This is a genomic window from uncultured Candidatus Pelagibacter sp. (genome assembly GCF_943788075.1).
Classification (GTDB): Bacteria; Pseudomonadota; Alphaproteobacteria; order Pelagibacterales; family Pelagibacteraceae; genus Pelagibacter.
In genome coordinates this window covers 1-221994 of record NZ_CALSOW010000004.1, presented here as the reverse complement: position 1 = coordinate 221994, position 221994 = coordinate 1, and the positions used below count along the sequence as shown (strand labels likewise).

Here is a 221994-nt window from a genome sequence, read left to right as displayed (position 1 = left end):
ATGTTGCACCTGAAGAGGCAATCAAAATCTAATTAAATGAAAAAAGCTTTACCAAACAACACTAAAGTTGTTGTGATTGGTGGAGGTGTAGCAGGTTGCTCAGTAGCTTACCATTTAGCAAAATTTGGATGGAAGGATACTGTTTTACTTGAAAGAGATCAGTTAACTTCAGGAACCACATGGCATGCAGCAGGTTTAGTAGGACAGCTTGGTGCAACTGCTACCATTACAAAACTTAGAAAGTATTCACTTAATTTATACAAGGAACTTGAAAAAAAAACTGAGTTATCAACTGGACTTAAGCAAAATGGAGCTATTACTGTAGCCAGTTCAAAAGAAAGACTTCAAGAATTATTAAGACAAGCAACTTCCGCTCAGCTTTTTGGAGTAAATGTTGAAGTTTTAGATAAGCAACAAATTAAAAAATTATATCCGGTGATCAATGATGATAATATTTTAGGCGGTGTTTATATGCCTGAAGATGGTCAGGCAGATCCAGTAGGGGTTACAAATGTTTTGGCAAAAGCAGCTAGAATGGAAGGAGCTCAAATATTCGAAAAAACTCCTGTTACTAAAATATTAGTAAAAAATAACAAAATATCAGGAGTAGAAACGTCAAAAGGCGTGATTGATTGTGAATATGTGGTCCTAGCAACTGGAATGTGGTCTAGGCAAATTGGAGAAGATATAGGGGTAAGTGTACCATTATATCCAAATGAACATTTTTACATAATAACTGAACCGATGAAAGATCTTCCAAAAAATTTACCTGTTCTTAGAGATTATAATGATTGTTTATATTTAAAAGAGGATGCTGGTAAAATGCTAGTTGGTATTTTTGAACCAGGTGCAAAAAATGCATTTAAAGAAAAAGGAATAGTGCCCAATGATTTTTCTTTTGGAGAGTTCCCAGATGATTTTGATCATTTCGAACCTTATTTGGAAAAATCATTTAAGAGACTTCCAATATTAGAAAATGCTGGAATAAGAAAATTTTTTTCAGGACCTGAGTCTTTTACACCTGATACCCAGTATCTATTAGGAGAAACTGCCGAGGTTAGTAATTTATACACTTGTTGCGGATTTAATAGTATTGGAATTGCAAGCTCTGGAGGTGCGGGTAGAGTAACAGCAGAGTGGATGATTAATGGTTATATGAATGAGGATTTATATTCATTAGATATAAAAAGATTTCAAAAATTTCACTCATCAAAAAAATTTATAATGAATAGAGTAACTGAAACATTAGGAGATTTATATGGAATGCATTGGCCATATAAACAACATAAAACATCAAGAAATCAAAAATTACTTCCTTACCACGAAGATTTAAAAAAAGCTGGTGCATGTTTTGGTCAATCAGGAGAATATGAAAGACCTATGTGGTATGCATTAGATGGTATTAAACCTGAATACGATTATAGTTTTAATTATCAAAACTGGTATCCATCAGTTGAACATGAAAGCAAAAATACAATTAAAAATGTTAGTCTTTTTGAGCTTTCTCCTTTTTCAAAATATGAAATTAAGGGTGAGGGTGCTTATGAAGAACTCCAAAGACTGTGTACCGCAAATATCAAAGATGATATTGGAAAATGTACCTATACGCATATGCTTAATGAAGGTGGTGGTATTGAAACAGATTTAACCGTTGTATGTATTAATAAAAATCATTTTAGAATAATAAGTTCAGCAGCCGTTAGAACTCATGATAAAGCACATATATTAAAAAATTTATCTAAAGATGTTGAGTTTGAAGATGTAACAGACGATTTAATTTGTCTAGGAATTTTTGGACCCAAAAGTAGAGAGTTATTATCAAAAATTACTAATGAAAATTTATCTAATGAAAGTTTTAAATTTGGTACTTCAAAAAATATAGATATTGGATCTTTGAAGGTTTGGACGCAAAGATTATCTTATGTGGGTGAGCTTGGTTATGAACTTTATATAAATAAAGACAATGGAAAAGCAATATACGATTTAGTTGTAGAAACTGGAAAAAATTTTGGTCTTATTCATTGTGGTGCTCATACTATGGATACAATGAGAATGGAAAGTGGTTTTTTACACTGGGGACATGATATTTCTCCTGAAGAAAATCAATATCAAGCGGGACTAAATTTTGCAATTAGTTACAAGAAATCATTTAATTTTATCGGAAAAGAAAAATTATTAGAAATTAAAAACCAAAAATTAGATAGAAGATTTGTGATGTTAATTTTAAAAGATAGTACACCTGGACAACCACTACTATTGCATGAAGAGCCAATATATTTAGAAAATGAAATTATTGGAAAAACTACATCAGGGAATTATTCATTTAACTATGATAAAAACTTATCATTTGGTTACATAAATTCAAAACTTACTAATGAAGAATTATTTAGTAGAGATCTTTATATAGAGATCGAAAAAAAAAAATATAAAGCTCAAATTCTCCTAAAACCTCTTAAAACAGAGTAATTTTAAAGATATTTAATTGAAATTTTGACTTTGTCCATTATAGGTAGTTAATTATTCATGTTATGAAAAAAACTAGTAGACAAATCAACTTATTAGATGTCTCAAAGATTGAACATAAAAGTATTAGATCCGATAAAGTTAAAACTACTGATATAAATATTCTGTTAAACAGAGTTAGACATACAAAAAAAAATGAGTTTAAAAAAAAGATAACCTATTTATTTTTGTTATTTCTAGTAGTTGGTTTTGCAGGTATTTTTTCCTCAGTTTAACTGGCTTTCAATTTTTTAAATTACTAAATTTAAAATTGTTTATTGAAACATAAAAGAATTCTATTATAAACCTTATTGAATTATTTGGCGGGGTAGCTCAGTTGGTTAGAGCGCAGGACTCATAAGCCTGAGGTCAGTGGTTCGATCCCACTTCCCGCTACCAAAAATCAAGCCTTATTTAAGGTTGAACATTTTCAAATATCAATTGCTCCACTCATGCTCCAATGAGGTAATTAAATGGCAACGTTTAGAAGAAGAATGGGCAAATGGGAAGTTAGAGTTAGAAGATATAATAACAAAACAATTTCAAAAACATTTATTCAAAAAGAGGATGCTCATAAGTGGGCAAGGGAAACTGAAACTCAAATTGAAAAAGGTTTGTATGAAGATCTATCTCAAGCAAACACAATAACTTTAAGTGAACTGATGCAAACTTATTATAGAGATGTAACGGTTACAAAGTTAGGTCATTCACAAGAAAAATATAAAATAGATAAGCTATGCAGGCAACCTATAGCTAAACTAAAACTTGCAAAGTTAACACCAATGCAGATTAGAAAGTTCCAAGATCAGTGTTTGTTGATTTATAATCCAAGCACCACAAACAAATATATAACGCTCATATCTGTTGCAATTAAACATGCTAGAACGATGCTTGGAATTTATCTTCCAAGTAATCCTTGTGACTTTATAAAGAGATTAAAAGAACCTGAGTTCAAAGCAGATATAATTGAACCAGAAGAAGAAAAACTTTTATTAACAAAGGCTGAAAGATCAAAAGCTAATTGGTTAAAGTTAGCAATTATGCTTGGGGTTGATTGTGGAATGAGGAGAGGGGAGATTATTAAACTTAGAAGAGAAAATGTTAACTTTGTTAATGCAACTGCAACATTGCTTGAAACTAAAAATGGTTCATCAAGATCTATAGGATTATCTCCTAGAGTAATTAGTGAGATGAGAAAGCTCCCAATTAATATTGATGGTAGAGTTATCAATTGTCCCTCTAACGATAACTTCCAACATTTTTATTCACAGTTGCAACGTTGGACAGGTGTTAAAAAATCATTTCATACAACACGTCATACTTTTGCTAGCAGATGTGCAATGAATGGTTGGAGTATTGCAGAAATATCAGCTCAAGGTGGTTGGAAAAACTTGAGTATTTTAAAACGTTATACTCATATTAAAGCTACTCATTTGTCTAAGAAATTAGCAAACTAAGTAAATAGACACATGGTTAGTATTGAATTTTAGTCAATTAGACTATGTGAGGGATATTGGTTTAGAACTTGGTTCTAGTGCATGGATTTTGCAAGCTTGGATGAATTAATTGAATTCTATTCTAAGCATTAGCAAAAATACATCATGTTTAGGATTTGGTAGTCTTAGATTATGAAAAAAATATTAGGGATCATAATTCTTACTTTCTTATGGGGTGGGTTAGGCTATTCTGTTGAAACAAATCCAGATAAAGCACTTAAGGCTTTAAAAGAAGGTGGTAAAATTGTTTTAATTAGACACGCATTTGCCCCAGGTATTCCAGGAAACAAAGATTTAAAAAAAGAAGAAGGTGGAAATATTAAAGACTGCTCTACGCAAAGAAATCTACTGCAAGAAGGTAAAGAGCAATCGGCAAGGATGGGAGAATTTTTTTCTACTAATGATATTAAAATTGAAAAAGTTTTATCCAGCCCTGTTTGCAGATGTTGGGAAACAGCCAAGTATGCTGGATGGAAATATAAAATAGACAAAAGATTAACATCAAATATAAAAAATAAAGCAAAAGTAGAAAAACTTGCCACAAAATACAAAGGTGATGGAAATTTATTATTAATAACTCATATGAATTTAATAAAAAAATTTTATCCATGGTTTAAAGTGGACTCAGGAGAAATAGTAGTTGCAGATAAAGATTTAAATTTTATAGGTAGTATAGAAATCTCTTATGAATTCACGTACTAAGAGTATCATTTCATACATTATCACAATAAGTTTATTTTTTAGTGGATTTGCTTTTTCAATAGAAACTAATCCAGATAAAGCACTTAAGGCTTTAAAAGAAGGTGGTAAAATTGTTTTAATTAGACACGCATTTGCCCCTGGAATTGAAGGAAACATAGATAAAAAAGGTAATGAGTACAACCAAAAAGATTGTTCTACGCAAAGAAATCTTCTGCAAGAAGGTAAAGAGCAATCGGCAAGGATGGGAGAATTTTTTTCTACTAATGATATTAAAATTGAAAAAGTTTTATCCAGCCCTGTTTGCAGATGTTGGGAAACAGCCAAGTATGCTGGATGGAAATTTAAGATAGATAAAGGATTAACGGGTAATAAAAAAAAATTTAAAAAAAAAATTATTAAATTATCCTCTAAACATAAAGGAGTTAATAATTTAATTTTAGTTACTCACGGAACTCTAATGAGAACAATTTTTCCATCTTATAAAATAGACCAAGGAGGCATGATAGTTGCAGATAAAGATTTAAATTTTATAGGTAGCATTGAAATACCGTATGAGTTTACTTATTAATGAAAAAACTTTTAGGGATCGTGGTTCTGAGTTTAAATGATTGGAGAAATTTAAAAATATCTAAGATAGAAAAGGGTAGTCAGTATAACCTTTTTCATCACCACCATAGAAAGTAGCTCTATCGTATTTATTGAGCTCTGCCTTTTTAGCAATTCTTTCTGGAAGATCAGGGTTTGCAATAAACCATCTACCAAACATAATGGCGTCTGCTTTATTATCATTTAAAGCAACCTCAGCAGTTTCAGGTTTATAGCCTCCTGATGAAATAAACATTCCATTAAATTTAGCTCTGAATAAATCAGAAGTACAAACTGCTTTATCATTTACATTATCATCACCACCAGCAGTAGTTGCTCTTGGTTCGATCATGTTAATATAGACGATGCCTCTTTTATTAAATTCTTCAATTACTTGACCAAATAAATTCATAGGATCACTGTCGCTTACACCATTAAAAGTTCCATAAGGGGATAGACGAACACCTACTTGATCTTTACCCCAAACACCAATCACTGCGTCCAACACTTCGAGAGGAAACTTCATTCTATTAGCAACACTTCCACCATATTCATCTGTTCTTTGATTACTGCCATCTTGTAAAAATTGGTCTAATAAATATCCATTAGCCATATGAATCTCAACACCGTCAAAGTTTGCTTCTTTAGCATTTAGAGCAGCTTGCTTGAAATCATTAACAATGTCTTTTACCTCTGAAATCTCCAATGCTCTTGGAGTTAAAATTTCAGTAGGCTGCCAATCAGCAGTATAGGTTTCACTATTTTTTGCAGGTATTGCAGAAGGGGCAACGGGTAATTTTCCATCTACTTGATATGAAGTATGAGAAATTCTTCCTACATGCCAAAGTTGTAAGAAAATTTTTCCACCTTTATTATGAACTACTTTAGTAACATTTTGCCATCCAGCAATTTGTTCTTTACTATGAATACCAGGTGTTGCAGGGTAACCCTGACCTTGTTGTGAAATTTGAGTTGCTTCTGATAAAATTAAACCAGCTGTTGCCCGTTGTGCGTAATACGTTGCGTTTAATTCTTGTGGAATATTTCCAGGTTGTCCAGCTCGCATTCTAGTTAACGGAGCCATAATAATTCTATTTTTTAATGTTAAGTTACCAAGTTTTAGTTCAGATAAAAGTTTCAAAGTTTATTCTTTTTAGTTAATGGTTTAGGCATTATGTATCACATTCTCTTGTTTATTGTTGAATTGATTTAGCTTATATTTGGATTATCATTATCCTTATAATTCTAACCATCATCTATTTTATTAAGTAACTACCATTCCATCACCTAGACACTTGATTAGAGGTTTGATAGGGTTTGAATATACACCTATTAATTATAGTGGTTAGTAATTAACTATTTAAGGAGATTGAATTTAAATGAAACTGAACGGTATCTATACAGCTTTAATTACACCATTTAATGACGACTATTCAATCAATGAAAAAGCTTACGCTGAAGTTATCAATAAAATTATTGAAGAAGGTGTTCATGGAATTGTTGTGGCTGGATCTACTGGAGAAAACTACGCCCAAACCTTAGAGGAAAGACTTTATTTATTAAAACTGAGTTCAGAAATTATAGATAAGAGGGTAACCTTTATTGCTGGTACGGGTGGAGTAATTAGAACAGAAGACTCGATTTTAATTGCACAATCAGCAAAATCTAATGGTGCAGATGCCATAATGATATCATCACCACCTTACGCTGTACCAACCAGTAAAGAGAATGCGATTAATGCAATTGCAATTGAGCAATCAGTAAACCTTCCTGTTTTGCTTTATAATTATCCAGGTCGTACTTCAGTAAATATGGATGAAGAATTTTTAAACCTTGTTAGTCAATCAAAAAATTTTTCTGGAATAAAAGAAAGCTCAGGTGAAATGGATAGAATTGGTTATCTAATTAAGAAATACCCAAACATAGCATTATGTTGTGGAATGGATGACCAAGCTTACGAATACTTTCAAGCGGGTGTTAAAAGCTGGGTTTGTGCTGGTAGTAACTTTTCAGCTACTGCTCACATTGCTTTATGGAAAGCATGTGCTGTTGAAAATGACTTTGCTAAAGGCAAAAAGATTTGGGATGCTATGTTGCCATTGATGAAAAATTTAGAGCAGGGGGGTAAATTTGTTCAATCAATAAAATATGGGGTTACAATAAAAGGAATTAACGCAGGCATACCTCGTCTGCCATTACAGCAATTAAATGAAATTGAAAAAAAAGAATTTGAAAATATCATTAACACTATGAATAATACCATTAAGGAAATTGGATAATGTCTAATACTCGAGTTGCAAAAAGATTGCCTCGGGATCCAGGACCTCCAGCTTGGCGAAGTATTATTCCAGATCAACCCAGATATCCAAAATTAGAAAATAAGATTATAACTGATTGGCTTATAGTTGGTGGTGGCTTTGCAGGATTATCTGCTGCAAGGAGATTATGTCAAATTACAAACACAGATAAGATCGCATTAATAGAAGCCTCAGAAATTGCAGCTGGACCTGCAGGTAGAAATTCAGGTTTTATGATTGATCTACCTCATGAACTTGGCTCAGGTTCTTACCAAGATAAAATAGAAGTTGATCAAAAACATATTAAATTAAATAGACAGGCACTACAATTTGCTAAAGATGCTGCTGAAGAATATTCAATGCCTACTGAAGCGGTAGAACCTAGTGGACGTATTAATGGTGCTGTAAATATTAATGGTGAAAAGCATAACAAAGAATATGCTCAGCATTTAGATCAACTTGGTGAACAATATAAAAACTTATCATCTTTTGAGATGGAGAAAATTACTGGTTCAACTTTTTATAAAAGTGGGCTTTTTTTACCAGGCTGTCTTATGCTTCAACCGGCTCTTTATATAAGTAAATTGGCTAATGGTATTTCACAATCTAATGGAAATAAATTTTCAATCTATGAGCATAGCCCAGCAATAGAGATTAAAAAAAATAATGATAATTGGGAAATAAAAACCCCAACAGGTTCAGTTATTACAAAAAAAATTATTATGGCTGTAAACGGTCATGCTGAATCGTTTGGTTTTTTTGAAAAACGATTAATGCATGTGTTTACCTACGCATCTATAACTAAAAAACTAACTAAAGATCAACTAACAAAACTTGGAGGTGAAAAAAAATGGGGTGTTACTCCTTCAAATCCAATGGGATCAACGGTTAGAAAAATTACTGGGATTAATGGGGATAGAATTGCAATACGTAATCGTTGGACCTTTGATCCATCGATGGAAGTTTCAGAGCAAAGAGTAAGTAAATTTGGCAATGATCAAGATAAAAGTTTTAATGATAGATTTCCAATGTTGTCAGATGTTGAAATGGAATATAGATGGGCTGGAAGGTTATGTTTGTCATTAAATTCAGTGCCAGCTTTTGGTGAAGTAGATAAAAATATTTTTTCAGCTTGTTGTCAAAATGGTATTGGTACTGCAAAAGGCACTTTAGCAGGAATTGGTGCGGTAGATTTAGCAACGAACACAGATTCAGCTATCGTTAATGATATGAAATCCTACGATGCACCAAAAAAATTGCCTCCTAAACCTATTTCTTACTTAGGGGCTAATGCTATTATTAAGTGGCGTGAACTTAAAGCTGGAAAAGAATTATAAAACATTCATAGCCACGCCTCAGGCTTCTTGAATCCTGGTTAATTAACAAATCTTCATATCAAAAGGTTTAGAAATTTTGCAAAATTTTTTAGGTCTATGAATGAAACAAACACAGTATTACAGGCTAGAGTAGAAGTAACATTTTTTGAATTTTAGGTGGGATAGGGTTACTTAAACTTTTTATTTTTGAAATCGGACTGGTACCACTATTGCGTCTCTAATGCGTCAATGACATTGGTTCTTGACTAAGATTCTTTAATTTGATTCAATGTCACTAGAAAGGATAGAGAGCATTTACAGGAGTAATTGTTTTAGAGTAGGTGACAAGGGTTCATGGCGATAGACTCATAAGCCTGAGGTCAGTGGTTCGATCCCACTTCCCGCTACCAAAAATTAAGCCTTATTTAAGGTTCAACATTTTTAGCTATCAATTAATGTCCTGGAAACTCTATTAAATTTTCAACTTGGTAGTTTTTCTTTACCAAATTATCAGATCCACCTAAGTCAAATAAGTTAATTACAAATACGAAAGCTGCAACTTTACTTTTTGACATTTCAACAAGTTTTGCAGCAGCTTCTGCTGTACCTCCAGTTGCAATCAGGTCATCAATAATTAAAACATTATCATTTTCATCTAAAGAGTCTTTATGAACCTCAATTGTAGCCGTTCCGTATTCAAGTTCAAAATCGATTGAATGAACATCTGCGGGTAATTTATTTTTTTTTCTAAGCATTATAAACGGTTTCTTTAAAATATAAGAAACTGCTGATGCGAATACAAAACCACGTGATTCTATTGCTGCAATTTTTGTAAAATTATATTTTTTTGATCTTTCAACTATTTGATTAATAGTTTCCGCAAAAGCATTTTCATTTTTAATTAGAGTCGTAATATCCCTAAAAAGAATTCCTTTTTTGGGATAATCTGGTATTGATCTAATATATTTTTTTAAGTCCATTTTTTATGAATAAATTATTTGTTGCAGCTTTGAAAGAAGAAACTGTAGGACTTAATTATTTTTATCATGTTGGTGTGGGTAAAATTAACGCTACCTATAATTTAACTAAATTAATTCATAAATATAAACCATCAGAAGTAATTAATTATGGTACAGCAGGAGCTGTGAAAAAAGGATTATCTGGGATTATTGAATGCACAAAATTTTACCAAAGAGATATGGATGTCAGAGGTTTGCTAGATCTTAAATTAGGTGAAACTCCATTTGATAATATTAATGAAATAATTAATTCTGATGAAGGACTTTCCTGTGGCAGTGGAGATAGTTTTGTAAATAAACAAATTGAGATGAACGTAGATCTTGTTGATATGGAAGCTTATGCTTTAGCGAAAGTATGTAAACTTGAGAGTGTAGAGTTTAAATGTTTTAAATTCATATCAGATAATGCTGATGATAATGCTCCCCTAGATTGGACAGAAAATTGCAAAAAGGGAGCTAAATTATTTCATATTAAGATGAGTGATTTCTAGTTTAGCGATTATATATTTTCATTGAAAATAGTGCTAATATCTATATCAAGACTTTTTTTTAAAACTAAAATACTTATGACTAAAGTTGGTGAGCACATTACCTTAGATATTATTGGAACTACCAAGGAATACGATCCTTCTGTTTATGAAAAAGTAATACATGATATTGCGAAAGCTGCAGAAGTTACAATTTTAAATATTTCAAAATATAAGTTTGAACCACAAGGTTTTACTATTTTAGCTTTATTAGCTGAAAGTCACATTAGTTTTCATACATTTCCTGAAAAAGGGATAATTAGTTTTGATTTTTTTACATGTGGAAAAGTAAATCCATCAATTGCAATTGATATTATAAAGAAAGCATTTGCACATAAAAGAATAGTTAAAAAAGAATTTAACAGAGACACAAAATCTCTTTATCATGACATTTATAGTTCACCAGGTTTGCAAAAATCTTATGTAGTAAATGATGTTCTTGAAGATTTTAAATCTAAAGTTGGACAACATATTGAGATTTTAGAGTTAGAACAATTTGGCAAATCTTTATTTATTGATGGAGAAATACAAGTTGCTGCTACAGACGAGCATTTATATAGCTCTACATTTGTTGGTGCTGGTCTTAATTTAAATCAAAATAATGAAAGAGCTGCAATTATTGGTGGTGGAGATGGTGGTGTTGCAAGAGAATGTATTTCGAAAGATTTCAATTTTGTAGACTGGTTTGAACTAGATCCGGAAGTTGTCGATGTATGCAATAAACATTTAGGGGATATTGGAAAAAAAGCAACTGAGAAAAATTCTGTAAAATGTGTTTGGGGTGATGCTTTTGAAAGTATCAAGTCAGTAGAAGATGATACATATGATCATATTTTTGTTGATCTTAATGACGATCAGTTTTGTATAGATCTTGCTGCTAAAAATATGGATTCTATGATTAGGATTTTAAAGCCTAAGGGCGTAATTACTGCTCAAGTTGGAAGCCAAGATAAGAAACCAAAACAAGTAGATAGTTGGCTAAATGTATTTAATCATCATTTTGGAAATACTAAATTATCTAGAGTTTATATCCCTAGTTTTGATTGCTCTTGGAATTTTTCATCGTCAATCAATCATTAATTTTTCTTTTTAAATTATTAAATCTGTGAAATAATTGCTCAAATTTAAAGGAGAAAATAATGAATATATTCAAAAAAACTATTTTAACAGTTCTAGCTTCTTTATTAGTCATTGGGAATGTTTACGCTGACAAAATAAAAATTGGAACTGAAGGCGCTTATCCTCCATGGAACTCTAAAGATGCTTCAGGCAATCTTATTGGTTTTGAGGTTGAGTTAGCACAAGAACTTTGTGCAATCATGAAACATGAGTGTACTATTGTTGAGCAAGATTGGGATGGAATGATTCCAGCTTTGTTAATGAGAAAGTTTGATGCGATTATGGCTGGAATGTCAATTACTGCTGAAAGACAAAAAACAATTACTTTTTCACAAGGTTATGCGGATGAAGTAGCATCACTTGCAGTAATGAAAGGTTCAAGCTTAGAAGGCATGGATACTCCAGAAGGTGTTAACTTAACTTTAGGTGGATCTTCTGTTAAAAAAGCACTTAAAACTATAACAGGTGCACTTGCTGGTAAAACTGTTTGTACTCAAACAGGAACTATTCACCAAAACTTTTTAGAGTCTGGTGATGTTGGAAGTGTAAATGTTAGAACTTACAAAACTCAAGATGAAGTTAACTTAGATCTTACTTCTGGAAGATGTGATGTTGCATTAGCAGCAGCTGTTGCATTTACAGATTATGCTGACAAATCAGGTAAACCAGTTACGTTAGTTGGACCAACTTTTTCAGGTGGTGCATTTGGTAATGGTGTTGGTGTTGGTATTAGACAAGGTGGAGATGATGCGATCGGTAAAAGAGACGCTAAACTTCTAAAAGACTTCAACAAAGCAATTGATAAAGCTAGAAAACAAGGAATTATTAGCAAACTTGCTATTAAGCACTTTGGTTTCGACGCTTCTATGTAATTAATTTCAGATTTGGCGACTATAATATATAGTCGCCAATCTATATGGAACTTCTCGCATTTGGTAAAACAGGTTGGGGTGATGAATTATTTTATGCAACCCTAATGACCATAGCTGTCTCTGTTACAGCAATGTTTATTGGATTTTTCTTTGCACTTATATTCACTCCTTTAAAATTATCTAAGTATAAATCTTTAAATTTAATTGGAAATTTTTACACAACTGTTATTCGTGGTGTTCCTGAACTTGTTAGTAATCTATCTTTTCTTTTTTGGCGGAAGTGGTGCAATAATGTATGTTGCATCTATCTTTGGTTATTTTGAATATATAGAGATTAATGCTTTTATTACAGGCTCGATGGCGATTGGAATAATTTCAGGCGCTTATTCAACCGAAGTGTTCCGAGGTGCAATTCAATCAATAGATAAAGGTCAGTTTGAAGCTGCTAAAGTTTTAGGAGTAAGTAAATTTGTACAGTTTTATAAAATAATATTGCCTCAAATGTTAAGACTTGCTATTCCAAACTTAAGTAACGTTTGGCAGATTACTCTAAAAGATACATCTCTTATTTCAGTTACAGGTTTAGTTGAGATTATGAGACAATCTTATATTGCAGCAGGCTCTACTAGAGATCCATTATTCTTTTATTCATTTGCTGCAGTTTTATATTTATTGCTTACTTATTTAAGCATGAAACTAATCAATAGATTAGAAGCTAGATATAGCAGGGGGTATTAATGGATTTTGAATTAATGTTTACCAGCTTTCCCAAATTATTAGGTGCAACGATTGTTACTTTAAAACTTTTATCTGTTTCTTTATTCTTTGGATTATTTCTTGGATTATTGTTTGCAATTTTAAGATTAAATAAAAATATATTTATTAATAAATTTGCTTATGGATACTCTTATGTTTTTAGAGGAACGCCTTTATTGGTTCAAATTTTCATAATTTATTTTGGCTTAGGACAGATTGAATATTTAAGATCAACATTTTTGTGGGTTATTTTAAAAGAACCTTACTGGTGTGCAATTATAGCTTTTACTTTAAATACTGGTGCTTATACATCTGAGATACTAAGATCTGCATTTCAGACAATCAAACCAGGCATTATTGAAGCCGGTAAAAGTTTAGGAATATCGAGCAAAATAATTTTTTACAAAATTCAAATTCCAATAGCGATTAGACAATCATTACCAGCATATGGAAATGAAATAATACTGATGATGAAAGGGACTTCCTTAGCAAGTACTGTTACCTTAATGGACTTAACAGGTGTTGCGAAATATATTATTTCAACAACTTTTAAACCAATAGAGGTATTTATTGTTGCGGGTGGAATTTATTTATTCATGACTTTTATCATTCATAATGTCATTAAATACTTAGAGAAAAAATATAGTTTTCAACAATAAAAATGTTTCTATCTGAAAAGCAAATTAAAGATTATCAAACAGATGGAGTAATAATTGTTAAAGATATTTTTAAAAAATGGATAGAGCCATTAAGAAAAGGTTTTCAAAAAGTTTTAGATAACCCCAGTAAACATGGACGAGAGAATGTAAATGATAACAATGGTAGATTTTTTGAAGATTATTGTAATTGGGAAAGAATAGAGGAGTTTAAAGATTGTATTTTTAATTCACATGGAGCTCAAATTGTTGCTGAAGCAACTAATTCTAAATCATCTCAAATTTTTCATGAACATATTTTCATAAAGGAACCAAGCACATTTAAAGAAACACCTTGGCACCAAGATATGCCTTATTACTGTGTTGATGGTAATGATACAGGAAGTTTTTGGATACCATTAGATGAAGTGGATAATAAAAATAATCTTAAATTAATTTTGGGCTCTCATAAATGGCAAAAATTAATTAGACCTACAAAATGGTCTAATAATCAATCTTGGTATCAAGATGATAGTTCTTTTATGGATTTACCTCCATTAGAAGAATTTGAAAAAAATATTTTAATCCCAGAACTTAATTTAGGTGATGCTGTATTATTTAATTTTAAAATTGTGCATGGCTCAACTGGGAATAATACTTCAAAATCTAGGAGGGCATTTTCAATGAGATTTATAGGTGATGATGTTAAATATATTGATAGAGGAGGTCCAACTTCTCCACCATTTTATGGAATTAATTTAGAAACTGGAGATGTAATGAGAGAGGATTGGTTTCCAAAAGTTTTTAATAACTAATTAGCTTTTATTTTTTGATTGATAACTAGAACTGCACCAACAATTAAAATAGGAAGACCAACAATAAGATCTATTTGCCACTCTAATTTCTCAAAAATTGTAGATATTATTAAAGCAAGAACAGGCATAACAACACCAACATAACCAGCACGTCCTGGACCAACTTTTTCAAGTAATTTTAAATATGAAACAAAAGCAAAGATTGATCCAAAAATAGATAAATATAATAGAGATGTTATATAGCTAAAGCTGTATTCAAATAATAATTCAGTACCACGCACCTGTGTAATTAATAAGGTAACAATAGAACCATATAACATAGCATAGGCAATTGTTTGTAGTGGAGGAAAGTTATTATTCAAATTTCTTTGATGAACCATGTTTCCTGTTGAGGCACAAAATGTTCCAATTAATGCCAAAAATAATCCAATGTGAGTACCTTTTTCAAAGCTAAAATTAAAAATCTCATCATTAAAAATGATCACAATCCCAATCATTCCAATTAATGCACCTATTAATGTTTTTAAAGATGGTTTTCTCTTGAAGTAAAAAGTTTCACCTAAAATATTCATTATAACAACAGTAGAAAAAACAATTGCTGGAAATGCACTTATTAAATAAGTGTTAGATAGGTAAAAGAAAACATAGTTAATTGAATAAAGACAAGTTCCAAAAAATAAAAACCAAATGTGATTATTAATAGAAAATTTTAAATTCTGTTTTTTGATTAATAGGTAAATAAAAAAAATGATTGCTGCAATTAAGAATCTATAAAAAACAGATACTAATGGATCTACATAACCTAATTGAAATTTAATCAAATACCAAGTGGGGGACCAACAAAAAAGTGTGATTAAAAATAAAACATAGTTATTCATTAACAGTCTTAATAACTAGTATATTCTTTAATTTCTTTAATCTTTGAACCTGTATGATTGTTAATTTCTAACTTAATTTTAGCCCTGTCGTCATTTAAGAAATGAACATCTCTTGAAAGTTTAATAAAAGTCTCTGTAAAATCTTTTTCTTTTTCACATTGTCTTTTATCATCTTCAATTACCCATAATTTTGCATTAATTTGTTTTAAAGACTCAAAAAGTTCATTTAACTTTTGATCAGATTTAACATTGTTATTTAATTGATTTTTAAGGATTGAGTGCTCCTCATTAATAAATTTTAGTTTTTCCGAATCTTTGATTTTTTCTTGTTTAATTTCTAGGATAGAAATTTTGTCCAATAATTCACCAACGGATACTTCGACTAGAATTTTATTCATTAAAAAATATACTATGTTAAGTTGTTATAAATATGTCTAATATTTTAATCATTAAACATGGATCTTTAGGAGATATAGCTCAAGCATGTGGGGCAATTCAAGATATTTCTGAAAATCATAAAGATGATCAAATTCATTTATTAACTACAAAACCATACTTTGATTTGTTCAAAAAAAATCCACATATTTCAAATGTTATTTTAGATAAGAGGCTATCAAGACTAAACCTGATCTATTTATACTCATTAATGAGAAATATTAAAAAATACAATTTTTCAAAAGTTTATGACTTACAAAATTCTAGCAGAACAGCTTTTTATAAAAGAATATTGTTTCCAAATGCATCAAAGGATATTTGGTCTTCTACTGAAACGACATTACCCGAAGGGACTACAAAAGAAGATTTTGATAAAGACTCAGTTTTATCAAGATTTGATCATCAATTAAAAAGCTCTGGAATAACAACTCATCATACCTTAAGTCCTGATTTTTCGTGGAGCCCATCAGATATAACTCAAATAAAAAATTACCATCAATTAGAAAAATATATTGTACTTTTTCCTTTTTGCTCACCTCATTTAACTTCTAAGAAATGGCCTTATTATAATGATTTAATTTCTATGATTAATGAAAAATTAGAAAACAAATTTAAAGTAGTTATTGCACCTGGGCCAGATGAAATTAAAGATGCATCAACCATTAATGCTCTTTGTGTTTTAGACAATGGTAAAGCTCTAGATATTTCTCAATTAGCTGCATTGATTAAAGATAGTTCATTTGTTGTTGCAAATGATACTGGACCTGCTCACATGACAGCTCATTTAAGGTCAAAAGGAATTGCATTATTTGGTTCTCACACAACTCCTTTTAAAGTAAGTATTGAAAGAGAAAACTTTAAAGCAATACAAGCTCCAGAGTTATCGAAGTTATCACCAGAAAAAGTTTTTGAAAGATTGTCTGAAATTATTTCTTAATTTTTTCTAATACTCTTAAAAATATGGGAACAGTGAAAAGTATAAAGAGTAATCTTATTATATGATGAAAAGCGACAAAGTCTGGATCTAGATCAAAAGCAATTGCTATAACTGCAACTTCATAAATTCCACCAGGACTGAAAGATAATATTAAGGTTAAAATATTTGTATCAACAAAAAATGTTGCAACATATGCAGCAAGCAAACCTAGCAAAACCAATATAGTTGTAGCAACAATACTATGAAGTGAATTGTTAGCTATCTCTTTAACAGTTTTTTCTGCAAATCTACACCCAACTGAAGAACCAAGAATTAGTAGACAAAAATTTACAGTTTCATCTGGTAATTTATATGATGCTATATCTGTAATTTGTAACAAACCACTAGCAAATAATGTACCTGAGAGTAAAGCTGCTGGAACTCTAATTTTATCAAAAACAAAAATAAAAAATAACGATGCAAAAATAAGTAAAATTAAATTTAAGTGATTTTGACCTAAATAATTGAAGTCATTATTTAACAAAACATCGTTACCAGTATTATTTACTATAATAAATGGAATTACAGTTATTATGATTATCAATCTTATTAAGTGTGAAGTTGCAACTTGAGATAAATCTGTTTTTTCATTTTCAGCTAAAATCATTAAAGGACCTAACGCTCCAGGAGCTGCTGAAAATATCGAAGCCTTTTCACCGTAACCTGCAAATTTTTGTAAGTATTTAGCAACAATTAAAATACAAATTATTATATAGATTAGCATGATTAGTGAAGTCCAAATCCAATTACTTATTTGATTAAATAAATTTTGATCTATGTAATTTCCAATATGCAAACCTAAGATTATCAAAATAAAGCTTAATACAATTTTGGGCATGATGATTTTTAAACCTGATAATGCAGCAATTGATGTGACAATCATTGGGCCTAAAAACCAAGCTAGAGGAATATTAAAATAATCAGCAATAATCGCACTTGGAAAAGAAATTATTAAAACAGAAATAAATTTTATTGTGAAAATTTGATTGATTTGATTTAACATTACTGGATTTTATCTAATTTTTTTTCGATCTTAATTTTCGAAGATCTTAAAATATTTAAAAAATTTAAACAGTTTTTTTTATTAAAATTAGAGATATGCCCAGTTATTGTTAAAGCTCCTAAAAATTGTTTCTTTGTTCTAAATATTGGAACTGATATAGAGGCTATTTCTCTATCTCTTTCCCCAAATGACATAGAGTATCCTTGCTTTAAAATTGTTTCTTTATTTTCTATTTGCAAATCATTATAAGATGACAAGATATGTCCACTTGAACCTTTATTCAGAGGTTTCTTTGTTCCAATTTGAATTGAATGTTTAATTATTTTATTTGGCTCACTAGTTTGAATACATATTCTTGATTCTTTCTGTTTTACAAAAAAACTGGCTGTTTCATTTGTTTTGGCAGAAATAAGATCTAACTCAGATTTAATTGAATTTTTGAAATTAAAACTACTATCGTAAATTTCATATAATCTTGAAATAGAGTGACCGATTTTAAATTCTCCATTTCTTATTTTTCTAATATATCCAAAATTTTCAAGCGACTTTGATATTCTTGAAATTCTACTTTTATGATCTCCAGTTATGTTCGCAATTTTAGTTATAGATAGAGACTCATTTTTTTCTGTGAAACAGTTTAAAATTTCTAAAGCTTTGTTTACTGCATCAACACCAATAATATTTTTATTAGATTTCATAATTATTCTATTGAATAGAATAACATGTTCTACAGAATAGAACAATACTAACATTATTATTAGACATTAGTTTGAAATATTTATTAAGTATCAAAAAAACTAATAGAGGGAAAATAATGACAAACATTAAAAAAATAGTTTCAGTATTATTCTCAGCAATCCTATTATTCTCAGCAACTACAACTAGTTCAATCGCGATTGATAAAATTCACTTCGTAATTGGTGGTGGTGCTGGTGGTGGTTGGGATGGAACTGCTAGAGGTACTGGAGAAGCTTTGACAAAAGCTGGTATGTTAAAAAGTGCATCATTTGAAAATATGTCAGGTGGTGGTGGTGGAAAAGCATTAGCTTTCATGATTAATACTAAACCTGCAAATACAGTTTTAGTTCAATCAACACCATTAGTTTTAAGATCAATCACTAGACACAAAGGTTACGTGAGTGGAAGTGGTACTTTATCTTATAAAGATGTTGTGCCAATCGCTGGTGTAATCGGTGATTATGGTGCGATTGCTGTTGCAAAAAACTCACCTTACAAAAACTTTAAAGATGTAGTTGATGCATATAAGAAGAATCCAAGCTCAATCAAAATGGCAGGTGGATCAGTAAGAGGAAGCATGGACCATTTAATTGGTGCTTTGGCTTTCCAAGCTGCTGGTGCTAATCCAAATGATGTAGCTTACATTCCTTATGATGCTGGTGGAAAAGCGTTAGCTGGACTTTTATCTGGAGAAACACAAATTATCTCTACAGGTTTAGGTGAGCTTATGGGTGCAAGAGACCAAGTAACAATTATTGGTATTACTGCTCCATCAAGAGTTTCTGATGCTCCAGATGCACCAACTCTAAAAGAACAAGGATACGATGTACAATTCGTTAACTGGAGAGGATTTTTTGGTCCTCCAGGTATGAGCAGTGCAGATAAAAATGCAATTGCTAAAATGCTAGGCGATGTACAGAAAACTTCTGAATGGGAAAATGTAAGAGCAAGAAATGCTTGGGTTAATATTTACAATCCAGGTGACAAGTTTGTTTCTTTCTTAGAAAAACAAACAGAAGAAATGACAGCTCTTATGAAGAAATTAGGAGTTATATAATCCTTAGGATTATTTAAAAATTAGAGCAGTGAATATAAATACTACAAAAATTATATCACTGCTCTTTTTTATTTTTTCAGTATTTTATTTATATACTGCTTACCAAATTCAAGTTTTTGCATTTGATGAAAATGCACCTTTTAATGCCAGAACATTTCCAATTTATTTAGGTTATGCTGGTTTATTTTTTTCAGGATTAAAATTAATTTTACCAGATCCAAACACAATTAAAGTAGAGCATAAAACTCTAGAATATAAAAAAACAGGAATTTTAGTTTTAATTGCAATTATATATGGAGCAACCATCCTAAAAGTTGGTTATTTTTTAACAACCTCTTTCTTTTTGATGGGGTCATATTATTTTCTAGGTGAGAGAAGATGGATATTAATGTTTATGCTATCTTTTCCATTTGTTGCAGCATTTATGTACTTATTACACGGCGTTCTTGATATTTATCTTAGAGACCCATTTTTAAAATTAATTGGAGTGATGGGATGATTGAAGGAATTTTAATTGGCCTAACAACAGCTCTTACTTTTCAAAATATCTTTATGGTGATGATTGGTTGTTTTTTTGGAACAATCATTGGAATGCTTCCAGGTCTTGGACCAATGACAGCAATTGCGTTAATGATACCAATTACATATGGTTTTGATCCAGCAACTGGATTAATTTTAATGGCTGGTGTTTATTATGGTGCTGTATTTGGTGGATCTACTTCTTCTATATTATTGAATGCACCTGGTGTTCCTGGAACTGTTGCAACATCATTTGATGGTTACCCAATGGCACAACAAGGTAAAGCTGGCAAAGCTTTAGCTATTGCTGCTTGGAGTTCTTTTGCAGGTGGAACACTTGCTGCAATTTATTTATTATTTTTAGCACCGAGTTTATCAAAAGTAAGTTTATCGTTTAGATCTCCAGATTATTTTGCACTAATGATTTTAGGTTTAACTGCAATTGCTGCCTTTTCATCTAAAGGACAATTTATTAAAGCAATGATGATGGTTGTGCTTGGTTTAATGTTAGCATCCGTTGGCCAAGATAGCTTGTCAGATATTACAAGATTTACATTTAATAATATGAACTTAACTGATGGAATAAGTTTTGTTCTTGTTGTAATGGCAACTTTTGCAATGAGTGAAGCGTTAACTATTATCTTAAAACGTAATGATCCAACAGCTGCTGCTAAACAAGTATCCTTAACTGAACTTGGCTCAATTAAAATTGATAAAGAAGAAAGAGCAAAGATGTTAAAAACTATTCCTCGAACATCAATTATTGGTTTTATAATAGGAGTTTTACCTGGTGCAGGAGCAACGATTGCATCATTTTTAGCTTATGGAATGGAGAGAAATTTAGTTAATGATAAAGAGAAAGAACAATTTGGCAAAGGTAGTGTTCACGGATTGGCTGCACCTGAGACCGCAAATAACGCAGCTTGTTCTGGTGCGTTTGTTCCTTTATTAACTCTAGGTATTCCAGGAAGTGGAACTACTGCTGTAATGTTGGGTGCTCTTTTAGGTTTTGGTATTCAACCAGGTCCAAGACTTTATATGACTAACCCTGAAATATTTTGGTCAGTTATTATGTCTATGTATATTGGAATGGTAGTATTACTTATTCTAAATTTACCTTTAATTCCTTACATAGCTAGAATTTTAGCTGTACCAAAAAACTATTTAATTCCACTTATTTTATTTTTCTCAATTACAGGAATTTATGTAATGTCATTTAACAATTTTGATATTTATTTAATGATTGGAATTGCTGTAGTTGCAACTTTTATGCGCTTATATGATTTTCCAATGCCACCACTCATTCTTGCATTTGTTCTAGGAGGATTGATGGAAGAAAACTTAAGAAGGTCTTTATTATTAAGTGATGGTTCTTGGACTTTTTTATGGGATAGAACTCTTACAACGTGCATATTAGCAACAACTATTCTTATTGTTGGATGGCAAATTTACAAAACAATTACTAAAAAAAATTAAGATTTAATATCAATTCTTTTTCTAATTATATCTTTGTCTAGTTTCATTTCTCTGTAAGAAATTATAAGAACACCGGTAAATATTATAAGAGCACCAATCCAAGTATAAAGATCTGGCATTTCATCAAATACCAAATATCCAATAATAGAAGCAAAAACTAAATTTAAAAATGAGTAAGGTTGAGTCATGCTTACATCAACCAATTTAAATGCATGGTTGAGCGTTAAATGTAAAACAGTTCCACACATGGCAGCTAAGATTAAGTAGATGAATGTTTTTAAGCTTGGCATTTCCCAAAAAAATAAAACAATAATGAAGCTGAGAAGACTCATAAAAATAGATTGATAAGCTAGAATAGTAATTGCACTATCATCTTTGGAAATTTTTTTAGTTATAATTATATTAATTGACCAAAGTAATGCTGAAAATAAAACCATATAAACTCCAATAGATATATCTACAAAACCAGGTCTAATAATTACTAACATTCCGCTGAAACCAAGTATTAACGCTAAAGTTCGATATATATAAATCTTCTCTCCTAAAAAAAAAACTGCAAGTATTGTTACTATTAAAGGAACTACAAAAGATATTGCTGTAAGTTTTTCAATAGGAAGCAGCACCAAAGCTGAAAAATATATAAGCATTGCAGGTAAACCAAGTATTGCTCTTAAAAAATGTTGTTTAAGATGAGTTGTTTTAAGTACAGCATCTTTATTCTTAATTATGTAGGGTAAAATAATTACTAATCCTAAAAAAAATCTAAAAAAACCAGCCACATAAACATTAACATCTTCTTGAGCTATCTTTAAAAAAGAAAGCATTACAGTTCCAAAAAAAACAGAGGTGATGATTAAAAAAATAGCTAATTTGTTATTGGACATTAATAAATGACTATAAGTATAACTGAAATATAAACAATCTTAGTTTAATTTTTAGAAGATTGGTTTAAAACAAAGATACCAGAACAGGTAATTATTATAGCTCCAATAACTGTGAATATATCTGGAATATCATTATAAAATATATATCCAAAAATTATTGCCCAAAAAATTAAAGTGTAATGAAATGGCTGAATAATACTTGCTCTTGCTTTACTCAATGCAATTATTTGAAGGTAAAGACCTAATGAAAAAAATATACCAATACCTAAAAACATTGCGTATGAATATCCATCAATTGGAGTCCAAAACTTAGAAGCCAATAAAGACATAATTATTAAACCAATGATTGATGTATAAAATAATGAAGTCTCATTCGCATCATGTTCAGAAACTTTTTTAGTAATAATTTGATAAAGTCCAAGTACAAATGCAGCAATTAATGGCAACAACGCTTTTGGATCAAATATTGATGAAGTGGGTCTTAGAATAATCAAAACCCCAACAAAGCCAATAAAAATTGCGATCCATGTTTTAGCAGATACTTTTTCTTTCAAAATTATTGCAGATAGTGCAACAACTATTACTGGTGCAAGTGAACCAATGCTATGAGCATTAGCTAATGATAAATACTTAAATGATAAAACAAAACAACCTGACTCTATCACTGATAGTAAGCTTCTAAATATCTGTAATTTGATATCTTTTGATTTGTAAAAAAAAAGATTATTTTTTCTTTTAGATTCAAATAAAGCTAAAAATAAAACAAAAAAATATTTAACCAAAAGTAATTGAAAAATAGAATGATGTATTATTAAAGTTTTTTGAATTGTATCTAAAATAGAAAAAGATAAATATGCAAAAATTCCAAAAAGCATCCCAATAGACTCCTTGGAGTTAAAAAGGTACATAAATTAGCTTAAGATTTTTTTATATTCTTCAACAATATTAGGCCAATAAAATTTTGAGACCTTATCTTTAGCACCTTTTCCGAACTCTAAATATTTTTTATTTTCTAGCATTGAATTTATTGAATAATATATTGAGTCTAAATTGGTTCCATCACAAATCAGGCCTGTCTTTTCATGTTCAATTGCATCAGATGCACCTCCAACTTCACCACCAATAGAGGGTATGCTATATTGTGCTGCTTCAGTGTAAGCTATTCCAAAACCCTCTACTGAAGATTTATGAACAATAGATGGCATTACAAATATATTTGATTTAGCCAATAAGGCATTTTTTAAATCATCACTTATATCTTTAAAAAACATTACCTGACCCTCTAAGTTCAATTCTTTTACAAGACTTTTAATATTTTCCTCCTCATCCCCATAACCAATACAAATGTAGACAATATCTGGATAAATTTGCTTTAAATTTCTTAAAGCCATTATTACTTTTTCATGATTTTTTCTTTTATCAAATCTTGAAACAGTAATTAATCTTGGTGTTTTAACTGTAAGTAAGCTTTCAACTTTATCTAATGATTTTTTATCAAGATCTTTAATTGGATCTATCCCTGGATTAATTACAATAATATTTTCTTTTTTTACTCCAATTTCAATTGCCAAATTTTTAGTATATTTTGAATTAGCAATTACTTTTTCAACATTATTTAATACTTTTAATAAACGTTTGTTAATCCCTGATCCTTTAGCGTGGTTAATTTCTTTACCATGAATTAAGCAATATTTTTTTTTATTAGTTTTTAAATGTTCTAAGCTTTTCCAATGATCAGCTATAATTCCATTTACTTTGCTATTTTTAATAAATTCATCAATAAGATATGCTTTTCTATATTTTCTAAGCAATTTAGGTCCTCCAACTCTCTCAATAGAGAATGTTGCTTGTTCATCAAATTCTTTATGTTTTTCAACATAATCTGCAAAAACTTTAATCATAAAGTTTTTTGAAAGCTCTTTTGCAAGTCCCCACATTAAGCTTTGCATACCACCAAGCTCAGGTGGAAAAGATCTAGTAACGATTAAATACATTAATCATATTTCCATTTGATGCCACAGCCAGCACTAGGGATTTGGTTCTGTGGTCCATTGCCAGTTTCAGCAATTTGTTTCATAGATTTTAATAAATCACTTTCACCATCTTTTACTGGTACAAAATTTTTAAGCTCTCTTAGTCTTCCTCTATATTGTAACTCAAGGTTTTTATTATAACCAAAGAAATCAGGTGTGCATACAGCATCATAAGATTTTGCAATTTCTTGAGTATCATCATGCACATAAGGAAAATTAAAATTATTATCTTTAGAAAATTTAATCATATTATCAAACGAGTCATCTGGATAATTCACAAAATCATTTGAGCATATCGCAACTGTGTTAATTCCAATTTTTTTTAATTCATTGCAATCTTCAACTAGCTCTTTTGTAATAGCTTTGACATATGGACAATGATTACAAATAAACATTATCAAAGTTCCATTTTCTCCCATAACGTCATTTAATGAAACAACTTTGTTTTCTGTAGATTTTAATTCAAAGGGTAAAGCTTTTTTACCAAAATCACATATTGGAGTTTGAACTGGCATACTATAAGAATATATAAATTATGTTTTATGATTTAAAAGATAAAAAACCACAAAACTCTGGCGAAAATTGGGTCGCACCAAATGCAACAATCATTGGTGATGTGACTTTAGAGAAAAACTCTAGCATCTGGTTTAATGCTGTATTACGTGGTGATATTGAAAATATTCATATAGGTGAGGGGTCTAATGTACAAGATGGCAGTGTTTTACATACTGATCCAGGCTGTCCTTTAAAAGTTGGAAAAGACGTGACTGTCGGCCATCTAGTTATGCTTCATGGATGCACAATTGGAGATAATAGCTTAATTGGTATTGGGGCAGTAATTCTAAACAATGCTAAGATTGGAAAAAATTGTATAATTGGTGCTAAAGCTTTAATTACTGAGAATAAAGAAATACCAGATAATTCTTTAGTAGTAGGTTCACCAGGTAAAATAATAAGAGAAGTGACTGAAGAAGAAAAAAAATCAGTTTTAGAAAATACCAAACACTACCAAGATAATTGGAAAAAATATTCAAAATCAATTTTCTAATAGGAGATAATAATGCCAGCAGGTTATGTAATCGCACAATTAAAAGTAACAAACCCTGAAAACTATAAAGAGTATGTAGCTAAAGTGAGTGAAGTAGTAAAAAAATTTGATGGAGAATATTTGGTTAGAAATGGTGAATACCAAGTTGTTGAAGGAGAAGATAATTTTCCAAGACTAGTAATTATTAGATTTCCGACTTATGAAAGAGCTTTAGAGTGGTATCATTCAGATGAATATAAACCTGTTAAAGATATACGTTTACAAAATTCTGAAGGAAGCAATATTATTGTAAAAGGACTATAAATTTAAAGAATGAGTAATTATTCAAAAAAAGATTTAGATTTTTTTGCAAATAAAACTTTAGAAAATTACGATAGTAAAAAACCCAGCATAATTTTTAAAGAAAAAATAAAGATAACAAATGATGAAGCCTTGCTTATTCAATCTAATGTTGCTGAATTAAGAAAAAAAAGAGGAGAGGAAATAGTTGGTTATAAAATAGGCTGTGTATCAAAAGATACTCAAAAGAAAATGGGATTTACCCAACCTGCTTGTGGGTATCTCTGGAAAAGCGAATTGTATAATAGTGGAGTAATTTTAAATAAAAAAGACTACACCAATCCAGCTATGGAAGCAGAGTTTGGCATTATATTAAATCGAGATATTAATCCTGAATTATCCTCTTTTGATTATATACTAGAATCTATTGAAGCGATTTATCCTCTAATAGAAATTCATAATCTTATTTTTTATGGCGATGAACCTCATGGTGCAGAACTCCTTACAAATAATGCGATACATGCGGGTGTAGTTTTGGGATTAGAAAAAAAATTACCTTCAAATAAATTAGAAACTGATCTCAAACTTATTTATGACAATGAAATAATAGACACTTGGGTTAATAAAAAATGGCCAATTGACATGTTGTCAGAAGTAAATTGGCTGGTCAAAGAACAAGCTAGAAATAATAATTATCTTAAAAAAAGAGATTTAATCTTAACAGGAGCTTATGGGTTTCCAGTTCCTATAAATGACAAAACGTTAATTGAAGTAACTTCATCTGAATTTGGAGATGTTAAGGCCACTTTTAATTAAGGAATTAACCAATTATCTTTATTGTTTTCTAGATCAAATCTAGCCCTGCGATGTCCTTTAGCTGCTAAATAAAGCCACTCAATAGATTTTATTTTACACTGAATAACAGTAAAGTTTTTATAACCTTCTTCACTTTGTTCTTTAGTATAATCAAAATTATCAAGTTCAGGTTTTAATCCTGAAGTCGGTATATCACTTTCCGTTCCTGGACCGTTATCAACTAAATAACATTTTCTAGATATATGTTGTGTTTTTGACCAAGACTCTTTTGTCACTTCATTGTTATGATTAACAGTACATTCAACTTTAAGTCTAACCTGTATTTTTTCTTCCTTATCATAAAAAAGCATCGAAGCATTTTTATTGGCTTTTATTTTTTTTATTTTATCTGATCTGATATCACTGTGGTATTGAACAAGATTATTTAGTTCATCTGCTTTTCTGAGAACTACTATTCTTCCATCAAAGTCAGATTGATCTCCACAAATAAAAACAGGTATTCTAAATGGTGACCCTCTGTCTTTCACTGCATTAGTCAGCATTGACCAAATCTTCTTTTTAATCTCTGTAAAGTCCTCGTAATAAGGAACGGTATCAGTCACAGTTTACTTTTTCTTTTTTAGAAGAGCAATTAAGCTTGAACTATCCCAACGATTTCCACCCATCTCTTGAACTTTTGCATAATAGCCATCAATAAGTTCTGTAATCGGAACTGGTGAACCATTTTTTTTTGCTTCATTAATTACAATTGCTAGATCTTTTCTCATCCAGTCTACAGCAAAACCATAATCAAACACATCATCGGTCATTGTTCGATATCTATTTTCCATTTGCCAAGATTGAGCTGCTCCTTTGGATATGGTCTCCATAACGATATCCATATCTAACCCAGCATTTATTCCAAAGTTAATGGCCTCTGATAAACCCTGAACCGCACCTGCTATACACATTTGGTTCATCATTTTAGTTAACTGTCCACTCCCAGATTTACCAATTAATTTTACTTTTCTGCTATAGCAATCAATAACTGGTTCTGCTTTTTTAAATACATCTTCATCACCACCAACCATTACTGTAAGTATTCCACCTTCAGCACCTGCTTGACCACCTGAAATAGGTGCATCTAAAAAATTAAATCCCTTATCTTTAGCTGTAGCATATAATTCTCTAGAAATTTCTGCTGATACTGTAGAGTTATCAACATAAACCGAACCAGATTTAGCAGTATTAAACAATCCATTTTCTCCAAGAGATACTTCTCTTAAGTCATTATCATTTCCAACACAGGTAAAAATAAAATCAGCACCTTCAGCAGCTTTTGCAGGTGTATCTGCTTTTGAGCCTTTATATTCTGCAATCCATTTATCAGCTTTAGTACCTGTTCTGTTATAAACAGTTACATTGTGACCAGCTTTTGATATATAACCTGCCATCGGATAACCCATGACACCAAGACCTATGAAAGCAACATTAAAAGACATAATTTTTATTTCCTATGTTTAACAGTTTGAAGTTTAAAGTAATTCTATTTGGATTTATTTTTACATTTTTTTCTAGCTTTGGACAGAGTTATTTTTTAGGTCTATTTAATTCTAGTATTAGAGAAGCGTTATCTATTACCCACGGACAATTTGGCTCAATTTATGCATCAGCAACCTTGTGTAGTAGTGTTCTGTTAATTTGGGTTGGAAAAAAGATAGATGATGTAAATATTTTTAAATTTGCTTTTTTTGTAATTATTCTTTTATCATTTGCTTGTTTTTTCTTTTCAAGAATAACATCAGTTTTTTTATTATTTGTTGCAATTTTTTTAATGAGATTTTCAGGACAAGGAATGATGTCTCACACAGCATCAACTACTATCTCAAGATACTTTACTAAAACTAGAGGTAGAGCTTTAAGTATAAGTTGGTTCGGTCTTTCATCTGCAGAATTTATTATGCCTGTTCTAATGGTATATTTATTAACAATCATAGATTGGCAAAATCTTTGGCTTATTTTTTCTATTACGGTTTTAATAGTTTTGCCAATTGCATCCTTTTTATTAATTAAAAATTTAAATCTAGATTCTAGAGAATCAAGTGATGAAGATAAAAAAAATGTTGAGATTAAACAATGGAAAAGAAGGGAGGTAATAAAAGATTATAGATTTTATATTATTAGCTCTAACATGTTAGCAATGCCTTGGATATTTACCGGCTTTGCTGTTTTTCAATCTTTTATTCAAACTTCAAAAGGATGGGGTCCTTATGTAATTGCCCAATCATTTATGTCTTATTCAATTCTATCTGTACTTACTTTATTTTTATCAGGTTTTTTAATTGATAAATTTACAAGCAGAAAATTATTAATTTATATGAATATTCCACTTTTATTATCAGTAATAGTTCTATTCTTTTTTGATACACAGTTTACAGCTTTTATATTTTTAGGTTTAGTAGGGATATCTAATGGTTTTGCTAATATTTTAGGATCTTCAACTTGGGCTGAGCTATATGGAGTTAAATATCTAGGTTCTATTAAAGCTCTAACCACTGCATTGATGGTATTTGCCACAGCCTTTGGAACTGCTTTATTTGGATATTTGATAGATTTAGGTTTTACTGTAGGTGATATTGCTGTTGTATCAGGCACTTATATATTCGTTTCTTTAATTCTTCTTTTCTTTGTTCGAAAAAAGCTCAATCCAGTAATAGTATAGAAAACCCTTGCATTTTTAAAGTCTGGGGTATAAATAATCGCCCATGGCAAGAGTTACAGTAGAAGATTGTATAGATAAAGTAGATAGCCCATATGAATTAGTACTAGTTGCTAAAGAAAGAGCTACCCAATTAAATTCAGGCATTGAACCAACTTTAGATAGAGATAACGACAAAAATACAGTTATTTCATTAAGAGAAATTGCAGAAGAAAAAATTAAAGTTTCAGATTTGACTGATAGCGCAGTTTACAAACTTAGAAAACATGTTGAGCAGGTTGATGATGGTTCTGAGGATGATGAAGAAGTGGGTGATGATTTTGAAAACATGTACAAAGGTGAAATTTCAAAAAGTGGGACACCGATTTTACCATCTAAAAGAGCTAGAAAAACTCCAGAAAAAATTCAAGTTTCACAAGAGGATCTAGCTGAATTATCAGAAACAGCTAAACCAGATGTAGATGTATCAGATAGTGAAGAAACAATGAATGATCAAGGTGAAGTGTCACTTGATGAAGTTTCAGAACAAGAAAATCAAGAAGCAGAAGCAATTACAGAAGATTCAGACGCTTCAAACTCATAGTAAAATCATATAAAGTTAAATCATGAATAGGAAAGTATCAGTTGCTCCTATGATGGATTGCACAGATCGTCATGAGCGTTACTTTTTAAGATTGATCTCAAAAAATACTCTTCTTTATACAGAGATGGTTGTTGATGAAGCAATCAACAGAGGGGATAAAAAAAGATTACTTGGATTTAATATTAATGAAAAACCAGTAGCTCTTCAATTAGGAGGATCTTCCCCTAAACTTTTAGCAGAAGCTTCAAAATTAGGTGAAGACTTTGGTTATGATGAAATTAATTTAAATTTAGGTTGCCCAAGTAGAAAAGTTGAAAAAAGTAAATTTGGTGCTTGTTTGATGAAAGAACCTAATTTAGTTGCAGATTGTTTAAGCAAGATGCAGGATTCAACAAATTTACCAGTAACTATAAAAACTAGAATTGGATATGACAATGTTGAAGATTATGAAAATCTTCATAATTTTATTACAACTTTGAAATCAACTGGAGTTAAAACATTTATCATTCATGCAAGAAAAGCAATGTTAGGAAAATTTACTCCTAAACAAAATCTAAATATACCTCCTTTAAAATATGAATACGTTTATAAATTGAAGGAAGATTTTCCAAATGAAGAGATAATAATAAATGGCGGAATAACATCTGTCGATCAAATAACACCCCTTCTTCAAAAAACAGATGGTGTGATGATTGGAAGAGCAGCGTATCACACGCCTTATATGTTAGCAGACATTGAAAAAGAAATTTTTGGAACTGAAGAGGTTTTAAGTAGACAAGATGTCATTGAACAATTAATTCCATATGTAAAGGATGAATTAAAAAAGGGCACAAGATTAAATCAAATAATGAGACATACTATTGGTTTGTTTCATGGGCAAACGGGTGCCAGTTATTGGAAGAGATATTTAAGTGAAAATATGTGTGTGAGAGACGCAGATGTTAAGAAAATTGATCACATCATGGATAAAATTAAATATAACACTGTTGATACAAGCGTAGGGCAATCTGCTTAATTCTATTTTAGCAAACGAATATAGTTATTTTATTTTATTAATGGTATTAACAGCTGTTCCTGTTGGATTTGTTGCTGGTTTATTTGGTATTGGTGGTGGGTTAATTACAGTTCCTTTTCTTTATTATATATTTGGTCAACTTGGAATTAATCAGCAATATATTATGCACTTAGCAGTAGGAACTTCTTTTGCAATAATAATCCCAACATCAATAGTTTCAGTTTTAACCCATCATAAATTTAATGCGGTAGATTTTAATGTAGTTAAAAACTATGGTATTTTTGTCATTATAGGAGTGATTATTGGAACTATATTTGCAGCAACTTTTAAAACAAAATCTCTAGTGCTTTTCTTTTCAATCGTAATATCGTTTTTGGGTATTTATTTACTTTTAATCAAAGAGAAAGATAAAAATATAATATCTGAAATGAAACTATATTTAAAAATTATACTTGGTACGATTGTTGGATTTATTTCTGCTATAACGGGTATTGGTGGTGCTGTCATGAATGTACCAATTCTTAAGTTTTTTGGTTATTCAATTAATAAAGCAATTGGTAGTGCAGCAGCAATTGGTTTTTTAATTGCATTGTTTGGTGCTACAGGTTTTTTTATTTCAGGAAGTTATTTAAAAACAAATTTACCTTTTAGTATTGGTTTTTTAAATATTCCAGCTTTTTTAATCTTTATTCCTATTACAACTTTTATGGCAAGACTAGGAGCAAGAACAGCTCATAAAATAGATAAAAATAAAATTAGTAAATTACTTGGTATTTTTTTATTAATAGTTGCAGCTAAGTTTTTCTACGAGTACTTAAAATTATAGATATGCCTTTTGAAATCGATAAGAAATTTTTAAAGTCTTCACATTATATAACGGAACTTAAACTATGTAGTATTAGGCTTTATGATAATTCTAAATTTCCTTGGGTTATTCTAATTCCCAAAAAAAATAAGATTACTGATATGAGTGATCTAAATTCTAAAGATCAAATTTTACTTATGAAAGAAATTATTCACGTAAGTAAAATTATGAAAAAATTATTTAAAACCTCAAAGCTGAATATAGAAAAAATTGGTAATATGGTTCCTCAGTTACATATTCACGTTATAGCAAGAAGTAAAAAAGATAGTTCATGGCCACTATCTGTGTGGGTTGTAAAAGGTAAAAAGTATACCAAAGAAACTTTATCTATTATGATGCAAAAGGTTAATAAAGCTTTTAAATAAAAAGAGGTGACTTCAGTCTCCCTCCATCACCTCATCTAAATAATTATCTGATTCTTGGTAAATAACTAAGCACGTTTTGATTGAATCTTTGATTTATTGTATAACTTTATTGAAGAATTTTATTTTCACAAAATTTAGACGCAAATTCAGTATCTTTAATAATATCCTCTGGTTTTTGATTGAATACTCTATCCAGCTCCTCATCAGAAAACTTTTCGCTTAATTTATCAACAGTGCACTGGCAATAAGTTTTAGCTTTGTCTGCTCCTAAATACTGTTTTGAATTCTGATAGCAGCCAATATACATTTGCTGTTCATTTTGCTCACTTAAACCATAACTTTTTAATGGTACTAGCAAGAATAGTATAATAATTAGGCTAAATTTTTTGATCATATTCTCCAACTTTTCCAGTTTTTTGAAGTAAATCGTCAATAAAATAAAAGATTTTCTTCTTTCTTATATCTGACGTTGGACTTTCAGTTACAATCACTAATGAGGGTTTATTTGAAGACGCTCTTATTAATCCCCAAGAACCATCTTCAAAAGAAAATCTTACACCATTTACTGTTAAAACTTCAGTAATTATCTGATCATCAATTTTAATTTTATTTTTTTTTATTTCTTCAACTTGTTTAACTAATTCTTCAACTACTTGATATTTTTCTTCATCCTTACAAAAAGGTGCCATCGTAGGTGTTTGATATGTATTTGGTAATTCATTAATAATTTCACTCATCATTTTATTTTGATTATCTAATAAATGACACACGTGAATAGCTGAATTAATACCATCATCATATCCGTAACCTAAAGGTTGGTTAAAAAAGAAATGACCACTTTTTTCAAACCCGGCTAAAGCTTTTTCATTATTTACTTTTCTTTTGATGTGAGAATGTCCTGTTTTCCAATAAATAGTTTCACAATTATTTTCTAATAGAACATTATCTTTTGAGTATAATCCTGTAGATTTAACATCTACTACAAACTTAGAATTTTTATGTTTTGTTGATAGGTTTCTTGCAATTAATAAACCAATTTTATCTGAAAATATTTCATTTCCTTGATTATCAATAACACCAACTCTATCGCCATCACCATCAAAACCAAACCCTATATCTGCATTATTATCTTTAACAGCTTTCGCAATTGCGTGAAGCATTTCTAAATCTTCTGGATTTGGGTTATACTTAGGAAAAGTCCAATCTAGATTGCAATCAAGTTCAATAACTTCACAGCCAATACCTCTTAAAATGTCAGGTGCAAATACCCCGGCAGTACCATTCCCACATGCAACAACTGCTTTTAATTTTTTATTAATCTTATTACCGCTTATTAAATCATCTTTATAAACTTGTTGAAAATTTTCAATTTTTTTTTCATTACCTTCACCGTTTGAGAAGTTTTCATTTAATGTAATCTCTTTTAATTCTTTCATTTCTTCAGGAGCATGAGTTAAGCCTTTTTTAATTCCCATTTTAACGCCAGTCCAACCATTCTCATTATGACTTGCAGTAACCATAGCAACAGCATCAGCATCTAAATTAAATTGTGCGAAATAAACCATTGGAGATAAAGAAAGACCCACATCTTCAATATGACAGCCTGTTGAGATCAAACCTTTTTTAAGAGCACTTTTTATTTCCTCACTGTAAGATCTATAATCATGACCAACGATTACCCTTGGATTCTCTTTTTGAGTATGTTTTTTTATTTGAGTTCCTAGACCTTTACCAAGATTCGTGATTCCTTCCTTGCTTATGTCCTTTTCATACAACCAGCGAGCGTCATATTCTCTAAAACCATAGGGGTCTATTTTTATATTTTGATTCATCTGTTAATTACTTAACCTTTTTTAATTTTTTTTATTGAAATATATTTTGTCGCGTTCTATAAATGTTCTATTGAATAGTTGTTTATATAGTATATTAACAACAAACGCATACAACATATAGTTGTTTTCGTCACAATAACAAATTATAGTACTAAATATGAATAAAATTCTATCACAGGCCCTTAAGAAAGCTGTCTCCGAATATAGCCCAGAAGTTAAAGAAGTTTCAAAAGGAAATAGACCTGATCTTTTTTCTTTAAGTACTGAAACTGAACTTTTTCAAAACGATAAGGGAATTATAATTAAGATCGACAGATCCAAAGATGCAAACCTAACTGACTTTGGTAAAGCAACATTAAAAGATAGATACCTAGGTCATAACGAATCTTTTCAAGATTTATTTGCACGTGTTGCAAGTTCATACGCAGATGACAATTTACATGCACAAAGAATTTATAATTACATAAGCAATCTTTGGTTCATGCCAGCAACACCCGTTTTATCAAATGGTGGAACTAAAAGAGGTTTGCCTATTTCATGTTTTTTAAATGAAGCATCAGATAGCTTAGGAGGAATTCTTGATCTTTGGAGTGAAAATGTTTGGCTAGCTGCAAAAGGTGGTGGTATTGGAAGTTACTGGGGTAACCTTAGATCTATTGGAGAAAAAATTGGTAAAGTTGGAAAAACATCTGGAATAATTCCTTTTATTAAAGTTATGGATTCTTTAACGATGGCAATTAGCCAAGGCTCTTTAAGAAGAGGATCTGCTGCTTGTTATTTACCAGTTGATCATCCTGAGATTGAAGAATTTATTGAAATGAGAAGACCCACGGGTGGTGATCCAAATAGAAAAGCTTTAAATTTACACCACGGTGTTTTACTTTCAGATGCATTTATGAGAGCTGTAGAAAATGATGAGCAGTGGGGACTAAAAAGTCCTGCTGATGGTACTGTTCAGCAAACAATTTCTGCAAGAAATTTATGGATAAGATTATTAACTGCAAGAATTGAAACAGGTGAACCTTATATTATTTATATTGATACAGTTAATAGATTAATTCCACAGCATCATAAACTTGCAAACTTAACTGTTAAGACATCAAATTTATGTAGCGAAATAACTTTACCTACAGGGATTGATAAAGATGGAAGAGATAGAACAGCTGTATGTTGTCTATCTTCACTTAACTTAGAAAAATATGATGAATGGAAAGATGATCCAGACATGATTAGTGATGTGATGAGATTTTTAGATAATGTTCTAACTGATTTTATAAAAAAAGCTCCCGACCAATTTAAAGATGCAAAATATTCCGCAGAAAGAGAAAGAAGTGTTGGATTAGGTGTAATGGGCTTTCATTCTTTTTTACAAAAAAATAGAATTCCACTTGAGTCAGTAATGGCAAAGTCTTGGAATAAAAAAATATTTAAACAAATTGATGAACAAGTTAATAAAGCTTCAAAAGATTTAGCTGAAGAAAGAGGAGCTTGCCCAGATGCTGCAGAATATGGATATCAAGAAAGATTTTCTAACAAAACAGCTATTGCGCCAACTGCATCAATATCAATTATATGTGGTGGAGCATCACCTGGAGTAGAGCCAATTGCAGCTAATAGTTATACTCATAAAACATTGTCAGGTTCTTTTAACGTTAGAAATAGATATTTAGAGGAAATCTTAGAGGGTCATGGTAAAAATGATGATGAAACTTGGTCTACAATCACAACAAATCAAGGCTCTGTATCTCATTTAGATTTTTTAACTGATTTAGAAAAAGATGTTTTTAAAACTGCCTTTGAACTTAATCAGCAGTGGATTATTGAGTTAAGTGGAGACAGAACTCCATTTATATCACAAGCTCAATCAGTAAATTTATTTTTACCAGCTGATGTTCATAAAAAAGAGTTACACAAAATTCATTTTGATGCTTGGAAGAAAGGCTTGAAGAGTCTTTATTACTGTAGATCAAAATCAATTCAAAGAGCTGAAAATATCAATGATGCAAAATCAACAGATGTTTTAAACAACGTTTATAAAAACAAACAAACTAAATCTGAAGAACCAGAATACGAGGAGTGCCTATCATGTCAGTAGCAGAAAAAATTAAGACACCAAACAATGAAATAATTCAACCCAAAAAAATGGGTTTATTAGTTGAAAATCCAGTTTACAAACCTTTTAGATATCCATGGTGCTATGATGCGTGGTTAACACAACAAAGAATTCATTGGTTACCGGAAGAGGTACCACTAGGTGATGATGTTAGAGATTGGCAAAAAAACTTAACTCAATCTGAAAAAAATTTATTAACTCAAATATTTAGATTTTTTACTCAAGCTGATGTTGAGGTTAGCAATTGTTATCTAAGACATTACACAACTGTATTTAAGCCAACAGAAGTTTTAATGATGATGACAGCTTTTGCTTCAATGGAGACAGTCCATGTAGCGGCTTACTCTCATTTGTTAGACACTATAGGAATGCCAGAGTCAGAATATTCTGCTTTCATGAAATACAAAGAGATGAAAGATAAATATGACTACATGCAAGGTTTCAATGTAAATTCTAAGGAGGATATTGCAAAAACAGTTGCGGTGTTTAGTGCATTTACAGAAGGCCTTCAATTGTTTGCAAGTTTTGCAATTCTTTTAAATTTTCCAAGGCACAATAAGATGAAGGGAATGGGTCAGATTGTTACTTGGTCTGTTAGAGATGAAACTCTTCATTGTAATTCTATGATTAGAGTTTTCAAAGAATTCATAAATGAAAACCCTGAAATATGGACTCCAAAACTAAAAAAAGAACTTTATGAAGCTTGCAGAACTATTATTGAACATGAAGATGCTTTTATTGATCTTGCTTTTGAAATGGGTCCAATGGAAGGTTTAACTGCTCAAGAAGTTAAAGATTACATTAGATTTATAGCTAATAGAAGACTTACTCAATTAGGTCTAGAGCCAATTTATGATGTACAAAAAAACCCTTTAACTTGGTTAGATACAATGTTGAATGCTGTTGAGCACATGAACTTCTTTGAAGGTCGTGCAACAGAATACTCTAAAGCATCAACGCAAGGTACTTGGGTAGAAGCTTTTAGTTAATTTTGGAATACAAAAAATACTACCGAAAAACTAGTTTAAAGCAAAAAGGAGTCGGTTCTTTTTTTTTAGAAGAAGTCTTAGAAAAAAAACCTAAAACCTTTTTAGAAATTGGTGTTTTTCATGGAGTAACAGCTAGAAATGTTTGTGAACTTTTGTTTAAAATTCATGGAAATAACTTTAATTACATTGGTTTAGACTTATTTGAAGAGAGTGATGAAAATAAAAATGAAGTAATACCTAATACTACCTTTTCATCAAATCCAGTAAAACAATTTTATTATAAATATATAAAAAGACAAAACCCATATAGTCTAGAAGCTGTAGAGGAATTATTAGCTAAATTTAAAAATAATATTCATTTAATTAAGGGTAACTCAAATAAAGTGTTAAAAAAAATTGATATGTCAAAAATTGATTATGTCTTTTTAGATGGTGGGCATGAATATAACACTGTGCTCAATGATCTTAATTGTTGCCATGAGGTAATAATTAATAATGGTACAGTTTTATGTGATGATTATGATCTAGAACAAGCGCCTGGTGTTAAACAAGCAATTGATGAGTTTGTAGATAAAAATGACTTTAACTGTTCTATTGTATGTGATGATAGATTTGCTAAAATAGAAAAAATAGAATTATCTATAATTTAATTCCATAACTTTTCGGTGCTTGCTACCTTTATATTTAGCAAGTGGTCGAATAAGTTTATTCGCAGCGTGTTGCTCCATTATGTGCGCTGACCAACCGGTAATTCTAGAAATTACAAATATCGGAGTAAAGAAATCAGTATCAAAACCCATTAAATGATATGTGGGACCAGTAGGATAGTCCACATTTGGGTGAATATTTTTTTTCTTGATCATCACTTTTTCAACAATGTCATAGATTTTTTCGAAAGTTTTGTCTTTTTTGATTTTGGCAACTTTTCCAAAATATTCTCTCATAGTTGGAACTCTAGAGTCCCCAGATTTATAAACTCTATGACCAAAACCCATTACCACTTCCTTATTTTTAAGGGCATTATTGATCCATTTTAATGCATTTTCAGGTTTCTTAATTTTTCTCATCATGTGCATTACTTCTTCGTTAGCACCACCATGAAGTGGACCTTTTAAACTGGCTATAGCGCCAGTTATTGCTCCATGAATATCTGACAAACTACTAGTAATAGTTCTTGCAGTAAAAGTTGAAACATTAAAACTATGCTCTGCATATAGTATTAGAGATACATCAAATGCTTTAACAATTTCTTTTTGTGGAACTTTACCAAAACACATGTAGAAAAAGTTTTCAGCAAAAGTTAATTCTTTTTTAGGTTTAATAATTTTTTTACCATTTCTAATTCTGTAAAAAGCAGCCAAAGCTGTAGGAGTTTTAGCAAAAATTCTTAGAGCTTTTCTCATATTAGCCTCAGGTGATGAGTCTGATGTTTCATTATCCTCTAAACCCATTACACTCACAGCTGTTCTTGCGACATCCATTGGATGTGATTTCTTGGGCATATGTTTAATTATTTCATACAAATTTTTTGATAATTCTCTGTTATTTTTTTCTTCTTTTTCAAATTGTTTCAATTGAATTGAGTTTGGAAGATCTTTGTTTAAAATCAAATAAGCAACTTCTTCAAATCTACAATATTCACATAAATCTTGAGCAGCATAACCTCTGTAAGTTAGAGAGTTTATTTCAGGCATTACTTTTGAAACTTCTGTTTCATCAACCACTATTCCCAATAAACCTTTTTTTATTTCATCACTCATTACTCATGTCCTTCCGTACTAAAGTTATAAATTTTTTCATCAAGCGAGTTGTATTTTTCGTACTCAACTAACTCATAAAGTCTTTTTCTAGTTTGCATTTTATCAATAATATTATTCTGATGTCCATTCGCATAAATGTCTCTTAATCCATCTTCCACATTTTTCATTGCTAATCTTTGTGTAGTGACTGGATAAATCACTATATTATATCCAAAATTCTCTAGTTCTTTATAGTTGAAAAGTTTTGATTTTCCAAATTCAGTCATATTGGCTAATAAATAACAAGAAAGTTCTTTTCTAACTTTTTCAAAATCTTTTTCATCTTGTAATGCTTCAGGAAAAATAATTTCTGCTCCAGCATCGATATATGCTTTACATCTATCAATCATTTTATCAATTCCCTCAACGCCCTTAGCATCTGATCTTGCAATTATTTTAAAATTACTATCTTTTTTTGCAGCAACACATTCTTTAATCTTATCAACCATAGCTTCCGTGGAGATCAATTCTTTATTATCTAGATGACCACATCTCTTTCTTTCAATTTGGTCTTCTAAATGAACAGCTGTAATTCCAAATTCTTCAAAAGTTTCAATAGTTTCTTTGCAAGATTTAAAACCTGTATCTATGTCTACGATTGTAGGTAAATTAGTAACTCTTGAAATTAAATAAGATCTAGTACTAACATCTTGTAAAGTTGTTAAGCCAATGTCTGGAAAACCAAGGTCATTAGCCATAACACCACCAGATATATAAACTGCATCATACCCAATTTCTTCAATTAGTTTTGCAGTTAGTGGATTGTAGGCCCCTGGAACTCTTAATATTTTATTTGATTTTAATTTCTCGACAAAATCTATTCTTTTTTGACTTGGTTCTTTATCGACAAAGTGCACTAAAATATTCCTTTTTTTAAATTTCTTTTTAAATCATTTTTTTTAACTTCTATATTTAATTTATCTAATTGACCCGATTTTAGTTTTTTTAAATTTTGAACTGTTTTCAAAAAACGATTACTCTCTTTTTTATCAAGGATACCATCCGTTAAAGTTAAAAATTTATTAATATAGTTTTGTCTTTTAAACGGTCTCGCACCATAAGGGTGAGCATCAGCTCTATCAAGTTGTTCAGTAATTTTTTTACCATTATTTAAAGTGACTACTACCTTAGCTCCAAAAGATTTTTTCATTGGATTTGGATCATGATATTTTCTAGTCCATTTTTTGTCTTCATAAGTTGTAATTGATTTCCAAATTTTAATAGTACTTTTTTTATTTGCTCTAGCTTTCGTATAAGATCTCACATGGTGCCAGTCTCCATCTTCTAATGCCACAGCAAAAATATACATTATAGAGTGATCAAGTGTTTCTCTGCTTGCATTTGGATCCATTTTTTGAGGATCATTAGCTCCAGTTCCAATTACATAATGAGTGTGGTGACTTGTAAATATATCAATTTTTTTAATTTGGTTTAGATTAGTTATTTTAGTTTTAAGTTTTTTAGCTACATCAATTAATGCTTGCGATTGATACTCTGCAGAATATTCTTTTGTATAAGTCTCAAGGATAGCTCTTTTAACTTCTCCTTTTTTAGGAAGTGGCACTTTATAGTTAGCTTTTTTTCCATCTAATATTCTAGCTATAACACTATCTTCTCCTTCATAAATTGGGCTCGGTGCTCCTTCACCACGCATAACTCTATCTACAGCTTCAATTGCTAGTTTACCTGCATGAGCAGGTGCATAAGCTTTCCAACTTGAAATTTCACCTTTTCTGGATTGTCTTGTTGATACAGTTGTATGCAGAGCTTGTTGAACTGCTTGATAAATTGTTTCAGTATTAAGTTTAAGCATTGAGCCTAAACCTGCAGCAACACTTGGTCCTAAATGAGCTATATGATCTACTTTATGTTTATGTAAGCAAATTCCTTTAACTAGATTTACTTGAACTTCATAGGCAGTAATAATTCCCCGTAATAAATCTAAACCATTAATTTTATTTTGTTGAGCAACTGCCAAAAGAGGAGGAATATTGTCTCCGGGGTGACTGTAGTCGGCTGCTAAAAAAGTATCATGAAAATCAAGTTCTCTAACAGCAGTTCCATTTGACCATGCTGCCCATTCGCAATCAAATTTAAGTTTTGAGTTTACACCAAATAAAGTTGCACCATTTTTTCTAGAATGTTTTAAAGCCATTTCTCTTGAAGAAACAACGGGTCTTCTATTGAGAGATGCTATTGCAACAGATGCATTATCGATAATTCTATTGATCACCATTTCTATTGCATCTTTATTTAAAGTTACATTATCGCTTGCAATTTCAGCTATTTTCCAAGCAAGTTGTTTTTTTTTAGGAAGGTTAATTTTAGATGGGTAAACTTTAACTGTATGTAATAACAAAATATCTCCTTAATAGTGATTTTGTTTTAATAGTTAAAAAAAATTAATCAATATTAAAGATATTTTGTTATTATTTTTTCTATGCCAATAAAGTCTTTTATAAGATGATTATGATATATTTCAGTTGTATTTTTTTCAGTATATCCATTTTCCAATAAAATTACTGGTATCTCTGCAGCCTTAGCCGCATTTGCATCGGTTTCGCTGTCACCAATCATTATAGTTTTTTTTATGTCACCATCTAGAATTTCAACTACATTTGTTAAGTGTCTTGGATCAGGTTTGCAATAATCAAAAGTATCTGATCCAGCTACATATTCAAAAAAATCATAAATTCCAATTTTTTTTAAAAGATCATTAGATAGATGCTCTTGTTTATTAGTACAAACAGCCATAGAAATATTTTGTTCCTTACACCATTTTAAAAATTCTTTAACACCATTAACGAGTGTACTTTCATTAACAATATTTTTACCATAAAAATTTACAAACTCTTTAACCATTTCATCTTTAATCTTTTCATCTAAAACTTTACTAAATTCTTTTTTTGCTTGTCCCCATATAGATCTCCCTATTAAAGCACCAGCACCTTTGCCAACTAAATTTCTAATATCTTCAGTTGATTTAGTGGGGTAGCCAAATTTTCTCATTACATGGTTATGAGCTAACATTAAATCTGGGGCTGTATCCACAAGGGTGCCATCTAAATCAAATAAAATTGTGAATTTTTGCTTCATTTCAAAAGTTTTTTAAAGAAATATTATGTGAATTAATTAAGTCACATACTTAATATAAAGCATTTTAAAATGAAAGAATTAAATTTACAAAAAATTCAAAACAAGCTTCGAAATAAATTTTTGACAAGTGGTGTTAAAATGCTTGGACCTGAAACAATTTTTTTTTCAAATGATACTAAAATTGGAAAGAATGTAATTATTGAACCTTATGTTGTTATTGGGAAAAATGTGAAAATTGGAAATAATGTCATAATAAAATCATTTTCACATTTAGAGTCTTGTAAAATAGAAAATAAAGTTGAAGTTGGCCCTTATGCACGAATAAGACCAGACACTATTTTAAAAGAAGGATCTAAAATTGGAAACTTTGTTGAAATAAAAAAAAGTGTTATTGGAAAAAAATCTAAGGTAAATCATTTATCTTATATTGGTGATAGTAATCTTGGTAAATCTGTTAATATAGGTGCAGGAACAATTACTTGCAATTATGATGGTGTTAAAAAAAGTAAGACAAAAATAAAAGATAAGGTTTTTGTGGGATCAAATTCATCTTTAGTAGCACCAGTTACTATAGATCAAGAAAGCATTATTGGCGCTGGTTCAGTAATAACAAAAAATGTAAAAAAGAAATCTTTAGCATTAACAAGATCATTACAAACAGAAATAAAAAATTATAAAAGAAAATAATATCTATGTGTGGAATAATTGGAATATCTAGCAATAAGTCAGTATCAAGCAGCATTATTAATTCTCTAAAAAAATTAGAGTATAGGGGTTACGACTCTGCTGGAATTGCAACTTTGTCTGATGGTCATATTAATGAGGTTAAATCTGAGGGTAGAGTAGAAAATTTAGAAAATAATTTTGATTTAAAAAATCTTTCAGGAAATATTGGTATTGGTCATGTTAGATGGGCAACTCATGGAGTGCCAAATAGTGTTAATGCGCATCCACATTCATCAGAAAATGTATCTGTGGTTCATAATGGAATAATTGAAAATTCAACATTATTAAAAAAATATTTATTAGGTAAAGGACATAAATTTAAATCACAAACAGATACAGAGGTAATTGTTCATCTTATTACAGAAAACCTTAAAACATCCGAATTACAAGAGGCTATTACTAAAACTTTAAAACAACTTCATGGAAGTTTTGCCTTAGGAATTATTTTTAAAGATATGCCAGATTTAATAATAGGTGCAAGACGTGGCTCTCCTTTGGCAGTTGGATATGGCCCTAATGAAAATTACCTTGGATCAGATTCTTATGCTCTAAAATCAATGACCAATAAGATAACTTATTTAGAAGATGGTGAATTTTGTTTTATTAAAAAAGATGAGGTTAATTTTTTTAATGAAGAAGGGATAAAGATTAATAAAAAAGTTTTAGAACTTTCTTCTGACCAGCAAAAATATGATAAAGGAGATTACAAACATTTCATGGCTAAAGAAATTGAAGAACAGCCTCAAACTTTAAAAACTGGGATTAAAGAATATGTAGATAGTGTAAATAAAGATATTAATATTTATAATTTTCCTTGGAAAATGGATGAAATCAAATCAATTATGTTGATTGGTTGTGGAACTGCTTACCATTCTTGTTTAATGGCCAAATATTGGTTTGAAGAATTAACAACTTTAGATGTTAATATTGATATAGCATCAGAGTTTAGATACCGAAAAAATAGATTTAAAAACGATACTTTATATATCTTTGTATCTCAATCAGGTGAAACTGCTGATACTTATGCAGCTTTAGATTTATGTAATAAAAATAATATGAAAACTTGTGCAGTTGTAAATGTAATTGAAAGTTCAATTGCACGAGACTCAAATTTTGTTCTACCAATTCATTGTGGTCCTGAAATTGGAGTTGCTTCAACTAAAGCTTTTTTAGGACAAATACTTGTTTTGTATATTTTGTCATTAAAATTATCATCATTAAGAGAAGAAATTAAAAATAAAGATTATCAAGAAAAAATAAAAGATTTAAAAAATCTACCAAAACTAATTGAAGAAACTTTGTTAGTAGACAATGATATTCAAGCTATTGCTTCAACATTTAATGAGGCTAAAGGATCAATGTTTTTAGGTAGAGGATTTTCTTATCCAATTGCATTAGAAGGTGCATTAAAACTTAAAGAGTTGTCATATGTTCATGCCGAAGGTTATCCAGCAGGTGAAATGAAGCATGGACCATTAGCTTTAATTGAGGAGGGTATGCCCGTTGTAGTTTTAGCTCCAAGAGATAACTATTATAAAAAAACTATTTCAAATATGCAGGAAGTAGTAGCAAGAGGGGCTAAAGTTTTATTGATTACCAATAAAAGTAAAGATGAAATTGTATCTGAAAATATTTGGGAAAAAATTGAAGTAGAGACTACAAATGATGACTTGCTTCCATTTCTTTTAACTATTCCACTACAGAAACTTGCATATTATTCAGCCCTTAAAAAAGGTTATGATATAGATAAGCCAAGAAACTTGGCAAAATCAGTAACTGTTGAATAAAGTCCAAACTCTGCTAAAACAATCCCCAGTTGAATATGAAAAATTGGAAAAAAAATAGTTGGAGAAAGTATCCTGTAAAACACATACCTGAATATCCTGACAAAAAGGAATTGGATACGGTGTTGGATAAGATTGGAACATTTCCACCATTAGTGTTTGCCGGGGAAACTAGACATTTAAAAGATCAACTTGCTGATGTGGTAGATGGAAAAGCATTTTTACTTCAAGGAGGAGACTGTGCGGAAAGTTTTGCAGAATTCAATCCAGACAATATTAGAGACACATTCAAACTAATGTTACAGATGTCTTTAGTATTAACTTACTCAGCATCTTTACCCGTTGTTAAAGTTGGAAGAATAGCTGGTCAATTTTCAAAACCTAGAAGTTCTCCAGTTGAATCTAAAGATGGTGTGGAACTTCCAAGTTATTTAGGAGACAATATTAATGGAATGGAATTTAATGAAAAATCAAGAATTCCAGATCCAAAAAGATTATTTAAAGCATACTCTCAATCAGCTGCAACATTAAACCTTATTAGAGCTTTTTGCCATGGTGGTTTTGCTGATCTTCAAAATGTTCATAATTGGAACTTAGGATTTATTAAAAATAGTCCAACATTAAAAAGATTTAAAGAACTTGAGGATAGAATAGCAGATGCTTTAGCATTTATGGATGCTTGTGGAATTAATTCAGATTTTAACAGAAGATTAAAGACAGTTAATTTTTGGACTTCTCATGAAGCATTATTGTTACCTTTTGAAGAAACAATGACTAGAACAGATTCTACGACTGGTGAAAATCATGATACTTCGGCCCACTTTGTTTGGATTGGAGATAGAACCAGACAACTTGATGGAGGCCATGTTGAGTTTTGCAGAGGTATTAAAAATCCAATAGGTATTAAATGTGGACCAACATTAAAACCAGAAGATTTAATAAACCTTTGTAATAAAATTAACCCAAGAAATGAAAAAGGTAAAATCACTTTAATTTCAAGATTTGGTGCAGATAACGTTTCAAAACATTTACCTAAATTAATTAGAGCAATTAAAAAAGAGGGTTTAAATGTAATTTGGTCTTGCGATCCTTGTCATGGAAATACGGTTAAAGCTGCAACAGGATTTAAGACGAGACCATTTAATAGTGTTCTAAAGAGGTTAAGAATGTATTTGCATGCCACCAAAGTGAAGGAAGTTACGCAGGTGGTTTACATATAGAAATGACTGGCCAAAATGTAACCGAATGTATTGGGGGTGCTCAAAAAATATCAGAAAAAGATTTATCATCAAGATATCATACTCATTGCGATCCAAGACTTAACGCAAATCAAGCATTAGAATTAGCTTTTTTAATTTCTGATGAGATTAAAAAGAATAGCTCATATTCCAAAAATGCAGACAGAGCGGCATCTTAAAACATTGTAAAAGATACCAACAACTAATATTTTAAAACTATGAATGCCTCAGAAAAAGTTAATTTTATATCTAATTGGATAAAAGATTATGCCAATAACATGCCGAGTAAGGCTCAATCATTAGTTATTGGAATTTCTGGAGGGATAGACTCTTCAGTCTCAAGTACTTTAAGTGCAATGACTGGATTAAAAACAATTGTATTATCCATGCCAATTAAACAAAAATCACAACAACATGATCTTAGTTTAAAGCATCAAGAGTGGCTAATGAATAAATTTAAAAATGTTGAAGCACATACAATAAATTTAGATGAATTGTTTTCAGCCTTTTCTTCTAGCTTATCTAAATTTAATAACGAACATGGGATGGCAAATTCTAGGGCAAGATTGAGAATGACCACTCTTTATCAAGTAGCAGCTGCAAACAAAGGTATAGTTGTTGGTACAGGAAATAAAGTAGAAGATTTTGGTGTTGGATTTTACACAAAATATGGTGATGGTGGAGTTGATATATCTCCAATAGCTGATTGTAACAAATCAGAAGTTTGGGGAATTGGAAAAGAGCTTGGAATTTTAAAAGAAATAATTGATGCAGCTCCAACTGATGGTTTGTGGGATGATGGTCGAACGGATGAAGGCCAGCTTGGTCTACAATACCACGAACTAGAAGAAGCCATGGATAATCCTAACTCACAGAATAGAGCAAAGTACGAAAGTATAAGAAAACAAAATTTGCATAAAATGGAGCCCATTCCAGTATGCAAAATTCCAAATTAATCAAATAGATTCACAAATCTATAAATTAAGTATATTTCTAAAATGATGAATAAAGATATTTTTTTAACAAACAATCTAAGTAACAAAAAAGAAAAATTTGTACCAATAGATGAAAAAAATATAGGCATGTATGTTTGTGGACCAACAGTTTATGATGATCCTCATATTGGTAATGCAAGACCAATAGTTATCTTTGATATTCTTTTTAAAATACTTAAAAATAAATATTCATCAGTCACTTATGTTAGAAATATTACAGATGTAGATGATAAAATAATTAAATCATCAAATGAAAAAAAAATATCTATTTCAGATTTAACAAAAACTGTAATTAAAAGTTTTAGCGAAGATTGTAAGTATTTAAATTGTGAGAATCCCAACAGAACAACCTAAAGCGACAGAACATATTGATTTAATGATTGAGATGATTTCTGAATTAATCAAAAAGGGTTTTGCTTATGAAAATAATAAGCATGTTTATTTTGAAGTAAAAAAATTTGATGAATATGGTCAATTATCAAATAAAAAATTAGAGGAATTAATTGCTGGATCTAGAATTGAAATAAGTGATAACAAAAAGAGTTCAGAAGATTTTGTATTGTGGAAACCTTCTTCAGAAAATGAACCATCATGGGAGTCACCATGGGGAAAAGGTAGACCTGGTTGGCATTTAGAATGCTCTGCAATGTCTAAGAAATTTTTAGGAAATGAATTTGATATACACGGTGGAGGTATAGATTTGATTTTTCCACATCATGAAAATGAAATCGCTCAATCAAGATGTGCAAATGATACCAAGGTTTTTGCTAATTATTGGCTACATAATGCTTTTATTACTATGTCAAATGAAAAGATGGCAAAATCTCAAGGAAATATTTTAAAGATAAAAGATTTTAGAGATAAAGTTAGTGGACAAGTTTTAAGACTAGCTTTGATAAGTGCTCATTATAAACAGCCATTGGATTGGAATGATAAATTATTAGATGATTGTCAAAACACAATTGATAAATGGTACAATGTTTATTTACCTTCAAGCAAAGCTTTAGATGATGAAATTATTCAACCTTTATATGATGATATAAATACACCAGGTTATATTGCAAATTTACATAAACTTTATGACAAAGCGAACAACGGAAATGATGAGGATAAAAAGATTTTTAATACAGCATGTAATTTTATAGGTTTGCTTCAAGAAACTAAAGAAGAGTGGTTAAATTTTAAAAAAGGAAAAGTCGATATTTCAGAGACTGAAATTGAAAATAAGATAGATCTTAGAAATAAAGCTAGAGCTGATAAAAATTATAAAGAAGCTGACAATATTCGAGACTACCTTTTAGACAAAGGTGTTTTAATAGAAGATAAAGATGGTAAAACAATTTGGAAATTTAAATGAGTAAGGAAAAGCTATATATTTTTGACACCACATTAAGAGATGGGGCCCAAACCCAAGGTGTTGATTTTTCAATTGATGATAAAGAAAAAATATCAAATTCATTAGACAGTTTAGGAGTGGATTATATCGAAGGTGGATGGCCTGGAGCCAACCCAACAGATACTGAATTTTTTAACAAAGATCATGGTTTTAAAAACGCAAAACTCACAGCTTTTGGAATGACCAAAAAGTCTGAACATAGTGCTGAAAATGATCCAATGTTGGCATCATTAATTAACTCAAAAAGTTCGTCAGTTTGTTTATTTGGAAAATCATGGGATTTTCAAGTTGATGTAGCACTTGGAATTACTAATGAAGAAAATTTAGAAAATATTAAAGAAAGTGCAAAACATATTGTTGGTTCAGGTAAAGAATTTATGTTTGATGCAGAACATTTTTTTGATGGATATAAAGCTAATTCTGATTACGCTTTAAAGTGTTTAAAAGCAGCATATGATCAAGGAGCTAGATGGATTGTTTTGTGTGATACAAATGGTGGTACCCTTCCACATGAAGTAACTAAAATTGTATCTGAGGTTATAAAACATATTCCAGGGGAAAATTTAGGTATCCACGCTCACAATGACACAGAAAATGCAGTAGCAAATAGTTTAGCTGCAGTTCAAGCAGGTGTTAGACAAATCCAAGGTACTATTAATGGATTAGGGGAGAGATGTGGGAACGCAAATTTAATGTCTTTAATTCCATCATTATTTTTAAAAAAAGATTTTAGTGAGAAATTTAAACTTAATATTAAAAGAGAAAACCTTAAGAATTTAACACAATGCTCAAGATTATTAGATGAATTACTAAATAGAAAACCTAATAAACATTTACCTTATGTGGGAGCTTCTGCTTTTTCACATAAAGGTGGAATGCATGTTTCTGCAGTTCAAAAGGATCCAAAAACATATGAACATATTGACCCTGAGGAAGTGGGAAATTCAAGAAACATTGTAGTCTCAGATCAAGCTGGCCAGTCAAATATAATGTCTAGATTAAAATCAATTGGTATCCAAATTGAAAAAAATGATCCAAAAATTAAAAAACTTTTAAATGAAGTTAAAGACAGAGAATTTATTGGATATAGTTATGATGGAGCAGATGCTTCATTTGAATTATTAGCTAGAAGATTGATAGGTGATATCCCAAGATATATTTTAATTAATGAATATGATGTTTCAGTTAAAAAGGATATTGACGGTGAAATTATTTCTCATGCTAAAGCACAATTAGAAGTTGATGGTCAAAAAATATTATGTGAAGGTCAAGGAAACGGACCTGTCAATGCACTTGATAATGCGATTAGAAAAAATGTAAATAAACTTGCTAAATATTCTGAATATTTAAAAGATTTAAAATTAGTTGATTATAAAGTAAGAATTCTAAATACTGGAACAGAAGCGGTAACTAGAGTTTCAATTGAAAGTACAGACTCTAAGGGTGTTAACTGGTTCACTATTGGAGTTTCCCCAAATATAATTGATGCATCTTTTAAGGCTTTGGTTGATAGTTTAGACTATAAATTATTTAAAGATAAGGCTCCAGCAAGTTTATAATTTTTGGTTTTTATAAATAATGTCAGCAAATAATATCACTTTTATTCTACATAAACCTCAGCTCTCAGAAAATATTGGTGCTTGTGCTAGAGGGATGAAGAATTTTAATTTTCAAAAATTATCTGTTATTGATCCAAAACCTATTTTTCCAAATGATAAAATTTTAGCAACTTCAGTTGGTGCTAAAAATATTATTAATAAAAGTAAAGTTTTTGATCAATTAGAACCTGCATTAAAAAATATAGATTATGTGATTGCAACATCTGCAAGATTTAGAAATAAAAATATTAAACACATTCAATTGGAAGATTTAAAAAAAATCGATTTTACCAAAAAGGTAGCATTTCTCTTTGGATCTGAGGCTTCAGGATTATCGAATAATGAGGTAAGCTATGCAAATTATACGTTACAAATCCCAACTAATCCTGAATTTAAATCTTTAAATTTATCTCACAGTCTAATTATTATTGCCCAATATGTTTCAAGCATCATAAAATCTAAGACTTCTGATTTTAAAAAATCTAAAAAGGTTAAATCTGCCTCTAAAAAAGAGGTACATTCAATGACCAATCTATGTATTCAAAACTTAGATGAAATAAACTTTTTTAAACCAAAAGAGAAGAAACCTATTATGTTGGAAAACTTGAGAAATATTTTCTATAGAATGGACTTATCGTCCAAGGAAACACGTATATTAGCTAGTGTATTTGCTAGTTTAGGTAAAAAACGTTGATTGACAAAATAGCCTGTAAGCTTATAAACCCCAATATCAAATGACAAAAAGATTAAACTCTAAACATAAAGTAGATAGAAGATTAAAAGCTAATCTATGGGGAAGACCGAAAAGTCCTTTCAATAAAAGAGACTATGGACCAGGCCAACACGGTCAAGGTAGAAAAGGTAAGCTATCAGATTATGGAACTCAATTACAAGCTAAGCAAAAACTAAAAGCTTACTATGGCAACATTAATGAGAGACAATTTAGAAATATTTATAAAAAAGCTGTTATGCTTAAAGGTGACACTGGTGAAAACTTAATTGGTTTACTTGAAAGAAGATTAGATGCAGTCATTTACAGAGCAAAGTTTGCGACAACAGTATTTTCGTCAAGACAGTTAATTAACCATGGTCATGTTAGAGTGAATGGTAAAAAAGTTAATATTGGGAGTTACATAGTTAAAGAAGAAGATTCTATTGAAATTAGAGATAAATCTAAACAACTTGCGATTATTGATATTGCTCTTGCAAGTAAAGAAAGAGAAACTCCAGAATATATTCAAATGGATGAGAAAAACAAAAAAGTTAAATTTGTTAGAACACCTAAGTTTGAAGAAGTTCCTTATCCAATCGTAATGGAGCCAAACCTAGTTATTGAGTACTATTCAAGATAGAGCAAACTCAATCTTTATATTTCAAGTCTATAGTTACTATTAAAAGTTTTAATTAAATTACTATAAAGGTAATATTAAACTAATATCAATGAAATTTTTTATAGTAACAATTATTTTATTATTTTCAGTTTTAAATAACTCTACTTTAATAGCTGCAACTGTCTTAGGCACAGGTTCGGGTGCTTTATTGGGTAATGATCTTACTGATCCTGAAGATAACGGTGTTGATAGTGGAACTAATGGCTCTAACTTTAATTGGACTTCAATAAATGCAAGTTCAAAAAAAACTTTTGCTGGTGAAGGATCATATAGTGTTTTTGATAATAATGTTTCTAGTGGTTCTGCAAAATGGTGTTGTGATAATCCTACTCAATGGATCTATGTTCAATTATCTCAATCATATGTTTTGTCTCATTTTACAATAACTTCTGGTAATGATGCAGCTGGTAGAGACCCTGATATATGGAAGATACAAGGCTCTAATAATGGATCAAATTGGACAGATATTTATTCATACAGCAGCAATGGTAATTCTCCATTTAGTGCCCGTCATCAGGTAATTAAATATACTGGAGCAGGAGATGATTTTGCTACTCCAGATTCATATTCTTATTTTAGATATTATGTAACGTCTACAGTATCAGGTGGTCACCAGATTAATGAGCTTGAATTTTTTGGTGACGCAGATAGCACTGCTCCAACTTTAAGTTCATCAACTCCAGCTGATAATGCAACGGGTGTAGCTGTTGACTGCAAATATAGTTCTAAACTTTAGCGAAAGTGTGGATGCAGAAAGTGGAAACATCACTTTAAAAAAAACCTCAGATAATTCAACTGTTGAGACAATTAGTGTGACAGGGGAATTAGTTTCTGGATCTGGATCTTCTCAAATAACAGTTAATCCATCTTCTACATTAGACAGCTCAACTGAATATTATGTTTTAATAGATGCCTCAGCTTTTGATGATAGTTCTAGTAATTCATATGCTGGAATAAGTTCCACAACCGCTTTAAGTTTTACCACTGCAGATGTTCAAAACCCAACTTTAAGTTCATCAACTCCAGCTGATAATGCAACAGGTGTGCTAGATGATGCAAATATTGTTTTAAACTTTAGTGAAAGTGTGGATGCAGAAAGTGGAAACATCACTTTAAAAAAAACATCAGATAATTCAACTGTTGAGACAATTAGTGTGACAGGGGATTAGTTTCTGGATCTGGATCTTCTCAAATAACAGTTAATCCATCTTCTACATTAGACAGCTCAACTGAATATTATGTTTTAATAGATGCCTCAGCTTTTGATGATAGTTCTAGTAATTCATATGCTGGAATAAGTTCCACAACTGCTTTAAGTTTTACCACTGCAGATGTGTCAAAACCCACACTTATCATTCATCATCTCCAGCTGATAATGCAACGTGTAGCGTTGAGATGCAAATATTGTTTTAAACTTTAGCGAAAGTGTGGATGCAGAAAGTGGAAACATCACTTTAAAAAAAACCTCAGATAATTCAACTGTTGAGACAATTAGTGTGACAGGGGAATTAGTTTCTGGATCTGGATCTTCTCAAATAACAGTTAATCCATCTTCTACATTAGACAGCTCAACTGAATATTATGTTTTAATAGATGCCTCAGCTTTTGATGATAGTTCTAGTAATTCATATGCTGGAATAAGTTCCACAACTGCTTTAAGTTTTACCACTGCAGATGTTCAAAACCCAACTTTAAGTTCATCAACTCCAGCTGATAATGCAACTGCTGTTGCATTAGATGCCAATATAGTTTTAAACTTTAGCGAAGCCGTTGATGCTGAAAGTGGCAATATTACTATTAAAAAAACATATGATGATAGCACTATTGAAACTATAGATGTTACAGGAGCTAAAGTAAGTGGAAGTGGGGGAACAGAAATTACAATTAATCCTGGAAATGATTTGTCTGAACAAACAGAATACTATGTGTTGATAGATGCTACTGCTTTTGATGATAATGCTGGAAATTCATATGCTGGAATATCAAGTACCACCGCTTTAAGTTTTACCACTGAAAATTCAACTACCGATCCATTGACCGATAAAGATGTTGTTGGATCAATTGATGCACAAACAGAAGCGCCAAAGAGAATTTTGCAATATGTTACAACTCCAGTAATTAATCGTATGGATTGGTTAAGACATCATAGAAAAGAAACTAATTTAACCAACCAGAATATTAAATTTCAATTTTCAAATGCAATGCTTGCATCATTATCAAATGTTATTCCAGCATCGATTGATATAAATGAAAATTTAGATTTATCAGATAATTGGTCATATTGGAGTGAAGGTAGTATTGGTGTTGGTAAAATTGGTGATACATCATCTTCTTCTTCAAAAGATATTGATAGTAACGGCATTACAATTGGAATGGATAAGAAAATTGATGAAAATAAGATGTATGGTTATGCTCTTCGATTTGGAAGAGATGAAGTTGAAGTAGGTACATCAGGGACATCATTGGATACTAATTCTTATAGTTTATCTATTTATGGAACTTTTCCTCATGAGGATGCAAAATTTCTTGACACTATTCTTGGAGTAAGTTCACTTAAAACTGATCACATTAGAAAAAATGGATCTAATACGTTAACTGGAGAAAGAAGTGGTAGACAAGTATTTGGATCAATTAACTTTAGTACAAAATATAATAAAGAAAAATTTAATATAACACCAAATGCCAGGATTGATCTTGGTTACACCGAACTATCTAATTATAGCGAAATAGGAACAGATGCTCTTACTTATGATAAACAAAAAATAGAAACAGGCATGGTATCAATTGGATTAAGATTAGATGATATTATTCAATTTAAAAGCATAACATTTAAACCAAGTGGACTTTTAGAATATGGGGCAAACTTTAGCCCTTCTTCAGATGCTACCGTTTCTTATGTTTCAGATCCAAACACTGATTACACCTTATCTATTGCTCATGAAGCAACGCATAATATAAGAGCTGGCCTTGGATTTGAGCTAATTAAAGAAAATGGTTTAACAATAATTGCTAACTATGAAAGAGATCAAAGTAACAACGCTCATAGCGATACTTTATATTTAGGAGCTAGTTATATTACAAATAGAGATACTGAATATGCAATGAAAATAGATGGGTCTGAAGATTTAAAAGCAGGATTCGATATTACAAAAAAAATAAATGGATTTGATTTAAAATTTAATGCCAATCAATCATTAAGTGAAAACTCTGATCAGACAGCTAATGTGTCTTTATCAAGATCGTTTTAATTAGTTTTTAGCTTTAAAATTTATACCTTTAGTTCAAGTAGTTTTGCTAACTCACCACTTTCGTACATTTCTTTTACGATATCACAGCCACCAACAAATTCTTTTTTAATATATAGTTGAGGGATAGTAGGCCAGTCACTAAAAATTTTAATTCCTTCTCTAATATTTTGATCTTCTAAAACATTTACACTTTGAAAATTTACTTCAAGAAGTTTTAACATATTTGTTACAGCCATTGAAAAACCACATTGAGGAGCATCAGGTGTTCCTTTCATAAATAAACATACTTCATTATTATCAATATGATTTTGAATTAAATTTTTTGTATTATCGTCCATTATTGTTCCTTTGTTTTAATTGCTAAGGCATGTAATTCATTTCCCATTTTACCTTTAAGAGAATTGTATACCATTTTATGTTGTTCAATTTTGCTTTTACCTGAAAATTGAGCAGAAGTTACTGTTGCTGAATAGTGATTACCATCTCCTGCTAAATCTTGAATTTCAACAGTAGCATCAGTTAATGCTTCTTTAATTAAACTCTCAATTTCTTTTAAATCCATTGCCATTATTTACTCATATAGTTAGTTAACCAACTTGTATTAGATGTTCTTAATTCGTCAATTGATACTTTTGTCTTTTCATTAATAAACAATTGATCTTCATTAATTTTCCAAGTTCATCAAAATGAACAGCATTTTTTTTAAGAATATCAGTCACTTTTTTAAGATCTTCTTTAGCTAACTTCAATTATGTATCTGCCTTGATCTTCAGCAAAGAAATATTCAATTTCATTGATTAAATATTTTGGTTTTTTAAGATTAATTCCTTTATTGCCTTTAATACACATTTTACTTACAGCAGTTATTATTCCTCCAATTGATACATCATGAGCACTTTTAATTAAACCACTATCAATTAAGCTTTAATAATGTTTCACCATTATTTTTTTCATTAAATAGATTAATCTCTGGTGGAGGACCATTTTTTTCATCTAAAATATTTCTTGCAAATAAACTTTGATCAATATGACCTTCAGTTTTTCCAATAACTAAAACGATATTATCAATTTCTTTAAAATCCATTGTAATCATTTTTTTATAATCTTTAATTAAACCAACACCACCAATAGATGGAGTAGGTTTAATTCCTTCTTCTTTTGTTTGATTATAAAAAGATACATTTCCAGAAACGACTGGAAATTTTAAATATTCAGCAGCTTCACCAATACCTTGAACACATTCAACAAACTCACCCATATTTTCTTCATTTTCAGGACTACCAAAGTTCAAGCAATTTGTAATAGCAACTGGTTTTGCACCAACAGAAATTAAGATTTCTAAAACTTTCACAAACAACTTGTTTTCCACCTGTTAGAGGATGTGCCCAACAATAAACAGCAGAATGATCAACTGATGCTGCAACTGCTTTATCAGTTCCATGAACTCGAACAACACCAGAGTCTCCACCAGGTTTTTGAATAGTATCACCCATAACTGTATGATCGTATTGTTGCCAAATCCATTCTTTACTACAAACATTTGGATGAGATAAAACTTTTTTTAAGACATCAATAATTTTTAAATTTTTAAGATCTTCTTTTTTAATTTTATTTTTTTTAGGTAGTTTTGCTTTTTTCCATTTACGGTCATACATAGGTGAGTTTTCAACTAATGTATTAACTGGAATATCTGCAACTTGTTGATCATCAAAATAAAGCTCAATTTTTTTAGAATTAGTTGTTTTGCCAATTACAGCAAAATCTAAATTCCATTTATCAAATATCTTTTTAGCTTGATCTTCTTTGCCATTTTCTAAAACAATCAACATTCTTTCTTGGCTTTCAGATAAGCATAATTTCATAAGGAGTCATTTTGCTTCTCTACATGGAACTTTATTTAAATTAATTTCAATTCCAAGATTTCCTTTTGAAGCCATTTCAATACTTGATGAAGTAAGTCCAGCTGCCCCCATATCTTGAATAGCTATAATTGAGTCTCCTGCCATTAATTCTAAGACAAGCTTCAAGTAATAATTTTTCAGTAAAAGGATCACCAACTTGAACAGTTGGTTTTTTTTCTTCAATTTTTTCATCAAAACTAGCTGACGCCATACTTGCACCATGAATTCCATCACGACCAGTTTTTGAACCTACATAAATAACAGGTTTATTTAATCCTGCAGCTTTTGAGTAGAAAATCTTATCTTTTTTAACTAACCCTAAAGTCATAGCATTTACTAAGATATTACCGTTATACGAGCTATCAAAGTTTGTTTGACCAGCAATGGTTGGAACACCCATACAATTACCATATCCGCCAATACCATGAACTACACCTCTTAATAAATTTTTAGTTTTTTTATGTTGAGGTGAACCAAAATGAATAGAGTTTAAATTAGCAATAGGACGTGCTCCCATTGTAAATACATCCCTCATAATTCCACCAACACCTGTTGCAGCACCTTGGTAAGGTTCAATAAAAGAAGGGTGGTTGTGACTTTCAATTTTAAATACAATTGCATCATCATCACCAATATCAACAACTCCAGCATTTTCTCCTGGTCCTTGAATGACTTGTTTTCCTTTTGTTGGTAATTTTTTTAAATGAAGTCTTGAAGATTTATATGAACAATGTTCATTCCACATAGCTGAGAAAATACCAAGTTCAGTAATATTTGGAGTTCTCTTAAGTAGTTCACAAATTTTAGCATACTCATCTTTTTTAAGACCATGATCTATAGCTACTTGTTCGTTTACGATCATTTAAGATTATTAATTAAATTATTAAAAAAAAGAGAACCATCTTCACCCGAAAGAGAAGGGTCAATCATTCTTTCAGGATGAGGCATCATCCCTAAAACATTTTTTTCTTTATTAAATATACCTGCAATATTTTTAATAGATCCATTAGGATTAAATTTTCTTCAATTGAACCTTCTTTATCACAATAATTAATTGCAACTTGCTCATTATCTTCAATTTCTTTTAATTGGTCATTTGTACAAAAATAGTTTCCTTCATTATGAGCTATATGAAATTCTAAAACATCATTATCAATATTTTTAAAGTAAGTATTTTGTTTATTATTAATTTTAACAAATACATTTTTACAAATAAATTCTAAGTATTTATTTCTTAGTAAAACACCAGGAACCAAACCTGTTTCAACTAAAATTTGAAAACCATTACAAATTCCCATAACCATTCCACCAGAGTTTGCAAAATTAATTACAGATTTCATTATTTTGATTTGAGGCCATACTTCCACATCTTAAATAATCACCATAAGAAAAACCACCAGGCAAAACTACCAAATCACTTTTTGGTAATTCAACATCATCATGCCAAACCATTTTATTTTTAAAGCCAAATTTTTTTAAAGCTACATCCATATCTCTATCACAATTAGAACCAGGAAATGTAATAACAGATGATTTCATTAATTATTGTGCATCAATAATTTTATAATTTTCAATAACAAGATTAGCTAAAAGTTTTTTGCACATTTCTTCAACTTTATCTTTAGCTTTTTTAGGATCACTTTCTTTTGTATCTATTTCAAAATACTTACCTTGTCTTACTTCATTGATATCATCTAAAACCCATACCATCTAACGTTTGATGAATAACTTTACCTTGAGGATCAAGCACATCTTTTTTAAGAGTAATAATTACAGAAATTTTCATTTTCGCTTTCTTTTAACTGAAGATAATTTTGTTACATTAACTGCGGAAAGGTTTGATTGTTCATGAAGTATACCAAGTCTTTTAGCAACTTCTGTATAAGCAGGAATTAGATCACCTAAATTTTTTCTAAATCTATCTTTATCTAATTTTTTATCAGTAATACTGTCCCAAAGTCTGCAGGTATCAGGGCTAATTTCATCAGCTAGAATAACTTCCTCTCTTACCATTAACCTTAAGTCTTCCAAATTCTAATTTAAAATCTATTAACTTAATTCCAACTCCTCTAAACATACCGATCATAAAGTCATTAATTCTTAAAATCATTTTTTTAACTTTTTCTATTTCTTTTTTTGAGGCCCAATCAAAAGCTAAAATATGCTCTTCTGCTATTAATGGATCTCCTAATTTGTCATCTTTTAAGCAATACTCAATAAGTGGTTCTTTTAAAACTGTTCCATCTTCAATTCCTAATCTTTTAGTAATAGATCCGGTTGCAACATTTCTTACAATGAATTCAATTGGAATAATTTCAACTAACTTAATAACTTGTTCTCTCATATTAAGTCTTTTTACTAAATGATTTTTAATTCCTATTTGAGATAAGGTTTGAAAGAATATGTTCTGAAATTCTATTATTTAAAACACCTTTACCTTCAATAGTAGATTTTTTTTGGTTATTAAATGCAGTGGCATCATCTTTAAAATACTGAATAACTAAATTTTTATCATTTGTTGCGTAAATGATTTTAGCTTTTCCTTCGTATAGTTTTTTTCCTTTTTTCATTATTTAAAAACTCTTCTAAAGATGAAATTCACATTTTTAAAGTGTTTTGCATAACTAAATATCGATTTTAGTTTTTTAGGTGTGATTTTACTCATAATCAATTTATCAGAACTAATCACATCAAATAAATCTAGATTTTCAGCAAAACATTTTTTAGCATAATTTTGAACCATCTTGTAAGATTGCTCTCTACTTAATCCAGATTTAGTTAACTCTAACATAACTTCTTGTGAAAAAATTAATCCTTTGGTGATATTTAAATTTTCTAACATTTTTTTAGGGTAAACAATCATGTTATCTAAAATATTAGTTAACCTAACTAATGCAAAATCAGTTGTAATATTTGCATCGGGTCCAATATTTCTTTCAACACTAGAATGAGAAATATCTCTTTCATGCCACAGTGCAATATTTTCTAAAGCAGGAATTACTGCACTTCTAACCATTCTTGCAAGTCCTGTTAAATTTTCACTTAATATTGGATTTTTTTTATGGGGCATTGCTGAAGAACCTTTTTGATTTTTTGAAAAGAATTCTTGTAATTCATAAACTTCAGTTCTTTGTAAATGTCTAATCTCAACTGCAACTCTTTCAATTGATCCCGCAATGATACCTAACACTGAAAAATAAAATGCATGTCTGTCTCTTGGTATCACTTGTGTTGAAATTGGTTCAACTTTTAACCCTAGTTTCTTTGCAACATGTTTTTCTACATTAGGGTTGATATTAGCAAAAGTTCCAACGGCACCAGATATTGCGCATGTTGATACTTCATCAATAGCATCAACTAATCTTTTTCTATTTCGTTTAAATTCTTCGTAAAACGAAGCCAATTTTAGACCAAAGGTAACAGGTTCAGCATGAATACCGTGACTTCTTCCCATACAAGGAGTAAATTTATATTTTTTAGCCTGTTTTTTTAGAACTTTTAAAATTTGATCGATGTCTTTTAATATGATTTTACCTGATTGGACCATTTGAATATTAAAACTTGTGTCCAATACATCTGACGAAGTCATTCCTTGGTGCAAATATCTAGCTTTAATTCCTGCTTTTTCAGTAACAGAAGTTAGAAAGGCTATAACATCATGTTTAACTTCAGATTCAATTTTATGAATTCTACTTACGTTAATTTTAGCTTTTTTTCTTACAACTGATGCAACTCCCTTTGGAATTTGACCAAGTTTTTCCATAGCTTCAGCAGCTGCAACCTCTACATCTAGCCAAATTTTGTATTTGTTCTCTTCTGACCAAATGTCAGTTAGTTCTTTTCGCGAGTATCTTTTAATCATTAATTATAAGTATGGAGGCTTTGAATAACCTTTAGCAGATTCTGTAAAAATTTCATAACCATTTTCAGTAATTCCTAACGTATGTTCAAATTGTGCTGATAAAGATTTATCTTTTGTAACAGCAGTCCAACCATCATTTAACATTTTAACATCATATTTACCTGTATTAATCATAGGCTCAATTGTAAAAGTCATACCAGGTCTTAAATCCATTCCAGAGTTTTTACTTCCATAATGTAAAATATTAGGGGGCTCGTGAAAAGTTGTACTAATCCCATGCCCACAAAAATCTCGAACAACTGAAAAACCTTTTTCTTCAACGAATGATTGAATTTCATACCCTATATCACCCAATCTAATTCCAGGCTTTAAAATTTTGATAGCTCTCATCATAGACTCGTGTGTTGTATCGATAAGATTATTTAATTTAATAGATGTATTTCCAATTGAGAACATTCTACTAGTGTCTCCATAATGTTCATCAACGATAGCTGTTACATCCACATTAATTGCATCACCATCTCTTAAAATTCTATCTGAAGGAATACCGTGGCATACAACATGATTTAAAGATGTGCATAACGATTTTATAAACCCTCTATAATAAAGTGGAGCAGAGTACCCTCCATTATCTCTGATAAATTCATAACCCAATTTATCAATGTGATCGGTTGATACACCTTCTTTAATATTATCAGTTAACATATCTAGAGTTTGAGCTGCTAACTTTCCAGCAACTCTCATTTTTTCAAATTTTTCTTTATAATCAGGCATGAATAATTTTTAGTTTTTTATCTATAAAAATTCTTTTAGAACTTATATCACATCTATAAGCTAAAAACTTAACTCCTGCTTTTTTTGCTATTAAATAATTGTTATAATATTCACTATCAATATCTTTAGCTATTTTAAATTTCTCCATATTTTGGATTTGAACTAAAAATAATAAGTAGCTTTTATAACCTTTTTTTATGGCATCAATAAGAGTAAGTAGGTGTTTAGTCCCACGTGCTGTTACTGCATCTGGAAATTCTGCTGTATCTTTATTTCTAAAGAGAGTAACATTTTTAACTTCTACGAAGCTTTTTTGTTTATTTTTCTCTATCAGAAAATCAAATCTAGTCTCTTTGTTAAAAAATACCTCTGGTTTAATTAGGTCACTATTTTTTATTTCTTTAATAAGGTTATTTTCTAAAGCATGTTGAGCTATTCTATTAGCCATATGAGTATTTACACCAACAAGATTTTTTCTAGTCTTTATAATTTCTAAACCATATTTAAGTTTTCTTTTAGGATCATTATTTGGAAGTAAATAAACATCATTTCCTTCATCTAGGAGACCTTTCATTGACCCAGTATTTGGACAATGAGCTGTAACGACTTCTTTGTTTAACTGAACGTCAGTAAAGAATCTTTTATATCGTTTGATTAATTTGCCTTTTATTAAAGACTTGGTAAATTCCATTTCTAAATTATACATTTAAAATGACTAAAAACACAAAAGTTAATGCCGCAATATTAATTATTGGTAATGAAATTTTATCAGGCAGAACTCAAGACACTAATACTTCAACATTGGCAACTTGGCTAAATTCTATTGGAGTTAAAGTGGGAGAGGTTAGGGTTATACCTGATATTGAAAAGACAATAATTGATACACTTAATTTATTAAAGACAACTTATGATTATGTTTTTACCACAGGAGGTATCGGTCCTACTCACGATGATATTACTGCTGAATCTGTTTCAAAAGCATTTGGGTTAAAATATGAAATACATAAAGAGGCATTATAAAATATTAGAGGCCTATTATAAGCCAGGTGAATTTAATGAGGGTAGGCAAAAAATGGTTTGGATGCCAGAAAATGCTAATTTAATTCTAAACCCTACTAGTGGTGCCCCTGGTTTTAGTGTTGAAAACGTGTTTTGTTTACCGGGTGTTCCATCAATATTAAAATCAATGTTAGGCGGGTTAACTAATAGTATTGTTGGAGGAAAACCTATTTTAAGTTTAACGATTAGCTTAAGAACTGTTGAAAGTGAAATTGCAAACTCTTTAACAAAAGTGCAAGATCAAAACAAAGATGTTGAAATTGGAAGCTATCCATTTTTTCAAGCAGGAAAGTTAGGTGTTTCAATTGTAATTAGATCTGAAGATCAATCTAAAATTGATAATTGTAATTCTCAAATTTTAAAATTTGTGAATGATAAAAAAATTGAAGTAGTGGATCGGTAAATGCTTTATTTTGCTTATGGAAGTAACCTTCATCATTTTCAAATGAAGCGAAGATGCAAAGATAGTATTTATTTAAAAAAAATAAATTTAAAAGACTTTAAACTAACCTTTAGAAGCAAATATAGAGCAGCAGATATTGAGCCTAAAAAAAATTCAATTGTTCCAGGGGGATTATTTGAAATTTCAAAAAGTGATGAAAAAAAACTTGATGTTTATGAAGATTATCCAATATTGTATAAGAAACATTATTTTTATTATTATGGTAAAAAAGTAATGACTTACACTATGGTTAAAAAAACAGCTTTTAAATTTCCAACTGAAAGATATTTGAATATTGTTAAAAGGGGCTACCAAGATTGCAAATTAGATAAAAAAATCCTTATCAAAGCATTAAAATCATAAACTTAAATCATCCTATTTCTTAACTTTTTTAAAGTTGATGAAAATTAGAAAATTAATATATTGAACAATTATTATGCCTTTATTAAATGAAAAATTAAAAATGATATCCTGTTCTGATTTCAGGTCATTCTTAAAAAAAATGATTAATGATAAAATTGAAAAAGAATGGACTGAAAATTTTGTTGAAAATTTAAATTTTATAATGGTTTCAAGAAATACAATCAAAAGAAGATACGAAGATAAAGGAATAGATATCATTAAGCTTATAAATGATGTTAGTTATTACAAGCATGTTAAAAAAAGAGTTAATTCTAGAGGTAATTTAGAATTTCAACATAAATATTAGCCACTAAAAATATATTTTGTTTTTGATTTATATAATCAAATTGGGTTTTTTTTAATTATAAATCTTTTTTTCCCAAATTAACTTTTGTAATAAAAAGCTAATGAATAAAATTTCAATTAAATTTATTTTACTATTATTTTTTTTAAATTCTTGTGCTGGTATGCCAAAATATAGCTCAATACCTGTCAATCCTAATGATGTGTGTGATATTTTTAGTCAAAAAACTCACTGGTATTTTCACTCAAAAAAATCTGAAGAAAAGTGGGGAACCCCAGTTCATGTTCAAATGGCAATCATTCATGGTGAGTCAGGATTTAATTTTATTGCACGACCTGGAAGAAAAACATTATTAAATAATAATAAGCCATATAAAAGATTATCCTCTGCATTTGGATATGCTCAAGTTTTAGATGGAACATGGAAAATGTATAAAAAAGAAACAGGAAAAAAAATTGCCATAAGAAATAGCTTTAAAGACAGCACTGATTTCATTGGTTGGTATACCTCAAAATCCAATTCAATATTAAAGATTTCACAAAAAGATGTTTACAACCAGTATTTAGCTTACCATCAAGGATGGGGTGGTTATAAAAAGGGTGTAAAAAAACAAGCAATTAAAAATTATGCTCAAAGAGTTTCTAAACAAGCTACAAAGTATAAGAGTCAACTAAATGACTGTAGAACTAATTTAGAAGAAAAAGTTAAAAAGATAAAAACTGATAATGAAAAAAAGACGTAAACCCTAAAGATAAAATAAAAAAATTTTACTTATTCCTCTTGTTCATTTATAAATATTAGCATAAACACTCATGAAATTCATTAATGCCCTCGTGGTGAAATTGGTAGACACAAAGGACTTAAAATCCTTGCCGCTTGCGGAGTGCCAGTTCGAGTCTGGCCGAGGGCACCACTAAATGAGCAAGCTTCAGATAATTTCTGATAAAAATAAAAAATCCCTAAGTATAAAAAAGCTATTAATTAATAAAATTAAAAGTCATCAATTCAAACAAAATAACCTTGTGATTGTCATTGGTGGTGATGGTTTTATGCTTCAAACTTTGAAGAAAAATAAAAATTCAAACAAACAATTTTATGGAATTAACTCAGGAAATTATGGTTTCTTAATGAATAAATTTTCAACTGAAAATATTATTAAAAATTTAGACAAAGCACATATGATTTCTATCTCACCACTAGAAATGACTGTAAAAAATAATAATAATCAAGTTAGAAAATCATTAGCTATTAATGAAGTATCTATTTTAAGACAAAGTAGACAAGCTGCCTCTTTATCTATCAAACATGGATCTAAACAAATAATAAAAAAACTTGTTTCTGATGGTGTACTTGTATCAACACCCGCAGGTAGTACAGCTTACAATTTATCAGTGCATGGACCTATACTTAGTTTAAATTCTAAAAAATTATCAATTGCTCCAATAAGTCCATTTAGACCTAGAAGATGGAAGGGTAAAATAGTTAATGATAAATTAAAGATTGTAATCACAAACTTAAATCCATCCAAAAGACCAATTAGTGCTGTTGCAGATAATTTAGAAGTTAGAAATGCTAAATCAATTATAGTAAAGACCAATAATAAGATTAAATTTAATCTTCTCTATGATAAAAGCAGAAGTTTACAAAAAAAAATTAAAATTGAACAATTAAGAAGAGAAACTACTTAACATAAAGTGCCAACAAAAGAACAAATCACTAAATTTAAGACGTGCAATGACTATGAGGTTCATGCCTCTAACAAGTAAATTTGATCACAATTTTATTTTTGATAGCAAGCCATCATTTAAGATTAATAAAATTTATCCTGTAAGAAATTAAAGAAGCAGTGGTGCTGTAATTTAAATATAATTAATCGATATTAATCTTAAAATATTCAATATCGACACATCTTTTAAGTTATGATAGGAATCAAAATTAATATGAAATATTTAATAAACATAATATCAATTTTATTTATTTTCATAATCTTAGGTGGTTGCGCGTCCATAACAGAGTCCAAAAATCAATCAATGTCAGTTACTACTGGAGAAGTTACAGGTGCAATGTGTACATTATCAAATTCAAAAGGAAGTTATTATGTAAATACACCTGGATCAGTGATGGTAAGAAATGCTTGTGATCAGTTATCTATCTCGTGCGCTAAAGAAGGATATGTTCCTGCTAACCCTGCTGCTGGAACGGTTCAAGATAAAGCCAAAAATATGGCTTGGGGCAATCTTGTATTTGGTGGAATAATTGGGCTTGCTGTTGACAGAACTACTGGTGCTGGATGTCAGTATCCACAGCAAAATATTTTTTACCCAATGAAAAAAGCAGCACAATAAATTTAATAATATAAATATTCTTTGACATATTATCAAAGCAACAGATTTTAAAAAATTTAACACAAATTTACTTTTCAAAAACTCTGTCAATTTATTAAGTGATGGTGCCCCCGCACGGATTCGAACCGCGGACCTATTGATTACAAATCAATTGCTCTACCAACTGAGCTACAAGGGCATGCGCAATAACTATTAATTATTTGTTAAATAATCAACTCTTTTTTTTTAAATAACTTAAGTGATGAAAAACTATTGCTGCACTATTTGATATATTTAAACTTTCTATATCTTTATTCATATCTATTTTAACAAAGAAATCTGCATATTTACCTGTATGCTCTCTCATGCCAAAACCTTCAGATCCAAATAGAAGAACATTTTTTCCTTCCCATTTAACTTCTGTAAAATCTTTATCTCCTCTAGCATCAAAACCATAAACCCAAAAATTTCTTTCTCTTAAATTTTTAAGTGTTGAATTTATATTAGATACTTGAAAAATATTTAAATGCTCCATACAGCCACTTGCTGATTTGTACATAAGCTTACTATCTTTTGGAAAATGTCTTTCTTTAATAATTAATCCATCAATTTTAAATGATGAGCACTTCTAATTAATGAACCAATATTTCTTGGATCTGTTACTTCATCCAAGACAAACAAAAGTACAATTCTTTTTTTCTTTAATATATTCTTTTAAATCAGGTTGATCTAAATGTTCAATTTCTGCAACATAACCCCCATGCATTAATTGTTCTTTAGATGTATATTTGTCTAATTCTTTTTTAGATTTAAAATAAACTTTAACGTCCTCTAAAACATTTTTTCTAGGGTTTTTTCTGTGAATATTTTTCTTAGCATCTTCGGTTAAAAATACCCTTAAAACCTTTCGATCTGGATTTCTAAGAGCTTCGATAACAGCATGTTGGCCAGCGATAAAAAAAGATGATTTATTCATAAATTTTAATGAGTTTTACACGTTTTTTTGGATATTTATCTATTAAATCACGTGTTGCATTTGAATAAATAAAATATATAAAACGCATGTTGTTTGAAGCTTTATTGAACAGGGGACACTTCCCCAAAAGGAGGGGTTCCAGAGCGGTCAAATGGGGCGGGCTGTAAACCCGTTGACTTCGGTCTTCGAAAGTTCGAATCTTTCCCCCTCCACCATTCAATAAAATTTTAAGTAACATGGAGTGTTACTCTTGGGGTTGTGCGGGTGTAGTTCAATGGTAGAACGCTAGCCTTCCAAGCTGGATGTAAGGGTTCGATTCCCTTTACCCGCTCCAAGAAAAAAAATTATTAATGAAAACAAAAACTGAGGAAAAAAAGTAATGTCAAAAGAAAAATTTGTAAGAAATAAACCCCACTGTAACATTGGGACTATTGGTCATGTCGACCATGGTAAAACAACTCTTACTGCAGCTATCACAATTACGTTAGCAGAAGCAGGTGGTGGAACAGCGGTAGCTTATGATCAAATTGATAAAGCCCCTGAAGAAAAAGAAAGAGGGATTACAATTTCAACAGCTCACGTTGAATATGAAACTGAAAAAAGACATTACGCTCACGTAGATTGTCCAGGTCACGCCGACTATGTGAAAAACATGATCACTGGTGCTGCGCAAATGGATGGAGCTATCTTAGTAGTTAACGCTGCTGATGGTCCTATGCCACAAACAAGAGAGCATATTCTTTTAGGAAGACAAGTTGGAATTCCAGCAATTGTTGTTTACTTAAATAAAGTAGACCAAGTTGATGATAAAGATATGATCGAACTTGTAGAAGAAGAAATTAGAGAACTTTTAACTTCTTACAAATACCCTGGAGAGACAACTCCAATTGTTAAAGGTTCAGCATTAGCAGCAGTAGAAAAAAGAGATGAAGAAATTGGAAAAAATTCAATTTTAGAATTAATGAAAGCTGTTGACGAACATATTCCACAACCAGCTAGAGATGTTGACAAACCTTTCTTGATGCCTGTTGAGGATGTATTTTCAATTTCAGGAAGAGGAACAGTTGCAACTGGTAGAATTGAATCAGGTGTAATTAAAACTGGTGAAGAAGTTGAAATCGTTGGAATTAAAGAAACTAAAAAATCAGTTTGTACTGGTGTTGAAATGTTTAGAAAACTTTTAGACTCAGGTGAAGCTGGTGATAACGTTGGAATTTTATTGAGAGGTATTGAAAGAACTGACATTGAAAGAGGTCAAGTTCTTTGTAAGCCTGGATCAATTACTCCACATACTAAATTTGAAGCTCAAGCGTATGTACTTAAAAAAGATGAAGGTGGAAGACACACTCCTTTCTTTACTAAATACAGACCTCAGTTTTATTTTAGAACAACAGACGTAACAGGTGAAGTTGAATTACCAGCAGGTACAGAAATGGTTATGCCAGGTGATGATGCTAAATTTACTGTTAAGTTAATCACACCGATTGCAATGTCAGAACAATTAAACTTTGCTATTAGAGAAGGTGGAAGAACTGTTGGAGCAGGAGTAGTAACTAAAATTATAGAGTAACTCTATAAATAGGAGTGTAGCTCAATTGGTAGAGCGCCGGTCTCCAAAACCGGAGGCTGAGGGTTCGAGTCCCTCCGCTCCTGCCAATTAGAGCTTAAAAATTATGAAAAACCCAATGAAATTTATTCAGGAAGTAAAACAAGAAGCTTTTAAAGTTTCATGGCCTACATGGAAAGAGACTTTACAAGGAGCTTTAATGGTTTTTGCAATGGCGGTTGTAATGTCATTATTTTTTCTTACTTTTAGATCAAGTTTTAAAGTTTTTTCTAGAACTACTACTTAAGGTGAGTATTTAATGAAAAATTGGTTCATAGTTCAATCACACTCAAACTTTGAGAACAAAGTTCTGGTTTAATAAAAGAAGAAGCTGAAAAAGCTAAGATATCTGATAAATTTGAGGAAATTATAGTTCCAACTCATGATGTAACAGAAGTTAAAAGAGGAAAAAGAATTCAGAGAAAAAAGAAATATTTTCCAGGTTATGTGCTTGTGAAATGTGAAATGGATAATGATATTTATCATATGATTAAAAATTTAAAGAGAGTAAGTGGTTTTTTAGGTTCTAAAGGAATTCCAGTTCCAGTTTCTGATAAAGAAATTGAAAAAATATTAGGACAAATAAAAGATGGTGTGGCACAGCCAAAATCTGGTATAGAGTACAGCATTGGTGAAAAAGTTCAGGTTGTTGATGGTCCTTTTGCATCATTCAGTGGAATGGTAGAAGATATAGATGAAGAAAAGTCTAGACTTAAGGTCTCAGTTTCTATATTTGGACGTCCAACACCAGTAGATTTAGAATATAACCAAGTTGAGAAAGTAAGTTAATGGCAAAAGAAATTAGTGGATTTATAAAGTTACAAATTAAAGGTGGTCAAGCAAATCCTGCACCTCCTGTTGGACCTGCTTTAGGTCAACGTGGTGTAAACATCATGGAGTTTTGTAAAGCTTTTAATGATAAAACTAAATCAATGGCTGGAAAACCTGTTCCAGTAGAAATTACAGTTTATAAAGATAAAAAATTTGATTTTAAAATTAAATCTCCACCAGCATCTTTCTTTATTAAAGAGGCAGTTAAACTTAAAGGTGGATCTAAAGAACCAGGAAGAAATATTGTTGCATCAATTTCAAAAAAACAACTAGAAGATATTGCTAACCAAAAAATGAAAGATCTTAAACGCTCATGATTTAGAGGAAGCAGTAAAAATTATAGCAGGCTCAGCTAGATCAATGGGTATAGAGGTAAAAGAATAATGCCATCAAAAAGATATAAAAAATTACCTGAAAAAACAAAAGATTTAAATGCTGAGTTAATTGAAAAATTATTACCAGAAGTTAAAAAAAATTGCACTACTAAATTTGATGAGTCATTAGATTTAAGTTTTCAAATAAATAACAAACAAAAGAAAAGTGAAGTTAATATTAGAACTGTAGTTAACTTACCAGGTGGAACTGGAAAAAATGTAAAAGTTGCAGTAGTTTGTGAAGATAGCAAAGCTCAAGAAGCTAAAGATGCAGGAGCAGATATTGTTGGTAGTGATGAATTTGTTGAAAAAATTAAAGGTGGTGAATTAAATTTTGAAAAATTAATTTGTACACCTGGTATGATGATTAAACTTTCTAAATTAGGTAAAGTGTTAGGTCCAAAAGGATTAATGCCAAATCCAAAACTTGGTTCTGTATCTGAAAATATTAAAGAAGCTGTAACTAATGCTAAATCTGGTCAAGTTGAAATTAGAAATGATAAAGATGGCAACATAGGTGTAAGCATTGGAAAAAAATCATTTCATGATGATCAATTATTAAAAAACTTTCATGCAATATTAGATGCTTTAGAGAAAGAAAAATCTAACAATACTCTAAAAGGTGATTTAATTAAAAATACTTTTGTAACTTCATCAATGGGTGTTTCATATAAAGTTAAATTAGGGAAGTCGATATAATCATGTTAACGAAAGAACAAAAAAAGAATTATATTTCAGAAATGACCACTCAGTTTGAGAATAGTAAAGCTGTAATGGTTACTCATTACCAAGGTTTAACAATGACTCAATTAGATGAGTTAAGAGCTAAAATGAGAGAACATGGAATAATTTTTAAAATAACAAAAAACAGAATAACTAAATTAGCTTTGGAAAAAACTAAATGTAAAGATTTGTCAGATTTATTTACAGGCCCAACAGCAGTTGCATTTGGTGAAGATGCCATAATGTCAGCAAGGATTCTTTCAAAATTTGCAAAAGATAACGAAAATTTAAAATTAATTGGCGGTATAATGGATAACGAGGTCTTAGATCAGGCTGGTGTCCAAAATGTAGCTAGTTTACCAACTTTAGACGAAGCGAGAGCAAATATTGTTGGTATTTTAAATGCTCCAGCATCAAAATTAGTGAGTATTTTGCTTGCATACTCAGAAAAAATGAGTAGTTTGTCGGCAGAAAATTCTGAAACACAACCCAAAGAGTAAATTATGCCTGACCTAAATAAAATTATTGAAGACCTTTCAAGTTTGACTGTTGCAGAGGCAGCCGAACTATCAAAACAATTAGAAGAAAAATGGGGTGTAACTCCAATGGCAGCAGCAGCTCCAGCAGCAGCAGGCGGTGCAGCACCAGCAGAAGATAAAGATGATTTTACAATCATGCTTGTATCAGCAGGTGAGAAAAAAATTAATGTTATTAAAGAAGTTAGAGCAGCAACTTCATTGGGTTTAAAAGAAGCTAAAGATCTTGTAGAGGGTGCACCAAAAGAAGTTAAATCTGGTGTTAATAAAAAAGATGCAGAAGAGATCAAAGCTAAGTTAGAAGCTGCAGGCGCTAAAGTAGAACTTAAATAAATTAATAAGAAAGAATTCAAATACTGATTATTTTTAATCAGTATTATTAAATATAAATGCAATTATCTTTTACTGAAAAGAAAAATATAAGAAAAAGTTTTGGTAAACTAAAAGAGAGTTTATCTATTCCAAATCTAATTGAAGTACAAAAAAATTCTTATAAAGAACTAACAGAATTTTATTCTGAAGCAGAGTTGACCAAAGGTTTTGATAGAGTTTTTAAAAGTATTTTTCCAATTGAAGATTTAAATGATAAGGCAACATTAGAGTATGTTTCTTACAGACTAGACAAACCAAAATTTGATGTTGAAGAGTGTATTACTAGAGGTTTAACTTATTCTTCTGCTCTTAAATGCACTTTAAGATTAGTTGTTTATGAAATAGATCAAGAAAATAATACTAAAGATATTTTATCTGCAAAAGAACAAGAAGTTTATATGGGCGAAGTGCCTATGATGACAAACAGTGGTACTTTTATTACCAATGGTGTTCAAAGGGTGGTGGTTAATCAAATGCACAGAAGTCCAGGTGTATTTTTCGATCATGATAAAGGAAAAACTCACGCAAGTGGAAAACTATTATTTAATGCAAGAGTAATCCCAAACAGAGGTTCTTGGTTGGATTTTGAGTATGATGTTAAAGATTTTTTATATTTTAAGATAGATAGAAAGAAAAAAATTTTCTCATCAACATTATTGATGGCATTAGGATTTACTAAAGCTGAAATTGCTGATGAATTTTATGATAGTGAACAATATACTTTTGATGCCAAAACTGAAAAATGGAAAACTAAATTTAACCCAGAAAATTATAAAGCAAAAAATTTCTCAGAAGAAGTTACTGATGCTAAAACTGGTGAAGTTGTAATTAAATTAGGTGATAAGATAAATTTTTTAAATGCTAAAAAGTTAGCAAATGATGGTTTGAAAGATATCTTAGTAACAAGAGACTCATTATTTGGGAAATTTTTACATAGAGATGTAAAAGTTAATGATGAAGAAGAAGGTACTTTTTCAATAGGAACAGAGCTTAATGACGCTGTAATCCAACAGGTATTAGATGCCAATATACATTCGTTACAAATTTCTGTAACGAACTCTATTAACAAAGGCCCTTACTTATTAACAACCATTCTAAATGATAAAAATAATTCAAAAGATGAGGCTATCACAGAAATCTACAAAATGCTTAGACCTGGTGAGCCACCAACGATTGAAATAGCTACTCAAATTTTCAACAATCTATTTTTTAGCTCTGACAGATATGACCTTTCTGATGTTGGTCGAGTAAAAATGAATTCAAGATTAGAGCAAGAGTGTTCAGATAAAATTACAATTTTAAGAAATGATGACATTATAGCTATTGTCCATAAAATGTTAGATTTAAGAGATGGTAAAGATGAAGTTGATGACATTGACCATTTAGGTAATAGAAGAGTTCGTTCCGTTGGAGAATTAGTTGAAAATCAAGCTCGTATTGGTGTCTACAGAATGGAAAGAGCTATTAAAGAAAAAATGACAACTTTAGATGTTGAGTCAGCAATGCCACAAGATTTAATTAATGCAAAACCATTAACAGTTTCTTTAAAAGATTTTTTTGCAAGTTCTCAACTTTCACAATTTATGGATCAAACTAATCCATTGTCTGAAATTACTCATAAAAGAAGAGTTTCTGCATTAGGACCTGGTGGCTTAACAAGAGAAAGAGCTGGTTTTGAAGTTCGTGATGTTCACCCAACACATTATGGAAGAATTTGTCCAATCGAAACTCCTGAAGGGCCAAATATTGGTTTAATAAATAGTTTATCAACTTATGCAAAAATTAATAAGTATGGTTTTATTGAAAGCCCATACAAAAAAGTTAAAGACGGTGTTGTTCAAAACAATGTTGAATATTTATCTGCAATGGAAGAAACTAAATTTACCATTGCTCAAGCAAATACTAAATTAGATAAAAATGGAAAAATAACAGAAGAACTAGTTTCTTGCAGACAAAACTTAAATTTCCTTTTAGCTAAGCCAGATACTATTGATTATATTGATGTATCACCTAAGCAATTAGTGTCAGTTGCGGCATCATTAATACCATTCTTGGAAAATGACGATGCTAACAGAGCACTAATGGGATCAAACATGATGAGACAAGCAGTTCCACTATTAAAACCCGAGTCTCCATTAGTTGGAACAGGTATTGAAAGTGACGTTGCTTTAGATTCTGGTGTTACTATTGTTGCCAAACGTGATGGTACTGTAGATAAAATTGATGGTAAAAGAATTGTAATTAAAGCAACAGAAGAAACTGATTTTTCTAAATCAGGTGTTGATATTTATAATTTACAAAAATTTAAAAGATCAAATCAAAACACATGCATCAACCAAAAACCATTAGTAAGAGTTGGTGATAAAGTTAGATCTGGAGATATTATAGCTGATGGACCTTCTACTAAATTAGGTGAGCTAGCATTAGGTAAAAACGTAACCGTGGCATTCATGCCTTGGCAAGGTTACAATTTTGAAGACTCGATTTTGATTTCTGAAAGATGTGTAACTGACGATGTATTTACATCTGTTCATATTGTCGAATATGAGATTATGGCAAGAGATACAAAATTAGGTGAAGAAGATATAACAAGAGATATTCCAAATGTTAATGAAGAAGCATTAAAAAATCTAGATGAGTCAGGTGTCGTTTATATTGGGGCGGAAGTTAATGCGGGTGATATTTTAGTTGGAAAAGTTACACCCAAAGGTGACTCTGCTTCTGGACCAGAAGAAAAATTATTAAGATCAATTTTTGGTGAAAAAGCTATTGATGTGACTGACACATCGTTAAGAATGTCAAGAGGTAGCAGTGGAACTGTTGTTGATGTAAGAGTATTCAATAGACATGGTATAGAAAAAGATGAAAGATCTATCACAATTGAAAGAGCTGAAATTGAAGAAGTGCAACAAGACAAAATTGTTGAAGAAGAGATTTTAGAGAGAAGTATTAAACAAAGAGCATCTCAATTTTTATCAGGATCTTCTTTAACCAAAAAAGTTAAAGATTTAGCAGAAGGAACGAAGTTAGACTTTGAAACAATTGATAATCTATCAATTAACGACGTGTTTAAAATTACAGTAGGTAACGTAAACGATGAAGCAACATTAGCTCAACTTAAAGACCAGTATAATAAAGCTAAACAAGATATTACTGAGAGATTTGAAGATAAAGTTTTAAAAATTAGAAGTGGTGATGATTTATTACCAAGTGTAATGAAGATGGTTAAAGTTTTTGTTGCAATCAAAAGAAGATTAAGACCAGGTGATAAGATGTCTGGAAGACATGGAAACAAAGGTGTTGTTAGTAAAATTGTTCCTGTTGAAGATATGCCTTATAGAGAAGACGGTAGACCTGTTGATATAGTGTTAAACCCACTTGGTGTTCCAAGTCGTATGAATGTAGGACAAATACTTGAAACTCACTTAGGTTGGGCATGTAAAGAATTTGGTGAAGAGGTTAAAAGATTAGTTAATGAAAATAATAAAAAAATTGAAAAAACTGAAAAAATTTCAAAATTTTTAAAATCTGTTTATGGTGAAGAAATTTTCGATGATAAAGTTGAAAAACTAAGCAAACCTGAATTCAAAGATTTAGTTGAAACATTACAAGATGGTATAGCTATTTCAACACCAGTATTTGACGGTGCTAAAGAAAAAAATGTTACTGAGATGCTTGAGCTTGCTAAATTACCAGGGTCAGGACAAACATTTTTGTGGGATGGAAGAACGGGTGAAAAATTTGATAGACCTGTAACTGTAGGCATTATTTATATGCTTAAACTTCATCATCTTGTTGAGGATAAAATACACGCAAGATCTACTGGTCCTTATAGTTTAGTTACCCAACAACCTTTGGGTGGTAAAGCTCAACTTGGTGGTCAAAGATTTGGTGAAATGGAAGTGTGGGCATTAGAAGCATATGGTGCATCATATACACTGCAAGAAATTTTAACTGTTAAATCAGACGATGTAGCAGGTAGGGTTAAAGTTTATGAAACTATTGTTAAAGGCGAAGAAAACTTTGAGTCAGGAATACCAGAATCATTTAACGTTTTAGTTAAAGAAATTAAATCATTGGCATTAAACGTGGAGCTAAATTAAATATGAAAAAAGAATTAACTGATCTATTTAAAAACACCGAAATTTCTGAAGCTCAAAATTTTAATAGCATCAAGATAACTTTAGCTAGTCCTGAAAAAATTAAGTCATGGACTTTTGGAGAAATTAAAAAACCAGAAACAATAAATTACAGAACTTTTAGACCAGAAAAAGATGGATTATTTTGTGCTAGAATTTTTGGGCCAATTAAAGATTACGAATGTTTGTGCGGAAAATACAAACGTATGAAATTTAGAGGTATTATCTGTGAAAAATGTGGTGTTGAAGTAACTAAATCGAATGTTCGAAGAGAACGAATGGGCCATATTAATCTTGCAACACCAGTTGCTCATATTTGGTTTTTAAAATCTTTACCAAGCAGAATTGCCCTTGCAGTTGACATGAAACTTAAAGAAATTGAAAGAGTTCTTTATTTTGAAAACTTTATAGTAATTGAACCAGGTTTAACTGGATTGCAAAAAAATCAACTTCTTAATGAAGAAGAATTAGCCAAATATCAAGATGAGTTTGGTGAAGAGTCATTTGAGGCAGGGATAGGTGCTGAAGCTGTACTACAAATGCTTAAAAATCTAGATTTAGAATTAGAAAGAAAAAAACTTATTAATTTTATTAAAGAAACAAAATCTAAAGTTAATGAAGAGAGAGCAATCAAAAGGTTAAAATTAGTCGAGTCATTTATAGAAACAGGACAAAAACCTGAGTGGATGATATTAACAGTGGTACCAGTAATACCACCTGAGTTAAGACCGTTGGTACCTTTAGATGGTGGTAGATTTGCTACATCAGACTTAAATGACCTTTATAGAAGAGTTATTAATAGAAATAACAGATTAAAAAGGTTAATGGATCTTAAGGCTCCGGACATTATTGTTAGAAACGAAAAAAGAATGCTTCAAGAGTCAGTGGATGCATTATTTGATAATGGTCGAAGAGGAAGGGTGATAACTGGAACTGGAAAGAGACCACTTAAATCTTTGGCAGAAATGCTTAAAGGTAAACAAGGTAGATTTAGACAAAACTTACTTGGTAAAAGAGTGGATTACTCTGGAAGATCAGTAATTGTTGTTGGTCCAGATTTAAAACTTCATGAATGTGGTCTGCCAAAAAAAATGGCACTTGAATTATTTAAACCATTTTTATATGCAAGATTAAATAAACTTGGATTAGCTTCGACAATCAAGCAAGCTAAAAAATTAGTTGAAAAAGAAACAAATGCTGTTTGGGATGCGTTAGAATTAATTGTTAGAGAACACCCAGTTATTTTAAATAGAGCGCCAACACTTCATAGATTAGGTGTACAAGCATTTGAGCCTAAACTTATAGAAGGTGATGCAATCGAACTACATCCTTTAACTTGTGCTGCATTTAATGCTGACTTTGATGGTGATCAAATGGCAGTACACGTTCCCTTAAGTTTAGAAGCTCAGTTAGAAGCTAGAATATTAATGCTTTCTACAAACAACATTTTGTCTCCATCAAATGGTAAACCAATTATTGTACCAAGTCAGGATATGATTTTAGGTATATATTACCTTTCTCAAGAACCTATGACGGATAAACCTTCAGGGTATTTTGTTGATGTTGATGCTATAGAATTTGCATTAGCCTCTGATCAAATTAAAGTTCATAGCACTATTATATCAAGAATTGAAACTGTTGATGAAAGTGGAAACAAAAAACTTGAAAAATATACTTCAACAGCTGGAAGATTTTTATTAGCAAATTTACTTCCTAAAAATAATAATATTAAATTTTCTTTAGTAGATAGATTGTTACCTAAGAAAACGGTATCTGAAATTATTGATGTTGTATTTAGATTTTGCGGGCAAAAAACAACTGTTATATTTTGCGACAAACTAAAAGATTTAGGTTTTAAACATGCATTTAAAGCAGGAATTTCTTTTGGGAAAGATGACCTTGTAATTCCGGAGAGTAAAACTCAATTAATTGAAGATACAAAAAGTTTAATTGCTGATTATGAAACTCAATATTCTGAAGGATTAATCACAAGAGGTGAAAAATACAACAAAGTAGTAGACGCTTGGTCTAAATGCACTGACAAAGTTGCTGGTGAAATGATGAAAGGAATTTCAGCTACAGAAAAAACACCTGATGGATTAAAAATTAATTCAGTTTATATGATGGCTGATAGTGGAGCTAGAGGATCTGCAGCTCAAATGAAGCAACTTGCAGGTATGAGAGGTCTAATTGCAAAACCTTCAGGTGAAATTATTGAAAGTCCAATTATTTCAAACTTTAAGGAAGGTTTAACTGCGCTGGAATACTTTAATTCAACTCACGGTGCCAGAAAAGGTCTTGCTGATACAGCACTTAAAACAGCAAGTTCAGGATATTTAACAAGAAGACTTTGTGATGTTGCTCAAGATTTGACAATTACAAAGGTTAATTGTGATGATCCAGGTTTTATAGAGCTTTCTGAAATTTTAGAAGGTGGAAATGTAGTAGTTAGCTTATCTGAAAGAGCTTTAGGAAGAGTAACAGCTGCAGAAGTAAAAAACCCACTTACAGGTGAAGTAGTAATTAAAAAATCTACAATGATTGATGAAGCAGGATGTGATTTAATTGATGCAGCCGGTGTAAAATCTCTCAAAGTATACTCAGTGATGACTTGTAGTTCAAAACAAGGTGTATGTGCGACTTGTTATGGAAGAGATCTATCTAGAGGTAAAATGGTGCACGTTGGTGAAGCAATAGGTATGATTTCTGCTCAATCAATCGGTGAACCTGGTACTCAGTTAACGATGCGAACATTCCACGTTGGTGGAACAGCATCTGTAAAACAAGATTCTCAAATTGTTAGCAAAAACGAGGGAACACTTAAAATTTTAAATTCTAATATACTAGAAGACTCTAAGAAAAATCTAATAGTTATGGGTAGAAATACTCAGTTATCTATAGAAGATGATAATGGTGTTCAAATAGCTGTATATAAAGTTGCATATGGATCAAAATTATTTTTTAATAATGGTGATAAAATTAAAGCTAATACAAAAATTTGTGAATGGGATCCATACACAACTCCTGTAATAGCTGAAAAAAGTGGTACAGCGAGTTTTGTTGATTTAATTGATGGTGTTTCAATTCAAGAAACCACAGATGATGCAACTGGTATATCTTCTAAATCAGTTATTGATTGGAGAGCTCAATCAAAAAGTACTGATTTAAAACCTAGAATTACTTTAAGAGATGAAAAAGGAAATGTTATTAAAAAAGCTGACGATAATGAAGCAAGATATTATCTTGTACCAGATTCAATTCTTTCAATTAAAGATGGTCAAAAAGTTTTTGCAGGAGACGTAATAGCAAGACTTCCTAAAGAAACAACTAAGACAAAAGATATTACTGGTGGTCTACCAAGAGTAGCTGAATTATTTGAGGCAAGAAAAGCAAAAGATAGTGCGATAATTGCAGAAAATGATGGACAAGTTGTATTTGGTAAAGAGGTTAGAGGAAAACAAAGAGTATCTATTGTGCCAGAAGATGGTGCTGAGCCTTCAAATTATTTAATACCGAAAGGTAAACACATTAATTTCAACCCAGGTGAAAAAATCCAGAAAGGGGAATACCTACTTGATGGACAACCTTTACCTCATGATATTTTAAGAGTGTTAGGAATTAAAGAATTAACAGAGTATTTTGTAAACCAAGTTCAAGAAGTTTACAGATTGCAAGGTGTAATTATTAATGACAAACACATTGAAACAATTTTAAGACAAATGCTTAAAAAAGTTGAAGTAAAAGTTACTGGTGATTCTAGTTATTTACCAGGGGAAGTTATTGATAGAATAAAATTTGATAATACAAATGAAAAACTAGTAGCAGATGGCAAAACACCTGCTGTTGGTGAACGTGTATTAATGGGTATTACAAAAGCTTCATTACAAACTGAGTCGTTTATTTCAGCTGCTTCTTTCCAAGAAACAACAAGAGTGTTAACAGATGCAGCTATTAAAGGTAAGGTTGATCCATTAAATGGCTTAAAAGAGAATGTTATCGTTGGAAGATTGGTTCCTGCTGGAACAGGTCATATCAAAAATAACTGGAACAAAAAAGCACTTGAGGATGATAATAATTTTATTGCCGAGCAAGATAAAATAGAACCATCTGAAGCTCCAGAAACACCTGCAAATCAGTAAAAATATCACTTAATACTCGAAGTTTTAGTTTGACAAAGTCAGATTAATAAGTATTTTGGCCATGTTTTTGGTTGGAATGTAGTACCTGCTAATAGTACTAAACGCTGCCACAAAATAACCTGTCAGTTATTTTCATCTAAAAATAAATTAATTAATTTTAAAAATTTTATGCCAACTATTAATCAGTTGTTAAGAAAAAAAAGAGTTAAACAGTTAACCAGGAACAAGGTTCCAGCGTTACAAAAGCAACCTTTAAAAAGAGGTGTCTGTGTAAAAGTCTACACAACAACTCCAAAGAAACCTAATTCTGCATTAAGGAAAGTTGCAAGAGTAAGACTGTCAAATGGTTTTGAAGTTACAGCTTATATTCCTGGTGAAGGTCATAACCTTCAAGAACACTCAGTAGTATTAATAAGAGGTGGTAGAGTAAAAGATTTGCCAGGTGTTCGTTATCATATTTTAAGAGGTAATCTTGATACTCAAGGCGTTGCTAATAGAAAAAAAAGACGATCTTTATACGGAACAAAAAAAGGTAAATAATGTCTAGAAAAAAAACTCAACCTAAAAAAAATGTAGTTCCTGATCCAAAGTTTAATTCAACTATTATACCTAAATTAATAAATAATATAATGTACGACGGTAAAAGAGGTGTTGCGGCTAAAATAGTTTATGATGCAATAGATAAAATTAAAACTAAATCAAAAGATGAACCAATAAATATTTTTAACGAAGCTATTAATAATATTAAACCAACTGTTGAAGTTAGATCTAGAAGAGTTGGTGGAGCTACATATCAAGTCCCTGTTGAAGTAAAAAGCAAAAGAGCTCAGGCTTTAGCTATTAGATGGCTGGTAGATTCTGCAAGAAAAAGAAAAGACAAACATATGTCAGATAAAATTTTTAATGAACTGTTTGATGCCTATGAAAAAAAAGGTGCTGCAGTTAAAAAAAGAGAGGATGTGCATAAAATGGCTGAGTCTAATAAAGCCTTTGCACATTTTAGATGGTAATAAATTATGGCTAGAACTCATACATTAGATAAATATAGAAACATTGGGATCATGGCTCACATCGATGCAGGCAAAACTACTACTACTGAAAGAATTTTATACTACACAGGTAAGAGCCACAAAATAGGTGAAGTACATGATGGTGCTGCAACTATGGATTGGATGGAGCAAGAGCAAGAAAGAGGAATTACAATTACTTCTGCAGCAACTACTTGTTTCTGGAATGATCATAGAATTAATATTATCGATACACCTGGCCACGTAGACTTTACTATTGAAGTTGAAAGATCACTTAAAGTTTTAGATGGTGCTGTATGTGTATTTGATGGTGTTGCTGGTGTTGAGCCTCAGTCTGAAACTGTTTGGAGACAAGCAGATAAATACAAAGTTCCAAGAATTTGTTTTGTTAATAAATTAGATAGAACTGGTGCAGATTTTTTTAGATGTGTTGATATGATTAGAGATAGATTGGGATGTAAACCATTACCAATTCAAATACCAATTGGAATTGAAGCATCACTTTCAGGTGTTGTAGATCTTGTTAAAATGAAAGCACAAGTATGGAAAAATGAAGCTCTAGGTGCAGAATGGGAATATAAAGATATACCAGAAGATTTAAAGGAAATATCTCAAAAATATAGAACAGAATTAGTTGAAACTGCTGTTGAACAAGATGAAAAATTAATGGAAGCTTATTTGAATGGTGATGAGATTAAAGAAGAAGATTTAGTAAGATGTATAAGAAAAGGTACATTAAATTTTAGTTTTGTACCAATTACGACAGGCTCTGCTTTTAAAAATAAAGGTGTGCAACCATTGCTTGATGCTACAATTAATTATTTACCAAGCCCAATTGATATTGGATCTATTAAAGGAACTAAGCCAGGTTCTGAAGATGAAATGGAAATGAAATTTGAAGATACTCAACCTTTTTCAGCTTTAGCTTTTAAAGTTGCAAACGACCCTTTTGTTGGTTCTTTAACATTTATAAGAATTTATTCAGGTACTATAAAAACTGGAACAGGAATTTATAATTCATCAAAAGAAAAAGAAGAAAGAGTTGGAAGAATGTTGTTGATGCATGCTAACTCTAGAGAAGATATTAAAGAAGCTAACGCTGGAGATATAGTAGCATTAGCTGGATTAAAATATACCATAACAGGTCACACATTATGTGATGAAGAGAAACCTGTTTTATTAGAACCTATGGAATTCCCAGATCCTGTTATCGAAATTGCTGTTGAACCAAAAACAAAGGCTGACCAAGAAAAAATGGGTGAAGCTTTAGGCAGACTTGCTAAAGAAGATCCATCATTCAGAGTTACTTCTGACGAAGAGTCTGGTCAAACAATTATTAAAGGTATGGGTGAATTACACTTAGATATAATTGTTGATCGAATGAAAAGAGAATTTAAAGTTGAAGCTAATGTTGGTGCTCCACAAGTTGCTTATAGAGAAACCTTAGAAAATGCTTCAGAAGTAGAGTACACACACAAAAAACAAAGTGGTGGTGCTGGTCAATTTGCAAAAGTTAAACTTCTTGTTGAGCCTCAAGAACCCGGTGCAGGAAGATCTGTTGAAAGTAAAATTAAAGGTGGTGCTATTCCTAAAGAATTTATACCAGGTGTTGAAAAAGGAATAGAAACAGTTTCAGACAACGGAATTCTATGTGGATTTCCAATGATTGATTACAAAGTAACTATTTTAGATGGTCTTCATCACGATGTAGACTCAAGTGTTCTTGCATTTGAGCTTGCAGGTAGAGCCTGTTTTAAAGAAGCGTGTACAAAGGGAACACTAAAACTTTTAGAGCCTGTTATGAGAGTGGAAGTTGTTACTCCTGAAGATTATATGGGCGATGTTATAGGTGATTTAAATAGTCGTAGAGGACAAATTAGCACTCAAGAACAAAGAGGTAATGCTACAGTAATTACAGCCATGGTTCCATTAGCAAACATGTTTGGATATATTAATAATTTAAGATCTATGTCTCAAGGTAGAGCACAATATTCAATGTTTTTTGATCATTACTCAAAAGTACCTCAAAATGTTCAGGACGAAGTAACTAAAAAAATTGCAGGATAATTATGGAAAAACAAAATATTAGAATTAAGCTTAGAGCATACGACAACAAGATTTTAGATGCTTCCACAGAGGAAATTGTAAATACTGTTAAAAGAACTGGTGCAACTATTAAAGGACCTATTCCATTACCAACAAGAATTGAGAGATATACGGTCTTAAAAGGCCCACATATTGATAAAAAAAGTAGGGAACAATTTGAGTCAAGAACTCACAAAAGATTAATTGATATTATAGAACCAACACCACAAACAGTAGAAGCTTTAATGAAACTTGATCTTGCTTCAGGTGTTGATGTGGAGATTAAAATTTAGTTATGACTGAGATTGCTTTAATTGGAAAAAAAATAGGAATGACTAGAGAGTTTTATAAAACTGGTCAGCTTGTTCCTGTGACTGTACTTAAAGTTGAAAAGGCTAGAGTTATCCAAGTTATTGATGAAGAAAAAAGAGGCTACAAGGCAGTACAACTTGGTTATGGAAAAATTAAAAATTCCAAACTTACAAAAGCTATGAAGGGCTTTTATGCTAAGAAAAATACTGAAGCCAAAAAGAAACTTAAAGAATTCAGAGTTAAAGATACAGAAACTTATAAAGAAGGCAATGAGTTTGGCCTTGAAATATTTAAAGACACAAAATTTGTCGATACAAGATCTAAAACTATAGGAAAAGGTTTTGCTGGAGCAATGAAAAGATGGAACTTTGGTGGTTTAAGAGCCAGTCACGGTGTATCTGTTTCACATAGGGCTCACGGTTCAACTGGACATAGTCAAGACCCTGGTAAAGTATTTAAAGGAAAAAAAATGGCTGGACATATGGGTGATAGACTTAGAACTATGCTTAATATTGAGATTATTAAAACTGATTTAGAAAATGAGCTGTTATATCTAAAAGGATCAATTCCTGGATCAAAAAATACAGAAGTGGTAGTTAGACAGTCCGTAAAGAATATAAATAAAATGACAATTTCAGAGAAAATAGCAGCTGCAGAAGAGGCTAAAAAAACCCCTGATAAAAAGAAAAAATAATGAAATTAGAAAAAATAAGCATTGATGGAAAAAAAGATACTATTGAAGTTTTAGATAAAATTTTTTCTGCAAAAATTAATAGTAAATTAGTTAGTAGTGTTTTGTATAAAACAAATGCTAATTATAAAGGTAGACATGCCAAAACAAAACAACAAAATGAAGTAAGCGGACCTACATCAAAAATTTATGCTCAAAAAGGAACTGGTGGAGCAAGACACGCAAGTAGAAAAGCACCTATATTTGTTGGTGGTGGTATAGCTCACGGACCTAAAGGTGAACTTGCTTATAAAAAAAGAAAACTAAATAAAAATGAAAAAAAATTAAGTGTTGCTTCTTTAATTACAGAAAAAAATAATAACAAAAATCTATTAATCTTAAATGACTTTGAAACTGAAATTAAAAAAACTAAAGAAATGAGTGCAATTATTCATAAACTTGAAATAACTCATTCTTTAATTATTTTAGATAAAGCTTCTAAGGAAAAAATTGAAAAGTCAGCAAGAAATATTCCCAATGTTAAAGTAACTGATGTTAATCATTTTAGTTCTTATGATATTATAAAATTTAAAAAAGTTGTTTTTACTGAAAGCTCAGTAAAAGAACTAGAAAAGAGATATTCTTAAAATGGATAAAATACATTTATACGATAAAATTGTCTCTCCGATGGTTACTGAAAAATCAACGAATTTATCAGAACAAAACAAAATTGTTTTTAAAGTTCCTGCTGGAGCAAACAAAACAAATCTGAAAAAAAATATTGAAAAGATTTTCAAAGTAAATGTGACTAAAATTAATATCATTAATAAACAGAACAGAACTAAAATAACCAGAGGAAAAAAAGTTAGAGTTTCTGGATTTAAAAAAGCAATAATAACACTTAAAAAAGGTCAAAGCATTGATCTAACGACAGGTATTTAATAAATGGCACTTAAAACTTTTAAACCTTATACAAAATCTACTAGAGGAACTATCTTAGTTGATAGAACTGGTTTGTGGAAAGGTAAACCTTTCAAAGCACTTGTATCTCCAAAAAATGCAATGAAGGGAAGAAATAATAATGGACATATAACTAATATTAATAGATCTGGTGGACATAAAAAGATGTACAGACATGTTGATTTTTATCGTAAAAAATTTGACATGGAAGCTAATGTTGAAAGAATTGAATATGATCCAAATAGATCATGTTACATTATGTTAGTAAAATTTGAAGATGGTTCTCATGCTTACTATTTAGCACCCCAAAAAATAAAAGCAGGTGATAAAATTGAAAACGGTTCTAAAAAAGAAATTAAAGTTGGAAATTGCATGCCATTACAGGATATTCCAGTGGGTATAAATATTCATAACGTTGAAATTCAACCAGGTGCTGGTGGTAAAATTGCTAGATCTGCAGGTTCTTCCGTTACTATTAGCGGATTAGACGGAAATTACAGTTTAATTAAACTAGCATCAGGAGAAGTAAGAAAGATTGATTCTAGATCATTAGCTACTATTGGAACATTAACTAATCCAGATCAAAAAAATATTAAAATTGGTAAAGCAGGAAGATCAAGATGGCTTGGACGAAAACCGCATACAAGAGGAGTTGTGAAAAACCCTGTTGATCACCCTCATGGTGGTGGTGAAGGTAAATCAGCTGGAGGAAGACATCCAGTTTCACCAACAGGTCAATCTGCAAAAGGATTAAAAACAAGAGATAACAAGAGAACAGATAAATTTATTGTTAAAAGAAGAAACAAAAGGAAGGATACTAAAAAATAATGGCTAGATCAGTATGGAAAGGACCTTTTGTTGAAGAAAGTTTGATGAAAAAAGTAGATAAATATAAAGATGATCCAAAAAAAATTCCCATTAAAACATGGTCAAGAAAGTCTACAATATTACCTGACTTTGTTGGGGTTAGTTTTCAGATTTATAATGGTAAAAAATTTATACCAATTACTATTTCAGAAGACATGGTTGGACATAAATTGGGTGAATTTTCACCTACAAGAACTTTTTATGGTCATACACCAGCAGATAAAAAAGCCAAACCTGCAACAGCAGCTAAAAAATAAATATGAATAAGACAAAGAAAAAAAATAGAAAAAAAGTAGATACAGTAAAATCTGTTAACAACAGTATAAGAACTAGTGTTAGAAAACTTAATCCTATTTTAAAAAGTATTGTTGGAAAAAAAGTAGATGTAGCAATTAGAGACTTACAATTCTCAGCTAAAAGAATTAGCAAAGATATAAGAAAAACAATAAGTTCTGCAGTTGCAAATGCTGAAAACAACTTTCAATATGATATTGATAATTTAGTTGTCAAAGAAGCTTACTGTGGAAAGAAAATTGTAATGAAAAGATTTAGACCAAGAGCAAAAGGTAGAGCTGCGCCAATTTTAAAACCTTGGTCAACTGTAACTATAATTTTATCAGAAGTTAAACAAATGGAGAGTCATGGGACAAAAAGTTAATCCTGTAGGTTTTAGATTAGGTATCAATAGAGGCTGGGACTCTGTTTGGTATGCTAAGAAAGAAAGATTTTGGAAATTATCTAATTGAAGATTTTAAAATACGAGATTATATCAAAAAAAATGTAGTTAATTCTGGTGTATCAAAAGTGATGATAGAGAGAACATCTAATAAATGCTATGTAACTATCTACACTTCTAGACCTGGATTTGTTATTGGAAAAAAAGGAAGTGATATTGATAAAATTAAGAATAATTTATCAAAATTTACAACTAATGAAGTTGCTTTAAATATAAAAGAAGTAAAAAAACCTGAGACCAACGCTTATTTAGTTGCAGAAAATATCGCTCAACAGTTAGTAAAAAGAATTTCATACAGAAGAGCTATGAAGAGATCTATGCAATCTTGTATTAGATTAGGGGCAAGAGGAATTAAAGTTTCTATTAGTGGAAGACTTGGTGGAAACGAAATAGCAAGAACTGAATGGTTAAGAGAAGGAAGTATACCATCTCACACTTTAAGAGCAGACATTGATTATGCTGAAGCAGAGGCTTTAACAACATACGGAATTATTGGTATTAAAGTTTGGATCTATAAAGGCGAAGTATTTGCAAGAGAATTTAGTCAAGAAACTAACAAAGCAATAGCAAAAGACGGTAAAGAATAATGCTTCAACCAGTTAGAACTAGATGGAGAAAAGCTCACAAAGGAAGAATCCATGGGACTGCTACAAGAGCAAGTTCTATCAATTATGGTGCATTTGCTTTGAAAGCTCTACAACCAGAAAGAATTACTGGAAAACAAATTGAAGCTGCACGTGTAGCATTAACTAGACATATGAAAAGACAAGGAAGAGTATGGACCAGAGTATTTCCAAACATACCTGTATCAAAAAAACCTATCGAAGTTAGAATGGGTAAAGGTAAAGGAAATCCTGAATTTTTTGCTTGCAGAGTTAAACCGGGAAGAATCTTATTTGAAGTTGATGGAGTGTCAGAACAAATAGCAAAAGAAGCTCTTTATAAAGCATCAGCCAAATTACCAATTAAAACTAAAACTATTAAGAGGTTTGCTTAATATGAAAAAACAAGAAATCAAAAAATTATCTAAAGACGAAATGATTAAAAATATTGATAAATTAAAAAAAGATCTTTTTAATTTTAGATTTCAAAAAATGAATTCACAAGTAACAAACCCAGCAAAAATTGGTGAAACAAAGAAAACAATTGCAAGATTAAAAACTATATTAAAAGGAAAAATTAATGCCTAAAAAAATATTAACTGGAGTTGTTATAAGTGACAAACCAAACAAAACTATAACTGTAATGGTTGAGAGAAAATATTCGCACCCTGTACTTAAAAAAGTAATTAAAGTAAGAAAAAATTACAATGCTCATGACGAAAATAATACCTTTAAAACAGGTGATAAGGTTTCAATTATAGAAAGCAAGCCGTTTTCAAAAAATAAAAAATTCCAAGTAATGGAGAATACAAAATAATGATTGGTGTACAAACAGAGTTACAGGTAGCAGACAATACGGGTGCTAAACGAATAGAATGTATAAAAGTTCTTGGTGGGTCTAAAAGAAGATATGCTAGTATTGGTGATACTATTGTGATTGCTGTAAAAGAGGCAATACCTAAAGGTAAAGTAAAAAAAGGTACAGTACATAAAGCAGTAGTAGTAAGAGTTAAAAAAGGAATTCATAGAAATGACGGTTCAAAAGTTAAATTTGATAATAATGCTGCCGTTTTAGTTGATGATAAAGGTGAACCGGTTGGAACAAGAATTTTTGGACCTGTAACTAGAGAATTAAGAAGTAGAGGACAAATGAAAATAATTTCATTAGCACCGGAGGTTTTATAAAATGATTAAAAAGGGTTTAAAAGTTAGAGTTTTAACGGGTAAAGATAAAAAAAAAGAAGGTGAAGTTATTGAAATTGATAGACCTAATAACAGAGCAAAAGTTAAAGAAATTAATATGGTTAAAAAGCACGTAAAAACGACCAAAGAGAAAAAAGGTGGAATTGTATCAAAAGAAAGTTTTATTCATATATCAAATCTTAAATTAATTGATGAAAAAGCTGTAAAAAAAACAGAGGCTAAAAAATAATGACACCTAGATTAAAAGAAATTTACAGTAAAGAAATTAAACCAGCCTTAAAAGATAGCTTAGGTCTGAAAAATATTTTTATGGCACCTAGAATTGAAAAAATAGTTTTGAATATGGGTCTTGGACTTGATGGAGCAGATGCAAAAATTCTAAAAGCTGCAGAAGAAGATATGGGAAAGATTACTGGACAAAAACCTGTAATTACAAAATTTAAAAAATCAGTTGCAAACTTTAAAACAAGAAAAGGTTCAAATGCTGGTTTAAAAGTAACACTTAGAAAAAATAAAATGTACGAATTTATTGATAGATTGGTAAATATAGCTTTACCTCGAATTAAAGATTTTAGAGGACTGTCACCAAAAGGATTTGACAAATTTGGGAATTATACATTTGGTGTAAAGGAGCATATTATTTTTCCTGAGGTAAGTTTTGACAGAGCAGATAAAGTACGTGGTCTAGATATAGTAGTTGTAATTAAAGCTTTAAATAAAGATCATGCATTTGCTTTATTAGAAAAAATGAATTTTCCATTTATTAAAAAAGGAGACAATTAAACATGGCTAAAGTAAGCGCTGTAAACAAAAACGATAAAAGAATTAAACTTTCTGACAGACTTTATAAAAAAAGACAAAGTTTAAAGAAGATAATTATGGATAAAAAATTACCTTTAGAAGAAAGATTTAAAGCTCAGCAAAAATTATCTCAAATGCCAAGAAATTCAGCAAAAACTAGAGTGATGAACAGATGCAAAATTACTGGAAGACCTCATGGGGTTTATAGAAAATTAAAAATATCAAGAATAGCTTTAAGGGACTTAGGTTTAGCTGGATTAATTCCAGGAATGACTAAGTCAAGCTGGTAGAAAGGAAAATTATGAGTTTAAGTGATCCAATTGGAGATATGATAGCAAGAGTAAAAAATGCTCAAGCTAGAAAACATAAAAAAGTAGCATTACCATCTTCAAATTTTAAAACAAAAATTGCTGATATTCTTAAAAACGAGGGCTTTATTAAAGATTTTAAGATAGCTGCCGAAGATAATAAACCAACTTTATCTTTAGAGCTTAAGTATTATTCAGGAAATCCTGTTATTAGTGCTTTTGAACGTGTATCAAAACCGGGCAGAAGAATTTTTTCTAGTGCCGAAAGTTTACCAAAAGTAAATAATGGATTAGGTATTGCTATTATCTCTACGCCCAAAGGTGTAATGACAGATATAGATGCAAGAAAACAACGTGTTGGTGGCGAAATAATTTGTAAGGTATTTTAATGTCTAAAATTGGTAAAATAAGTATTTCAATCCCTGAAAAAGTAAAAGTAGTTTTGGCTGGAAACATTATAAATATTGAAGGGCCTTTAGGAAAAAAATCTATTGGCATTGATTTAGAGATGTTCAATCTAGACATTAAAGAGGGAAAAGAAATATCTATTAAACCAAAAAAAATAGATCAGAATTCAAAAAGACTTTGGGGAATGAACAGAAGTTTGATTAACAATGCAGTAATTGGTTCAAGTACTGGTTATGAAAAAACACTAGAATTAGTTGGAGTTGGTTATAGAGCAGCCTTAAAAGGAAAACAGCTAAATCTTCAACTTGGATACAGTCATGACATTAATTACGACATTCCAGAAGGTGTTAAAATTGAAGTTGAAAAACAAACAACTTTAAAGATATCTGGATCAGACAAGCAACAAGTTGGATCCGTTGCTTCTAAAATTAAGACATATAGAAAGATTGAACCTTATAAAGGTAAAGGAATACGTGAAAAAGGACAATATGTTCTTAAAAAAGAAGGAAAGAAAAAATAATGAAACTAAATACAAACATTAGAAAAAGATTTAGAGTTAGCAATAAAGTTAAAAAAGTTGCATCTAAAGATAGATTCAGACTATGTATTTCTAGATCATCAAAAAATATTTCTGCACAAATAATTGATGATGTTAATAAAGTTACATTATTATCTGCTTCATCTGTTGAAAAGGATATTAAGTCAGGAGAAAAAGTTAACAAAACTGAACTTTCTAAAATAGTTGCAATGAAGTTAGCAAAAAAAGCCCAAGAAAAAAAAATTACAAAAATTTACTTTGATAGAGGTATTTATAGATATCATGGCAGAGTTAAAGTATTTGCTGAAACCTTACGTGAAAATGGAATGGAATTTTAATTATGGAAAATTTTAAAGATAAAAAAACTGACGATATTTTAGAAAAACTAGTTCATATTAATCGTATTACAAAAGTAGTAAAAGGTGGTCGTAGGTTTGGTTTTTCAGCGCTCGTAGTAGTTGGTAATCAGGCAGGTAAAATTGGTATTGCTCATGCAAAAGCAAAACAAGTACCTGATGCAATTAAAAAAGCTAATGAAGTTGCTAGAAGAAAATTAATTCACATACCTTTAAGAGAGGGGAGAACAATTCATCATGATGTTAAAGCAAAAGATGGCTCAGGTAGAATTATATTAAGAGCCGCATCTAAAGGAACTGGCATTATTGCAGGTGGTCCTGTTAGAGCTGTATGTGAGGTTTTAGGGGTTAAAGATATTGTTGCAAAATCAATGGGTACTTCTAACGCTCATAATGTTATTAGAGCTACCATGAAAGCATTGTTGAAACAAAATTCACCAAAACAAATTTCAGCAATTAGAAATAAAAAGATTTCTGAAATAGTTGAGAAAAGAGGATAATGATAACTTTAAACACTAAGGATAAAATTAATAAATCTAAAATGCGTGTTGGCAGAGGTATTGGATCTGGTAAAGGCAAAACTTCTGGAAGAGGTGTTAAGGGTCAAAAATCTAGATCTGGTGTTGCTATTAAAGCTTTTGAAGGTGGACAGATGCCATTGTATAGAAGATTACCTAAAAGAGGTTTTAATCCTATATCTAGAACAAATATAGCAATAATGAATCTTGAAAAAATTCAATCTTTCATAAACGAAAAAACTATTAATCCCTAGCGATACTATAAATATGGAATTACTTAAAAAACTTAAACTGATTAATAAAAATTCTCAAAAACTTAAAATACTTGGAACTGGAGAGATTAAAGATAAAGTTAACATAGAGGCAGATTTAGCATCTAAATCAGCAATAGAGAAACTAGAGAAAATTAGTGGATCTATTCAATTGAAAAAATAATAAATTTCAATGAGTGCATCGTCATCATCAAACGATTTAAGAAATAGAATACTATTTACTATTTTTATTCTAGCTGTTTATAGATTTGGAACTTTTGTACCATTACCTGGTATAGATCCTGAGCAACTTAAGATAATGATGGACGGTAACCAAAAAGGTTTACTGGGAATGTTCAACGTTTTTGCTGGTGGTGCTGTCAGTAGAATGGCTATATTTGCGCTAGGAATAATGCCTTATATTTCTTCAGCAATTATTGTTCAGCTAATGACCGGTGTTTCTGAATATTTTAAAAATTTAAAAGCGCAGGGCGAAACTGGAAGAGCAAAAATAAGTCAAATTACAAGATATGGAACTGTATTATTAGCAACTGTTCAAGGGTATGGTTTATCTGTTGGTTTAGAATCGTCAGCAAACCTTGTAATAAATCCTGGTGCTTTTTTTAAAATTACAACAGTTACAACTATTGTAGCTGGAACAATATTTTTAATGTGGTTAGGTGAACAAATCACTCAAAGAGGAATTGGTAACGGTATTTCTTTAATAATATTTGCAGGTATAGTGGCTGAAATTCCTAGAGCTTTAGTTACAACTTTTGAACTTGGCAGAACAGGAGCTGTATCAACTTTTATGATTTTAGCTATCTTTGTTCTACTAGTTGCTACAATTTTATTTGTAGTTTTTATGGAAAGAGCGTTAAGAAAAATTTTAATTAATTACCCTAAAAGACAAATGGGTAACAAAATGTATGGTGGTGAGTCATCTCATTTACCACTTAAAATTAACCAAGCTGGTGTAATCCCAGCAATCTTTGCTTCTGCGTTACTTTTATTACCAGTAACTTTTTCAAATTTTTCTTTTTCAAGCAATGATACTTTTTTAAATTTAAGTTCTTATTTTACCCAAGGTCAGCCCCTTTACATGTTGCTGTATGCATCTGGAATAATATTTTTTACTTTTTTCTATACATCAATAACTTTCAATCCAACCGAAACTGCTGATAATTTAAGAAAATATGGAGGTTTTGTCCCAGGAATAAGACCTGGTGAAAGTACAGCATTTATATTCAAAATATATCAACTAAATTAACAACAATAGGTGCTATTATATTTAACATTAGTTTGTTTAATGCCAGAATTTTTAATTGCAAATTATCCAATACCTTTTTATTTAGGTGGTGCTTCAATTTTAATTGTTGTAGTTGTTGCAATTGATACGGTGACACAAATTCAAACAAGATTAATGAGTTCTCAATATGAACAATTAATCAAGAAAACAAAATTTGGTAAATAAGTGAATATTATTTTATTTGGGCCTCCAGGCGCAGGTAAAGGCACTCAATCAAAGTAATCTAGTTAAAAAACTAAATAATTTTCAAGTTTCTACAGGCGATCTTCTAAGAGAAGAAATTAAAAATAATTCTGAAATAGGTCAAGAAATAGAGCAAATATCATGAATGAAGGTAAATTTGTTATCGATGAAATTGTTAACTAACGTTGATTAAAAAACTAATGGTTGAATCCTCAGAAATTAAGAGACAAATTGATATTTGATGGATACCCTAGAACTTTAAGTCAGGCACAATATTTAGATTTAATTATTAAATAAATCAAATCAAAAAATAGATCTCATATTTTCGTTCCTGAAATGTAAACAAAGACACAATTATATGAAATGAATTGAAAAAAGAAATTAATATTAGAGAAATAGATCATGATGATAATACGAAAAGACACTATTCTTAAAAGATATGTCAGTACGTACATGGAAACAACTAGAACCTGTGTTAGATTATTACTCAAAAAATTCAAATTTTCATGAGATTGATGGGACACAAGAAATTGATCAAATAACGAAGGAAATAGACGCTTTTATCAATGTTTAAGACGTTGACTTTAGAGTAATCTTATTATATAAAAGGCTCAAATTATCACAAAAACTATGGCTCGTATCGCAGGTATCAACATTCCACAAAATAAACTTGTTCATATAGGTTTAACTTATATTTATGGAATTGGAGATAAGTTTTCCAATCAAATTTGTACTTCACTGGAAATTCCAAGAGCAAAAAGAATTAATGAATTAACTGATGATGAAATATTAAAAATCAGAGAATATATTGATGCTAATTTTAAAGTTGAGGGTGATCTAAGAAGAGACTACTCACTTACAATTAAAAGATTAATAGATCTTGCTTGTTACAGAGGAACAAGACATAGAAAAAAATTACCTGTAAGAGGTCAAAGAACAAGATGCAATGCAAGAACAAGAAAAGGTAAAGCAATCGCTATTGCAGGAAAAAAATTAACTCCAACTAAAAAATAATTATGGCTAAAGCTGATAAAGTTGAAAATAAAGATCAGAAGGTAGAGAAATCTTCAAAAAAAAGTAACAAAAGTTCATATTCAAAAAAGAAAAAAATTAAAAAAAATATTTTAAATGGTATTGCATATGTGCAATCAACTTTTAATAATACAATTATTTCAATTGCAGATACAAATGGAAATGTAATATCTTGGGCATCTGCTGGGCAAAAAGGATTTAAAGGATCAAGAAAATCAACTCCTTATGCTGCACAAATTGCTGCTGATGCTGCTGCCTCTAAAGCATTAGAATATGGAATGAAAACTTTATCTGTTGAAGTGAAGGGCCCTGGTTCTGGACGTGAAACAGCTTTAAGAGCATTACAAGCAAGAGGTTTTAAAATTTTATCAATTAAAGATACAACACCCATGCCTCATAATGGAACTAGACCACCAAAGAAAAGGAGAGTTTAATGGAAGTCGAAAATGTAAATGTAAAAAATTGGAAATCATTAATTAAGCCATCTAAATTAGATGTTCAAATTAGTGATGATTTAACTCATGCTAAAATTATAGCGGAACCTTTAGAAAAAGGTTATGGATTAACATTAGGTAATTCTTTAAGAAGAATTTTACTTTCATCAATAAGAGGTGCTGCAGTTACTTCAATTCAAATTGATGGTGTTTTGCATGAATTCACATCTATTAAAGGTGTAAGAGAAGATGTTACTGATATTGTTTTAAACGTAAAATCTTTAGCTTTAAAATGTAATTCAGAAGGAACAAAAAAACTTATCTTGATGCAAAAGGACCTGGTGAGATTAAAGCTTCTGATATTGCACAAGTTGCAGATGTAGAAATATTAAATCCTGAACTTAGTAATATGTAATCTTGATGAAAATACAAATTTTCATATGGAAATGAATGTAAGTACTGGAAAAGGTTATGTTCCTGCTGATTTAAATAAACCAGAAGAACCACCTTTAGGATTGATTGCTATAGACTCATTATATAGCCCAGTAAAAAAAGTTTCTTATTCAATAAGCACAGCTAGAGAAGGTAAAGCCTTAGATTATGATAAGCTTACTATGGAAGTTGAAACAAATGGGTCTATTTCAGCAGAAGATGCTGTAGCTTATTCAGCAAGAATTTTTCAAGATCAGTTAAAAATGTTTGTTAATTTTGATGAACCAGTTGAAGCTCCAGTAAAAGAAGTATCTACTGAACCAGAATTTAATAAAAATTTATTAAGAAAAGTTGATGAACTTGAGCTTTCAGTTAGATCAATGAATTGTCTTAAAAATGATAATATAATTTATATTGGTGATTTAGTCCAAAAATCTGAAGGGGAAATGCTTAGAACGCCAAATTTTGGAAGAAAATCTTTAAATGAAATTAAAGAAGTTTTAACTGGAATGTCGTTATATTTAGGTATGGAAATTCCAAATTGGCCACCTGATAATATTGCTGAAATGTCTAAAAAATTAGAGGAAGCTATCTAATGAGACACGGAATGGCAAATAAGAAGTTAAATAGAACTTCTGAACATAGAAAGGCTCTTTTAAAGAATATGTTAAATTCTTTAATTAAATATGAGCAAATCAAAACTACTTTGCCAAAAGCTAAATTTTTAAAACCTCAAGCTGATAAAATTATTACTTTAGGTAAAAAAGAAACATTACAAACTACAAAAATGTTAGTTTCTCAACTTCAAGATATAAAATCAGCAAATAAAGTAAAAAAAACTCTTTCAAAAAGATATGAAAAAAGAAATGGTGGATATACTAGAATTATAAAAGCTGGGTTTAGATATGGTGATAATGCACCAATGGCTATTATTGAATTTGTAGATAGAGATGTTGAAGCTAAAAGAATTGATAAACCAAAAAAAGACTATCAGTAAAGAAACTCCAAAAGCTGAAGAAAAGAAACAAGCAACAGCATAAATTTTAAATCATGAAAAAGTCATATACCGTTGATTCAACGTGTAATGATATGCGTATAGATCGTTGGACAAGACTTAAAATTGGCAAAATACCTCAAGGATTAATCGAAAAATATTTAAGATCAGGCAAAATAAAGATTAAATAAAAAAAAGATTAAAAGTTCAACAAAAGTTAAAACAAATGATGATTGTAGATTTTTTTAACTTAGATTTTAAAGAAACTATAGTTCAAAAAAAAATTAAATTTGAACCATCAAAAGAAATTATTAAATCTAATGAAGATCAAATTATAGATAATAATGAAAATTTTATAGTATTAAATAAAAGCTCAGGAATTTCTGTACAAGGTGGAACTAAATCAAAAAAAAATTTAGTAGATATTTTTGCTAAAAGTGAAATTTTTCAAGGTACAAAACCATATTCAGTTCACAGATTAGATAAAGATACATCAGGTGTTTTTATAATGGCTAAAACTAGAGAGTCTGCACAATTATTAACCTCTTTGTTTAGATTACGTAAAGTTCACAAAACATACTTGGCTATTTGTCATGGAGAGTTAAATAAAGATTCTGGAGAATGGAATGATGATCTTATTCGATATGATGGAGATAAAAAAATCATTGAAAAAGCAAAAACAATTTATAAAGTTTTAGATAAAAATTCTGAAGCCAGTTTAGTTGAACTAAAACCTATTACTGGACGAAAACATCAACTTCGAAAACAATTGTATGCTTTAGGGCAACCCATATTTGGTGACATTAAATATAAATTAACTAACTCTACTAGAGGGTTAAACAAAAATTTGATGCTTCATTCATACCAAATTAAATTTATTATTGATGATGTTAAACATACCTATACAGCATTGTTACCAGATTATTTTAGAAAATTACTAAAGATAAAAAGACTTAGGTTTTTAGATTTGAAATAAATTTTTCTATTAATAAATTATCTAAGTTTGAATAGTCATTATCAGAAATATTAACTAAATTGGTAACACCTTTATCCTTTATACCACAGGGTATAATCTTTTTATATTGAGTCTAGATTATTATTAATATTAATTGCAAATCCATGGTATGCAATCCACTTTTTCACCCTTACTCCAATTGCTGCAACTTTATTTATTGATTGATTTTTACTATACCAAATTCCAATATTATTTTTGTCTGAAAAAGTATCTATCTTATAACTCTTTAGTGTCTCAATAATTGTATTTTCAATACAGGTAATAAATTTTCTAATATCCTTTTTTTCTCTTAAATCTATAACAAAATAACAAATTAATTGACCAGGACCGTGACAAGTAATTTTACCTCCACGATTAGTTTTTATTAGATTTATAGAATTATCTAAAATTTCATTTTCCTTATAGCTTGTACCTGCTGTAAATATCTCATTGTGTTCTAATGTCCAAATAAGCTGTTTATCTTTTTTGCTGTATAAATCTTCCAATCTCTTCTCCAATAAGTTTATTGCATCAAAATAATTTATTGGTTTTACTGACTTTTTGATCTCTATATTCATTTATAAATTGTATTATCTTAATTATCTATTAATAGTCCAATCTAAATTATAGGTAGATTTATGTCTTTAGTTAAAAAAATAAAAGATAAAAAAGTAAATTTTGAATTCAATAAAGAATACATAAAAGTTGTAACATCAAAAATTGCCAACAATGATGCTCTTTTCATTACTAATTCTTTTAATGAAATGCATCCTGCTGATGCTGCAGATATAATTGAACACTTAAATCAATCTGATAGAGAAAGTCTAATAAAACTTAACAATTTTAAGATTGACCCTGAAGTTTTCATAGAGCTTAACGAGTCTGTTCAAACAGAGATTATTACTTATCTTTCTTCAGAGTCTATAGTTTCAATATTAGTTAATCTTGAGTCAGATGACGCAATATCAATTTTAGAAAATGTTCCAGAAGATGAGAAAAATAACATTCTTAGCTCATTACCACCTAAAGACCGTTTTGCCTTATTAGAAAGCTTAAGTTATCCAGAAGATACAGCAGCAAGAATAATGCAGCGTGAATTTACAGCAATTCCCAGTAATTGGTCTGTAGGTCAAACAATTGATTATTTAAGAGAAAATAAAGATCTTCCAGAAGAATTTTTAGAAATATTTATTACGAATGAGGAATTTAAACCAATTGGTACAGTTCCATCTTCTCGTGTGTTAACAACTTCTAGAGATACAAAAATGCTTTCAATTATGTCTGAGTCTCAATTATTAATACCAGTAGATATGGATAAAGAAGAGGTTGGGAATTTATTTGAGAACTACAACCTAAATTCAGCTGCTGTTGTAGATAAGAATAACAAATTAGTTGGCATGATTATGAGTGATGATGTTTTGACTGTTTTAAAAGAAGAAGCTGAAGAAGATGCATTGAGATTGGCAGGGGTAGGTGATGAAGAAATCACTGATGGTGTCATAACTAAAACTAAAAGAAGATTTAATTGGCTTCTATTAAATTTATTTACAGCCTTTTTAGCTACTTGGTGTATTAGCTTGTTTGGTGCAACAATTGAACAGATGGTAGTATTAGCTTTTTTAATGCCTATAGTCGCCTCAATGGGTGGTAATGCTGGAATGCAAACATTGGCTGTAACTGTTAGAACAATAGCAACAAATGATTTAACAGAAAATAATTTTTCATCAAATGTTTTAAAAGAATTTTTTATAGGAATTTTAAATGGAATTATATTTGCAGCTATTAGTGCATTTATTGTTCAAATTTGGTTCCAAGACAATACGTTGTCAATAATAATTTCAATTTCGATGGTTTTAACTATGATCATCGCAGGACTTTTTGGTATTTTAGTTCCAGTCACTTTAAAAAAAATAAATATTGATCCTGCTATTGCTTCCAGTGTATTTGTAACAACAATTACAGATGTAATAGGTTTTGTATCATTCTTAGGTGTAGGTGCTTATTTTCTATAAGCTTAAAAATTATCAATTAATCTAATACCTTTATAATAATAACTTAGGAATATTTTTGATTTCTGGTATTTATTTGAAATTGTTAGGTTTTTTGTATTTCTATTCTCCAAATATTCAATTTTAATTTTAAAGAAACTTTCAAATTCTTTTTTTGATTTTTGTAAAAATCTATTAATATTATTTGTATTTTTAATTTTATTTTTCAAATTTAAAAATAATTTTGAAATTTTTTCAACATCATTTAATTCTTGTTTATTAAGTAAAAAATTTCTTGATGATAATGCTAGTTTATTTTTATTTCTGATGGTTTTGCATCCTATTACCTTTGTGTTAAATTTTTGTTCAATAAAATTTCTTACCAAAAAAAATTGTTGAAAATCCTTTTTGCCCATATATATTTTTTTAGGTTTAATTAATGTTGTTAATCTATTCATAACATCTAAAACACCCTCAAAATGGCCTTTTCTATGTTTGGCACAAAGTATTTTGTCTTTTTTTTTAAGTCTTATATGTGATTTTTTTTTATCTTCGTAAATATCATTAAATTTAGGAATATATATAAAATCTAACTGTCTTATTTTTTTTAAAATAGATAAATCATTTTTAATATTAGATGGGTAGGATTTGAAATCTTTAATATCATTAAATTGTTTTGGATTTACAAATATACTCACTATTGTTTTTTTATTTAATTGAATTGATTTTTTTATAAGAGATATGTGACCATCATGAATACCACCCATTGTAGGTACAAAACCAATATCGTTAAAAGGGTTCAATGTTTTGCGTAAAATATTGTTATTTAATATAATTTTCATTTGTATTAAAATATTTAATAAGTAAAACATTTAAATGATTAAACAAGCTATTATTCCACTTGCAGGATTGGGCACACGTCTACTACCTTTAACGAGTGTTTTTGCAAAAGAACTTTTACCCATTAATGGAAAACCTGGATTAGAATATATAATAAATGAATGCATAGACGCAGGCATTAAAGAAATAATTTTCATTATATCAAAAAGAAAAATGATGATTAAAAAATATTTTTATAATGACAAATTTTATAATGATTTAATTAAAAAAAAAAAAGATCCAAGAATTATTGAAGAGTATAAAAAAATATTAAAATATAGAAAAATGATTAAATTTGTCTATCAGAATAAGCCAAAGGGAACAGGGGATGCTGTTCTTAAAACTAGAAAATATATTAAAGACAAATATTTTTTAATGTTATTACCTGACGATCTTATAATCAAAAAAAATTGCTCTAAATCAATGATTGTTTCTCATAAAAAATATAAAGCATCCATTATGGCAAGTATGAGTGTAAACAAAAAAACTGTTTCAAGATGGGGTATTTATAAACTTTATAAAAAATTGAATAAGAGAGATTCATTAATTAATAGTGTGATTGAAAAACCAAATATTAAAGATGCCCCCTCCAATCAGGCTGTAATAGGCAGATATATATTACCTAAAAAAATCTTTTCAAAACTAAAAAATTTAAGACCAAGTAAAGGAGGAGAAATTCACATTACTGACGCCATTCAATTGTTAATTGATAATAATGAAAAATTCATTGCCCATAATTTTTCTGGTAAATATTTAGACTGCGGAAGTATGGATGGGTATATAAATTCTTCTAAGGAGATTGCAAAATTATGAAACTTTGTATGATTGGTACAGGTTATGTGGGTCTTGTAAGTGGTGTATGTTTTTCTGATCTTGGTAATGAAGTTATATGTGTTGATAGAGATCAAGATAAAATAAACAAACTTAAACAAGGCATAATTCCTATTTATGAACCTGGGTTAGAAGAACTAGTTCTTAAAAATTATAAAAATAAAAGATTAAAATTTTCAACAGATTTAAGTAGTTCAATAAAAAAATCAGATATAGTTTTTATATGCGTTGGCACTCCAACAAAAAAAAAAGGTTCTGGTGCTGATCTTAGCCAAATATTTTCTGCAACAAAAGAAATATCAAAATCTATTAATAAATTTAAAATAATTATAACCAAATCAACTGTTCCAGTAACAACTGGTGATGAAATTGAAAAAATACTATCAAAAAATGTAAATAAAAATAAATTTTCAGTAGTATCAAATCCTGAATTTTTAAGAGAAGGTGAAGCTATAAGAGATTTTATTTATCCTGATAGAGTTGTAATTGGTACTAATGACAAAAAGTCAGCTACAAAGTTACGAAATCTTTACTCGCCATTAATATCAAAAGGAGCAAAATTTATATCTACTAATCGAAGAGCAGCCGAACTTATTAAATATGCTTCTAATGCTTTTTTAGCGACTAAAATTACCTTTATTAATGAAATTGCAAATTTATGTGAAAAAGCTCAAATTGATGTTGAAGATATTTCTATTGGTATAGGATTAGATAAAAGAATAGGTAGTCGTTTCTTAAGATCAGGTCCAGCATATGGTGGATCTTGTTTTCCAAAAGATACTAAGGCTATCGTTACAACTGCAGATAAATTTAAAGTAAATTTATCAGTGATTAAAAGTGTTATTAAATCAAATTCTTTAAGATCAAAATTACTTTTAAAAAAGATCAACCAAATACTCAATAACAAAGTTAGAAATAAAAAGGTTTGTTTTTTAGGAGTTACATTTAAGGCAAATACTGATGACATGAGAGACTCATCGAGTTTAGAGATGATACCATTTCTTTCAAAAAAAGGAGCTAAAATAAAATATTATGATCCAACAGGATTCAAAAAAGAATTTAAAAATATTAAGAATGTAAATTGTGTAAACTCAATAAGGGATGCTGTTGAAGGGTCTGACCTAGTAGTATTACACACAGAATGGAATGATTTTAAATCTATTAATTTTAAAAAACTGCATCCATCTAAAAATCTAAAGATTTATGATATGAGAAATATTTTTTCTCCACTAAAAATTAAATCACAAGGATTTAAATATTATGGTATTGGAAGATAAAAATTAATTTAGTTCAAAAATAGCATCAACTTCAACAGACACTCCCAATGGAAGACTGTTTGTACTTACTGCTGCTCTTGTATGCATGCCAGCATTACCAAAAATTGAAGCTATTAAATCAGAAGCACCATTAATTACTTTTGGTTGTTCAGTATAATCCTCAGTTGAATTAACAAATCCAGTTAGTTTAATACAAGATTTTACTTTTGATAGATCTCCATTACATGCTTTTTTAACTTGAGCAACAATACTTAATCCACATCTTTCAGCTGCTTTATACGCATCATCTGTCGTTAAGTCTTTACCAACTTTTCCTTTGATCAATTCTCCATTTGAATTTATTGATATTTGACCCGAAACATAGAGTAATTTTCCTGAAATTTTAGTTGCCTCGTAAGAGCCAACAGGTGCTTTAGCCTCAGGTAGTTCAATATTTAATTCATTAATTTTATCGTCAAAATTCATTATTTACCTTTTTTCTTTTTTTTAGTTTTCTTATTTTTATCGTATTCTTTTCTTTTCTCAATAAGGATTAATGCTTCCTCCATTGTTAATTCAGTTGGATCTTTTTCTTCCGGAATTGTTGCATTTAAAGACTTATATTTAATATACGGGCCATACTGACCTTTCATTACTCTAACAGGTTTTTTATCTTCAGGATGCTCTCCTAGATCTTTAATTATTGAAGAAGACATTCTTCCCGGTTTTGCCTCTGCGATAAGGGTAATTGCCCTGTTAAGACCAATTGAAAATATTTCTTCTATGTTTTCAATTCTAGCAGATTTATTTTCACATTTTAGATATGGACCAAATCTTCCAGTATTTAGAGTAATTTCTTTTTGATTTTCTGGATTTAATCCTAAAGACTTAGGTAAAGAACATAAAAATTGAGCTTTTTCTAAATCAATACTTTCTAACTCTAGGCCTTTTGGTATTGAAACATTTTTTAAAAGTTCGTTTACATCAGCTTTAAGTTTTTTTGTTTTCTTTTTTTTCTTTGTGATTTTTTCATCAATTTTTTCTTCAGGTATTTTTTCGTATTGAAGATAGGGACCAAATCTCCCATTTTTTAAAAATATATCATTTCCATTTTCATGTTTACCTATGAATTTTGGTTCTGCTAATTGAGATTGTGCTGCTGCTTTTGCTTTAGATAATGGTCTTGTAAATTTACATTCAGGATAGTTTGAACAACCAATAAAGGCACCACCTCTAAAGCTATTTTTTAAACTAAGTGAACCTGTATCACATAATTTACATTTTCTAACAACTTTACCATCTTCATCTTTGTCAAAAATTAATGTTCCTAGACTTTCATTTAATAAATCTAGAACTTCTCTAGTTCTTTTTTCTTTTACTTCTGAAACGTTATTATTAAAATCTTTCCAAAACATTTCTAAAACTTTTATCCAACTTTCTTTTCCAGTGGTAATTTCATCTAGTTGGTCTTCTAATCCAGCTGTAAAATTATAATCGACATATTTAGAAAATAGTTTTTCTAAAAAAGCAGATATTAATTTTCCACGATCTGTAGGAAAAAATCTTTTGTTAAGTATTTCTGCATACCCACGGTTTGCAATTGTAGATATGATACTTGCATAAGTTGAGGGTCTACCAATACCAAGTTCTTCTAATTTTTTTACCAAACTTGCTTCAGAATATCTTGGAGGAGGCTGAGTAAAATGTTGTTCGTCAATAAGGGACTCAATATTAATTGGTCCTTTTGACATTTCAGGTAAGATAGCTTCATCCTCATCTTTGTTTGGACTTGGGAATACTTTCAAGAAACCATCAAATTTTAATACAGATCCGCTAGACCTACATATTGTGGCACCATCTTCTGTAGTTATTGTTATTGTATTTCTGTCAAATTTTGCAGTCTCCATTTGAGATGATAAGGCTCGGCCCCAAATTAGATTGTATAGTTTTTGTTGATCTGTGCTCAAATATTTTTTAACAGAATCTGGTGATCTACTTATATCTGTTGGTCTTATAGCTTCATGAGCTTCTTGAGCATTTTTTGCTTTTTTTCCAGAATAATTTAGAGGTTTTTCAGGTAAATATTCTGTTCCATATTCTTTTTTAATAAAATCTCTAAAATCTGAAACTGCATCAGCTGAAAGGTTTGTCCCATCAGTTCTCATGTAGGTAATCAATCCTATTGTTTCCCCATCTATTTCAATACCTTGGTATAATCTTTGAGCAATTTGCATTGTTCTAGAAGCTCCAAATCCCAACCTACTTGAAGCAACTTGTTGCAAAGTTGATGTTGTAAATGGACCAGATGGGTTTCTGCTAACAATTTTTGAAGAAATATCACTTATATTGAATTTCTTATTTTCAATACTTGCTATAGCATTATTAATTTCATTTTTATTTTTAAAAGAAAATTTTTCTATTTTTTTTCCTTCTAATTGAGAAATACTTGAAGTAATTAAGTTTTTTTTTTCATCTTGAAAATTAATACTTAGGGTCCAAAACTCTTCAGGATTGAAAGACTCTATTTCATGTTCTCTTTCAGTTATAAGTTTTAAAGCTACAGATTGTACTCTACCGGCAGATTTTGATCCTGGTAGTTTGGTCCAAAGAATAGGGGATATATTAAAACCAACCAAATAATCTAGAGCTCTTCTAGCCATATAAGCATCAACAAGTAAGGGTTCAATTTGTCTTGGATTATCTATGCCGTATGTTACTGCCTTTTTAGTAATTTCATTAAAAACAACTCTTTCAACTTCTTTATCTTTTAAGAGTTTTTTTTCATCTAAATATTCTTTTACGTGCCAAGCTATCGCTTCACCTTCACGATCTGGGTCTGTTGCTAAAATAATTTTACTTGAATCTTTTGCTGCATCAGTAATTTCTTTTAAATACTTTTTAGAAAAGCTATCAACTTCCCATTCCATTTTAAAATTTTGATCAGGATCAACTGAACCATTTTTTGATGGTAAATCTCTAATGTGGCCATAGCTAGCTAAAACCGTATAATTATCACCTAAATACTTATTAATTGTTTTAGCTTTTGCTGGACTTTCAACTATGACTAGATTCATAATTTAACAAACTACTCAAAAGTCTTTGATAGTCAAATTAATAAATTTTTGTCTTACTTTCTTCTTTATTTTTCAACCGTTTAATATTTTCTCTATGGGTAAAGAAGATCAAAACAAACATTATTCCAAAAAAAATAGCATTACTTATTTGGTCTGTTATCAGGATATAAATAGGTATTGATATAGAGCCTATAATAGATGAGAGTGAAGAGTATCTAAAGATTAAAAATATAATACCCCAACTTGCTGTAAATATAATTCCTAGTAATAAATTTATAGAAAATAAAATTCCAACATAAGTAGCCACACCTTTACCACCTTTAAATTTAAGCCAAATAGGAAACACATGTCCTAAAAAGGCACACAAAGAAGCTATATATATTAAGTCAGGATAATTAATTTTAACAAAAATAACTGGAATTATAGCTTTAGCTATATCTAGTATTAATGTTGAATAGCCTATAAGTTTATTTCCTGTTCTTAAGGCATTTGTTGCACCTATATTCCCAGAACCTATTTCCCTAATATCTTTATTCAAAAATATTTTAGTCAAGATCAAACCAAATGGAATAGAGCCCATTAAATATGAGACAATACCAACAATAAAATAATCCATTATTATATCTTAAATAATTCCTTACCTTTTACAAAGGTATTAGTTACTTTACCTTGAAGTTTTTTATCTTCAATTGAAGTATTTTTAGATTTTGAAATTAAGTTTTCTTTTTTTACTATCCAAGGTTTGTCTAAATCCACAATACAAAAATCTGCATCATTTCCTATTGAAAGATTTCCCTTATCAATACGTAGAATTTTTGCAGGATTAGATGTTAAGGCCTGTATTATCGTTTCAAGTTTTACTGATCCATTATGATATAATTCTAATGATAGAGATAATAATGTTTCTATTCCTGAAGCACCAGTTGCTGCTTGTGAAAAAGTTAATCGTTTAGACTCTTCATCCTCAGGCTTATGATCTGAAACTATTACATCGATAGTTTTGTCTTTTAATCCTTGAACGAGCGCTTCTCTATCCTCTTCTTTTCTTAAAGGAGGAGATAATTTTAAGAATGTTTTAAAATCACCAATATCATTTTCATTAAGAGATAAATTATTTATTGAGACACCGCATGTAAATCTAATATCATTTTTTCTCTCTTTAATTACTTCAACTGATTTTCCAGCTGAGAGTTGAGATATATGATATCTACATTTATTTTTTTCAAGAAGTGCCAAGTCTCTTTCTATGATTATTCTCTCTGCAATATCAGGTATTCCTGATAAGCCTAGTTTAGTTGCGATAATACCTGAATTTATCATTCCATTTTTTGAAAGATGATAATCTTCAGCATGTTGCATTATTAAACAATCCAAGTCTTTAGCTGAATTCATTATTCTAGACATTAAACTTGTATTTTGAATAGTCTTAACACCATCTGTAAAAGCTATTATTCCTTTTTTGGCCAACAAACCAAATTCGGTCATGTTAGTACCTTCAATGTTATGTGTTAAAGACGCACAGGGAAAAATATTAATTTTAGATTTATCTCTTCCTCTTCTTTTTAAGAAATCTACAATTGATACATTGTCTATTATTGGATCTGTATTAGGCATTGTAACTACCGATGTTACTCCACCAGATAATGCTGCGTTACTTAAAGTTCTAAAATTTTCTTTATATTCATAACCTGGTTCACCAACAAAAACTCTCATATCTACAAGTCCAGGAAAGATGTATTTACCCTTTAGATCTATGGGCTTTTCTCTAGTCGGCAAATTATTAGAGTTTACTTTTTTACCTATTGCTTCAATTTTTCCGTCTTCTGATATTATTAAACCACCATTTTCATTTAATGAATTATAAGGGTCAATAATGTTTGCGTTTATAAAATATTGTTTCTTCATTTATTCACAAAATATTTTCAAGCAAGCCATTCTAACAGCTACACCAAGTTCAACTTGTTCCTTTATTACACTTTTATTAATATCGTCAGCTAGTCTTGTATCGATCTCAATTCCTCTATTCATTGGGCCAGGATGCATAATAATTGCATCTGACTTTGCGTGATCAAGTTTATCCGGTGTTAATCCATAATATTCATAATATTCTCTGTTTGATGATAGAAATGAACTTGTCATTCTTTCATTTTGAAGTCTTAACATCATTACTATATCGCAATCTTTAAGTCCTTTTTTCATATCTGTAAAAGTATTAACCCCAAATTTTTCAATTTCTTTTGGCATTAAGTTTGTTGGTGCAACAATATTAACCTCTGCTCCCAACATTGTGAGCAAATAAATATTTGATCTTGCAACTCTTGAGTGGAGAATATCACCACAAATTGCAATTTTTAATCCTTGAATTTTTTTCTTTCTATTAATTATTGTTAATGCATCTAATAAAGCCTGAGTAGGGTGTTCTCTTCTACCATCACCAGCATTTAGTACAGCACAATTAACTTTCTGAGATAATAAATTACAAGCACCTGAGTCTTGATGTCTAATTACAATTATATCAGGGTGCATTGCGTTTAAAGTCATAGCGGTATCTATCAATGTTTCACCTTTTTTAATGGCAGAGTTCCCCATATTCATAGACATTACATCTGCCCCCAAACGTTTACCTGCTAGTTCAAATGAACTTTGTGTTCGTGTAGATGGTTCAAAAAATAGATTAATTTGTGTTTTTCCATTCAAAACATTTAATCTTTTATTTTTACTTTGATTAAGTTTGATGAATGATTGTGACTCGTTTAAAATCAGATTTACATCATTAATTGATAAATCTTGGATACCTAATAAATGTTTTTGAGAAATTTTAACAGCTTTGTTTGATTTAGTTGCCATTAAAATTAACTCTATAACTATAAAGTAGTGTTATGGCAAGTATTAATTCTTTAAAAAATCTATAGCGCCCTGAAGTATAAAGGCTGCAGCATTTTGATCTATATTTTTTTCTCTTTTACTTACATTTACATCTAGTTGACTAGATAGATTAAAGGCCCCAACCGTTGAAAGTCTTTCATCCCAAAGACACACGTCTACATCAATAGCTTTATCTATATTATTTGAAACATCATTGACTGATTGAGCCGATCTACCCAATGATCCATCCATGTTGATTGGATTGCCAATTATAATACCTTTAATATCATATTCGTTAATCAGTTTTTTTAACTCTTCAATTAATTCATTAGTATTAGTCTTATTAATGGTTTTAAATGGTGTTGCTATAGATTGCTTTTCATCACATATGGACACACCAATTCTTTTTGAACCTAGATCTAATCCAATCAATCGGCTGGTTTCTGACTGCTTTTTTTTTAAATCTTCAATAGTGATCATATTGTATATTTTTAACTTAAGTGATAGTTTGCGACATATTTAAATACCATATGAGCATTGATCTTAAAACCATAAAGCATATCTCTAAATTATCAAGAATTTCAGTTGATGAACAAAAAGCTGAAAAACTCGCTGGTGATTTAAACTCAATTTTTGAATTTATTGAAAAATTAAATGAATTAAATACAGATAAAGTTGAACCATTAACATCAGTTGCTGAAACTACATTGAAATTTAGATCTGATGAAGTCAAAAGTGAGAATATAAGAGAGCAAATTATAAAAAATTCGCCTGAAGATAATGAAGATTTTTTTGTTGTACCAAAGGTTGTGGAATAATGTCAGATATAACAACTCAGTCATTAACTTCATTAGTTAAGAATATTAAAAATAAAAAACTATCTTCTGAGGAAGTAACCCAAGCATTCGTAGATCGTTCAGAAAAATCAAAAGAATTAAATGCTTACATTACAGAAGATTTTTCTAATGCAATCAATAAAGCTAAAAAATTTGATCAAAATCCAAATTTAGATTTAAAACTACCTGGAATACCTATGGCCGTTAAAGATCTCTTTTGTACTGAAAATATTAGAACTACTGCAGGAAGCAAGATTTTAGAAAACTTTATTCCCACTTATGAGTCTACTGTTACGCAAAATATTTGGAACGAAGGTGCTATACTGCTTGGAAAGTTAAACTGTGATGAGTTTGCCATGGGATCTTCAAATGAAACAAGTTTTTATGGTAATGTGCAAAACCCTATAGATAATGGATTAGTACCTGGGGGTTCATCTGGTGGATCTGCAGCAGCAGTTTCTGGTCAACTTACACCAATCACAATTGGTACAGATACAGGTGGTTCTATTAGACAACCAGCGTCATTTACCGGTACAGTAGGTTTAAAACCTACTTATGGTAGCTGTTCAAGATATGGAATTGTTGCTTTTGCATCTTCATTAGATCAAGCAGGACCAATGGCTCAAAATGTTGAAGATTGTGCACTACTTCAAGAAGTCATTAGCACTTATGATAAAAAAGATTCTACTTCGATTGATTTTAAAAGAAATGATTACAGCAAAGAATTAACTAAAAATATTAAAGGTAAAAAAATTGGTATACCTAAAGAATATAGAGTAGAGGGGATGCCTAAAGAAATAGAAGATTTATGGCAAAAAGGAATACAGTACGCAAAAGAATGTGGTGCTGAAATAATAGACATTTCTTTACCGAACACTAGTTACGCTCTACCTACTTATTATATAGTTGCGCCGGCTGAAGCTTCATCAAATTTAGCAAGATACGATGGTGTAAAATATGGTTTTAGAGCAAAGGGTGAAAATTTAATTGATATGTATGAAAAGACTAGATCTGAGGGATTTGGTGCAGAAGTTCAAAGACGGATAATGATAGGCACATATGTTTTATCCTCAGGATATTATGATGCTTATTATTTGAAAGCTCAAAAAGTTAGAAAATTAATCAAAAATGATTTCGATGAAGCTTATAAAAAAGTTGATGCAATATTAACACCATCCACTCCTAGCTCAGCTTTTAAAATTGGTGAGAAAAAAGATGATCCAGTTTCTATGTATTTAAATGATATATTTACGGTACCTGTAAATCTAGCAGGTTTACCAGCAATATCAATTCCAGCTGGTCATGATGCATCTGGATATCCTCTTGGATTACAAATTATAGGTAAAGCTTTTAAGGAGCAGGAAATATTGAATGTTGCTTATGCAATGGAGGATAAAATAAATTTTAAAAATAAAATTACTGACTGGTGGATTAAATAATGGCTAAAGATAAATCTGAATTTTTAATCGAAAGACATAATAATGTTTATGAGGTTGTTATTGGTTTAGAAGTACATGCTCAAGTAACCTCTAATTCAAAATTATTTTCATCTTCTTCTACAAAATTTGGAGCAGAACCTAATACGCAAGTAAGTTTAGTTGATGCAGCTTTTCCAGGTATGTTACCTGTAATCAATGAATTTTGTGTAAAGCAAGCGATTAAGACTGGAATAGGGTTAAAAGCAGAAATTAATAAAAGATCAGTATTTGATAGAAAAAACTATTTTTATGCAGATTTACCTCAAGGTTATCAAATTTCACAATTTAAATACCCAATAGTAGGTGAGGGAATAGTTATTCTTGATATGCCTAACGGTCAGAAAGAAGTTGGTATTGAAAGACTTCATTTAGAACAAGATGCTGGAAAAAGTATTCATGATATGGATCCACAAAATACATTAGTTGATTTAAATAGATCAGGTGTAGCTTTAATGGAAATAGTAAGCAAACCTGATTTAAGAACACCTGATGAGGTAAGTGCTTATATTAAAAAACTAAGATCTATAATGAGATATTTGGGTACTTGTGATGGTAATATGCAAGAAGGTTCATTGAGAGCTGATGTAAACGTTTCAGTAAGATTAAAAGACTCCAAAGAACTAGGTACACGTTGTGAAATTAAAAATGTTAACTCTATAAAATTTATGCAAATGGCAATTGATTATGAGGCTAATCGACAAGTTGATTTAATAGAAGAGGGTAAATCAATTGACCAAGAAACAAGATTGTTTGATACAAAAAAAAATGAAACAAGATCTATGAGATCCAAAGAAGATGCTCATGATTACAGATATTTTCCAGATCCAGATTTACTACCATTAGAAGTCACTGACGAATTTATTGAACAATTAAAATCTGATATTCCTGAATTACCAGACGATAAAAAAAAAAGATTTATAGATGAGTTTAAAATATCTGCTTATGAGGCTACAATTTTGGTATCAGATATTGAAACAGCAAAATATTTTGAAGAAGTTGTAGCAAAAATGGGTAAGAACCGTGATATGAAATTAGCAGTTAATTGGATTACAGGTGAATTATTTGCTGTCTTAAATAATAAGAATTTAGAAATATCTGAAAGTCCAATAAGTGCAAAAAATTTAGCTAAGTTAATTAATCTGATTAAAAATGGAACAATTTCTGGAAAAATAGCCAAAACAATATTTGAATTAATGATGGATGGAGACAAAGATCCTCAAGTTATTGTTGAAGAAAAAGGTTTAAAACAAGAAAGTGACCCTAAGGCCTTGGAAGCTTTAATTGACAAGATAATTGATGATAATCGTGAAAAAGCTATTGAATATAAGAATGGTAAAGAAAAATTATTTGGTTTTTTTGTGGGTCAAGCAATGAAAGTGTCAGGTGGCAAGGCTAATCCTCAATTGATCAATGAGATATTGAAGAAGAAACTTTAATAGATGGGTGCAAACCTAGAAATAACAGAAAAATTACAAAATTATATCAATGATTTTGGCTTAACATTAAATCCAGTTCAACAAGAAATAATTGATTATAATAACACATTAGGTGACATCAAAAGGATGCAAGTTGATCCTTCTCAATGTTATTTTCTTCATTTGATTATAAAAATATCAAATATTAAAAATGTGCTTGAAATTGGAACCTTTACTGGTCTTAGTGCACTTTCAATTTCATTAGCTTTACCTAATGATGGTAAACTTATAGCACTCGATAAAAATGATGAAACTAATAAAGTTGCTGTAAATTTCTTTAAAAAAGCAAATCAAAATCACAAGATTGAAACAAAAATAAAACCTGCTCTTGAAAGTTTAGACGAATTAAAAAAAAATAAATTTGATATGGTTTTTATTGATGCAGATAAAATGAATTATAAAGAATATTATGAAAGATCTTTAAAGCTAGTAGATAAAGGTGGATTGATAATTATTGATAATGTTTTATGGCACGGTGAGGTAGCAGATAAAAATAATCTAGATAAATATACCGTCAATATAAGAGAATTTAATTCACATGTTTCCAACGATAAAAGAGTGGAGCAAATTATAGTACCATTAGGTGATGGGATGACTGTTTGTAGAGTTTTATAATGTTTGAAGTTTTAGGATTTTATAAATTTATAAATATTAGATCTTTAAAAAAAAATAAAGTTTTACTTCAAGATTTTTTAATTAAAAAAAAAGTTAGAGGAACTATTATTATTGCTAATGAAGGTTTAAATGGAACAATATCTGGTGACAGTAAAGATATACAAAGTACTATTAATAAATTAAAAAAAATTTTTTCTTTCAAAGAATTTGATAATAGCAATAAATCTAAATCTATTTTTCAACCATTCCACAAGCCAAAAATAAAAATTAAAAAAGAAGTAGTTCCTATGAGCTTAACTTTAAATTCTAAAGAAAGAAATTTAGATACACATTTAGACCCAAATCAATGGAATAAATTAATCAAAAAAAAAGATACTCATATAATAGATACAAGAAAACCTTTTGAATTTGATGTTGGGACGTTCAAAAAATCAGTTAACCCTGATGTTGATAATTTTAGAGATTTTCCTAAATACCTAAACAAACTTAAAAAAGACAAACCTGTCGCTATGTTTTGTACCGGAGGAATTAGATGTGAAAAAACTTCTGTTTATTTGAAGAAGAAAGGATTTAAAAATATCTACCAATTGAATGGTGGTATTTTAAATTATCTAAAAAAAACTAAGGAAAAAGATAGTTTGTGGAAAGGGGAATGTTTTGTTTTTGATAATAGGATAAGTCTTAAACATGGGTTAAAAGTTGGAAGTTATTTTATGTGCAGTGGTTGTAGAAAGCCAATTTCACCAAAAGATAAAAAATCTAAAAAATATGAAGAGGGTGTTTCTTGCCCAAATTGTCACGATAATTTAACTGACACTCAAAAAGCAAGATTTAGAATGAGACAGAAACAAATAAATCTTGCTAAAAAGAGCGGATCAAAGCATATATTCCAGAAAGAATTTAAATAGAAAATATATTGTCTAAACAAATAAATTTAACAAAGGATCCTATTTGGGACCTACTGAGAAAAGTAACTATACCTGCTAGTGTAGGTTCATTATTTCAAACTTTTTATAATTTAGTTGATACTTGGTTTGCTGGGAGAATTTCAGCAGAAGCTATTGGAGCAATAGCTAAATCATTTCCAATATATTTTGTAATCATAGCCGTTGGTGTAGGAATTGGCGCAGCAACAAATGCATGTATAGGTAATTTATTAGGGGAAAAGAAATTTAATAAGGCATCACTATTTATTGCTCAATCAGTTATTTTTGCAATAGTAACATCTGTTATAGTCACATTATTTGGATTAAATGTTTCTAATTTTCTCTTAGGTGTAATGGGCTCTGACGCTTCTAGTATTACTTTAACAAGAGAATATTTAGATATAATTTTCTACGGTACTTTCATCGTAATGATACAAATTTCTTTAAATGGTGCTCTTAATGCTCAAGGTGATACTAAGAGTTATAGAAATGTATTAATATTTAGTTTTTTCTTAAATATATTTTTAAATCCATTATTTATTTGGGGTTATGGGTTTATTCCTGCTTTTGGAATAGGTGGACTTGCTATTGCAACAGTAATTTCTCAATCTATTGGAACATTTTATTTAGCTTATAAAATTAACTCATGTAAATTAAGAAAATATTTACACATACAGTGTTTTATTCCTAAATTAGATATGTTGAGAGAATTATTTTCTCAAGCACTTCCTATAATGTTTAGTATGCTTTTTATAGGAGTGGGTATATTTAATATTTTATACTTTATTGGACAATTTGGAGAAATGGCTACTGCTGGCTATGGTTCTGCTTTAAGGGTTGAGCAAGTTTTTTTATTACCTGTTATTGGTTTAAATACAGCAGTGCTTTCAATTGGTGGGCAAAACTTTGGTGCAAAGAAATTTAATCGTATAAGAGAATTATATACAAAGGCTCTTTTATTTGGCTCTTCATTTATGATTGGAGCAGGAATAATATTATTTTTTGGTGCAGAATTTTTTGTATCTCAATTTACTGATAATATAGAAGCAATTAAACATGGGGCGCTTTATCTTAAAGTTGCAGCTTTAATTGGTCCTATTTACCCAGTATTTTTTATCACTACAGCAGTATTCCAAGCTCTTAAAAAACCAATTTATAGCCTATATTTAAGCATACTTAGGTTAACTGCATTTCCATTTTTATCTTTGTGGTATGTAATTAATATAAGGGGAGGTGATTATAACGATATATTTTACACAATAATGGCTACTAACTGGGTAATGGGTATTGCTCTAATAATTTTCATTGGGTATTTTTTAAATAATGTATTTAAGCAAAAGAAAAGCCATTTTAGTTATTAGTATTTCCATATTAGTATTTTTTTTTACTTATACAGATATTAAGTCTCAAGATATTAAAATAACAGACGGAGATACCATCAAAGTAAACGGAGAGAAAATAAGGTTTAGTGGCATAGATACTCCAGAATTAAAACAAATCTGTATAAAACAAGAAGTTAAAAAACCATGTGGAATGACAGCCAAGCAAATTCTTATAGATAAAATTGCTGATAATAATGTTACCTGCGTTAATGAAGGTAAAGACCAATACAAAAGAACATTAGCTGAGTGTTTTGTAAATAACGAGAGTTTATCAAGTTATTTAGTTAGAAGTGGTTATGCATTTGCTTATAGAAGATATTCCAAAAAATTCATACCCGATGAAGATTATGCCAAATTTAATAAACTTGGTATGTGGTCAATGGAATTTGATTACCCATGGGATTGGCGTAAAAAAAATTAGTATTTAATCTGTTTTTAAATTTTTCTCTAATTTTCTTACAAAGAAAGAAACAATTAATATCAACACCAAATACTCCAATATTAAAAAAGTATAAATTTCTAAAGGTCTATAAGTTGTAACAACTAATTCATTAGCTTTTCTGGTTAAATCACCGATACCAATTATTGATACTAGTGATGACATTTTAAGTACATAAACAAATTGATTTCCAATAGCCGGCAAGATATTTTTTATTGCCTGAGGAAGTATTACTAACCTTAATCTTTTAAAAAAATTTAAACCTAATGAGCTTCCAGCTTCCCACTGTGCTTTTTTAATTGAGTTAATTCCTGCTCTAAAAATTTCTGCTTGAAAAGCACTTTCACTTATAGCTAGAGCAATTATCCCGGAAACAAATGGACTAAAGCTAATACCTGTCATTATTGGTAAACCATAGTAGATCCATAAAATTAAAACTAATAATGGTACAGCTCTTACAATTTCAACATAACCAATATTTATGTAAGTTAAAAATTTGTTTTTTGCTAATGAGGGAATAGCAACAACAAAACCCAATATCATAGATATAACAATAGACACTACAGAGATAAAAATTGTTGTAGTTAATCCACTTAATAAGAATTTTAAATTTGTTAATCCTTCAACATTATTAGGTGAAATAACAAACCATCCCAATTCTTGATCTGTACAAGAAGAGAGAGGTAATATTAAGAGTAAAAAAAATATATTTTTCACTCTTAAAATTATAGATAATTAATTACTAATATCTAATTGATTATAAACTTTTAAGACTATATTTAGCTAACAGTTGCTCAAAGAAACCAGAACTTTTTTTCTTTTCAATCCATTTACTCACATATTCATTCCAAACGCTATCTTTTTTTGGAACCATCATTGCAAGAAAAGCAGGATTTTTTTCACCATCCTGAACTATTGCTAATTGTGGGTATTTAATAACAAGTTTATTAGCCTCTGTTGAACTTGTAATATTTCCATCGGCTCTACCTGCCAAAACTTCTTGAAAGTCTCTAGCTGGAGCTTCAACTGATTTTAAAATAGAATTTGGAAAAAATTCTTTTGCTTTTTGCTCTTGAGAAGTTCCAAGAGTAGTAGCTATTTTAACACCATTTTTATTTAAAGAATCCCAAGTTGAAAACTTTTTTAAATTTTTTTTAAGAACTAGCGGTACTGTTCCATATTTGTAATATGTAGAAGTGAAACCAGCAACTTCTGCTCTTTTAGGAGTTTTAGTAACACTGGTTGAAATGTCATATCTACCTGAAGTAATTCCTGAAACTATAGTTTTCCATTCAGTTGGAACAAAAGTAATTTTTACTCCCATGTCTTTGGCTAATTCATTCATCACATCAATGTCAAAACCCTTGTATTTATTGGTTGCTGGGTCTTTCATTGTCATTGGATCCCAGTCACCTGTAGTTCCAACTTTTAATTCACCAGATGCTAATATTTGATCTAGTTTAGATTCTGCGTTAACTGAAAGGGGTAAAAGCACCATAAGTGCAAGTAAGATAAGTTTTTTCATACCCTCTTTTACCCACAAATAATTAAAAATAACCTTATAACCTTGACGCACTATCATTGATCCAAGAGTACAAATGCTCTGAAAATGAACGTCTAACAAATAAATTAACTAAATTTTTTCTTTTATTCTGAATTATAACATCAATGTTGTTTAGTAATGTCTGTGTTGTAGATCCTTTTTTTTCTTTAAATTCATTAAAGTTAAATGGACTGCCAGATGCAAATAATTCATATATATTTTTTCCTTCTAATTCTAGCATTACAAAGTGATCTGTTACATCAATTACAGCGCCTAAATTATTTTTTGAAATATCATTATATAAACTTTCCTCAACATCATATTTATTTGTATCTTTTTTAGCTATCTCGTTAGATATTACCATCCACTCATCTGGGCTTAGCCAAATAGATGTAAGTTTAGAGCTAGATGATGAGGTATTTGCTTCTGTAGGTAAAATCATATCTAAATGTTTACCAACTGTAGTAAAGAATTCTCTTTTTTTGCCTCTTAGATTAAGTTTCATTATAGGTGAAAATTCTTTAATAGAAATATCATTATATTTGATTTCTTTATTAATAGGAGAATTATAATTAAGCATTTAACCTCTTATTTTCTTCATCAAAAAAAACTGAATTTGTTATAGTTACATTGATCGTTTTATTTTCCATTGGAATGAATAATTTTTTTCCCATCATATTCTTTCCACCCCTAACAACGGCTAGAGCAATAGATTTTTTTAAATTAGGACTGTAATAACTTGATGTAACGTGCCCAAGCATATTGACAGGAGACTGATTAAGCTCTGAAACGATTTGAGATCCTTCCTCTAAAACTATATTTGGATCATCTGTTACAAGCCCAACTAATTGTTTACGATCTTCTTTCATAGTGTCTGATCTATAAAGTGATCTTTTACCAATAAAATCATATTTCTTTTTACTTACAACCCAATCCATCTGAAGATCAATAGGGGTCATAGTGCCATCTGTATCTTGGCCAACAATTATAAACCCTTTTTCAGCACGAAGTAGATGCATAGTTTCAGTTCCATATGGAGTGATATTAAATTCTTTACCTGCTTCCATACATTTTTCCCAAAGAGCTTTACCATAATTTGCTTGAACATTAATTTCGTAGCTATGTTCACCAGTAAAACTAATTCTCATTATTCTGCATTTAATATTACCGATTTGTGCTTCTTTAAAAGACATATGAGGAAAATTTTCTTCTGATAAATCGAGATCTGGAATAATTTTATTTAAAATTTTCTTACTATTTGGGCCACAAATACTAGCTGTTGCATAATGATCAGTTACTGAAGTTAAATAAACATCTAATTCAGGCCATTCAGTTTGAAGATAGTCTTCAAGTTTACCTAAAACGTTAGCAGCACCACCAGTTGTTGTTGTCATCAGGTAATGATTTCCCCCAAGTCTTGTAGTAACACCATCGTCATAAACCATACCATCCTCATTTAACATTAGACCATATCTACACTTACCAATTCCAAGTTTTGACCATGCATTTGTATAAACTCTGTTTAAGAATTCTGATGCATCACTACCTTGAATATCAATTTTACCCAATGTTGAGGCATCTAATATCCCCGCACTTTCTCTTGCAGCAATACTTTCTCTCTGAACAGCTTGATGCATAGTTTCACCATTAATAGGGTAATACCAAGGCCTTTTCCATTGACCAACATTTTCAAATTCTGCTTTATGATTAATATGACAATCATTCATTGGTGTTCTTCTGAATACGTCAAAATATTCTCCAACATTTCTTCCAACAATTGTTCCAAATGTTAAAGGTGTGTAGGGGGGCCTAAAAGTTGTAGTTCCAAGTTCACCCATTTTAACTCCAGCAGTATCAGCAATTATTCCAAGCGCATGCATATTTCCAAGTTTACCTTGATCAGTTCCCATGCCAGTTGTTGTGTATCTTTTTACATGTTCTATTGATCTAAATCCTTCTCTTAGAGCTAGTTTTATATCTTTTGCAGTTGCATCATTTTGATAATCAACAAATGGTTTAGTTTTTCCAATTGGTTTATCTGATGGTAAAAGCCAAATATTTCTTTTTGAGGTTTCTTCTTCACTTTCAACATTGATATTTTCAAAATCTGTTTTATCAATCTTTAAAAAATCTTTTAAATTAGTAGAAAGATTTTTGAGAATTTCTTTTATCTCAAAATCACCATTACATGATCCAACACTCAATTGTTCAGAAGGGTATTTATCTGGTAAAAATACTTTATTATTTTCATCAAAAGTTAATTTTCCACCTGATTGTGTAAATAAATGTACAGCAGGAGTCCAGCCACCTGCAACACCTAAACAGTCACAAGAAATATTCATCTTGTTACCAGTTACTGACAAACCATCGTTAGATAATTTCATAACTGAAACACTATTCAATCTTTTATAGCCTGTTGTATCAACTATTGTACTAGACCAATAAATTTTGATACCAGCTTCTTCTACAGCTTTAACTATTTTAGAATTTGAACTTTCTCTAATGTCAATTATAGCCTCAACCTTTATTCCTTTGTTGTGAAGACAAAAAGCACTTTCATAAGCGCTATCATTATTTGTAAAGAAAATATTTTTTTTACCAGAAACTACACCATAAAAGTCAGCATATTTTTTAACAGCTGATGAAAGCATAATTCCAGGCCTATCATTATTATTAAAGATCAGTGGTCTTTCTAAAGCACCTGTTGCAAGAATAACTTTTTTAGCTCTTATTTTTAAGAGTCTTTGTCTAATTTTTCCTTGTTTATCTTTCTTCTCCAAATGATCTGTTAAATTTTCTCTTGCTAATAAATAGTTGTATCCATGAAATGCAGCAATGCTAGTTCTTGTTTTAATTTCAAGATTTTCAATATTTCTTAATTCTTGTATTTCTTTTTTAAGCCAATCCGATGAGCTTTGATTTTCAATTTTGTTAAATTCTCTGTTTTGATAAATTGTTGATCCTCCTAATTCATTTTTTTCATCAACAAGTAAAGTTTTTAAGTTATTTTTAGCTGCATTTTTTGCGGCTAATATTCCTGAAATACCCGCTCCAACCACCAGTACATCACAATGAACATATCTATGATCATATACATCCGGATCTTTTTCTGTTGGTGATTTTCCCAAACCAGCAGAGTGTCTTATAAAGTATTCATATTTCTCCCAAAAACTTGCTGGCCACATAAAAGTTTTATAATAAAATCCAGCAGGCAAAAAAGCTGAAATAGCATTATTTATTCCTCCAATATCAAAATCAACGCTAGGCCAACAGTTTTGGCTAGAAGCTTCTAAACCTTCATAAATTTCAACTTCTGTAGCTCTTACATTGGGCTCTGTTCTATCTGTACCATTGCTTATTTGAACAATTGCATTAGGCTCCTCTGAACCTGCTGTCATTATTCCTCTTGGTCTGTGATATTTAAAACTTCTTCCAACTAAATGAACATTGTTTGCAAGTAAGGCTGATCCAAGTGTATCACCCTTAAATCCATAGTAAGTTTTTCTATTAAATTTAAATGAAATTCTCACCGTTTCATCAATAAATTCACTAGATTTCACTCTAAGATCGTTGGTCATATTATTGAGCAGGGGGCTTTTCACCCATTTTATAAGTTAATATAATCTGATCGTTGGATGTATCTCTTACCATATTAAACCATTTTCTACATCCGTGTGCATGGTTCCATCTTTCAAACTGAACACCTTTAATATTTTTTCTCATGAACAAATACTCAGCCCATTCATCATCACTTAATTCAGTTGGTTGTTTGGGTCTTTCTATATGCGCTTCACCACCAGCTTTAAATTCTTGATGGTCACGTTCACCACAATAGGGACAATTTATAATAAACATTAATGAGCAACCGCTGCAGCACCATGTTCATCAACAAGGTCACCACTTACAAATCTATTCAAATTAAATGCAGTATTCAATTTGTGAGGCTCATCATTAGCAATAGTGTGAGCAAACAAATCTCCTGACCCTGGTGTTGCTTTAAATCCACCAGTTCCCCATCCACAATTAAAATAAAGACCTTTAACAGATGTTTTACTTAATATTGGACTAGCATCAGGACAAATATCAACTATTCCCCCCCATTGTCTAAGCATTCTCATCCTGCTAAATATCGGGTAAAGTTCTAAAATTGCATTAAGTGTCCCCTCAACAATTTGATGACTACCTTTTTGAGAATATGAAACATAGTCATCAGTCCCTGCACCTATTACCAATTCCCCTTTATCAGATTGACTAACATAAGCATGTACTGCATTAGACATCACAACAGTATCAATAATTGGTTTAACTGGTTCCGAAACTAAAGCTTGCAATGGTTTACTTTCAAGAGGCAATCTTAAGCCAGCCATATTTGCAATAACACTTGAGTGACCAGCTGCTACTACACCAACTTTTTTAGTTTTTATAAAACCTTTTGTAGTTTCAATACCTTCTACACTGTCACCATTTCTTTTTATTCCTTTTACCTCACAATTTTGAATTATATCTACACCCATTTCATCAGCACCTCTAGCGTAACCCCACGCAACAGCATCATGTCGTGCTGTACCTGCTCTTTTTTGTAAAGTTCCACCTAACACTGGGTATCTAATATCAGGCGAAGTATTAATAATTGGACAAAATTTTTTAACTTCTTCAGTGCTAAGATAAACTGCATCAATACCATTTAATCTATTGGCATGAGTTCTTCTTTTTAAATCTCTCACATCTTGAAGATTATGAGCAAGATTCATAACTCCTCTTTGACTAAACATAACATTATAGTTTAATTCTTGAGATAAACTTTCCCAAATTTTTAAAGCATGATCATATAGGCCTGCACTTGCATCCCATAAATAATTAGATCTTATAATTGTAGTGTTTCTTCCTGTGTTTCCACCACCAATCCAACCTTTTTCTACAACGGCAATATTTTTCATATTGTGTTTTTTAGCCAGATAATATGCTGTAGCCAAACCATGACCACCACCACCAATAATAACAGCATCGTATTCTTTTTTGGGCTCAGGATCTCTCCAAGCTCTTTGCCAGTTTTCATGGTAGCTAAAAGCATTTTTAACCAGTGAAAATATTGAGTATTTGTTTTTCATTATTAGCCAATAATTACTTTATAAATATTGAATATTCAATACAATCGGATATATCAATGTCACAGTGGAAGAGTGGGTGAGAGGCTGAAACCAGTCGTTTGCTAAATGACCGTGCGGGGAAACTTGTACCGAGGGTTCGAATCCCTCCTCTTCCGCCATTAAAATAAATTTAGAGAAATTTCCATATCCTTTTAAAGATAACTCTGTAAATGAAATTTTGCTGATACATGTTCTTGAGCACTTAGGTCAGAGTCCTGATACTTTCAATAATATTATAAAAGAATTATATAGAATTTGTGTTAATGGTACCAAAATTAATATTATAGTTCCACATCCAAGACATGACGATTTTATATCAGATCCGACACATGTTAGGCCGATTACTGTCTTTGGTCTTACATTATATGATCAGGAGCTAAATAAAGAGTGGGAAAAAAAAGGAAATGCCAATACCCCAATGGGAATTATTCATGATGTAAATTTTAAAGTCAAAGATGTTAATATGGTATTAGATGAGAATTATGAAAGCCTAATTAAAATAGGGAAAATAAAACACGAAGAACTGAAAGATATAATAAGCAAATATAACAATGTTGTTAAAGAGATGAAAATAACTTGGGAAGTAATTAAATAAAATTAATACAATGGATCATCTTTAAAAAAATCTTTCATAGGGATTGGTTTTTTTTCCAATATATATCTATAGACATTATAATTCTCTAAAACCCGCTGAACATAATTTCTAGTTTCTCGAAATTTTATCAACTCAACCCAATCAACATAATTAATTTGTTTTTTTTGAGGATTTTTATTAATTTTTTTCCAATACTTAACTCTATTGGGGCCAGCATTATAAGCGGCAGTAGCAAAAGGGTAGGCACCATCATATTGAAGTATCAAACCAGCAATGTAGTGAGATCCTAAATTAATATTATATTCTGGATCAGTTGTTAATCTTGATTTTACATAAGGTAGTTTAGCTTGCTTTGAAACTAGTTTTGCAGTGTAAGGCATTAGTTGCATTAGACCTTTTGCTCCAGCATGACTATTTGCGCTTAAATCAAATTCGCTTTCTTGTCGGATAATAGAAAGGATAAAAGCACTTTCAGGAATTTTTCTACCATTAATATTTTTAGGCGTACTAATTATTGGATAATTAAATTTATTATGAAATCTTTTTTGGTAAGAAGCTATCTTAGACACCTGTATTGCAAAATCATATCTTTCAATATTTGTTGCAAGTTCAGCAGCCAAAACTTCACTACCTTTTACTATATTATCATTTGCAAGATGTCTTAAAATGAATTTAGTATACTTGTCTTTTTTTAATTCATCCAAAAGGTAGACAATTTTTACTAGCTCTTTATTAAAAAATATATAACGATACTTATTGTCAACTTCCATGTCTTTTTTAAGTTCAAACTTTCCATTAGGATTTAATTTTAAAAAAGCTAATTGACCATAATAGGTAGTTAAATATTTTGATGCTTCTTGATACCATTTATTAGATAGAGCTCTATTACCTAATTTCTCATAAGTTCTTCCTAGCCAATAAGCTCCTCTTGATGTGCTAATGGGGTAGCCCACATTGTCATAAAAATTTTTAAAATGATCTTTGGCAGTTAATGGGTCATTCAAAAAACTTAAAGAAATCCATCCACTCATCCATTCAGCAGCAGCAAAATCAGATCCCTGATTCATTCCATGATTACTTGAAATCTTATAAGCAATTTCGTATTTTTTTTTATAAATAAGCGCTCTTGAAATTATTTCACGTTCTTTCCACCATTTTTCAGGTTCAACTAAATAATCTTTATCATTTTTAATTTTTAGTAAAATTTCTGCAGATGAGTCTATACGACCTTTTTTTCTTCTCCATTTTAATCGATCATAATTTAATCCTGCATCATTTTTAAATTTTTGAGGAACATTTTTGATTGCTTGGTCAACACCATATCCTTTACTAATCAATATTTGTCTTGCTGTATATAAAAGCTCATAATCTTTAGGCAGATATCTTGTTAGTCTTTTAAGGTCCCAATGTTTGCCGTTCCAGGCAAGATAGTCAGCTCTTTTAATATAATCTTCAGCATTTAAATATTTTTTATATTTTTTTCTAAAAAATTTTAGTTCGTTTCTAGATAATTTTGCTGTTATCCATCCTTCCTTAATTAGATTGGTTCCCTTGTCTTTATTACCAGTTAAAACATAACTTTCTCCAAGTATCATTTTTCCATAACCACTTAATGGATCTTTTAAATTGAACCAGTTGATAATTTTTTTTGGTGATACTTGAGATGTGGACAATTTATGCTCAGCAAGATACCTTAATCTGTCAATTCGTGGATATTGACTATTACGATCTATAAAAACTTTGTAATCATAAAAAGAAGCCCGATTTCCAGGAGTTAATAAGTGTCGCCATTGAATAAAATTATATATTGATTTATCTTTAGCTTTTTTTGCAATTTTCAGTGACGAAGACCACCTACTTTTTTGCATTTCTGAAATCGCTTTTCTTGCTATGTTAAAATCTTTCTTACTGTAATATTTTGATATTTTAACATTTCTTGTTTTCGTTAAACCAGCTATGGAAGGTTTTTTTTTAGGAATATTATAAGATAATTTTTTATCTACTTTTATTTTTTTTACTTCTACAATTTTTTTTTCTACAATTTTGATATTTTTAGTTTTTTTCGGCTTCTTTATTGGTTTTAAAATGTTTTTAGAAATCCTGTCTTTAATTTCATTATCAGAAAGAGATGGCTTTTTAAGAGGAATTATCAAACCTGTTTCGGCCAAAACATAATTAAAATTTACTGAGAACGACATTAACAATGTAAGAAAAAATAATTTTTTAGACATAATGTTTTAGTATATGAATCTGTAAACTATGTTATAAGTATTTATGTTCAAAGGATCAAATGTTGCTTTAATTACACCATTTAAAAATAATGGTCTTGATGAGGAAGCATATATAAAATTGATTCATTTTCATATGGATAATGGGACTAGCGGGTTAGTACCTGCTGGAACTACAGGCGAGTCCCCAACTCTTAGTCATAAAGAACATCAAAGAGTTATTGATTTATGTATTAAAGAAAGTAGTGGAAAAATACCTGTCATTGCAGGAACTGGCTCAAACTCAACAGAAGAAGCAATCTCTTTAACGTCTCATGCTGAAAAAGTTGGTGCAAATGGAGCCTTAATTGTTACTCCCTACTATAACAAGCCAACACAAGAAGGTTTATATCAGCACTATAAAGCAATCAATGATAAATGCGGCATTCCAATTATAATTTACAATATACCAGGTAGATCGGTAATAGACATGTCTGTTGATACAATGGCAAGACTTTTTGAATTAAAAAATATTGTTGGTGTAAAAGATGCTACAGGTGATCTTGATAGAGTTGACCAACAACTATCTAAAATGGGAAAAGAATTCATCCAATTAACTGGTAATGATGATAATGCTTTTGAATTTAATAAAAGAGGAGGTGTCGGGACTATTAGCGTGACAGCAAATATTGCACCTAAACTTTGTTCTGATTTTCAAAAACTTTCAGTTTCAAATAACGAAATTGATATTGCTGAGGCTGAAAAATTAGATAAAATTTTACAACCAGTGCATAACGCAATGTTTATTGAAAGTAACCCGAGTCCAGTTAAGTATGCTGCCAAGTTGATGGATTTATGTGATGATGCTGTAAGATTGCCTTTAGTTAAAACATCTGAAAAAGTCAAACCTGTTATTAAAAAAGCTTTAGAGTCAGCAAAATTGATTTAATGAATAAAAAAACCAATCCTGGTTTAAAGATTATTTGTTTAAATAGAAAAGCTAGCTTTAATTATTTTTTTGAAGATCTTTTGGAAGCAGGAATTGTTCTTAAAGGATCTGAAATAAAATCTATCAGAGATGGCAAGATTAACATTGCGGATTCTTACGCCGTTGAAAAAAATGGTGAATTAATTTTAATTAACTCTCACATATCAGCTTATAAGCAGGCAAGTTATTCAAATCATAATCCAACAGATGAAAGAAAGCTTTTACTTAATAAAAAAGAAATTAATAAATTGATTGGAAAAATGCAAAGAGATGGATTTACTATTGTTCCAACTAAAATGTACTTTAAAAAAGGAAAAGCTAAAGTTGAATTAGCTGTAGCTAAAGGAAAAAAACAATTTGATAAAAGAGCCACTAAGAAAAATAGAGACTGGAACCGTGAAAAAGCAAGATATATTAGAAAATCAAGCTAAAAATATTTTTTTAGGAATTGGCTCTAATTTAGGAAATAGAATTATTAATATTGAAAAAGCTAAATCACTTTTATTGGATAATAATATAAACTTTATTTCTGTATCAAATTATTACGAAACTCCATCATGGCCAAATCCAAAAAAACCAAAGTTTATAAATATAGTTTTGAAAGCTACCTGTAATCACCAACCTCATGAAATGATTAATTTATGCAAAATTATAGAGGCTAAATTAGGAAGAAAGAAATCTCCCAAAAATTCACCAAGAGTTTGCGATATAGACATTATTGATTTTGATGGGTTAGTTATAAAAGATAAATTATATCTTCCACATGCAAGAATGCATGAAAGAAATTTTGTTTTAATTCCTTTATTTGAGATTGAAAAAGAGTGGGTTCACCCAATTAAAAAAGTTAATATAAAAAAGTTAATTTTTTCCCTATCAAATGAAGATATTAGATCTATTAAACAATTTTGAATTAATGTTATAATAAAAAATGCTTAATTCTAGTGAATTAATAAACAAGGTTAAAATCTATAATAAGTTTTTAAATCCAGAAAGATTAGACAAAGCTTTTAATTTTGCTGTTAAAGCTCATCAAAATCAAAAAAGAGCTTCAGGTGATCCTTATTCTGTTCATCCAATAGAGGTCGCTAATATATTAACTGAACTAAAACTAGATAGTGCAACAATTACCACAGGTTTACTTCATGATACAATAGAAGATACATTTGCCACTTACGAAACTATTAAGAGTGAATTTGGTGATGAGGTTGCTGAGTTAGTTGATGGTGTCACAAAAATTTCTGTATTTGAAAATACAGCTGGCTCCAATTCAAAAGTAGAAAATTTTAGAAAATTAATATTAGCTACGTCAAAAGATATACGGGTTTTGTTGGTAAAAATAGCTGATCGTCTTCATAATATGAGAACGATTAAAGCAATTCCTAAAGAGGAAAAAAGACAACGTATAGCACAAGAAACCATGGAAATTTATGCACCATTAGCTGATAGAATGGGTATGCACAGAATTAGAGATGAGCTTGAAGATTTATCTTTTGAAATTTTAAATAATGACGCAAGAGAATTAATAAAAAATAAACTAGATGAAATTAAATCTGATAAAAAAGATCTTTTCGAGTCCCTTTCTTTTGAATTAAGTGAGATTTTAAATGAAAATAATATTAATGCAGAAATTCATGGCCGTGAAAAAACTCCTTTTTCAATTTGGCGTAAAGTTCAAAAAAAAAGAATTTCACTTGAACAAATCACAGATATAATTGGATTTAGAATTACACTTTCATCAGTAGATGAATGTTATAAAACACTTGGTATATTTCATAAAAAATGGAATTGTATCCCAGGTAAGTTTAAGGATTACATATCATCACCAAAAATTAATGGCTATAAATCTTTACATACGTCTGTCATTGGCTCCAATCAAAAGCCAATAGAAATTCAAATTAGAACAAATGAAATGCATGAATTTGCCGAAAGAGGAGTTGCCTCTCATTGGAAATATAAATCCTCAGAAAAATTCAATTCTTTAAGCTGGAAAGAGTATGATTGGTTAAAAGATCTTGTTGAAATTATTGAAAAAAATGAAAATCCAGAACATTCATACGAGTATACAAAACTACAAATGTTCCAGGAAAATGTATTTTGTTTTACTCCAAAAGGATCTGTTATAAAATTACCAAAAGACGCAACATCAATTGATTTTGCTTATGCAGTGCATACAAAGATAGGTAACACAGCAATAGGATGTGAAATTAATGGAAATAAATCTGAATTACAAGAATTGTTAAGAAATGGAGATAGGGTGAATATAATTACATCTAAAAATCAATCGCCTTCATTACACTGGATACCAACAACAAAAACAGGAAAAGCAAGAGCAGCTATTAGAAGATATTGGCACGACAAAGGAGAGCAAAAAGAAGAAAAAACAAAGAAATATAACACCACATTATGGATTTCATTACCTGATCAACCAGGACAGTTAGGTGATATAAGTTCATTAATTGGTAGTCACAAACTTAATATCTCAAATGTTGAAATGGCTGGTAAAAATACAAAGTATATTAACTTTAAATTCAAACTAATAATAACGAACCTTAAAAACTTTACAAATTTTATTGCAGAGCTTAAACAAAAAGGTATAAAATTTAAGATAATTAGACACGAAGATAAAAGAAATGCTTTCACTCAAAAAATCCTTAAATATTTTAAAAAAGACTGATGCACTTTTAGAGGGACATTTTGTATTATCTTCTGGTCTGCACTCATCAAAATACATTCAATGTGCAAAACTCCTAAGTTTCCCATTTTTAGCTGATCAAATTTGTAAATCGTTAGCAGGTAAAATTAAAAAGAAGTATAAAAATATTGATTTGATCTTAGCACCAGCTATGGGAGGTGTAGTTATTGGATACGAGATAGGTAAACTCTTAAAAAAAGAAACAATATTTTGCGAACGTGTTAATGGAAAATTTAAGTTAAGAAGAGGATTTAATATTAAAAAAGGTTCTAAAGTCTTAATTATTGAAGATGTAATAACAACAGGAAAATCAAGCTTAGAATGTGTCAAATTAATTAAAAAAGCTAATGCTAGACTTTTAGGTTTTGCTTCCATAATTGATAGATCTACAAAAAAATCACTCAAAATTAAAACAGGAATTATTTCACATCTTAAAATTGATGTTCCAACATTTAATGAAAAACAATTACCACAAAGCCTTAAGTCAATTCCTATCACAACACCAGGAAGTAGATTTATTAAGTGAAAAGACTTGGCGTAAATATAGATCATATCGCAACTGTTAGAAATGCTAGGGGTGAGAATCATCCCGATCCATATCATGCAGCTTTACAAGTTGTTAAAATGGGAGCTGATTCGGTAACCATTCATCTTAGAGAAGATAGAAGACATATTAATGATTTAGATGCTAAAAAAATTTGTAAAACAAAAAAAGTTTTAGTTAATCTTGAAATTTCAATGAATGATGAAATTATTAATAATGCTCTTAAAATTAAACCTAATTATATTTGTATTGTACCTGAAAATCGCAAAGAGGTTACTACAGAGGGTGGTCTTAACTTAATTAAAAATAAAAAAAAATTAAGTAAAATAATTGAAAGATTTAAAAAGGTAAAAATTAGAACTAGCTTATTCATAAATCCAACTTTAAATGATATCAAATTATCAAAAGAGCTAAATGTCGATTGTGTAGAAATTCATACTGGCAAAGTATCAAACTTAGTAAAGTTGAAAAAAAAATACAATAATGAATTAGATAGAATTAAAAAATGTTCCATCTTAGCAAAAAAACTTAATATTGAAGTGCATGCTGGTCATGGACTTGATTACAAAACAACAAAAATATTAAGCAAAATTAAAGAGATAAAAGAATTCAATATTGGCCATTTTATAATTGGAGAGTCAATATTTATTGGTCTATCAAGTGTAATTAAAAAATTTAAAAAGATTATAAAAAATTAAATTATGAAAATTCTTGGCATTGGGGTTGATATAATTGAAAATAAAAGAATAAAAAAATCAATTAAAAATCATAGGTTTAAACAAAGAATTTATAGTTCAAAAGAACTCAAGCAATCAATCTTATCAAAAGACAAGATTGGATATTTTTCTAAACGATTTGCTGCTAAAGAAGCTTTTGCTAAAGCTTTGGGCACTGGTTTTCGACATAACTTAAATTTTAAAGATATAGAAATAATAAACGATAAACTGGGTAAACCTTATTATTCAAAAACAAAAAAAATAACTAAAATAGTAAAAAAAGAGTTTAAAGTTAAAAGCTTTAATTGTTTTTTATCAATATCTGATGAAAAGGAATACTCTACTGCATTTACAGTAATTCAATCAATATGAAATTAGATAAAGATTTTTTTTCAGAGAATATAAAGACTCTATTTTATGCTTTAATAATTGCTGTCATTATAAGATCTCTTTTTATACAGCCATTTTATATTCCCTCATCATCAATGGAACCAACTTTACTTGTGGGAGATAGGTTATTTGTAACTAAGTATTCCTATGGTTACAGCAAACATTCTTTTCCTTTTAGCCCACCAATTTTAAATAAAAGAATTTTTTTTAGCAATCCTGAAAGAGGTGATGTGATAGTTTTTAAAACACCTGCAGATAATAGAACTGATTATATCAAGAGATTAGTAGGACTTCCTGGAGATAGAGTTCAGTTTATTGATGCTAATTTATATCTAAATAATAGCGAGATAATGAAATCAAAAGTTAAGAATAAAACAAAAATAAACTGTGGAAGTAGATTAATTGATGTTTATAGGTTTGAAGAAAAGTTACCTAATGGAAAAAAATTTCATACTGTTTACTTAAAAGACTACACTTATCAAAACTCAGATGTTTTTACTGTACCTGATAATCATTATTTTTTTTTAGGAGACAATAGAGATTGTTCTAAAGATAGTAGATTTTTATCAAGTGTTGGTTATGTTCATAAAGATAATCTTGTTGGTAAGGCTCAATTTATTTTCTTTTCAACTGATAAAAAAATAGGAAATATTTTTGCTTTTTGGAAATGGCACAAATCAATTAGATTTAATAGAACTTTTGATCGTATTAATTAATGAAAATTAACTATCAGGATTTACAAAAAAAAATAAAAGTTAATTTTAAAAATTTAGATCTATTAATTAAATCTCTTACTCACAAAAGTTTTGATACAAAAAATAACAACGAAAAAATTGAGTTTTTAGGTGACAGAGTTTTAGGATTGGTAATTGCTAAAAAACTTCTAGAAATATATCCAGATGAAAAAGAGGGAATACTTGATAAAAAATTTGCATCACTGGTAAATAAAAAAACTTGTTTAGAAATTGCAAAAAAAATTAATTTAGAAAAATATATTTTAACTTTTAATCCCAATAATAAAAAAATAAGAATTGAGGATAAAATTGTCTCTGATAGTTGTGAGGCTTTAATTGGAGCAATTTATCTTGATAGAAATTTGGTAATAGCTGAAAAAGTAATCTTGGATCTCTGGAAAAATCATATTAAAGAAAGCGTTATTACTCAAATTGATGCAAAAACAAAATTACAAGAATTAGCTTTAAAAAAATTCAAAAAACTTCCTACTTATAAACTTATCTCTAATACAGGGCCACGTCACAAGCCATCATTTAAGGTTGGTGTTAAACTTCCTAATACAAAATTTTATTTTGGTCTGGGTAAATCTAAAAAAGATGCTGAACAAAGCGCTGCAATCGAATGTTTAAAAAGTATAAGGTAATTACTTTATGAATTGGATTGACGAAGGATTTTTAATTAACAAGAATAGATATAGTGAAAATTCATTAATTGTAGAATTATATACAAAAAATCATGGCAAAATATCTGGTATAATTTTTGGTGGAACTTCAAAAAAAATAAAAAATTATCTTCAAATAGGAAATAGACTGCATGTCAATTACAACTCGAAAAGTGATAATAGAATTGGTTATTTTAAAGTAGAAATTTTAAACGCTTATACTCCTTTATATTTTGATCATAAGCAAAAATTATCCTGTATCACTTCAGCAACAAATTTGATTAAGATTTTAACTGCAGAGTCCCAGGTAAATATTAAAGTTTATAATCTAATAGAAAATCTTTTTTTAATTTTAAACGAAAAAAATTGGTTAAAAAAATATATTTTTTGGGAATTGGATCTCCTTAAACTTCTTGGTTATGACCTTGAATTAGAAAATTTTGTTGAAAAAAGTGTAGTTGAAAATAAAACTGTATATTATGCAAGTTCTTCCACTGAAAAAAAATATGTTCCTAATTTTTTAATAGAAAAAGAATTAGAGGTTGATGATTTGAAAACTTTATTAACTGGCCTAAAGTTAGTTGGTGATTATCTCGATAAGACAATTTTAAAACCAAATAACTTAAATTATCCAAATAGTAGATTGTTATTTATTAATTCTTTAAAGTAATTACTTAATGATTTTGTCAATTCTATCTGCATAATAACTAACAATCGCACTAGCACCTGCTCTTTTAAAAGCCACTAGACTTTCAAATATAGCATCCTCATTTATTAATTTTTTTTGTATTGCATTTGAAATCAAACTGTATTCACCTGAAACTTGATAAGCAAAAACAGGTATTCTAAATTTTTCTTTAATTGATTTTATAATATCTAAATAGGGCATGCCTGGTTTAACCATAACCATATCTGCACCTTCTTTAATATCTAGTGCAACTTCCCTCAAAGCTTCATCACTGTTTCTAAAATCCATTTGATAAGTTTTTTTGTCACCTTTTAAAGAGCCTTTTGATCCTACTGCGTCTCTAAATGGTCCATAGAAACTTGAAGCATATTTAGCAGCATAAGATAAAATTTGAACATTTTGATAACCTGATTTATCTAATGCTTTTCTAATCTTTCCAATTCTTCCATCCATCATATCAGAAGGAGCTAAAACATCACATCCCATTTCAGCTTGTAACAAAGATTGGTTAATTAAAACTTCTATTGTTTCATCATTTATAATCTGATTTGATCTAACTAGTCCATCGTGTCCATGCGATGTATAGGGATCTAGTGCTACATCACACATAATACCAATTTTGTTTTTATACCTTTTTTTAATTTCAATGATTGCTTTACAGACTAAGTTATTTTTATTAAGTGATTCTGAGCCTATTTCATTTTTAAGACTATTTTTAGTTTTAGGAAAAAGAGCTACCATTGGTATCCCAATTTTAATTGCTCTATCTACAACTTGAGATATTCTATTGACTGTGTATCTATATACTCCTGGCATTGTTGATACAGGCTCTCTTTTATTTGAACCATCTACTAGAAATATAGGTAATATAAAGTCATTTGGGCTTAGTTCACTTTCTTGAATCAATCTTCTTGACCACGATTGCTTTCTATTTCTTCGGAGTCTTAAATTTGGATAATTTCCTGTAATCATGTTTTATATCACTTTATTAATGCGACAAATGTATTATACAAATATATATTAAAATAAGTACAAAACAATTTCAATGAGCATAGATAACACAAAGATCGTAGACTTAAATATAAAAAAAGAAGATAGACTTTTAGATTTTAGTGATTTTCAAAAACAAAATATTAAATTTGATATTTCCAAATTACAGGAAGCATATAATCAAATTATTCAAACTAAAAAATTTGATGATGGGGGTGGTGTAACTCATTTTGGAGCCATTTCTTTAACTCAAATTCCTGGTGATCCAGATTCTATAAAAGGAAACAAAGCTAGAGGCGTATATTGGACAAAACCAGACAAAACTGGAAAAGAAGTTTCAAGAGATGTTGAAATAGATGAGTCTGCATATTCAGAATTTATTAAAGATTATGAAAACACTTATTTCAAAGAAGTTTACGATATATTGTCATCAAAATTCAAATTAGGTCGAGTTAGAATTTTATTAAAAGAACCTAGATCAACATTAAGTTGGCATAGAGACCCTGAGCCTAGATTACACATACCAATAATTAGTAATCCTGGGTGTTTAATGGTTATAGACAATGTTGCAAAACATATGCCTGCTGATGGATCAGTTTGGGTTACTAATAACACTAAATATCATAACGCATTTAATGGTGGAGAAGAAAATAGAATTCATCTTGTTGCTTGTGTTCTAGATTATAGATTTAACTAATTTGAAAAAAATATTTATTTCATCTGATCACGCTGGCTTCAAATTAAAAGAAACTATAAAATCTTATTTATCTGAAAAGAAAATATCTTTTGAAGATATGGGTCCTTATAATAATGATAGAGTAGATTATCCTGACTTTGCCCATAAAGTTTCTAGAAGGGTTAAGCTAAATAAAAACAATGTTGGTATTTTAGTTTGTGGGTCAGGTATGGGTATGAATATTGCGGCAAATAGACATAAAAATATACGTGCTGCACAATGTTTTAACTTAAAATCTACTAAATTATCAAGATTGCATAACGATGCAAACATCATTACATTAGGTTCTAGACTATTAACCAAAAAAAATGCTCTTAGTTGTGTGGGTGTTTTTTTAAATACAAAATTTGAAGGTGGAAGACATTTAAAAAGAATTAAAAAAATTTAATTATGTCTAGTGAAAAAAAATATTTAAACGATAGCTATAAAAGTTTTTTTGAAGATAGTTTATCTAAAAAAGATCCCGCTCTCTATAAAGCTATTCAAGATGAGCTGTTAAGACAGCAACAACATATAGAGTTGATAGCTTCCGAAAATATTGTCTCACAAGCTGTATTAGAGGCACAAGGTTCAGTTTTAACTAACAAATACGCAGAAGGGTATCCTGGCAAAAGATATTACAATGGTTGTGAACATGTTGATGTAGCTGAAAATTTAGCCATTGAAAGATTGAAAGAATTATTTAATTGTAAATTTGCTAATGCCCAACCGCATTCAGGTGCACAAGCAAATGGTGCTGTATTTTTAGCCTTACTTAATCCTGGTGATACTTTTATGGGTATGAGCTTGAATTCTGGTGGTCATATTACTCATGGTCTTAAAATTTCGATGTCAGGTAAATGGTTTAATGCAATTGGTTATGAAGTTGATAAAGACTCGGAACTTATTGATTATGATAATGTTGAAAAACTAGCATTAGAACATAAACCAAAATTAATTATTGCTGGTGGTAGTGCATACTCCAGAGTAATAGATTTTAAAAGATTTAGAGAAATAGCTGACAAAGTTGGAGCATATTTAATGGTAGATATGGCTCATTTTTCTGGTTTAGTTGCGGGAAAAGGATACCCGAACCCATGTGATCACGCTCATGTCGTAACTTCTACAACTCATAAAGTTTTTAGAAGTGCGAGAGGTGGCATTATTTTAACCAATCATGAAGAGTTAGCAAAAAAATTTAATACAGCTGTTTTTCCTGGTTATCAAGGTGGCCCATTAATGCATATCATAGCTGCTAAAGCTGCTGGTTTCTTAGAGGCATTACAACCAGAATTTAAAGATTACATTCAATCTGTTTTAGCAAATGCAAAAATGTTAGCTGAAACATTAAAAAATAATGGATTTAAAATTTATTCAGATGGAACAGACACACACTTGATGTTAGTAGATTTAAGACCTTATAATGTTAAAGGAAACTTGGCAGCAGAGAGTTTATCTAGAGCAAATATTACCTGTAATAAAAATGGAATTCCTTTTGATACTGAAAAACCAATGATTACATCGGGAATTAGATTGGGCACACAAGCAGCTACTACCAGAGGTTTTGGTTTAAATGAATTTAAAATTGTGGGTGAATTAATCACCAAAACTCTGAAAGGTTTATCTGAAAATCCAAATGATAATAGCAAGATAGAAAATGAAATTAAAAATGAAGTTATTTCTTTAACTTCATCATTTCCTATATATAAGAATTTATAGAGATATGATTTGTCCTTGTGAAAAAAAAGGTGAAACTTCTGTAGTGGACTCTCGTCCCACTGAAGATGGTACCGCAATAAGAAGAAGAAGATTGTGTGTTTGTGGTGAAAGATTTACTACTTTTGAAAGAATTCAAATAAGAGAATTAATGGTTATTAAAAAAAATGGCCGAAAATCATCCTTCGATAGGGATAAATTAGCTAAATCAATTTATATTGCTTTAAAAAAAAGACCTATTGATACAGAGACTGGTGAAAAATTTATAAGCAAAATCTCAAGAGCTCTTGAGGAATTAGGGCAAAATGAAATTTCAACAAATACGATTGGGACAATGGTAATGGAGGGTTTAAAAGAATTAGACCCGGTTGCATATGTTCGTTTTGCATCTGTTTACAGAAACTTTAGAGAAGAAAAAGATTTTGTGCAATTCGTGGACAAACTTGATGTCTACAAAAAAAGATAAATTTTCATTAAAAGATAAATTTTATATGGAGATAGCCCTAAAGTTGGCTAATTCTCGTCAAGGTCTTACAGGATCAAATCCATCCGTAGGGTGTGTAATAGTTAAAAATGATAACATAATCTCTATTGGACAAACATCATTTAATGGAAGACCGCATGCAGAATTTAATGCAATAAAAAATTGTATAGATGATTTAAAAGGCTCAAAGATGTATGTTACCTTGGAGCCATGTTGTCATCATGGTTTAACACCACCATGCACAAATATAATAATTAAATCTAAAATCAAGGAAGTGATATTTTCTGTTGCGGATATAGACAGAAGAGTAAGAAATAAAAGTTTAAAAATTTTAAAATCAAATAATATTAAAGTTAAAAAAGGTCTTCTTGAAGATAAAATTAATAATTTTTATTCAACTTATTTTTTTAATAGAAGAAATAAATTACCCTATGTAACTGGCAAAATTGCTGTTTCAAAAAATAACCTTATTTATAGTAAATTAAATAAGAAAATTACAAATGCCCATTCTGATAAATTTACACATTTGTTGAGATATAAGAATGACTCAATAATGGTTTCATACAAAACCTTAAATAAAGATAATTCAAAATTAAACTGCAGAATCAAAGGTTTTAGTAATTTTTCTCCTAAGAGAATTATTTTAGATAATAAACTTCAAACCAAAATTAATAGCTACATAATAAAAACTATAAATAAAAATAATACTATAATTTTTTATAATCAAGCTGACAAATCTAAGATTTTAGATTTTAAGAAAAAAAAGATTCAATTAATTAAATCTAAAGTAAATAAACAAGGTAAGTTTGATTTTAAAGTTATATTGAAAAAACTATATACATTCAATTGCAGAAATTTATTAATTGAAGGAGGGGATAGCTTAACTAGTCATCTGTTAAAAAATAAGATTTTTAATAAATTTTATTTGTATAAAAGTCCTAAAAATCTTTCTAAGGATAGCGAGTATTTAAAATTTAATAGTTTGGATATATTAAAGAATAATTATAAAAATAAGTTTAATTTAAACCTATTTTTAGGCAAAGATAAAATAACATTGTATAAAAACTAATATGTTTAATGGAATTATATATAATCAGGGTGTTGTTACAAAAATTATTAAAAGGCCAAAAGGGCTAAATATATTTGTAAAGAGTAATCTTAAAGTATCTAAGAAAGACATGGGTTTGTCTGTAGCTTGTGATGGTGTTTGTCTTACTTTAATTTCATTTAAATCAAAATTAATGGAATTTTATCTTTCCAAAGAAACTTTAGTTAGATCAAAATTCCAATATTTAAAAATTAAAGATGTCATAAATCTTGAACTACCTTTAAAATATGGAACAAAAATTTCAGGCCATATATGCCAGGGCCACATTGATACTATTGCTACGGTCACTAACATAAAGAAGATTGATAAGTCTTATCTATTTGAATTTAAAATTCCAATCAAAGAGCGAAAAAATTTAATCGAAAAAGCCTCGATATGTGTAAATGGTATTTCTCTGACGATATCAAAAGTTTCAAAAAAAGGTTTTCAAATATGGGTTATCCCTCATACCTATAATGAAACAAATTTATCAACCATTAAAAAAAATGATCTTGTTAATATAGAGATAGATATCTTATCTAAATACGTTAGAAATTATTTTAATGCCAAAAAATAATTTTACATCAATCGAAAATATTATCGGTGTAGCCAAGAAGGGTGGTATGTTTATTCTAGTTGATGATGAAAAAAGAGAAAATGAAGGAGATCTTATTATCTCAACATCAAATTCAAATGCAAAAAATATAAATTTTATGGCTAAATATGGTCGTGGTTTAATTTGCTTAGCCCTAGATTCTATTCAGGCAAAACGATTAAATTTAACTTTGATGTCTGCAAATAATCAATCACGAAACAAAACTGCTTTTACTGTATCTATTGAAGCCAAAAAGGGAATTACAACAGGAATTTCCGCTAAAGATAGAGCAAAAACTATCAGTATCGCTTCAAAAAAGAATGTTAAAAAAAATGATATTGTTTCACCTGGCCATATATTCCCAATAATCGCAAAAGATGGAGGTGTTCTGGTTAGAGCCGGTCATACAGAAGCGTCAGTAGATATATCTAAATTGGCTAAAAAAAATAATTCAGCTGTAATTTGCGAAATAATGAATGAAGATGGAACAATGGCTAAGGGTCAAGATTTATTTAATTTTGCAAAAAAACATAAACTCAAAATTGGTAAAATTGAAGATTTAATTGCTTATAGATTAAAAAAAGAAAAATTAATCAAATTGAAGAAAAAAAGTTTCATAGAATTTAAAAAACAAAAATACAAAATTAGAATTTATGAAAATCTTCTAGATGGATCTGAACATTTTGCTTTGATTAAAGGAACTATCAAGAGAGGGATAACTCCTAGAGTTAGAGTAATATCTTCAAATGTGGTACAAAATTATTTAATAAATCAACAACTACCGAATTCTTTCAATAAAACTCTTAATTATTTTAAAAAATTCAATAATTGTGTTTTAGTTTTTATAAAAGATACAAATCTTAAATCAGTTACCCAAACTCTTAAAGACTATAAAAATAAAGATTTTTATAAAAAAGGAAAAGATAAACTTATTAGAAATTATGGTATTGGTGCACAAATAATCAAAGATTTAAAAATTAAAAATATGACCTTGATTACAAAATCACCTAAAAAAGTTATAGGTTTGGAGGGTTATGGTATAAGAATTACCAAACAAGAAATTATTAAATGAAAAAAAAATACTTAATAGTTGTAGCGGATTATTATAAAGATATTGCTAAAGGTCTTCTTGATAGTGCTTTAAGATTAATTCCAAAATCTAACATAGTAAGTATTGTTAGAGTTCCTGGTGTTTTTGAAATACCAGTTACTATTTCTAAAAATATTAAAAAATATGATGCGTTTTTAGCTCTTGGATGTGTCATCAAGGGTCAAACACCACATTTTGATTTTATTTCACAAGCATCAACGAATGCAATTATGGACATATCTGTTCTTAATAAGAAACCCATTGGAAATGGTATTATAACTTGCCTTAATATGAAACAGGCTAAATTAAGAAGAAAAAAAGGTGCAGAAGCTGCAAAGGCTGTAAACTCAGTTTTGTCTCAAAAATGAAAACTCATTTCAATCCAAAGAATAATCCAAGAGTTATTATAATTCAAAAATTATATGGTAAATTTTATAATGAAGACGATAATATTGATTTTCCAAAACACAGATTTAAAAAGTTTATAAAAGATATAGTTTTTGGCACCATTGAGCGTAATGATTTAATATTAGATGAACTAAATAATAAACTTGGTGATGAATTTATTTTAGATAACTTAGATAAAGTTTTCCAAACTATTTTAAAAGCGGCTACTTACGAATTTTTATATAAACCAAATATTTCAATAAAAATTATAATTAAAGAATATTTAAATTCATCAAATTTTTTTCTAGAGGATTCCCAAACAAAATATTTAAATGCCTTACTAGATAATGTTGGAAAAAAGTTAAGAACATCAAATGCATGAATTTGATTTAATTAAAAAATATTTCTCAAAATTATCAAAGTTTAATAAGCATTCATTAGATTTAAACGACGATGTTTTTTTTGATAAAAAAAAATCTTTGGTGATTTCAATAGATACTTATAACGAGGGAACTCATTTTTTAAATTTTAAAAAACCTGAACTAGTAATTAAAAAGATAATTAGATCTTCTATTTCAGACTTGATTTGCAAAGGAGTATTGCCAAAATTTTATTTTATCTCAGGCAGTGGTAATAAAAAATCATTTACAAAAAGAAACTTATCTAAAATCTCAAACTCATTAGAACAAGAGCAAAATAAATATGGGATTTTATTATGTGGAGGTGATACAACTTTTTCTAATAAACTAAGTTTTTCAATTACATCAGTTGGATATTCAAAAGATATTGTTTATAGAAACAAAGCAAAACTTCATGATGATATTTATGTAACTGGAAATCTTGGTGATAGTTTTATCGGATTAAAAATTTTACAAAATAAGATTAAGACTACTAAAAAATTTAAAACATATTTTTTAAATAAATATTTTGAACCAGAAATTCAAATTAAATTAACAAAAAAATTAATAAAATTTGCTAACTCATCAATAGATATATCGGATGGTTTAATTGATGATCTTGAAAAATTGATCAATAAGCAAAAATTATCTTATAAAATTTGGGAAGAACAAATTCCAATATCTAAAAATTTGCATATTTATTTACAAAAGAATGATTTTAAAAAATCAAATTTTATTTCAAATGGAGATGATTATCAGATTTTATTTACTGCCAGTACCTCTAAATCTAGAATCATTGAAAACATTTCTAAGAAATTAGGTATTAAAATATCTAAAATTGGTAAAATTAGACCAAACAACAAAAAATCAGTCTTTATTGATAAAAAAGGTGAGCATTTACTGATTAAAAACCCTGGTTTTAAACATCAATTCTAAAAAGTTAATTATTGTCTTTTTTAGCTTTTTTTGTATTGTCCGGGCTTAAAATTTAACAACCAACAACCTTAAGGTTTATATGAGCGAAACAGTAGAGACTATTTTATTATACACAATCGGAGCTGGTTTATTATCCATAGTTTACGGATTTTTTACAGGTAAAAATATTTTAAATCAAAGTGCAGGTAATGCTAAAATGCAAGATATTGCTTCAGCAATTCAAATTGGAGCCAAAGCTTATCTAGCAAGACAATACAAAACAATAGCTATTGTTGGTGTGGTTGTTTTAGTAATAGTAAGCATCGCATTTAGTCCTTTAGTTGGTTTAGGATATTTAGTGGGTGCTACATTATCTGGTATTGCAGGTTATGTTGGAATGCTAGTTTCTGTTGAAGCTAATGTAAGAACTGCAGAGGCATCAAGAAAAGGTCTTGCCCAAGGCTTATCTGTTGCATTTAAATCAGGTGCTGTAACTGGTATGTTGGTTGCTGGTCTAGCACTATTAGCTATAGCAGTTTATTACTATTATTTATTAAAATTTAATATTGATGAAAGAGAAATTGTTAATGCACTTGTTGCCCTAGGTTTTGGTGCGTCTTTGATTTCAATTTTTGCAAGACTAGGAGGGGGTATATTCACAAAAGGTGCTGATGTTGGTGCTGATTTAGTGGGTAAAGTTGAAGCTGGTATACCTGAAGATGATCCAAGAAACCCTGCTGTTATTGCAGATAACGTTGGTGATAACGTGGGTGATTGTGCGGGGATGGCTGCAGATTTATTTGAAACTTATGCTGTTACAATTGTAGCAACTATGGTTTTGTCATCTATTTTCTTTCAAGGCGATATGAGCATGATGATTTACCCTTTAACAATTGGTGGTGCTTGTATTATAACTTCAATTCTTGGAACTTTTTTTGTTAAGCTTGGAAAAGATAAAAATGTAATGAATGCTTTATACAAGGGGTTTGTTGTATCGGCAGTTACTTCAATAGCTATTTTGTATCCAGTGACAGATTATGTAATAGGTTTTGCTACGGAATATAACGTTAATGGCAAAAGCTTTAATGGAATGAGTTTATATTACTGTGGAATAATTGGTTTAGTGATTACAGGTTTGTTAATTTGGATCACTGAGTATTACACAGGTACAAATTATAGACCAGTAAAATCTGTTGCCGCTTCATCTACAACAGGTCATGGTACTAATGTTATTCAAGGTTTAGCTGTTTCTATGGAAGCTACTGCTGTGCCTGCTTTAATAATTGTTGCTGGAATTTTAGCTACTAATGCTATCGCTGGACTTTTCGGTATAGCAATTGCTGTTACTACAATGTTAGCTTTAGCTGGTATGGTTGTTGCATTAGATGCATACGGCCCAGTTACAGATAATGCTGGTGGAATTGCTGAGATGTCTAATTTAGATAAAAAAGTTAGAAAAACTACAGATGCTCTTGATGCGGTAGGAAACACAACAAAAGCTGTTACCAAAGGTTATGCAATTGGCTCAGCAGGTTTAGGAGCATTAGTTTTATTTGCAGCTTATGTCGAAGATATTAAACATTTCTCAAATGTAGCCGGTTCTAAATTAGAAGGTATTGTTGTAACGTTTGATTTATCTAATCCTTACGTGGTTGTAGGTTTATTAATTGGTGGAATGTTACCTTACCTATTTGGCTCAATGGGAATGCAAGCTGTTGGAAGAGCAGGGGGAGCAGTAGTAATTGAGGTTAGAAGACAATTTAAAAAATTTCCTGGTATTATGAAGAGAAAACAGAAACCAGATTATGCTAAATTAGTTGATCTTTTAACTGTGGCAGCAATTAAAGAAATGATATTACCATCTTTATTGCCTGTTTTATCTCCAGTTGTTCTTTATTTTATAATTCTTTTAATTGGTGGCCAAGTAGCTGCGCTAGCTGCTGTTGGAGCTATGTTGTTAGGAGTAATTATTACAGGACTATTTGTTGCTGTATCAATGACTGCTGGTGGAGGAGCTTGGGATAATGCTAAGAAGTATATTGAGGATGGAAATCACGGTGGAAAAGGTTCAGAAGCTCACAAAGCTGCTGTAACTGGTGATACTGTTGGAGATCCTTATAAAGATACAGCAGGTCCAGCTATTAATCCAATGATAAAAATTACTAATATTGTTGCTTTACTTTTATTAGCAGTTATCGCTGGTTAATTTCGTTTCTTTTTTTGGCCCTCGATCCAAGAGGGTCATTAATCTTTTGTCTCATGCTTGACATGAAGTCATAAACAAACGTATTTCTTTTAAATCCTCTTTTTGTAGTTGCTTCTACCTTTTGTATTTTTTTCATATCATTTTTGTTATAAAATTCTTTATTCCTAAGAATTCCATAATTGTCTATATCTAATACTAGGACGTCATTTTTATATATTTTCATTTTACCTAAATTAATTAATTTTGATTGTGTTTGCTTTCTTTCAATATAGATCCATACGTCATTATCAAACTTACTTTTTGTAGATGGATTTCCTAATATTTGTATTATGTCATTTTTATTAGTTTTATTTACTATTAATGAAGATTGTTTTTTTTCTAAAAAAGGTACACCATGATGTTTAACAACTTTTTTTAATGAACAATTTGCAACTATTAATGAAAGAAAAATTATATATAATATTTTTATCATGAGTGAAAAATATCTTTATATTTATAACAATTTAATTAATTACACTAGAAATAAAGATTTATATAAATCTTTAAATAGAGAAGATAATTTTTCTGATCGATTAACCTTATTTTTATTACATTTTGCCTTTTTTTTAAAAAATTTTAAAAATGAAGAAAATAAGATTATTTTACAAGAAATTTATGATTTCAATTTTAGACAACTTGAGCTTAGTATTAGAGAAATTGGTTATGGTGACCAATCTATTAATAAAAAAATGAAAGATTATATAAACCTATTTCACTCAATGGTTTCAGAAATTCATTTCTGGAACAATTTAACAAGATTGCAAAAAATAGAAAAGTTTTCGATTTTTTTAACTGATTTTATTAAAATTGAACAATTACTTGATTATTTTGAGTTATTTGATGATAATTTATCAAAAAAAACTTTGAATTCTTATTTAAAAAGTGTAAGTAACCCATAATTATGGCTGTACCAAAACGTAAACAAACCCCTTCCAGAACTGGAATGAGAAGAGCTCAAACGATGAAATATTCAACAAAAAATATTGTTGAAGATAAAAAATCTGGCGAGTATAGATTGTCTCATCATTTAGATTTAAAAACTGGTATGTACAAGGGGAGACAAGTTTTAGACCCAAAAGAATAACAAAAAATCTAAAATGACAGATCTGATTAAAATTGCAGTGGATGCAATGGGGGGTGATAACTCACCAAATAAAATTATTGAAGGTATTATTCTTAATCATAAATTAAATAAAAATATATTTTATAAGATTTTTGGTGATCAAAATAAAATTAATAATCTTATTAATAATAAAATCAGTAAAGATTATTTTGAAATCATTCACACTGTAGATGTAGTTAAAAGCACTGATAGTCCACTTGAAGGAGCTAAAAGAGGAAAAAATACTAGCATGTGGCTTGCTGTTAATAGTGTTAAAAAAAAAGAAGCTGATATTGTTGTATCAGCAGGTAACACAGGAGCTCTATTGGTTATTTCAAAACTAAATCTTAAAATGATTGAGAATATTGACAAACCTGCATTATCTGCACTTTGGCCAAATAAAAAAGGAATGAGTGTTGTATTGGATTTAGGTGCAAATATCGAATGTAGCTCTAAAAACTTATTAGATTTTTCTATAATGGGTGCTTCTCTTTACACATCATTGTATCCAAATGAAAAACCTAATGTAGGTTTATTAAATATAGGATCAGAGGAAATTAAAGGAAATGAAATCATTAAAGAAACGTACCAAATTCTAAATGATAAAACGTCTGCAAACTATAATTTTTCTGGTTATATAGAAGGAAATCATTTGATGGATGGTAATATTAACGTAATTGTTTCTGATGGTTTCACTGGAAATGTAGCCTTAAAGACTGCTGAAGGTACAGCAAATTTCATTACTGGTGAACTTAAAAAGGCGATGACAGGATCTTTAATTGGAAAAATTTCATCACTATTAAATATTTCAAATTTAAATAAATTTAAAAAACGACTAGATCCAAGACTTTATAATGGTGCTATATTTATTGGTCTTAGACTCACCAGTTGTAAAAAGTCACGGTGGTACTGATTATATTGGATTTTCAAACTCTTTAGATGTTTGTCATAGAATTGTAAAAGGTAATTTGATAGAAAAGATCAAGCAAAATATTTAAATTAATGAGAATAAATTTAACTAAAAAAGACTTAGTTAATTTAGTTTATATGCAGCTAGGTTTTTCTAAGCAAATTTCTGAAAATCTTATCGAAGACTTTTTATCAACAATTGTCTCAAATATTAAACAAGAAAAGAAACTGAAATTATCTAAATTTGGCACTTTTTCTATTAGAGAAAAGAAGCCAAGAATAGGAAGGAATCCAAAAACAAAAGAAACTAAAATGATTTCAAGTAGAGATGTTGTGTTATTCAAACCTTCAAAAGAATTCAAAGAATTTATCAATTTGAAAGATAATGGATAAGTCTGATAGCGCTTATAAAACGATAGGAGAAGTTGCAAAAATATTAAATCTTAAATCTAATAAAAAGGGTGAACTTCCAACTCATATAATTAGATTTTGGGAAACACAATTTAAGCAAATAAAACCAAAAATCCTAAATTCAAATAGAAGATATTATGATGAAAATTGCATTAATCTTCTTAAAAAAGTTAAATTTCTTCTTAAGGAACAGGGTATGACTATTAATGGTGCTAAAAAGATACTTAATGGAGAGCAATCTTTAGAACTTGACGAAATGGCAAATAATTCTATAAAAGCTGATAATTTAAGAAATAAATTAGTAAAAATTTCTAAAATTGTTAAAAACTTAAAAAATTTAAAATAAAATGGCAAAAAAAACACACGTAAAAGTAAGATTGGTCCCAGAGTCAAAACCTGATAGCCCATTCTTTTACTATGTGAAAAAACCTGCTGGTGGCGAAAAGGCAAAAGTTAAACTTTCTGCTAAAAAATACAATCCTGCTACAAGAAAACACGAAACATTCGTGGAAAAAAAACTTCCACCTCACAGTAAATAATTACTTCTTTTTAAAATTCCGTCTTTCGTAATCAATATAAGACCAGATCATATTCTTCCATATACGATTAGTAATTTTTGGGTCTATTTTAAGTTTTTTAGATTTCCCTTTAATTTTATCTAAAATAAAATTAATTCTTTTTTGGTCAACTATTTCTTTTTTAAATTCTTTTAATTTAAGCACTTCTTTGACAAGAGATGTTCGATATTTAATTAGAGCTAGAAGTTTATTATCTAATTTATCTAGTTTTATTCTTATTCCTTCTAATTTTTTTTTATTTTTTGGCGACATTTAATTTATTGGATTAATTTATAATTATTATATTTATCTGTATATGTACAGTCAGAATAGTCATTTAAATTATCAATTAAAAATCTGGTTACTTACACTAATTGGACTGATAATTCTTATAATCTTGGTTGGTGGATTAACAAGATTAACTGACTCTGGATTATCTATAACAACTTGGGAATTGTTTGTGGGACTTGTTCCACCATTAACAAATGATAAATGGATTGATTATTTTGAATCTTTATAAAACCATTCCAGAATTTAATGAGCAAAACTACAACATGACCCTCAATGAATTTAAGGTAATTTTTTGGTGGGAGTGGGGTCATCGTCAATTGGGCAGACTAATCGGTTTATCTGTGATGATGCCACTTATATTTTTTTCCATTAAAAATGGTTTTTGGGTTTTAAAAACCTATGGATTGATTTTTTTATTAGTTTGTTTTCAAGGTTTTATAGGATGGTATATGGTATCTAGTGGTTTAATTGATAGAGTAGATGTTAGTCATTACAGACTTTCATTACATTTAGTAACAGCTTTTGTAATTTTGTCTGTTATATTTTGGAAATTTCTTAAATTAACAAAAATTCAGAGCTCAATATTTTTCAATCAGTATAAATTTAATAAAGTTTTTTATTTTTTTGTTATTTTTGCAATTAATAATAGGGGCTTTTGTTTCAGGTATGGATGCTGGAAAAGTTTACAATACCTGGCCCTTGATGGGCACAACTTACTTTCCTGACGATAGCAAATTTATTGAATTTCTAAATATAAATGTTTTTGATAACCCTTCTATAGTTCAGTTTATTCACAGAAATTTAGCTTACTTAATTGTAGGTATTTATATTTATATTCTTTTTTTTACTTTTAAAGATCAAAATAAAATATTCAGAAAACCAATAATTATTATTGGAGTTAGTTTATTTTTACAAGTTGTTTTGGGAATATTTACTATTTTATCTGGAGTAAAAATCTTTTACGCATCTTTACACCAGATAAATTCTATTTTAATTATTCTTATCAACTCTATATTTTCTTTATATTACAAAATATAGAGAAATTAATTAATTTCTATTTGTTGACATATAAATACTAAAGTTAACTTACAGCTTTTAAGTTGCCTTTTGAGGATTTATCTAAAGCTTGATCTAAGTCATCAATAATATCGTCAATATGTTCTAAACCGATACACAATCTGACATATCCAGGTGTTACACCGCTGCAGCTAAGCTCATCTTCTGTTAATTGACTATGAGTAGTAGTTGCTGGATGAATTGCTAAACTTCTAGCATCACCAATATTAGCAACATGGTAAAACATTTTTAAAGACTTCGATAAATTTTTTACCAGCTTCTATTCCACCTGCTAATTCAATACCAACTAATGCACCATTTCCATTTTTAAGATATTTCTTAGCTCTGCTAGAAATTTCTTCATTATGTTCAGTTGCATAAATCACTTTAGATATAGCTTTATGTTTTTTAAGATAATCAACAACTTTTGCAGCATTTTCACAGTGTTGTTTCATTCTTAAAGCAACAGTTTCTAATCCTTGAATTACACCAAATGCATTATCAGGTGATAAAGCTGATCCTAGATCTCTTAATAAAGTTACTCTAGCTCTTACTGCAAAAGAAACATTTGCACCTGTTAATTCAGGTACTGCTTTACCCCAAACTACACCACCATAACTTGCGTCTGGTTCATTAAATAGTGGTTGTCTTTTTGGATCTGCTGTCCAATCAAAATTACCACCATCAACTAAGGCTCCACCAACAACTGTTCCATGTCCAGCTATATATTTTGTAAGCGAATAAACAACTACAGCTGCGCCATGTTCAAGTGGTTTGCAAATAACTGGTGCTGCGGTGTTATCAACAATTAATGGTATATTGTATTTTTTACCAATATCTGCCACTTCTTGAATTGGAAAAACTCTCAAATATGGATTTGGTAAAGTTTCACCATAAAAAGCTCTTGTTTTTTCATCAATAACTTTTTCAAAGTTCTTTGGATCAGAGGGGTCAGCATATCTAACTTCAATACCAAGTTTACTTAATGTATGTGTAAACAAAGATACTGTCCCACCATAAAGATCTGTTGAACTTACAATATTATCACCTGCTTGAGCAACATTTAGAATTGCAAAAGTAGAAGCAGTTTGTCCTGATGAAACGGTTAAGACAAGCTAAACCACCATCAAGAGCAGCAACTCTTTTTTCAAGAACATCATTTGTTGGATTCATGATTCTTGTATAAATGTTGCCAAATTCTTTTAGCGCAAACAGGTTTGCTGCATGCTCAGTACTATCGAATTGATATGATGTAGTTCTATAGATTGGTACAGCTACCGCATTAGTTGATGGGTCACTTCTATAGTCGCCACCATGAATTGCTATTGTTTCTGGATTATTTCTTTTTGTACTCATTTTACTCCTTTTTTAGTGCTTTAACTTAATGTAAGGCGCACAATACAGTTCAAATACCTACCGATATGTAATGAAAATTCCTGTTTAGCAGTTATATGCCCGCAATAGGATCAAATCGGCATTATCTTTTTAACAGATAAGTCCTATATTACAAGCCAAATATCAAATTGACTTTGCAATTAATAATAGTATTAATCCTGGCACAATGACAAAATTCGTAAAAAAAGACCAAGTTACTTCATCATGGTATGAAATAGATGCAACAAATGCTGTAGTTGGAAGATTAGCAACTGTAATATCTAAAATTATCAGAGGAAAAAATAAAACTACTTACACACCTCATATGGACCATGGAGATTTTGTAGTAGTTAAAAATATTGAACAAGCAAAATTTACTGGAAAAAAATTTCAAGAAAAAATTTATTATAGACACACTGGACACCCTGGTGGAATTAAAGAAACAACACCAGAAAAATTACATGAAAAAAAACCAGGTGAAACTTTAAAACTTGCTGTAAAAAGAATGTTGCCAGGTGGAGTATTAGGTAGAAAACAATTAACTAAATTAAAAATTTATTCTGGAAGTGATCATCCACATACAGCACAAAATCCTCAAGTAATTGAGTTAGGTAAATTAAACAGTAAAAACTTAGCTAGAAATTAATATGGAAAATACTCAAACAGCATCAAAAACCCCTAAATTAAAACTAGACTTTAAAGACAGTAAATACGCAACAGGAAGAAGAAAAACTTCTATTGCAAAGGTATGGTTAAAAAAAGGATCTGGTAAAATTTATGTTAACGGAAAATTATTTAATGAATATTTTTCAAGTGAATTTCATCATCTTCAAATTACAAGACCATTTGATATAATCAACCAGTCTACAGATTATGATGTTAGATGTAGCGTTAGTGGAGGAGGACCTACTGGACAAGCAGGAGCATTAGTTCATGGTATTTCTAAAGCTTTAGTTATGTTTGATGAAAATTTAAAATCTACATTAAAGACTGAAAAACTTACAACCAGAGACTCTAGAGCGGTTGAGAGAAAAAAACCTGGTAGAAGAAAAGCTAGAAGAAGCTTTCAATTTTCTAAAAGATAATTCTTTTTTAATTTTAAACTGTTATAATAGATTATGCCTAAGCTTAATGCATTGGTTGCTGGTTCAACTGGATATATTGGAGTTCAATTAATTAAATTATTAATTAAACACAAATTTATAAATATAAGATTTCTATGTGGAAATAGTTCTGTAGGAAAAAATATTTCTAGTTATGACAAATCTCTTTCAGGAAAAAAATTACCAAAAATTATTAAATTTAATAAAAAACTTTTAAAAGATGTTGATGTAGTTTTTACAGCATTACCTAATGGAGAAGCTCAAGATATATCAAAACATTTAACAAAAAATATCACTTTAATTGATTTAGCTGCTGATTTTAGATTAGAAAAAGGATCAGAATATTTAAAATGGTACAAACAAAAACATCGAGCAGTAAATTTAATTAAGAAAAGTATATACTGTCTTCCAGAAGTTAACGGAAAAGACATAGGTAGATACCAGATCATATCTTGTCCCGGTTGTTATCCAACTTCAATACTTTTACCATTAATTCCTCTTTTTAAAAAAAACTTAGTTAAAGTTAACAATATAATAATGGATTCTAAATCTGGCTATTCAGGAGCTGGTAGAGGTGTCCATAAAAAATATAAAGATAAAAACCTATATGAATCTTTGAGTGCCTATGGTGTTGGCTTTCATCGACATAATTCAGAGATTGATCAAATGTTAAAAAAATTTACTAAAAAGAAATTAAGTTTTAATTTTACACCTCATTTAACTCCTATGTTTCGAGGTATTTTAAGTACTATTTATATTGATCTAGAAAAAGGTGTTACTCAGTCAAAAATAATTAAGACACTAACAGATTTCTATAAGAATGATGATTTTGTAAAAATTTTAAAAGCAAACAGTCTGTTAAGTACAAATGATGTCATTAACTCAAACAATTGTTTCATTTCTGTTTGTAAATCTAAATACAAAAATAAGATTGTAATAATTTCAGCTATAGACAATCTAATTAAAGGTGGAGCAGGTCAAGCAGTACAAAATTTAAATATGAAATTTAATTTCCCAATTAAAACAGCTTTATAATGAAATTAGTCTTTATTTTTTTTATTATTTTCTTTCTAACTAATTGTTCATTAAACAAAGATTCTAAATATTGGACAGAAGATGTGGTTAAAAAAAGTGAAGATCAAAAAAAATTATCTGAAGTATTAAAAAAGTCAGAAGACATAACAAATATGACTTATGACGAATATAAGATTTATATAGATGACTATACAAAAAAAAGTAAATATCCAGATATAAACCAATGAAGAAATCAATAAATATTGCTGTAGTAGGTCTTGGTCAAGTAGGCTCTTATTTGCTTAATGAATTGAAACACTAAAAAAAAAGATATCGAACTTAAAACAGGCAAGAAGATTAATGTTGTTGCCATATCAGCTAGAAATATAAATAAAAAAAGACAATTTAAAATTAATAAAAAAATATTTTTTAAAAATCCGTTAGATATTTTTAGAAAAACAAAAATTGATATTTTGTTTGAAGCCATAGGTTTATCTGATGGGATTTCAAAAAAAGTTGTTGAAACAGCTTTAAAAAAGTAAAATTCATGTAATAACTCCAAATAAAGCACTTAATCTCGAAACATGGTAATGAATTAGCTAAAATTGCAGAACTAAATAATGTTAATCTTGAATTTGAAGCTTCGGTTGCAGGTGGAATACCAATATTAAGGTCAATTAAAGAAGGTTTAGCTACTAATAAAATTTCAAAAGTTTATGGAATTTTAAATGGTACATCTAATTATATCCTGTCAGAAATGGAAAATTCTAATCAAAGTTTTTCTGATGTTCTCAAAAAAGCTCAAAAACTTGGTTATGCTGAACCAGGAAATCCTAAGTTAGATTTAAATGGTTTTGATGCTTTGCAAAAGTTAGAATTTTATCTTCATTAGCATTTAATAGTAAAATTTCTAAACATAAATGCTTAATGGAAGGAATTGAAAAGATTGATCTTAAAGATATTAAAATTGCAAACCAATTAGATTTAAGAATTAAACTTCTAGGAATATCTGAATTAAAAAATGGTCATTTGTTTGAAACTGTACATCCATGCCTTGTTAGTAAAAATTCTTATATTGGTAATGTTACTGGTGTGATGAATGCAGTTATTCTTGAAGGAAAACCAGTTGGTGAAAGTATTTTACAAGGTGAGGGTGCTGGTCCAGGACCTACATCTTCTGCATTATTGTCTGATTTATTATCTATTTTAAGAGGTAATATTAAAAAACCGTTAGGTGTATCTGTTAATAAACTTAAATCTTTAAAACCTTATAATGTAAATAATTATGTAAATTCTTTATATTTAAGATTTGAAGTTAAAGATAAACCAGGTGTTTTATCTCAAATTACTAATCGATTAGCTAAATATAAAATATCTGTAAAAAGACTAATTCAAACCCCAAATAAAAAAGATAATAAAGCTACAATTGTAATAATTACTCACAAAACTTCTGAACTTAATTGCAACAACTGTTTATCTATATTCAAGAAATAATAAAAACATTCTTAAAACACCTGTGTTAATCAGATTGTACAATTAATGGAAATCTACTTAAAACTTTTTGAAGTTTTATTCCCAGTTTTTTTTATTATAGGAATTGGGTATTATTTAGGTAAAAAAAATCCAAAATTAGATACAACATTTATTGCTAACTTTGCTGCTAATATTGGTAGTCCTGCAATGGTTTTTTATGCAGTTACAACAACTGGCATATCTTTTAATATTTTTGCAGAATATTTTTGGTACTCTTTAATAGCTATATTAGGGTTTGCAATTACTGGTATTATATTTCTTAAATTTTTAAATAAAGATATAGTTACCGAACTTCCTCCTTTTATTTTACCTAATACAGGTAACATGGGACTTCCACTTTGTTTATTTGCTTATGGCACTCAAGGTCTTGGAATAGCTGCAACCATTTCTTCTTTGGTAATTTTATTTCATTTTACCTTAGGAGTTTTTCTTGCGAGTAAGAAATTAGATTTTAATTTACTTTTTAAAAGTCCACCTTTTTATGCAATTATAATATCTGTTTTATTTCTATATTATGAAATTGAGGTGCCTGTTTTTTTAATTAATACAACAATGATGTTGACTTATGCAGCTATCTTTTTAATTTTAATGTCTTTAGGTATAGCGCTTACTAGATTTAAAGTATTTTCATTTAAGTCTGCATTGATATCTTCAATTGCTAGAGTAATTATTGGTCCAATTATTGGTTTTGCCATTATAAAAACTTTTAATTTATCTGGATTTGCTGCAGGTGTATTATTGATACAGTGCTCAATGCCAAGTGCTGTTTTAACTTATTTAGTTGGATCTCTATATTCTTCTAAAAAGGTTGTCGATAGTATTGCTAGTATGATTGTAGTTTCAACAGTCTATGTCTTTTATTACTGTTCCAATTACCGTATTCTTTGCTTTAAAATACTTCTATTAAGCAGTATCCTTCTTTGATGAAGGCAATAATATTAAATGCTACAGCTTGGATGATTGTTCCAGTAATGGATGCAATTGCTAAACATTTAAGTCTTACAATGGATGTTTTTCAAATAACTTGGGCTAGATATTTCTTTACCGTTGTTTTCACGCTTTCTTTAATGGTTTTATTTTATAGAGAAACCCTTGTTTGGAGCAAAAGACCAAAACTTCAGCTTGTTAGAGGAATAATTCTTGCTTTTTCAACTTTATGCTTTTTTTATTCAATATCAGTTATTTCACTACCAAAAGCATTAACACTTGCATTTGTTGCTCCAATAACATGCACTGCTTTATCACCATTTTTTCTTGGTGAAAAAGTTGGTATTAGAAGGTGGTCAGCTGTACTTGTGGGTTTTTTAGGAACACTTATAGTTATTAGACCAGGCTTTATAGATGTTAATTTAGCCACTCTAGCAGCTCTAGCTTGTGGTATTTGTTATGGCTTCTATTTAGTAATAACTAGAAAGTTAAGTACTTCAGATAATTCGCTTTTAACACTTTTATTTACTGGTGTAGTAGGGTTAGCAATAATTAGTGTATTTATGCCCTCAGTTTGGGTTAATCCAACCCCAAATGAGTGGATTATGATGGCTATAATCGGCCTTATAGCCTCTGTAGCACATCTTTTTATCATTTTATCACTCAAATATGCTGATGCTTCTAAATTAGCCCCTTTAGGCTATACAGAGATTATCACCAATATCATTATTAGTTATTATTTCTTCCATGAGCTTCCTGATAATTGGACTTATCTGGGTCTTTTCATTATAGTGTTAAGCGGACTATATATTTCTAGGAGAGAATATTATCTAAGATAAGTTAAATTAATAGTAATAAATCATTTACTATATATTAATGTAATGAGATTAGTTATATATGATAAATTATTGTAATTATTAATTAATTTAGATTTATAAAAATATAGATAATTTTATTATATAGTAAAAAAAACATTACTATATGTTTTATTAATCTCAATAATAAGCAATAAAAACAGAAAAATTAATCCGATATTCAATCTAATATTTATAAAAACTTATATTAATAATCAAATTTATTGTAATTGACTAAAATTGTTTAATATCAATACTTTTAAACATTTAAAAATAATAAAAGTACAGAAGGGGAGTGAAAATAACAAAAAAAACAACCTTTTTTAAATCTTCTATAAGTATTGGTATCATTGAAAACTAGAGCAATGCACTATTAGAATATACGCTTTAAAGGGCCATAGAGTACCTTATTTTAAGCAAAGATCGATATCTAGTACAACTGAAGGGTGCATAATACCAATAATGGGAAAAAAGGTTAAAATAGCTTAAAAGTGTTTATTTTAGCGGCTGATTAAACGTTTTGATATATAAAAAACGCTATTTAATTAAGACCTTCTCTAACCTCAGTAATCGCCTTTTTTGCTGAATTCCACCTTTTCCTGAGTATCCACCAAGGCTGCCATCAGATCTTATCACTCTATGACAGGGTATTTTGGGAGGATAGGGGTTTTTGCCTACAGCATTAGCAACTGCCCTGAAAGCTTTAGGTTTTCCAATGGCTTTAGCAACTTCTAGGTAAGTTTTAACTTTACCTTTTGGTATTTTCTTTAAATAATTCCAGACTTTTAGTTGAAATTTAGTCCCTTTTAAGTTCATAGAGTTCAAAACCTGTATTGTTAGCTATTTTATCGTATAATTTCTTTGCATTTTCATTGGAAGAGTGGGTAATCCAACGAATTCCATCCCAATTATTGGCTTTAGATAAGGATTTTAGATAAATTATAAGTTTTTGAGCTATTTGTTGGCCTCTAAATTCTGGCTCTACGAACAAATCATCTAAAAAACCAATATATTGCCCCTTAATTGGTCTCGGCATTGTTCTATAATGAGCAATACCTACAATTTTACCCTTAAATTCATAACAAATTGCATTAACATCATGAGTTTCATTATGAATCCACTCCCAAAGAGTATCTAAAATCTCTTGATTCATTGCGACTTTGTAAAATTTAGCGTATCCACAATATAATTTTATCCAATTTTCCTTATCTTTTCGCTCTAATTTTCTAATCATTTTGTTTAGTTTTAAATGTTAAATTATTGATATCATTATGTAAACCATCTAAATCCCTCAAACATAGCTAGACCATATAGCGAATGTCTGATTAAAAAAACTAAAGATATTTTTAATGGGTTTTCACTATTTGAAGCTAAGAGACCCTGGCCTGTAAAAGGCAAAAATATCAATAATGGTGCCAATGTAGTGGTAGCTCCAAAAATTAGCCCTGAAAAATATGACATATTAACCCCAAGTATTATGAAGATAAAATAATAAATAACTGCCCAACATAATGATATATAATAATGAAAAATCCACCCAAGCAGGACTTCGTTTTTAAATTTAGGCATATCAATAATTTTAGGATTATAAAAAATTGCATTTTTGATCATATAATAAGCCCATCTTCCTACAATTCCCCATGAAGGTTCTGGAATTCCAATAAATTTTAAAAGATATCCAAGAATATCTAGAATTATGCATGAGAAAATACCTGCAACTAGAATACTTAAAATATCATTCATTATAAATTCTTATCAAATTTCCATATTTAATCTTTAAAATTAAACTATTGACATTATAAACATATAATATATTACTAACGATAATTAATGGTTATCAATAGTAATAATATGAATAATATAATAACAGATATAAAAGCATTACAAGAAGAAACATTATTAAATCTTACAAAACTCAAAAGCAATAATACAGTAAGAGCTTATAAATCTGATTTTAATGATTTTGGATTATTTTGTGCTAAAAATGGATTTAAGTCTCTTCCAACTGAACCTAAAATAGTTTCATTATATTTAACTCATTTATCAACTAAAGAAGTTAAAATGAGCACTTTAAAAGGAGATTGGTATCAATAGGAGTTATTCATAAATTAAAAGGTCATTATTTGGATACAAAACATCCATCAATTATTGAAAATATAATGGGAATTAAAAGAAGAAAAGGTAGCTATCAAAAAGGAAAAAAACCATTATTAATCAATAATTTAAAAGCATTAATTAATGCAATAGATAGGTTAAAAATAAGATAATTAAAAATTTAGAGATAGAACAATATACTTAATTGGTTTTCAGGAGGTTTTAGAAGAAATGAGATAGTCTCACTAGAATTATGATGATCTAGAATTTGTTCAGAAGGGTTAAAATAATCTTAGAAAGATCTAAAACAGACCAATATGGGAAGGTTCTTGAAAGGACTCCCCTACTTTGATAATCCAGAGTATTGTCCAGTAATATCATTACAAAATTGGATTGAAATATCTAAAATAAATTCAGGACCATTGTTTAGAAGATTTTCAAAAGGTTCTAAATTAACAGAAAATAGATTAACAGATCAAACTGTAGCTTTAATAATAAAGAAATATTTAAATTAGCAGGTATAGATAGCAAAAATTATTCAGGACATAGCTTAAGATCAGGTTTTGCAACATCAGCAGCAGAGTCAGGAGCAGAAGAAAGAAGTATAATGGCTATGACAGGTCATAAATCAACAGAAATGGTCAGAAGATATATTAAAGAAGCAAATCTTATTTAAAAATAATGCATTAAATAAGGTTAAAATTTAAATCATGAATCAAGATGTAACAATTATAATTTTAACATATAAAAGTAAAAATTTAACAATAGATTATATCAAAAATCTTTATAAAAAATTCAAGATTATAATTGTTGATAATTCAAAAGATACTGAGTTAGAGCAGTAATAAAAAGTAGTTATCCAGGTGTGATATTCATTTAATATCAAATAATGGATATAGCACTCAAATTAATTATGGAGTTAATTTTGTTAAAACGAAATATTTTTTAATAAGCAATCCCGATGTAAGAGGTATAAATGAAATATATTATGCAATTTTTAGATGCTGCAAAACAACTAGATAATAAATTTTCAGTATTAGGACCAAGATATTTAGACGCAAATCCAAAATCAATAAAACAAAGCCAAAATAATAAAGATATAGCTGAATTAAGATTTTTGAGTGGAGCTTGCATGTTTTTTTATAAAAAAAATTATGATTTAATTGGAGGATTTGACAATAATTATTTTTTATACTTTGAAGAAAATGATTATTGTCTAAGATCAAAAAAATTCTTTAAAAATTATCAAATAAATACAATTAAAGTTTATCATGATGCAGGAAATTCTGTGATGTCTAAAAATGAACATGAGGTTAATGATCAACGAGATCTTAGATCATGGCATTTTGTATGGTCAAAGTTTCACTACTATAATAAGAATTATGGTTTTTTCTTTGCTATAATTTTTTTTTTACCAATAATCTTAAGAACAAGACTGAAGATTATTTATTATTCAATTATTAATGATAAGAAAAATTTAATTAAATACAAAAATAGATGGGATGGAATGAAAGCATCTATAATGGGTAAGAAATCCTTTAAAAGGCCAAATTTTTAAACACTTTTGAGAGTATCTTCGTAAGACTTAATATTCATAAAATTTTTATAATTATAATAATAGTCTTTAAATTTGAGATCCTTAAAATTTTTTATGTTAGTTTTTAATATATTTGAATTCATTTCTTTTTTAATTACACCAACACCTAAATCTATTTGACTTGTAAAAATATTTAGATTTTCTTTAGTTCTTAATTCAACTATAGCCTTCCAAACATCTCCATTCCACGAACCCCTATATCGTGGTATAGATTGATGAGCCTTGGTTCTTGGCAAACAATCATGTACTAAAATAAAACCATTTTTATTCAGAAACTTTAGTGAATTATTAATATCTTTTTTGACTTGTTCATAATGATGCAGACCATCAATAAAAATTATATCAAAATTTTGCTTGTTATCTTGAAAAAAATCATCACTTGTTTTTCTAACATTACCCCCACTAATGGGATCAACTCCTACTTTTGTATCAACAGAAATTTTTGAAAAAGATTGATCTTTATCACAACCTATTTCAAGATAATTTTTATAATCATATTTATCTATTAAATGTTGAATCAAATCCCATCTTTGAAAATTTTTAGGAAAATCTATTTGTAACTTTTTATTAAATCTTTCTATAAATAAAAAACAGTAAATTCTATTTTTTAAAAGTGTAAAAAAATTTAAATCTTCCATTAGTTTGTATACTTAATTTTTCCAGTATTCATAAATGCCTTTATTAAGCTCATATTTTGGCCAGATAAATCTCTCTCTATTAGGTTGTTTTTGAGCCCATACCCACATTTTGCTTAACCCCTCCTCTAAATCTACTTGGTGTTTAAAATCTAATAATTTAACTGATTTTTCCCATGTAGACCAAGCGTATTTTGTTTCGTGTCTTGCTTCTAAATATACTGGTTTAAATTTTGACCTGTTACATTGATCAATGCATCACAAGCATCGTTAATTGTGTATTCCTTGATTCCACCTAAATTAATAATTTCACCTATACAATTATCTTTTTGTGATGCATTCCAGAAAGGTATTATTGAGTCATCAACATAACTAAAAGCTCTGATTTGAGATCCGTCACCAAAAATAGTAGGGTTTTGTTTATTTAAAAGTTGATACATCCATATACCCAAAACATTTCTATATTTATCCCAAATATTTTGGTTTATCCCATAAAAGTTATGCGGACGAACAATTGTATAATTTAAACCGTGTTGTTTAAAAGCAATTTCAAGGTCCATTTCAACAGCATATTTTGCAACAGCATAAGGATCTATTGGTGCTTGTTTCATATCTTCACTAAATGGAGGTTTGTATTTGTCTCCATAAACAGACATAGAGCTTGCAAAAATAAATCTTGAAACATTATATTGAATGCTACATGTAATTAAATTTGTTGATGTTATCAAATTGTTATCATAATTATATTTTCTAATAAATGGACTTAATCCCTCTGCAGCATAGGCGGCAAAATGATAAACAATTGAAATTTTTTCTTTTTCAAAAACACCCTTTAAAGCCTCTAAGTTATTCAAGTTAAACTTATAAAATTTGACTTTATTATGAATATTTTCAGTATAGCCACCACTTAAATCATCTATACCAATAACTTCATAATTTGTATTTTCGATAATCCAACTCGCTAATCTGGACCCCAATAAACCAGCAACACCTGTTATTAAAACTTTATTCATAATAAATATATATTTATAACATTTTATAATAAATCTAAATTTAAAATTTTTATTTATAGTTAATAATTTTAAGATAAAATAACTGTAATTTTGTTTTGAGTAATTCAAAATAATATTCAATATTTTTTATAGGTTCTGTTAAAGGTCCATCATATTTAATAAAAATTTTATTTTTATTTTTATCTAATCCTGATCTTAAATAAAATTTTTCAAAAAAATTAATTCCTATCTTCCACTTTTTTAAAAAAATCTTGTTGCCTTTACTGCCCAAATATGTGAACAAACTTTTATCTTTTTTTCTAGTAGTAATTGAACCAAAATGATAAACAGAAGATTTTCCAAGTCCTTTGAAAATTCTTATGTTTTCATTCCATAGTTTCATGTTAAAATCACTATCATCTCCCCCAGTAGGAAAATAATCTTCACTCCAACCACCAACTTTTTTCCATATATCAATGTGGACTAATGCTGGATGTTTTGTGCTGCCCTGAAAATCAATAGTTTTAATTTGATTAAGGTTTTCGAGTAATCTGACTTCATCAAATTCTTTAAACGTTAAACCTGCATTAAATACAGGTGGTTTTGATAAATCATTTTTTTCAAAAATGATACAGCATTTACCATTGTCCCAGATAAGATAAAAATTATTATGATTTAATAAATCCAATTCATTTACAAACTCTTTATCCCAATTAGGACAATAATAAAAATCATCATGTGAGATTAAAATATAATCTAATTTAGCTAATTTTGATGCTTTATTTAATGCCAAAGACATTCCAATATTTTTTTCACTATAAGTAAAGTCTAAATTATTTTCTTTTAAATATTCAATAGTTCCATCGCTACCCTCATTAACGTGTACTATTATTTGATGTTTGAAATTAGAATTCTTTTTAATACTATCAATGCATATTTTTAAATATTCTAAATTATTATAAGTAGGAATTAGTATAGAAAACATTTATTTCATGTTGTGCCAAAAAGGATTTTTCTTATTAATTAGATCAACGGAACTTAACATATAGTTTGTGAGTATCATATTATTCATATATTTATGATATTTATTATAAGCAGATTTTGCTAACTTAATTCTAATTTTATCATTTGAAGCATAATATAAAATTTTATTAATTAAATCTTTTTCATTATTATAAAACACAACTTGTTTATCATTAAACAACTTATTTAATTCTGTTTTTTTATCTATAAAGACTAATAGACCATTTCCAATTAAAGATGATATTCTGTCACTAGAATAAAGTTTTTGATATAAACCACGACTTATATTTAAAGCCATTTTAGATTTTGATAAATAATAATAATAATTTGATCCCCAGATAGGTTCAAATTTATCCAGACCAAAAGATGCAAACTTTATTTCAGGCACATTGATGATTAAATTTTTAATTAATTTTTCACGACTATCTGATTTGCCTTTTTTTAATAAGCCTCTATTTTGACCATGACTAATTGCAGAAAAAATATCAAATTCTAAATTTTTATTATCAAAATTTTTATAGTTATCAATTGAACTATCAACTGGATTAGGAATAAATCTTAATTTATTATATAATTTGTGTTTTTTAAATAATTTTGGAGAAGATGTTATAAAACATTTATCCACATGTTCTAGATTATAAAAAAATTTTTTTTCTTTATCTAAATTAAGAAACTCTTTAGAGATAGAATCTATATACCATGAACAAATCTTAATATTTTTTTCCTTACAATAAGAAAAAACTTTTTCATTAATATTGAAGACATGGCCAATTAATAACATGTCGGGTGAAAAATTTTTTAATGTATTTAGTATTTTGTTATTAAATTTTTGATTATTATTAAATGGATTAAAAATACTTTTATTATTTTAAGATAAGATCTATCACTAATTATTTCGACAACATGATTATTTTTAATAAAACCATTATTAATTTTATTAGCAAAAGAATAGAATAATCTTCCATCAGAATTTTCATTGAAATTTGCTATATGTAAAATTTTTTTACTATTGTATTGGTTAATTTATGCTTATTAGTAAATAACTCATTTCTTAAATTATCTAATTCTTTTGAAATTTCTATCAAATTAAAATTATTATTATTATAAAATTCATTTTGTTTTTCACGTCTATATATTTTGTTAGAGTAATTTTTTTTAGAAATCTAAAAATTTCATTTGAATTATTTTCTTTTAAAACATGTGCTATTTTTTTTGACTCTGAAAGACCAGCTATATTAGATATTATTGGCAAACATTTTCTGCTGCTAGATTCAATCGCAATTCTACCAAGGGGTTCATTCCATACAGAATTACCAATAGCTATTTCAGATTTTTCATAATATTTTAATACATCATTATTTTTTAAATATCCTAATTCATTAACAGAACCTTCAATAGGAAAAATCTCTTTTCTAGTTTCATTCCCTATCGCTAAAAATTTCCAACTGGGATCATGTTTTTTAAATTTATAGGCTACCTTCACAAAAAATATGGTATCCTTTTGATCTATTTAATTTTCCAACAAATAAAATATTTTTTTCTTTTTTACTTAAATTTATATTTCTTTTTTTATTAATCCCATGATGAATAATATTGATTTTGAAATATCAACATTTTTCAGTTGTGAATAAAACATTTTTTGAATCCATCTACTAATAAAAATTATTTTGTTCGTGTTTTTAATAATAAATTCACGTTCTTCGATATTTTGTGATCCTCTTAAAGATAATGGATCATTATGAAAAAATAAATTTATTTTTACATTAGGAAAAAATTTTTTTATGTATGGTAAATATTCTGGCCTATTATGAATTTCAATAATATCAATTTTTTTTTTCTGATATTTTTTACAAAAATTTAATATATAATTTTTATTTCTAAATAACTTTCTTTATTAATATTGTCCGATGAAATAATTTTTATATTTTTTTTATATTTAGAATATTTTGTTGTGTCTTGAACATATATTGAGACAGCACCAGCTAAGTGAGGTTTTAAACTTTCTTTGTATGGCAATATAATAAATATTTTCTTATACATTTTTTATAAAATCTTTTTTAATCTTTAATCTCAATTTGTAATCTTTTTTTAATTTATACTCATTTTTCATTGCATCTACTTTATTTTGATATTTCTTAAAATAAATTAACTTCCCACTTCTTACCTTTTGTAAATTTAGCTCCTTTAGATGAATTATGTAATGAAATTCTATTTCTTATGTTGTTTGTATAGCCAACATAACTAATGAATTTATCTTTATGCTTTGATAAAATCATATAAACAAAAAATGACATAAATGGCGGTCCCTGGGGGAATCGAACCCCCCTTTGCAGGATGAAAACCAGCTGTCCTAACCGATAGACGAAGGGACCATTGATGGGTCTTTTATTTTAAAAGTTACGATAAATTCAAGACTTATTAAGCTAAAGAATTAAATCTTTAATATTTAATTGAATTGTTTTTTTATTATTCCAAATATTTTCATGTATTTGAGCAATAATATTAATCTTTTTTTTATAGTTACTAAATATTACCTATTTTAGTATTTAAACAATTAAAACATATTGCTTTGATTGATGGACCAATTTCAGGTTTTATTATGACTGATATATGTTTGTTATTAATAATCTTATATTTAATAATTTTAACATTTTTAATTAAGAAAGTTGGTAAAAAATTAAAATTTCCAAATGGTCCCAATTTATTAATTTCATTAATAAATTTCTTAATTAATTGCAGATGAAGATATTCTCAATATCATAATTGTTTAGATTCTTAATCAGAATATTTTTTTAAATAATCTTTTTGAATAAAATTATCTAAAAGTTTAATATTATTTTTTTTCATCGTAAATCCAGCAGCCATATTGTGACCACCACCCTTATCAATAATATTATTATCAATTAATGATTTGATTAAATGATCCAATATTATAAGATGAAGTAGATCTAGCTGAAGCTTTAAGACTATTATTAGATTTTGTAATAACAATTGAAGGTTTGTTAAAATAATCTTTTAATCTTGAAGCAATAATACCAATCAATCCTTCATTTAAATTATTTCTATAATAAATTATAACATTCTTATTTTCATTTTTAATTTTTTCAAAATCTATTTCATTTAAAATATTTTGTTCTATTTTTTTTCTTTTATTATTGAGGTTAATTAATTTAATAGCTCTATCTTTAATAATTTCATAATTATCTGAAGATAATAATTCAACACCATATTTTGAATAATTAAGTCTTCCACCAGCATTAATTATTGGTCCAATTAAAAAACCTAAATCATCAATAGTTATTTTTTTTTTAAATTATATTGATCAAATATAATAACTTAAAGCTAAATTATCTTTAAGTTAAAATCTATCAATAGTATTTTGTGCAATAATCTTATTAATTTTTCTTAATGGCATTACATCACATATAGTTGCAAGCAATACATAAATTAGAAAATTTGATAATTTAAAATTTGATTTAGTTTTTTTAATTAAAATATCTATAAAAAAATATGTTAAAGCTGTAGCACACAAAAGAGAGTTTTCTTTTTTAATAGATTCTTTTTTGGATTAATAATAGCATCTGATTTGGATAAGGATTATTAATTTCATGATGATCAATTATTATTGATTTAATATTATTTTGTTTAAGATAATCAATTGCCTCATTTGAAGTTGAGCCACAATCAACCATTATTACTAATTTAGGTTTTTTTAAAATTAATTTTTGAAAAAGTTTTTTACTGGCTCCATAACCATCGTTAATTCTATCAGGGATATAAAAAAAATGTTTTTGATTAATATGATTAAAATATCTAACTAATAATGATGTAGCACAAGCACCATCGACATCATAATCACCTAAAATACAAATATTTTCATTATTTTTAATAGAATTTAAAAGAATTAAAGATGCTTTTTGATAATCTTAATCATCTTTAAATATATTTAGTTAATTTTGTTTATTATTAATCCCATATATTTCTGAAGAATCATAATTTCTTGAAATGATTAACTGTGATAAAATATTCCTAAACCATAGTCTTGTTTAACTTTTTCAACTAAATTTTTATTAACTTTTTGTTGTATCCAAGTTTTACCAGAAACAGAAATCATTCATTTATTGAATTAACACTTTTAACTATTTCTTTAAAATTAGTATTTTTGTGAGTAACTAAAGTTTCACTATAAATTTATCTTCCTCAATAATAATTCCATTTAAAACTTCACTACTAGTTATTCCTGATGCACAAAAAAGAGAATCTCCTTTAACAATTTCGTTTAATTCATATTTTTTGTTTAAATCAGTTATACCCATTGATTTAGCTTCATTAATATCTTTTTCATTATCAAAAATAAATCTCCCTTGAAAATGACAATCATAAGCATCAAGAGCAGCATGCAGCAATAACACCTTCAGGACCACCACCAATACCTAAAAACATATCAACATTATATTTAGGATCTGAAACATATAATGCACCAAGCACATCACCATCTGTAATAAGTTTAATGTTTACTTTAAATCTTTAAGTTTATCAATAATCTTTTTATGTCTAGGCCTATCAATATACAAACAGTTAATGAAGAAATATCTTTATTTTTAAATTCAGATAAATTTTTAATATTTTTTTCTAAAGGATAATCAAATCAATTAAGCCTTTATCAATTTTTCCAGTAGCAATTTTATTCATATAAGTTTCTGGAGCATTAAATAAATTACCTTTTTCTCCAATAGCTAAAACAGCAATTCCACCAGGTAAATTATTTGCTACAAAATTTGTTCCTTCAACAGGATCTACAGCAATATCAAAATCTGGACCATTTTTTGTACCTAAAAGTTCGCCAGTATAAAGTAAAGGAGCCTCATCTAATGATCCCTCACCTATTACAACTTGACCATTCATATTAATTTTATTTAGCTCAGATCTCATAGAGTCAACTGCAGCTTGATCAGCTGCTATTTTGTCTTTTTTACCGACTAAATATGATGCAGCTAAAGCTGCTTTTGATGTAACATTGCAAAATTTTTCAATAAATTTTTTATCAATTGCCATTAAATTTTTTCATCAACTAATATCTTTGCTGTTAATTTGATATTCAAATTCTCTTAATCTTTTATAAACACTAGCTAGTTCAATTATTGTTGGCCATGCTTTTAAAAGATATTGCATTGAACCTTCTACTCTACCAAAGGCTCTTATAATTTGCTGCATAACTCCTAATGTAACTACACCAGCAACTATTGCAGGTGCTAAAAAAACATAAGCAGATAATACATTTGCTTGCAAATAGGCCATTCTACCAACATTAAAATATAAATAACGTATATAGCTTAAAAAATGAATTGAACGTACGTCATCAAATAATTCATTTATTGTTTTTGGCCGTACATTGTTATCATCTTCAGCTATTACTAAAATTTTTCTATATGCTGCTTCCTTTTTTTGAAGGTCATATTCAACACCAACCAATCTTAACAACCAACCTAATCCTATTAAGAAAATTGTACCACCAATTGTCCACAGTAAAGCTCCCGTAATTAATCCATATTGCCAATCACCAAAAAAGAAAATGGGTATACCAATTGACAAACTTAATAGAATTGGAACAAATTGAATTAAAACCATTACAGACTCAATAAAACTTGTACCAAGACCTTCCATAATACGAGTAAATTTAATTGTATCTTCTTGAACTCTTTGTGATGCACCTTCAATTTTACCAGCCTTATCATAAACACTATGATACCACTCAACCATTGCTGTTCTCCATCTGAATAAGTAGTGAGCTGTAAAAAAACTGATGGCTACATAAAGTGCTATGTACATCCCTGCCAATGTAATAAATGAAGCTAAACTAGCCCAGTATTCTTCAATAGTTATTGCATTAGGCGTTGCAAGAGCTTTTTGGATCATGTCATAAAAAACCCCAAACCACTCGTTAATTTTGACATCAATTTTAACCTGAACCCATAAAGAGGATAAAATGATAAATGATCCAAACCATGACCACATTAACCATTTTCTCAATTTAAAAAATCTAAACATTTATTATTTTAAAAAATTATCAGCGTATGATTTTTTTACAGTTTTTCTTTTTTTGGGTTCAATTAAATCAAAATCAATTTTTTTCTTTTTTGCATAGTTGATAGCTAATTCTTTTGATGAAAATTCCAATTTTAATTCAGTTAATGTATCTGATGAACTTTCCCACCCCATTAAAGGATTTTTTGTAGGATCTTTAGTTATAAATTCTAAAACCCACTTATTATTTTTTGCAGTTCCGGACTGCATAGGATTTTTGTTAGGTATATATATTATTGCTTTATTCATAATTGATGGTCGGAGTGGCAGGATTCGAACCTGCGACCCTCTGGTCCCAAACCAGATGCGCTACCAGGCTGCGCTACACTCCGATCCGTGTACTAATACAGCAGTTATTGAATATTTCAAAGTATAAAGAGGTCAAAATTAAAAGAATTTTAATAAAAATCTGATATATAACGAAGCATGATTATTGCTTGTCCTAATTGTAACAAAAAATTTAAGATTGACCCTACTTTAATACCTGAAGATGGAAGAGATTTAAAATGTGGATCGTGTAATCACGTTTGGCTTTATAAAGTTGAGGTTGTAAGCTCAATTCCTTTAGCACTAAATGACAATGTTGATAATAATGAGATTGAACCTGATGATACTGAAAAGAAAAAAGATATTGAATTCAAAAAGAATCAACTTATATCCAAAAAAATAATCAAAAAGAAAAAAGAAGAAAAAACAAAAAATACTGGTAGTAAATTTTTTTCTTATTTAATAGTTTTTATAATATCATTAATAGCATTAATGATTTTACTTGATACTCTAAAATCACCCTTGATAGACATATTTCCTGATTTAGAATTTGTTTTATTTAGCTTATTTGAAACATTGAAAGATATTAAACTATTTATTATAGACCTATATTAATTTATTATGATTAATTATTTATCCAAACCTTTTAAATGGTTTTTTAAACTTGAAGCAGCAAGTGGGTTAATACTGTTAATAGCAGCAGTACTTGCTCTAGTAATAAGCAACAGTGATTTAAGTGATCTATATTTTCATAGTTTAGAAAAATACTTATTTATTGGTATTAATGAATTTGGATTAAAACTTTCTGTTCATCACTGGATAAATGATGCTTTGATGGCAATTTTTTTCTTCTTTGTTACTTTAGAAATCAAAAGAGAATTTATACAAGGAGAACTATCAAACATTAAACAAGCAATGCTTCCAATTATAGCAGCCGTTGGAGGTATGGTGGTGCCTGCCCTTTTTTATGTTTTTATTAACTGGGGAGATTCTGAAACTATGAATGGATGGGCTATACCTTCAGCTACAGATATTGCATTTTCTTTGGGTATATTATCTTTATTAGGATCAAGGGTACCCATATCGTTAAAAGTTTTTTTAACAGCATTAGCTATTATAGATGATCTTGGTGCTATATTAATAATAGCTTTCTTTTATTCTGGTGATTTAAGTGTTCCATATCTAACTCTAATTTTATTAAGTTATATTTTACTTTTAATTTTAAATAAATTTTCAGTGAAAAAATTTATCCCTTATCTAATTATTGGTTTATTTATGTGGTATTTTACATATAAGTCTGGAATTCATGCAACAATCGCGGGGGTATTATTAGCCTCAACAATACCACACAGAATTAAAGATAGAGATTTTTCACTACTTGTTAAGATAGAACATGCAATTTCACCTTATGTAGCGTTTATGATAATGCCGCTGTTTGCATTTGCTAATGCTGGCGTTAATTTAGCTGGATTATCATTATCTAGTCTACTAGCACCAGTCCCTCTTGGTATTTTATGTGGATTATTTTTTGGAAAGCAAATTGGAGTTTTGTTCTTTTCATATGTTTCTATTAAATTAAAATTTGCAGAAGCACCAAACAATTCAAATTGGATGAGCTTATATGGTGTTTCTATTTTAACAGGTATAGGTTTTACGATGAGTTTGTTTGTTGGAAACTTAGCTTTTGTAGAAAATACTCAGTATATAGATGGTGTTAAAATTGGTGTATTAACTGGATCATTATTGTCTACTGTCTTTGGGTACGTTATCTTGTTAATGTCTTCAAAAAAATAATGTTTAATAAAAAAATTATCATTTATTTAATAATATTTATGTTTTCTTTTTTTAACAAGACTTTGTCTGATAACTCAAAAATTTTTTTTGATTTCAAAATAAACTCAATTAACGGTGATAGTTTAGATCTTTCTAAATATACTGGTAAAACTATATTATTAGTAAATGTTGCAAGTAATTGTGGTTTTACGAAACAATATGATGATCTACAAAAACTATACGATGAATTTAAAGATAAAGGTCTAGTTGTTGTTGGCGTCCCTACTAATCAATTTGGAGCTCAAGAACCAGGGACAGAAAAAGAGATAAAAAAATTCTGTGAAACAAATTTTAATATTACTTTTCCAATGACTAGCAAGTACGATGTTAAGGGCAGTAATGCACATCCAATATATATATGGGCAAAAGATACTTTTGGTAAATCTACTGTACCTAAATGGAATTTTCATAAAATTTTGATAAATAAGCATGGTAAAGTTGAAGATACTTTTGCCTCATTTACTGGTCCAATGTCAAAAAAAATTATTAATAAATTAAATCAGATTTTATAAAGTTACCGACAAGCCGTCATATGCCGGAATAATATTTTTAGGTAATCTTTTTTTTATTTCATTATAATCTATATCTGTATGAAGATTAGTTAATATAGCATTTTTAGGAGAAAACTTTTCTATCATTTCTAGAGATTTATCTAAATTAAAATGTGAAGGATGATATTTGTACCACAAACAATCAACAATAAGATATTTTAAATTTTTAAAATATTCATAATCTTTTTCAAAAATTTTACTTACATCACTTATATAAGCTATTTTTTTATCTATGATATAACAAATAGATTGAACGTTACCATGCTGCACTTTAATAGGTTTGATTGAAATATTCCTTTTTTTACTTTTTATAAATAAATTTTTATCAATATATTCAATTTAAGTGTTGCTGGATATTCATTACTATAAGTATCAAAGCAATAGGAGAAAGTTTTTCTTAGATATTTTGATGTAATCTTGTCAGCAAAAACATTAATAGGATTTTTATTTCTAATAAAGAAAGATCTTAAATCATTAATCCCATGTGTTTGGTCGGCATGCATATGTGAATAAAAAACTTTATCAATTTTCTTAATTTTTTGACTCAATATTTGATTACGTAAATCTGGTGATGTATCAATTAATACATTTTCAACATCTGTTTTTATTAATGCTGAACATCTTGTTCTATAATTTTTTTTATTTTTAGGGTCACAATTACCAAAATAGCCATCAGGTCGAGGCACACCCATTGAACTACCACATCCTAGAATTATAAACTTCATAATCTTTAATTAAAAAAAAGTTTATTAAAGTTATCTGTGGTAAAGTTTACTAAATCAGGTTTAGAAATATTTTTTATATCTGCTAATTTTTGTGCTGTATAATCAATGAAAGAAGGTTCATTTTTTTTACCTCTATTAGGTACTGGTGCTAAAAAAGGGCTGTCTGTTTCTATTAAAATTTTATCTAATGGTAATGATTTAAATGTATCTTGTAGCTCTATAGAATTTTTAAAGGTTATAATTCCACTTGCAGAAAAAAAAGCGTTTAACGTTAATAGTTTATTTGCAAAATCTTTACTTCCAGTAAAACAATGCATCAAAATTTTAAGGTTCTGATCTTTATAATTGTTTAATATATTAAAAGTTTCTTCTTCCGCGTCTCTAGAATGAATAATTAATGGAGTATTTGTTTTAATAGAAGCTTCAATATGTTCTTTAAAACTAATTATCTGATCATTTTTATCACTATTGTTATAGTAAAAATCTAAACCAGTTTCCCCTACTCCAATTATTTTTTTATTATCAGTAATGTTTTTTACAATAACGTCAGTGGTGATTTTATTATCAGTTGTTTCATGTGGATGTATTCCAATAGTGCCAAAAATCATTTCATCTTTTTCTATGATCTTCTTAATTCGATCAAAACTAGCAAATGAGGTTGATATAGTTAGCAGTTTTTTTATCCCAACTTCTTTTGAACGTTTAATTACATTGGTTAAATCACTTAATAAAGGTTCGTGATCTAAATGACAGTGAGAATCAATCATTATTTTTTTCTATCTTTTTAAAAAGGATATCAATTTTATTAATTTTACTTCCTTTTAATAAATATTCATTATTTTCAACAGAAGATAAATTGATATTATCTTCTTTAAGGTCAAATATTTTTAAGGCTCTTAAAGATGATTGAGGAATTATTGGAAAAAGTAAAAAACTAATTTTTCTAACAATTTCTAATGTTGTATAAACTATTGTATTTAATCGAATAGGATCTTCCTTTTTTTTCCAAGGTTCTTGATCATTAAAGTATTTATTAGCCTCAAACAAAGAATTTATAATAAAATCTATATAAAAATTAATATCCTGATTATCAATTTTATCTCTTATAATTTTTAAATTATTTTTATATTTATCTAAAATTATCAAATCTTCTTTTTCAAATTTAATATCATTTGGAACCTCACTATTACAATTTTTTATAGCAAATGCTGTAACACGTTGACATAAATTTCCAAAATTGTTTGCAAGGTCACTATTGATACAATCCTCAAGTCTCTCTTGTGATATATTGCCATCATTTCCAAAAGATACTTCTTTAATTAAATAATACCTTAGTGGATCTAAACCATATTCATTAATTATTTCTATTGGATCTAAAATATTACCTTTTGATTTAGACATTTTTTCATCACCAGAAAGTATCCAGCCATGGCCATAAACTTTTAGTGGCAAATCTATTTTAGCTGCGAGCAAAAAAGCAGGCCAATATACAGCATGAAATCTTAAAATATCTTTTCCAATTAAATGTACTGAAGCTGGCCAGAAATTTTTAAATAATACGTTATTCGTATCAGGATAGTTTAATGCGCTAATATAATTTGTTAAGGCATCAAGCCATACATATATAACATGATCATTATTGCCAGGTACATTTATTCCCCATGAAAAACTTTTTCTACTTATGGACAAGTCTTTTAAACCACTTTTAACAAAACTAATAACTTCATTTTTTCTTGTCTCCGGAGAAATAAAATTTGGATGTGTTTCGTAATAATCAAGTAAAGGTTTTTCCCATTTAGATAATCGAAAAAAATAAGACTCTTCCTCTATCCATTCAACAGTTGATCTTGAAGAAATAGATCTTTTAAGACCATCAACATCTTCTATTTCATCTTCATTATAAAATGCTTCATCAGATACAGAATACCATCCTGAATATTTTGACAAATAAATATCATCATTTTTTTCAAGTTCTTTCCATAGGTGCTGTACAGTTTTTTTATGTCTATCTTCAGTAGTTCTAATAAAATCTGTATTAGTTAAATTTAGTGTTTTCGAGAGATCTCTAAATGTTTGACTTATTTGATTACAAAATTCTAAGGGATCAATATTTTGTTTTTCTGCTGAACGCTGTATTTTTAATCCATGTTCATCAGTACCTGTTAAAAATTGAACATCAAATCCATCCATTCTTTTAAATCTTGCAAAAAAGTCAGCAATAATACTAGAATAAGCATGACCCATATGTGGTTTTGCTGATGGATAGTAAATCGGTGTTGTTATATAAAATTTTTTATCCATTCAAAACTCTATCTTCAAATTCCATTAATAAAGTTTCATCATCAAGATTAAAAATTTTTGTATTGATAATTTTATTTAAAAAATAGTTTTGCATTTTTAAAAGTTTAATATTTTTAACTGACACATTTTGTCTAAAGTAGCTTTCTATTAATGAATATAATAAATTTTTAATATATTGATCTTTCTTATATTTTTTTTCTATAATAATTTTTTTTATCAAATCTTTTAAATTGATTTGCCTTAAATTAAGTCGTTTTTATTCGCAAAATCCAATAAACTTAATATTGATCCTGGTGTGCTATAACAATTTACCATCTGATCGTGAATTAAATCCTTAAAATTTTCACCTAAAATTTTGCTCGTAATATCAAAGGATTGACTAGAAGTAAGGTGTATATTGTAATTGAGACATCTAGATTTAAGTGTAGGAAAGTATTCTTTTGTTATTATTGATTAATATAAAATAAACATTATCGTTAGGTTCTTCTAAAATTTTTAATAGAGCATTAACTGAATTAATGTTTAAGAGCTCAATATTATCTATAAGTACTAGTCTTGGTTTTGTGTTAAAAGACGATTTGTTTAATGTTAAAATCAAATTTCGAATTTGATTAACATCAATGCTTTTTTTATCATCGCCTATATCAATTAAAATAAAATTTGGATTAGATTTATTTAGAATTAATTTAAATGATTTATTATCAGGATTAATTCTAAAATTTTTAATATCATATGAATAATCTTCATCAAACGATAAGATATGATTAACAATGTGATATGCTAAAGTAGATTTTCCTATCCCCTTTTCACCAGATAACAATATTTTATTGGGTAGTTTTTTATTTTTATATAGTTCAATAAAGTCGTAAATTCAGAATGATGACCATATAAGGATAATTGATTTACTGGATTTAAATTCATTTAATCAATCTATCAATTTTACTCAAAATTAATTTTTCATTTTTATCTATTTCTAAATTTGAGTTTATTAACTGATATTTATTTTTTTGTTTTTGTGACAAATGAATAAATCCTTTTTGAACTTTGTTGTAAAAAGACATTTTAAATTTATCATACCTGTTTAATGATCTTCTTTGTTTTAATCTTTTTTGAAGATTTTTTTGGTTAACAATATTTAAAAATGTAAAACCTACTTTTATATTTTTAAGTAAATATTTATTTAAGGTTTCAATTAAATTTAGATCAACACCCATACCATAATGTTGATATGCTATTGTAGAGTCAGTAAATCTATCAATAAGTATTATCTTTTTATTGTAAAATTTCTTAATAATTTCTATATTTTCACTTCTAGCAGCCATATACAACAACAAGTCAGTATTTCTATTAAAATTAGATTTATTATTTAAAATTAATTTTCTAATTTTTTCTGAATTTGGATTGCCCCCAGGCTCTCTTATTTTAATATGACTAATTTTTTTATTATTAAGATACTTGGAAACAGTTGATATGTGGTGACTTTTTCCACTTCCCTCTATACCTTCAAAAACTATGATTGGTTTTTTAGACATCGCCCCAAATGAGATAATTAAGTGATTTTAATAATCTAGACACAAAATTTACTTTATTAACTTCATTTGAAGCAAGTAAATCGTATTCACCAACTAACTCATCATCATACACAACTTTTAATATAGCAATTTTTTCATCTTTTTTAATTGGAGCTTCTACAGGTCCCTCATATTTAATAGAAACTTTTAAAAGTTTTTTTTTAGCTTTTTTAATAGTTTTGTAGATGTCTTGATTAGTATAGACATCAACCTTATCAACTTTTCCAAGCCATACATCCACTTTATCAAATGGTTCATTAGCTTTAGATATATTGACTAGATCAAAATTAGTAAGACCGTAAGTATGTAATTTAGAACTTTCTCTTGATCGAGCATTTTTAGAATTAAATCCACTACCAACAGCAATCAATCTTCTACCATTTCTAACTAATTGATGAAGCTAAAGAGTATTTTTCAACAGCCAAATATCCAGTTTTAATTCCATCAGCTCCAAGGTTTTTGTATAGAAGAGGATTTCTATTTCCTTGAGTAATTGGGTCACCCCCTGTTCTATTCCAAGTAAATTTTTTTTCAGAAAACATCTCATAAAATTTAGGATGTTTTTCAATTAAATATTTAGACATTTTTAGAATATCTCTGACTGTTGAGAAATTGTCAGGATCATTTATACCTGATGAGTTTGCAAAATTAGTATTTTCCATCCCTATTTCCTTAGCTTTTGCAGTCATTAAAATTGCAAACTCTTCTTCTGTCCCAGCAATACCTTCGGCTAAAGCTACACAGGCATCATTTCCAGAAGCAACTATTATGCCTCTCAATAAATTCTCTACTGATACTTCGATCACCAACCATAATAAACATAGATGAATATCCAGCATGTAGATAATCGCCATGCTTTTTCTGAAATGATAAACTTTTCATCTAAATTTAAATCACCTGATTTGATTAAATCAAAAGCAATAATCGATGTCATAATTTTAGTCATTGAAGCTGGATATATAGAAATAGGTCAGGTTCTTTTTCATAAAGAATTTCACCTGAGTAATAATCTTGAAGAATTGCAGTTCTGGCTTTTACATCTAAGATTGGCGTTAGCTAATTCAGCATGAAAAAAACTAACAAGCAATATTATAATAAATTTTTTAAACATCTTTTAAAATTTCTATATTTTCAAAATCTAATGATTTAATTTCATTAAATGAGTCTTCAAGTTTTTTTATATCATTAAACGGTCCTAATAATACCCTATATTTCGTATTGGATATTGTTTTAACAAAAGGACTCTTAATGTCTGTTTCATTAATAATTCTATCTAGACATGTTATTGGCAGAGTCCTTATAATAAAAATCAGCAATCTTAATTGAGTAACTAAAAATTTTCTTCTTTTACAATTTCTTTATTTTGAAGATTAGTATTACCTAGGTTATCAATCTTGAATGCCGTCTACAGGTGCTTTTTCTGCAACTTTTTTCTCTTCATTAAAAGTTTTGGCTTTTTTTGCAATAAATGTAGAGTTTTGAGAAATAAGAACCAGATCAATGTAAGGTTCTTTTAAATCTAATGATAACTCCTCTGCTATTCTTAATGTTATTACACTATTATAGAAATCAGAAAACTTTGCATTATTTGAAATAACTTCAGCAATTACTGTTTTTTGATTAATAGGATTAGTTATTTTAACAAAAGAATTCTTTTTTAAGATTTTTGTGAAAAATTAAAAGAGATCTATTATCAATTGTCTTATTGAAATTTTTTTTTCTTTTTTTAGAGTAGAGTCTATAGACTAAAGTAAAACCAGAGTTTTTATATTTAGTACATATTTCTTGATTAGAACATATTTCTATTAAGATTATTTTGCTCACATCCTGTTAAAAATATAAAGAATAGTATAATTAAAATGACTTACAATGCATTTTCAAATTTCTCTTTAAGTGTGCATACAGCCAATGAAAATCTTAAGGATCTATTCCACTTGTAAAATAATTTCATAATTATCAAAAACAATATAAGCAGGACTTAAATTTTCTGCATCTGGTATAATATCTTTATCAGGTGTTATTATAGAAGTAGTTAGACTATCAAATTGTTTGATCTAATACATCATCATTTAATATATATTTTCTAAAATATTCTAATTTTTTTTTATCATGTAGTTTTTTTGCTGAAACATTTAAATACTTTTTTGGTATTTCATTTGATAATTCTATCTTATAAAAACATGGCTCACTTATCTTTCCACCCTATTTTATTTAAATAATTAGCCGCAGACGCATAAGCATCATTATTATTTTTTAAATCAATATGAACTATTTTTGTCGAAATCTACTGCATAGTTTTTCATTGTAGATGGCATAAATTGAAAAAAGCCAAATGCTCCTGCCCAAGAACCATATAAAGTTTTGTAATCAATTTGCTTATTTTCTATTAATTTTAATAATATAATCAGTTCACTTGAAAAAAATTCAGATCTTCGTCTTATCAAAACTTAATGTAGCTAAAGATGACAATATATCCATTTTACCAACATAAGTTCCAAAATTAGTTTCTATACCCATTAATGCTAAGAGAAGTTCTTTTTCAATATTGTAAAGATTTTCCACGGTATTTATTAAATTTGTGTTTTTTTTATAAAAATCAACTCCTTTGGAAACCTTTTTAGATGATGTTCTTTTTGAGATATATGTTTTGGTATCTTCATAAAATTCAGGCTGATATCTGTCATACTTAATGACATTAGGAAGAAATTTTATATTAGCCATAACATTATCAAAAGTATTTTCAGAAATATTATTTTCTAAAGCAATTTTTCTAAAATCGTTTTTCCATTCAAGAAAACCTGTTGGATTTTCAGATAAAGATGAAGTGGAAATTAAAAATATAAATACAAGTAAATAGTTAGCTAGTTTCATACAAATCCTTTCAAATATATAATAACAGCAATCCAAATAAAAATAAAACTAACTAATTTTGCTAATGAAAATGGCTCATCATAATAAAAATAACCCAATAAAAATTGCAATGTTGGAGTGATATAAAAAATCATGCCTGTTGGACCTAGACCACACAATTCAACACCCCTGACATATAAAAATAAAGGTATAACTGTCATTGGGCCAGCTAAAAAAATAAACAACATCATTGGAGGATCAGATAACTTAAAATCATTATTTCCATTTATAGTTATTAAATAAAAAGCAATTACTGCAAATGGTAATATATATAAACTTTCTATTAAAAGACCTATATCTGTATCAATATTTATTTTTTTTCTAATTAAATTGTAAAATCCCCAACTTAGGGCAACTATAATACCAACCCATGGTAATGATTTTATACTAATCAAAACTAGGTATAAAATAGATATAATTACCAATATAATTGATAATATTCTTTTGTTGTTAAGTTGTTCTTTAAAAAAAATATAGCCAAGCATTACACTTAAGATTGGCATCATAAAATATCCAAAGCTTGCATCTATTATTCTATTTGTTGCAATAGCGTAGATCCAGACAGCCCAATTTATAAAAATAAGAAAACCAGATAAGAATAAATAGAATAAGTTTTTTTTACTTTTGATAATTTTAAAAAAAACATCTCCATTTAGAAAAAAAGAAAGTTGTTATAACTAAAGTAAATGTTGTCCACAAACATCTATGAACAACTAATTCTACATGACCAATAAATGTAATATATTTGAAATAGAGAACACCAAAAAAACCCCACCAAAAAGAACCAAATCCAGCTAAGAATAGTCCTTTGTTAAACTCTTTATTCATAGGAATTAAACTGATTAATTAGTTATAGCGTTTTATTAGACTATTTTAAGGTTGAATTAAATAATTTATAATAATAAAACACTCTACACGGAAGGATGGCAGAGTGGTTGAATGCACCGGTCTTGAAAACCGGCAAAGGGGCAACTCTTTCCTGAGTTCGAATCTCAGTCCTTCCGCCACAAATTTATTCATTATTATAATCAAAATTTTTAAATAGAAGATTAATATAATTATCGTTAAATTTGAAATCACAATTTAATCCATTATAGTAATTATATAAATTGGTATCATCTATATCTAGCAATTTTTCTAAATCAGCCAGATCTTTATGACTTAATAGTTCAATATATTTTTTTGCAAATGACCCCAAAAGTTTATCCATTTCTTTTGTTCCACGATAATTTGATCGGTAGATAATCTTTTTTTTTAATAGATCTATATTGAGAGTCATAAATATAATATATTATCATTTTATGACTAATAAAAGTAATTATGAATTTCTATTGTCAGATTTAACTAAACTTAAAGGTGTTGGTGATAAAACAACCAGCTTATTAAAAAAAAAGAAAATTAATAATATTTTTGATTTACTATGGAAATTACCCAAATCATATACAGACAGAAGCCGATCAACTAAAATTAAAGATTTGAAAATAGGTGAAAATCAAACAATTACTATTATTCCAAATAAATATTCTTTTCCAAGAATAAGAAATCTACCAAATAAAGTTTTTTGCATGGATGATACAGGTGAAATTGACTGTATTTTTTTTAATAGTTATGAAGGGTATGTAAGGAAAATTCTTCCACTAGGAAAAGAAATTACCGTTAGTGGAAAAATTGGATTTTTTAGAAATAAATACCAACTTACCAATCCTAAATATATTTCTGAAGATTCATCTCTTATAAAACAAAAACATAATACGTATTCATTAACTGAAGGTATATCTGAAAAAATTTATAATAAAATTATCAACCAAATAATAACAAATCTACCCATTCTTAACGAATGGCATTCAAAAAATATTTTAAATAAATTTGGAAAATATAAAATGGAATGATGCTATTGTTGAACTTCATAAACCTGAGAATATTGAAAACCATAGAAATAATTTTTATCAAAGATTGGCATTTGATGAAATTTTTTCAACCTTTCTTAGTCAACTCTGAAATAAGAAAGAAAATTAAAAAAATTAAAAAAAAAAGAAAATTTTTTGATAAAACAAAACAAAATAAGATTATAAAAGAATTAGAATTTTCATTGACCAATGATCAAAAAAAAACATTAGAAGAAATAAACAATGATCTTTCTTCAACAAATAAAATGTTTAGATTGCTACAAGGTGATGTTGGCAGTGGTAAAACAATAGTTTCTTTGTTAGCTGCTTACAATACTGTAAATTCAGGATTTCAAGTAGCTGTAATGGCACCAACAGAAATTTTAGCGAGACAACATTTTAATCTAGCTAATAATCTTTTTTCAAAAAAAATTAATATAGAATTAATTTCTGGTAAGTCTGAACATAAAAAAAAAAAAGAAATTCTAGATAAAATCAAAAATAATGAAATAGATATAATTTTTGGCACCCATGCTATTTTTCAAAAAAAAGTATATTTTAAAAATTTAGGATTAATCGTTATAGATGAGCAGCACAAGTTTGGTGTTAATCAGAGAAAACGTTTATCTGATAAAGGTGGAAATAATTGTGATGTATTGTTAATGACTGCAACACCTATACCAAGAACATTAACAATGACCTTATATGGAGATATGGATCTTTCAATTATAAAGGAAAAACCTAAATCTAGAAAACCTATTAAGACTTATAGTAAATTGGAAAGTAAAATTGATGAAGTTATAAAATTTATTAAAAAAGAAATAAAATTAGGAAATCAAATTTTTTGGGTTTGTCCATTAATTGAGGAAAGTAAAAAATTAGATCACTCCTCTGCTGTTAACAAATTTGACTATTTGGATAAATTATTTCCAAATCAAGTATCTCTATTACATGGTAAAACTGATTTAGAAGATAAAGAGATTATCTTAGATAAATTTTTAAAGAAAGAATTTCAAATTTTAGTATCTACAACGATTATTGAGGTAGGTATTGATTTTCCTAATGCAAACGTAATAATAATAGAAAATGCAAATAAATTTGGATTATCACAGTTACATCAACTTAGAGGTCGCGTAGGAAGAGGTGATAAAGACTCAACCTGTATACTTATGTTTAAATCAAACTTAAGTGAAAACGCAAAAAAAAGAATAAATATACTAAAAGAGTCTAATGATGGCTTTTACATCTCAGAAGAAGATATGAAAATTAGAGGATTTGGAGACATATTAGGATTTAAACAAAGTGGGATTAAAAATTTTAGACTAGCTGACCCAGTTCATAATAGTGATCTTTTTCTTCTAGCTGAGAAAGGAAATTAGAAGAATTGAAATGAATAATGAGGATATTAGTAAGTATAAACCGCTTATAAAATTATACGATAGAGCAGATATTATAAACGATATTGCCTAGGATTGTTTGGTAGAGGTTCCTGCAGAAACAATAAATTTAGAAGCTTCTTCAAAAGTCATATTTAAATAAATCACATCTTCAATTGGAAACATTAACAAAAAGCCACTTGTAGGATTTGGTGTGGTTGGAACAAAAACATTGATTAGTTTTTTATTAGTTTTTTCAGCCATCTCACCTGTATTTTCTTTAGTAGCAAAGCCTACTGCCCAAACATCCTTTTCTTGGGTATTCAACTAAGACAACACTTTTTTTATTGTCATCTTTTTTAGAAAATGTTTCAGTCATTTGAACAATTGCTGAGTAAACAGTTCTTAAAAAAGGGAATTCTTTTAAACAAATCATCAATTAATTTAAGAATTCTTCTTCCAAAGAAAGGATAAAGAAAGCCCCCCTACCAAAGTTATTAAAAGTATTGAAATTAAAATTTCTACTCCAGGAATATCAAATGGTAAATAGTGATTAGGGTTAAGATTTTTTGGAATTAAATTTGAAGATATTCCAATTAATATCTTGCTAAGATATAATGTGAAACCAATTGGAATAAAACAACTACTCCAGCAATAAAATAATTTCTTAAAGTTAAAGATAAAGATTTTCTTTTTGATTTTTTTTCCATATTATTAATTAAAACTAGAATAAACCACAAAAGTTATTGCTATAATAAACAATACCAATAAAATTTTATTATTAAGATTCATAATAGAATGATAATATCAATTATAAATGAAAATGAATAGAAGAAAATTTTTGTCTTATGTTGGTTGTGGTTGTGGTAGTTTTTTACTACCATCTTGTACAACTGCTCCAATAACTGAAAGAAAACAGTTAAAAATTGTTTCTGAAGCAAGTCTTAATGCACGAGCAGCTAAGCTTTATGAAAAAATTAAAGAAAAAGAAAAAATGAGTGATGACACAAAAACACTCAATGAAATTAAAGAAATTGGAAAAAAAATGGAAGACTCAATTTCTGAATATTTTGATAGAGAAAATTTAGATGATCCAACGAAAAATTTCAATTGGGAGTATATTTTAATAGATAAAAAAAAAGTACGAAATGCTTGGTGTATGCCTGGAGGTAAGATAGCTGTTTATACAGGTATTTTAGATGCAACAAAAAATACTAATGGTCTTGCAGCTGTAATGGGACATGAAATTGCTCATGCTGTTGCTAAACACTCTGTAGAAAGAGCTAGTAGAGGAACTTTATTAAATGTTGGAACTAGAATAATTGATATAGCAAGCGGAGGAGTATTATCTGATATTAACAGAACGACAGGACAAAATACCGTAGGTTTATTAGCACAACTTGGAATTATGAATCCTTTTAATAGAAAACAAGAGAGTGAAGCTGATTATCTTGGAATGATATTTTCGTCTTTATCAGGTTATGATATCAGAGAAACAGTCAAGATCTGGGAGAGAATGAAAGAACTTAATAAAGGAAAAGAACCTCCAGAATTTATGAGTACACATCCATCTTCTAATAATAGAATTAGAGATTTAAATGAAAAAATGAATGAAGTAATATTGGATTATCCTCCAATTAAATTCACATAATTTAAATATTGGTGAGCCCTGATGGACTCGAACCATCGACCCATTCCTTAAAAGGGAATTGCTCTACCAACTGAGCTAAGGGCCCCCATATATTCAAATTGAATAAGTGTTATATACAGAATTATTATATTTTTTCAAACGTCAAATTGAACTAAAAATTGTTTATCTTCTACAACTTATCAATGTATTTGTCATGAAATTGATCAAATGTACCTTCAGATATATTTTTTCTAATTGCTGACATTAATTCTTGATAAAAATTTATATTATGAAGAGTTAAGAGCATAGAAGCCAAAATCTCATTAGTATTAAATAAATGATTCAAATAATTTTTTGAATACTTGTTAAGATTAAGGTTATTACAATCAGGATCTAGTGGACTGTTATCAGTTTGATATTTATTGTTCTTTATATTTATTCGTCCATTCCATGTAAAAGCTAATCCAGTTCTTCCTGATCGTGTAGGTAAAACACAGTCAAACATATCAATACCTCTTTTAACAGCACCAATAATGTCTGATGGTGTCCCAACACCCATTAAATAATGAGGTTTTTCATCTGGAAGATGTTCTTTGATATCATCTAACACATCAAACATTTCATTTTGTGACTCCCCTACAGCCAAACCACCCATTGCATAACCATCAAATCCAATTTTAATTAATTCAGTTAATGATTTAACTCTAAGATCTTTAAATAATCCACCTTGAACAATTCCAAATAGTGCTTTGTGTGGATTTTTACCAAAAGCTTTTTTTGATCTTTCTGCCCAATATAAAGATAAATCCATTGATTTTTTTATCAAATCATAGTCATTTGATTTTCGTGGACATTCATCCATGATCATAACAATATCTGAGTTGAGACCTAATTGAATTCTTATACTTTCTTCAGGACTTAAAAAAAATTTTTTTCCATCAACATGCGAATTGAAAATTGCACCCTTCTCTCTATCAATTTTATTAAGTTTGGACAAAGACATCACTTGAAAACCACCTGAATCAGTAAGTATTGGTAAGTCACAATTCATAAAATTATGAAGACCTCCAGCAGATTGAACTCTTTCTACACCTGGTCTGATCATTAAATGATATGTGTTTGATAAAATGATTTCTGAACCAGTTTTTTTAATATCATCGATGGTACATGCCTTTACAGTAGCTTGAGTACCAACCGGCATGAATGCTGGTGTATTAATATTACCCCTGTGAGTTTCAATTAAACCACACCTTGCAAACTTATCTTTTTTTAAAACTTTAAAGGCAAAATTTTTTAATGCCATTTAAAGAAATTATTGAGATTTAAAACTGATAATCTTATCTGGATCTGATACTGAGCCGTTGTTACTTTCATCTCCTCTTTTGATTTTATCAACTAATTCCATACCTTCTAAAACTTTACCAAATACAGTGTACTGTCTATCAAGAAAAGATGCTGGCTTAAAACATATGAAAAATTGACTATTCGCACTATCAGGATCAGATGATCTTGCCATAGATAAAGTACCTCTTTCATGTGGAACACTACTAAATTCTTGTTTTAAATCTGGCAAATCAGATCCACCCATTCCAGCTCTTCGTAAATCAAAATCATCAGATCCAGAATTGCCAAATTTAACATCACCAGTTTGAGCCATAAATCCATCTATAACTCTATGGAATACAACATTGTCATATTGTCCACTATCAGCTAATTCTTTAATTCTTTTTACATGATTAGGTGCCACGTCTTCAAATAATTCGATTTTTACATCACCGTCTTTTAATTTTAAAATCATTATGTTCTCCTGTGCTATTAATTGATTAGTAAATAAAAAAAATAAAATAAATATATTTGTTAAAATTCTACTCATATTTGTCTTTTAAAGATTTAATTGTACTTTTGGTAGTAAATTTTCTTATATCACCATTCAATTTAACTATTTCTTTTACAAAACGTGAAGATATTATTTGATTTTCAACATCAGACATCAAAAAAATTGTTTCAATATTATTATTAAGCTTTCTATTCATGCCCGCTAATTGGAACTCATATTCAAAATCGGATACTGCTCTTAAGCCTCTTAAAATAATGTTAGATTTATATTTCTTACAAAGATCAGTTGTGAGAGAGCTAAACGAAACTACAGAAACTTTTTTTTTATTTAATTTTAAATCTTTAAATAATGCTTTATTAACAATATTAATACGTTCTTCTGAGTTAAATAAATAATTCTTATTACTTACATCAGATACTCCAACCACAATCTTACCAAATAACTTTAGGGCTTTTTTAATAACATCAATATGCCCATAAGTAATGGGATCAAATGTGCCAGGGTAAATAGCTATTTTGTTCATTAGATTAAATTGTCAGCAATTTTAATTGCTGATACTACTTTTTCCTCACCTGATAATTTTATAATTCTTACTCCTTGAGTATTTCTGCCAGCAGTTCTTATTTCTTTAACAGCTACCCTTATAACCCTGCCTTTGTTTGTTGAAATAAGTATTTCATCACCCTCAAAAACTGGAAATGAAGATGTTATATTTCCATTTCTTGGTGAATTAACAATACCAATTATTCCTTTTCCACCTCTATTGGTTACTCTATAATCTGTATGAGAAGTTTTCTTTCCATATCCGTTTTCACTTATAGATAAAACAAATTTTTCTTTTGCTTTAATTTCAGACTTTTCATCTTTAGTTTTTTTACTACTTTTTTTTGTTTTATCGTTATCTATTACAGACAATGATACAATTTGATCATTTGAAGCCAACTCTATTCCTTTAATTCCTTTTGATGATCTACCCTTAAAAACTCTTAATTTTTTTGTCTCAAATCTTATGCATTTACCAAATTTTGTACTTAAAATAACATCTTGATCATCTTCACAAATTTTAACACCTACAATTTTATCATTATTATCTAATTTCATTGCTATTTTACCAGATGCATTGATTGATGAAAAATCCTCCAAACTATTTTTTCTAACCTTACCTTGAGCTGTAGCAAAAATTATTTGATAATTTTTAGAGTCTGTTTCATTTTCTGGCATAGGCATTATAGAGCTAATAGACTGATGATTTTTTAACGGCAAAATATTAAATAGTGATTTACCTTTTGAGGTTGCAGAGCCTTCTGGTATTTTCCATGCTTTAACTTTATAAACTAGCCCTTCAGTAGAAAAGAAAAGAACTGAGGTGTGCGTGTTAACAGAAAGTGTTTGAACAACAGAATCCTGATCTCTTGTAGTAATACCAGATTTACCTTTACCACCTCTTTTTTGTTGTTTCACGCCATCTAAAGAGCCCCTTTTTATATATCCTTGTAAAGTAACAGTTATAATTACTGATTGTTTTTGAATGGTTTCTTCTATGTCGTAATTTAATACAGCATCTATAATTTTTGTTCTTCGTGGAACAGCAAATTTTTCTCTAATATTTGTAAGCTCTTCACTTATCACCTTCAAAAGTTCTTTTTTTGAAGATATAATTTTCTTATATTTAGCTATCAATTCAGCTAATTTTTTTATTTCAACTTCAATTTCATTTATTCCAAGTGCTGTTAATTTTTGCAATCTTAACTCTAAAATAGCTATAACTTGAGGCTCTGATAATGAGTATACGTTTTTACTTTTTTTACCCTCAACTAAAGAAATTAATTTTTGAGTTTTATTTATTTTCCACTTAGTCTTTAATATAGATTGTTTAGCATCATCTGGAGTTTTAGAAGAACGTATAATCTTTATAATTTTATCTAAATTCTCTACTGATACAGATAACCCTAATAAAATGTGTGCTCTTTCTTCTGCTTTTTGAAGATCAAATTTAGTTTTTTTAATTACAACATCTTCTCTAAAAGACAAAAAGTTTGTTAAAAAATCTTTTAGATTACAAGTCTTTGGTTTACCATCAACAATAGCTAATGTATTAAACCCGAATGAACTTTCAATTTGGGTATTTTTGTAAAGCTGTCGTTTAATAGTCTCAGGCTCAACACCATTTCTTAAATCAATCGCAACTCTAATACCCTCTCTATTAGATTCGTCTCTTATATCTTTAATACCTTCAATTTTTTTCTCTCTAACAAGTTGAGCAATTCTTTCATTTAAGACTGATTTGTTAACTTGATAAGGGATTGATGTAATTACCAATCTGTCTCTACCATTTTTAAGAGTTTCAGATGATACCTCGCCTCTAATTTTAAAAGATCCTCTTCCATTATTGTATCCTTGTTTGATGATATCTTTACCTATAATCACTCCACCTGTTGGAAAATCTGGTCCCGGAATATGTTTCATTAATTCTTTAACTTTAATATCTTTGTTATCAATTAAAGCTAATGTTCCATTTATTATTTCACCTAAATTGTGTGGGGGGATACTAGTTGCCATACCTACCGCTATACCACCTGCACCATTCACTAAAAGATTTGGATATTGTGCCGGCAAAACAGTGGGTTCTTTTTCAGTTTCATCATAATTGCTTTTATAAGAAACTGTATTTTTTTCGATATCATCAATTAAAAACTGTGAAACTTTTGAAAGTCTTGTTTCAGTGTATCTCATTGCAGCAGCTGGATCTCCGTCTATTGATCCAAAGTTACCTTGACCTTGAACTAACGGTAAACTCATAGAAAAATCTTGAACCATTCTCACAAGCGCATCATAAACAGATTGATCGCCATGAGGGTGATATTTACCAATTACATCACCTACTATTCTTGCAGATTTTCTGAATTGTTTTGACCAATCGTATCCACCTTTATACATTGCATATAAAATCCTTCTATGAACAGGTTTCAATCCATCTCTTATATCGGGTAAAGCTCTACTTACAATTACGCTCATTGCATAAGAAAGATAAGATGAGCTCATCTCATCATGCATTGAGATTAATTTAATATTATTATCTTTTGGAGCTTCAGTTTTTTGCATAGGAACTAAAATGGAATTTCGTCATCCATATCGTTTGACACTTGGGAAGAGTCCTCAATATTGTTTTGTTGAGTTGTGTCATTTTGAATTCCACCACCACTATTTCCACCGCCAAGCATTGTTAAAGTAGTGTTGTATCCCTGAAGAACAATTTCAGTAGAATATTTATCTTGGCCCGATTGTTCATCTTTCCATTTTCTAGTTGTAAGTTGACCTTCAACATAGATTTGAGCACCTTTTTTTAGGTATTGTTGAATAACATTTACTAGTCCTTCATTAAATACAACTATACGGTGCCATTCTGTTTTCTCTTTTTTTTCACCAGTATTTTTATCTTTCCAAGATTGGCTTGTAGCTAAGCTTAGTCTCGCAACACTTTTACCGTTAACCATTTGTTTGATCTCGGGGTCTGCGCCCAAACGACCAATTAATAATACTTTATTTAAACTTCCAGCCATAATATTTAATATTTGTTAAATTAATTAATAAGAACTATATCACAATTCTTCTCATTATTAATTTTATTAATTCAAAGCAACAAAAATTATGATCAAAAAGATAGTTATTAAGGGTGCTAAAGAACATAATTTGAAGAATGTTTCTATTGAAATACCAAAAGATCAATTTGTTGTAATAACTGGACTATCTGGGTCTGGAAAATCTTCATTGGCTTTTGATACCATATATGCAGAAGGTCAAAGGCGATACGTTGAAAGTTTATCTGCTTATGCAAGACAATTTTTGGATAAAATGAAAAAGCCAAATGTTGACTTGATAGAAGGCTTAAGTCCTGCAATTGCTATTGAACAAAAAAATACATCAAAGAATCCTAGATCGACTGTTGCAACAGTTACTGAAATTTATGATTATATGAGAGTATTATTTGCTAGAGCTGGTATCCCCTATTCTCCTTTCACTGGAAAACCAATTACATCTCAGACAATAACTCAAATTGTAGATTTGGTAAAAAAACTTCCGAAAAAAAGCACAATTTATATCTATGCACCTGTAGTTAGAGGTCGTAAGGGAGAGTATAAGAAAGATATTTTAAGTTATAAGAGAAGAGGTTTTAGAAAAATTAAGATTGATAATATTTTATATGATATCGAAAAATCTCCTAATTTAGATAAAAAACTTAAACACGATATTTCAGTTTTAGTTGATAGGATTGTTCTAAATTCAAAATTAGGTAACAGATTAGCAGAAAGTATAGAGACAGCGGTCAATTTATCTAATGGTTTAGTTTTTGTTGAATATGAAGATGAAACATTACCTCAAAAATTCAGAAAAATTGAAAAACTAATTTACTCAACTAAATTTGCTTGTCCTGAAAGCGGGTTTACTATTGAAGAAATAGAGCCAAGACTTTTTTCTTTCAATAGTCCTTATGGTGCTTGTGAAGAATGTGAGGGTATTGGAATAAAATTAAATGTTGATCCTAATTTGGTAATTCCAGATGAAAGAAAAAGTATTGCAGATGGTGCAATTGAACCTTGGGCAAAATCTACTACTTTATATTATGCACAAACATTAGCATCTATAGCTAAACATTATGATTTTTCTCTTGATGATAAATGGAAAAAATTACCAAAAAAAATTAAAGATATAATTTTATACGGCTCTGATGAAGAGGAAATTAAGTTTAATTATGATGATGGGTACGAAAAATATTCACATAAAAAAACATTTGAAGGAGTAATAAATAATCTAGAAAGAAGATTTTTAGAATCTGACAGTGAGTGGAAAAGAGAAGCAATAGCTGAATACCAGTCAGATTCTGCATGTGAAAGTTGTAATGGAGATAGGCTTAAGGAAGAGGCTTTATGTGTAAAAATTGATAATAATAATATTAGTGAAGTTACTAGAAAATCAATTCTTGATGCCTCTCAATGGTTTAAAGATTTAGAAAAGAATTTAGATAAAAGGCAATTTAAAATTGCAGAACATGTTTTAAAAGAAATTAATGAAAGATTAAATTTTTTGCTTAATGTTGGCCTTGATTATCTTACTTTATCTAGAGAGTCAGGAACACTATCTGGGGGTGAGGCCCAAAGAATAAGATTAGCATCACAAATAGGTTCTGGTTTAACAGGTGTTTTGTATGTACTTGATGAGCCCTCTATAGGTTTACATCAAAAAGATAATGTTAAACTTATTAATGCTTTAAAGAGACTAAGAGATTTAGGGAACACAGTTATTGTTGTTGAGCATGATACTGAAACAATGGAAAATGCAGATCATATAATTGATATGGGTCCTGAAGCTGGATCTAATGGTGGTCAAATAACTTCTCAAGGAACTTACGAAGAAATTAAAAAAGATAAAAATAGTATTACTGGACAATATTTATCTAATAAAAAGAAAATTGAAATTCCTATAACTCGACGATTAGCAAAAAACGGTAGATTTGTTGAGATTAATGGTGCCACAGGTAATAATCTAAATAATGTTAACTTAAAGATCCCAACAGGAAGTTTCACTTGTATAACTGGTGTTTCAGGTAGTGGTAAATCAACTTTGATATTGCAAACACTTTACCACGCTTTAAATTTAACACTTAATAACAAAGCTAGAAAAGCACCAAAAGCTTTTAAGAGCTATAAAGGTGTTGAGCTGATAGATAAAATTATAGATATAGATCAATCTCCAATAGGAAGAACACCTAGATCCAATCCAGCAACTTACACAGGAGCCTTTGGTCCAATAAGAGATTGGTTCACAAGCTTGCCAGAATCCAAAACCAGAGGTTATAAACCTGGAAGATTTTCATTTAATGTTAAAGGTGGAAGATGTGAAGCATGTGAAGGTGATGGCGTAATAACCTATGAGATGCACTTCTTGCCAGATGTATATATTCAATGTGATGAATGTAAAGGTACCAGGTACAACCGAGAAACATTAGAAATTAAGTTTAAAGATAAAAGTATTGCTGATGTTTTAGACATGTCGGTTGATGAAGGTTGTGAATATTTTGAAAATATATCTAATATTAAAACAAAACTTTTAACACTTAAAAAAGTAGGTTTAGGATATATTAAGATTGGTCAACAAGCGACAACCCTTTCTGGAGGTGAGGCCCAAAGAATAAAGCTTGCAAAAGAACTTTCTAAAAGATCAACTGGACGAACAATGTACATATTAGATGAGCCAACAACAGGGCTACATCAACACGATATTAAAAAATTATTAGAAATACTTCATACATTTGTTAAACTTGGTAACACTGTTGTTGTAATTGAGCATAATCTAGATGTCATTAAAACTGCTGATTATATTGTTGATATGGGACCTGAAGGTGGTGTTAAGGGCGGTAATATAATTGCAGAAGGTAAACCAGAGGAAATTTGCAAAGTTCCAGGTAGTTATACTGGTCAATTTTTAAAACCATTATTAAAATAATAAAATAAAAGATTGTTAAATTTTTTGATAAATTAGTGTATAAATATGAAGAATCATGAGTAATTTATTATCATCTTTATCTAAAACAATTCACGCTTCTTTAGCGTTAGCAATTTTATTATTTATTGGATTATTTTATTTAAATGGTGGATTTGCTTTTGACACATTGTTTTGGAGTTGGCTATTTAGATACATTCATGTGATTGTTGCTATTATGTGGATTGGATTACTTTGGTATTTTAATTTTGTTCAAATTCCAAACATGGGTAAAATTCCAGATGAACAAAAACCTGCTATCGGTAAAGTTATTGCACCAGCTGCATTATTTTATTTTAGATGGGCAGCTGCATTAACTGTTTTATCTGGATTGATATTAGCTTTATTTAATGGTTACTTGCATGATGCAATGACTTTAAGTATTGGTTCGGGAATTCCAAAACATACAGCTATAGGTATTGGAATGTGGCTTGGTGTTATAATGGCCTTTAATGTTTGGTTTGTTATTTGGCCAAATCAAAAAAGAGCACTTGGTATCGTTGAATGTGAACCTGAATTAAAGGCTAAATCTGCAAAAACTGCGATGTTGTTTTCAAGAACAAATACTTTGCTTTCGTTACCTATGTTGCTTGCTATGGTTGCAGCACAAAACCTATACTAATATTTTAGTTCTTTAACATTAACAAATTGTTTCAAACAATCTGGATTAGCTAAAGCTTCTTTATTTTTGATTTTATTTCCTTCAATTATATTTTTAACTGCTAGCTCAACAATCTTGCCACTCTTAGTTCTTGGTATATCGTTTATTTCAATTATTTTATTAGGAACATGTCTTGGAGAAGCATTTTTTCTTATCTGTAACTTCATTCTTTTTAACAAATCTTCTGTAAGTTTGAATTTAGAATTTAAAATTACAAATAAAATAATCCTAATATCATTATCCCAAGATTGACCTACAACTAAGGACTCCTTAATTTCTTTAAATCTTTCAATTTCAGAATAAATTTCAGCCGTTCCTAGGCGTACACCACCAGGATTTAAAGTAGTATCTGATCGACCAACAATGATAAATCCATTTTTATTGGTTATTTTTGCATAATCTCCATGATGCCATATATTTTTAAATTTATTGAAATAAGCATTTTCAAATTTTTTATTATTTTTATCATTCCAAAACTTTAATGGCATTGAAGGAAAAGGATTGATGCAAACAAGTTCTCCTTTTTTATTTAAAACTGATTTGCCTATCTCATTAAAAACACGAATATCCATACCTAAAGCTTTATTTTGTATTTCACCTGAATAAACTGGTTGATATAAATTTCCTAAAACAAAACAAGAAACAATATCAGTTCCACCAGATATGGACGCAAGGTGAATATCTTTTTTAATATTTTTATAAACGTAGTTAAACCCATCTTCAGATAAAGGAGAGCCGGTGGAACAAATAGTTCTTAAATTACTTAGTTTATATTGTTTTTTGTAACTTTTTTCAGTTTTGCGCAATGCATCAATATACTTAGCACTAACACCAAATAACGTAATTTTTTCTTTATCTGCTATCTTAAGAAGAAGATCTTCTTTTTTATACATTGGTGATCCGTCAAACAATACGATTGAAGCTTTTGATGCTAGAACAGATATCAACCAATTCCACATCATCCATCCACAAGTTGTAAAATAAAAAACATTATCATTTTCTTTAATATCACAATGTAATTGATGTTCTTTTAAATGTTGTAGCAAAACACCACCAGTTTTATGACAGATACATTTTGGTTTACCAGTAGTTCCACTTGAATATAAAATTGCTAACTCATGTTCAAAATCAAATTTAGTAAAAGTTAATTCTGTATTTTTTTGTTTGATAATATTTTTCCAATAATATGATTTGATATTTTTATATCTTGGTAATTTTTTAATTTCAGTCTGACCTGGATAATTTGAAATAACCACATGTTTGATGGTTGGTATTTTTTTTATTATTTCTGGTATTCTTTCTAGAACATTAATTCTTTTCCCATTATAAAAATATTCATTAGTTACAAATAAAACTTTTGGTTTAATTTGAGAAAATCTCTCTATTACTCCATTTATTCCAAAATCTGGAGAACATGAAGACCAGATTGACCCAATAGCAACAGTTCCCAAAAAGGCTTCTACAGTTTCAGGGATATTAGGCATGTAAGCCACTACCCTATCTTTTGATTTTATATTTAATTTTCTTAAAAATGCAGAAACTTTTTTTACATTTATATTTAAGTCTCTCCAATTTTTTATTTCACGAAAACCATTTTCACTAATGAAAGTGATAGCCTTATCATCATTATTCTTTGAAAGTAAATTTTCTGTAAAATTTAGTTTTGAATTTGTTAAAAAAGTATTTTTATAAAATTTAGAGAATTTTCTCTTATTATCCCTACCTTTGATGCCTTTTACTTTTGAATAATCCCAAAGACAGTTCCAAAATTTTTGTGAATTCTTAATTGTCCAGCTATGAATTTTTTCATAATTATTATTAAACTTTTTCTTAAATCTATTAGATATAAATTTTTCAAATTTTAACAAATTTGAATTTAATTTTATTTTTCTTGAAGGTTCCCAAAGTTTCTTATTCATTCAAAATATTGCCATTGAATGTTCTGATTTATTTTTGATCATCCTCACGCAAAACAGTCTTTTGAGAAACTCTAAGTCTAACCAAAACAGTATTAGCAATATAAATTGACGAATATGTACCAAAAACTACACCCAAAATCATTGCCAGTGAAAATCCTTTTAAAATTTCACCCCCGAAAAAATATATTGCTAGTAAAGCTAATAAAGTTGTAGCAGAAGTAATTATAGTTCTGGATAAAGTTTCGTTAATAGAAATATTAGTTAGTTCAAAAATTTTAATATCAGAATATTTTCTTAAATTTTCTCTAACACGATCAAAAATTACTACAGTATCATTCATTGAATATCCAACTATGGTCAACACAGCAGCTATAATAGATAAGTTAATTTCTAGACTAAATAATGAAAATACCCCAAGTGTAACAATTACATCATGAAATAAAGCTAATATCGCACCTAGACTAAACTGCCATTCAAACCTAATCCAAATATAAAATAACATTATGGCTAGTGATAAAGAGATCGCAATAACTCCAGATTTTAATAACTCAGCACTTACTTTTGGGCCAACATTTTCGACTCTTCTAAAATTAAATTTATTTCCAAAAGATTTATCAAGATTTACCTTTATTTCTTCAATTATATTTTTCTTGTTATCTTTGTTTTCAAATTTTATTAAGTAATCTGTATCATTGCCAAATTTTTTAACAGAAACATCTCCTAAATTCATTTCACTAAATTTATCTCTTAATGAACTAACATTTATTTTTGAATCTGAAGATCTTAATTCAATTAAAGTTCCACCTTTAAAATCTATACCAAAATTTAATCCCTTAAAAACTAATAAAATTAATGAACAAATAATCAATATTGATGAGATTAAATTAAAATGATTGTAGTACTTGTTAAAAGCTATCATTATATTAATTTTTCCTTGTTTCTATTCTTGGACACATAAAGACTTGTGAATAATCTTGCGATAAAATAAACAGAAAATAAAGTTGTAAAAATTCCTATTCCAAGAGTAACTGAAAACCCCTTTATCGGACCAGAGCCCATAAAAAAAAGTATAATTGCTGCTAATAAAGTCGTTATATTTGCATCAATAATAGCAGTTCTAGATTTTATATATCCACTATCAAAAGCTAAAATATTATTTTTTTCATCTTTTAGTTCTTCTTTAATTCTCTCAAAAATTAAAACATTTGCATCAACTGCCATACCAACAGTTAAAATTATACCAGCAATACCTGGTAATGTTAATGTAGCTTCAAATAAAGTTAAAATACCTAATAAAATAAATAAATTAATTATTAATGTTAAATTAGTGATTAGTCCAAAAATTTTGTATTTAACAAACATAAAAATTATAACTAAAAGAAACCCTATAGCTAAAGCGATCATTCCTGCATCTATTGAATCTTGACCAAGGTCAGGTCCAACTGTTCTCTCTTCTATAATATTTAAAGGAGCTGGCAACGCACCAGACCTTAGTAGTAGCGCTAAATCTGTTGCCGATTGAAATGTAAATCCCCCACTAATTTGTCCATTACCACTTGCAATAGTGTCTCTGATAACTGGAGCGCTTATAATTTTACCATCTAAAACTATTGCAAGTTGTTTACCAATGCCAGTAGATGTTGCTTTACCAAATCTTTTAGCACCTACTCTATCTAATGAAAAAGATACTACAGTTTGATTATTTTGGGTATCCATTTGAGGTTGTGCATCCAAGAGATTATCACCACTTATAATTATACGTTTACTGACTACAGCTTCATCAATACCATCTTCATATTTTAACTTTTCAACTCCAAAACTATCGTTGTCACTATTGGTAACAAATCTGAAAGTTAAATTTGCAGTTTTACCTAAAAGAGATTTAACTCTCATAGGATCATCCAATCCAGGAAGCTCAACTAAAATACGATTATTTCCTCTTTTTAAAATATTTGGTTCATTGGTACCAACTTCGTCAATTCTTCTTCGAACAATTTCAATTGCTTGATCTTGAGATGAAGTTTTAAGAGCAATTAACCCTTGCTTTGAAAAATTTATTTTTAAATTAAGTCCTGTATCTTCTATATTTAATTGATGTGACTTAAATCTTGGATAATAAGGATTTATATCGCTGTTTTCATCGGTAAAAGTATCAATAATTATTTGTTTACTTTGATCATCAACATTAAAGAAAATATTTTGACCTTCAATTTTAATATTGTTTATTTTTATATTTTGGTCTTTAAAAAAATTTCTAATAGTTGTTGTTAAATTTTGAAGTTTTTGCTCTATGACTGGTGTATTATCAATTTCTAATAAAAGATAGGAACCACCTTGCAAATCTAAACCCAAATTTATTTTCTTATCAAAAAAATCATCATCAATATTAAATAAATTTGATGAAGCAATAGCAATAAATAAAAGTGTGAAAAGAGTTATAAATATAATTCTTAACTTTGAAAAATAAAGCACTTATCTTTAACTGATTATTTTTTAACTTCTTGAGTATTTAAAAGACCTTGAATACCAGTTGCTTTAACGATTTCAACTTTAACATTATCAGCTATTTCAACTTCGACCTTATCATTATCAATTAGTCTTTCAACGGTACCCGTAATGCCTCCAGAAGTAATCACTTTGTCACCTCTTTTTAAGCTTTCAACCATTGCTTTGTGCTCTTTAACTTTTTTTTGTTGAGGTCTTATTAAGAAAAAATAAAAAATAACAAATATTAAAATTAGCGGTATAAATTGTCCTATTCCTGAACCTTCCATAAATCTCCTTATAAATTAGCTGAATTATTATACTATCTTAATAATGAAAACAACTTTAATTGAATGAAATACTTTCTAAATTGTTCATATAAGGTCTTAAAACTTTTGGCACAATAATAGAGCCATCCTTTTGCTGATAATTTTCTAAAACAGCTATAAGTGTTCTACCGACAGCTAGACCACTGCCATTGAGAGTACCTACAAAATGAGTTTCTTTCTTTTCATTTTTGTATCTAGTTTTCATTCTTTGACCTTGAAAAGTTGAACAAGAAGAACAGGATGAAATTTCACGGTATTTATTTTCTGAAGGTAACCAAACTTCAATATCGTAAGTTTTTTCAGCACTAAAACCCATATCACCAGAACATAAAATAACTTTTCTGTATGGTAATTCTAATTTGTCTAAAATATCTGTGGCACAGTTAGTCATTCTTTCTAACTCTTCTAAGCAATTTTCTTTTTGTACAATACTTACCATTTCAACTTTATAGAACTGATGTTGCCTAATCATACCTTTTGTATCTTTTCCATAACTTCCCGCTTCTTTTCTAAAACAAGGTGTTGAAGCAACAAATCTCATTGGTAAATCATTACGCTCAACTATCTTATCTTTAACAATATTTGTTAATATTACTTCAGCTGTTGGAATTAAAAATTTCCTATCAGAACCCTCGTCAAATTTAATTTCAAATTGATCGTTTTCAAATTTAGGTAGTTGTCCTGTACCAAACATTGTATTATCAGATGCAATTAATGGTGGTGAGATTTCCTGATATTCATTCTGATTTACGTGAGTATCTAGCATAAAATTAGATAAAGCTCTTTCAAGTAAAGCTAATTTATTTTTAACAAAAACAAATCTTGAACCTGTAGTTTTTGTTGCAAGATCAAAATCTAACATCTTTAAATTTTCACCTAGTTCATAATGAGATTTAGGTTTGAAATCAAAATTAGGAATTTTGCCAGATTTAGAAATCTCAATATTGTCATTTTCATCTTTACCGTTAGGGACATCAGGATGAGGTAAATTTGGAATATTTGATAATATATCTTCTAATTCAATTTTAACTTTTTTTTGACTTTCTGAAATCTTTTCTAAATCTAAAGAAATTTCTTTTGATTTTTTAAACATTTTTTCGTCTTTAGATTTTGAAATATCTTTTTTTTCTTTTTCTAAAGCTTCTTTTTTTTGAATTAATTGTCTATTTTCTTCATCTAATTTTTGTAAATTTTTAATATCTAAGTTGATAGATCTTTTTTCAAGAGATTTTGCAAAAACAGAGAAGTCTTTTCTTATATCTTTTAAATTATGCATCTGTTTTTTTTAAATTTTTGTTTTCAATAAATTTTACAGAAAATATTGATAATTCATATAAAATTAATAATGGAATAGCTAAACCAATTTGTGTTATAGGGTCTGGTGGAGTGAGTAAAGCAGCTGCAGCAAAAATAATTACAACAACATATTTTCGTCTTTCTTTTAAAAACTGACTATCAACAATTCCTACTCTAGCTAACAAACTAAGTACTACAGGTAGTTGAAAACTTAATCCAAAAGCAAAAATAAGTTTCATAACAAGTGATAAATATTCGTTAACTTTTGCCTCAAGCTGAATAGGTAAGCTTGTTGAAAGACCAGTGCTTTCAAATGACAAGAAAAATTTAATGGCTAGTGGCATGATCAGATAATAAACTAGCATCCCTCCTAGAAGAAATAATATAGGAGTTAAGATTAAGTAAGGCATAATAGCAATTTTTTCATGCTTATATAAACCTGGCGCTATAAATTTCCATATTTGCATAAGAATAAATGGACATGTCACAAAAAAAGCTGTGAAGAATGAAACTTTTAGATAGGTTAAAAAAGTTTCTTGTAGTGCTGTAAAGATTAATCTTCTTTCAGATCCATCATCTTTTACTGCTTTAGCAAATGGATCTACTAAAAAACCGTATATATTTTCTGCAAAAAAATAACATCCTACAAAAAATATAAATAAAAATAAAAAACTATGGATTAGTCTTTTTCTTAATTCAGTTAAATGACTTATAAAGCCACCTTCATTTTCTTCATTACTCATCTTTTTTGGTATCTTTTTTTATTTCGTTAGTTTTTTCATCATCAATGTCGATATTGGAAACTTCATTTTGAATATCATGCATGTATTTTTTGGCTGTGCCAATCCAAGAACCAGCTTTTTTTAACATGACGGGAAAATCTTTAGGCCCAAGTACAACTATAGCAATACCAACAACAATTAAAATTTCAAACCAACCAATAGTAGGCATGTAATTTAATCTTTATTATTTGAGTCTTTATTTTCGTCGGAAATGTTTTTTGGCTCACTTTCGTCAGTAACATCTGACGCCATTCCTTTTTTGAAACTTTTTATGCCTTTAGCAACATCACCCATTAGACTCGATATTTTTCCTCGTCCAAATAATAAGACAACTAATATTACAACAATTGCTATTTGCCAAATTCCTATGCTCATAAAAACTTATAACCTTTTTATGATTGATTTTAAAGTTACTTTTTTATGAATCTTTTTCCTCTTCATCAAGAGTACTATTTAGCATTTCATCAATATTAGAATAGATATCTTCTTTTTTTTCATCTTGTTTTTCTTTAAAAAATTTACTTGTACCAAATATTGCATTATCAACACTAGAACTATCAATTAATCCAGCAGCACCTAACTCGTCTACAGTCGGAAGGTCTGACAGTTTCTGTAAATTAAAATGACTTAAAAAACCATCTGTCGTTAGATATTGGATTGGTTTGCCAGGTACATCTTTTCGGCCTCCTGGTTTGACCCAGTCTAATTCCATTAAAATCTCTAAAGTATTTGTTCCAAAAGCAACACCCCGTATCTCCTCAATTTCCGCTCTGGTGACAGGTTGGTGATAAACAATTATTGCTAAAGTTTCTATTGCTGCACGAGATAATTTTTTTTCAACTGTTTTTTCCTGAGTCATTAAAGTTGATAGCTTAGGTGATGTTCTAAATGACCATTTATCTTTAATGCAGACCAGATTTATTCCACGACTTAAATATTCTTGTTGCAATTTTTCTAATGATTTTACAACATTTGCTTTCTTAGAAATTTTACTTTCAATTGTATCAACATCAAGAGGTTCGGCAGCTGCAAAAATTACTGCCTCAATTTCTTTTTCAAGATCAGTAGTTTTAGATGGAAATTTAACTATATTATTTTTGGTAACTTTTTCTTTTTTAATCATTAATTTCCCTTACATAAATATCATCAAATAAATTATCTTGTTTCATCGAAAGATTACCTTCCTTAACTAACTCTAAAGATCCAGCAAAAATACCAGCTTTACCTGTTTTTTTATATTTAGAACCACTTTTAAAATTTTTTGGAATTAGTTCATCAAGGTTTTTCCAATCCATAAGCTTACCCAGAAATTGTTTTATAGTCTTAATGCCATCCTCAGTAGTAAATACAGGTAATTTTGGAATATTCATTGTTTGAAAATCTTTAGTCATAACTATTGAAGAGTATGATTTCAAAAGTTCAAATAAGCTTACTTTGTATTCAGAACTATAAATAGATCTTATATTTCCTTTTATTCCACGAGTTCTGATTTCTCTACCTAATCGATTTCTTTTAAGCATCTGTTCTGAAAGTAATCTTATTAACTCTAATTTTTTAAGTTGTAACTTTAATTTTTCTGCAACTTCTTGAACTTTAAATTCTTCCTCAGGAGTACCAGGAAGTAATAATTTTGATTTTAAATAAGCTAACCAAGTTGCCATTAATAAATATTCAGATGCTATTTCTAAATTTAAGTCTTTTTCTTTGGTGATATAGTCATGAAATTGATCAGCAAGTTTTGTTATTGATATTTCTTCTAAATCTACCTTTTGAGCTTTCGCAAGATCAAGCAAAACATCAAGAGGTCCATTATAGTTATTAATATCAACATTAAATAAAACAGAATCAGACTCAGACATAAACAAATACTAACTTAAAATTTTATAAAATTGTGATGTTTTTTTAATTATAAAACTACTTATCAAGGGTGAATTTTCAGCCACAATCTTCATTTCATCAAGCTTACTATTGCAATGAAGAACTATATTGCAACCAGCTTTAAACGATTTAGCGGTATTATCTTTCATAGACTCTTTTAAGCTTTTCATTGAAAGATCATCTGAAATTATAATATTTTTAAAACCTATTGAATTTCTAATATGATTAATGACTTTTTTTGAATGAGTTGCGGTGTTTGACTGATCTATATTTTTATAAATAACGTGTCCTGTCATAGCAAAAAAACAATTTTTCTTTTTAAAAACACTAAAATCATTTTTTTTAAGATATTTAAGTGATTTATTGACTACAGGGGTAAAATTATGACTATCTACTTTGGCTAAACCATGACCTGGTATATGTTTAATTATAGTTCCAATCGAATTCATATGGAAATATTTTATACATAAATCACCCATTTTAGAGACTGTATTTATTTTTTTAGAGAAAGATCGATCACCAATTATATTGCTAGATCCTTTAATTCTAAGATCCAAAACTGGCACCGTATTAATGTTTGCTCCTATCAGTTTCAATAAATGAGAAGTTTTATCAATAAATAATTTATAGATTATATTTAATTTTATTTTCTCTTTTTCATAAAGATTGCCAAAATATTCAGATGTTAAATTATCAAAAGAAATAATATTACTTAATCTATTTACTCTTCCACCTTCTTGATCAATTAATATTGGATAATTTTTATCTTTAAAGATTTTTTTTATACTGTCTGTTAAACTTTTTGTTTGTTTAATAGTTTTAATATTTCTTAAAAAAAGTATCACACCCCATGGTTTGTATTTAATTAAAAATTTTTTTTCATTAATGGATAGCTTGTACGATTTAATGCCAACTATGAAAGCTCTTTTATTTTTAATCATTTTCTAAAAGTTTCCAAAAATTAAATTTTTTTTTCTTTTTTTTGTCAGTCTGTTTGACATATTCAATAATATTTTCTGTATCACTTTTTAATATTGGTAAATTTTTAGAATAATCTTTAATCTTCTGATCAATATTTTTATAAGTTCGATAAGTATTTTTAATGTTTTCATTTGAAAAATAAAATTTTCCAGTAAAAAAAAGAAATAATGCAATGATTACTATAAATGATAAATACTTAATCTCTTTTAACATTACATCTTAGATGGAGACAAGACACCAACTATATCCATTCCTGATTTAATAACATTGGAAATTGCTTTTAAAAAAACTAACTTATCCTGAGAGATATTTTTTTGATCATTGATAAATCGTTTTTCAGGAAATTGTTTACCAAGATTCCAATAAGAGTGAAATTCTGCAGCTAGTTCATATAAAAAAATTGGTATTCGGTGAGGTTCAAGTTTTGAACTGGCTAAATCAATACATTTAGGCCATTCAGAAATCTTCTTTAAAATCTTAATTTCATCAGCAGAATACTCGAAGTTATAATTATCTATATTTATGTCTTTATCTAAATCTTTTTCTAAATGTCTAAATACAGATGAAATTCTAGCATAACAATATTGAACATAATAGAGTGGATTGTCTTTTGATTTTTCTTTAACTGCATCAAAATCAAAATCTAGCTCAACATCACTACTTCTGTTAAGCATAATAAATCTAGTTGCATCTTTTCCTACTTCATCAATCAAATCATCAACTGTAATATAATCCCCTTTTCTTTTTGACATTTTAAATGGCTGATTATCTTTAATTAATTTTACAAGTTGACTAATTTTACAAATTAATTTATTTTTTGTTCCAGAGAGCGCATCTACAGATGAAGAAATTCTTTTTATGTAACCTGCGTGATCAGCACCAAGAATGTTTATTAAATAGTCAAATTTACGGTCGACTTTGTTTTTATGATAAGCCACATCACTTGCAAAATAGGTCCATGTACCATCTGATTTTTGTAAGGCTCTATCTTTATCGTCTCCAAAATCGGAAGATTTAAATAATAATTGCTCTCTCTCAACCCAATTTTTGTTATCTTCACCTTCTGGTGCTTTGATTTTACCTTTATATACAAAATTATTAGATTCTAGAAAGTTGATAACATTTTCAACTTCTTTATTTTGAACAATATTTTTTTCACTTACAAAACTGTCATGTTTAATGCCAAGACTTTTAAGATTTTTTTTAATTAATAATAAAGCTTGTTCAATAGATAAGGCGGTTAATTTTTCACTTATATCCTCATACTTATCAAAGTTAAGGTCTTTATTGGAAGTAATAATATTATTTGCAAAATCAATTAGATAATCACCTGGATATAAGTCAGGATTTTCACTTGGGAAAGTCTCATTATATTTAACTTCACGAATTCTAAAATATACAGATTTTGTAAAGTTTATAATCTGATTACCATAATCATTAACATAATATTCTTTTGTAACTTTATGATTGTTAAAAAGTAATACATTAGAAATTACATCACCTAATATGGCACCACGACAATGACCTACGTGAAGTGGACCTGTTGGATTAGCTGACACAAACTCAACTAAATAATTAAGTTTTTTTTCTTTTTCATTAATTCCAAAAGTTTTTGCATTTAAAATTATTTCTTTAATAAAATTAGACCAAAAAATAGGTTTAAATTTAATATTAATAAAACCAGGTTTAACAATAGTGATACTTTCTATTAGAGGATCATTTTCTTTAATTATTGGTGATATTTTTTCTGCTAGATCTAATGGAGGTTTTTTATTTAATTTTGATAGAACCATTGCAACATTTGTAGAAATATCACTATCAAATTTAGCTGGGGGTATTTCGGAATTTATTCCATTTAAAGTTTCGGGAATAATAAGTTCTCCCTTTTTATTAAGATCAATAATAATTGACTTAATTTTATCTAGATATAATTCAAAAATATTCATTTAAAATTGTTATATAGGTTAATAGCATAACGATCTGTCATACCTGAAATAAAATCTGAAATAGCTCTAAATTTATCTTTAGTCAATTGATCTTTTGTAAGAAATTTTCTTGGATTTGATTTAATTATACCAAATAGTTTCTTAATAATGATTTTTCCTCTTTGATTCTTTTTTAATACTAGTTTGTTATTGTACATTTTAGTTCTTAAAAATAATTTAATTTCTTTTTCTGATTTTTGAATTGAATTTGAAAAACAAACTAATAATTGATCTGAATTCGCGATATCTTTAATTGATTTTATTTTAAAATTTTTTAAGTTTTTTTGAGTATTTGTTAATAGATCTCTAATCATTAAATCAATCGAGTCTCTAATAATTTGATAAGTTGCAATTTTATAATTTTTTTTGTTAATTTTTTTTTTATATTTAAGATAAATTGATCTAAAAAAATCTATCTCTATTAACTCTTCTAGTTTAAATAAATTAGCGTTAATACCATCCTGGATATCATGATTGTTATAAGCTATATCATCAGAAATTGCTGAAATTTGAGCCTCTAGAGAGGGAAATGTATTAAAATTAATTTTACCTTTAAATATTTTTAAACCAATTAAACTATTTACTAAATTTGAGTCTTCAACGGGACCATTGTGCTTTAATAATCCCTCTAAGGTTTCAATAGATAAATTAAGGCCTTTAAATTTAAAATATTTATTCTCTAAAAACATAACAATTCTTAATGTTTGAAGATTATGGTCAAAACCACCATAATTTTCCATACACTCATCCAAAGCATATTCACCTGCATGACCAAAAGGAGTGTGACCTAAATCGTGGGCAAGACTTAATGTTTCTGCAAGATCTTCATTTAAGTTTAAGTATTTTGCAATTGATCTGGCTATTTGAGCTACCTCAATTGAATGGGTTATTCTAGTTCTAAAATGATCACCTTCTGTATTAACAAAAACTTGTGTTTTATGTTTAAGCCTTCGAAAAGAAGCGCTATGAATTATTCTATCTCTATCTCTTTGAAACGGTGATCTATACTTAGAAGTGGGCTCATTATTAAGTCGTCCCTTGCTTTTAAATATGCCTAACTTTAAATGTTTTTTCATCCTTTAATTTAAATAATTAAGTATTATATTAGTATTAACAGTGTTCGGTCATGATTAAAGAAATTAAATTTACAGATAATGCTCTAAAACAAATAGGAAATTTATTGTCTAAAAAAGATAAAGGTTCTTTTTTTAGAATCGCTATTAAAGGTGGTGGCTGTTCTGGATTTCAGTATGAATTTACATTTGATCAATCTAAAAATGATGATGATCTTAATTATGAAAATATCTTAATTGATAAAACGTCTGCAGATTTATTAAAAGGTTCAGAGGTCGACTATGTGTCAGAATTAATTGGAGAGTCTTTTAAAATATCTAACCCACAAACCAAATCTTCATGTGGTTGTGGTGTTTCTTTTTCACTTTAATGATTATTTCTTCTTGGAATGTCAACTCTGTAAGAGCAAGAATTGAAAATATCAAAAGCTATTTATTAAAATACAAACCTGATGTCTTAATGATGCAGGAAATTAAAACTGAAGATGTCAATTTCCCCTATGATGATTTTGCTTCAATGGATTATGAAAGTCATGTATTTGGTCAAAAAAGCTACAATGGTGTTGCTATTATCTCAAAAACTAAATTAACAAATGTAAGAACGGACTTAATCAAAGATAAGTTAAAACAATCAAGAATAATTTCTGCTGAAATTGAATATAAAAAGAAAAATATTCAATTGATAAATATATATACGCCAAATGGTAATCCAGTTGATACTGAAAAATATGAATACAAGAAAGATTGGATGGATCAATTAATTAAACAATTAAAATCCTTATCAAAAAAAAATTCTAATATAATACTTGCTGGTGACTTCAATGTTATTCCATCTGCAGAAGATGTTTATAATGTTAAAAGTTTTGAAGATGATGCTTTATACAGACTTGAAATAAGAAAGAAATTTAGAGAGATGCTAAACATAGGCTTTAGTGATGTTTACAGGCATTTTAACGAAGATAAAGAGGGTTATACATTCTGGGATTACATGAGAGGAGCATGGCAAAAAAATAACGGTATGAGAATTGATCACTTTTTAGTCTCAAATTCTATAATTGATAACATAAAAGATATTAATATTAACAAAGATCCTAGAGGTAGAGAAAAACCCTCAGATCACACTCCAATTGAAATTAAGTTAGCTTAGAGATTTTATTTTATTAACTAATTCTTCGTTAATATTTCTTGGACCTTTATCAAGTCTGTTTTTGTGTCTTCTTTCACCAGGTAATCTTACTTCACCCATTGATTTCATTTTTTCAAAAAAATCTTCAGCATGTTTTTGCCAACTAGTGCCTGCAGTTTTGTCGGGACAAATAGCTAGAATAAATTCACCTCCACTTGGTGGACCACCATCATTATTATCTTTTGCTGCTGTTTCGTAACTAAAGTTATCACCCACTAAAGCACCAGCAAGTAATTCAACCATCATTGCTATTGCAGAACCTTTGTATCCACCAAAAGGTAATAAAACACCACCATCAGCAATCTCTGCTGGGTCAGTAGTATCTTTACCATCTTTAGTAAGTCCAGTTCCAAGAGGAACTTTGTGCCCTTCTCGTTTTGCAACTTGAACTTCACCCATAGCCATTGAAGCAGTTGCCATATCATAAACTACAGGAGTTGTTCCTGGTCGTAGGCCAAGCAAATGAAATTGGGTTCGTTCCAAATAATGGTTTAATAGCTCCAGCTGGAGCAACTGCTGGCTTATAAGAGGTGCAAGCAAAAGCAACTAAACCATCTTCAGCTAATTTTTCAGTTTCAGGCCACATAGCAGCCATATGATGAGAATTGTTAATAGCTAAAACTGCAACACCATTTTCTTTTGCAGCTTTACTTAATTCAGGCAAACCTTTGCTTAAAACAACTGGTGCTAAAGAATTATTACCTTGAACTTTAATTACTGATGGAGAAATCTTTTTAACTTCAGGTTTACCTTTTCCATTAATCTTACCACTTTTTAAACCTGAAACATAAGCAGGTAATCTAAATAATCCATGAGAAACTGAACCATCTCTTTCGGCATTTCTTATCAAGTCAGATAAAATACTTGCAGTCTCATCGTCACATCCATTAGCAAGTAATGTTTTTTTTGCTAAATCAAAAATTTCATCTAATGTTAGGGGAATTGTACTCATTCCCCTATTAGATATTTTATTTATGTTTGGTTTTCAAATCTTTTTTTAGATCTTCATGATCACCTACAACAGTGTGATACTGACTTTTTGTTACATATTTTTCTAAAAAAGGTACAGCTAACAAAGGTAAAAACCCACCAAGAACAATTCCATATGCTGCACTTTTAAGATTTGGATCAGCTAATGCTGCAATAAAGTCAGCTATAATATGAGCTAAAACTATTCCAACTATTCCTGCTATAGCTCCATTCGAAATAACTTTCAAAAAACGGTTAATACTCCATCCTGAGTAAAAACCTATCAGTGGAATTAAAGTATGAATGAACCCAAAAACAAAACCTCTTAAAATTCCATGTTCTTCAACTAGTTCTTCTAAAAAATGAAGAAATTCAGGCAGATCATGAGAATGACCTTCAGCAGCCTGAAGATATGTAAAACTAAATATAGATGCTGTTATTGATAATATTGTTATTTTCTTCATTAATTGCACTCCTTACAAGTTGTTAAAACCTCCATTTTAAAAGTACTAAAATCGTACTTTTTAATATTATTTTTTTTAAAGAAATCTAAAAAGATATTTGATTTAAGTTCTTCAGTGTCACCACATTTTTTGCAAATAGCTATAGCAGTATTATGATTATCTTCATGCGTATGATTACACAAAATATAGGTTTTTGTTTGATTAGATTTATGAATTCTCTCTTCACTAATTAAACTATCTAATGCTCTATAAACAGTCATAGCTTGTGTTTTTTTAATCTTTTGAAGTTTATCTAGAATTTCATAAGCAGTTAAATGCTTAGATGATTTTTTAATTATAGTAAAAACTAATTCTTTATTTGTCATAATGTTATGTTATAACATAACATATTTTTGTCAATACTTTAATTAAAAAAATACAATTGTTTTAAGTAAATATATTTGATTATAATGATTGAATATGAGTAGAAATTTGGAATTTTTCAAAAGAAATGGTTATCTTGTAAAAGAAAATTTAATTGATCAGAGTTTTATCAGAAAAATTAATAAAATTGTAAGCGAGGTTATTTCAAAAGAAAAAAAGAAGAAACATAAAGTTAATGGAACCCAGTCTTACAATAATTATCATTTTGTATACAACTCAAGTAATTCAAAAAATAAAGAAATTTTAAGACTAAATAATCCTCAAAACAGACATAAATCTTCTATGAACTATCTAGAAATAAAAAAATAATATCTATAGCTAAAAAATTACTAGGAGGAACAGTAAGATTTCATCTAGGTAAATTAAATTTTAAACTTCCAAATAAGAAAAAAGGAAGTGAAATTGGATGGCATCAAGATTGGGCTTTTTACCCACATACCAATGATGATTTAATAACAGTTGGTATATATTTGGATGATTGCTATGAAAAAAATGGCCCTCTTAAAATAATTAAGAATTCACATAAAAAGAAATTGTACAGTCACCACAATAAAGAAAATTACTTTGTTGGAAAAATAGATACTAAAAAGAATAAAATTGGAACAAATAATAGTGTTTCCATAACTGGAACTGCTGGAACAGTTGTTTTTTTTCATTGCAGATCAGTTCATGGTTCTGGACACAATCTAATGGATAACTCAAGACCTTTAATTCTATTTGGTTACAGAGCTTGTGATGCTTGGCCATTAATTAATGATGGAAATCCTCATCCAGAGGTAGATTTAGATAATTATGATAAAAATATTATTGTAGGAAATAAGTCAATAAAACCAAGATTAACTAAAGTTCCAACAATAATTCCACTGCCAAAGAAGAAACATTATGTTTCTATTTATGAGCTTCAAAAAAATTAGATTATAAAATTAAGATTTTAGTTTCCTCTATAATTGTAATAAATTCGTAACAAAACTTACATATAGAGGAGACTATGTTTATTAAAAAATATCTAAAATGGATTAGTACAGCTCTTGTTTTAACAGGAATATTGTTAACTAATTTAAATATCTACCCAATTAATATCTACTTTCATGGTTTAGGCGTTGTAGGATGGACGATAGCTGGCTTTATATCAAAAGATAAAGCAATTTTAACTAACTTTGGGTTACAAATACCATTATTTTTCATTGGATTTTATAAAGTTATTTTTGGATGAAAAGTATTCTTAAATAAGTGAATAACCTGAAGATCTAACAGTTCTGATCAATTCTTTTTGATCTTTAAGATTAATTGATTTTCTTAATCTTCTAATATGAACATCTATAGTTCTGCTTTCAACGTTAATATTGTTGGGCCAAACATTTTCTAAAATTTGATCTCTTGAATAAACTCTTTTTGGGTTTGTTAAAAAAAATTCTAATAATCTAAATTCTGTTGGACCAAGTTTGATTTCTTTTTCATTTCTAAATACTCGTTTTTCATTTCTATCGAGTTTTAAATCTTCAAATTCAAGATTATCTGATACTAATTTAGGGTCTGATCTTCTTAAAACCGCTTTAATTCTCGCAAATAGTTCATTGAAACTAAATGGTTTAGTTAAATAATCGTCAACCCCACTATCTAAACCTTTAATCTTATCCTCTTCTTCACCTTTTGCGGTAAGCATAATAATTGGTAAATTTTTAAAATTGGTGTCTTTTCTAATATTTTTACAAATTTCAATTCCAGAAAAGTCAGGCAACATCCAGTCTAATAAAAGTAAATTTGGTTTGAATTTTTTTAATTCTTTTAAACCTTCGTTTCCATTCGTTGCAGATGAAACAATCAAACCTTCTTTTTCTAAATTATATTGAACCAATTGAATTATTGAAGGTTCATCTTCAATAATAAATATTTTACCGTTCATTTTATTCTTGGATGACTTTGCCTTTAGGTCTACTTCCTTTTAGGTACTCGCCCTTAATTAAATAACAAATTGTTTCTGCAATATTTGTAATGTGATCACCAGCTCTTTCAAGGTTTTTGGTTGCAAAAATTAAATGAGTAGAAAAGTCTAAATTCTTTTTATCTTTAGAAAGAAAGTCTATTACACTTTCCATTGCAATATATGTTAAATCATCGACTTGTTCATCTTTTTCCCATACTTCTTTGGCTTTATCATAATTCTTATTCACGTAACTATCCAAAACATCATTTAGCTGTTTTATAACAAGTTCACCTAATCTTTTTAAATTTGCTAATAGTTCTTCAGGTAAATCTAGAGGTAAGGGTTTAACTTTTTTTGCATTACTTTTTGAAAGATCACCAATTCTTTCTAAGTCTTGAGAAATTTTTAAAGAACTAATTGTTTCTCGAAGATCTATGGCCATAGGAGCTCTTTTAACCAACAGAGTCATTATCTGACTATCAATTTTAGATCTAAATTTATTAATTTCTTCATCACTTTTAATAATTTTATCTATTGAATCCTTATCAACTTTGATAACTGCGTCCATCGAGTCTACCATCTGAGACTCTGTTAAGCTTCCCATTTTAATGACCGAGTCTACTAAAAACTGTAACTCTTCTTCGTATGATTTTACTGTGTGTTCATTACTCATAATTTATCCAAATCTACCTGTAATATAATCTTGTGTCATTTTATTGTCAGGATTCTTAAAAATTTTCTCTGTTTTACCTACTTCTATCACCTTACCAAGGTGAAAAAATCCAGTTTTTTGCGAAACCCTTACAGCTTGAGCCATAGAATGGGTAACAATTACAATGGTGTAAGTTTTTTTAAGTTCGTCGATTAATTCTTCAATTTTTGCAGTCGCTATTGGATCTAGAGCAGAGCAAGGTTCGTCCATTAAAATGACTTCTGGATTAACCGAAATTGCTCTTGCAATGCAAAGTCTTTGTTGTTGTCCACCCGATAATCCAGTTCCAGGTTCATCTAATCTATCTTTTACCTCTTCCCATAATGCTGCTTTTCTTAAACTTTTCTCAACAATTTCATCTAGCTCACTTTTAGTTTCACCTTTGCCATGAATTTTTGGACCATAAGAAATATTATCATATATACTTTTTGGAAATGGGTTTGGTTTTTGAAACACCATCCCAACTCTTTCTCTTAAAGATACAACATCTAATTCTTTATCATTTACTTCTATTCCATCAATTTCGATATTTCCCTCTACTTTACAAATATCAATCACATCATTCATTCTATTAATACATCTGATGAATGTTGACTTACCACAACCAGAGGGACCTATTAATGCCGTAACTTCTTTTTCATTAATATCTAAATTAACATCAAACAAAGCTTGTTTTTGTCCATAATAAACATTTAAATTTTTTGATTTAATTTTTATATTACTCATTTAGTTCCATCTCTTTTCGAATTTTTGTCTTAGATATACTGCTATAAAATTCATTACAATTAAAAAACTTAATAACATCATAATAGTAGCTGAAGTTTTCTCAACAAATCCCCTCTCTGCAGATTCAGACCACAAATATACTTGAACAGGTAATGATGATGATGGGTCAATAGGAGTTGAAGGAATATCAACAACGAAAGCAACCATACCAATTAAGATTAAAGGTGCTGTCTCGCCTAAAGCTTGAGCCAATCCAATAATTGTTCCTGACAAAGTTCCTGGTAACGCTAATGGGACAACATGATGAAAAACAGATTGAAACTTTGAGGCACCTACTGCCAATGCACCTTCTCTAATTGATGGCGGTACTGCTTTTAATGATGCTCTACATGGAATAATAATTCTAGGCAAAGTCATTAAAGCAAGAGTGATACCTGCAACTAATGGGGTGGATCTTGGTAACTGAATAGTTGCTAATAAAATTTGAAGAGCTAGCAATCCATAAACGATTGAAGGAACAGCTGCTAGGTTGTTTATATTTATTTCAATAAAATCTGTAATCTTATTTTTAGGTGCAAACTCTTCTAGATAAATAGAAGCAAGAACTGCAACAGGAAAAGACAATAGTAAGCAAATTAATATACTATAAAATGAACCAACTAGTGCTCCACCAATACCTGCTAATTCTGGATTTCTAGAGTCTCCATTCTTAAAAAAATAATTGTTAAAATTTTTTACAATTTTTTTACTTTCAACTAAATTATCATAAATATTTAACTGAAAGTTTGAAATTCTTCTTCTGTCTTCTGGTAAATCACGCGGATAATTTCCTTTATGAAGTTGGTCTATATCGTCAGAAGCTGTTATTTCTAGATTTATTTTCTTACCTACTAAATTATTATTCTCTAAAAATGCTTTTCGAATTTCAATTTCAGCATCGGTACTAAATAAGTCTATTAATTCATTTTCTTCATCTAAGTTTTTGGCCGGATAAGCCTTTAAAAGAGTTTCAATTGTAATATCGAAAAAATCAGCTTGTAAAATATCATCTGAAGATGCCCCATTTTGTAACTCTAACAGTTCTGGATCGAAGAAAACCTCAACATTAATAGCAGTTTTCATGAAAGCAGAGCTACCTTTTGAGAATATATTCTGCACTAATATAAGTACAAATAACAGCGCTACAAAAATTGAAGCTACGCCATATAGTTTAAATCTTTTTTCTGATCTATGTCTTTTCTTTAATCTTTCTTCCTTAGTCATATTTTTCTCTATATTTTTTAACTGCTCTTTGAGCGATGTAATTTAAAATTAATGTTGCAATAAATAAAGTTAGACCAAGAGCAAATGCTGATTGTGTTTTGGGACTGTCAAATTCTTGATCTCCAACAAGGATCATCACAATTTGTGTGGTTATTGTGGTAGTCGAGTCTAACGGATTGATTGTAAGATTAGCTGCTAAACCAGCAGCCATTACCACAATCATTGTTTCTCCAATTGCTCTAGATACTGCAAGTAAAACCGATCCTATAATTCCTGGCAATGCAGCAGGTATCACTACTTGTTTAATTGTCTCTGACTTTGTTGCACCAATCGCGTAAGAACCATCTCTTAAAGATTGTGGAACTGAATTTATGACATCATCTGACAAAGAGGATATGTATGGAATAATCATTATTCCCATGATCAATCCAGCAGCTAAGGCACTTTCTGAGGAAACAGTCAATCCTAAACTTTCTCCTGCTTGTCTAAAAAACGGTCCGACAGTTAAAGCTGCAAAAAAACCATACACCACTGTTGGTATACCTGCTAAGATTTCGATTATAGGTTTTGAAATTCTTCTAACTTTAACAGATGCATACTCAGCCATATAAATTCCTGAAAATAAACCAATAGGAACTGCAACTAACATTGCAATTAAAGCAATAAATGAAGTTCCTGCAATTAAAGGTATAAAACCAAACGCATCTTTTATCTCTTCAAGTTCTGCTGATGTAATTTTAGACGCATCACTGACAAAAGCCCTTTGTGGACTCCAATTAGTTCCAAATAAATAATCAAAAATATTTATGACTGAAAAAAATTTTATACTTTCGAATAATAAAGAAAATATTATTCCTAAAGTCGTCAGTATAGCAATTAGCGATGAGGCAAAAAGTAAACCTTTCAAAATTAATTCAACATCATCTCTTGCTTTATTATTATTCTTAATTTTTTTTAGAGAATAGATAACTGATGCAATAACTATTCCAAAAATTAAAACAATTTTAGAATTAGTAAAAAGATTTAAAAATTTTGCATATGAAATAGCACTTTCTTTTAAAATACTATCAATATCACCAAAAAAAGTTCCTAAATGAATAGCTTTAATTTTTTCATAAATTAAGTTCGCTTCATTTTTATCATTGAATATTGCTCCTTGATTGGCTGCTGTTTCAATTATAATTGATTTGATAATTACAGGTTCAAAAAGAGACCAAACTAATAAAAAGATTAATGCAGGTATCGAGCACCATAGAACTAAATAATAACCATAAAATTTTGGTAAGGCATTTAACTTAATATTATTTTGAATAGAAATGCTTTTAGTTTTTGATCTACCATAAAAAAATAACGATAAGGAAAAAATTGTAATTAAAAAGATTAATACTAAATTCATTTAAACAAGTTGATATCCAGTTAATGTTACAGAAATGTTACAAACTAACTTTGTGATTGTATAAAAAAAGGCCAGTAAAAACTGGCCTTTTATTGTGGATAAGTCTAAATCTACTTTATGCTAATGGTTTTTAAATCCAAAGCAGCTGTTCTTGTTACTTTGTATTTATCAGAAGCTAATGGCACTAATCCAATTTTAGCTAAATAACCTCTGTTACTCATAGCTTTTTTAGATGTAAATTCGTCTAAAAATTCCTGAATTCCTGGAATTACTCCAACATGTGCTTTCTTTACATAAAAGAATAATGGTCTTGCTATTGGATAAGAGTAATTTTGAATACCTTCTAATGATGGTCGTACACCATTAACTGCTGCAGCTTTTACTTTATCTTTGTTAGCAACTAAATAACTATATCCAAAAAAACCATATGCATTTGGATTAGAAGTAAGTTTTTGTACAATTAAAGTATCATTTTCACCAGCTTCAACTGCATAACCGTCTTCTCTCATTTTAGCACATTCTTTTTTAGCATTTTTATCTGCTGCTTTGAAAAGAGATTTTGCTTTATCAGAACATCCTTTAACCATTACTAAAGAATTCCATGCATCTCTAGTTCCAGAAGTTGGAGGGGCAACTAATATTTCAATTTTTTTATTTGGCAGACTAGAGTTTATATCATTCCAATTTTTATATGGATTTTCAACAAGTTTGCCATCAACGTCAACATTTGCTGCTAAAGCTCTCCAAAGTTGTTCTTTTGTGAAATTAGCATCAGGTGCACTATTTGAATGAGCTAAAGAAATACCATCATTTCCTACAATAATTTCAATAATTTCAGATACACCATTTTTTTCACACAATGCTTTTTCTTTAGGTTTAATCGCTCTTGATGCGTTGGTAACATCTGGGTGATTTGCACCTACACCAGCACAGAATAATTTCATTCCACCACCAGTTCCGGTACTTTCAATTATCGGTGTTTTAAATTTACCAGCCTTACCAAATTTTTCAGCAACAACAGTTGCGTAAGGATAAACAGTTGAAGATCCAACAATTCTGATTTGATCTCTTGAGTGACTAGTTGTTACAAAACTAAGTGCTAGGAGAATTCCTAACATCACATTAATTAATTTATTCATTTTTTATATTTTCCTATTATTTATTTAATGTCCGAAACATTTAAATCTATTTTCTTAATATTTTATTAAAGGAAGGTTAAAGTTTTGTTACAATGACTAACTTTTTAGTTGTATTACAAGGCGTTAAATTTAATATCAATTGTAGTTCCTTGATTTTCGACACTGCTTAATGTCCATTTCTGCTCTATGTTGTGATACTAAATGTTTTACAATAGCTAGTCCCAAACCGGTCCCTCCAACACTTCGACTTTTACTCGGATCAACAGTAAAAAAACGTTCTGTGATTCTATGAATCGACTCTTTAGGAATACCAATTCCTTGGTCTGCAATAGAAACAATATTTAAATTACCTTCTTTTTTAAATGTAATTGTAACTTCTTTGTTTTTTTCACTGTATTTAATAGCGTTATCAATAAGGTTAGTGAAAATTTCAATCAACTTATCTTTATCTCCAACTATTTTAAAATTTTCAACTTTATTAAAGTTTAATTTGATATTATTTTTACTGACTATTTTTTCATATGTTTTAATCACATATTCTATTAACTCATTTAAATCTATTTCATGAGTTGGTCTGATGTGTTCTTGCAATTCAATTTTTGATAATGACAATAAATCTCTGATTAGATTTTCCATTCTTTCAGATTGAGAGGTCATAATTGGAAGTAAGTTATTAACTTCAGAATTTTTCTTTAAATCAGAGTTGTTTTCAAATGTTTCTAGGCCCATTTTAATTGATTGAAGCGGTGTTCTTAATTCATGAGAAACATTTGCTACAAAATCTGATTTTAATTGTTGGAATTTATGAAATTCAGTCAAGTCTCTTATGAATAAAAAACATGACGTTTCATCAAAGAATAAATTTGTTTTATCAAGATAGATTGTAATATTTAATCTAAAAGTTGATTGATTTCTTATTTCAATTTCAAGATCAGTTAAATTATTACCTTCAAAAGCTTTATCAATAGCGATTAGTAAATCTGGGTTTCTTAGAAAACTACTTATATTTTCATCTAATTTAGTTTGAAACCATTCTGTAGCAGAGTTGTTGCTAAACATTACTTTTTTGGATTTATCTAAAATTAAAATACCTTCAGGAATATAATTTAATAATTCATAAATATTCTTTCTATAATCTTTGCTCTCAATAATTTTGATTTGATTTTTATCTTTATTATCATCAGTACTGATCCCTAATACCCTTTCCTTTTTTAATAATAAAAAAGTTAACAAACCGATAATTAATAATAATATTATTGTTAATAATTCCACTTATTTTACTCGACCATAAACATCTTGATATCTTATAATATCTGTTTCTTTTAAAATTGATCCAACTTGAGCTTCCATAATTTTTACTGGTTTTTTTCCAGGATTTTGAATTCTATGAATTGCTTCTAATGGAATAAATATATGTTCATTAGGTCTTTTTATAAAGTATTCTTTATTTAAAGTTATTTTAGGATTTCCTTGTGTAACTAACCAATGTTCAGCTCTATGATGATGTTTCTGTAAACTTAAAATACCCTTAGGTTTAACAAATAATTCTTTAATTAAGAAATGTTTTCCTTCAAATAAGTTTGTATATCTGCCCCATGGTCGGTAATAAACATTTTTTTTCTTAACATATTTATTTTTATTCTTATCGTACATTTTTAAGATCTCTTTCCAGCTTCCAAGATCTGACCAAGGAATATCTAATTTAATAGCATTAATTTGTTTTGTCTTTTCTAAGATTGCATAATCAAAAGATTTTGCTGTTGCTTTTTCAAATGATGATTTGTTTAAATAATAAGTGTTATCTTTTAGTTTTGCTTTATTAACCGCATTCGCACAATTTCTGTAAATAATTGGCTGAAGTTTTTTATAATTATTAATTATTGAGTCTTTTCTAAGATAAAACATTCCTGAGTTCCAATAACCTTTTTGTTTTATAACCTGTTTAGCTTTTGCTTCTTTTGGTTTTTCAATAAATTTTGTCACTTTATTGATGTTTCCTTTAATTTTTTTAGTTAAAAAATAACCGTATTCACTGGATGGAGATGTCGGTTTTATTCCAAATATAAATATATTTTGATCAGTTAAATTTAATTTATTTTTACTAATTGCTTTATTAAATACACTCATCTTTTCAATTAAATGATCAGCTGTAAAAAACATCAATGGTTGATCGTTAGGAATATCTTTAATTAAAGCAGTACTTAAAATAGCTGGCGCTGTATTTCTTTTTGCAGGCTCTAAAACAATTTTATAATTCTTGATCTTATTTTTTTTAAGATGTTGTTTAATCTGTTTTAAGTATTTTTTATTTGTGCTTATAATTGGTGCGTCATAAATTGAAGCTTTAGTTCTTTCTAAAGTTTTACCTAATAAAGTCCAATTACCAAAATCAATAAATTGTTTAGCCTGATGATTTTTAGAATTAGGCCATAGACGTGTTCCAGCTCCACCACATAAGATAACTGGACGAATTTTCATTAAATTTCTGAATAATCCTTAACTTCTTTTTTCTTACCAGGATGAGTTGGGGCACCTAAATAAGCTGGTCCTACGGTTTGTGCGTATTTCCAAAGTGTACCAGAACCAAAATCAGATTTTCTAGGTTTCCATTTACGTTTTCTTGAAGCTAATTCTTTTTTCGAAAGTCTAACGTTAATTGTTCCTTTTTTTGCATCAATATCAATAACATCTCCATTACGTAATAAGGCTATGGGACCACCTAGAGCCGCCTCAGGGCCTACATGACCCACACAAAAGCCTCTTGTAGCTCCAGAGAACCTACCATCGGTTATAAGGGCAACTTTCTCCCCCATCCCTTGACCATAAATTGCACCAGTGGTTGATAGCATTTCTCTCATACCTGGTCCTCCAACAGGTCCTTCATAACGAATAATAATTACATCCCCTTCTTTATACTTTCGGTTTTGCACAGCTGACATTGCTGCTTCTTCATTATCAAAACATCTAGCTTTACCAGTAAATTGTAATTTTTTAAGTCCAGCAATTTTAACAATTCCTCCATCAGGAGCCAAATTTCCTTTCAGACCAACTACACCTCCATCTGGAGATAACGGATTGTCATATTTTCTTAAAACTTTTTGTTTAGGGTTAAACTTAATATTCTTTAAATTTTCCTTCATGGTTTTTCCTGTAACCGTCATACAGTCTCCATGAATAAAGCCACCATCGAATAAAGTTTTAAGTAGCATTGGAACACCCCCTGCTAACCACATGTCTTTTGCAACATATTTTCCACCAGGTTTTAAATCAGCAAGATAAGGAGTTTTTTTAAAAATTTTAGCAACATCCATTAAATCAAATTTTATTCCAGCTTCATTTGCAATTGCTGGTAAATGTAATGCAGCATTAGTAGATCCGCCTGTTGCAGCAACTATTGTTGCAGCATTTTCTAAAGCTTTTCTGGTTACAATGTCTCTAGGTTTAATTTTTTTTGCCAAAAGATTCATAACTGTTTTTCCACTTTCTTTTGCATACTTATCTCTTTCTTCATAAGGAGCTGGAGTTCCTGCAGAATATGGTAATGCTAAACCAATAGCCTCTGATACACATGCCATCGTATTTGCTGTAAATTGACCACCACAAGCTCCTGCACTTGGACAAGCAACTAATTCTAATTTTCTAAGTTCAGCTGCAGACATTTGACCTGACGAATGTTTTCCAACTGCTTCAAATACATCAACTACCGTTACATCTTTACCTTTGTATCTTCCTGGAAGAATTGATCCACCGTATATAAATACACTCGGTACATTTAATCTTACCATCGACATCATTAATGCAGGTAAAGATTTATCACATCCTGCAATACCAACTAAGGCATCATAACAATGGCCTCTTACAGTAAGTTCAGCTGAATCTGCTATAACTTCTCTTGATATTAAAGAAGCTTTCATACCTTCATGGCCCATTGCAATTCCATCGGTGACTGTAATTGTGCAAAATTCTCTAGGCGTTCCACCGTTAGCCCTAACTCCTTTTTTAACAGATTGAGCTTGTCTCATAAGAGCAATATTGCATGGTGCAGCTTCATTCCAAGTAGATACAACGCCTACAAATGGTTTTGCCACATCTTTCTCTGTTTCACCCATCGCATAATAAAAAGACCTGTGAGGAGCTCTATCGGCTCCTAATGATGTATGCCTGCTTGGAAGTTTCTTTTTATTAAATTTTGCCATTATATACCCTTTATAGTTACTAATATTTTATCAATATCATTCTTTAAATTATTATAATTAGTTTTTTCCTGTTCAACAATCTCTTTTGGAGCTCTATCTACAAAACTTTTATTTTCCAATCTTTGGGATATCTTATTCATCTCTTCTTGAATTCTGTTTTGTTTACTAGTTAAATTTTCCTTAATAAGTTTTAAATCAACATCTTTATCAAAATAAATCTTAAATAAATCACCTGAAACAACCATCGTTGCAGCCGGCTTATCCAGATCATCATTCAAAATATTGTTTATTCTGCCTAATTTTTTAAGGATAATTTCATTATCATTAATGAACTTTTTCTGCTTATCGTTAATATTGTTTATAGACATTTCTATAAATGAACCAGGTCCAACATTAAGCTCATTCTTAAAAGATCTAATTTCAGATATTATACTAATAATATTTTCAACTTGTTCTGTATCAGTATCTTTATTAATTTTACCTGTTGGCCAATTAGCAAGCATCAAAAAATCTTTACTTGAATTATCAAATTTATTTTTAAGCCAAATCTCCTCTGTAACAAATGGAATAAAAGGATGTAATAAAATTAAGATTTGCTTGAATATATAACTTGAAACTTTTTTAACCTCACTTTTGGCTTCCTCATTATCAGAAAATAAGATTGTTTTAGATAATTCTAAATACCAGTCACAATACGAGTGCCATGCAAATTGATAAGCATTTTTTGCAGCCTCATCAAATCTGTAATCTTCTAAATTTTTTTCAATTTTAGATTTTGCTTCAATTAATTCTGCATAAATCCACTTATTAATGTTAACTGATAAATTTGGGACTTTATCAATATCAGAAAAATCACATTCATTTGTGATTAAAAAATTATTAGCATTCCAAAGTTTATTTAGAAAATTTCTATAACCTTTAACTCTATCTTCAGAAAGTTTTACATCTGTACCAGGAGAAGCCATTGAAAGAAGAGTAAATCTTAATGCGTCAGCACTATATTTTTCAATTAAATCTAAAGGATCAATTACATTTCCTTTTGATTTAGACATTTTTTGACCCTTCTCATCTCTGACTAATGCATGAACATAAATATCTTTAAATGGTTCTTTATTTAAAAATTCAGTTCCAAACATAATCATTCTAGCAACCCAGAAAAAAATAATGTCAAAACCTGTTACTAAAACAGATGTTGGATAAAACTTTTCAACATATTCTTTATTGTCTGGCCAACCCAATGTTGCAAATGGCCAAAGTCCAGATGAAAACCATGTGTCTAAAACGTCAGGGTCACGAATTAATTCTTCATCTTTACCATAATGTTTATTGGCTAATTTTTTTGCCTCATCTTCATTGTTAGCTACAAAGATTTTTTTATCAGGACCATACCAAGCAGGTATTTGATGACCCCACCAAAGCTGTCTTGAAATACACCAAGGCTCAATATTGTTCATCCATTGAAAATAAGTCTTTGACCAATTTTCAGGAAAAAAATTAGTCTTTTTAGAATTAACAACTTCTTTTGCTTTAACAGATAGTTTTTCAGCATCAGCAAACCATTGTTCTGTTAAGAATGGTTCAATTATAGAATTAGATCTATCCCCATAAGGAACTTTATTCTTTATATTTTCTTCTTTTACAAAAAATTCTTTCTCTTTAAGTTCTTTTAAAATTCTTTTTCTTGCTTCAAATCTATCAAGACCAATATATTCTTTAGGAGCATTTTCATTAATTTTACCTGCTTCTGTAAATATATTAATAATTTCAAGATTGTTTCTTTGTCCAACATCATAGTCATTAAAATCATGTGCAGGAGTAATCTTAAGTGCACCAGTTCCTTGTTCAGGATCCGCGTAATCATCTTCTATAATTTTAATCTTTCTTCCAACAATTGGTATTGTAACCGTTTTACCAACAAATGATTTAAAACGATCATCTTTTGGATTAACTGCAATAGCAGTATCTCCCAACATCGTCTCAGGTCTTGTGGTTGCAATTGTTATAAATTCATCAGTTCCATCAATTGGATATTGAATATAATAAATTTTAGAATTTACTTCTCTTTGATCAACTTCAAGATCAGAAATTGCTGTTTTTAAAACAGTATCCCAATTTACCAATTTTTTATCTTTGTAAATTAAGTTTTTATTATAAAGATCAACAAAAACTTTGATTACTGATTTAGATAGATTTTCATCCATCGTAAAAGCATTACGTGACCAATCACAAGAACATCCAAGCTTTTTTAATTGGTTAATAATAATGTCACCATATTGCTCTTTCCATTCCCAAACTTTTTCAATAAATTTATCTCTTCCAATTTCATTTTTATCAATTTTTTCAGCAGTAAGTTTTCTCTCAACTAAAGCTTGAGTTGCTATACCCGCATGATCTGTTCCAGGTTGCCATAAAGTCTCAAAATTATTCATTCGGTGATAACGAACTAATAAATCTTGAATAGAATTATTTAAGGCATGGCCCATGTGAAGACTGCCTGTTACATTAGGTGGAGGTATAACTATAGAAAATTTCTTTGAATTTTCTTTTGGTTTAAAAAGACCATTTTTCTCCCAATAAGAATAAATCTTATCTTCAACATCAGAATGTATATATTTATCACTGCTCATGTATCTTAAAGTTTATAATTTAATAATTACAATTAACAATAATCAATTTAGATCGTTATTTAATAGACTAATGAGAAATATTTAATATAAAAAGGCATCTGAAGCTATTAGTCAAAACAAGATGGCAACGTGGCGGAATGGTTACGCAGAGGATTGCAAATCCTTGTATCCCGGTTCGATTCCGGGCGTTGCCTCCAAAAAAAATCTTGTTTTAGTTCTAAAAAAAAGTAAGTTGAGTTTTTTACATTCCTCGGTAGCTCAGTTGGTAGAGCAGTTGACTGTTAATCAATTGGTCGCAGGTTCGAGTCCTGCCCGAGGAGCCAAAAAAATTATCCAAAAAAAATATTTAAAATAATATTCTTGATTTGATTAAGTAGAATTTCTAAACTTAATTATAGGGTCTTAAATAAAATTAAATTATACTGCTTTAGAAATAACTGTTCCTGAAATTTGTAAAGATTTATTAAATTTTAACTTTTGATCAGCACTTAAGTTCTGAATATAACTTTGTTAAAAAATTATAATTAACATTCATGTGACCTTCTTGTGATTTTTCTAAATTAATTAAATATTCTGAAAAATCCTCAAAGAAATAATTAATTGGTACTTTTAAATAATTTGATAACTGAAGTAATCTAATTGAGCTTACTCCATTAGTGCCTTTTTCATATTTTTGAATTTGTTGAAATGTAACGTTAATTGCTTTTGCGACTTTAGTTTGTGTTAAACCTAAAGCTAATCTTCTTAGCTTGAGTTTGTTACCCAAGTGTTTGTTGAAATTATCTTCCATTAAGACCCCTCTTAATTAAATTTTAAAAACATATTGAACAAATTAATTAATGTTACTGCAATAAAAAAATTTATTATTTTTAAGGTAAAATTTAAAAAATTCTAAACCTGTCAAGCATAAGTTGAAGATAAAATTTCAAAATAGAGTTTGAAAAAAACGATTATTTAGGTTCTGAAATTTAAGTTTTTTATAAAATTTGACTTAAAAACAGCTTAGTTCTGTCACTCTTTGGATTAGCAAAGAACTCTTTGGTATCAGCCTTCTCCACTATTCTTCCTTCATCCATAAAAATCATGCTATCTGCAACTTCTTTAGCAAAACCCATCTCATGAGTTACAACAATCATTGTCATACCTTCTTTTGCTAGATTAACCATTACATCAAGCACTTCTTTAATCATTTCAGGATCTAATGCAGAGGTTGGTTCATCAAATAACATAATTTTAGGTTCCATACATAAAGCTCTTGCTATTGCTACCCTTTGTTGCTGTCCCCCAGAAAGTTGGCCTGGAAATTTTTGAGCTTGATCTAAAATTTGAACTCTTTCTAAATGTTTAAGAGCTAATTCTTCAGCCTCTTTTTTTGGCATCTTTTTAACCCAAATAGGAGCAAGCGTACAGTTGTCAACAATAGATAAATGAGGAAATAAGTTAAATTGTTGAAATACCATTCCAACTTCAGCTCTTACTTGTTCAATATTTTTAGTATCTTCAGAAATTTCTGTACCATCAACAATGATGTTTCCTTTTTGATGTTCTTCCAATCTATTAATACATCTAATTAAGGTAGATTTACCTGATCCAGAAGGTCCACAAACAACAATTTTTTCTTTAGCTTTAACTTCAAGATTTATATCTTTAAGAACTTGAAAATCACCGTACCATTTATTTACTTCACTAATTTGTATAATTGAATCTGACATAATCTATCTATCTGTTTTAAATTTTAATTCTAATTTTTGACTATATTTACTCATACTGTAGCAAATAATCCAGAATATTATTCCAGCAAACACATATCCTTCCATTGAAAAACCAAGCCATTTAGGATTTGTTTTCGCTAAATTCAACATTCCAACTAACTCTAATAACCCTACTACAAAGATTAATGGAGTATCTTTTACTAAAGCTAAAAACGTATTAGCTATTCCAGGAATAACTAATTTTAAAGCTTGTGGTAAAATAACTAACAAGTGAAGTCTCCAGTAACCCATACCCAAAGATTTTGCAGCATCATACTGACCTCTTGGTAAGGCTTGTAAACCACCTCTAATAACTTCTGCTGTATAAGCAGCTTCAAATAATGTGATAGCAACAATAACTCTAATTAATTTATCAACATATGTTCCATCTGGTAAAAACATAGGAAACATAACAGCTGACATGAATAAAACAGTAATTAAAGGTACACCTCTCCAAAACTCAATAAATGAAAGAGATGAATATTTAACAACAGCTAAATCTGATCTTCTTCCAAGTGCCAACATCATACCAATTGGAAAACAGAAAATTAAAGAAAAAAATGAAACGATAAAGGTTAGAGATAAACCACCCCAAGCACCTGTTTCAACCCATTCTAGACCAAATTCTCCTCCAGATATCAAATAATAGATAAGTAAAAATGATATTATTGGTAAAAATATGACATAGTAAAAAGTTAGATATTTTTTAAATCTTAGAGGAAAAAAATAGCCTGCTGCCATTAACCCTAATACAATAATAAATGTTGCATTAACTCTCCATTGCTCTGCATTTGGATACATTCCATACATAAATCTATTAAACCAAGTTTTAATATAAACCCAACATGCACCTCCACCAGTACAAGCTTCTTTGCTATCACCAACAAATGTGGCATCGAGAATGAACCAATTAAGTAAAGGGGCAACACTAAAAATTATCAATATAATTATACTTATGCTTAAAGCTGCATTAAAATTA

The 221994-nt window shown here is 29.1% G+C and carries 259 protein-coding genes, 13 tRNA genes, 15 pseudogenes and 1 riboswitch; of the genes and pseudogenes, 163 read left to right on the top strand and 124 right to left on the bottom strand.

The features are described from left to right. The first annotated feature begins 36 nt into the window (after positions 1–36). From Q0X98_RS05925 to Q0X98_RS05900, 6 genes are all read left to right on the top strand, one after another. On the top strand, positions 37–2466 hold the full coding sequence (locus tag Q0X98_RS05925; protein ID WP_297682040.1) for an FAD-dependent oxidoreductase: 2430 nt from the start codon (positions 37–39) through the stop codon (positions 2464–2466). Between the two features lie 62 nt (positions 2467–2528). After that, complete coding sequence (locus Q0X98_RS05920; RefSeq protein WP_297682039.1) at positions 2529–2738, top strand: hypothetical protein; 210 nt, start codon at positions 2529–2531, stop codon at positions 2736–2738. Positions 2739–2824: 86 nt separating this feature from the next. Continuing rightward, a tRNA-Met gene (locus Q0X98_RS05915) sits at positions 2825–2901 on the top strand. A 74-nt stretch (positions 2902–2975) separates the two neighbouring features. Next, on the top strand, positions 2976–3959 hold the full coding sequence (locus Q0X98_RS05910; protein ID WP_297682038.1) for a site-specific integrase: 984 nt from the start codon (positions 2976–2978) through the stop codon (positions 3957–3959). Positions 3960–4130: 171 nt separating this feature from the next. Then, positions 4131–4700: a histidine phosphatase family protein gene (locus tag Q0X98_RS05905; RefSeq protein ID WP_297682037.1), complete on the top strand. Its 570-nt coding sequence runs from the start codon at positions 4131–4133 to the stop codon at positions 4698–4700. After that, the gene (locus Q0X98_RS05900) at positions 4684–5268 is read left to right on the top strand and encodes a histidine phosphatase family protein (RefSeq protein WP_297682036.1); all 585 of its coding nucleotides are present in this window, start codon (positions 4684–4686) and stop codon (positions 5266–5268) included. The genes Q0X98_RS05905 and Q0X98_RS05900 overlap by 17 nt, the downstream gene beginning before the upstream one ends. A gap of 60 nt (positions 5269–5328) precedes the next feature. On the opposite strand, the gene Q0X98_RS05895 is transcribed toward Q0X98_RS05900, so the two are convergent. Then, on the bottom strand, positions 5329–6426 hold the full coding sequence (locus Q0X98_RS05895; RefSeq protein WP_297682035.1) for an alkene reductase: 1098 nt from the start codon (positions 6424–6426) through the stop codon (positions 5329–5331). Between the two features lie 238 nt (positions 6427–6664). On the opposite strand from Q0X98_RS05895, the gene Q0X98_RS05890 reads away from it, so the two are divergent. Together Q0X98_RS05890 and Q0X98_RS05885 are read left to right on the top strand one after the other, a co-directional pair. Beyond that, positions 6665–7564 carry a dihydrodipicolinate synthase family protein gene (locus Q0X98_RS05890; RefSeq protein ID WP_297682034.1) on the top strand — a complete coding sequence of 300 codons (900 nt, stop codon included), beginning with the start codon at positions 6665–6667 and terminating at the stop codon, positions 7562–7564. Next, positions 7564–8919, top strand: a complete 1356-nt coding sequence (locus tag Q0X98_RS05885) for an FAD-binding oxidoreductase (RefSeq protein ID WP_297682033.1) — start codon at positions 7564–7566, stop codon at positions 8917–8919. The genes Q0X98_RS05890 and Q0X98_RS05885 overlap by 1 nt, the downstream gene beginning before the upstream one ends. 431 nt (positions 8920–9350) lie before the next feature. On the opposite strand, the gene Q0X98_RS05880 is transcribed toward Q0X98_RS05885, so the two are convergent. After that, the gene (locus tag Q0X98_RS05880; RefSeq protein WP_297682032.1) at positions 9351–9878 is read right to left on the bottom strand and encodes an adenine phosphoribosyltransferase; all 528 of its coding nucleotides are present in this window, start codon (positions 9876–9878) and stop codon (positions 9351–9353) included. Between the two features lie 5 nt (positions 9879–9883). Between Q0X98_RS05880 and Q0X98_RS05875 the strand changes: the two genes are divergently transcribed. The 7 genes from Q0X98_RS05875 to Q0X98_RS05845 all read left to right on the top strand — a co-directional run bounded on the left by Q0X98_RS05875 (position 9884) and on the right by Q0X98_RS05845 (position 14641). Then, positions 9884–10408 (top strand): 5'-methylthioadenosine nucleosidase, encoded by a 525-nt coding sequence (locus Q0X98_RS05875; protein ID WP_297682031.1) that lies wholly within the window; start codon positions 9884–9886, stop codon positions 10406–10408. A 75-nt stretch (positions 10409–10483) separates the two neighbouring features. After that, positions 10484–11524 carry an adenosylmethionine decarboxylase gene (speD, locus tag Q0X98_RS05870; protein ID WP_297682030.1) on the top strand — a complete coding sequence of 347 codons (1041 nt, stop codon included), beginning with the start codon at positions 10484–10486 and terminating at the stop codon, positions 11522–11524. 59 nt (positions 11525–11583) lie between these two features. After that, positions 11584–12435, top strand: coding sequence for a transporter substrate-binding domain-containing protein (locus tag Q0X98_RS05865; protein ID WP_297682029.1), 852 nt, complete (start codon positions 11584–11586; stop codon positions 12433–12435). 44 nt (positions 12436–12479) lie between these two features. Next, positions 12480–12758, top strand: coding sequence for a hypothetical protein (locus Q0X98_RS05860; protein WP_297682028.1), 279 nt, complete (start codon positions 12480–12482; stop codon positions 12756–12758). Continuing rightward, entirely contained in the window at positions 12667–13173 is a 507-nt protein-coding gene (locus Q0X98_RS05855; RefSeq protein ID WP_320415279.1) for an ABC transporter permease subunit, read from the top strand. The genes Q0X98_RS05860 and Q0X98_RS05855 overlap by 92 nt, the downstream gene beginning before the upstream one ends. Beyond that, positions 13173–13850, top strand: coding sequence for an ABC transporter permease subunit (locus Q0X98_RS05850; protein ID WP_297682026.1), 678 nt, complete (start codon positions 13173–13175; stop codon positions 13848–13850). The genes Q0X98_RS05855 and Q0X98_RS05850 overlap by 1 nt, the downstream gene beginning before the upstream one ends. A 2-nt stretch (positions 13851–13852) precedes the next feature. Further along, positions 13853–14641 carry a phytanoyl-CoA dioxygenase family protein gene (locus Q0X98_RS05845; protein ID WP_297682025.1) on the top strand — a complete coding sequence of 263 codons (789 nt, stop codon included), beginning with the start codon at positions 13853–13855 and terminating at the stop codon, positions 14639–14641. Here Q0X98_RS05845 and Q0X98_RS05840 read toward each other — a convergent pair. Both Q0X98_RS05840 and Q0X98_RS05835 read right to left on the bottom strand, forming a co-directional pair. After that, complete coding sequence (locus tag Q0X98_RS05840; RefSeq protein WP_297682024.1) at positions 14638–15519, bottom strand: DMT family transporter; 882 nt, start codon at positions 15517–15519, stop codon at positions 14638–14640. The two genes, Q0X98_RS05845 and Q0X98_RS05840, sit on opposite strands and share 4 nt — an antisense overlap. An 8-nt stretch (positions 15520–15527) precedes the next feature. Beyond that, a complete protein-coding gene (locus tag Q0X98_RS05835) occupies positions 15528–15917 on the bottom strand; it encodes a DUF6165 family protein (RefSeq protein ID WP_297682023.1) in 390 nt (129 codons plus the stop codon). Positions 15918–15949: 32 nt separating this feature from the next. Between Q0X98_RS05835 and Q0X98_RS05830 the strand changes: the two genes are divergently transcribed. Continuing rightward, the gene (locus Q0X98_RS05830; RefSeq protein ID WP_297682022.1) at positions 15950–16891 is read left to right on the top strand and encodes a glycosyltransferase family 9 protein; all 942 of its coding nucleotides are present in this window, start codon (positions 15950–15952) and stop codon (positions 16889–16891) included. On the opposite strand, the gene Q0X98_RS05825 is transcribed toward Q0X98_RS05830, so the two are convergent. Next, complete coding sequence (locus tag Q0X98_RS05825) at positions 16881–17933, bottom strand: AbrB family transcriptional regulator (RefSeq protein WP_297682021.1); 1053 nt, start codon at positions 17931–17933, stop codon at positions 16881–16883. The two genes, Q0X98_RS05830 and Q0X98_RS05825, sit on opposite strands and share 11 nt — an antisense overlap. Next, a complete protein-coding gene (locus Q0X98_RS05820) occupies positions 17933–18631 on the bottom strand; it encodes an IclR family transcriptional regulator C-terminal domain-containing protein (RefSeq protein ID WP_297682020.1) in 699 nt (232 codons plus the stop codon). The genes Q0X98_RS05825 and Q0X98_RS05820 overlap by 1 nt, the downstream gene beginning before the upstream one ends. Positions 18632–18747: 116 nt before the next feature. Here Q0X98_RS05820 and Q0X98_RS05815 point away from each other — a divergent pair, with 116 nt between their 5' ends. Genes Q0X98_RS05815 through Q0X98_RS05805 form a run of 3 tightly spaced genes read left to right on the top strand, consistent with a single transcriptional unit; the run spans position 18748 to position 21723 of the window. After that, on the top strand, positions 18748–19728 hold the full coding sequence (locus tag Q0X98_RS05815) for a tripartite tricarboxylate transporter substrate-binding protein (RefSeq protein WP_297682019.1): 981 nt from the start codon (positions 18748–18750) through the stop codon (positions 19726–19728). A 28-nt stretch (positions 19729–19756) separates the two neighbouring features. Beyond that, complete coding sequence (locus tag Q0X98_RS05810) at positions 19757–20227, top strand: tripartite tricarboxylate transporter TctB family protein (protein WP_297682018.1); 471 nt, start codon at positions 19757–19759, stop codon at positions 20225–20227. Then, on the top strand, positions 20224–21723 hold the full coding sequence (locus Q0X98_RS05805; protein WP_297682017.1) for a tripartite tricarboxylate transporter permease: 1500 nt from the start codon (positions 20224–20226) through the stop codon (positions 21721–21723). The genes Q0X98_RS05810 and Q0X98_RS05805 overlap by 4 nt, the downstream gene beginning before the upstream one ends. Here the strand turns inward: Q0X98_RS05805 and Q0X98_RS05800 are convergent. From Q0X98_RS05800 to Q0X98_RS05785, 4 genes are read right to left on the bottom strand one after another with little or no spacing between them, the layout of a single operon-like run. Further along, positions 21720–22607, bottom strand: a complete 888-nt coding sequence (locus tag Q0X98_RS05800) for a DMT family transporter (protein ID WP_297682016.1) — start codon at positions 22605–22607, stop codon at positions 21720–21722. The two genes, Q0X98_RS05805 and Q0X98_RS05800, sit on opposite strands and share 4 nt — an antisense overlap. Positions 22608–22651: 44 nt before the next feature. Beyond that, positions 22652–23482, bottom strand: coding sequence for a DMT family transporter (locus Q0X98_RS05795; RefSeq protein ID WP_297682015.1), 831 nt, complete (start codon positions 23480–23482; stop codon positions 22652–22654). A gap of 36 nt (positions 23483–23518) precedes the next feature. Next, a complete protein-coding gene (locus tag Q0X98_RS05790) occupies positions 23519–24601 on the bottom strand; it encodes a glycosyltransferase family 4 protein (RefSeq protein ID WP_297682014.1) in 1083 nt (360 codons plus the stop codon). Then, the gene (locus tag Q0X98_RS05785) at positions 24601–25155 is read right to left on the bottom strand and encodes a thioredoxin family protein (RefSeq protein WP_297682013.1); all 555 of its coding nucleotides are present in this window, start codon (positions 25153–25155) and stop codon (positions 24601–24603) included. The genes Q0X98_RS05790 and Q0X98_RS05785 overlap by 1 nt, the downstream gene beginning before the upstream one ends. A gap of 20 nt (positions 25156–25175) precedes the next feature. Between Q0X98_RS05785 and Q0X98_RS05780 the strand changes: the two genes are divergently transcribed. From Q0X98_RS05780 to Q0X98_RS05770, 3 genes are read left to right on the top strand one after another with little or no spacing between them, the layout of a single operon-like run. Next, positions 25176–25688: a gamma carbonic anhydrase family protein gene (locus tag Q0X98_RS05780; protein WP_297682012.1), complete on the top strand. Its 513-nt coding sequence runs from the start codon at positions 25176–25178 to the stop codon at positions 25686–25688. A 12-nt stretch (positions 25689–25700) separates the two neighbouring features. After that, a complete protein-coding gene (locus Q0X98_RS05775; protein ID WP_297682011.1) occupies positions 25701–25991 on the top strand; it encodes a DUF1330 domain-containing protein in 291 nt (96 codons plus the stop codon). 9 nt (positions 25992–26000) lie between these two features. Next, complete coding sequence (locus Q0X98_RS05770; RefSeq protein WP_297682010.1) at positions 26001–26783, top strand: hypothetical protein; 783 nt, start codon at positions 26001–26003, stop codon at positions 26781–26783. Here Q0X98_RS05770 and Q0X98_RS05765 read toward each other — a convergent pair. Further along, positions 26780–27385: a pyridoxamine 5'-phosphate oxidase family protein gene (locus Q0X98_RS05765; RefSeq protein ID WP_297682009.1), complete on the bottom strand. Its 606-nt coding sequence runs from the start codon at positions 27383–27385 to the stop codon at positions 26780–26782. The two genes, Q0X98_RS05770 and Q0X98_RS05765, sit on opposite strands and share 4 nt — an antisense overlap. 3 nt (positions 27386–27388) lie before the next feature. After that, the gene (locus tag Q0X98_RS05760; RefSeq protein ID WP_297682008.1) at positions 27389–28264 is read right to left on the bottom strand and encodes an NAD(P)-dependent oxidoreductase; all 876 of its coding nucleotides are present in this window, start codon (positions 28262–28264) and stop codon (positions 27389–27391) included. A gap of 14 nt (positions 28265–28278) precedes the next feature. Here Q0X98_RS05760 and Q0X98_RS05755 point away from each other — a divergent pair, with 14 nt between their 5' ends. From Q0X98_RS05755 to Q0X98_RS05735, 5 genes and pseudogenes are all read left to right on the top strand, one after another. Then, the gene (locus Q0X98_RS05755; RefSeq protein WP_297682007.1) at positions 28279–29484 is read left to right on the top strand and encodes an MFS transporter; all 1206 of its coding nucleotides are present in this window, start codon (positions 28279–28281) and stop codon (positions 29482–29484) included. Between the two features lie 43 nt (positions 29485–29527). After that, a pseudogene (gene rpoZ, locus Q0X98_RS07485) lies at positions 29528–29692 on the top strand (DNA-directed RNA polymerase subunit omega); the annotation flags it as partial. A gap of 394 nt (positions 29693–30086) precedes the next feature. Next, the gene (dusA, locus tag Q0X98_RS05745; RefSeq protein WP_297682005.1) at positions 30087–31079 is read left to right on the top strand and encodes a tRNA dihydrouridine(20/20a) synthase DusA; all 993 of its coding nucleotides are present in this window, start codon (positions 30087–30089) and stop codon (positions 31077–31079) included. A 40-nt stretch (positions 31080–31119) separates the two neighbouring features. Continuing rightward, a complete protein-coding gene (locus Q0X98_RS05740; protein WP_297682004.1) occupies positions 31120–31905 on the top strand; it encodes a sulfite exporter TauE/SafE family protein in 786 nt (261 codons plus the stop codon). Between the two features lie 2 nt (positions 31906–31907). Further along, a complete protein-coding gene (locus Q0X98_RS05735; RefSeq protein WP_297682003.1) occupies positions 31908–32309 on the top strand; it encodes an HIT domain-containing protein in 402 nt (133 codons plus the stop codon). Positions 32310–32415: 106 nt separating this feature from the next. Here the strand turns inward: Q0X98_RS05735 and Q0X98_RS05730 are convergent, their stop codons facing one another. Then, positions 32416–32703 carry a hypothetical protein gene (locus Q0X98_RS05730; protein WP_297682002.1) on the bottom strand — a complete coding sequence of 96 codons (288 nt, stop codon included), beginning with the start codon at positions 32701–32703 and terminating at the stop codon, positions 32416–32418. Next, a complete protein-coding gene (locus Q0X98_RS05725; RefSeq protein WP_297682001.1) occupies positions 32687–34141 on the bottom strand; it encodes a phosphomannomutase/phosphoglucomutase in 1455 nt (484 codons plus the stop codon). Before Q0X98_RS05725 ends, Q0X98_RS05730 begins: the two co-directional genes overlap by 17 nt. 157 nt (positions 34142–34298) lie before the next feature. Here Q0X98_RS05725 and Q0X98_RS05720 point away from each other — a divergent pair, with 157 nt between their 5' ends. From Q0X98_RS05720 to Q0X98_RS05710, 3 genes are read left to right on the top strand one after another with little or no spacing between them, the layout of a single operon-like run. After that, positions 34299–36236: a ribonucleoside-diphosphate reductase subunit alpha gene (locus Q0X98_RS05720; protein WP_297682000.1), complete on the top strand. Its 1938-nt coding sequence runs from the start codon at positions 34299–34301 to the stop codon at positions 36234–36236. Next, complete coding sequence (locus Q0X98_RS05715; protein WP_271483897.1) at positions 36227–37243, top strand: ribonucleotide-diphosphate reductase subunit beta; 1017 nt, start codon at positions 36227–36229, stop codon at positions 37241–37243. Before Q0X98_RS05720 ends, Q0X98_RS05715 begins: the two co-directional genes overlap by 10 nt. Before the next feature lie 2 nt (positions 37244–37245). Next, positions 37246–37893, top strand: a complete 648-nt coding sequence (locus Q0X98_RS05710; protein WP_297681999.1) for a class I SAM-dependent methyltransferase — start codon at positions 37246–37248, stop codon at positions 37891–37893. On the opposite strand, the gene Q0X98_RS05705 is transcribed toward Q0X98_RS05710, so the two are convergent. Genes Q0X98_RS05705 through Q0X98_RS05690 form a run of 4 tightly spaced genes read right to left on the bottom strand, consistent with a single transcriptional unit; the run spans position 37879 to position 42138 of the window. Then, positions 37879–39003 (bottom strand): bifunctional 2-methylcitrate synthase/citrate synthase, encoded by a 1125-nt coding sequence (locus Q0X98_RS05705; protein WP_297681998.1) that lies wholly within the window; start codon positions 39001–39003, stop codon positions 37879–37881. The two genes, Q0X98_RS05710 and Q0X98_RS05705, sit on opposite strands and share 15 nt — an antisense overlap. Then, a complete protein-coding gene (gene prpB / locus Q0X98_RS05700) occupies positions 39003–39899 on the bottom strand; it encodes a methylisocitrate lyase (RefSeq protein WP_297681997.1) in 897 nt (298 codons plus the stop codon). The genes Q0X98_RS05705 and prpB overlap by 1 nt, the downstream gene beginning before the upstream one ends. Beyond that, positions 39899–41401 (bottom strand): MmgE/PrpD family protein, encoded by a 1503-nt coding sequence (locus Q0X98_RS05695; RefSeq protein ID WP_297681996.1) that lies wholly within the window; start codon positions 41399–41401, stop codon positions 39899–39901. Before Q0X98_RS05695 ends, prpB begins: the two co-directional genes overlap by 1 nt. 53 nt (positions 41402–41454) lie before the next feature. Then, positions 41455–42138 carry an HAD-IA family hydrolase gene (locus tag Q0X98_RS05690; protein ID WP_297681995.1) on the bottom strand — a complete coding sequence of 228 codons (684 nt, stop codon included), beginning with the start codon at positions 42136–42138 and terminating at the stop codon, positions 41455–41457. Positions 42139–42207: 69 nt separating this feature from the next. Between Q0X98_RS05690 and Q0X98_RS05685 the strand changes: the two genes are divergently transcribed. The 11 genes and pseudogenes from Q0X98_RS05685 to Q0X98_RS05630 all read left to right on the top strand — a co-directional run bounded on the left by Q0X98_RS05685 (position 42208) and on the right by Q0X98_RS05630 (position 54514). Beyond that, positions 42208–42825: a DapH/DapD/GlmU-related protein gene (locus Q0X98_RS05685; RefSeq protein WP_297681994.1), complete on the top strand. Its 618-nt coding sequence runs from the start codon at positions 42208–42210 to the stop codon at positions 42823–42825. Between the two features lie 5 nt (positions 42826–42830). Further along, complete coding sequence (glmS, locus tag Q0X98_RS05680) at positions 42831–44651, top strand: glutamine--fructose-6-phosphate transaminase (isomerizing) (RefSeq protein WP_297681993.1); 1821 nt, start codon at positions 42831–42833, stop codon at positions 44649–44651. 35 nt (positions 44652–44686) lie between these two features. Beyond that, positions 44687–46065 (top strand): annotated as a pseudogene (locus Q0X98_RS05675) (3-deoxy-7-phosphoheptulonate synthase class II). Positions 46066–46104: 39 nt separating this feature from the next. After that, positions 46105–46842 (top strand): NAD(+) synthase, encoded by a 738-nt coding sequence (gene nadE / locus Q0X98_RS05665; protein ID WP_297681991.1) that lies wholly within the window; start codon positions 46105–46107, stop codon positions 46840–46842. Between the two features lie 45 nt (positions 46843–46887). Beyond that, a pseudogene (gene cysS / locus Q0X98_RS05660) lies at positions 46888–48238 on the top strand (cysteine--tRNA ligase). Then, positions 48235–49836 (top strand): citramalate synthase, encoded by a 1602-nt coding sequence (gene cimA, locus Q0X98_RS05655; protein WP_297681990.1) that lies wholly within the window; start codon positions 48235–48237, stop codon positions 49834–49836. The pseudogene cysS and the gene cimA overlap by 4 nt, the downstream one beginning before the upstream one ends. A 19-nt stretch (positions 49837–49855) precedes the next feature. Then, entirely contained in the window at positions 49856–50569 is a 714-nt protein-coding gene (locus tag Q0X98_RS05650) for an RNA methyltransferase (RefSeq protein WP_297681989.1), read from the top strand. Between the two features lie 40 nt (positions 50570–50609). Further along, complete coding sequence (rpsD, locus tag Q0X98_RS05645; RefSeq protein WP_271507578.1) at positions 50610–51227, top strand: 30S ribosomal protein S4; 618 nt, start codon at positions 50610–50612, stop codon at positions 51225–51227. Between the two features lie 88 nt (positions 51228–51315). Then, positions 51316–52002 (top strand): discoidin domain-containing protein, encoded by a 687-nt coding sequence (locus Q0X98_RS05640; RefSeq protein ID WP_297681988.1) that lies wholly within the window; start codon positions 51316–51318, stop codon positions 52000–52002. After that, positions 51974–52435: an Ig-like domain-containing protein gene (locus Q0X98_RS05635; protein ID WP_297681987.1), complete on the top strand. Its 462-nt coding sequence runs from the start codon at positions 51974–51976 to the stop codon at positions 52433–52435. Before Q0X98_RS05640 ends, Q0X98_RS05635 begins: the two co-directional genes overlap by 29 nt. 258 nt (positions 52436–52693) lie before the next feature. Continuing rightward, positions 52694–54514: an autotransporter domain-containing protein gene (locus tag Q0X98_RS05630; protein ID WP_297681986.1), complete on the top strand. Its 1821-nt coding sequence runs from the start codon at positions 52694–52696 to the stop codon at positions 54512–54514. Positions 54515–54534: 20 nt separating this feature from the next. On the opposite strand, the gene grxD is transcribed toward Q0X98_RS05630, so the two are convergent. From grxD to sfsA, 10 genes and pseudogenes are all read right to left on the bottom strand, one after another. After that, positions 54535–54852 (bottom strand): Grx4 family monothiol glutaredoxin, encoded by a 318-nt coding sequence (gene grxD / locus Q0X98_RS05625; RefSeq protein ID WP_297681985.1) that lies wholly within the window; start codon positions 54850–54852, stop codon positions 54535–54537. Beyond that, positions 54852–55082 (bottom strand): BolA/IbaG family iron-sulfur metabolism protein, encoded by a 231-nt coding sequence (locus Q0X98_RS05620; protein WP_320415278.1) that lies wholly within the window; start codon positions 55080–55082, stop codon positions 54852–54854. Before Q0X98_RS05620 ends, grxD begins: the two co-directional genes overlap by 1 nt. After that, positions 55082–57277 (bottom strand): annotated as a pseudogene (purL, locus tag Q0X98_RS05615) (phosphoribosylformylglycinamidine synthase subunit PurL). The gene Q0X98_RS05620 and the pseudogene purL overlap by 1 nt, the downstream one beginning before the upstream one ends. Continuing rightward, positions 57274–57954 (bottom strand): annotated as a pseudogene (gene purQ, locus Q0X98_RS05610) (phosphoribosylformylglycinamidine synthase I). Before purQ ends, purL begins: the two co-directional pseudogenes overlap by 4 nt. 3 nt (positions 57955–57957) lie before the next feature. Then, positions 57958–58125 (bottom strand): phosphoribosylformylglycinamidine synthase subunit PurS, encoded by a 168-nt coding sequence (purS, locus tag Q0X98_RS05605; protein WP_297681983.1) that lies wholly within the window; start codon positions 58123–58125, stop codon positions 57958–57960. Next, the gene (locus tag Q0X98_RS05600; protein WP_297681982.1) at positions 58106–58201 is read right to left on the bottom strand and encodes a phosphoribosylformylglycinamidine synthase subunit PurS; all 96 of its coding nucleotides are present in this window, start codon (positions 58199–58201) and stop codon (positions 58106–58108) included. Before Q0X98_RS05600 ends, purS begins: the two co-directional genes overlap by 20 nt. Further along, a pseudogene (gene purC / locus Q0X98_RS05595) lies at positions 58198–58985 on the bottom strand (phosphoribosylaminoimidazolesuccinocarboxamide synthase). The gene Q0X98_RS05600 and the pseudogene purC overlap by 4 nt, the downstream one beginning before the upstream one ends. Continuing rightward, the gene (gene purB, locus Q0X98_RS05590) at positions 58985–60277 is read right to left on the bottom strand and encodes an adenylosuccinate lyase (protein ID WP_297681981.1); all 1293 of its coding nucleotides are present in this window, start codon (positions 60275–60277) and stop codon (positions 58985–58987) included. The pseudogene purC and the gene purB overlap by 1 nt, the downstream one beginning before the upstream one ends. Positions 60278–60280: 3 nt before the next feature. Then, entirely contained in the window at positions 60281–61051 is a 771-nt protein-coding gene (map, locus tag Q0X98_RS05585; protein WP_297681980.1) for a type I methionyl aminopeptidase, read from the bottom strand. Then, positions 61044–61742 carry a DNA/RNA nuclease SfsA gene (sfsA, locus tag Q0X98_RS05580; protein ID WP_297682052.1) on the bottom strand — a complete coding sequence of 233 codons (699 nt, stop codon included), beginning with the start codon at positions 61740–61742 and terminating at the stop codon, positions 61044–61046. The genes map and sfsA overlap by 8 nt, the downstream gene beginning before the upstream one ends. 20 nt (positions 61743–61762) lie before the next feature. Here sfsA and Q0X98_RS05575 point away from each other — a divergent pair, with 20 nt between their 5' ends. The 8 genes from Q0X98_RS05575 to Q0X98_RS05540 all read left to right on the top strand — a co-directional run bounded on the left by Q0X98_RS05575 (position 61763) and on the right by Q0X98_RS05540 (position 65603). Beyond that, positions 61763–62071, top strand: coding sequence for a molybdopterin-binding protein (locus Q0X98_RS05575; RefSeq protein WP_297681979.1), 309 nt, complete (start codon positions 61763–61765; stop codon positions 62069–62071). Next, the gene (locus tag Q0X98_RS05570) at positions 62046–62513 is read left to right on the top strand and encodes a hypothetical protein (protein ID WP_297681978.1); all 468 of its coding nucleotides are present in this window, start codon (positions 62046–62048) and stop codon (positions 62511–62513) included. The genes Q0X98_RS05575 and Q0X98_RS05570 overlap by 26 nt, the downstream gene beginning before the upstream one ends. After that, positions 62514–62915, top strand: a complete 402-nt coding sequence (locus Q0X98_RS05565) for a gamma-glutamylcyclotransferase family protein (RefSeq protein WP_297681977.1) — start codon at positions 62514–62516, stop codon at positions 62913–62915. A gap of 139 nt (positions 62916–63054) precedes the next feature. Beyond that, positions 63055–63261 carry a hypothetical protein gene (locus Q0X98_RS05560; RefSeq protein WP_297681976.1) on the top strand — a complete coding sequence of 69 codons (207 nt, stop codon included), beginning with the start codon at positions 63055–63057 and terminating at the stop codon, positions 63259–63261. Between the two features lie 100 nt (positions 63262–63361). Further along, positions 63362–64000, top strand: coding sequence for a lytic transglycosylase (locus tag Q0X98_RS05555; protein ID WP_297681975.1), 639 nt, complete (start codon positions 63362–63364; stop codon positions 63998–64000). 85 nt (positions 64001–64085) lie between these two features. Continuing rightward, a tRNA-Leu gene (locus Q0X98_RS05550) sits at positions 64086–64171 on the top strand. Positions 64172–64175: 4 nt separating this feature from the next. Then, positions 64176–64946, top strand: coding sequence for an NAD kinase (locus tag Q0X98_RS05545; protein WP_297681974.1), 771 nt, complete (start codon positions 64176–64178; stop codon positions 64944–64946). Positions 64947–65198: 252 nt separating this feature from the next. Then, complete coding sequence (locus tag Q0X98_RS05540) at positions 65199–65603, top strand: hypothetical protein (protein WP_297681973.1); 405 nt, start codon at positions 65199–65201, stop codon at positions 65601–65603. Positions 65604–65705: 102 nt separating this feature from the next. Here the strand turns inward: Q0X98_RS05540 and Q0X98_RS05535 are convergent. From Q0X98_RS05535 to Q0X98_RS05525, 3 genes and pseudogenes are all read right to left on the bottom strand, one after another. After that, positions 65706–65781 (bottom strand) — tRNA-Thr (locus Q0X98_RS05535). Between the two features lie 33 nt (positions 65782–65814). Continuing rightward, positions 65815–66195: pseudogene (locus tag Q0X98_RS05530) on the bottom strand (RNA methyltransferase); the annotation flags it as partial. Positions 66196–66246: 51 nt separating this feature from the next. Next, a complete protein-coding gene (locus Q0X98_RS05525) occupies positions 66247–66558 on the bottom strand; it encodes an RNA methyltransferase substrate-binding domain-containing protein (RefSeq protein ID WP_297681972.1) in 312 nt (103 codons plus the stop codon). Positions 66559–66687: 129 nt separating this feature from the next. Between Q0X98_RS05525 and Q0X98_RS05520 the strand changes: the two genes are divergently transcribed. From Q0X98_RS05520 to Q0X98_RS05315, 42 genes and pseudogenes are all read left to right on the top strand, one after another. Next, a tRNA-Tyr gene (locus Q0X98_RS05520) sits at positions 66688–66773 on the top strand. 45 nt (positions 66774–66818) lie between these two features. Beyond that, positions 66819–66892 (top strand) — tRNA-Gly (locus tag Q0X98_RS05515). 45 nt (positions 66893–66937) lie between these two features. Next, positions 66938–68128, top strand: a complete 1191-nt coding sequence (tuf, locus tag Q0X98_RS05510) for an elongation factor Tu (RefSeq protein ID WP_297681971.1) — start codon at positions 66938–66940, stop codon at positions 68126–68128. Between the two features lie 10 nt (positions 68129–68138). Then, positions 68139–68214 (top strand) — tRNA-Trp (locus tag Q0X98_RS05505). A gap of 17 nt (positions 68215–68231) precedes the next feature. Next, on the top strand, positions 68232–68411 hold the full coding sequence (secE, locus tag Q0X98_RS05500; protein WP_297681970.1) for a preprotein translocase subunit SecE: 180 nt from the start codon (positions 68232–68234) through the stop codon (positions 68409–68411). A gap of 71 nt (positions 68412–68482) precedes the next feature. Further along, positions 68483–68953 carry a transcription termination/antitermination protein NusG gene (nusG, locus tag Q0X98_RS05495; RefSeq protein WP_320415284.1) on the top strand — a complete coding sequence of 157 codons (471 nt, stop codon included), beginning with the start codon at positions 68483–68485 and terminating at the stop codon, positions 68951–68953. After that, positions 68953–69379, top strand: a pseudogene (gene rplK, locus Q0X98_RS05490) (50S ribosomal protein L11). The gene nusG and the pseudogene rplK overlap by 1 nt, the downstream one beginning before the upstream one ends. Continuing rightward, positions 69379–70068 carry a 50S ribosomal protein L1 gene (gene rplA, locus Q0X98_RS05485; protein WP_297681969.1) on the top strand — a complete coding sequence of 230 codons (690 nt, stop codon included), beginning with the start codon at positions 69379–69381 and terminating at the stop codon, positions 70066–70068. Before rplK ends, rplA begins: the two are co-directional and overlap by 1 nt. A gap of 2 nt (positions 70069–70070) precedes the next feature. After that, on the top strand, positions 70071–70592 hold the full coding sequence (rplJ, locus tag Q0X98_RS05480; RefSeq protein WP_297681968.1) for a 50S ribosomal protein L10: 522 nt from the start codon (positions 70071–70073) through the stop codon (positions 70590–70592). 3 nt (positions 70593–70595) lie between these two features. Beyond that, a complete protein-coding gene (gene rplL, locus Q0X98_RS05475) occupies positions 70596–70961 on the top strand; it encodes a 50S ribosomal protein L7/L12 (RefSeq protein WP_297681967.1) in 366 nt (121 codons plus the stop codon). A gap of 56 nt (positions 70962–71017) precedes the next feature. Continuing rightward, positions 71018–75103, top strand: coding sequence for a DNA-directed RNA polymerase subunit beta (gene rpoB / locus Q0X98_RS05470; RefSeq protein WP_297681966.1), 4086 nt, complete (start codon positions 71018–71020; stop codon positions 75101–75103). 2 nt (positions 75104–75105) lie between these two features. Continuing rightward, positions 75106–79278: a DNA-directed RNA polymerase subunit beta' gene (gene rpoC, locus Q0X98_RS05465; protein ID WP_297681965.1), complete on the top strand. Its 4173-nt coding sequence runs from the start codon at positions 75106–75108 to the stop codon at positions 79276–79278. Between the two features lie 168 nt (positions 79279–79446). After that, positions 79447–79818 carry a 30S ribosomal protein S12 gene (gene rpsL, locus Q0X98_RS05460; RefSeq protein ID WP_023648422.1) on the top strand — a complete coding sequence of 124 codons (372 nt, stop codon included), beginning with the start codon at positions 79447–79449 and terminating at the stop codon, positions 79816–79818. Next, a complete protein-coding gene (gene rpsG / locus Q0X98_RS05455; protein WP_028036888.1) occupies positions 79818–80288 on the top strand; it encodes a 30S ribosomal protein S7 in 471 nt (156 codons plus the stop codon). The genes rpsL and rpsG overlap by 1 nt, the downstream gene beginning before the upstream one ends. Before the next feature lie 6 nt (positions 80289–80294). Then, on the top strand, positions 80295–82373 hold the full coding sequence (fusA, locus tag Q0X98_RS05450) for an elongation factor G (RefSeq protein WP_297681964.1): 2079 nt from the start codon (positions 80295–80297) through the stop codon (positions 82371–82373). 2 nt (positions 82374–82375) lie between these two features. Further along, a complete protein-coding gene (rpsJ, locus tag Q0X98_RS05445; protein WP_023648425.1) occupies positions 82376–82684 on the top strand; it encodes a 30S ribosomal protein S10 in 309 nt (102 codons plus the stop codon). Positions 82685–82686: 2 nt separating this feature from the next. Then, positions 82687–83397 (top strand): 50S ribosomal protein L3, encoded by a 711-nt coding sequence (gene rplC, locus Q0X98_RS05440; RefSeq protein ID WP_297681963.1) that lies wholly within the window; start codon positions 82687–82689, stop codon positions 83395–83397. Beyond that, positions 83397–84020: a 50S ribosomal protein L4 gene (gene rplD / locus Q0X98_RS05435; protein ID WP_297681962.1), complete on the top strand. Its 624-nt coding sequence runs from the start codon at positions 83397–83399 to the stop codon at positions 84018–84020. Before rplC ends, rplD begins: the two co-directional genes overlap by 1 nt. A gap of 1 nt (position 84021) precedes the next feature. After that, complete coding sequence (rplW, locus tag Q0X98_RS05430; protein WP_297681961.1) at positions 84022–84315, top strand: 50S ribosomal protein L23; 294 nt, start codon at positions 84022–84024, stop codon at positions 84313–84315. A gap of 3 nt (positions 84316–84318) precedes the next feature. Further along, positions 84319–85161, top strand: a complete 843-nt coding sequence (gene rplB / locus Q0X98_RS05425) for a 50S ribosomal protein L2 (protein ID WP_297681960.1) — start codon at positions 84319–84321, stop codon at positions 85159–85161. Then, entirely contained in the window at positions 85161–85457 is a 297-nt protein-coding gene (rpsS, locus tag Q0X98_RS05420; protein WP_297681959.1) for a 30S ribosomal protein S19, read from the top strand. The genes rplB and rpsS overlap by 1 nt, the downstream gene beginning before the upstream one ends. A gap of 2 nt (positions 85458–85459) precedes the next feature. After that, the gene (gene rplV, locus Q0X98_RS05415; protein ID WP_028036894.1) at positions 85460–85858 is read left to right on the top strand and encodes a 50S ribosomal protein L22; all 399 of its coding nucleotides are present in this window, start codon (positions 85460–85462) and stop codon (positions 85856–85858) included. Continuing rightward, positions 85842–86523: pseudogene (gene rpsC, locus Q0X98_RS05410) on the top strand (30S ribosomal protein S3). The gene rplV and the pseudogene rpsC overlap by 17 nt, the downstream one beginning before the upstream one ends. Further along, entirely contained in the window at positions 86523–86933 is a 411-nt protein-coding gene (rplP, locus tag Q0X98_RS05405) for a 50S ribosomal protein L16 (protein ID WP_023648433.1), read from the top strand. The pseudogene rpsC and the gene rplP overlap by 1 nt, the downstream one beginning before the upstream one ends. Before the next feature lies 1 nt (position 86934). Further along, entirely contained in the window at positions 86935–87126 is a 192-nt protein-coding gene (gene rpmC, locus Q0X98_RS05400; protein WP_297681958.1) for a 50S ribosomal protein L29, read from the top strand. Continuing rightward, entirely contained in the window at positions 87119–87355 is a 237-nt protein-coding gene (gene rpsQ / locus Q0X98_RS05395; RefSeq protein ID WP_023648435.1) for a 30S ribosomal protein S17, read from the top strand. Before rpmC ends, rpsQ begins: the two co-directional genes overlap by 8 nt. Then, positions 87355–87723: a 50S ribosomal protein L14 gene (gene rplN / locus Q0X98_RS05390; protein WP_008544079.1), complete on the top strand. Its 369-nt coding sequence runs from the start codon at positions 87355–87357 to the stop codon at positions 87721–87723. The genes rpsQ and rplN overlap by 1 nt, the downstream gene beginning before the upstream one ends. A 1-nt stretch (position 87724) precedes the next feature. Then, the gene (gene rplX / locus Q0X98_RS05385; RefSeq protein ID WP_028036897.1) at positions 87725–87970 is read left to right on the top strand and encodes a 50S ribosomal protein L24; all 246 of its coding nucleotides are present in this window, start codon (positions 87725–87727) and stop codon (positions 87968–87970) included. Continuing rightward, positions 87970–88524 carry a 50S ribosomal protein L5 gene (gene rplE / locus Q0X98_RS05380; RefSeq protein ID WP_297681957.1) on the top strand — a complete coding sequence of 185 codons (555 nt, stop codon included), beginning with the start codon at positions 87970–87972 and terminating at the stop codon, positions 88522–88524. Before rplX ends, rplE begins: the two co-directional genes overlap by 1 nt. Positions 88525–88526: 2 nt before the next feature. Continuing rightward, on the top strand, positions 88527–88832 hold the full coding sequence (rpsN, locus tag Q0X98_RS05375) for a 30S ribosomal protein S14 (protein WP_023648438.1): 306 nt from the start codon (positions 88527–88529) through the stop codon (positions 88830–88832). An 11-nt stretch (positions 88833–88843) separates the two neighbouring features. Continuing rightward, a complete protein-coding gene (gene rpsH, locus Q0X98_RS05370; RefSeq protein WP_297681956.1) occupies positions 88844–89239 on the top strand; it encodes a 30S ribosomal protein S8 in 396 nt (131 codons plus the stop codon). Beyond that, positions 89239–89778: a 50S ribosomal protein L6 gene (gene rplF / locus Q0X98_RS05365; protein ID WP_028036900.1), complete on the top strand. Its 540-nt coding sequence runs from the start codon at positions 89239–89241 to the stop codon at positions 89776–89778. Before rpsH ends, rplF begins: the two co-directional genes overlap by 1 nt. Next, positions 89778–90134, top strand: coding sequence for a 50S ribosomal protein L18 (rplR, locus tag Q0X98_RS05360; protein ID WP_297681955.1), 357 nt, complete (start codon positions 89778–89780; stop codon positions 90132–90134). Before rplF ends, rplR begins: the two co-directional genes overlap by 1 nt. A gap of 2 nt (positions 90135–90136) precedes the next feature. After that, complete coding sequence (gene rpsE / locus Q0X98_RS05355; protein ID WP_297681954.1) at positions 90137–90652, top strand: 30S ribosomal protein S5; 516 nt, start codon at positions 90137–90139, stop codon at positions 90650–90652. Further along, positions 90652–91105 (top strand): annotated as a pseudogene (rplO, locus tag Q0X98_RS05350) (50S ribosomal protein L15). Before rpsE ends, rplO begins: the two are co-directional and overlap by 1 nt. Positions 91106–91114: 9 nt before the next feature. Next, positions 91115–92395: pseudogene (secY, locus tag Q0X98_RS05345) on the top strand (preprotein translocase subunit SecY). Between the two features lie 457 nt (positions 92396–92852). Beyond that, entirely contained in the window at positions 92853–92987 is a 135-nt protein-coding gene (locus Q0X98_RS05340) for a hypothetical protein (RefSeq protein WP_297681953.1), read from the top strand. A gap of 56 nt (positions 92988–93043) precedes the next feature. Further along, positions 93044–93427: a 30S ribosomal protein S13 gene (rpsM, locus tag Q0X98_RS05335; protein WP_028036906.1), complete on the top strand. Its 384-nt coding sequence runs from the start codon at positions 93044–93046 to the stop codon at positions 93425–93427. Positions 93428–93429: 2 nt separating this feature from the next. Then, on the top strand, positions 93430–93879 hold the full coding sequence (gene rpsK, locus Q0X98_RS05330; protein ID WP_080658537.1) for a 30S ribosomal protein S11: 450 nt from the start codon (positions 93430–93432) through the stop codon (positions 93877–93879). A gap of 116 nt (positions 93880–93995) precedes the next feature. Continuing rightward, positions 93996–94907 (top strand): annotated as a pseudogene (locus Q0X98_RS05325) (DNA-directed RNA polymerase subunit alpha); the annotation flags it as partial. Continuing rightward, positions 94907–95308, top strand: a complete 402-nt coding sequence (rplQ, locus tag Q0X98_RS05320; RefSeq protein WP_297681952.1) for a 50S ribosomal protein L17 — start codon at positions 94907–94909, stop codon at positions 95306–95308. The pseudogene Q0X98_RS05325 and the gene rplQ, both read left to right, overlap by 1 nt. A 223-nt stretch (positions 95309–95531) precedes the next feature. Then, positions 95532–96281: an RNA pseudouridine synthase gene (locus tag Q0X98_RS05315; RefSeq protein ID WP_297681951.1), complete on the top strand. Its 750-nt coding sequence runs from the start codon at positions 95532–95534 to the stop codon at positions 96279–96281. Here the strand turns inward: Q0X98_RS05315 and lipB are convergent. Beyond that, positions 96259–96877: pseudogene (lipB, locus tag Q0X98_RS05310) on the bottom strand (lipoyl(octanoyl) transferase LipB). The gene Q0X98_RS05315 and the pseudogene lipB overlap by 23 nt on opposite strands. Before the next feature lie 60 nt (positions 96878–96937). On the opposite strand from lipB, the gene mgtE reads away from it, so the two are divergent. Then, entirely contained in the window at positions 96938–98311 is a 1374-nt protein-coding gene (gene mgtE, locus Q0X98_RS05305) for a magnesium transporter (RefSeq protein WP_297681950.1), read from the top strand. A gap of 2 nt (positions 98312–98313) precedes the next feature. On the opposite strand, the gene Q0X98_RS05300 is transcribed toward mgtE, so the two are convergent. Next, positions 98314–99159 (bottom strand): pantoate--beta-alanine ligase, encoded by an 846-nt coding sequence (locus Q0X98_RS05300; RefSeq protein WP_320415277.1) that lies wholly within the window; start codon positions 99157–99159, stop codon positions 98314–98316. Between the two features lie 4 nt (positions 99160–99163). Between Q0X98_RS05300 and Q0X98_RS05295 the strand changes: the two genes are divergently transcribed. Together Q0X98_RS05295 and Q0X98_RS05290 are read left to right on the top strand one after the other, a co-directional pair. Continuing rightward, entirely contained in the window at positions 99164–99979 is an 816-nt protein-coding gene (locus Q0X98_RS05295) for a sugar phosphate nucleotidyltransferase (RefSeq protein WP_297681948.1), read from the top strand. Further along, a complete protein-coding gene (locus Q0X98_RS05290; RefSeq protein ID WP_297681947.1) occupies positions 99976–101274 on the top strand; it encodes a UDP-glucose/GDP-mannose dehydrogenase family protein in 1299 nt (432 codons plus the stop codon). Before Q0X98_RS05295 ends, Q0X98_RS05290 begins: the two co-directional genes overlap by 4 nt. Positions 101275–101277: 3 nt before the next feature. Here the strand turns inward: Q0X98_RS05290 and Q0X98_RS05285 are convergent, their stop codons facing one another. The 6 genes from Q0X98_RS05285 to ruvX are packed head-to-tail and all read right to left on the bottom strand — an operon-like array spanning position 101278 to position 107672. Further along, positions 101278–101739 (bottom strand): RidA family protein, encoded by a 462-nt coding sequence (locus Q0X98_RS05285; protein ID WP_297681946.1) that lies wholly within the window; start codon positions 101737–101739, stop codon positions 101278–101280. Beyond that, positions 101739–104327, bottom strand: a complete 2589-nt coding sequence (gene topA, locus Q0X98_RS05280) for a type I DNA topoisomerase (RefSeq protein ID WP_297681945.1) — start codon at positions 104325–104327, stop codon at positions 101739–101741. Before topA ends, Q0X98_RS05285 begins: the two co-directional genes overlap by 1 nt. Positions 104328–104364: 37 nt before the next feature. Next, positions 104365–104943 (bottom strand): glycerol-3-phosphate 1-O-acyltransferase PlsY, encoded by a 579-nt coding sequence (gene plsY, locus Q0X98_RS05275; protein WP_297681944.1) that lies wholly within the window; start codon positions 104941–104943, stop codon positions 104365–104367. Between the two features lie 2 nt (positions 104944–104945). After that, entirely contained in the window at positions 104946–106232 is a 1287-nt protein-coding gene (gene pyrC / locus Q0X98_RS05270) for a dihydroorotase (protein WP_297681943.1), read from the bottom strand. Next, a complete protein-coding gene (locus Q0X98_RS05265) occupies positions 106233–107174 on the bottom strand; it encodes an aspartate carbamoyltransferase catalytic subunit (RefSeq protein ID WP_297681942.1) in 942 nt (313 codons plus the stop codon). A 42-nt stretch (positions 107175–107216) separates the two neighbouring features. Next, positions 107217–107672 (bottom strand): Holliday junction resolvase RuvX, encoded by a 456-nt coding sequence (gene ruvX / locus Q0X98_RS05260; RefSeq protein ID WP_297681941.1) that lies wholly within the window; start codon positions 107670–107672, stop codon positions 107217–107219. A gap of 50 nt (positions 107673–107722) precedes the next feature. Between ruvX and gatC the strand changes: the two genes are divergently transcribed. The 7 genes from gatC to Q0X98_RS05225 are packed head-to-tail and all read left to right on the top strand — an operon-like array spanning position 107723 to position 114325. Beyond that, the gene (gene gatC / locus Q0X98_RS05255) at positions 107723–108010 is read left to right on the top strand and encodes an Asp-tRNA(Asn)/Glu-tRNA(Gln) amidotransferase subunit GatC (protein ID WP_297681940.1); all 288 of its coding nucleotides are present in this window, start codon (positions 107723–107725) and stop codon (positions 108008–108010) included. Next, positions 108010–109467 (top strand): Asp-tRNA(Asn)/Glu-tRNA(Gln) amidotransferase subunit GatA, encoded by a 1458-nt coding sequence (gatA, locus tag Q0X98_RS05250; protein ID WP_297681939.1) that lies wholly within the window; start codon positions 108010–108012, stop codon positions 109465–109467. The genes gatC and gatA overlap by 1 nt, the downstream gene beginning before the upstream one ends. Beyond that, on the top strand, positions 109467–110942 hold the full coding sequence (gene gatB / locus Q0X98_RS05245; RefSeq protein ID WP_297681938.1) for an Asp-tRNA(Asn)/Glu-tRNA(Gln) amidotransferase subunit GatB: 1476 nt from the start codon (positions 109467–109469) through the stop codon (positions 110940–110942). Before gatA ends, gatB begins: the two co-directional genes overlap by 1 nt. 3 nt (positions 110943–110945) lie before the next feature. Beyond that, positions 110946–111596, top strand: coding sequence for a class I SAM-dependent methyltransferase (locus tag Q0X98_RS05240; RefSeq protein WP_297681937.1), 651 nt, complete (start codon positions 110946–110948; stop codon positions 111594–111596). After that, on the top strand, positions 111596–112504 hold the full coding sequence (locus tag Q0X98_RS05235) for a rhodanese-related sulfurtransferase (protein WP_297681936.1): 909 nt from the start codon (positions 111596–111598) through the stop codon (positions 112502–112504). The genes Q0X98_RS05240 and Q0X98_RS05235 overlap by 1 nt, the downstream gene beginning before the upstream one ends. A gap of 8 nt (positions 112505–112512) precedes the next feature. After that, the gene (locus Q0X98_RS05230; RefSeq protein WP_297681935.1) at positions 112513–113883 is read left to right on the top strand and encodes an MATE family efflux transporter; all 1371 of its coding nucleotides are present in this window, start codon (positions 112513–112515) and stop codon (positions 113881–113883) included. Continuing rightward, entirely contained in the window at positions 113846–114325 is a 480-nt protein-coding gene (locus tag Q0X98_RS05225) for a thermonuclease family protein (RefSeq protein WP_271507796.1), read from the top strand. Before Q0X98_RS05230 ends, Q0X98_RS05225 begins: the two co-directional genes overlap by 38 nt. A gap of 3 nt (positions 114326–114328) precedes the next feature. Here Q0X98_RS05225 and Q0X98_RS05220 read toward each other — a convergent pair whose 3' ends face one another. The 6 genes from Q0X98_RS05220 to Q0X98_RS05195 are packed head-to-tail and all read right to left on the bottom strand — an operon-like array spanning position 114329 to position 120994. Beyond that, on the bottom strand, positions 114329–115060 hold the full coding sequence (locus Q0X98_RS05220; RefSeq protein ID WP_271507799.1) for an amino acid ABC transporter permease: 732 nt from the start codon (positions 115058–115060) through the stop codon (positions 114329–114331). Between the two features lie 40 nt (positions 115061–115100). After that, positions 115101–115868, bottom strand: coding sequence for a transporter substrate-binding domain-containing protein (locus Q0X98_RS05215; protein WP_297681934.1), 768 nt, complete (start codon positions 115866–115868; stop codon positions 115101–115103). Between the two features lie 34 nt (positions 115869–115902). Continuing rightward, on the bottom strand, positions 115903–116466 hold the full coding sequence (locus Q0X98_RS05210) for a sarcosine oxidase subunit gamma family protein (RefSeq protein WP_297681933.1): 564 nt from the start codon (positions 116464–116466) through the stop codon (positions 115903–115905). Next, on the bottom strand, positions 116459–119464 hold the full coding sequence (locus Q0X98_RS05205; RefSeq protein ID WP_297681932.1) for a sarcosine oxidase subunit alpha family protein: 3006 nt from the start codon (positions 119462–119464) through the stop codon (positions 116459–116461). Before Q0X98_RS05205 ends, Q0X98_RS05210 begins: the two co-directional genes overlap by 8 nt. A gap of 1 nt (position 119465) precedes the next feature. Next, entirely contained in the window at positions 119466–119741 is a 276-nt protein-coding gene (locus Q0X98_RS05200; protein ID WP_297681931.1) for a sarcosine oxidase subunit delta, read from the bottom strand. Continuing rightward, entirely contained in the window at positions 119741–120994 is a 1254-nt protein-coding gene (locus Q0X98_RS05195; RefSeq protein WP_297681930.1) for a sarcosine oxidase subunit beta family protein, read from the bottom strand. The genes Q0X98_RS05200 and Q0X98_RS05195 overlap by 1 nt, the downstream gene beginning before the upstream one ends. Before the next feature lie 66 nt (positions 120995–121060). On the opposite strand from Q0X98_RS05195, the gene Q0X98_RS05190 reads away from it, so the two are divergent. Then, positions 121061–121152 (top strand) — tRNA-Ser (locus Q0X98_RS05190). Between the two features lie 59 nt (positions 121153–121211). Beyond that, a complete protein-coding gene (locus Q0X98_RS05185) occupies positions 121212–121628 on the top strand; it encodes a hypothetical protein (protein WP_297681929.1) in 417 nt (138 codons plus the stop codon). 2 nt (positions 121629–121630) lie between these two features. On the opposite strand, the gene Q0X98_RS05180 is transcribed toward Q0X98_RS05185, so the two are convergent. Beyond that, complete coding sequence (locus Q0X98_RS05180) at positions 121631–123859, bottom strand: lytic transglycosylase domain-containing protein (protein WP_297681928.1); 2229 nt, start codon at positions 123857–123859, stop codon at positions 121631–121633. Between the two features lie 43 nt (positions 123860–123902). On the opposite strand from Q0X98_RS05180, the gene dapA reads away from it, so the two are divergent. From dapA to recO, 10 genes are read left to right on the top strand one after another with little or no spacing between them, the layout of a single operon-like run. Continuing rightward, positions 123903–124784, top strand: coding sequence for a 4-hydroxy-tetrahydrodipicolinate synthase (gene dapA / locus Q0X98_RS05175; RefSeq protein WP_297681927.1), 882 nt, complete (start codon positions 123903–123905; stop codon positions 124782–124784). Then, positions 124784–125254, top strand: coding sequence for an SsrA-binding protein SmpB (gene smpB / locus Q0X98_RS05170; RefSeq protein ID WP_297681926.1), 471 nt, complete (start codon positions 124784–124786; stop codon positions 125252–125254). Before dapA ends, smpB begins: the two co-directional genes overlap by 1 nt. Then, positions 125220–125732 carry a 2-amino-4-hydroxy-6-hydroxymethyldihydropteridine diphosphokinase gene (gene folK, locus Q0X98_RS05165; RefSeq protein WP_297681925.1) on the top strand — a complete coding sequence of 171 codons (513 nt, stop codon included), beginning with the start codon at positions 125220–125222 and terminating at the stop codon, positions 125730–125732. Before smpB ends, folK begins: the two co-directional genes overlap by 35 nt. Before the next feature lie 19 nt (positions 125733–125751). Beyond that, a complete protein-coding gene (locus Q0X98_RS05160) occupies positions 125752–127497 on the top strand; it encodes a RelA/SpoT family protein (RefSeq protein ID WP_297681924.1) in 1746 nt (581 codons plus the stop codon). Continuing rightward, complete coding sequence (gene pyrE / locus Q0X98_RS05155; protein ID WP_297681923.1) at positions 127454–128041, top strand: orotate phosphoribosyltransferase; 588 nt, start codon at positions 127454–127456, stop codon at positions 128039–128041. Before Q0X98_RS05160 ends, pyrE begins: the two co-directional genes overlap by 44 nt. Then, on the top strand, positions 128038–128757 hold the full coding sequence (locus Q0X98_RS05150; RefSeq protein ID WP_297681922.1) for a pyridoxine 5'-phosphate synthase: 720 nt from the start codon (positions 128038–128040) through the stop codon (positions 128755–128757). Before pyrE ends, Q0X98_RS05150 begins: the two co-directional genes overlap by 4 nt. 3 nt (positions 128758–128760) lie before the next feature. Then, on the top strand, positions 128761–129147 hold the full coding sequence (acpS, locus tag Q0X98_RS05145) for a holo-ACP synthase (protein WP_297681921.1): 387 nt from the start codon (positions 128761–128763) through the stop codon (positions 129145–129147). Beyond that, positions 129144–129881 (top strand): signal peptidase I, encoded by a 738-nt coding sequence (lepB, locus tag Q0X98_RS05140; protein ID WP_297681920.1) that lies wholly within the window; start codon positions 129144–129146, stop codon positions 129879–129881. Before acpS ends, lepB begins: the two co-directional genes overlap by 4 nt. After that, on the top strand, positions 129881–130543 hold the full coding sequence (gene rnc / locus Q0X98_RS05135; RefSeq protein ID WP_297681919.1) for a ribonuclease III: 663 nt from the start codon (positions 129881–129883) through the stop codon (positions 130541–130543). Before lepB ends, rnc begins: the two co-directional genes overlap by 1 nt. 7 nt (positions 130544–130550) lie before the next feature. Then, entirely contained in the window at positions 130551–131231 is a 681-nt protein-coding gene (gene recO / locus Q0X98_RS05130; protein ID WP_297681918.1) for a DNA repair protein RecO, read from the top strand. On the opposite strand, the gene hemB is transcribed toward recO, so the two are convergent. Then, entirely contained in the window at positions 131232–132221 is a 990-nt protein-coding gene (gene hemB, locus Q0X98_RS05125; RefSeq protein ID WP_297681917.1) for a porphobilinogen synthase, read from the bottom strand. It abuts the gene before it with no gap. A 73-nt stretch (positions 132222–132294) separates the two neighbouring features. On the opposite strand from hemB, the gene Q0X98_RS05120 reads away from it, so the two are divergent. From Q0X98_RS05120 to Q0X98_RS05070, 11 genes are all read left to right on the top strand, one after another. Continuing rightward, positions 132295–132936 (top strand): aspartyl/asparaginyl beta-hydroxylase domain-containing protein, encoded by a 642-nt coding sequence (locus tag Q0X98_RS05120; RefSeq protein ID WP_297681916.1) that lies wholly within the window; start codon positions 132295–132297, stop codon positions 132934–132936. A 1-nt stretch (position 132937) separates the two neighbouring features. Further along, positions 132938–133363: a ribose 5-phosphate isomerase B gene (gene rpiB / locus Q0X98_RS05115; protein ID WP_297681915.1), complete on the top strand. Its 426-nt coding sequence runs from the start codon at positions 132938–132940 to the stop codon at positions 133361–133363. 2 nt (positions 133364–133365) lie between these two features. Next, a complete protein-coding gene (glyA, locus tag Q0X98_RS05110) occupies positions 133366–134673 on the top strand; it encodes a serine hydroxymethyltransferase (protein WP_297681914.1) in 1308 nt (435 codons plus the stop codon). Positions 134674–134677: 4 nt separating this feature from the next. Then, positions 134678–135136 carry a transcriptional regulator NrdR gene (gene nrdR / locus Q0X98_RS05105; RefSeq protein WP_297681913.1) on the top strand — a complete coding sequence of 153 codons (459 nt, stop codon included), beginning with the start codon at positions 134678–134680 and terminating at the stop codon, positions 135134–135136. Beyond that, positions 135117–136223 carry a bifunctional diaminohydroxyphosphoribosylaminopyrimidine deaminase/5-amino-6-(5-phosphoribosylamino)uracil reductase RibD gene (gene ribD / locus Q0X98_RS05100; RefSeq protein ID WP_297681912.1) on the top strand — a complete coding sequence of 369 codons (1107 nt, stop codon included), beginning with the start codon at positions 135117–135119 and terminating at the stop codon, positions 136221–136223. The genes nrdR and ribD overlap by 20 nt, the downstream gene beginning before the upstream one ends. 1 nt (position 136224) lies before the next feature. Further along, positions 136225–136818 carry a riboflavin synthase gene (locus tag Q0X98_RS05095; RefSeq protein ID WP_297681911.1) on the top strand — a complete coding sequence of 198 codons (594 nt, stop codon included), beginning with the start codon at positions 136225–136227 and terminating at the stop codon, positions 136816–136818. Then, positions 136805–137908, top strand: coding sequence for a 3,4-dihydroxy-2-butanone-4-phosphate synthase (ribB, locus tag Q0X98_RS05090; RefSeq protein WP_297681910.1), 1104 nt, complete (start codon positions 136805–136807; stop codon positions 137906–137908). The genes Q0X98_RS05095 and ribB overlap by 14 nt, the downstream gene beginning before the upstream one ends. Beyond that, positions 137905–138294 carry a 6,7-dimethyl-8-ribityllumazine synthase gene (ribH, locus tag Q0X98_RS05085; protein WP_297681909.1) on the top strand — a complete coding sequence of 130 codons (390 nt, stop codon included), beginning with the start codon at positions 137905–137907 and terminating at the stop codon, positions 138292–138294. The genes ribB and ribH overlap by 4 nt, the downstream gene beginning before the upstream one ends. After that, on the top strand, positions 138291–138695 hold the full coding sequence (locus tag Q0X98_RS05080; RefSeq protein WP_297681908.1) for a transcription antitermination factor NusB: 405 nt from the start codon (positions 138291–138293) through the stop codon (positions 138693–138695). Before ribH ends, Q0X98_RS05080 begins: the two co-directional genes overlap by 4 nt. Beyond that, on the top strand, positions 138688–139647 hold the full coding sequence (gene thiL, locus Q0X98_RS05075) for a thiamine-phosphate kinase (protein ID WP_297681907.1): 960 nt from the start codon (positions 138688–138690) through the stop codon (positions 139645–139647). The genes Q0X98_RS05080 and thiL overlap by 8 nt, the downstream gene beginning before the upstream one ends. Before the next feature lie 79 nt (positions 139648–139726). Beyond that, complete coding sequence (locus Q0X98_RS05070) at positions 139727–141832, top strand: sodium-translocating pyrophosphatase (protein ID WP_297681906.1); 2106 nt, start codon at positions 139727–139729, stop codon at positions 141830–141832. On the opposite strand, the gene bamE is transcribed toward Q0X98_RS05070, so the two are convergent. Continuing rightward, complete coding sequence (gene bamE, locus Q0X98_RS05065; protein ID WP_297681905.1) at positions 141819–142304, bottom strand: outer membrane protein assembly factor BamE; 486 nt, start codon at positions 142302–142304, stop codon at positions 141819–141821. The two genes, Q0X98_RS05070 and bamE, sit on opposite strands and share 14 nt — an antisense overlap. Between bamE and Q0X98_RS05060 the strand changes: the two genes are divergently transcribed. The 6 genes from Q0X98_RS05060 (at position 142303) to Q0X98_RS05035 (ending at position 144832) form a co-directional block, all read left to right on the top strand. Then, entirely contained in the window at positions 142303–142770 is a 468-nt protein-coding gene (locus tag Q0X98_RS05060; RefSeq protein WP_297681904.1) for a ubiquinol-cytochrome C chaperone family protein, read from the top strand. The two genes, bamE and Q0X98_RS05060, sit on opposite strands and share 2 nt — an antisense overlap. Positions 142771–142772: 2 nt before the next feature. After that, positions 142773–142955 (top strand): 50S ribosomal protein L32, encoded by a 183-nt coding sequence (gene rpmF, locus Q0X98_RS05055; RefSeq protein ID WP_008544930.1) that lies wholly within the window; start codon positions 142773–142775, stop codon positions 142953–142955. Between the two features lie 13 nt (positions 142956–142968). Beyond that, positions 142969–143886 carry a phosphate acyltransferase PlsX gene (gene plsX / locus Q0X98_RS05050; RefSeq protein WP_297681903.1) on the top strand — a complete coding sequence of 306 codons (918 nt, stop codon included), beginning with the start codon at positions 142969–142971 and terminating at the stop codon, positions 143884–143886. Positions 143887–143975: 89 nt separating this feature from the next. Further along, positions 143976–144275 (top strand): integration host factor subunit alpha, encoded by a 300-nt coding sequence (locus Q0X98_RS05045; RefSeq protein WP_297681902.1) that lies wholly within the window; start codon positions 143976–143978, stop codon positions 144273–144275. After that, positions 144268–144639, top strand: a complete 372-nt coding sequence (locus Q0X98_RS05040; protein ID WP_297681901.1) for a MerR family transcriptional regulator — start codon at positions 144268–144270, stop codon at positions 144637–144639. The genes Q0X98_RS05045 and Q0X98_RS05040 overlap by 8 nt, the downstream gene beginning before the upstream one ends. Position 144640: 1 nt before the next feature. Beyond that, positions 144641–144832, top strand: a complete 192-nt coding sequence (locus Q0X98_RS05035) for a 50S ribosomal protein L33 (RefSeq protein WP_028036963.1) — start codon at positions 144641–144643, stop codon at positions 144830–144832. Here the strand turns inward: Q0X98_RS05035 and Q0X98_RS05030 are convergent, their stop codons facing one another. Continuing rightward, the gene (locus tag Q0X98_RS05030; RefSeq protein ID WP_297681900.1) at positions 144833–145123 is read right to left on the bottom strand and encodes a chorismate mutase; all 291 of its coding nucleotides are present in this window, start codon (positions 145121–145123) and stop codon (positions 144833–144835) included. Positions 145124–145247: 124 nt separating this feature from the next. On the opposite strand from Q0X98_RS05030, the gene Q0X98_RS05025 reads away from it, so the two are divergent. From Q0X98_RS05025 to Q0X98_RS05015, 3 genes are read left to right on the top strand one after another with little or no spacing between them, the layout of a single operon-like run. Beyond that, entirely contained in the window at positions 145248–145370 is a 123-nt protein-coding gene (locus Q0X98_RS05025; RefSeq protein WP_297681899.1) for a COX15/CtaA family protein, read from the top strand. Next, a complete protein-coding gene (locus Q0X98_RS05020) occupies positions 145336–145866 on the top strand; it encodes a COX15/CtaA family protein (protein ID WP_320415276.1) in 531 nt (176 codons plus the stop codon). The genes Q0X98_RS05025 and Q0X98_RS05020 overlap by 35 nt, the downstream gene beginning before the upstream one ends. Beyond that, a complete protein-coding gene (locus Q0X98_RS05015; RefSeq protein WP_297681898.1) occupies positions 145775–146179 on the top strand; it encodes a COX15/CtaA family protein in 405 nt (134 codons plus the stop codon). Before Q0X98_RS05020 ends, Q0X98_RS05015 begins: the two co-directional genes overlap by 92 nt. A gap of 43 nt (positions 146180–146222) precedes the next feature. Here the strand turns inward: Q0X98_RS05015 and Q0X98_RS07480 are convergent. After that, positions 146223–147553, bottom strand: a pseudogene (locus tag Q0X98_RS07480) (PLP-dependent transferase). Between the two features lies 1 nt (position 147554). Further along, positions 147555–147621, bottom strand: a riboswitch (SAM riboswitch). A 137-nt stretch (positions 147622–147758) separates the two neighbouring features. Between Q0X98_RS07480 and rplM the strand changes: the two are divergent. The 8 genes from rplM to Q0X98_RS04960 all read left to right on the top strand — a co-directional run bounded on the left by rplM (position 147759) and on the right by Q0X98_RS04960 (position 152987). Next, entirely contained in the window at positions 147759–148217 is a 459-nt protein-coding gene (gene rplM, locus Q0X98_RS04995; protein WP_297681895.1) for a 50S ribosomal protein L13, read from the top strand. A 1-nt stretch (position 148218) separates the two neighbouring features. Further along, positions 148219–148656: a 30S ribosomal protein S9 gene (gene rpsI / locus Q0X98_RS04990; RefSeq protein ID WP_297681894.1), complete on the top strand. Its 438-nt coding sequence runs from the start codon at positions 148219–148221 to the stop codon at positions 148654–148656. A 33-nt stretch (positions 148657–148689) separates the two neighbouring features. Continuing rightward, entirely contained in the window at positions 148690–149709 is a 1020-nt protein-coding gene (argC, locus tag Q0X98_RS04985; protein WP_297681893.1) for an N-acetyl-gamma-glutamyl-phosphate reductase, read from the top strand. Further along, entirely contained in the window at positions 149709–149936 is a 228-nt protein-coding gene (locus Q0X98_RS04980; protein ID WP_297681892.1) for a hypothetical protein, read from the top strand. The genes argC and Q0X98_RS04980 overlap by 1 nt, the downstream gene beginning before the upstream one ends. A 314-nt stretch (positions 149937–150250) precedes the next feature. Next, positions 150251–150580 carry a hypothetical protein gene (locus Q0X98_RS04975; RefSeq protein WP_320415283.1) on the top strand — a complete coding sequence of 110 codons (330 nt, stop codon included), beginning with the start codon at positions 150251–150253 and terminating at the stop codon, positions 150578–150580. Next, complete coding sequence (locus tag Q0X98_RS04970) at positions 150565–151182, top strand: ACT domain-containing protein (protein ID WP_320415282.1); 618 nt, start codon at positions 150565–150567, stop codon at positions 151180–151182. Before Q0X98_RS04975 ends, Q0X98_RS04970 begins: the two co-directional genes overlap by 16 nt. A 45-nt stretch (positions 151183–151227) precedes the next feature. Then, entirely contained in the window at positions 151228–152145 is a 918-nt protein-coding gene (locus tag Q0X98_RS04965) for an AEC family transporter (protein ID WP_297681891.1), read from the top strand. Continuing rightward, positions 152145–152987 carry a DMT family transporter gene (locus tag Q0X98_RS04960; protein WP_297681890.1) on the top strand — a complete coding sequence of 281 codons (843 nt, stop codon included), beginning with the start codon at positions 152145–152147 and terminating at the stop codon, positions 152985–152987. The genes Q0X98_RS04965 and Q0X98_RS04960 overlap by 1 nt, the downstream gene beginning before the upstream one ends. A 552-nt stretch (positions 152988–153539) precedes the next feature. Here the strand turns inward: Q0X98_RS04960 and Q0X98_RS04955 are convergent. Genes Q0X98_RS04955 through Q0X98_RS04945 form a run of 3 tightly spaced genes read right to left on the bottom strand, consistent with a single transcriptional unit; the run spans position 153540 to position 154745 of the window. After that, positions 153540–153818, bottom strand: coding sequence for an MGMT family protein (locus Q0X98_RS04955; RefSeq protein WP_297681889.1), 279 nt, complete (start codon positions 153816–153818; stop codon positions 153540–153542). Beyond that, positions 153799–154236, bottom strand: a complete 438-nt coding sequence (locus tag Q0X98_RS04950; protein ID WP_297681888.1) for a GNAT family N-acetyltransferase — start codon at positions 154234–154236, stop codon at positions 153799–153801. The genes Q0X98_RS04955 and Q0X98_RS04950 overlap by 20 nt, the downstream gene beginning before the upstream one ends. A gap of 35 nt (positions 154237–154271) precedes the next feature. Beyond that, the gene (locus Q0X98_RS04945; RefSeq protein WP_297681887.1) at positions 154272–154745 is read right to left on the bottom strand and encodes a DUF2938 family protein; all 474 of its coding nucleotides are present in this window, start codon (positions 154743–154745) and stop codon (positions 154272–154274) included. Positions 154746–154853: 108 nt separating this feature from the next. Between Q0X98_RS04945 and Q0X98_RS04940 the strand changes: the two genes are divergently transcribed. The 6 genes from Q0X98_RS04940 to Q0X98_RS04915 all read left to right on the top strand — a co-directional run bounded on the left by Q0X98_RS04940 (position 154854) and on the right by Q0X98_RS04915 (position 156654). After that, the gene (locus Q0X98_RS04940; RefSeq protein WP_297681886.1) at positions 154854–155096 is read left to right on the top strand and encodes a hypothetical protein; all 243 of its coding nucleotides are present in this window, start codon (positions 154854–154856) and stop codon (positions 155094–155096) included. Next, a complete protein-coding gene (locus tag Q0X98_RS04935) occupies positions 155084–155269 on the top strand; it encodes a hypothetical protein (RefSeq protein ID WP_297681885.1) in 186 nt (61 codons plus the stop codon). The genes Q0X98_RS04940 and Q0X98_RS04935 overlap by 13 nt, the downstream gene beginning before the upstream one ends. A 144-nt stretch (positions 155270–155413) precedes the next feature. Next, positions 155414–155611, top strand: coding sequence for a hypothetical protein (locus tag Q0X98_RS04930; RefSeq protein ID WP_297681884.1), 198 nt, complete (start codon positions 155414–155416; stop codon positions 155609–155611). Next, complete coding sequence (locus Q0X98_RS04925; protein WP_320415281.1) at positions 155563–155772, top strand: tyrosine-type recombinase/integrase; 210 nt, start codon at positions 155563–155565, stop codon at positions 155770–155772. Before Q0X98_RS04930 ends, Q0X98_RS04925 begins: the two co-directional genes overlap by 49 nt. Before the next feature lie 34 nt (positions 155773–155806). Beyond that, complete coding sequence (locus Q0X98_RS04920; RefSeq protein ID WP_297681883.1) at positions 155807–155941, top strand: hypothetical protein; 135 nt, start codon at positions 155807–155809, stop codon at positions 155939–155941. Between the two features lie 131 nt (positions 155942–156072). Further along, on the top strand, positions 156073–156654 hold the full coding sequence (locus tag Q0X98_RS04915) for a hypothetical protein (protein WP_297681882.1): 582 nt from the start codon (positions 156073–156075) through the stop codon (positions 156652–156654). On the opposite strand, the gene Q0X98_RS04910 is transcribed toward Q0X98_RS04915, so the two are convergent. From Q0X98_RS04910 to Q0X98_RS04830, 17 genes and pseudogenes are all read right to left on the bottom strand, one after another. Next, the gene (locus Q0X98_RS04910; protein ID WP_297681881.1) at positions 156651–157331 is read right to left on the bottom strand and encodes a class I SAM-dependent methyltransferase; all 681 of its coding nucleotides are present in this window, start codon (positions 157329–157331) and stop codon (positions 156651–156653) included. The genes Q0X98_RS04915 and Q0X98_RS04910 overlap by 4 nt on opposite strands. Before the next feature lie 209 nt (positions 157332–157540). Next, positions 157541–158341, bottom strand: coding sequence for an NAD-dependent epimerase/dehydratase family protein (locus Q0X98_RS04905; protein WP_297681880.1), 801 nt, complete (start codon positions 158339–158341; stop codon positions 157541–157543). Between the two features lie 49 nt (positions 158342–158390). Beyond that, positions 158391–159305 (bottom strand): glycosyltransferase family A protein, encoded by a 915-nt coding sequence (locus tag Q0X98_RS04900; RefSeq protein WP_297681879.1) that lies wholly within the window; start codon positions 159303–159305, stop codon positions 158391–158393. Further along, positions 159306–160124: a glycosyltransferase gene (locus tag Q0X98_RS04895; protein ID WP_297681878.1), complete on the bottom strand. Its 819-nt coding sequence runs from the start codon at positions 160122–160124 to the stop codon at positions 159306–159308. 300 nt (positions 160125–160424) lie between these two features. Beyond that, entirely contained in the window at positions 160425–160826 is a 402-nt protein-coding gene (locus tag Q0X98_RS04890) for a glycosyltransferase (protein ID WP_297681877.1), read from the bottom strand. A 374-nt stretch (positions 160827–161200) separates the two neighbouring features. After that, the gene (locus Q0X98_RS04885; protein WP_297681876.1) at positions 161201–161383 is read right to left on the bottom strand and encodes a hypothetical protein; all 183 of its coding nucleotides are present in this window, start codon (positions 161381–161383) and stop codon (positions 161201–161203) included. Positions 161384–161478: 95 nt separating this feature from the next. Next, entirely contained in the window at positions 161479–161637 is a 159-nt protein-coding gene (locus Q0X98_RS04880) for a GIY-YIG nuclease family protein (RefSeq protein WP_297681875.1), read from the bottom strand. A 3-nt stretch (positions 161638–161640) separates the two neighbouring features. Then, positions 161641–161715, bottom strand: a tRNA-Glu gene (locus Q0X98_RS04875). 151 nt (positions 161716–161866) lie between these two features. Beyond that, positions 161867–162043: a hypothetical protein gene (locus tag Q0X98_RS04870; RefSeq protein WP_297681874.1), complete on the bottom strand. Its 177-nt coding sequence runs from the start codon at positions 162041–162043 to the stop codon at positions 161867–161869. A gap of 75 nt (positions 162044–162118) precedes the next feature. After that, positions 162119–162271, bottom strand: a complete 153-nt coding sequence (locus tag Q0X98_RS04865; RefSeq protein ID WP_297681873.1) for a hypothetical protein — start codon at positions 162269–162271, stop codon at positions 162119–162121. After that, positions 162243–162458 carry a DHHA1 domain-containing protein gene (locus tag Q0X98_RS04860; protein WP_297682045.1) on the bottom strand — a complete coding sequence of 72 codons (216 nt, stop codon included), beginning with the start codon at positions 162456–162458 and terminating at the stop codon, positions 162243–162245. Before Q0X98_RS04860 ends, Q0X98_RS04865 begins: the two co-directional genes overlap by 29 nt. Positions 162459–162891: 433 nt before the next feature. Next, complete coding sequence (locus Q0X98_RS04855) at positions 162892–163209, bottom strand: DHH family phosphoesterase (protein WP_297682044.1); 318 nt, start codon at positions 163207–163209, stop codon at positions 162892–162894. Positions 163210–163515: 306 nt separating this feature from the next. Then, positions 163516–163749, bottom strand: coding sequence for a fructose-bisphosphatase class II (locus tag Q0X98_RS04850; RefSeq protein WP_297681872.1), 234 nt, complete (start codon positions 163747–163749; stop codon positions 163516–163518). Continuing rightward, a pseudogene (locus Q0X98_RS04845) lies at positions 163730–164398 on the bottom strand (fructose-bisphosphatase class II). The gene Q0X98_RS04850 and the pseudogene Q0X98_RS04845 overlap by 20 nt, the downstream one beginning before the upstream one ends. A gap of 12 nt (positions 164399–164410) precedes the next feature. Continuing rightward, positions 164411–165391 carry a putative transporter gene (locus Q0X98_RS04840; RefSeq protein ID WP_297681871.1) on the bottom strand — a complete coding sequence of 327 codons (981 nt, stop codon included), beginning with the start codon at positions 165389–165391 and terminating at the stop codon, positions 164411–164413. Between the two features lie 3 nt (positions 165392–165394). After that, entirely contained in the window at positions 165395–165676 is a 282-nt protein-coding gene (locus Q0X98_RS04835; protein ID WP_297681870.1) for an ETC complex I subunit, read from the bottom strand. A gap of 6 nt (positions 165677–165682) precedes the next feature. Continuing rightward, a tRNA-Pro gene (locus Q0X98_RS04830) sits at positions 165683–165759 on the bottom strand. Positions 165760–165853: 94 nt separating this feature from the next. Between Q0X98_RS04830 and Q0X98_RS04825 the strand changes: the two genes are divergently transcribed. The 3 genes from Q0X98_RS04825 to Q0X98_RS04815 are packed head-to-tail and all read left to right on the top strand — an operon-like array spanning position 165854 to position 168039. After that, positions 165854–166309: a zinc-ribbon domain-containing protein gene (locus Q0X98_RS04825; RefSeq protein WP_297681869.1), complete on the top strand. Its 456-nt coding sequence runs from the start codon at positions 165854–165856 to the stop codon at positions 166307–166309. A gap of 6 nt (positions 166310–166315) precedes the next feature. Further along, a complete protein-coding gene (gene nhaA / locus Q0X98_RS04820) occupies positions 166316–167488 on the top strand; it encodes a Na+/H+ antiporter NhaA (RefSeq protein WP_297681868.1) in 1173 nt (390 codons plus the stop codon). A gap of 38 nt (positions 167489–167526) precedes the next feature. Then, positions 167527–168039: a glutathione peroxidase gene (locus Q0X98_RS04815; protein ID WP_320415275.1), complete on the top strand. Its 513-nt coding sequence runs from the start codon at positions 167527–167529 to the stop codon at positions 168037–168039. On the opposite strand, the gene Q0X98_RS04810 is transcribed toward Q0X98_RS04815, so the two are convergent. The 14 genes from Q0X98_RS04810 to Q0X98_RS04745 all read right to left on the bottom strand — a co-directional run bounded on the left by Q0X98_RS04810 (position 168034) and on the right by Q0X98_RS04745 (position 176413). Next, on the bottom strand, positions 168034–168348 hold the full coding sequence (locus Q0X98_RS04810) for a hypothetical protein (RefSeq protein ID WP_297681866.1): 315 nt from the start codon (positions 168346–168348) through the stop codon (positions 168034–168036). The two genes, Q0X98_RS04815 and Q0X98_RS04810, sit on opposite strands and share 6 nt — an antisense overlap. A gap of 38 nt (positions 168349–168386) precedes the next feature. Beyond that, positions 168387–168803: an MBL fold metallo-hydrolase gene (locus tag Q0X98_RS04805; protein ID WP_297681865.1), complete on the bottom strand. Its 417-nt coding sequence runs from the start codon at positions 168801–168803 to the stop codon at positions 168387–168389. A 5-nt stretch (positions 168804–168808) separates the two neighbouring features. Continuing rightward, positions 168809–169570: a TatD family hydrolase gene (locus Q0X98_RS04800; protein ID WP_297681864.1), complete on the bottom strand. Its 762-nt coding sequence runs from the start codon at positions 169568–169570 to the stop codon at positions 168809–168811. Then, on the bottom strand, positions 169563–171104 hold the full coding sequence (gene metG / locus Q0X98_RS04795) for a methionine--tRNA ligase (protein ID WP_297681863.1): 1542 nt from the start codon (positions 171102–171104) through the stop codon (positions 169563–169565). The genes Q0X98_RS04800 and metG overlap by 8 nt, the downstream gene beginning before the upstream one ends. Beyond that, positions 171097–171324, bottom strand: coding sequence for a hypothetical protein (locus Q0X98_RS04790; RefSeq protein WP_297681862.1), 228 nt, complete (start codon positions 171322–171324; stop codon positions 171097–171099). Before Q0X98_RS04790 ends, metG begins: the two co-directional genes overlap by 8 nt. A gap of 198 nt (positions 171325–171522) precedes the next feature. After that, positions 171523–171924, bottom strand: a complete 402-nt coding sequence (locus Q0X98_RS04785; protein ID WP_297681861.1) for an AAA family ATPase — start codon at positions 171922–171924, stop codon at positions 171523–171525. Positions 171925–172021: 97 nt separating this feature from the next. Continuing rightward, positions 172022–172636 (bottom strand): dTMP kinase, encoded by a 615-nt coding sequence (gene tmk, locus Q0X98_RS04780; RefSeq protein WP_297681860.1) that lies wholly within the window; start codon positions 172634–172636, stop codon positions 172022–172024. After that, the gene (locus tag Q0X98_RS04775; protein WP_297681859.1) at positions 172629–173045 is read right to left on the bottom strand and encodes a hypothetical protein; all 417 of its coding nucleotides are present in this window, start codon (positions 173043–173045) and stop codon (positions 172629–172631) included. Before Q0X98_RS04775 ends, tmk begins: the two co-directional genes overlap by 8 nt. A 13-nt stretch (positions 173046–173058) precedes the next feature. Further along, positions 173059–173481: a hypothetical protein gene (locus tag Q0X98_RS04770; protein ID WP_297681858.1), complete on the bottom strand. Its 423-nt coding sequence runs from the start codon at positions 173479–173481 to the stop codon at positions 173059–173061. Next, a complete protein-coding gene (locus Q0X98_RS04765; RefSeq protein ID WP_297682043.1) occupies positions 173478–173609 on the bottom strand; it encodes a hypothetical protein in 132 nt (43 codons plus the stop codon). The genes Q0X98_RS04770 and Q0X98_RS04765 overlap by 4 nt, the downstream gene beginning before the upstream one ends. 1324 nt (positions 173610–174933) lie before the next feature. Continuing rightward, a complete protein-coding gene (locus Q0X98_RS04760; protein WP_297681857.1) occupies positions 174934–175119 on the bottom strand; it encodes a lytic murein transglycosylase in 186 nt (61 codons plus the stop codon). After that, positions 175100–175546, bottom strand: a complete 447-nt coding sequence (locus tag Q0X98_RS04755) for a lytic murein transglycosylase (RefSeq protein WP_297681856.1) — start codon at positions 175544–175546, stop codon at positions 175100–175102. The genes Q0X98_RS04760 and Q0X98_RS04755 overlap by 20 nt, the downstream gene beginning before the upstream one ends. Further along, entirely contained in the window at positions 175543–176160 is a 618-nt protein-coding gene (locus Q0X98_RS04750) for an EamA family transporter (RefSeq protein ID WP_297682042.1), read from the bottom strand. Before Q0X98_RS04750 ends, Q0X98_RS04755 begins: the two co-directional genes overlap by 4 nt. 58 nt (positions 176161–176218) lie before the next feature. Beyond that, entirely contained in the window at positions 176219–176413 is a 195-nt protein-coding gene (locus tag Q0X98_RS04745; protein WP_297681855.1) for a hypothetical protein, read from the bottom strand. 89 nt (positions 176414–176502) lie between these two features. Between Q0X98_RS04745 and Q0X98_RS04740 the strand changes: the two genes are divergently transcribed. Continuing rightward, positions 176503–176592, top strand: a tRNA-Ser gene (locus tag Q0X98_RS04740). Positions 176593–176597: 5 nt separating this feature from the next. Here the strand turns inward: Q0X98_RS04740 and Q0X98_RS04735 are convergent. Then, positions 176598–176864 (bottom strand): succinate dehydrogenase assembly factor 2, encoded by a 267-nt coding sequence (locus Q0X98_RS04735; RefSeq protein ID WP_297681854.1) that lies wholly within the window; start codon positions 176862–176864, stop codon positions 176598–176600. A 22-nt stretch (positions 176865–176886) separates the two neighbouring features. On the opposite strand from Q0X98_RS04735, the gene Q0X98_RS04730 reads away from it, so the two are divergent. Together Q0X98_RS04730 and Q0X98_RS04725 are read left to right on the top strand one after the other, a co-directional pair. Then, on the top strand, positions 176887–177474 hold the full coding sequence (locus tag Q0X98_RS04730; protein ID WP_297681853.1) for an OB-fold nucleic acid binding domain-containing protein: 588 nt from the start codon (positions 176887–176889) through the stop codon (positions 177472–177474). A gap of 74 nt (positions 177475–177548) precedes the next feature. Then, complete coding sequence (locus Q0X98_RS04725) at positions 177549–178850, top strand: ATP-dependent DNA helicase RecG (RefSeq protein ID WP_297681852.1); 1302 nt, start codon at positions 177549–177551, stop codon at positions 178848–178850. 87 nt (positions 178851–178937) lie between these two features. Here Q0X98_RS04725 and Q0X98_RS04720 read toward each other — a convergent pair whose 3' ends face one another. Further along, positions 178938–179174 (bottom strand): DUF502 domain-containing protein, encoded by a 237-nt coding sequence (locus Q0X98_RS04720; protein WP_297681851.1) that lies wholly within the window; start codon positions 179172–179174, stop codon positions 178938–178940. After that, entirely contained in the window at positions 179128–179226 is a 99-nt protein-coding gene (locus tag Q0X98_RS04715; RefSeq protein ID WP_297681850.1) for a hypothetical protein, read from the bottom strand. Before Q0X98_RS04715 ends, Q0X98_RS04720 begins: the two co-directional genes overlap by 47 nt. A gap of 444 nt (positions 179227–179670) precedes the next feature. Between Q0X98_RS04715 and Q0X98_RS04710 the strand changes: the two genes are divergently transcribed. Then, positions 179671–180498 (top strand): M48 family metallopeptidase, encoded by an 828-nt coding sequence (locus Q0X98_RS04710; protein WP_297681849.1) that lies wholly within the window; start codon positions 179671–179673, stop codon positions 180496–180498. Positions 180499–180507: 9 nt separating this feature from the next. Here the strand turns inward: Q0X98_RS04710 and Q0X98_RS04705 are convergent. The 6 genes from Q0X98_RS04705 to ssb form a co-directional block, all read right to left on the bottom strand. Continuing rightward, positions 180508–180583, bottom strand: a tRNA-Lys gene (locus Q0X98_RS04705). An 84-nt stretch (positions 180584–180667) separates the two neighbouring features. Next, the gene (tgt, locus tag Q0X98_RS04700) at positions 180668–181780 is read right to left on the bottom strand and encodes a tRNA guanosine(34) transglycosylase Tgt (RefSeq protein ID WP_297681848.1); all 1113 of its coding nucleotides are present in this window, start codon (positions 181778–181780) and stop codon (positions 180668–180670) included. Between the two features lie 9 nt (positions 181781–181789). Next, on the bottom strand, positions 181790–182350 hold the full coding sequence (locus tag Q0X98_RS04695; RefSeq protein ID WP_297681847.1) for a peptidylprolyl isomerase: 561 nt from the start codon (positions 182348–182350) through the stop codon (positions 181790–181792). Then, entirely contained in the window at positions 182343–182837 is a 495-nt protein-coding gene (gene coaD, locus Q0X98_RS04690) for a pantetheine-phosphate adenylyltransferase (protein WP_028037002.1), read from the bottom strand. The genes Q0X98_RS04695 and coaD overlap by 8 nt, the downstream gene beginning before the upstream one ends. Further along, positions 182837–185416, bottom strand: a complete 2580-nt coding sequence (gyrA, locus tag Q0X98_RS04685) for a DNA gyrase subunit A (RefSeq protein ID WP_297681846.1) — start codon at positions 185414–185416, stop codon at positions 182837–182839. Before gyrA ends, coaD begins: the two co-directional genes overlap by 1 nt. A gap of 5 nt (positions 185417–185421) precedes the next feature. After that, the gene (gene ssb / locus Q0X98_RS04680) at positions 185422–185874 is read right to left on the bottom strand and encodes a single-stranded DNA-binding protein (RefSeq protein ID WP_297681845.1); all 453 of its coding nucleotides are present in this window, start codon (positions 185872–185874) and stop codon (positions 185422–185424) included. Between the two features lie 88 nt (positions 185875–185962). Between ssb and uvrA the strand changes: the two genes are divergently transcribed. Next, positions 185963–188815: an excinuclease ABC subunit UvrA gene (uvrA, locus tag Q0X98_RS04675; RefSeq protein WP_297681844.1), complete on the top strand. Its 2853-nt coding sequence runs from the start codon at positions 185963–185965 to the stop codon at positions 188813–188815. Positions 188816–188870: 55 nt separating this feature from the next. Beyond that, positions 188871–189473 carry a urate hydroxylase PuuD gene (locus Q0X98_RS04670; RefSeq protein WP_297681843.1) on the top strand — a complete coding sequence of 201 codons (603 nt, stop codon included), beginning with the start codon at positions 188871–188873 and terminating at the stop codon, positions 189471–189473. Here the strand turns inward: Q0X98_RS04670 and Q0X98_RS04665 are convergent. Genes Q0X98_RS04665 through Q0X98_RS04600 form a run of 14 tightly spaced genes read right to left on the bottom strand, consistent with a single transcriptional unit; the run spans position 189470 to position 202242 of the window. After that, positions 189470–191431 (bottom strand): acetoacetate--CoA ligase, encoded by a 1962-nt coding sequence (locus Q0X98_RS04665; RefSeq protein WP_297681842.1) that lies wholly within the window; start codon positions 191429–191431, stop codon positions 189470–189472. The two genes, Q0X98_RS04670 and Q0X98_RS04665, sit on opposite strands and share 4 nt — an antisense overlap. Before the next feature lie 28 nt (positions 191432–191459). Then, positions 191460–192350 carry a protein translocase subunit SecF gene (gene secF, locus Q0X98_RS04660; RefSeq protein WP_297681841.1) on the bottom strand — a complete coding sequence of 297 codons (891 nt, stop codon included), beginning with the start codon at positions 192348–192350 and terminating at the stop codon, positions 191460–191462. After that, on the bottom strand, positions 192350–193903 hold the full coding sequence (gene secD, locus Q0X98_RS04655; protein WP_297681840.1) for a protein translocase subunit SecD: 1554 nt from the start codon (positions 193901–193903) through the stop codon (positions 192350–192352). Before secD ends, secF begins: the two co-directional genes overlap by 1 nt. A 14-nt stretch (positions 193904–193917) precedes the next feature. Beyond that, positions 193918–194205, bottom strand: a complete 288-nt coding sequence (gene yajC, locus Q0X98_RS04650) for a preprotein translocase subunit YajC (protein ID WP_297681839.1) — start codon at positions 194203–194205, stop codon at positions 193918–193920. A gap of 55 nt (positions 194206–194260) precedes the next feature. Then, positions 194261–195520, bottom strand: a complete 1260-nt coding sequence (gene serS / locus Q0X98_RS04645; RefSeq protein ID WP_297681838.1) for a serine--tRNA ligase — start codon at positions 195518–195520, stop codon at positions 194261–194263. Next, positions 195513–196283, bottom strand: coding sequence for a twin-arginine translocase subunit TatC (gene tatC / locus Q0X98_RS04640; protein ID WP_297681837.1), 771 nt, complete (start codon positions 196281–196283; stop codon positions 195513–195515). Before tatC ends, serS begins: the two co-directional genes overlap by 8 nt. Continuing rightward, complete coding sequence (gene tatB, locus Q0X98_RS04635) at positions 196276–196491, bottom strand: Sec-independent protein translocase protein TatB (RefSeq protein ID WP_297681836.1); 216 nt, start codon at positions 196489–196491, stop codon at positions 196276–196278. The genes tatC and tatB overlap by 8 nt, the downstream gene beginning before the upstream one ends. Positions 196492–196496: 5 nt before the next feature. Further along, positions 196497–196697, bottom strand: a complete 201-nt coding sequence (tatA, locus tag Q0X98_RS04630; protein WP_028037013.1) for a twin-arginine translocase TatA/TatE family subunit — start codon at positions 196695–196697, stop codon at positions 196497–196499. A 43-nt stretch (positions 196698–196740) separates the two neighbouring features. Next, positions 196741–197445: an SMC-Scp complex subunit ScpB gene (gene scpB / locus Q0X98_RS04625; protein WP_297681835.1), complete on the bottom strand. Its 705-nt coding sequence runs from the start codon at positions 197443–197445 to the stop codon at positions 196741–196743. Continuing rightward, positions 197438–198181 (bottom strand): ScpA family protein, encoded by a 744-nt coding sequence (locus Q0X98_RS04620; RefSeq protein ID WP_297681834.1) that lies wholly within the window; start codon positions 198179–198181, stop codon positions 197438–197440. Before Q0X98_RS04620 ends, scpB begins: the two co-directional genes overlap by 8 nt. Before the next feature lie 9 nt (positions 198182–198190). Beyond that, positions 198191–199141, bottom strand: coding sequence for a glycoside hydrolase family 3 N-terminal domain-containing protein (locus Q0X98_RS04615; protein WP_297681833.1), 951 nt, complete (start codon positions 199139–199141; stop codon positions 198191–198193). Continuing rightward, positions 199134–199394, bottom strand: coding sequence for a hypothetical protein (locus Q0X98_RS04610; RefSeq protein WP_297681832.1), 261 nt, complete (start codon positions 199392–199394; stop codon positions 199134–199136). Before Q0X98_RS04610 ends, Q0X98_RS04615 begins: the two co-directional genes overlap by 8 nt. Beyond that, positions 199394–201127 carry an arginine--tRNA ligase gene (argS, locus tag Q0X98_RS04605; protein WP_297681831.1) on the bottom strand — a complete coding sequence of 578 codons (1734 nt, stop codon included), beginning with the start codon at positions 201125–201127 and terminating at the stop codon, positions 199394–199396. Before argS ends, Q0X98_RS04610 begins: the two co-directional genes overlap by 1 nt. Beyond that, positions 201124–202242, bottom strand: a complete 1119-nt coding sequence (locus Q0X98_RS04600; RefSeq protein ID WP_297681830.1) for a deoxyguanosinetriphosphate triphosphohydrolase — start codon at positions 202240–202242, stop codon at positions 201124–201126. Before Q0X98_RS04600 ends, argS begins: the two co-directional genes overlap by 4 nt. Before the next feature lie 50 nt (positions 202243–202292). Between Q0X98_RS04600 and Q0X98_RS04595 the strand changes: the two genes are divergently transcribed. Beyond that, the gene (locus Q0X98_RS04595) at positions 202293–202610 is read left to right on the top strand and encodes an iron-sulfur cluster assembly accessory protein (RefSeq protein ID WP_028037020.1); all 318 of its coding nucleotides are present in this window, start codon (positions 202293–202295) and stop codon (positions 202608–202610) included. Continuing rightward, positions 202610–203386, top strand: a complete 777-nt coding sequence (xth, locus tag Q0X98_RS04590) for an exodeoxyribonuclease III (RefSeq protein ID WP_297681829.1) — start codon at positions 202610–202612, stop codon at positions 203384–203386. The genes Q0X98_RS04595 and xth overlap by 1 nt, the downstream gene beginning before the upstream one ends. Here the strand turns inward: xth and Q0X98_RS04585 are convergent. From Q0X98_RS04585 to Q0X98_RS04570, 4 genes are read right to left on the bottom strand one after another with little or no spacing between them, the layout of a single operon-like run. After that, on the bottom strand, positions 203378–203887 hold the full coding sequence (locus tag Q0X98_RS04585; RefSeq protein ID WP_297681828.1) for an Ldh family oxidoreductase: 510 nt from the start codon (positions 203885–203887) through the stop codon (positions 203378–203380). The two genes, xth and Q0X98_RS04585, sit on opposite strands and share 9 nt — an antisense overlap. Then, the gene (locus Q0X98_RS04580) at positions 203847–204377 is read right to left on the bottom strand and encodes an Ldh family oxidoreductase (RefSeq protein ID WP_297681827.1); all 531 of its coding nucleotides are present in this window, start codon (positions 204375–204377) and stop codon (positions 203847–203849) included. Before Q0X98_RS04580 ends, Q0X98_RS04585 begins: the two co-directional genes overlap by 41 nt. Before the next feature lie 16 nt (positions 204378–204393). Next, positions 204394–204858: a hypothetical protein gene (locus Q0X98_RS04575; RefSeq protein WP_297681826.1), complete on the bottom strand. Its 465-nt coding sequence runs from the start codon at positions 204856–204858 to the stop codon at positions 204394–204396. After that, on the bottom strand, positions 204858–205223 hold the full coding sequence (locus Q0X98_RS04570) for a transcriptional repressor (protein ID WP_028037024.1): 366 nt from the start codon (positions 205221–205223) through the stop codon (positions 204858–204860). The genes Q0X98_RS04575 and Q0X98_RS04570 overlap by 1 nt, the downstream gene beginning before the upstream one ends. Before the next feature lie 94 nt (positions 205224–205317). On the opposite strand from Q0X98_RS04570, the gene Q0X98_RS04565 reads away from it, so the two are divergent. The 3 genes from Q0X98_RS04565 (at position 205318) to Q0X98_RS04555 (ending at position 206494) form a co-directional block, all read left to right on the top strand. Next, complete coding sequence (locus Q0X98_RS04565) at positions 205318–205590, top strand: hypothetical protein (RefSeq protein WP_297681825.1); 273 nt, start codon at positions 205318–205320, stop codon at positions 205588–205590. Next, on the top strand, positions 205557–206195 hold the full coding sequence (locus tag Q0X98_RS04560) for a phytanoyl-CoA dioxygenase family protein (RefSeq protein ID WP_320415280.1): 639 nt from the start codon (positions 205557–205559) through the stop codon (positions 206193–206195). The genes Q0X98_RS04565 and Q0X98_RS04560 overlap by 34 nt, the downstream gene beginning before the upstream one ends. Positions 206196–206269: 74 nt before the next feature. Continuing rightward, on the top strand, positions 206270–206494 hold the full coding sequence (locus Q0X98_RS04555) for a DUF6552 family protein (RefSeq protein ID WP_297681824.1): 225 nt from the start codon (positions 206270–206272) through the stop codon (positions 206492–206494). Positions 206495–206503: 9 nt separating this feature from the next. Here Q0X98_RS04555 and phoB read toward each other — a convergent pair whose 3' ends face one another. The 10 genes from phoB to Q0X98_RS04505 form a co-directional block, all read right to left on the bottom strand. Then, the gene (phoB, locus tag Q0X98_RS04550; protein ID WP_297681823.1) at positions 206504–207184 is read right to left on the bottom strand and encodes a phosphate regulon transcriptional regulator PhoB; all 681 of its coding nucleotides are present in this window, start codon (positions 207182–207184) and stop codon (positions 206504–206506) included. Between the two features lies 1 nt (position 207185). Then, the gene (gene phoU / locus Q0X98_RS04545) at positions 207186–207878 is read right to left on the bottom strand and encodes a phosphate signaling complex protein PhoU (protein WP_297681822.1); all 693 of its coding nucleotides are present in this window, start codon (positions 207876–207878) and stop codon (positions 207186–207188) included. Positions 207879–207881: 3 nt separating this feature from the next. Further along, positions 207882–208643 carry a phosphate ABC transporter ATP-binding protein PstB gene (gene pstB, locus Q0X98_RS04540; RefSeq protein WP_297681821.1) on the bottom strand — a complete coding sequence of 254 codons (762 nt, stop codon included), beginning with the start codon at positions 208641–208643 and terminating at the stop codon, positions 207882–207884. After that, positions 208644–209906, bottom strand: a complete 1263-nt coding sequence (pstA, locus tag Q0X98_RS04535) for a phosphate ABC transporter permease PstA (protein ID WP_297681820.1) — start codon at positions 209904–209906, stop codon at positions 208644–208646. Beyond that, a complete protein-coding gene (gene pstC / locus Q0X98_RS04530; RefSeq protein ID WP_297681819.1) occupies positions 209899–211302 on the bottom strand; it encodes a phosphate ABC transporter permease subunit PstC in 1404 nt (467 codons plus the stop codon). Before pstC ends, pstA begins: the two co-directional genes overlap by 8 nt. Before the next feature lie 110 nt (positions 211303–211412). After that, complete coding sequence (locus Q0X98_RS04525) at positions 211413–212441, bottom strand: substrate-binding domain-containing protein (protein ID WP_297681818.1); 1029 nt, start codon at positions 212439–212441, stop codon at positions 211413–211415. A gap of 135 nt (positions 212442–212576) precedes the next feature. Further along, positions 212577–213713, bottom strand: coding sequence for an ATP-binding protein (locus Q0X98_RS04520; protein ID WP_297681817.1), 1137 nt, complete (start codon positions 213711–213713; stop codon positions 212577–212579). Then, positions 213714–214919: a sugar phosphate nucleotidyltransferase gene (locus tag Q0X98_RS04515; protein WP_297681816.1), complete on the bottom strand. Its 1206-nt coding sequence runs from the start codon at positions 214917–214919 to the stop codon at positions 213714–213716. Next, positions 214919–216637: a dihydroxy-acid dehydratase gene (ilvD, locus tag Q0X98_RS04510; protein WP_297681815.1), complete on the bottom strand. Its 1719-nt coding sequence runs from the start codon at positions 216635–216637 to the stop codon at positions 214919–214921. Before ilvD ends, Q0X98_RS04515 begins: the two co-directional genes overlap by 1 nt. After that, positions 216637–219264, bottom strand: coding sequence for a valine--tRNA ligase (locus Q0X98_RS04505; protein WP_297681814.1), 2628 nt, complete (start codon positions 219262–219264; stop codon positions 216637–216639). Before Q0X98_RS04505 ends, ilvD begins: the two co-directional genes overlap by 1 nt. Positions 219265–219387: 123 nt before the next feature. Here Q0X98_RS04505 and Q0X98_RS04500 point away from each other — a divergent pair. Next, a tRNA-Cys gene (locus tag Q0X98_RS04500) sits at positions 219388–219461 on the top strand. 50 nt (positions 219462–219511) lie between these two features. Continuing rightward, positions 219512–219587, top strand: a tRNA-Asn gene (locus tag Q0X98_RS04495). A gap of 158 nt (positions 219588–219745) precedes the next feature. Here Q0X98_RS04495 and Q0X98_RS04490 read toward each other — a convergent pair. The 3 genes from Q0X98_RS04490 to Q0X98_RS04480 form a co-directional block, all read right to left on the bottom strand. Next, positions 219746–220054 (bottom strand): helix-turn-helix transcriptional regulator, encoded by a 309-nt coding sequence (locus Q0X98_RS04490; RefSeq protein WP_297681813.1) that lies wholly within the window; start codon positions 220052–220054, stop codon positions 219746–219748. Positions 220055–220241: 187 nt separating this feature from the next. Beyond that, positions 220242–220976 (bottom strand): amino acid ABC transporter ATP-binding protein, encoded by a 735-nt coding sequence (locus Q0X98_RS04485; RefSeq protein WP_297681812.1) that lies wholly within the window; start codon positions 220974–220976, stop codon positions 220242–220244. A gap of 3 nt (positions 220977–220979) precedes the next feature. Then, positions 220980–221994: amino acid ABC transporter permease (locus tag Q0X98_RS04480; protein ID WP_297681811.1), on the bottom strand; the 1015-nt coding region annotated here is incomplete at its 5' end.

What these genes read in the sequence shown, in the direction of transcription:
- Q0X98_RS05925 (WP_297682040.1), top strand. Translation starts at nt 37, where the DNA reads ATGAAAAAAGCTTTACCAAACAACACTAAAGTTGTTGTGATTGGTGGA.
- Q0X98_RS05920 (WP_297682039.1), top strand. Translation starts at nt 2,529, where the DNA reads ATGAAAAAAACTAGTAGACAAATCAACTTATTAGATGTCTCAAAGATT.
- Q0X98_RS05910 (WP_297682038.1), top strand. Translation starts at nt 2,976, where the DNA reads ATGGCAACGTTTAGAAGAAGAATGGGCAAATGGGAAGTTAGAGTTAGA.
- Q0X98_RS05905 (WP_297682037.1), top strand. Translation starts at nt 4,131, where the DNA reads ATGAAAAAAATATTAGGGATCATAATTCTTACTTTCTTATGGGGTGGG.
- Q0X98_RS05900 (WP_297682036.1), top strand. Translation starts at nt 4,684, where the DNA reads ATGAATTCACGTACTAAGAGTATCATTTCATACATTATCACAATAAGT.
- Q0X98_RS05890 (WP_297682034.1), top strand. Translation starts at nt 6,665, where the DNA reads ATGAAACTGAACGGTATCTATACAGCTTTAATTACACCATTTAATGAC.
- Q0X98_RS05885 (WP_297682033.1), top strand. Translation starts at nt 7,564, where the DNA reads ATGTCTAATACTCGAGTTGCAAAAAGATTGCCTCGGGATCCAGGACCT.
- Q0X98_RS05880 (WP_297682032.1), bottom strand. Translation starts at nt 9,878, where the DNA reads ATGGACTTAAAAAAATATATTAGATCAATACCAGATTATCCCAAAAAA.
- Q0X98_RS05875 (WP_297682031.1), top strand. Translation starts at nt 9,884, where the DNA reads ATGAATAAATTATTTGTTGCAGCTTTGAAAGAAGAAACTGTAGGACTT.
- speD (WP_297682030.1), top strand. Translation starts at nt 10,484, where the DNA reads ATGACTAAAGTTGGTGAGCACATTACCTTAGATATTATTGGAACTACC.
- Q0X98_RS05865 (WP_297682029.1), top strand. Translation starts at nt 11,584, where the DNA reads ATGAATATATTCAAAAAAACTATTTTAACAGTTCTAGCTTCTTTATTA.
- Q0X98_RS05860 (WP_297682028.1), top strand. Translation starts at nt 12,480, where the DNA reads ATGGAACTTCTCGCATTTGGTAAAACAGGTTGGGGTGATGAATTATTT.
- Q0X98_RS05850 (WP_297682026.1), top strand. Translation starts at nt 13,173, where the DNA reads ATGGATTTTGAATTAATGTTTACCAGCTTTCCCAAATTATTAGGTGCA.
- Q0X98_RS05845 (WP_297682025.1), top strand. Translation starts at nt 13,853, where the DNA reads ATGTTTCTATCTGAAAAGCAAATTAAAGATTATCAAACAGATGGAGTA.
- Q0X98_RS05840 (WP_297682024.1), bottom strand. Translation starts at nt 15,519, where the DNA reads ATGAATAACTATGTTTTATTTTTAATCACACTTTTTTGTTGGTCCCCC.
- Q0X98_RS05835 (WP_297682023.1), bottom strand. Translation starts at nt 15,917, where the DNA reads ATGAATAAAATTCTAGTCGAAGTATCCGTTGGTGAATTATTGGACAAA.
- Q0X98_RS05830 (WP_297682022.1), top strand. Translation starts at nt 15,950, where the DNA reads ATGTCTAATATTTTAATCATTAAACATGGATCTTTAGGAGATATAGCT.
- Q0X98_RS05825 (WP_297682021.1), bottom strand. Translation starts at nt 17,933, where the DNA reads ATGTTAAATCAAATCAATCAAATTTTCACAATAAAATTTATTTCTGTT.
- Q0X98_RS05820 (WP_297682020.1), bottom strand. Translation starts at nt 18,631, where the DNA reads ATGAAATCTAATAAAAATATTATTGGTGTTGATGCAGTAAACAAAGCT.
- Q0X98_RS05815 (WP_297682019.1), top strand. Translation starts at nt 18,748, where the DNA reads ATGACAAACATTAAAAAAATAGTTTCAGTATTATTCTCAGCAATCCTA.
- Q0X98_RS05805 (WP_297682017.1), top strand. Translation starts at nt 20,224, where the DNA reads ATGATTGAAGGAATTTTAATTGGCCTAACAACAGCTCTTACTTTTCAA.
- Q0X98_RS05800 (WP_297682016.1), bottom strand. Translation starts at nt 22,607, where the DNA reads ATGTCCAATAACAAATTAGCTATTTTTTTAATCATCACCTCTGTTTTT.
- Q0X98_RS05795 (WP_297682015.1), bottom strand. Translation starts at nt 23,482, where the DNA reads ATGCTTTTTGGAATTTTTGCATATTTATCTTTTTCTATTTTAGATACA.
- Q0X98_RS05790 (WP_297682014.1), bottom strand. Translation starts at nt 24,601, where the DNA reads ATGTATTTAATCGTTACTAGATCTTTTCCACCTGAGCTTGGTGGTATG.
- Q0X98_RS05785 (WP_297682013.1), bottom strand. Translation starts at nt 25,155, where the DNA reads ATGCCAGTTCAAACTCCAATATGTGATTTTGGTAAAAAAGCTTTACCC.
- Q0X98_RS05780 (WP_297682012.1), top strand. Translation starts at nt 25,176, where the DNA reads ATGTTTTATGATTTAAAAGATAAAAAACCACAAAACTCTGGCGAAAAT.
- Q0X98_RS05775 (WP_297682011.1), top strand. Translation starts at nt 25,701, where the DNA reads ATGCCAGCAGGTTATGTAATCGCACAATTAAAAGTAACAAACCCTGAA.
- Q0X98_RS05770 (WP_297682010.1), top strand. Translation starts at nt 26,001, where the DNA reads ATGAGTAATTATTCAAAAAAAGATTTAGATTTTTTTGCAAATAAAACT.
- Q0X98_RS05760 (WP_297682008.1), bottom strand. Translation starts at nt 28,264, where the DNA reads ATGTCTTTTAATGTTGCTTTCATAGGTCTTGGTGTCATGGGTTATCCG.
- Q0X98_RS05755 (WP_297682007.1), top strand. Translation starts at nt 28,279, where the DNA reads ATGTTTAACAGTTTGAAGTTTAAAGTAATTCTATTTGGATTTATTTTT.
- dusA (WP_297682005.1), top strand. Translation starts at nt 30,087, where the DNA reads ATGAATAGGAAAGTATCAGTTGCTCCTATGATGGATTGCACAGATCGT.
- Q0X98_RS05740 (WP_297682004.1), top strand. Translation starts at nt 31,120, where the DNA reads ATGGTATTAACAGCTGTTCCTGTTGGATTTGTTGCTGGTTTATTTGGT.
- Q0X98_RS05735 (WP_297682003.1), top strand. Translation starts at nt 31,908, where the DNA reads ATGCCTTTTGAAATCGATAAGAAATTTTTAAAGTCTTCACATTATATA.
- Q0X98_RS05730 (WP_297682002.1), bottom strand. Translation starts at nt 32,703, where the DNA reads ATGATCAAAAAATTTAGCCTAATTATTATACTATTCTTGCTAGTACCA.
- Q0X98_RS05725 (WP_297682001.1), bottom strand. Translation starts at nt 34,141, where the DNA reads ATGAATCAAAATATAAAAATAGACCCCTATGGTTTTAGAGAATATGAC.
- Q0X98_RS05720 (WP_297682000.1), top strand. Translation starts at nt 34,299, where the DNA reads ATGAATAAAATTCTATCACAGGCCCTTAAGAAAGCTGTCTCCGAATAT.
- Q0X98_RS05715 (WP_271483897.1), top strand. Translation starts at nt 36,227, where the DNA reads ATGTCAGTAGCAGAAAAAATTAAGACACCAAACAATGAAATAATTCAA.
- Q0X98_RS05705 (WP_297681998.1), bottom strand. Translation starts at nt 39,003, where the DNA reads ATGAGTGATGAAATAAAAAAAGGTTTATTGGGAATAGTGGTTGATGAA.
- Q0X98_RS05690 (WP_297681995.1), bottom strand. Translation starts at nt 42,138, where the DNA reads ATGAAGCAAAAATTCACAATTTTATTTGATTTAGATGGCACCCTTGTG.
- Q0X98_RS05685 (WP_297681994.1), top strand. Translation starts at nt 42,208, where the DNA reads ATGAAAGAATTAAATTTACAAAAAATTCAAAACAAGCTTCGAAATAAA.
- glmS (WP_297681993.1), top strand. Translation starts at nt 42,831, where the DNA reads ATGTGTGGAATAATTGGAATATCTAGCAATAAGTCAGTATCAAGCAGC.
- nadE (WP_297681991.1), top strand. Translation starts at nt 46,105, where the DNA reads ATGAATGCCTCAGAAAAAGTTAATTTTATATCTAATTGGATAAAAGAT.
- cimA (WP_297681990.1), top strand. Translation starts at nt 48,235, where the DNA reads ATGAGTAAGGAAAAGCTATATATTTTTGACACCACATTAAGAGATGGG.
- Q0X98_RS05650 (WP_297681989.1), top strand. Translation starts at nt 49,856, where the DNA reads ATGTCAGCAAATAATATCACTTTTATTCTACATAAACCTCAGCTCTCA.
- rpsD (WP_271507578.1), top strand. Translation starts at nt 50,610, where the DNA reads ATGACAAAAAGATTAAACTCTAAACATAAAGTAGATAGAAGATTAAAA.
- Q0X98_RS05640 (WP_297681988.1), top strand. Translation starts at nt 51,316, where the DNA reads ATGAAATTTTTTATAGTAACAATTATTTTATTATTTTCAGTTTTAAAT.
- grxD (WP_297681985.1), bottom strand. Translation starts at nt 54,852, where the DNA reads ATGGACGATAATACAAAAAATTTAATTCAAAATCATATTGATAATAAT.
- Q0X98_RS05620 (WP_320415278.1), bottom strand. Translation starts at nt 55,082, where the DNA reads ATGGCAATGGATTTAAAAGAAATTGAGAGTTTAATTAAAGAAGCATTA.
- purS (WP_297681983.1), bottom strand. Translation starts at nt 58,125, where the DNA reads ATGGTATGGGTTTTAGATGATATCAATGAAGTAAGACAAGGTAAGTAT.
- Q0X98_RS05600 (WP_297681982.1), bottom strand. Translation starts at nt 58,201, where the DNA reads ATGAAAATTTCTGTAATTATTACTCTTAAAAAAGATGTGCTTGATCCT.
- purB (WP_297681981.1), bottom strand. Translation starts at nt 60,277, where the DNA reads ATGATTAAAAGATACTCGCGAAAAGAACTAACTGACATTTGGTCAGAA.
- map (WP_297681980.1), bottom strand. Translation starts at nt 61,051, where the DNA reads ATGCCTGATTATAAAGAAAAATTTGAAAAAATGAGAGTTGCTGGAAAG.
- sfsA (WP_297682052.1), bottom strand. Translation starts at nt 61,742, where the DNA reads ATGGAATTTACCAAGTCTTTAATAAAAGGCAAATTAATCAAACGATAT.
- Q0X98_RS05575 (WP_297681979.1), top strand. Translation starts at nt 61,763, where the DNA reads ATGACTAAAAACACAAAAGTTAATGCCGCAATATTAATTATTGGTAAT.
- Q0X98_RS05570 (WP_297681978.1), top strand. Translation starts at nt 62,046, where the DNA reads ATGAAATACATAAAGAGGCATTATAAAATATTAGAGGCCTATTATAAG.
- Q0X98_RS05565 (WP_297681977.1), top strand. Translation starts at nt 62,514, where the DNA reads ATGCTTTATTTTGCTTATGGAAGTAACCTTCATCATTTTCAAATGAAG.
- Q0X98_RS05560 (WP_297681976.1), top strand. Translation starts at nt 63,055, where the DNA reads ATGATTAATGATAAAATTGAAAAAGAATGGACTGAAAATTTTGTTGAA.
- Q0X98_RS05555 (WP_297681975.1), top strand. Translation starts at nt 63,362, where the DNA reads ATGAATAAAATTTCAATTAAATTTATTTTACTATTATTTTTTTTAAAT.
- Q0X98_RS05545 (WP_297681974.1), top strand. Translation starts at nt 64,176, where the DNA reads ATGAGCAAGCTTCAGATAATTTCTGATAAAAATAAAAAATCCCTAAGT.
- Q0X98_RS05540 (WP_297681973.1), top strand. Translation starts at nt 65,199, where the DNA reads ATGAAATATTTAATAAACATAATATCAATTTTATTTATTTTCATAATC.
- Q0X98_RS05525 (WP_297681972.1), bottom strand. Translation starts at nt 66,558, where the DNA reads ATGAATAAATCATCTTTTTTTATCGCTGGCCAACATGCTGTTATCGAA.
- tuf (WP_297681971.1), top strand. Translation starts at nt 66,938, where the DNA reads ATGTCAAAAGAAAAATTTGTAAGAAATAAACCCCACTGTAACATTGGG.
- secE (WP_297681970.1), top strand. Translation starts at nt 68,232, where the DNA reads ATGAAAAACCCAATGAAATTTATTCAGGAAGTAAAACAAGAAGCTTTT.
- rplA (WP_297681969.1), top strand. Translation starts at nt 69,379, where the DNA reads ATGCCATCAAAAAGATATAAAAAATTACCTGAAAAAACAAAAGATTTA.
- rplJ (WP_297681968.1), top strand. Translation starts at nt 70,071, where the DNA reads ATGTTAACGAAAGAACAAAAAAAGAATTATATTTCAGAAATGACCACT.
- rplL (WP_297681967.1), top strand. Translation starts at nt 70,596, where the DNA reads ATGCCTGACCTAAATAAAATTATTGAAGACCTTTCAAGTTTGACTGTT.
- rpoB (WP_297681966.1), top strand. Translation starts at nt 71,018, where the DNA reads ATGCAATTATCTTTTACTGAAAAGAAAAATATAAGAAAAAGTTTTGGT.
- rpoC (WP_297681965.1), top strand. Translation starts at nt 75,106, where the DNA reads ATGAAAAAAGAATTAACTGATCTATTTAAAAACACCGAAATTTCTGAA.
- rpsL (WP_023648422.1), top strand. Translation starts at nt 79,447, where the DNA reads ATGCCAACTATTAATCAGTTGTTAAGAAAAAAAAGAGTTAAACAGTTA.
- rpsG (WP_028036888.1), top strand. Translation starts at nt 79,818, where the DNA reads ATGTCTAGAAAAAAAACTCAACCTAAAAAAAATGTAGTTCCTGATCCA.
- fusA (WP_297681964.1), top strand. Translation starts at nt 80,295, where the DNA reads ATGGCTAGAACTCATACATTAGATAAATATAGAAACATTGGGATCATG.
- rpsJ (WP_023648425.1), top strand. Translation starts at nt 82,376, where the DNA reads ATGGAAAAACAAAATATTAGAATTAAGCTTAGAGCATACGACAACAAG.
- rplC (WP_297681963.1), top strand. Translation starts at nt 82,687, where the DNA reads ATGACTGAGATTGCTTTAATTGGAAAAAAAATAGGAATGACTAGAGAG.
- rplD (WP_297681962.1), top strand. Translation starts at nt 83,397, where the DNA reads ATGAAATTAGAAAAAATAAGCATTGATGGAAAAAAAGATACTATTGAA.
- rplW (WP_297681961.1), top strand. Translation starts at nt 84,022, where the DNA reads ATGGATAAAATACATTTATACGATAAAATTGTCTCTCCGATGGTTACT.
- rplB (WP_297681960.1), top strand. Translation starts at nt 84,319, where the DNA reads ATGGCACTTAAAACTTTTAAACCTTATACAAAATCTACTAGAGGAACT.
- rpsS (WP_297681959.1), top strand. Translation starts at nt 85,161, where the DNA reads ATGGCTAGATCAGTATGGAAAGGACCTTTTGTTGAAGAAAGTTTGATG.
- rplV (WP_028036894.1), top strand. Translation starts at nt 85,460, where the DNA reads ATGAATAAGACAAAGAAAAAAAATAGAAAAAAAGTAGATACAGTAAAA.
- rplP (WP_023648433.1), top strand. Translation starts at nt 86,523, where the DNA reads ATGCTTCAACCAGTTAGAACTAGATGGAGAAAAGCTCACAAAGGAAGA.
- rpmC (WP_297681958.1), top strand. Translation starts at nt 86,935, where the DNA reads ATGAAAAAACAAGAAATCAAAAAATTATCTAAAGACGAAATGATTAAA.
- rpsQ (WP_023648435.1), top strand. Translation starts at nt 87,119, where the DNA reads ATGCCTAAAAAAATATTAACTGGAGTTGTTATAAGTGACAAACCAAAC.
- rplN (WP_008544079.1), top strand. Translation starts at nt 87,355, where the DNA reads ATGATTGGTGTACAAACAGAGTTACAGGTAGCAGACAATACGGGTGCT.
- rplX (WP_028036897.1), top strand. Translation starts at nt 87,725, where the DNA reads ATGATTAAAAAGGGTTTAAAAGTTAGAGTTTTAACGGGTAAAGATAAA.
- rplE (WP_297681957.1), top strand. Translation starts at nt 87,970, where the DNA reads ATGACACCTAGATTAAAAGAAATTTACAGTAAAGAAATTAAACCAGCC.
- rpsN (WP_023648438.1), top strand. Translation starts at nt 88,527, where the DNA reads ATGGCTAAAGTAAGCGCTGTAAACAAAAACGATAAAAGAATTAAACTT.
- rpsH (WP_297681956.1), top strand. Translation starts at nt 88,844, where the DNA reads ATGAGTTTAAGTGATCCAATTGGAGATATGATAGCAAGAGTAAAAAAT.
- rplF (WP_028036900.1), top strand. Translation starts at nt 89,239, where the DNA reads ATGTCTAAAATTGGTAAAATAAGTATTTCAATCCCTGAAAAAGTAAAA.
- rplR (WP_297681955.1), top strand. Translation starts at nt 89,778, where the DNA reads ATGAAACTAAATACAAACATTAGAAAAAGATTTAGAGTTAGCAATAAA.
- rpsE (WP_297681954.1), top strand. Translation starts at nt 90,137, where the DNA reads ATGGAAAATTTTAAAGATAAAAAAACTGACGATATTTTAGAAAAACTA.
- Q0X98_RS05340 (WP_297681953.1), top strand. Translation starts at nt 92,853, where the DNA reads ATGTCAGTACGTACATGGAAACAACTAGAACCTGTGTTAGATTATTAC.
- rpsM (WP_028036906.1), top strand. Translation starts at nt 93,044, where the DNA reads ATGGCTCGTATCGCAGGTATCAACATTCCACAAAATAAACTTGTTCAT.
- rpsK (WP_080658537.1), top strand. Translation starts at nt 93,430, where the DNA reads ATGGCTAAAGCTGATAAAGTTGAAAATAAAGATCAGAAGGTAGAGAAA.
- rplQ (WP_297681952.1), top strand. Translation starts at nt 94,907, where the DNA reads ATGAGACACGGAATGGCAAATAAGAAGTTAAATAGAACTTCTGAACAT.
- Q0X98_RS05315 (WP_297681951.1), top strand. Translation starts at nt 95,532, where the DNA reads ATGATGATTGTAGATTTTTTTAACTTAGATTTTAAAGAAACTATAGTT.
- mgtE (WP_297681950.1), top strand. Translation starts at nt 96,938, where the DNA reads ATGTCTTTAGTTAAAAAAATAAAAGATAAAAAAGTAAATTTTGAATTC.
- Q0X98_RS05300 (WP_320415277.1), bottom strand. Translation starts at nt 99,159, where the DNA reads ATGTTTTACTTATTAAATATTTTAATACAAATGAAAATTATATTAAAT.
- Q0X98_RS05295 (WP_297681948.1), top strand. Translation starts at nt 99,164, where the DNA reads ATGATTAAACAAGCTATTATTCCACTTGCAGGATTGGGCACACGTCTA.
- Q0X98_RS05290 (WP_297681947.1), top strand. Translation starts at nt 99,976, where the DNA reads ATGAAACTTTGTATGATTGGTACAGGTTATGTGGGTCTTGTAAGTGGT.
- Q0X98_RS05285 (WP_297681946.1), bottom strand. Translation starts at nt 101,739, where the DNA reads ATGAATTTTGACGATAAAATTAATGAATTAAATATTGAACTACCTGAG.
- topA (WP_297681945.1), bottom strand. Translation starts at nt 104,327, where the DNA reads ATGAATCTAGTCATAGTTGAAAGTCCAGCAAAAGCTAAAACAATTAAT.
- plsY (WP_297681944.1), bottom strand. Translation starts at nt 104,943, where the DNA reads ATGGATTATTTTATTGTTGGTATTGTCTCATATTTAATGGGCTCTATT.
- pyrC (WP_297681943.1), bottom strand. Translation starts at nt 106,232, where the DNA reads ATGAAGAAACAATATTTTATAAACGCAAACATTATTGACCCTTATAAT.
- Q0X98_RS05265 (WP_297681942.1), bottom strand. Translation starts at nt 107,174, where the DNA reads ATGGCAACTAAATCAAACAAAGCTGTTAAAATTTCTCAAAAACATTTA.
- ruvX (WP_297681941.1), bottom strand. Translation starts at nt 107,672, where the DNA reads ATGATCACTATTGAAGATTTAAAAAAAAAGCAGTCAGAAACCAGCCGA.
- gatC (WP_297681940.1), top strand. Translation starts at nt 107,723, where the DNA reads ATGAGCATTGATCTTAAAACCATAAAGCATATCTCTAAATTATCAAGA.
- gatA (WP_297681939.1), top strand. Translation starts at nt 108,010, where the DNA reads ATGTCAGATATAACAACTCAGTCATTAACTTCATTAGTTAAGAATATT.
- gatB (WP_297681938.1), top strand. Translation starts at nt 109,467, where the DNA reads ATGGCTAAAGATAAATCTGAATTTTTAATCGAAAGACATAATAATGTT.
- Q0X98_RS05240 (WP_297681937.1), top strand. Translation starts at nt 110,946, where the DNA reads ATGGGTGCAAACCTAGAAATAACAGAAAAATTACAAAATTATATCAAT.
- Q0X98_RS05235 (WP_297681936.1), top strand. Translation starts at nt 111,596, where the DNA reads ATGTTTGAAGTTTTAGGATTTTATAAATTTATAAATATTAGATCTTTA.
- Q0X98_RS05225 (WP_271507796.1), top strand. Translation starts at nt 113,846, where the DNA reads ATGTATTTAAGCAAAAGAAAAGCCATTTTAGTTATTAGTATTTCCATA.
- Q0X98_RS05215 (WP_297681934.1), bottom strand. Translation starts at nt 115,868, where the DNA reads ATGAAAAAACTTATCTTACTTGCACTTATGGTGCTTTTACCCCTTTCA.
- Q0X98_RS05210 (WP_297681933.1), bottom strand. Translation starts at nt 116,466, where the DNA reads ATGCTTAATTATAATTCTCCTATTAATAAAGAAATCAAATATAATGAT.
- Q0X98_RS05205 (WP_297681932.1), bottom strand. Translation starts at nt 119,464, where the DNA reads ATGACCAACGATCTTAGAGTGAAATCTAGTGAATTTATTGATGAAACG.
- Q0X98_RS05200 (WP_297681931.1), bottom strand. Translation starts at nt 119,741, where the DNA reads ATGTTTATTATAAATTGTCCCTATTGTGGTGAACGTGACCATCAAGAA.
- Q0X98_RS05195 (WP_297681930.1), bottom strand. Translation starts at nt 120,994, where the DNA reads ATGAAAAACAAATACTCAATATTTTCACTGGTTAAAAATGCTTTTAGC.
- Q0X98_RS05180 (WP_297681928.1), bottom strand. Translation starts at nt 123,859, where the DNA reads ATGTCTAAAAAATTATTTTTTCTTACATTGTTAATGTCGTTCTCAGTA.
- dapA (WP_297681927.1), top strand. Translation starts at nt 123,903, where the DNA reads ATGTTCAAAGGATCAAATGTTGCTTTAATTACACCATTTAAAAATAAT.
- smpB (WP_297681926.1), top strand. Translation starts at nt 124,784, where the DNA reads ATGAATAAAAAAACCAATCCTGGTTTAAAGATTATTTGTTTAAATAGA.
- Q0X98_RS05160 (WP_297681924.1), top strand. Translation starts at nt 125,752, where the DNA reads ATGCTTAATTCTAGTGAATTAATAAACAAGGTTAAAATCTATAATAAG.
- pyrE (WP_297681923.1), top strand. Translation starts at nt 127,454, where the DNA reads ATGCTTTCACTCAAAAAATCCTTAAATATTTTAAAAAAGACTGATGCA.
- acpS (WP_297681921.1), top strand. Translation starts at nt 128,761, where the DNA reads ATGAAAATTCTTGGCATTGGGGTTGATATAATTGAAAATAAAAGAATA.
- lepB (WP_297681920.1), top strand. Translation starts at nt 129,144, where the DNA reads ATGAAATTAGATAAAGATTTTTTTTCAGAGAATATAAAGACTCTATTT.
- rnc (WP_297681919.1), top strand. Translation starts at nt 129,881, where the DNA reads ATGAAAATTAACTATCAGGATTTACAAAAAAAAATAAAAGTTAATTTT.
- recO (WP_297681918.1), top strand. Translation starts at nt 130,551, where the DNA reads ATGAATTGGATTGACGAAGGATTTTTAATTAACAAGAATAGATATAGT.
- hemB (WP_297681917.1), bottom strand. Translation starts at nt 132,221, where the DNA reads ATGATTACAGGAAATTATCCAAATTTAAGACTCCGAAGAAATAGAAAG.
- Q0X98_RS05120 (WP_297681916.1), top strand. Translation starts at nt 132,295, where the DNA reads ATGAGCATAGATAACACAAAGATCGTAGACTTAAATATAAAAAAAGAA.
- glyA (WP_297681914.1), top strand. Translation starts at nt 133,366, where the DNA reads ATGTCTAGTGAAAAAAAATATTTAAACGATAGCTATAAAAGTTTTTTT.
- nrdR (WP_297681913.1), top strand. Translation starts at nt 134,678, where the DNA reads ATGATTTGTCCTTGTGAAAAAAAAGGTGAAACTTCTGTAGTGGACTCT.
- ribD (WP_297681912.1), top strand. Translation starts at nt 135,117, where the DNA reads ATGTCTACAAAAAAAGATAAATTTTCATTAAAAGATAAATTTTATATG.
- Q0X98_RS05095 (WP_297681911.1), top strand. Translation starts at nt 136,225, where the DNA reads ATGTTTAATGGAATTATATATAATCAGGGTGTTGTTACAAAAATTATT.
- ribB (WP_297681910.1), top strand. Translation starts at nt 136,805, where the DNA reads ATGCCAAAAAATAATTTTACATCAATCGAAAATATTATCGGTGTAGCC.
- ribH (WP_297681909.1), top strand. Translation starts at nt 137,905, where the DNA reads ATGAAAAAAAAATACTTAATAGTTGTAGCGGATTATTATAAAGATATT.
- Q0X98_RS05080 (WP_297681908.1), top strand. Translation starts at nt 138,291, where the DNA reads ATGAAAACTCATTTCAATCCAAAGAATAATCCAAGAGTTATTATAATT.
- thiL (WP_297681907.1), top strand. Translation starts at nt 138,688, where the DNA reads ATGCATGAATTTGATTTAATTAAAAAATATTTCTCAAAATTATCAAAG.
- Q0X98_RS05070 (WP_297681906.1), top strand. Translation starts at nt 139,727, where the DNA reads ATGAGCGAAACAGTAGAGACTATTTTATTATACACAATCGGAGCTGGT.
- Q0X98_RS05060 (WP_297681904.1), top strand. Translation starts at nt 142,303, where the DNA reads ATGAGTGAAAAATATCTTTATATTTATAACAATTTAATTAATTACACT.
- bamE (WP_297681905.1), bottom strand. Translation starts at nt 142,304, where the DNA reads ATGATAAAAATATTATATATAATTTTTCTTTCATTAATAGTTGCAAAT.
- rpmF (WP_008544930.1), top strand. Translation starts at nt 142,773, where the DNA reads ATGGCTGTACCAAAACGTAAACAAACCCCTTCCAGAACTGGAATGAGA.
- plsX (WP_297681903.1), top strand. Translation starts at nt 142,969, where the DNA reads ATGACAGATCTGATTAAAATTGCAGTGGATGCAATGGGGGGTGATAAC.
- Q0X98_RS05045 (WP_297681902.1), top strand. Translation starts at nt 143,976, where the DNA reads ATGAGAATAAATTTAACTAAAAAAGACTTAGTTAATTTAGTTTATATG.
- Q0X98_RS05040 (WP_297681901.1), top strand. Translation starts at nt 144,268, where the DNA reads ATGGATAAGTCTGATAGCGCTTATAAAACGATAGGAGAAGTTGCAAAA.
- Q0X98_RS05035 (WP_028036963.1), top strand. Translation starts at nt 144,641, where the DNA reads ATGGCAAAAAAAACACACGTAAAAGTAAGATTGGTCCCAGAGTCAAAA.
- Q0X98_RS05030 (WP_297681900.1), bottom strand. Translation starts at nt 145,123, where the DNA reads ATGTCGCCAAAAAATAAAAAAAAATTAGAAGGAATAAGAATAAAACTA.
- Q0X98_RS05020 (WP_320415276.1), top strand. Translation starts at nt 145,336, where the DNA reads ATGATAAATGGATTGATTATTTTGAATCTTTATAAAACCATTCCAGAA.
- rplM (WP_297681895.1), top strand. Translation starts at nt 147,759, where the DNA reads ATGACAAAATTCGTAAAAAAAGACCAAGTTACTTCATCATGGTATGAA.
- rpsI (WP_297681894.1), top strand. Translation starts at nt 148,219, where the DNA reads ATGGAAAATACTCAAACAGCATCAAAAACCCCTAAATTAAAACTAGAC.
- argC (WP_297681893.1), top strand. Translation starts at nt 148,690, where the DNA reads ATGCCTAAGCTTAATGCATTGGTTGCTGGTTCAACTGGATATATTGGA.
- Q0X98_RS04980 (WP_297681892.1), top strand. Translation starts at nt 149,709, where the DNA reads ATGAAATTAGTCTTTATTTTTTTTATTATTTTCTTTCTAACTAATTGT.
- Q0X98_RS04965 (WP_297681891.1), top strand. Translation starts at nt 151,228, where the DNA reads ATGGAAATCTACTTAAAACTTTTTGAAGTTTTATTCCCAGTTTTTTTT.
- Q0X98_RS04960 (WP_297681890.1), top strand. Translation starts at nt 152,145, where the DNA reads ATGAAGGCAATAATATTAAATGCTACAGCTTGGATGATTGTTCCAGTA.
- Q0X98_RS04955 (WP_297681889.1), bottom strand. Translation starts at nt 153,818, where the DNA reads ATGAACTTAAAAGGGACTAAATTTCAACTAAAAGTCTGGAATTATTTA.
- Q0X98_RS04950 (WP_297681888.1), bottom strand. Translation starts at nt 154,236, where the DNA reads ATGATTAGAAAATTAGAGCGAAAAGATAAGGAAAATTGGATAAAATTA.
- Q0X98_RS04945 (WP_297681887.1), bottom strand. Translation starts at nt 154,745, where the DNA reads ATGAATGATATTTTAAGTATTCTAGTTGCAGGTATTTTCTCATGCATA.
- Q0X98_RS04940 (WP_297681886.1), top strand. Translation starts at nt 154,854, where the DNA reads ATGAATAATATAATAACAGATATAAAAGCATTACAAGAAGAAACATTA.
- Q0X98_RS04930 (WP_297681884.1), top strand. Translation starts at nt 155,414, where the DNA reads ATGGGAAGGTTCTTGAAAGGACTCCCCTACTTTGATAATCCAGAGTAT.
- Q0X98_RS04920 (WP_297681883.1), top strand. Translation starts at nt 155,807, where the DNA reads ATGAATCAAGATGTAACAATTATAATTTTAACATATAAAAGTAAAAAT.
- Q0X98_RS04915 (WP_297681882.1), top strand. Translation starts at nt 156,073, where the DNA reads ATGAAATATATTATGCAATTTTTAGATGCTGCAAAACAACTAGATAAT.
- Q0X98_RS04910 (WP_297681881.1), bottom strand. Translation starts at nt 157,331, where the DNA reads ATGGAAGATTTAAATTTTTTTACACTTTTAAAAAATAGAATTTACTGT.
- Q0X98_RS04905 (WP_297681880.1), bottom strand. Translation starts at nt 158,341, where the DNA reads ATGAATAAAGTTTTAATAACAGGTGTTGCTGGTTTATTGGGGTCCAGA.
- Q0X98_RS04900 (WP_297681879.1), bottom strand. Translation starts at nt 159,305, where the DNA reads ATGTTTTCTATACTAATTCCTACTTATAATAATTTAGAATATTTAAAA.
- Q0X98_RS04895 (WP_297681878.1), bottom strand. Translation starts at nt 160,124, where the DNA reads ATGTTATTAATTGGCCATGTCTTCAATATTAATGAAAAAGTTTTTTCT.
- Q0X98_RS04885 (WP_297681876.1), bottom strand. Translation starts at nt 161,383, where the DNA reads ATGTATAAGAAAATATTTATTATATTGCCATACAAAGAAAGTTTAAAA.
- Q0X98_RS04880 (WP_297681875.1), bottom strand. Translation starts at nt 161,637, where the DNA reads ATGTCATTTTTTGTTTATATGATTTTATCAAAGCATAAAGATAAATTC.
- Q0X98_RS04840 (WP_297681871.1), bottom strand. Translation starts at nt 165,391, where the DNA reads ATGTTTAGATTTTTTAAATTGAGAAAATGGTTAATGTGGTCATGGTTT.
- Q0X98_RS04835 (WP_297681870.1), bottom strand. Translation starts at nt 165,676, where the DNA reads ATGAATAAAGCAATAATATATATACCTAACAAAAATCCTATGCAGTCC.
- Q0X98_RS04825 (WP_297681869.1), top strand. Translation starts at nt 165,854, where the DNA reads ATGATTATTGCTTGTCCTAATTGTAACAAAAAATTTAAGATTGACCCT.
- nhaA (WP_297681868.1), top strand. Translation starts at nt 166,316, where the DNA reads ATGATTAATTATTTATCCAAACCTTTTAAATGGTTTTTTAAACTTGAA.
- Q0X98_RS04815 (WP_320415275.1), top strand. Translation starts at nt 167,527, where the DNA reads ATGTTTTCTTTTTTTAACAAGACTTTGTCTGATAACTCAAAAATTTTT.
- Q0X98_RS04805 (WP_297681865.1), bottom strand. Translation starts at nt 168,803, where the DNA reads ATGAAGTTTATAATTCTAGGATGTGGTAGTTCAATGGGTGTGCCTCGA.
- Q0X98_RS04800 (WP_297681864.1), bottom strand. Translation starts at nt 169,570, where the DNA reads ATGATTGATTCTCACTGTCATTTAGATCACGAACCTTTATTAAGTGAT.
- metG (WP_297681863.1), bottom strand. Translation starts at nt 171,104, where the DNA reads ATGGATAAAAAATTTTATATAACAACACCGATTTACTATCCATCAGCA.
- tmk (WP_297681860.1), bottom strand. Translation starts at nt 172,636, where the DNA reads ATGTCTAAAAAACCAATCATAGTTTTTGAAGGTATAGAGGGAAGTGGA.
- Q0X98_RS04765 (WP_297682043.1), bottom strand. Translation starts at nt 173,609, where the DNA reads ATGACATCGATTATTGCTTTTGATTTAATCAAATCAGGTGATTTAAAT.
- Q0X98_RS04755 (WP_297681856.1), bottom strand. Translation starts at nt 175,546, where the DNA reads ATGAAACTAGCTAACTATTTACTTGTATTTATATTTTTAATTTCCACT.
- Q0X98_RS04745 (WP_297681855.1), bottom strand. Translation starts at nt 176,413, where the DNA reads ATGAATAAAGAGTTTAACAAAGGACTATTCTTAGCTGGATTTGGTTCT.
- Q0X98_RS04735 (WP_297681854.1), bottom strand. Translation starts at nt 176,864, where the DNA reads ATGACTCTCAATATAGATCTATTAAAAAAAAAGATTATCTACCGATCA.
- Q0X98_RS04730 (WP_297681853.1), top strand. Translation starts at nt 176,887, where the DNA reads ATGACTAATAAAAGTAATTATGAATTTCTATTGTCAGATTTAACTAAA.
- Q0X98_RS04725 (WP_297681852.1), top strand. Translation starts at nt 177,549, where the DNA reads ATGAAATTTTTTCAACCTTTCTTAGTCAACTCTGAAATAAGAAAGAAA.
- Q0X98_RS04715 (WP_297681850.1), bottom strand. Translation starts at nt 179,226, where the DNA reads ATGACTGAAACATTTTCTAAAAAAGATGACAATAAAAAAAGTGTTGTC.
- Q0X98_RS04710 (WP_297681849.1), top strand. Translation starts at nt 179,671, where the DNA reads ATGAATAGAAGAAAATTTTTGTCTTATGTTGGTTGTGGTTGTGGTAGT.
- tgt (WP_297681848.1), bottom strand. Translation starts at nt 181,780, where the DNA reads ATGGCATTAAAAAATTTTGCCTTTAAAGTTTTAAAAAAAGATAAGTTT.
- Q0X98_RS04695 (WP_297681847.1), bottom strand. Translation starts at nt 182,350, where the DNA reads ATGAGTAGAATTTTAACAAATATATTTATTTTATTTTTTTTATTTACT.
- coaD (WP_028037002.1), bottom strand. Translation starts at nt 182,837, where the DNA reads ATGAACAAAATAGCTATTTACCCTGGCACATTTGATCCCATTACTTAT.
- gyrA (WP_297681846.1), bottom strand. Translation starts at nt 185,416, where the DNA reads ATGCAAAAAACTGAAGCTCCAAAAGATAATAATATTAAATTAATCTCA.
- ssb (WP_297681845.1), bottom strand. Translation starts at nt 185,874, where the DNA reads ATGGCTGGAAGTTTAAATAAAGTATTATTAATTGGTCGTTTGGGCGCA.
- uvrA (WP_297681844.1), top strand. Translation starts at nt 185,963, where the DNA reads ATGATCAAAAAGATAGTTATTAAGGGTGCTAAAGAACATAATTTGAAG.
- Q0X98_RS04670 (WP_297681843.1), top strand. Translation starts at nt 188,871, where the DNA reads ATGAGTAATTTATTATCATCTTTATCTAAAACAATTCACGCTTCTTTA.
- Q0X98_RS04665 (WP_297681842.1), bottom strand. Translation starts at nt 191,431, where the DNA reads ATGAATAAGAAACTTTGGGAACCTTCAAGAAAAATAAAATTAAATTCA.
- secF (WP_297681841.1), bottom strand. Translation starts at nt 192,350, where the DNA reads ATGATAGCTTTTAACAAGTACTACAATCATTTTAATTTAATCTCATCA.
- yajC (WP_297681839.1), bottom strand. Translation starts at nt 194,205, where the DNA reads ATGGAAGGTTCAGGAATAGGACAATTTATACCGCTAATTTTAATATTT.
- serS (WP_297681838.1), bottom strand. Translation starts at nt 195,520, where the DNA reads ATGCATAATTTAAAAGATATAAGAAAAGACTTCTCTGTTTTTGCAAAA.
- tatC (WP_297681837.1), bottom strand. Translation starts at nt 196,283, where the DNA reads ATGAGTAATGAAGAAAATGAAGGTGGCTTTATAAGTCATTTAACTGAA.
- tatB (WP_297681836.1), bottom strand. Translation starts at nt 196,491, where the DNA reads ATGCCTACTATTGGTTGGTTTGAAATTTTAATTGTTGTTGGTATTGCT.
- tatA (WP_028037013.1), bottom strand. Translation starts at nt 196,697, where the DNA reads ATGAGCATAGGAATTTGGCAAATAGCAATTGTTGTAATATTAGTTGTC.
- scpB (WP_297681835.1), bottom strand. Translation starts at nt 197,445, where the DNA reads ATGATTAAAAAAGAAAAAGTTACCAAAAATAATATAGTTAAATTTCCA.
- Q0X98_RS04620 (WP_297681834.1), bottom strand. Translation starts at nt 198,181, where the DNA reads ATGTCTGAGTCTGATTCTGTTTTATTTAATGTTGATATTAATAACTAT.
- Q0X98_RS04615 (WP_297681833.1), bottom strand. Translation starts at nt 199,141, where the DNA reads ATGATTAAAAATAAAAGAGCTTTCATAGTTGGCATTAAATCGTACAAG.
- Q0X98_RS04610 (WP_297681832.1), bottom strand. Translation starts at nt 199,394, where the DNA reads ATGTTAAAAGAGATTAAGTATTTATCATTTATAGTAATCATTGCATTA.
- argS (WP_297681831.1), bottom strand. Translation starts at nt 201,127, where the DNA reads ATGAATATTTTTGAATTATATCTAGATAAAATTAAGTCAATTATTATT.
- Q0X98_RS04600 (WP_297681830.1), bottom strand. Translation starts at nt 202,242, where the DNA reads ATGAAAAAACATTTAAAGTTAGGCATATTTAAAAGCAAGGGACGACTT.
- Q0X98_RS04595 (WP_028037020.1), top strand. Translation starts at nt 202,293, where the DNA reads ATGATTAAAGAAATTAAATTTACAGATAATGCTCTAAAACAAATAGGA.
- xth (WP_297681829.1), top strand. Translation starts at nt 202,610, where the DNA reads ATGATTATTTCTTCTTGGAATGTCAACTCTGTAAGAGCAAGAATTGAA.
- Q0X98_RS04580 (WP_297681827.1), bottom strand. Translation starts at nt 204,377, where the DNA reads ATGAGTACAATTCCCCTAACATTAGATGAAATTTTTGATTTAGCAAAA.
- Q0X98_RS04575 (WP_297681826.1), bottom strand. Translation starts at nt 204,858, where the DNA reads ATGAAGAAAATAACAATATTATCAATAACAGCATCTATATTTAGTTTT.
- Q0X98_RS04570 (WP_028037024.1), bottom strand. Translation starts at nt 205,223, where the DNA reads ATGACAAATAAAGAATTAGTTTTTACTATAATTAAAAAATCATCTAAG.
- Q0X98_RS04565 (WP_297681825.1), top strand. Translation starts at nt 205,318, where the DNA reads ATGAGTAGAAATTTGGAATTTTTCAAAAGAAATGGTTATCTTGTAAAA.
- Q0X98_RS04555 (WP_297681824.1), top strand. Translation starts at nt 206,270, where the DNA reads ATGTTTATTAAAAAATATCTAAAATGGATTAGTACAGCTCTTGTTTTA.
- phoB (WP_297681823.1), bottom strand. Translation starts at nt 207,184, where the DNA reads ATGAACGGTAAAATATTTATTATTGAAGATGAACCTTCAATAATTCAA.
- phoU (WP_297681822.1), bottom strand. Translation starts at nt 207,878, where the DNA reads ATGAGTAATGAACACACAGTAAAATCATACGAAGAAGAGTTACAGTTT.
- pstB (WP_297681821.1), bottom strand. Translation starts at nt 208,643, where the DNA reads ATGAGTAATATAAAAATTAAATCAAAAAATTTAAATGTTTATTATGGA.
- pstA (WP_297681820.1), bottom strand. Translation starts at nt 209,906, where the DNA reads ATGACTAAGGAAGAAAGATTAAAGAAAAGACATAGATCAGAAAAAAGA.
- pstC (WP_297681819.1), bottom strand. Translation starts at nt 211,302, where the DNA reads ATGAATTTAGTATTAATCTTTTTAATTACAATTTTTTCCTTATCGTTA.
- Q0X98_RS04525 (WP_297681818.1), bottom strand. Translation starts at nt 212,441, where the DNA reads ATGAATAAATTAATTAATGTGATGTTAGGAATTCTCCTAGCACTTAGT.
- Q0X98_RS04515 (WP_297681816.1), bottom strand. Translation starts at nt 214,919, where the DNA reads ATGAAAATTCGTCCAGTTATCTTATGTGGTGGAGCTGGAACACGTCTA.
- ilvD (WP_297681815.1), bottom strand. Translation starts at nt 216,637, where the DNA reads ATGGCAAAATTTAATAAAAAGAAACTTCCAAGCAGGCATACATCATTA.
- Q0X98_RS04505 (WP_297681814.1), bottom strand. Translation starts at nt 219,264, where the DNA reads ATGAGCAGTGATAAATATATACATTCTGATGTTGAAGATAAGATTTAT.
- Q0X98_RS04490 (WP_297681813.1), bottom strand. Translation starts at nt 220,054, where the DNA reads ATGGAAGATAATTTCAACAAACACTTGGGTAACAAACTCAAGCTAAGA.
- Q0X98_RS04485 (WP_297681812.1), bottom strand. Translation starts at nt 220,976, where the DNA reads ATGTCAGATTCAATTATACAAATTAGTGAAGTAAATAAATGGTACGGT.